Source organism: Aquabacterium sp. NJ1 (assembly GCF_000768065.1).
Taxonomy (GTDB): Bacteria; Pseudomonadota; Gammaproteobacteria; order Burkholderiales; family Burkholderiaceae_C; genus Aquabacterium.
Map to the genome: position 1 here is coordinate 1,433,705 of NZ_JRKM01000001.1, position 230,686 is coordinate 1,664,390.

A 230,686-nucleotide genomic window follows, 5' to 3' on the forward strand; every position below is an offset into this window, starting at 1 on the left:
TGTCCAGCGTCAAGACCTCGACCACGTGGCCTTGCTGCTGGTTGACCGCCGACAGTTGCTTGAGCCCCTCGATCGGGCCGCCCTTCTTGGGGTCGACCGAAGAGATGCAATGAAGAATGCGAAACGACATGGAATCAGACAGACTGGGAACTCAACTGGCCTGCTCGGCCGAATACCGGTAAGCCGCGCGCGCATAGCCTCGGCGCGCGCAATCCGGGCAGACCTTCTGGTGCAGTTCCGCCCCGCCAAACTCGCGCAGATAGTCATCAACCGTGCGCCAGTAGCCATCCGTGCCCGCCAGACGATGGCATTGCCCACAAGCGGCCATCTGCCCTGAGAACGCCTCGATCTGACGCAACAGGGCGCGTTGCCTGGCCCGCAAATAGCGGATGGCGGCCACGGCCAGGATGAAGCACACCATGCGGTTGAAGGCGTTGATGTACAGGATCCAGGCCCGGCTGTAGACATGGCCGCTGTGCAGATCGGCCATGACCCACACCGCCGTGGCCGCCATGGCGGTCAACAGGCCAGCCGCCGTCCCCAGACGCCGTGTGGCCAGCGCCACCGGCGCCGTGTAGAGCAGGAAGACGGACACCTCGTAGCCCGTCACCATGTCGACATAACCAACGGCCGCAAGGCTGAGCACCACCCAGGCAAGGTGGCGCTGCCATCCATCGCCTGGGCCGCGAAGCGCACGCTCGCCCTTCTCTGGATTTCTCATGATGCTTGGTGGAACCATCTGAACATGGTCCATATGCTGCGCCGCCGCCATGGCACGGGCGTGCCGAGACATGATCCAAACGGATCACACCAAAGGTAAAAATCGGTTCGGCCGCCGATGCCGCGCTTACCAGCGGGAGCGGTGGTCTTCGGTCACACCGAGCAGGTTCTCCACCCGCACGGGCACGCCACCCTGGGTGCGCCGGACCGTTCCTTGAAAGGTACCGACCGGCTGGATGTAGTAGCTGGCCGCGATCAGCACATCCCGGTCATCGCTGCGCGCGCCCTCCGGCTGAAAGACGAGATCCAGCAAGCCATCGTCGGTGCGGATACGCCAGGGTGCCAGCGGCTGCTGGGCATCGAACTCGAAGTGTGCAGCGCCCAGGGGGATCAGCTCGCCGTTGAGCCACAGCACGTTTTCCTGGCCACCAAAGTAGCCTTGCTGCAAATTGAAACCCACCTCGGCGCTGTGCGCACAGGCCCAGCGCCATTCGGTGTCACGCGCCAGCAAGCCATTGGAGCTGTCCAGGCAGGCCACGGCCTGCGTCAGGTCCCAACGCTCGTCCTCGACTTCCACCCAGCCCCGCACCGGCAGTGCCGAAGATTTCTGGGTGGCGTGCGCCACCCCACCCTCGATCGGCCCCACGGCCAGCAGGAAGGGCGCGCATTGCCCCAGTGGAAGCTCGACCTGCAGCGCCATGACCGGCGTCCGCACCTTCAGCCGCATGATGTCGCCGGCCTCGTGCAACAGCGACAAGGCCGCGCCCGGCCCTCGGAACCTGGCCTTTGCCCCTTGCACAGGCTGGTCGGACACCCCGCCAGACAAACCGGGCAGGCCATCCTGCGCCCAATCGGCGATCACCCGCTTGCGCAAGCGGTCGAACACATACGCAAAGGCCGTGACACTCCAGCCCAGGTCCACGATGGCCACGCCCACATAGACCTCGCTGGAGCCGATGCCCACGTACTGCCAACGCTTGTGGTGCAGGCTTCGCCACAAACGCGAGCGGCTGTGGGTGCCTGCAAGCCTGGACCAGTCGATGGCATCGATGCGGCCTGCATAACGCCCATGCAAGGGCTCACCGCGTTCAACCACCTGCGGCGGCACGCCGGGCAGGGCCTCGGCGCAAGCAGCCAGTGCCGTCATACCTCGGCCTTGAGCTGATGGCGGCGCCACTGTGCGGGCGCCAGGCCCGTCCAGGAGCGGAACGCGCGGGTGAACGCGCTTTGTTCGGAGTACCCCAGCAGCAAGGCGATCTCGGCCAGATCCAGCTTGGCATCACGCAGATGCCCCTCGGCCAGATGCTGGCGGGTGTTGTCCAGCAACTGCTGGAAGCTGGTGCCCTGCTCGGCCAGCCGCCTCTGCAAACTGCGCGGGCTGGTGTGATGCGCCTGTGCCAGCGCGGCCAGCGAGGTCTTGCCCTCGCGGATCAGCGGCACCAGGGTCTTGCGCCAGGACTCCACGATGGCGGGCACCGCCGCCACCTGCTGCAACAGCGCTTCGGCTTGCTGATCCAGCAGCGACAACAAGGCCGGGTCGGACTTGCGCAGCGGCAAGGCCAGGTACTCATGCGCGAACACCAGGCGGGTCACGGGCGCGCCAAACACCACATGTCCACCAAAGAAGTCCTCATAGGGCTGGGTGCTCAAAGGCGCGGGGTTGACGAAGCTGACCGACTGCATGGGCCAGTAACGGCCCGTCATGTCACGCGCCAGTTGCACCAGTGAGGCAATGGCCGTTTCATCCACCAGCGCGCCGGGGCGCCCGCGCTCGACACCCCACTCGATGGCCACACCCTCCGGCGTGTTCGTGATCTTGGCCGGATTCACGTCGTAAACCGACGCGTGATAGCGCTCCAGCCGCTGCAAAGCATCAGCCAGCGTCCCGCAAGCCAGCGCGGCATAACCGACCACGCCAAAATGCCGCGGGCTGACGCATTCCGCAATGCGCAAAGCCAGCGCTGGACGCTTCTCGTAGGCGTCAACCCGGCGCAGCCAGGTTTGCCAGTCGCTCATGGGCACGAAATGCTGGGCCTGATCCGGCCGCGGCGTGCCCAGCACCTGCACAGGGTCAAGCCCCTGGTTCTCCAGATACTCGTAGAGCAGCAATGCGTAGGATGCGGCGACGCGGTTTTCGGCCATGGGTACTTCACCAAGCTGACCCATGATGATGCCCATCGAACACCTCATTGCCCATTCGGGCTACACGGGAGCCACGACCCGCGAATTTGGCGCAAAACGTCAAGAAACTGACCATAAAGATCAAGCCAGAAAACATCAAACGGATCAAGATCAGTCCGGTTTCCCAAAGCCGTGTCCCATGCCTGATCTCGATCGTTTCCTCGCCCTGGCCCTGCACTGGGCCACCCAGACCGATTTGAAGGACTGGGCGCTGGTCCTGTTGTCCCCGCTGTTTTTCCTGACGGTGATGCTGGAGTGGCTGCACTTTCGGCGCGCGGACAAACAAGGCAGCAAGCCCATCTACGAACTGCGTGATTCGCTGGACAGCATGACGCTGGGCGGGGTCTACACCTTCCTGGATGTGCTCATCGTGATCACCCTGGTGCTGCCGGCCATGATGTGGGCGCACCAGCACCGCCTGGCCACCATCGACATCACACCCTGGAGCTTTGCGGCGCTCTACCTGGGTGTGGAGTTCTGCTACTACGGGTTCCACCGCGCCAGCCACCGCATCCGCTGGTTCTGGTGTGCCCACGTGGTGCACCATGCCTCCGAGCACATGAACTTCACCACCGCCATGCGCCAGAGCTGGCTCTACAGCTTCGCCGGCAACTGGCTGTTCTACACGCCCATGGTGCTGATCGGCTTCGAGCCACGCTGGGTGTTGTTCGCCTTGTCGCTGAACCTGGCCTATCAGTTCTTCGTGCACACGCAATGGGTCGACAAGCTGCCCGCCCCCATCGAGTTCATCTTCAACACCCCCTCGCACCACCGCGCCCACCACGGCCGCAACCCGCGTTACATCGACAAGAACTACGGCGGCACGCTGATCGTGTTCGACCGCCTGTTCGGCACCTTTGTCGAAGAGACCGAAACGCCCGATTACGGCCTGGTGCGGCAGGTACACAGCCACAACCCCATCTGGCTGACCATCCACGAATGGGTGGCCATGGTCCGTGACATGCTGCGCCCCGGCCCCCTGAATCAGCGCCTCAAGCACCTGTGGGCCCCACCCGAGTGGGAGCGGGTGGCCGCTACGCGGGATAATCCCCCCCATGCACCCGAACGCTCTTCTCGACCTCACCACGCAACTCGTCCGTGAGGTTCTCAAGCTCGACGCCCCGGCCGACAGCATCGTTTCCTACTTTTTCCGCAGCCACAGGGACCTGGGCCAGCGTGAACGCCACGCCCTGGCCGAAACGGCCTACGCCGTGCTGCGCCAGCGCCTGCTGTGGGCCCACCTGGCCCAATCCGGCCACGGCCCCATGGAGCGCCGCCTGGCCCTGCTGGCCTGGCAAGGCCAGCCCCACGTCCTGAAAAACGGCATCACCACGGACGAAGGCCAGTGGCTGGAACGCACCGCCATGATCGACCGCAGCACCCTGCAGGACAAGCTGCGCCACAACCTGCCAGACTGGATTTCCAACAGCCTGCGCCAGCAACTGGGCGAAGAAGACTTCTGGAAACTGGTCGACACCTTCTCGGCCGGCGCCCCGCTGGACTTGCGCGTCAACGCCGTCAAGGCCAAGCGCGAAGCCGTGCTGGAGACGCTGGTCGCTGCCGGCATCCCGGCCGTGCCCACCCCTTATTCGCCCATCGGCATCCGCATCGAAGGCAAGCCCGCCTTGCAGAAGATGCCGATCTACACCGAAGGCCATGTCGAGGTGCAGGACGAAGGCAGCCAGTTGCTGGCCCTGCTGACCGGCGCCAAACGCGGCGAGATGGTGGTGGACTTCTGTGCCGGCGCGGGTGGCAAGACCCTGGCCCTGGGCGCCATGATGCGCAACACCGGCCGCCTGTACGCCTTTGACGTCTCAGGCCATCGCCTGGACAACCTCAAGCCCCGCCTGGCGCGCAGCGGCCTGTCCAATGTGTACGCCACGCAGATCGCCCACGAAAACGACGATCGCATCAAGCGCCTGCGCGGCAAGATCGACCGCGTGCTGGTGGACGCGCCCTGCTCCGGCCTGGGTACGCTGCGCCGCAACCCCGATTTGAAATGGCGCCAGAGCCCCAAGGCCATCGAGGAATTGCAGGCCAAGCAAAAGGCCATCCTCAACAGCGCGGCGCGCCTGCTCAAACCGGGCGGCCGGCTGGTCTACGCGACCTGCAGCCTGATGCCGGCGGAGAACGAGGTCATCGCCAATGCCTTCACGGCGGAACACGAGGATTTTGTGCAGCTGGATGCCCGCGAGAAGCTGGAGCAAGCTGGCGTGACGCAGGCCGAATCGCTGGTCACCCCGGCAGGCCACGTCAGGTTGTGGCCTCACCGGCACGCCACCGACGGGTTCTACGCTGTGGCGTGGGAAAAGAAGGCCTGACACCTCAGGCCTTCTTGTTCAGGGCAGCATTTAGAAAATGCTTTCCTTGACGTAGATGACGTCGCCGGGCTGCATCTTGTCATTCAGGTCGGGTGTCAGCACCTGGACCACGCCGTTTTCATCGCGGCGGTGCACACGGATACCGCGTTGCGTACCACGCAGGGTCAGGCCGCCACCGGTGGCCAGGGCCTGCAGCAAGGTCATGTCGCGCTGCAGGGCCTGAGGGCCAGGGCGCTGCACTTCACCATAGATGTAGATCATGGGCGCGCGGTCCACCCAGATGTTGTCGCCATTGGCCAGCACCAGGTCTTCGGCTGGGTTCTTGGCGGCAAACACGCGGGGGAAGTCGATTTCCTTGCGGAAGGCCTTGCCATCACGCTTGCCCGTCACCACCACGATGTCGGTGCCACCGCCATTGACGATGCCACCGGCCTGCGCCAGCACTTCGCTGAGCTTGTTGCCACCCGCACCGGCACCCAGGGCATAGCGCCCGGGCTTGAGCACCTGGCCCAGCACGGACACCAGATTGGCCTTCATGTCCATCACCAGAATGGACACCTGGGGCTGCTTCAGGAAGTTGCCGTCCTTCAGGCCACTGGCCAGCTTCTTCTCGGCATCCGACACCGTCAGGCCGCCGAGCTTGACCACACCCAGCAAGGGGTAGGAGATGGTGCCGCTTTCGTTGATACGGGCATCCAGTTGCAGGTCCGGGTTCTGGAACACGAAGATCCGGATCTGGTCACCCGCGCCCAGCACGTAATCGTTCTGAGCCGCATGGGCGTTCAAGCCGACTGCCAGGAACATGGTGGCCAGCAACCACCGAGCCATGTCACGCATCCACTTCATATGAAAAGGTCCTCTGGTAAAAAAATAGCGCGCGCCCCGGTAAGGGGTGCACAACGCTGATTGCGCAATGTATCACCCAGGCATGACGCCCTTGTCACAGGCTGGGGACGGACGCAACAGGCGATGGTAGATCCGGCTGGCGGCCCCAGGTTCCCCAGGGCTTGCCCTGATCCGGCTGATCCATGCAGTCGATCAGAGCGCGGCAATGCTGGTGCGATCCAGGTAGGCCGGCACGTCCGCACCCGGCATGGGGCGCGCGATCAGGTAACCCTGTACGTCGTCGCACCCCAGCGCCCGCAGCATGACCAGCTGCTCGGCGGTTTCGATGCCCTCGGCCGTGGTTTCCAGGCGCAGCGCCCTCGCCAGGCTGATGATGGCCGTGACCACGGCTTGTGCCCCCGGGTCGCAATCGAGCGAGCGCACGAACATGCCGTCGATCTTGAGCTTGTCCAGGGGGAAGCGCCGCAGATAAGCCAGCGAGGAGTAGCCGGTGCCGAAGTCGTCCATCGCCACGCGGATGCCCCGGCTGCGCAGCGCCACCAGGGTGGCCTGGGCGCCGTCATGGTCTTCGATCAGGGCGGACTCGGTGATCTCCAGCTCCAGGCGTTCGGGTTCCAGGCCGCTCTCGGTGAGGGCCTCGTCCACCAGATCGATGACGGATGAACTGCGGAACTGCACGGCCGACAGGTTGACGGCCACCCGCAAGTTGGAAGGCCACTTGGCCGCGGCCTTACAGGCCTCGCGCAACACCCAGTTGCCCAGCAGCACGATCTGGCCGGTTTCCTCGGCCACGGGGATGAACTCGCCAGGGCCGATCAGGCCGCGCTCAGAGTGCTGCCAGCGCACCAGCGCCTCGAAACCGATCACCTCGCTGTTGTCCAGGCGCATCTGGGGCTGGAAGTAGAGGGTGAACTGGTTGGCTGTGAGCGCCTGCCCCAGCTCGTGCTGCAGGCGCACCCGGGCCCGCGCGCTCTCGGCCATTTCCAGATCGAAGAAGCGGTAGGTGTTGCGGCCCGCCGCCTTGGCCGCGTACAAGGCCAGGTCAGCACATTGCAGCAGCGATTGCGGGTCACGCCCATCGCGGGGGGCCAGCGCCACGCCAATGCTGGCACGCACCTCCACCATGGCATCGTCCAGCTGGCAAGGCTCGCTGAGCAGAACGATCAGTCGCTCGGCCAATGCGGCGGCTTCCTCGTGGGTGGCGTAGCGCCAGCTCAGCAGGGCGAATTCGTCGCCACCCAGCCGCGCCAGCAGATCCCCCTCGACCACACAGCCCTTCAGCCGCGCGCCCACGCGGCGCAGCAACTGGTCGCCCACGCCGTGCCCGAGGGAATCGTTGATGTTCTTGAAGTTGTCCAGATCCAGAAACAGCAGGGCACAAGGGCGGCCTGGTGTGGTGGGGTCGGCGGCCAGCTTGCTCAACTCCGAGCTGAAGCGGTGGCGGTTGGCCAGGCCGGTGAGCGCATCGAAATTGGCCAGGCGGGCCAGCTCGTCACGCGAGCGGCGGGTGTGGGTGATGTCCGAGCCCACGCCGCGCCAGCCGGCCGAGCGCCCGGTTTCGTCCAGCAAGGGCTTGGCCGTGAGCGACCAGCAACGCACCTCGTGCCCCACCTCGACCGGGATTTCCAGATCACGGAAAGGCTGCCCCATGCGGATGCAGGACGTCAACTGCGCCAGGGCCTTGCGCGCCTCCTCGTCATTGGGCGGCAACATCGTCGACAGCAGCTCGATGAACGAACGCTGCAGCAGGTGCTTGGTCGACATGCCGAAAGTCTGTGCCAGGCGGGCCGACACGTGCCGCAAGTGCCCGGTGGGTGAGATCTCCCACAACCAGTCGGACGCATGCTCTTCGAAATCGCGCAGCAGCAGGTCGATCAGCTGCTTCTGGCGCTCGGTTTCGGCCTCGGCGCGCAGGCGGCTCATGAAGACGCGGCCATTGGTGAAGCTCACCCCGCTCATGATGACCATGTAAACCACCAGGGCGATCATCAACGCCTGGCTGGTGGCGTAATTCGAGCTCATCAGCCCGATCACACAGGTCAGGCACATGGTGATCACATAAGCCAATGCGGCCGGCACCAGCGGGCTGAGCATGAAGGCCCCGCCGCAGATGGTGCCCACCACCACGGTGGCCACGAGCATGGCGCCGTTGTGATCGGCGCTGGGAAACACCACCAGGGGCAGCACGGACCACAACGCTGCGAAAAAGATCACATGCCCCACGATGATGTGGTGCGCCACGCGCGTCGCCAGCACGCGCGCCCCGTTCGTCAGCAGCATGCGCCACCAGACGGCCGCCACCGGCAGGCTGGCGATCACCAGAAAGCCCCACAGGCTCAGGCCCAGCTTGTCCACCTTGCCCCAGAACACCCAGCAGATCACCAGGGTGTTGATGGCATTGCCCGTCATGATCAGCGGCAACAGGCGGATGAGTGCCTGGATCTGGCGCCCACGGAAATAGGCAGCCTGCGGCCCGTCGACGGACTCGCGCGACACCACTGCACCAACCAATTCCTCGAACCGCTGCTTGAACGTCGAGCCGTGATTTTCTTTGGAGAGAGACATCCCCGCCATTCAATCCAATGTGGATAACCCTCTGGAAATCGGCATTTAACCCCGGAACTTGATATCGCCAGGCGAAATGACACCCCCTGATCGTGAGGCATCCCCGGCTTGCGGCATACCTGTCCCAGTAATTTGGTGCGTCATTTGGCTTACCATCTCCGCCCTTGCTGAGCGAAAAACCATCATGAGTGCAGACAAACCTCTGTCAGACGCCGAACAGGCCTTGCGCGACGCCGCTTTCGAATACCACCGCCTGCCCAACCGGGGCAAGATCGCCGTCGTACCCACGAAGCCGCTGTCCAACCAGCGTGACCTGTCCCTGGCGTACTCGCCCGGCGTGGCCTACCCCTGCCTGGCCATCGAGCAGAACCCCGAACTGGCGGCCGACTACACCTCGCGCGGCAACCTGGTCGGCGTGATCACCAACGGCACGGCCGTGCTGGGCCTGGGCGACATCGGCCCGCTGGCCTCCAAGCCGGTGATGGAAGGCAAGGGTTGCCTGTTCAAGAAGTTCGCCGGTGTGGACGTGTTCGACATCGAACTGGCCGAGCGCGACCCCGACAAGCTCATCGACATGATCGCCGCGCTGGAGCCCACGCTCGGCGGCATCAACCTCGAAGACATCAAGGCGCCCGAGTGCTTCTACATCGAGAAGCAGCTCAGCGCCCGCATGAACATCCCCGTTTTCCACGACGACCAGCACGGCACGGCCATCATCTCCAGCGCCGCCTTGTTGAACGGCCTGGAGCTGGTCGGCAAGGACATCGCCAAGGTCAAGGTGGCCGTCTCGGGCGCCGGTGCCGCGGCCATTGCCTGCCTGGACGTGATGGTGGGCCTGGGCGTCAAGCGCGAGAACGTGTTCGTGTGCGACTCCAAGGGCCTCATCCACACCGATCGCACCGACAAGCTGGACGAATCCAAGCGCCGCTACGCGCAGAACACGAACGGCCGCACCCTGGCTGACGCCGTCAACGGTGCAGACGTGTTCCTGGGCTGCTCGGCCGCCGGCACTTTGAGCGCTGACATGGTCAAGACCATGGCCCCCAGCCCCATCATCCTGGCCCTGGCCAACCCCGAGCCGGAGATCCGCCCCGAGCTGGCCAAGGCCGTGCGCCCGGACTGCATCATCGCCACCGGCCGCTCGGACTACCCCAACCAGGTCAACAACGTCCTGTGCTTCCCCTACATCTTCCGTGGCGCGCTCGATTGTGGCGCCACCAAGATCACGCAAGAGATGAAGCTGGCCTGCGTGCGCCAGATCGCCGACCTGGCCAAGGCCGAGATCTCCGACGAAGTGGCTGCGGCCTACCCGGGCCGCGAACTGCGCTTCGGCCCGGACTACCTGATCCCCACGCCGTTTGACTCGCGCCTGATCCTGCGCATTGCGCCGGCCGTGGCCGAAGCGGCTGCCGCATCTGGCGTGGCCAAGCGCCCCATTGCCGACCTGAAAGCCTACCGTGATTCGCTCTCGCAATTCGTGAGCAACACCGGCCTGTTCATGCGCCCGCTGTTCCTGGGTGCCAAGGCCGCGCCCAAGCGCATCGCCTACGCCGAAGGTGAAGACGAGCGCGTGCTGCGCGCCGCCCAGGTCGCGGTGGACGAAGGCATCGCCAAGCCCATCCTGATCGGCCGCCCCGACGTGATCGCCACACGCATCGAGCGCGCCGGCCTGCGCCTGCAAGACGGCGTGAACTGCGAGATCGTCAACCCTGCCAAGGACGAGCGCTTCAAGCAGTACTACGAGACCTATCACAAGCTGCGCGCCCGTGACGGCATCACGCCCGAACTTGCCAAGGTGGTGGTGCGCCGCTCCAACTCGCTGATCGCCACGCTGATGCTGCGACTGGGTGACGCCGACGGCATGATCTGCGGCGTCATCGGCCGCTACGACCTGCACCTGGCCCAGGTTCAGGAAGTGATCGGCACGCGCGCCGGTGCCCACGGCCTGGCTGCGCTCAACGCCCTGATCCTCGACCAGCACAACCTGTTCATCGCCGACACCTTCGTCAACGAAGACCCGACGGCCGAGCAACTGGCCGACATCGCCGCCATGGCGGTGGAAGAAGTCCAGCGCTTTGGCCTGCCTCCGCGCGTGGCCTTCCTGTCGCACTCGATGTTCGGCTCCAGCAGCCGCCCCTCGGCCCGCAAGATGCGCGAAGCCCGCGACATCTTCGTCCAGCGCATGCCCCATGTGCCCGCCGACGGCGAAATGCAGGGCGACGCCGCCCTGAGCGAATCGGTGCGCACCAAGCTGCTGCCCGACAGCACGCTGCAAGGCGCCGCCAACATCCTGATCTGCCCGAACCTGGATGCGGCCAACATCCTGTTCAACGTGCTGAAGATGACCGGCGGCAACGGCGTGACCGTGGGCCCCATCCTGCTGGGTGCGGCTGCACCCGCGCACATCCTCACGCCTTCGGCCACGGTGCGTCGGATCGTCAACATGACGGCGGTAGCTGTGGCGCACGGGGCGCAGGTGAGTGGTCAGTAATCACCTCTGACCTCAGGCAAAAACGGCGTGAACTGGGTTGCCAGTCACGCCGTTTGTTTTGGTACTCAGACTACTTGCAGACGGACAACGCTTTGCGGGCTGATGCGAGATCTTTGAATCCGTTGGGATTTCCTAGACAAGTATCGTCTTGCTCAATTGATACCTTGCCGTCCTGTTCACGCAACTTCAACAGCACGGTCATGTACCGCCAACCAGCACCGATGTCCTGAGGGTTCTTTGCCAGAGGTTTGTCGGTCAGGTAGTAGCTGATGGAGAACAGCAGGGCATCTTGCCCCTTCACCCGTGCAAGGGCGCGCGCACCATTGCACCAAGTATGACCGTCGGCTTCGTTGAGTTTGATGTCGTGCTTTGCAGCTTGCTTCAGATCTTTGTCATAGACAAAGAGGGTACAGATGCCGCCGCCAGGAATCGGAATGGAGTGCTTGTTTCGCGCCAGTGCAGCATCTCGCACGGCATTTTGTTCCTTTGACCTGATCTGTGCTCCTGCAACGTAATACACCTTTTCGTTCCAAAGCATGCGGAAAAAATTGATTGTCTCGTAGTAGTCCTCTTCCTCAAACCCCTGAGCAACTTGATCGCGGTTGATCGCAGCTTCAAGACTATGGACGCCTTGAAGCCTGAAACCCACCTCCTGCTCAGTCCACGGAAATTTGCGGTCCAGAGAAATCTCCGCATGTGATCCGGATGAGCACAAGCAAAGCGCCACGACCGCACCGGTCCAGTTATGTCTTCTGAGAAGCAAATTTTTCATACGCTGCATGCATCTTGGTGTCGTAGGCATTTTTTTTGTAGCCACCGCCGTTGTAGTAAAGAGCAATATTCGCCCAATCCTTGCCTTGCACAGCGCTCCAAAGCTTGCCATTAGCCTTATGTCGGATAAAACCTGCCAACAACCTAATCTGACCTGCCTCTCCGCCACACATGATCGTAACCATGTCCGAGGCAGAAGGTTGTCCACAGTTCTTAAACTCACCGCCCATGATCTGGAACTTCCCCCATGAGCAAGACGCCAGCGCTGCTTCTGGATCAAGTCGATATGCATTGATCAATCGAAGGTAACTGGTGGAATGTGAACCATAGCGATCCGCTGCCGCCGCCTCTTTACTGGAGGTATAGGCTGGACCAGAAATGTCGGGATGTGTTTTGTCATAGGCACCCTTGGTCAATCGCTTGAACCAATGGCGCTCAAACAGAATGCTGGGGACTTGCTTGCCATCAACTGCGTTGAGCCTCCAGAAGGAGGCGCCCTTGGTTTCGACGTCTGCAATGGCCTTGAGCACGGCGACTTCGCAAGACAAGCTTTCGGCAGCGTCTTCCCACTGCTTTTCCGAAATGCGCGCATCCTTGTACGAGTCAAAGAGCGTAATCAACCCTTGTGGTATCTCTATCCCTACCTGAATGATCGCCTGGCCATTCTTGCCCTTGGTTTTCTTCGTGTTCACGTTCGGGTTGTTTTTGTCGGGCCCTCCCTTGCCTTCTCCTTTCTTCCTCCCGTCCGAGCCTGGTTTACCGGGCGCGTCTTGAGGGTGGGGTTGGGTTAAGCCATTGAACACCAATGCCCCGCTTACCAAAGTGATCAGTTTGTGGCCATAGTCCGAAGCGGTCCGGCACACATTGATCCACTCGCCTTGCAGATCCTGCACCGATACCTCCACGCGGGACTTGGCGTCTTTCGTTGTTACCCTCTTGGCGGCGCCATTCGCTGACGTTTGGCCAGCACTGGTCTGCCCATCAAACTTGATCTTGTAGCGAAGATTTTCAATTGGGTGTCGCAGAGCATCGAGAAACAGCACGCTGACCCCAAATGCCGTTTCCTTTGACAGATACAGTGTCTGCCCAACTTCAAGCAAGTTTGGGTTGCTGAGTTTATTCAGCGCACGCAAGTCCTGCACGGACTTGCCACAACGCTTTGCAATCATGCCAAGGGTGTCGCCTCGGCGGACCAGATATGGGTCTTGAACGGACTGCTCAGTCATTGCTGCCTTCCCCATCATGTGCATCGTCATCCAAGTCGTCGTTCATAGCTATTTCGATGCCTTGCTCGACAGACCATCCGTGCCCAATGGTCAATGCGTATGTGATCTGCTTCGCGTCAGTCGTAAACAGACTTGCCGTGAATTCATCTGCAGGCCCCGCTGAAAGACCAGCAATCTGCTTTGTGCCTTCATATGCCACCACCTTCTTGGAACCACCAAACGGAAGCCACGCCTGGGGATAGTCAGTGAAGCCTATCGCCTCACTGTAGAGTGGTGATTCCAATGAAGGTTTGATACTCGGCGCCGGCACACTTGCAGCCAAGCCATCCGGCAACGCCATCAAATTCGCCGAGCCCCCGCCCCCACTTCCCCACGCATGCGCCGCCCCCTTCACCGTCCACGTTCCCGGGCAGGTGAAGGTGATGTCGCCACCCTTGATCACGATCTGGCCCTGGCCGGCTGTGAGGGTGATGCTGTCGCTGGCCTGGATGCGGATTTCGTCGGTGGTGCTTTGCACGGTCAGGTCTTTGTCTGACCAGATCTGCTGGGCGTCGGTGTGGGCGCGCAGGCTCAGGGCGGCATTGGCGGTGATGGCCTTGATGCCACCGGCATGGGTGTAGAGGCTGGTGGTCTGGCCGCTGACGCTGCTGAGGGTGTGAGCGCTGGTGAGCTGGGCGTCGCCCTGGGTGGTCAGGCTGGTGTCCTGGCCGCTGAACAGGCTGATGCTGCTGGGCGTGACGAAGGCGGCCGTGGTGGGGGTGTCCAGGTGCAGCAGCGGTTTGGCGAAGCGCTCGACCGGGTCGCTCAAGGTGCGGCCGTTGGCTTTGCGCGCTTCGTGGCCTTGCACAGGGCCGTTGTATTGGCCCTGGGTTTGCGGGTCCATGGCGTCGGCGTGTTGCTGCATGGCCTGTTGGGCATCGTGGCTGGTCAGGCCTTGGGCACCTTGCTGGCGGGCGCTCTGGCTCAGTGCGTCGCCCAGTTGGCGGGCGGCTTTGAGCTGGCCCACGGCTTCAGCGGCGTCCATCTGGGTGCCGTTGACGCTTGCGCCTTGTGCGCTGCGGGCGGTGGTGCTCATGAGCAGGCCTTCGCCAGCGCGGACCATGGCCCACCCTTCGGTGTGGCCGTAGAAGCCTTCGCCCAGCCATTGGCCGCGTTGGGCGCTGCCACCACCGCCCTGCCCGCTTTGCTGGATGATGCGGCCCAGCGTCAGCTCGCTCCAGCCGGTAGCCGCGCTGTGGCTGGCCAGGCGCATGCGCAGCTGGCCGGTGGCGTCATCGATCAGCCACTGGTTGGCACCTTGTTCGTCCAGGTGGGGGTTGTGCCAGCCGGAGATGGTGCCGGGGTGGTTGGCGCCGGAGTCCGCACCCGCGGGCCAGGGCAGGTCGTGCTGGCCATTGTGCAGTTGACCCACCACAAGGGGGCGGTCGATGTCACCGTCGACAAAATCCACCAACACTTCGGTGCCCGCGCGGGGGGTGAAGACGGCACCCCAGTTGGGGCCGGCCACGCCTTGGGCCACGCGCACCCAGGTGCCGCTTTGGGCGTTGCCGGGGGCATGGCCGGTGTCGGCACCACCGATGGTTTGCGGGGCGCTCAAGGCACCAGCCAAGGGGGCCGCACCGCGCTGCCAGCCGAACTGGATGCGGATGCGGTGGTCGCGATCGGTGGTCAGTGGCTCGCCTTCATTGGTCACGACCACGGCGGTCTGCAGACCGGGCGCGGTGGGTTGCCGCGGCGGCATGGGGACCAGGCGGGCGCTGGCGGGAACGGCCTCGAACGTGTTGCGGTAAGTGCCCTCTTCCACATCGGTGCGCTGCAGGAGCTGCGCAGCCTCATGGCCCAGGTTGTTGGCCGCCTCGTGCGTGATGCGAGTAGCACAGAAGGCGTTGTCCGCGCCCGTGCCCAGGTCTTGCGTGTACAGGCTGTGCTCGGTGAGCTGGAAGGTGGCACCCGGGCGCAGCACGCGCACGGCGCTTTGGCCGCTTGCGCGCACCTGGTTCAACTGGTGGGCTGCCATCAGCGCTTGCGCGCGGGCGTCGGCGGCCTTGCTGCTGGCGGGCTGGGGTGTGCCCACGCGGCCGTCGGCAAAGCGGCGCTCGCCTTGGCCGATGTAGTGCTCCAGCGTGGGTTGTTGGCCGAGGGCGATGTCCGCCGCCGCGTTGGCGCTCACGCCGGCCAGCTGGCGTTCGTCCCAGGCGGCCAGGGTCACGGCATTGGTGCCGATGTGCTGACCCACGCTCCAGGCGGTGATGGTGTCCTGCGTTTGCCCCAGGCCCAGGCCCGATGCCACACCGGACAGCCCCACGGCGTTGGCGACACTCGCCAGCAAACTGCCGCCACCCGACCCGCCTCGCAGGTCGGGCTTGCCAAAGCGCAGGGCGCCAAGGTCCGCGCGCTTGGCCAGTTGATCGAAGATGACCAGCGTGTGTTTGGCGGCACGCGGGCCAGCCAGGGCACCTGCGGCCACGCCGTCGTGCTCCAGGCGCCAGCTCCAGCCTTCGCGGGCCATCAGCCGGGTCACAAACTGCCAGTCGGTCTCGCGGTACTGCGTGGTGATCTCGTGCACAGGGCCCGGGTCGGCCACGTCGAGCTTGAAGTTGGCTTGCGGGTAGGCCGCCAGCACGCTGCTGATGATGTCGGCGCTGGTGGCGTCTTGAAAGATGCGGCTGTCACGGCGTTGCTTGAGCCAGTGTGTGAAGCCGTAGAGCGTGATGCGGAAGGCGCCTGCGCCGCCGTCGCTACCCAGTTGGGCGACCTGACCGGCGTAACCGTGCCAGTTGCGCCAGTGGCCATCGGCCTGCATCAAACGCAGGGTGACTTGCTCGCCGGTCAGGGCCTTGAGTTCAAGGAAGGCGCTGGTGCTGAGGCAGTCGATCTCGGCGTGCAGGGGCTCGTCTGCATGCACCGATTCAACAAGGCGGAAGTGCGTCACCACCAGGGTGCCCGACGCCATGGGCGTCTCGAGCTGGATCAGGCGCGTGGCCTGCCCAATGCCCAGTGCAGCTTTGAGGCGGGACAGCAATGGAGCGTCCAGGCCTTGCAGGCCACCTGAAAGCGGAAAATTCATGAGGACTCACCTGATCGATTTTTAGGTATAGCGGGCGATTGTCGGCGGTCCGCGCCGAGGGGGCCGCCCCGCTTGCGAGGGGATATTGCAAGCAGTTGTATCCCCAACGGAATCCCCACGCCGGATGGTGACTCCCAGCGCGGGCTAGACTGGCCGCCATGCCCACCGCCGCTGCTGCCCAACCATCCACCCACCCGTCTGTTTTACAGGGCTACCTGGCCGGGTTGGGCACGGTATTCATCTGGGCAGGTTTCATCCTGATTTCCCGGCTGGGCGGCAAGACAGCGCTGACCGGCTGGGACATCGTGGCCCTGCGCCTGGGCACGGCCTCGCTGTTCCTGCTGCCCTTCTCGCTCAAGCTGCCGGCCGGCACCTGGCGTGACAAGCGCTTGTGGACCATGGCCCTGTTTGGCGGCCTGTTGTTCCTGGTGCTGGTGTACGCGGGGTTCAAGCGAGCACCGGCGGCCCACGGCGGCATCTTGCTACCCGGCATGCAACCGTTTCTGGTCACGGCCCTGGCGTGGGTACTGATGGGTGCGCGGCCTTCGCGTCTGCGCCTGTTTGGCCTGATCCCGATTGCGGCGGGCGTGGCTTGTGTGGCCATGCCGCAGATCCTGGGCGCCCATGAAGGGCCGAGCACCTTGGCCGGTGACGCGCTGTTATTTGGTGGCTCGGTCGCCTGGGCGATCTACAGCGTGCTGGTCAAGAAGTGGGCCGTGGACGCCTGGCTGCTCACGCGCTTCGTGGCGCTGGCGTCCTGCCTGGTCTTCATGCCCGTGTACCTGGCCTTCCTGCCCAAGGGCATCGATCAGGTGCCGATGTCGATGTTGCTGCTGCAGGGGCTGTACCAGGGCCTGGGGCCCACGATCGTGGCCATGCTGTTGTTCCTGCGGGCGGTGGCCATCCTGGGTGCGGAGCGCACGGGGGCCATGGTGGCGCTGGTGCCCGTCATGGCTGGCCTGGGTGCAGTGCCCTTGCTGGGCGAGCCTCTGACGGGCTGGCTGGTGGCAGGCCTGTTGCTGGTGTCAGGCGGGGCCTTTCTATCGGCCCGGCTGAAGTAAGGATCAGGCAACAGGCTCAAACAGGTTCAAACAGGTTCAGTTGGCCCGCTGGTCCACATAGACGCCGGTGGCCAGTTGCTTGGCCTTGTGCTTGGCCGCGGCTGCAGCGGTCGCCACCGATTCGGCGCGGTTGAAGTCACCCGGCAACACGCGCATGACACCGGCTGACAAGGTGGTCAGCGGGAAGAAGCGCTGCACGCCATCGCGGTCTTCGGCCTCAATGCCACCACGCGCCTTTGCGGTGTCGTCAAACAGCTCGCAGGCGGCCGCATTGAAGGCGGCCACGGCAGCCTCGATGCGCTGCATCCAGTCCTCGCTCTGGAACAGGATGACGAAGTCGTCGCCGCCCACATGGCCGATGAAGTCGCGCCGCACATCGCAATGCGCCACCAAGGTGTTGGACAAGAGGCGGATCATCTCGTCGCCGCGCCAGTAGCCGTAGTAATCGTTGAAGGGCTTGAAGTGGTTGAGGTCGGCGTAACAGGCAACAAACGAGGCGCCGCTGCCGAGCAGGCGTGAGATGTGCATCGTCAGCGGGATGTTGCCAGGCAGGAAGGTCAGCGGGTTGGCGTGGCGCGCGGCCTCGATGCGCAGCTCGGTCACGGCGCGCACCAGGCGCTCGCCGGTGCCCATGCCCTGGTAGAGGCCGTCCCGAGTGAGGATGAAGCCTTCGGTGAGGTAGCGCTGGTCTTCGGATGTGAGCACCTCGGTGAGCTCGTCCAGGCCCATGTGCACGTCCAGCTGCATGGGCTGCGTGTTGGCAAACAGCAGGCAGGTCTTGTGGTCGTACAGCTCCTTGAAATAGGCCTTGGCGTAGTGGTTGAAGAAGCCCTGGCGGTTGATCAGGCCAATTGGCTTGCCGTCCTTGACCACGGCCAGGGCCTTGAGCGTTTCGTCATCATGAAAGCGCTGGGCCACCTGCTTGTGCGTGGCGTCGGCCCCCAGCGGTGCCACACGCAGCATGAGCTCGCCCACAGTGAAATCACTGCGACCGCTGCGGGTCTTGCTGGGCAGGACGGAGATCTCGCGGCTGGCGATCACCTCGCGTGCAGCAGGCAGCAGGCTGCTCACGAGATCGGCCTGGGGCCGCCCCAGCAGATAGCCCTGCCCCAGTTCGATGCCGAGGTCACGCAGCACGCGCAGTTCATCAGCGGTCTCCAGGCCTTCGGCCACCATCTGCGTGCCGAAGGTTTCGGCAATGCGCCTGAGCGCCGTGATGGTCTGGACCTTGTCCGGGTGTGAGGAGATGTCCTTGGCAAAGTACTTGTCGATCTTGACGTAATCGGGTTTCAGCTCGGCCCACAGGCGCAGGCTGGATCGGCCGTCGCCAAAATCATCCAGCGCCAGTTGCACGCCGTATTGGCGAAGCGCGGCCACCGCTTGCTGAAGGCGCGGCAGGTGCTCGACGCGTTCGTGCTCGGTGACTTCGACCACGAGGCGAGCCGTGGTGATCTGGTGGTCCTTGATCAGGCCGAGGATGCCGTGCGCCACCGGGTGGGCCATGAGGGCCGCCAATGCGCTCGCACTGAGGTTGACGAGCAGACGCCCGCTCATGCCCTGCCTGGCCCAGTGCATCAAGGCCAGCTTGACACAGTGCACTTCCAGGTCGAAGTGGACGCCTTGTTCGCGGGCCGCAGCAAAGAGCGCATCCGGTGCGGCCAGTGCGTGCCCTTTGGGGCCACGCACCAAGGCCTCGTGCCCGAACACTTCGCCATTGTGCAGGCGGCCCAGTGGCTGGAAGTGGGTGGTGAGCAGGCCGCAGGCCATGATGTCCTGCACCGTCATCAGCTGAAGGTCGGCGCAGCCTTCAGTGTCTTGCTCATACGCGGTGTAATGCGCCGAAACCGTCATCGTGACTCCATGAGTGATGCGGCCTTATCGGAGGCCGCATGGCGCCACTTGAATGAAGTTTTTGTGACAGCTCAGGGCATTGCGGACATGGCCGCAGCCGTGATCACAAGCCCCGTCACAGGCCCATCACAGCCCCATCTGCTTGGAGATGATCTCGTTCATGATCTCGTGCGTGCCGCCGCCGATCGAGAGGATGCGGTTGTCGCGGTAGAGGCGCTCGACCACGGACTCGCGCATATAGCCCATGCCACCGAAGATCTGTACGGCTTCGTACGTCACGAAGTCGGCCACCTCGGTGGCGAAGTTTTTGGCCATGGACACCTCTTGAATCGCCGTCTTGCCGGCCTGCATGCGGGCGGCCACGCGGTAGGCGTACTCACGGGCCACATCCACCTTGGTGGCCATCTCGGCCAGCTTGTGGCGGATCACCTGATGCTTGCTCAAGGGCTTGCCGAAGGTGACGCGGTCCTTCACATAGTCCATGCAGGCTTCGAGCGCCATCTGCGCGGTCATGTAGGCCATCACGGCCAGAGCCAGGCGCTCAGCCTGGAAGTTGGCCATGATCAGCATGAAACCGGCGTTTTCGGGGCCGATGAGATTGCCCGCGGGCACGCGCACGTTCTCGAAGAACAGCTCGGCCGTGTCCGAGGCCCACCAGCCCATCTTCTGCAGATTGCGCCCGACGGTGAAGCCCGGCGTGCCCTTCTCGATCAGCAGCAGCGAGACGCCGGCATAACCTTCGCCGCCAGTGCGCACGGCCACGGTGTAGTAGTCGGCGCGCACGCCGGAGGTGATGAAGGTCTTGGAACCGTTGACGATGTAGTGGTCGCCCTCACGCACGGCGCGGGTGCGCAGGTTGGCCACGTCGGAGCCGCCACCGGGCTCGGTGATGGCCAGCGCGGCGATCTTGTCGCCGGCCAGCACGGCAGGCACCACGCGTTGCTGCAATTCGGGCGAGGCGCCACGCCACACAGGCGGGATGCCGATGTCCAGCGAGCCCAGGCTGGCCACGAGGCCGCCGGAGGTGCTGCGCATCAGTTCTTCGCTGACAGCCAGCTTGAGGAAGACGTCGTCAGGGCTGCTGCCGCCCAGGTGCTCGGGGTGGCCGATACCCAGGATACCCAGGTCGCCCGCCTTCTTGTACAACTCGCGAGGGAAGCTGCCGTCTTCTTCCCATTGCGCAATGTGGGGTTTGATTTCCTGCTCCACGAAGCGGCGCGCGGTGGCGCGGGCCATGTCGTGGGTTTCATTGAAGTACGAGGCGAAGGGGCTGGCGGTCATGGGGTGTCTCCTGTGGCGGCTGCCATCCAGGGGCAACCTTGTTTGCATGCCCAATACTACAATCAATTTACCAAGACGACCACCAATTGACGTAAACGTAAGGCACCGCTAAAGTCGGCACCATCCGTTTTCCATACCATCCAGATTCCGAGGACGACACCCATCATGAGCGCGCAACAGCATTACGACAGCATCTTCCGCCCCGGCCTGTTTGCCGGGCAGGTCCATGTGGTGACGGGCGGCGGCAGCGGCATCGGCCGTTGCGTGGCGCATGAGCTGGCCGCCCTGGGTGCCACCGTGGTGATCACGGGCCGCAATGAAGAGAAACTGGCACGCGTGGTGGCCGAGATCACCGAAGACGGCGGCAAAGCCGATTCAGTGGCCTTCGACATCCGTGATGAAGACCAGGTCAAGGCGGCCGTGGCCGGCATCGTGGCCAAGCACGGCCAGATCCACGGCCTGGTGAACAACGCGGGCGGGCAGTTCCCCTCGCCGGTAGCGGCCATCTCCAAGCGCGGTTTTGAAGCGGTCGTGGCCAACAACCTCACCGGCGGCTTCCTGATGATGCGCGAGGCCTACAACCAGAGCATGGCCAAACACGGCGGCGCCGTCGTGAACATGACGGCCGACATGTGGAATGGCATGCCCGGCATGGCGCACTCGGGCGCGGCACGCGCCGGCATGGCCAACCTGACCAAGACGGCCGCTTACGAGTGGGCGGCATCGCACGTGCGCGTCAACGCCGTGGCACCCGGCTGGATCGCGTCCAGCGGCATGGACGCTTACGGCCCGGCCATGGCCCCCATGATCCGCGTGCTGAAAGACAACCTGCCGGCCAAACGCCTGGGGCTGGAAGCCGAAGTCAGCTCGGTGATCTGCTTCCTGCTGAGCCCGGGGGCTTCGTTCGTCACCGGCATCACGGTGGCCATCGACGGTGGTGCGCCGCTGCACAGCCCGGTCATGCCCACGGCCAACCACGCCGGCGCACCGAGCTATGACGGCTTCCACCGTTCGTCGGTGCCCAAGGTGCTGCAGGACGTCTGAAGCGACACCGGTCGGCACCCTACCGGCATCAGTCAGCAAGACCGCACGCCCGTCAGGTGAATGACGGGCTGCATAGAATCGGCTGCATCCTTGTCTGACTTCCCCTCGAAGTGCCATGTCGATTCGCCTGGCCGCCGTGACGCTGGCCCTGATCCTGTTGAACGCTCAGGCCGAAGCGGCCCGCGTGGTGGGCTATGTGCGCGATGCAGCCACGCAGCGCTACCTCTACACCGAGGTGCATGAGCAGAACCTCGCGCCGGACGGCTCGGTGCAGACGGGCGTCACCACCTACTTCGACGCCCAGGGCCGCGAGATCGCGCGCAAGACGCTGGACTACCGCGGCAACCGCACGGTGCCCATCTACCGCATGGACATCCCGGCCGTGCGCTACGCCGAAGGCATCAGCAGCAACACCCCTCAGGCCCTCGTGTTCAAACGCGATGGCGACAAGGAAGAACGCAAGGCGCTGCCGCTGGACGATGGCCTGGTTGCGGCAGATGCGGGCTTCAACCAGTTGCTGCAGGACCAGCTGGAGGCCATCCGCAAGGGTGACACGGTCAAGTTCGGGTTGATCGTGGCCGGCCACACCAACCGTTATGGCTTTCGCGCCAGGAAGGTTGACGAGCAAAAGCTCGATGGGCAGACGGTCTTGCGGGTGCTGGTGGAGCCCGACTCCCTGCTGCGACTGGTGGTGCCGGCCATTGCCCTGAGCTACGAGCCCAGGACGAAACGCCTGTTGAGCTACCAGGGCGTATCCAACATCATCGACCCGGACACCGGCAAGGTCTACAAGCAGATCAGCATCAGCTATGGCGGCACGCCACCTGCCGATGCGCGCCTGCCGGCCATCGCGGTAGAAGCTCGCTGACGGCCAGGCCTAGCCAGGCGGCGCAACACGTTGCGACCCGGCACAACACGGGGCTGGATGCGGCGCAGGTCGCCAAAGGCTCCCTGACGGGCCTCAGCGTTTGCGCGAGCTCAAACCTGCTGGCGCCTGTCGACTTAAGCTGCGCCAACCCGGGGTCTCAACTCGGGATGGAGACGCCCCATGGCCAAGCCCTTGCGCGCAACGATCACGGCCGTCAGCCTCGCCGGCCTGATGCTGCCGGCCCATGCAGGCAACGAATGGGAGCCCGTCCGGCAAGGCCAGGGGCGCGAAGACATCGGCACCTGGGTACGCAGTGTCGATGGCATGGCCGTCAAGGCCTTCAAAGGCGTGACCGAGGTGCACCAGACCACCTTGACCGTGCTGGCACTGCTCGCCGACATCCCCGGCCTGAGCCACTGGGTGTACCAGTGCCAGAGCAGCATCCAGCCCGACCAGTACAGCGCCGACCACACGTACGCGCGCTTCAAGGGCATCTGGCCCGCATCCGACCGGGATGTGCTGTTTCGTTCGACCGTGACGCAGCAAGCCGATGGTTCGGTGCTGGTGGACTCCTTGCAGGTGGAGGGCTACCCACCGCAGGATGGCTTTGTGCGCATGCCCTATCTGCACAACACCTTCCGCCTGGTGCCGCTCAAGGGGCAGTGGACGCGGGTGGAGTTCGAGACGCAGGTGGACCTGGGTGGCCTGGTGCCCACCTGGCTGGCCAATGCCGTGTCGACCAAGGCGCCTTTGGTGACGCTGGAAGGGCTCAAGGCACAAGTGGGCCAGGCGCGCTATCAGATCAAGTCGGTTCAGGACTTGCCGGCCTATTATCACAAGGGCAAGTTGATCGACCTGCCTGCCTGGCACCTGCAGCCGTGAGTGGTTTGCGGGGTGGCATCAGGGCGGTATCGGGGCGGCATCAAGCCGCCATCAGGTTGTCGATGCCGGCGAGCACCTGGTTGATTTCGCGCGACAACTCACCCAGCGCCTGCTCGATGACCTCGGGAGAAGCCTGAGCCTGCACGTCCGCCCTCAACTGTTGACACGCCTGTGAGACCCCCAGCGCACCCAGCGTCGCCGCCACGCCGTGCATGGTGTGCAACATGCGTTCAACCGTGCCTTGGTCTCCATGCACGTAGGCCAGGCGCCAGTCACGCACGAAGTCCCGCTCGCGTTGCGCGAACATCCGCAGCATGCGCATGTACAGCGCGTCGTTGTTGAGCGTGCGGGCGCGGCCCAGGGCCATGTCCAGGCCTGGCAAGGCGGTCGGGCTGGCGGCCGCCTGCAGCACTGCGGCCTGGCCGTCAGCGTGGTGTCGGGCACTGGCCCAACGGCTCAGCGCCCGGTAGAGATCCTCCACGTCGATGGGCTTGGCCACATGGTCGTTCATGCCGGCAGCCAGGGCCTTTTCGCGGTCACCCAGCAAGGCATTGGCCGTCATGGCGATCACGGGCAGCTCACGCCAGGCGGGGTTCTCGCGGATGCGCCGGGTCGCGGTGTAGCCATCCATGCCGGGCATCTGGCAGTCCATCAACACCATGTCGAAGTGCTGCTCGCCCAGTTGCTGCAGCGCGCTTTGCCCATCGCGGGCCACGGTCACCGAGATGCCCACACGCTGCAACAACTCGATGGCCAGCTCCTGGTTGATCTCGTTGTCTTCGGCCAGCAGCACGCGCAAGCCACGCAAGCGGGCCTGGTGATCAGGCAAGGCCGGCCTGGCTTCCAACGCCACCGCGGCATCGGCCCTGGGCTGCAAGACGCGCTGGCAGGCATCGTGCAGCGAAGACGGTGTCACCGGCTTGGTCAGGATGGCCCGCACCTCGACCCGCTCCTGCCGCATGCGCCGCAATACTTCGTCGCGACTGAAGGCCGTCACCATCAGCACCTGGGGCCGGTCATGCCCGGCCTGGATCAGGCGGCGTGCACAACCGACGCCATCGAGGCCCGGCATCTTCCAGTCCAGCAAGACGAGCTGGAACGGCCTGCCCGCGTCCCTGGCATCGTTGACCATGCGCAGCGCCTGTTCGCCATCGTGGGCCTCGTCGACCTGGAAGCCCAGGTGCACGGCCATGTTGACCAGCACCTGGCGAGCCGCGGCGTTGTCGTCCACCACAAGCAGGCGCCCGCCGGCAGGCCAGGGCAAGGCGCTGGCCTGGGCCGCTGCTGCGGTGGCCAGGTTCAGGCGCAGGTTGAAATAGAAGGTGCTGCCTTGGCCCTCGTGGCTGTCCACCTCGATGCTGGAGCCCATCATGCGCACCAGGCGCTGGCTGATGGCCAGGCCCAGGCCGGTACCACCAAAGCGCCGCGCGGTGGACATCTCGGCCTGTGTGAAGGGCGTGAACAAGCGCGCTTGCTGGGCCTCGCTCATGCCCAGGCCGGTGTCTTTCACCCAGAAGCGCAAGACGATGGCACCGGCACTGCGCTCGACCTCGTCCACCCCCACGATGACCTCGCCCTGGCTGGTGAACTTCACCGCGTTGGACGCCAGGTTCACCAGCACCTGGTGCAATCGCAAGGGATCGCCCATGAACCGGTCAGGCAGCTCGGGCGACTGCACGATCAGCAGCTCCAGGTTCTTCTCTTCTGCCTTCAGGCCGATGAGGTCGGCCAGGCCACCGAGCAAGTCGTTGAGGCTGAATTCGACCGACTCGATGTCCAGCTTGCCCGCCTCGATCTTGGAGAAGTCCAGGATGTCGTTGATGATGCCCAGCAGCAACTTGGCCGAGGTGTGCACCTTCTGGACGTAGTTGCGCTGCCGCTCATCCAGCCCGCTTTGCAGCGCCAGCTCGGACATGCCGATGATGGCGTTCATCGGTGTGCGGATCTCGTGGCTCATGTTCGCCAGGAACTCGCTCTTGGCCTCGTTGGCCAGCACGGCCGCTTCCTTCTCGATGGTCAGTTGCTGGCTGCGCGACTCGACCTCGCGCCGCTTGCCGATCTCGTTCATCAGGGACAGGCGCATGCCGTTGATGGATTCGACCAGCGCGTCGATCTCGTCCGGCCTGTGCGCCTGGCGCTGGGGCAGCATCAGCGGGGTGTCGAGGTTGTCGATGGACAGGCGCGAAGAGAACACGGCGATCCGCGTAAGGTGGCGCGTGATCAGCAGGCGCATGCCCATGATGAGGGCAAAGGCCAGGATGGTGGTGCGCACGACCTCGGCCACCACGATGGTGAAGGCCGTCTCTTTCAGGCGCGCATACAAGCCCGCCAGCGACACTTCGACCCGCAGCTGGCCAATGGGCTGATGCTGATCGGGGTGCAAAGGATCGGTGTAGATCAGGGGGTAGACATGGCTGAGCGTGGGGGCACCAAAACGCACCGCCTCGGACTGCGCCTGCGCATGCCCCATGGGCTTGACCTGGAAAGGCAGGTCGCCGATGACACCGGCATAGGTGATGTCGGGCAACTGGGCGATGCCTTCAAGCTGTTTTTCGATCAGTGGCTGATCCAGCAGCCAGACATTGGCCGTCAGGGTCGGCACATGGCTGAACTCGATCTGGCGCAGGTTGTCCTGTACGGCACGCAAGCCCGCGCGGTAGCCCCCGTAGATCTGGTACGCGGCGGCCAGCAAGGCAATGATCAGGCTGATCGTGAGGACCAGCACGGTCATGCGGCGCGTGATGGAGTAGGTCATACAGCCAGACTCCTCACGGCTGCAGTTCTTGCTTGAACGCCCGCATCATGCGGTCATAGTCACCGTTGGCCTTGATGGCCTGCAGGCCCTTCTCGAACACCTCGGACATGCGCTTGCCATCGGGGTGCGTGCGCGAAAAACTCACCCAGAAACTGTCCATCCGGATGGCGCCCAAGCGTTTGATCTGCCCCTTCAGTGCCGGCTCGGACTTGATGCGGTAGTAGCCCGGCATGGTGTTGAGCAGGATGTAGTTCACCCGCCGGGCCACCAGCATCTTGACCAGGTTGCCGTCGGAGGTGGCACTGAGCTTGAAGATGCGCGGGTTCTGCATGAAATCCGTCGGGTAGGTGTAGCCGATGGTCACCCCGACGGTCTGCCCCTCCAGATCCTTTTGTGTCAGTTCGCGAACGGGCGCGTCGGCACGACCGAAGATGGCCAGTTCTTCCCGGAACAAGGGTGTGGGGTGCCAGTAGAACCGGTCCTTGTTGACCCTGGTTCGGGTGGTGTCGAAGCAACCGACCACGCGGCCCTTTTCCGCGTAGTGCAGGCAACGCGAGAACGGCACGACCTCGAAGCGGACGTCCACGTCCTGCGTCTTGAACGCTGCCTTGACCAGCGCCGGCGCCAGACCCTCCGGGCCGGAGCGGTCCGCGCGCATCGCGGAGTAAGGCGCCCAGTCGTCTTCGGCCGCCACGGTGACCACCTCGGTGGCCATCGCGCTGGCACACAGTCCCGCCCACACCAGCAGCATCGACCATGTTGTCCGAATACCCATCTCAGGCCTCCTGAGCGGCCACTTTAGCGCTTTCCTCCGCTTCTCGATACAACAGGATACGTTTTCGCTCGATGCCCCAACGGTAGCCCGATAAAGCGCCATCGTGGCGGACCACGCGGTGGCAGGGGATGGCCACGGCCAGCGGGTTGGCAGCACAGGCGCCGGCCACCGCCCGCACGGCTTGCGGCGAGCCGATGCGCCTGGCGATCTCCGTGTAGCTGACCGTCTGGCCCGCTGGTATGCCCCGTAGGGCTTGCCACACGCGTTGCTGGAAAGCGGTGCCGCGGATGTCCAGCGGCAGAGCCAGGCCCACCTGGGGGGACTCGATCAAGCCGACCACCTGGGCCACCCATTGCTCGAAACCGCGGTCGGCGCCGATGAGGCGGGCCGTGCGGAAGCGGTCTTGCAGATCGCAGACCAGCGCCTGCGGGTCGTCGCCCAGCAGGATGGCGCACACGCCTTGCGCACTGGCGGCCACCAGCACCGCCCCCAGCGAGCATTGCCCCACCGCGAAGCGGATGTCCTGCGACGCCCCGCCCGCCTTGAACTGGCTGGGCGTCATGCCCAGCACCGCCGTGGACTCTTCATAAAAACGCCCGCTGGACGAATAGCCGGCGTCATACATGGCCTGCGTCACCGCCGCGCCCTGCGCCAGTTGTTCGCGCACACGGCGAGCCCGCTGCGCGGCGGCATAGGCGCGGGGCGTCAGCCCGGTGTGGGCCTTGAACACCCGCAACAGGCGGCTGGGCCCCATGCCGGCCATGGTGGCCAGCTCATCCAGGTGCGGCGGGGCGGCGGCGGCCTCGATGTACCGGCACAAGGCCACCACCATGTCTGTGTCTGCGTCCGACATGTCGGTCAGAAAGTGTTGTGAAGGCCCTCACTGTAGCCACATGCGAGGGCGGCCACACTCCGTTTTTGTCGTCCAGCCATGCACGCGCCCAAAATCGCCTGTTGGGCGGTCCGTGATGGTTGCGCACGGCAACGGCCCACATTCGATTTGCAGAAATAACCTGGCGTTCGGTCAATCTGCGGCCATCATTTCACCTCATGTCCACCCATCAATCCTCGCCCACTCTGACCGTCTGGATCGCCCATCTCGACGAATGCGTGACACCAGGCGCACTGGCGGCCTGCAGCCGGTTGCTGACGCCGGCCGAAGCCGAGCGGGCCAGGCGCTTTCACTTCCAGCGTGACCGTGATCGCCATGTGGTGACGCGTGCCTTGCTGCGCACCGTGCTGGCCTCGATCGTGGGCGAGCACCCCGAGCAGTTGCAGTTCGCCACGGGGCCGCACGGCAAGCCCTTCCTCCAGCATGACAGCGACATCGGGCGCAGGCTCTCGTTCAGCCTGTCCCACACCGATGACCTCGTCATGCTCGGCGTGACACAGGATCACGCCTTGGGCATCGACGTTGAAAACACGACCCGGCTGGCCCCGCTGGACGTGGCGCACCGCCAATTCGCCGAAGTGGAAGTCAAGGCCTTTCAAGCGCTGACACAAGCGCAGCAGCAAACCGATCTGTTCTGGTCTTGCTGGACGCTCAAGGAAAGCCTGATCAAGGCGACCGGCGAAGGCCTGCACACCCCGCTGGACCGTTTCGGGTTCAGCTTTGACACGGACGATCGCGTCACGCTGCATGCCTCGCCAGGCACGGCCGAGGGCGCGGGGCACTGGTGGGTGGGCCAGTGGGCCCCCACCGAACACCATCTGGCCGCCTTGTGCATGGCCTGGCCAGCCGCGACCTCGCCGGACGGCACCCAGGCGCCTGCCGTGCGCGCGCGCCGCATCGTCCCGCTGCAAGGTGAAACCGATCTGTCGATCCAGTTCCTGCGCAGCACGACGGGGCGCCACCCCGCCTGATCCAGGCACGCCCACCAATGCCCGGTGCGCCGCCCGGGGCATGTCGCGATTGAACCCCTATTTCCGGCCCATGGCGCCATGCCTCATGACAAACCCTCTGCAAAGATGACATGTATGTTTGTCAACATTGCAGTGTCGCCCCCCTGAACGGCCTGCACACCCTCCCGCGCGACGCCCATTGATTGATTTGTGTGCGTCTTGGCTTCACGCGTATGGATGGTTCTGTTGTCGATTCCTTCGAGCAAGTTGGACGTGCCTTGCCCGCCTTGATCCCCTTGTCTGCTGCACAAGGCGTGATCTGGCTGGATCAGATGGTGAACGCCGGCCTGCCCTGCTACCAGATCGGCATGTGCGTGGACATCCAGGGCCCATTGGATGTGGCGATCCTCAAGCGCGCGATCGAGCACGTTGCCCAGTGCCACGATGCCTTGCGGCTCGCGCTTGCGCCGGCGGACGCGGGCTCACCGGCATCCCAGGGGCAGCCTCAGTGGTGCGTGCTCGACACCGTGGCCGTGCACATGCCCGTGGTGGACCTGCGCGAACAGCCTGTGGCCGCCATGGCCGCCGAGCCTGGCCAACCAGACCGCGACCGTGCACTCGCCTTGGTGCAGCGCACATTCAGCAGCCCCGCCCCTTTGCACGCCGGCATCCCGCCCTGGGACATGCTGGTGGTGCGTTATGCCGAGGCGGGTTATCTCTGGATGCACCGCTACCACCATCTGGTCATCGACGGCTACGGTGTGCCCATGGCGGGGCAAGCCATGGTGGAGGCCTACAACCGGCTGCTGGCCGGCCAGTCGCTGGCTGGGCATGAGGCACCGTCCTACACCGAGCTGCTACCGGCAGAGCAGGCCTACCGCACCTCTGCCCGCCACGACAAGGATCTGGCCTTCTGGCGCCAACGCTATGCCGTGCTGCCCCCGGCGCTGCTGCCGGCGCGCCATGCCCAGGCGTCTGGCGAAGCCCCCGGCAGCGGCAAACAGGTATGGCAACTGCCCCGCGCCCTGTACGACCAGGTGACGGCCCATGCGGCCGCACGCGGGTTCACCGTTTCGCACTTCCTGCTGGCCCTGATCCACACGGGCCTGTCGCGCATGCACGCGGTCGACGAGATCGTCATCGGCGTGCCCGTGCACAACCGCACCACGCCGCGCCAGCGCCAGACCATCGGCATGTTCGCGTCGATGAACCCCATCGGCGTGCCGGTGGACCTGCAGCGGGACTTCACCGCGCAGATGCAGGCCGTGGCCGATGAGCTGCGGCGCTGCCTGCGCCACCAGCGCCTGCCCATCGCCGACATCAACCGCGCGGTGCAACTCGGCGCCACGGGCCGGCGGCAGATCTTCGATGTGAGCTTCTCTTTCGAGGCCTTCGATGCAGATGTGAGCATGGGCCCTGCGCGCCCGCGCTTCTGGACGCTGCACAACGGCCATGAGCCAACACCCCTGGCCATCGCGGCCAAGGACTACCACCGTGATGAAGGCCTGCTGCTGGAGTTCGTCTTCAACCGGGCGCACCTGGATGAAGGCGAAGTACAACGCTTGATCGGGCGGCTGGAGACAGCCTGCCTGGCCGTGCTCGACGGCTTCCAGGGCCCGGTCGCCAGGCTGCCACTCATCCCGCAGGCCGAGGCCCATTTGCTGCAGCGCTTCAACGACACCAGCGTGCCGTTTGAGGATGATGTGGCCATCCACACGCTGTTCGAGCGCTGCGTGGCCCGGCATCCCGATCGCATCGCGCTGGTGTGCGATGGCGCGCAACTCAGCTACGCCGACCTGGATGCCCGCGCCAATCAACTGGCCTGCCAGTTGCAGCAAGGATGTGTGCAAGCCAACAGCCTGGTGGCCATCGTCATGGGGCGCAGCACCGAGCTGGTGGTGGCCTTGCTGGGCGTGCTCAAGGCCGGTGCCGCCTACGTGCCGCTGGACCCGGATCACCCCCAGGCACGCCAGGCCGAGTTGCTCGATGAAGTCTCGCCCAGCATGGTGCTGGTGCAGGAGGCCTGCCTGTCAGCCCTGCCTGATTGTGGCTACCCGATCATGGTGCTGCCACCGGCAAAGCCCGATGCAACCACCGAAGCGTTGCCACAGGCTTACCCCGCGGCAAGCGATGCATTTAGCGCACGCAGCCTGGCCTATGTCATCTTCACCTCGGGCTCCACAGGGCGCCCCAAGGGCGTGATGAACGAACACCGTGCCGTCGTCAACCGGCTGGTGTGGATGCAAAAGGCCTATGGGCTGGAAGCCGACGACAGCGTGCTCCAGAAGACCCCCTATGGCTTTGACGTGTCGGTCTGGGAGTTCTTCTGGCCCTTGACCACAGGTGCCAGGCTGATCATGGCCAGGCCCGACGGGCACCAGGACCCGGCCTACATCGCGCACGTGATCGAAAGCAGTGGAGTCACCACCGTGCACTTCGTGCCCTCGATGCTGCAGGTTTTTCTGGCCGACCCGGCTGCGGCCCGCTGTACCGGCCTGCGCCGCGTGATCTGCAGCGGTGAGGCTCTGCCCTGGGCCCTGCAGCAGGAGGTGCTGTCGCGCTGGCCCGGCACACAGCTCCACAACCTGTATGGCCCCACGGAAGCGGCCATCGACGTCACGGCGTGGCCATGCCGCCCTGCGCCTGCGCCGCGTCCTGATCAACTGGTGCCCCGCGTGCCGCGTGTGCCCATCGGCAAGCCCATCGACAACATCCGCATCCACATCCTGGACGACCTGGGGCAAGTCGTGCCCATCGGGGTGCCGGGGGAGATCCACATCGGCGGTGTGGGTGTGGCGCGCGGCTATCTGGGGCAGCCCGAGCTGACGCAAGCGCGGTTCATCCCTGATCCCTGGGCCAATTCATTGACCGGGCCATCGGCGCCCGACGCCCAGGGCAGCCGCCTGTACAAGACCGGCGACATCGGCTGCTGGCGCGAGGATGGGGCCATCGACTACCTGGGGCGTGCAGACCACCAGGTCAAGATACGCGGCCAGCGCGTGGAGCTTGGCGAGATCGAGCACCATCTGCTCAAGCACCCTGGCGTCAGTGATGCGGTGGTGGTGGCTCACACCGCCGCAGCCGATGGCACACCGGGTGAGCAGCGCCTGGTGGCCTACGTCGTGCCCCAGGCAGGCACGCAGCACCAAGAGCTGATACCCAGCCTGCGAGCCACACTGCGCGCCACCCTGCCTGCCCACATGGTGCCCAGCGCCCTGGTGCAGCTGCCCGCCCTGCCGCTCAATGCCAATGGCAAGCTGGACCGCAAGGCCCTGCCGGTCCCCACGGATGCCGACCTGGCCCATGCGACATTCGAAGCGCCACAAGGTGCACTGGAAGAAGCCGTGGCGACCGCATGGCGGGCGCTGCTGGGCGTCGAAACCCTGGGCCGGCACGACAACTTCTTCGACCTGGGCGGGCACTCGCTGCTGGCCATCCGCTTGAGCGAGCAACTGCGCACCATGGGTTGGCAGGCCGACATGCGCCTGGTGTTTGAAGCGCCCACGCTGGCCCGGTTCGCCCAAGCCTTGAGTGAACGTGGGCAGCAGGCGCCTGAATCCACGCAGGTCTGGCCGGCATCCAGCATCCCGCCGGGGTGTACACGCATCACGCCGGACATGCTGCCACTCATCGAGCTGAGCCAGGGCGCCATCGACCACATCGTGGCGGCCGTGGGTGGCGATGCCAGCCGCATCCAGGACATCTACCCCCTGGCCCCACTGCAGGAAGGCATGCTGTTCCACCACGCGAGCCTGGCACGTGATCAGAACGGCCGGCCTTTGCGCGGCGACCCTTACGTGATGCCCATGCTGCTGCGGCTGGAAGGCCCGGCACAACAACAGGCCCTGCTCGCGGCACTGCAGCGCATACTGGGGCGGCACGACGCGCTTCGCACCGCCGTGGTCTGGCAAGGCTTGCCACAAGCGGTGCAGGTGGTGATGCGCGAAGTGGCCTTGCCCGTACAAGCCGTGGCGCTGACGCCCACCAGCGATGTGCTTGCGCAATTGCAAGCGCGCATGGCACCGCAGCAGCTGCACATGGACCTGAGCCAGGCGCCGCTGCTCAGGCTGGAGCTGGCAGCACTGCCCGGCACGCAAGGCGCCGGGCACAGCACGTACGCCATCATCTACCTGCACCATCTGGTGGACGACAACCAGTCCCTGCAAGTTGTGCGCGACGAGTTGCGGGCCTTGGTGCGCGACGAAGCCAGTGCCTTGCCGACGGCGGCACCCTATCGGGATTTCGTGGCCCGCACACGCGCACTGAGCGCCAGCGGGCGCGATGAACCCTTCTTCCAGGCCAGGCTCGCCGACGTGAGCGAGCCCACCTCACCCTTTGGTTTGATGGACGTGCATGGTGATGGCAGTGATGTCGTCGAGCACGTGGCACGCTTGCCCGACGAGTTGAGCCAGCGCATCGTGCAGCAAGCACGGCAGCACGGCGTGGTACCAGCCGCGCTGCTGCATCTGGCCTGGGGCATGGTTGTGGCACAGGCCAGCGGGCGCGACGATGTGGTCTTTGGCACCGTGCTCAGTGGCCGCGTGCATGGGCAGGGCTCCGCGCACACCGTGGGCGCCTTCATCAACACCTTGCCGCTTCGCATGAAGCTGGCAGGCAAGGCCGTGGCGCAACGGGCGGCCGAGACCCAGGCAGAACTGCTGGCGCTGCTCGCACACGATCACGCACCACTGGCGCTGGCCCAGCGTTGCAGCGCCATGCCGGCGGGCACCCCCTTGTTCACCTCCGTGCTCAATGTGCGGCACCCACAGGCGCAAGGCATCCTGGAGGCCGATGCCGAACTCGCGCCCGGCATGGTGGTGTTGTCAGCACAGGAGCGCAGCAACTACCCGTTGGTCATGTCGGTGGACGACCTGGGAGGCGACTTCGTGTTGCGCGCGCAGGCCAGTGCACACGCGTCGACCGGGCGCGATGAACTCGCCGCGCGCTGCAACCGCTGGATGACACAGGCCCTGGACGTGCTGGCGCGCGCGCTCGAGCGCACGCCGCAAACCCTGATGAACAAGCTCAGCGCCCTGCCCGCGGAAGAAAGCGCCCAGGTGCTTGGTGCGTTCAACAACTGCCAGGCGCCAGCGCCGCGTCAGATCCTCGTGCACCAACTGGTCGAGGAGCAGGCCCGGATCAGGCCCGATACGCCGGCCATCAGCATGGGTGCACAGCAGCTGAGCTACGCCGAGCTCAACCAGCAGGCCAATCAATGGGCCCATCTGCTTCAACAACAGGGCCTGGGGCGAGGTGACCTGGTCGGCTTGTGCATGCCGCGCAGCCCGGCGCTGCTGATCGGCCTGCTGGCCATCCTGAAGGTCGGCGCCGCCTATGTGCCGCTGGACCCTGTCTACCCCCGCCAGCGCCTGGCGCACATGGTGGCTGACAGCCGCATGCGCCTGATCCTCACTGCACAGGGGCTGCACACCGAGGCCTGGTCTGGCGAGGTGCCCGTGCTCGACATGGACGCCAGTCGGGCCCTGTGGTCAGGCCAGCCGCCTGGTGACCTGGATACGCTGGCGCTGGCCGGCGAAGACCCGGCGTACGCGATCTACACCTCGGGCTCCACCGGCACGCCCAAGGGGGTGCTAGTCAGCCACGCCAACCTGGCCAATCTGGCCACCGTTCAGCAAACCGATCTGGAGGCTGCCGCCCACAGCCGGGTGCTGCAATTCGCCTCCATCAGCTTCGACGCCAGCATCTGGGAATGCCTGCTGGCCTGGGGTGCCGGTGCCTGCCTGGTCATGGCCGAGCGTGAGGCCCTGCTGCCAGGCCAGGCGCTGTACGACACCCTGCGCGACGAGCGCATCACCCACGCGCTTTTGCCACCCGTGGCCGTCAGCATGATGCCCACGCATGAAGGCCTGAGTGCCCTGCGAGTGCTGTGCGTGGGTGGCGAAGCCTGCCCGCCGGGGCTGGCGCGCCTATGGGCTGACCCGCAGCAAGGCCGCAGCCTGGTCAACCTGTACGGGCCCACCGAAGCCACCGTGTGCGCCACCAGCTACGAGTGCCTGCCGGATGACAGCGGCCCTGTGCCGATTGGGCAGCCCTTGCCGCACGCACAGGTCTACATCCTGGATGCCCACATGCGGCCTGCGGGCCTGGGCATCGCGGGTGAAATCTACATTGGTGGTGCCGGCGTGGCGCTGGGTTATCTGCACCGCCCCGCACTCACGGCTGAACGCTTCGTGCCCGATCCCTTCGGCGAGCCCGGTGGCCGCCTGTACCGAACCGGTGACCTGGGCCGCTGGCGCGAAGACGGCCGCATCGACTACCTGGGCCGCAATGACCACCAGATCAAGCTGCGCGGCATGCGCATCGAACTGGGTGAAATCCAGGCCGCCCTGATGAAGCAGCCAGGGGTGCGCGAGGCCGTGGTCCTGCTGGACGAAGATGCCAGCCCAGCACGTCTGTTGGCCTACGTCACCGGGCCAGAGGCCATGGACGCGCGCACCATCCGCCAGGGCCTGCGGGCGGATCTGCCCGAGTTCATGCTGCCTGCGAGCGTGACCGTGCTGGATGCCCTGCCGCTGAGCCCCAACGGCAAACTCGACCGGGCCCGTTTGCCTACCGTGCAAGAGGCACCACGCGCTGAGGCCGGTGCGCCTCAAGGCCCGGTGGAGACCGCACTGGCGGCGATCTGGGCCAGTTTGCTGCACACACCGCACGTCCACCGGCACGACAATTTCTTCGACCTGGGCGGGCATTCCTTGCTGGTGGTGCAGATGATGGACCAGCTGCGCGCCATGCAGCTGGAGGTCGATGTGCGCCGCATCTTTGCCGCGCGCGATCTGGCCGACCTGGCCGAGTGCATCACGGCACCAAGCCCTGAAGATGAGCCCGCGGTGCTCCCCCACATCCCGCCAGGCTGCACCCACATCACGCCAGCTCACCTGGAGCCCTTGCTGTCATGGGATCAAGCCACCATCGACACCTTGGTCCAGCAGGTGCCTGGTGGCGCGGCCAATGTGCAGCAGGTCTACCCGCTGACACCGGTTCAGCAGGGCATGCTGTTTCACCGCCTGCTGCATCCGCAGGCGGGCGACGCTTATGTCCTGCCCTTGCTGCTGGATTTCGAATCGCCAGCGCGCCTGGCGGTCTTCACCGATGCGCTGAGGCAGGTGGTGGCCCGGCACGATGCCTTGCGCACGGCACTGGCCTGGTCCGACCTGCCCGAGCCCGTGCAAGTGGTCTGGCGTGAGGCGCCACTGCTGCTGGCGCAGGCCCCGATTCAACCGCCGGCGCAATGTGGCCGCAGTGTGGCCGAACAGATGCAAGCCCTGATGGACCCGGCTTCGGCGCGCATCGACCTGAGCAGGGCACCCTTGCTGCGCCTGCAAGCCGCACCGGCCCAGTGGCACGCCGACGGCCCGGACGCCCAAGGGCCCTGCCTCCTGCTGCTCAGCGTGCACCACAGTGTGTGCGACCACGTCTCGCTGGAGCTGGTGCTGCGCGAGGTGGCCACCTGCATGGCGGGCCAGGCCCACAGCTTGCCGGCCGCCGCCAGCTACAGCACCTTGGTGGCCCGGTCCCGATCCGGCTCGCGCGAGGCTACAGCCCAGGCGTACTTCCGCCGCCGCCTGGCCGATGTGGACGAGCCCTGCACCCCGTTTGACCTGGCCGACGTGCATGGTGATGGCACGGGCTTCAACGAAGCGCGCCAGCCACTGGCGCCGGCCAGCGTGAGCCGCTTGCGCCAGCAGGCACGCTCATTGGGCGTGAGTGTGGCCGCGCTGGTGCATGTGGCCTGGTCGCTGGTCGTGGCACGCTGCACCCCTGGCAGCCGTGCGCAAAACGGCAGCGTGGTGTTTGGCACCGTGCTGTCTGGCCGCCTGCAAGCGGGCCCCGCGGCCCACGCGCTGGGCCTGTTCGTGAACACCTTGCCCGTGCGCGTGGACCTGGTCGACCAGGACTTGCCCACGCTGGTGCGCCACACCCACGCGGACCTGCTTGAACTGGTGACGCATGAACACGCCTCGCTCGCGCTGGCGCAACGTTGCAGCGGCCTGCCGCCTGAGCAGCCCTTGTTCAGCGCGGTGCTCAACTACCGGCACAGCAGCGGCGAGACGGAGGGCCTGGCCGCGCTCGACGGCATGCGCGTGATCGCCAGCCAGGAGCGCACCAACTACCCGCTCACCGTATCAGTTGACGACTATGCCCAAGGCGGCCTCAGCCTGAGCACACAGGCCCGTTCACCGGCCAGTGCGATGCACATCAACACCTGCCTGGCACACGCCATCGAGGTGCTGTTGAATGCGCTGGAAGGAACGCATTACGCCGTGTACGCGGACGAACTGGACATCCTGCCCAACGCCATGCGCGAGCAGTTGCGCCAATGGTCGCAAGGGCGGGCGACAGACGATCCGCATGCGCCGCTGCAAGGCCCCACACCCGGCCTGGCCCATGCCTGGTTCGAAGCGCAGGCACACCGTCGCCCTCAGGCCCTGGCCATGACCCATGGCGAGCAGCACTGGTGCTATGGCGAGCTGGAGGCCCAAGCCAACCGCCTGGCACGCCATCTGCGTGCGCAAGGCGTGAAGCCCGACAGCCTGGTGGCCATTGCCGTGGAACGCGGCCCCGCCATGGTCATCGGCTTGCTGGCCACCCTCAAGGCCGGTGGCGCCTACCTGCCCATCGATCCGAACTATCCGCCGGACCGCATCCGCTACATGCTGGCCGATGCGCGCCCCGCCGTGCTGTTGCTCAGCGAAGGCACCGTCGCCTTGGCCGAGGTTCTGACCAATGCCCACGATCAGGCCGGCACCAGCCGCATCGTCAACCTCGACGACGTGCACACCCGACAGGCGCTGACCCGGCAAGAGGCCCATCCGCTGCGGGCCGAGGAGACAGGCGTCCTGCCGACGCACCTGGCTTATGTGATCTACACCTCTGGCTCCACCGGCCAGCCCAAGGGCGTGATGATCGAGCACCGCGGCGCCTGCAACCTGCTGCGCGCCTCGCTGGCGCCGCTGGGTCTGCACGAGCAGGCACGTGTGCTGCAGTACGCATCCTTCAGCTTCGACGCCTCGGTGTGGGAATGGCTGATGGCACTGGGCTCGGGCGCCAGCCTGCACCTGGCCGACCAGGCCGACTTGCTGCCCGGCACGCCCTTGCAGCAGACCCTGCGCCGCCTGGCCATCACGCACGTGCTGCTGTCGCCGGCCGTGCTGAGCGCCTGGCCTTTGGGTGACGCCGCGGCCAGCCTGCAAACGTTGATCGCAGGCGGCGACGTTTGCCCCGCCGAATTGGCAAGCCAATATGCGGGCCTGCCCCGCTTCATCAATGCGTATGGGCCAACGGAGGCCTCCGTGTGCGTGAGCCTGGATGTGCTCGCTCAAGGCGCCGATCAGCCCGAGGACGGCCCATCGGCCCTGTCCATCGGCCGCCCGCTGCCCGGCACACGGGTGCACATCCTCGATGAACACATGCGCCCCGTGCCGCCCGGCGTGCCCGGCGAGATCTGCATCGGTGGCATGGGCGTGGCGCGAGGCTACCTCCATCGCCCGGAGCTCACCGCTGAACGGTTCGTGCCGGATGCCGAAGCACCCGAGGCCAACGCCCGGCTCTACCGCACAGGGGATCTGGGCCGCTGGCGCGCAGACGGCCGCATCGACTACCTCGGGCGCAATGACCAGCAAGTCAAGGTACGCGGCTTCCGCATTGAACTGGGCGAAATCGAAGCCAGCTTGCGCGCCTTGGCCGGCGTGCAGGCGGCCGCCGTGCTGGCCGACAAGGGTGCACGCGGCCACCAGCGTCTGGTCGCCTTTGTGGCGCTGCATGCCGCTGGCCCGGGCACCGCGCCTGATGCCCACAGCCTGAAGGCCCAACTCCAGCACACGCTGCCCGAGCACATGCTGCCCTCGTCCATCATCGTGCTGGACAGTTTGCCCCTGGGCACCAGTGGCAAGGTGGACCGCAAGGCCTTGGCTCTGCACCTGTCTTCGGACGCAGGGCACGCCCATCAGGACGCACTGTCACGCAGCGAGGCCCACAGCGCTGGAGCAGGCTTCGAGGCGCCCGTGGGCGCCGTCGAACAAGCCCTGGCCGCGATCTGGTCATCTCTGCTGGGCATGGCCCGCATCAGCCGCCATGACCGCTTCTTCGACCTGGGCGGCCATTCGCTGCTGGTGGTGCAGATGGCAGAACGCCTGCGGCAACACGGCTGGGTCGTGCAAGTGCGCGACGTGCTGCTGGCCCACAGCCTGGCGGACCTCGCACGCAACGCCACGCCCGCACGCCCCCAAGATGCGCGTGATGCGTGGTCGCACAGCCAGATCCCCCCCGCCTGTGAGCGCATCACACCGGACATGGTGCCGCTGGCACGCGACGCGGGGATCACGCCCTCGCACATCGACACCATCGTCGCGGCCGTACCGGGTGGTGCCGCGCAGGTGCAAGACATCTACCCTCTGGCCCCCCTGCAGGAAGGGCTGCTGTTTCACCGTTTGATGGATGGCGAGGCGCGTGGCGCCCAGGCCCCTGCCCGCGACGATTACCTGCTGCCGATGGTCTTTGCTGCCAGCAGCCGCGCCCACCTGGATCGTTTCACCGAAGCGCTGCAGGTCCTGGTCGAACGGCACGACGTGCTGCGCACCGCCATCTTGTGGCAAGGCCTGCCCCAGCCCATGCAAGTGGTCTGGCGCACAGCCCGGCTGCCGGTGCTGTCCTCTTCGGCAGACCCTGGCCTGCTGCCACTGGACCGCGCGCCGCTGGGCCGCGCCTTGATCGTCCCGCCGCACGCGCCCTTGCCGCCCAGCTGTGCGCACCTGAACGCCAGCGAGCCGGCTGATGCGCAAGGCGAGCCAGGCTGGCGCATCATCGTGCAGATGCACCACCTGGTGTGCGACCACGTGTCTCAAGAGGTGCTGCTGCAAGAGCTGCAAACCTTGCTGGCCGATGCCGAGCGCCCGATGCAGCAAGCCGCTGCCACGCTGCCACCGCCCGTGCCTTACCGGGGCTTCGTCGCCCAAGCGCGGGCCTTGCAGGCCGATGCTGCCGCCCGCCAGCACTTCCGTGACACGCTGGGCGACATCGACGAACCCACCCTGCCTTTCGGACTGAACCCTGGCCTGACCCCCAGCCCGGCACAAGACGAGCAGCACCGTGTGGCAGAACACCGCACGGCCCTGGAAACCAGCCTGGCTCGAACGCTGCGCACCCAGGCCAGACACCTGGGCGTGACGCCTGCCGCGCTGTTTCATGCGGCCTGGGCCCGTGTGCTCGGTGCCTGCAGTGGCCGCCAGGACGTGGCCTTCGGCACGGTGCTGTCCGGCCGGCTGCAAGGGCTGCACGCCGCTGGTGACACAAACGTGGCCGGGGTGGACCGCGCCATGGGCCTGTTCATCAACACCCTGCCCGTGCGCGTCCAACTGGGCGAGCACCACGCTGCGACGGCCCTGGTGCGCGCCTTGCACCGCCAATTGCTGGCACTCCTGCCTCACGAGCAGGCACCGCTTGTTGACGCGTTGCGCAGCACGGCCCTGCCTGCGGGCACGCCCCTGTTCAGCGCGGTGCTGAACTACCGTCATACCGTGCCCGAGGTGTTGGCCCCGCGCCTGGGTGGCATGACCCTGCTGCACAGCCAGGAGCGCAGCAACTACCCCTTTGCCTTGCTGGTGGACGACCTGGGCGAGGGCTTCATGCTCAGCACCCAGACGCGCACACCCAGCAGCCACGGTGCGCTGGATGGCGTGCAGCCGCACCGCCTGAGCGCCTACGTGCTCACCGCCCTGCAAGCCCTGTGCGACGCGCTGGCGCACGACGACCGCCCCGCATCCAGCTGGCCCTTGCTGCCCGAGCCCGAACAACGGCAACTGCAGGCCTTCAACCCACCGCCCTCGCCTTACCGTGACCAGGCGCTGATCCACGAGCTCTTCGAGGAGCAGGCCGCGCGCACGCCAGACGCCCCCGCCATGCGCATGGGCGCTGATTGCCTGAGCTATGCACAGCTCAACGCGCGAGCCGATGAGCTGGCAGGCAGGCTGCGGCCCGCGCTGGATGCGATGCGCCCCTCGGGCCCTGTCGTGGTCGCCCTGCTGCTGCCACGCAGTCTGGACGCCTTCATCGCCAAGCTGGCCGTGCTGAAAGCGGGCACGGCCTACCTGGCCATCGACCCCGGCTACCCCGCCTCACGCATTGGCCTGATGCTGGAGGACGCCCAGCCCGGCCTCGTGATCAGCCAACGTGGCCTGGCGCCGTGCCTCGATCAAGCCATCGGGCATGGTGTCCCGACACCCTGGCCCACACTCTGGGTGGATGCGCCCGAGTTGGATGACGGGCGCATCAGCCATGGCGGCACGGGCTTGAGCGCGCGCCCACGGCCCGGCCCTGATCACCTTGCCTACGTCGTCTACACATCCGGTTCCACCGGCCGCCCCAAAGGGGTCATGGTCACGCATCGGGGGCTGTGCAACCTGTCGGCTGCACAAGGCCAGGCCCTGCAACTGGGCCCCGGGCACCGGGTGCTGCAGTTTGCGGCCTATGGCTTCGATGCCTGCGCCTGGGAGTGGGTGATGGCGCTCACGCATGGCGCCACGCTGCACCTGGCCACCCAGGATGAGCTCATGCCAGGCGAGCCACTGCAGGCACTGCTGCGTCAACAGGCCATCAGCCACGTGACCTTGCCGCCCGTTGCCCTGGACGCGATGGACGCCGGCCCCCCGTTGCCTGACCTTCAAACCGTGATCGTGGCCGGCGAAGCCTGCCCACCGGCCCTGGCCCGGCGTTGGGCACCCGGCCGCCGCTTCATCAATGCCTATGGGCCCAGCGAGGCCACGGTCTGCGCCACCATGTACCGCTGGCAAGCTGAGGCCGATGCCGCCGGGCACGCGGCCACGGTGCCCATCGGCCAACCCATCGCCAACACCCAGGTCCATGTGCTGGACCAGGCCCTGCAGCCCCTGCCGATCGGTGTGGCCGGCGAGATCTGCATCGGCGGCGAAGGTGTCGCCCTGGGCTACCTGCGCCGTGACGAACTGAATGCGGACCGCTTCGTCCATGTGCCCGCCCTGGGTGGCCAACGCGTTTACCGAACCGGTGACCTGGGCCGCTGGCGCCCGGACGGCCAGCTGGAATTCATGGGCCGTCTGGACCATCAAGTCAAGCTGCGCGGCTTCCGCATCGAACTGGGCGAAATCGAGTCGCGCCTGACGCAATGCGCCGGCGTGCACGAAAGCCTGGTCCTGCTGCTCCCGCACACGCCCCATGCGCCCCACGGCGCCACCGCTGACGCACAACTGGTGGCCTACGTCACCGCACCGCCTGGTTCGCCCCTGCCCGATCCATCGGCCCTGCGTGCAACGCTGCAGGCCGAACTGCCCGCCTACATGGTGCCGGCCGCCATCATGCCCTTGCGCAACTGGCCGCTCACACCCCATGGCAAGGTCGATCGCCAGGCCCTGCCCCGGGCCAGGTATGCTCACGCCGATCAGGACGCGAGCCCGCTGAGCCCGACGGAAAGCCGCCTGCGTGCCCTGTGGGTGGACGTGCTGGCCCTGCCGCATGATGGCCAGCTCGGCAGGCAGGCCCACTTCTTTGAACTGGGTGGCCACTCGCTGCGCACGGTGCAACTGGTGGCCCGCATGCGCCAGCACTTTGGTGTGGTCATGCCACTGCGGCAAGTGTTCGACGGGCCGACCCTGGCCGCCATGGCCAGCTGGCTGGACGCCCAGCCCCTCGCACCTGCCAGCCCAGCCGATCCGGGCAGCCCGGCATCGGCGATCCTGCCTGCGCCCAGAAGCACCACCATGCCGTTGTCCTGGTCACAACAGCGCATGTGGTTCCTGGACCAGTTCCCCGGTGCGGCAGCGGCCTATGTGCTGCCGCTGGCGCTGCGCATGCAGGGGCCATGGGGCGCCGCGCAACAAGTGGCCCTGCAAACCAGCCTGGACGCCTTGCTGGCGCGCCACGAGGCACTGCGTGCCCGCTTCAACATGGTCAACGGCGTACCAGTTCAGCACATCGCCCCACCTTCCGGCTTGCACATCGAGCAGGTCCAGGCCGGGCCAGAAGCCCCCGATCTGGCCCACCTGCTGCACGAACACGGCCAGTCCATCCAGGCGCCATTCGATCTGGCTCGGGGGCCGCTGGTGCGGGCTCGCCTCATCGAGGTGTCGGGCACCGATCACATCCTGCTTCTGGCCCTGCACCACATCGTGGCGGACGGCTGGTCATTGGGCGTGTTGACGCGCGAGCTGGCGCAGCTGTATGCCGCGGCCATCGCCAACGAAGCGGCCAGCCTGCCACCCCTGAGCCTCCAGTATGCGGACTACGCCCACTGGCAACAGGGTACGCAGGCCGAGGCGCTCCTGGCCGATCAACTGGCTTTCTGGCAGGCCACCCTGGCCGGCGCCCCGGCCCTGCTTGACCTGCCGACAGACCACCCTCGCCCCGCCGTTCAACACCATGCCGGCGACCTGATCAGCCTCACGGTGCCCGCCTCGATCACGGCCAGGCTGCAAGCGCTGGCGGCCCACCACGATGCCACGCTCTACATGGTGCTGCTCACCGCATGGGCCATGCTCATGTCGCGGCTGAGCGGCCAGAGCGACGTGGTCATCGGCACACCGGTGGCCAACCGCACGCGCCCCGAACTGGAAGGCGTGGTGGGCTGCTTCATCAACATGCTGGCCGTGCGAGTGCAACTGCATCCACAAGACAGCCTGGGCGCCGTTCTGGCCCGGGCGCGCAGCCAGGCACTGGCCGCGCTGGCCCACCAGGAGCTGCCCTTTGACCGCGTGGTGGACGCCATTGCCCCCACACGCAGCCTCAGCCACAGCCCGGTTTTCCAGACCACGCTGAACCTGCTCAACACGCCAGACACCACGCTCACCCTGGGTGAGCTCACGCTCAGCACCATCGATGTCCCGCGCCTGGGCTCGCCGTTTGACCTCAACCTCAGCCTGCGTGAAGAAGGCGGTGCGCTGGTGGGCGCGATCGAATACGCCACTGCCCTGTTCGAGCGTGCCACCGTGCAGCGCTGGGTGGACAGCTTCCTGACGCTGCTGGATGGCATCGCGCCAGCAGATCAGCCGGACCAGCGCGCCAACACAAGCTGGCGCGCCCTGGCCTGGTTGCCACCAGCCCAGGTGGCGCAGTTGCAGGCCTTCAACCCGCCCCCACAAGCATGGCCGCCCGTGCGGCTGGAGCAGCTGTTCGAAGCCCAGGTTGCGCGCACCCCGGATGCGCCGGCCCTGGTGGCCGACGCCACAACGCTGAGCTACGCCGAACTCGATGCGCAGGCCAGCGCCATGGCAGCACGGCTGCAAGCACAGGGCCTTGCACAGCAGGGGCTCGTTGCCATCCTGCTGGAGCGCTGCCCTGAAGCATTCGTGGCCGTGCTGGCCACGCTCAAGTCAGGCGCTGCTTACCTCCCGCTCGATCCAGCCTACCCGGCCGCCCGCCTGGCCTACATGCTGGCCGACGCGCAGCCGCAGCTCATCGTCACACAGCGCAGCCTGCAACACCTGCTGGAAGGCGTGGATGCAGGCAAGGCCGCCCAGGTGCTGCTGGTGGACGACACCACCTTGCTCGCCCAAAGGCGCCCGACGCCGCAGCGCGATGCGGCTGCATCTCGACCGAGCGAAGACGACCTCGCCTACGTGATCTACACCTCGGGTTCAACCGGCAAGCCCAAGGGCGTGATGGTGAGCCACCGCGGGCTGTGCAACCTGGCCCAGGTGTCCGCCGATTCGCTGGGCTTGAACGCCCGCAGCCGGGTGCTGCAGTTTGCCTCCCCCAGCTTCGACGCCTGCGCCTGGGAATGGATCATGGCGCTCACCACCGGCGCCAGCCTGCACCTCGCACCGCGAGAGGCCTTGCTGCCGGGCCCGAATCTGCAGGCCACCTTGCACACGCGCGGCATCACGCACGCCTTGCTGTCGCCTTCAGCACTGGCCGCAGCCCCACTGGGCATGGGCACAGCCAGCCTGCGCACCCTGATCGTGGGCGGCGAAGCCTGCCCCACTGCGGTGATCGAGCCCTACCTGCGTGCCGGCCTGCGCGTCGTCAATGCCTATGGCCCCACGGAGGCCTCGGTGTGCGTCACGCTGCACGCCTGCAGCCTGCCCGACCAGCCAACCGAGGTGGGCGGCACACCCGCCACGGTGAGCATCGGCCACCCCTTGCGCAATGCCCGCCTGCACGTGCTGGACGAGGCCTTGCAGCCTGTGGGCATCGGCGTCGTCGGCGAAATCTACATCGGTGGCATCGGCCTCGCCCGCGGTTACCTCGACCGAGACGCCTTGACTGCCGAGCGCTTCGTCACCGGTGCGCCCCACGGCTGGCCTGAAAGGCTGTACCGCACAGGCGATCTGGCCTGCTGGCGACCCGATGGCAGCCTGGACTACAAGGGCCGCTGTGATGATCAGGTCAAGCTGCGGGGCTTCCGCATCGAGCTGGGTGAAATCGAAGGGCAGTTGCTGCGCTGCCCGGGCGTGCGTGAAGCCGCCGCGCTGGTCCGCGAAGACCTCGCCGGCCAGAAGCGCCTGGTGGCCTATGTGGCCAAGGGGCAGCCTGAGCGCGAGCATGACAGCGCACCGCTGGCGCCAGATGCCCTTCGCCAGCAGCTCAAGGCCGTGCTGCCCGAGCACATGCTGCCCGCCGCCATCGTCGTGCTGGACACGCTGCCCCAGACCCCCAATGGCAAGCTGGACCGCCAGGCCCTGCCACCGCCCGCGCCAGCTGATGCCACGGACATCACCGCCGGCTTCGCAGCCCCCGAGGGCCCGATAGAAACCGCCGTGGCGAGGATATGGGCCACGCTGCTGGAGCGCCAGCACATCGGCCGCGATGACAGCTTCTTCGACCTGGGTGGCCACTCTCTGCTGGTGATGCAGATGATCGAGGCTCTGGGCCACGTGGGCTTGCATGCCAGCGTACACATGGTGTTCGCCGCGCACAGCCTGCGCGAGCTGGCTGCCGCCTTGGCCGATCAGGCAACAGGCTCACCCGGCGACACCCTGCTGCCCGAGTTGCTGCACACCATCCCAGGCGGCTGCACACGCATCACGCCTGACATGCTCCCCTTGGCCACGCTGAGCCAGGCGCAGATCGATGCGCTGGTCGCCAGCGTCCCCGGTGGCACGGGCAATGTGCAGGACATCTACCCCTTGACCGCCTTGCAAGAAGGCATGCTGTTCCACCATCAGCTCAGCGCGGGTGCCGGCGACGCCTACATCCTGCCCGTGGCCCTGAAGCTGCAAGACCCGCTCACGCTGACACGCTTCCTTGAAGCACTGCAAACCGTGGTCGACCGCCATGAAGTGCTGCGCACCGCCATCGCCTGGCATGGTCTGCCCCAGGCCATGCAGATCGTCTGGCGCCACGCACCGGTGCGCGTCGAACACGTTCAGCCGGGTGAGCACCATGCCGACATGACCGAGCAGCTCACCTCGGCCATGGCCGTCGACCGGTTGCACATGGACCTTGGCCGTGCCCCTCTGTTGAAGGTACAGCAATGGCCGTGTCCATCGGATGAAGCAGGCCCGCGTTACCTGTTGCTGCAGCTGCACCACATCGTGTGCGATCACATCTCGCTGGAGGTGGTGCTGGCCGAAGTGGCCACGCTCATGTCAGCGCGGGTGTCGGCACAGATGTCGGCACAGGTGTCGGGCCAGCATGAGGTGCTGCCGCCACCCGCCTCCTTCAAGGCCTTCGTGGCCCACAGCCTCGCTCAACGCGACGATGCCGCCGCACAAGCCTTCTTCCAGTCCCGCCTCGGCGACTTCACGGAGTGCAGCGCGCCCTTTGGCCTGACCGATACACAAGGGCATGGCACCGCGTTCACCGCGCACACCCAGCCCCTGGACGAGACCTTGTCCACCAGGCTGCGCCAGGTGGCCCAGACCCACGGCGTGAGCCCCGCTGCCCTGTTCCATCTTGCCTGGGCACTGGTGGTGGGCCGGTGCAGCGCGCGGGATGATGTGGTCTTTGGCAGTGTCATGTCCGGGCGGCTCAACGATGCCGCGACCCGCGCCGGCGCCCAACGCACGCCGGGCCTGTTCGTCAACACCTTGCCCATGCGGGTGCCCCGTGAGACGGCAGCCGCGGCCGTCCACGAAGCCCTGCAGCAGGTGCACCACGCGTTGCTGGACCTGGTTCGCTTCGAGCAGACCCCCTTGTCCCTGGCCTTGCGTTGCAGCGGTGTGCCCGCAGGCTCGCCGCTGTTCACCGCCATGCTCAACTACCGCCACAGCGCACCAGCGGCGGCCGGCGCAAACTGGCACGGTATCGAGGTGCTGGCCAGCGAGGAACGCAGCCACTACCCCGTCTCGCTGTCGGTGGACGACACGGGCGAGGGCTTCACCTTGTCTGCGGAGGTGCAAGCACCGGCGCAGGCCTGGCGCATCCCTGCCTACATGGCCTGCGCACTCGACGGGCTGGTGGACGCACTGGAAAAGCACGCCCGCCACGGCACCCGCACGGCGCTGGCGCACATCAACATGCTCCCGGCTGAAGAGCAGCAACTGCTGGAGGCGACGCCCCTGGCGCCATCCTTCACCCCCGTTCACGAGCAGATCGCCGCCATGGCCCGGCGGCAACCCGATGCGCTGGCCGTGAGCAGCACCGCCGAGGCCGCGCCTACCGCCACGCTGAGCTACCGCGAACTGGATCAGCGTGCCACCCAGTTGGCCAAGCAGCTGCAAGCCGCAGGCGTGGGCTCCGAGCAGCTCGTGGGCATCGGCATGGCGCGCAGCCCCGAGCTGATCGTGGCGCTGCTGGCCATCCTCAAAGCCGGAGGCGCCTACCTGCCCCTGGACGCCGCCTATCCGGATCAGCGCCTGAGCCAGATGTTGACGCAGGCACGCCCGCACTGGATGCTGGTCGATCTGCACACGCAAACGCGCATGGCCGACCTTGTCCAGCAGCACGCCTTGGGCACGCAGCTGATGGCCGTGCACGACATCGCCTCGCACGAACCGGGCGGGCTTGATGCCAACGCCGCCCCCACACCGCCACGGAGACCGACCCAGGGCGAGCAACTGGCTTATGTGATCTTCACCTCCGGCTCCACCGGGCAACCCAAGGGCGTGATGATCGAGCACCGCAACCTGTCGGCCTATGTGAGCGCCGCGGTGCAAGCCTATGGCCTGGTGGCGCAAGACCGGGTGCTGCAGTTCGCCTCCATCAGCTTTGATGCGGCGGTGGAAGAGATTTTTGCCCCGCTGGCCATCGGTGCCACCGTGGTCCTGCGCCATGAAGAGATGCTGGCCTCGCCGCGCCATTTCATGGCTGCCTGCGTGCAACACCGCCTGACGGTGCTGCCCTTGCCGACGGCCTACTGGCGCGTGCTGGCCACCGCCAGCGACGAAGAACTGTTGCAGCCCTTGCAGGCCACGCAGCCTGGCACCCTCGATGTGGCGCCCCCCTGGCGGCTCGCGGTCATTGGCGGGGAAGCCGCCTCACCAGCCGCCTTGCAACGCTGGCAAGCACGCTTTGGCCAGCACGCCAGGCTGATCAACAGCTACGGCCCCACCGAGACCACCGTGGTGGCCACCGTGGCCGAAGTGCCGGCCAGCTACAAGGCCGGCGTCGCCCATGCTGCCACGCACGAAGCGGTCAGCATCGGCCGGCCACTTGCCGGCACCACCATCCGCATCCTGGATGCCCAGCAGCGCCCAGTTCCCATCGGTGTCACCGGGGAGATCCACATCGGCGGCGCCCAGGTCGGCCGAGGCTACCTCGGGCAGCCCGAGTTGACGGCCACCCGTTTCATCGCCGACCCGAGCCACCCAGCGCAAGCCGGCCAGCGCCTGTACCGAACCGGTGACCTCGGTCGCTGGACGGCGCGCGGCGACATCGAGCACCTCGGCCGCAATGACGACCAGGTCAAGCTGCGCGGCTTCCGCATCGAGCTGGGTGAGATCGAGGCCCGCCTGGTGCAGGCACCCGGTGTGCGCGATGCCGTGGTGGCCTTGCGCCCGGCAAGCGACGGCCCTGGCGACGATCAGCGCGGCGCCCAACTGGTGGCCTACGTGGTGCCCCATGCGCCCCAGATTGACACGGCGCAGATGCGTCGCGAGCTCCGCGCGCAACTGGCCGCCTGCCTGCCCGACTACATGCAGCCTCATGCCCTGGTGCTGATGCCCGCACTGCCCCTGTCACCCAATGGCAAGGTGGACAGACGTGCCCTACCCGCACCTGGTGTCGAGGCCCTGGCCAGCCACGCATTCGAGGCGCCCATCAACGAACGCGAACAGTTGCTGGCCCGCATCTGGGCCGAGGTGCTGCATCTGCCTGCCGACCACCGCATTGGCCGGCAAGACAGCTTCTTCGCGCTGGGGGGCCATTCGCTGCTGGTGATGCAGTTGATCGAGCGCCTACGCCAGGCTGGCTGGGTGGTGCCCTTGCGCAAAGTCTTCGAACATGCGCGCCTGGCCGAGCTGTCGGCGGCCTTGCAAGCGCTGGCCGACGCACCCGCATCCCCGGCAGAGCGCGAAAACAGCCTCATTCCACCGGGCGCCCCCAGCATCACGCCCGACATGCTGGACCTGTGTACCCTCACGCCCACGCAGATCGATCGCATCGTGGCCACCGTGCCGGGTGGCGCCCCCAACATCCAGGACATCTACCCGCTGGCCCCCTTGCAGGAAGGCATCCTGTTCCATCACCTCTATGCGGGTGATGCAGACCCGGCGGCCCGGCAGGATGACCCCTACATCCTGCCCTCCATCCTGAAACTGGACAGCCGCGCCCACCTGGACGCGCTGCTGCTGGCCTTGCAAGGCGTGATCGCACGGCACGACGCACTGCGCACGGCCATCGTCTGGCGCGCCTTGCGTGACATCAACCCGGAGCAAGGCCTCGCCGTGCAGGTGGTCTGGCGCCATGCCGACCTGCCCGTACACGAGTTGCCGCGGGCACCCGGTGAGGACGCCCTGGCCCGCCTGCAACAGGCCTTGAGCGGCCCGCAACACATGGACCTGGAACAGGCGCCCCTGATGCGGATCTCGCTGGCCACATCGGGCACGGCGTGCTACGTGGCGATTCAGGTCCACCACATCATCAGCGACCACGTGTCGCAAGACATCGTGCTGCAAGAGGTGCAGGCCCATCTCGCCGGCATGGCGGCAAGCCTGCCCCGGCCTGTCTCTTATCGGCGCTTCATCGCCCATGCGCAGCGGTCGGCGTCGTCATCGGCCGCGCGCCAGTTCTTCACCGACATGCTGCAGGACGTGGACGAACCAACGGCCCTGTTCGGGTACACCGACGTCCACCACAAGGCCGCACAACAGACCGCCCCTCAGGAGGCGCAGCAAGCCGTCCCCGACGCGCTGAACAAGCGCATCAGGGCGCAGGCCAGCCTGCTCGGCATCAGCCCCGCGGCCCTCATGCACGCAGCCTGGAGCCTTGTGGTCGCGCGCTGCAGCAACCGTCAGGATGTGGTGTTCGGCAGCATCCTGTCTGGCCGGCTGCAAGGCATCGCCGGGGCCGACCGCATGATCGGCATGTTCATCAACACCCTGCCCATGCGCGTGCCGCTCGCCGGTGCCAGCGCCCGGTCGCTGGTGCAAATGGTGCACACCGGCCTGCTCGATCTCCTGGCCCATGAACAGGCGCCGCTCACCCTGGCGCAAGGTTGCGCCGGTGTGCCCGGCACGCTGCCGTTGTTCACCGCCGTGATGAACTACCGCCACAGCGCCGGCGGCCAGCAAGCGGCAGAAGACCAAGCCCTGCAGGGCATCGAGCTGATCTCCAGCCAGGAGCGGACCAACTACCCCTTCGCCCTGTCGGTGGACGACCTGGGTGAAGCCTTCCGCCTGACGCTGCAAGCGCAAACCAGCGTGGGCATCCCCATGGCCGACACCCTGGCCGCGCGCCTGCTGGCCTTCATGCTCGAGGCCTTGGGCTCGCTCACCGAAGCCCTTGAACACGCGCCGGACACGCCCGCGACCTCACTGCCCGTGCTGCCCGCATCCGAGCACGCGAAGCTGAAGCAGGCGGGCCAAGGCCCCGCCCTCACAGGCCGGCATCAACAGCCCATCCATGCGCTGTTCGAGCAGCAGGCTCGCCTGCAACCGCAGGCCACCGCCATCATCGACGGCGCACGCCAGTGCAGTTATGCCGAGCTGGACGCACGCGCCGATCAACTCTCACGCCATCTGCAAAGCCTGGGCCTGCAAGCAGGCCAGCCTGTCGTGCTGTGGATGGGCAGAAGCCTGGACATGGTCGTGGCCCAGCTGGCCACCCTGAAAGCCGGCGCCTATTACCTGCCCATCGCCCCGGACACCCCCAACGAACGCGCGGATTTCATGCGGCGTGATGGCGACGCACGCCTCGTGCTCACCAGGCTGCATCTCGGCAGTGCGATGCCATCCGCACCTTGGCTGACGGGCTGCGAACTGGTCGACATGGCCATGCTCGACGCATCGCCCATCCCCGCAGAGCACGCGCCCCAGCACACCGCAACCAAGGCCCCGCAGGTCAGCACCGAGTCCATCGCCTATGTGATGTACACCTCGGGCTCAACCGGCCAGCCCAAGGGCGTGGTCGTGCCGCATCGAGGCGTCACCCGCGTGGCGGTGGACAACGGCTACGCGCACATCGGCCCGCATGACCGTGTGGCCCACATCAGCAACCCCGCCTTCGATGCGGCCACATTTGAAGTGTGGGGCGCCCTGCTCAATGGCGCCTGCCTGGTCGTGATCGACGCCGACACCGTGTTGAGCCCGCCTGCCTTGTGCCACACGCTCATGGATCGCGGCGTCTCGGTCATGTTCATGACCACGGCGCTGTTCAGCCTGCATGCCCGCGCGCTGACACCGGCCTTTGCCCGCTTGAACTACCTGCTGTTTGGCGGTGAAACCCTGGACCCGGCGCCCGTGCGCCACGTGCTGCAGCACGGCCGGCCGCGCCACCTGCTGCACGTCTACGGCCCCACCGAAACCACCACCTTCGCCACCGCCCATGAGATCCGGCTACTGGGTGATGCCGATGCCACCGTGCCCATCGGCCATGCCATTGCCGGCACGCACATCCATGTGCTGGATGAAGACCAACGCCCCGTGCCCATGGGCGTTTGCGGCGAGATCTACATTGGTGGCGCCGGCGTGGCGCTGGGCTACCTGAACCGCCCTGACTTGAGCCACGAGCGCTTCATTCACCTGAACGGCGACATGCTCTACCGCACCGGCGACCTAGGCCGCTGGCGCGAACCCGGCGTGCTGGACTACATGGGCCGCAATGACCAGCAAGTCAAGATCCGGGGCTTCCGCATCGAGCCTGCTGAAATCGAAGCCTGCCTGTTGCAAGACCAGCGGGTGAAGGAAGCTGTTGTCATGGCCCGTGAAGACCAGCCCGGCCAACGCCGTCTGGTGGCCTACGTGGCCGGGCATGCACCCTCATCCCCATCGGACGCCCACGCACTGCGCGCCCACCTCAAAGCGCATCTCAAGGCGCGTCTGCCCGAGTACATGGTCCCGGCCGATATCGTGGCCGTGGACGCCTGGCCGCTCACGCCCAACGGCAAACTCGACCGCCGCGCCCTGCCCGCGCCTGACCACGCCAACACGGCGCCCGACGCACAAGAGGTACCACACGCCGGCATCGAGCAGGCCATGGCCACCATCTGGTCCAGCCTGCTCAACCGCGAAGGCTTGCGCCGTGAAGATGACTTCTTCGAACTGGGCGGCCACTCCCTGCTGGCCGTGCAACTCGTCAACAGGGTGCGAGACCAATGGCATGTGACGCTGCCTTTGCGCCGTGTTTTCGAATCCCCCAGGCTGGCGGACCTGGCCCAGGCTGTGCTCGACTTGCGCTCGCAGCAAGCGCCCTTGCTTGCAGAAGCCGGCATGCCCCAAGCGCCCATCCCCCGCGCCGATCGCAGCCAGCGCCTGCCCCTGTCGCTGGCCCAGCAACGCCTGTGGTTCCTGGATCAGATCGAGGGGCTTGCGTCCGCCTACGTGATCCCGGTGGCACTGCGCCTGCAAGGCGAGCTGGATGTACCGGCCTTGACCGCCGCATGCCATGCCTTGATCCAGCGGCACGAATCCCTGCGCACGGTCTTCCCGGCCGTGGATGGCCAGCCCGAGCAACGCGTGCTGCCCGTGCAGGAGATGGCCTTGACCCTCTCGGACCAGGCATCGCACGAACGCGAGCGCGACGCCGTGTTCCAGCAGCCCTTCGACCTGGTCCATGGCCCGCTGGTGCGCGGCGCCCTGGTCCGCGTGAAGCAGGACGAGCACCTGCTGTTCATCGCCATGCACCACATCATCTCGGATGGCTGGTCCATGGGCGTGGCGGTGCGCGAACTGGTGCAGCTGTACGCCATGCACAGGCAGGGCATGCCGCTCTCGCTGCCGCCACTGCCCATTCAGTATGCTGATTACGCGGCCTGGCAACGCAGCGCATTGGGTGATGCCACCCTGCGCGAGCAAGCTGCCTTCTGGCGCACCACCCTGGCCGGCGCCCCGGCCCTGCTGGCCTTGCCCACAGACAGGCCCCGCCCCGCACAAGCCAGCCATGCAGCCCGGCGCAGCACGGTGGCGCTCGGCCCAGCCTTGAGCGCCGAACTCCAGCGCTGCGCACAACGCCACGGCATCACGCTGCACATGCTCTTGCTGTCGACCTGGGCCCTGCTGATGGCACGCCTGAGCGGGCAAAACGACATCGTCATCGGCACCCCCGTGGCCAACCGGCCACGCCAGGAACTCGAAGGCCTGGTGGGCTTCTTCGTCAACACCCTGCCCTTGCGCCTGACGCTGGCAGACGACGCCACCGTGCAGCAATGGCTGCACACCGCGCGCACAGCCACCCTGGCCGCCTACGCCCACCAGGACCTGCCCTTCGATCGCATCGTCGAAGCCCTGCAGCCGCCCCGCAGCCTGGCTCATGCGCCGGTCTTCCAGGTGCTCTTCAGCCTCAACAACACGCCAGCCGCATCCGGCAGCCTGCCCGACCTCACCGTCAGCCCGCTGGAGGTGGAGACCCCTCACACCCAGTTCGACCTGGCCCTCAGCCTGCAAGAGCACGAAGGTGACATCACCGGCACGCTGGAGCACGCCAGTGAGCTGTTTGACACCGACACCATCGAACGCTGGCTGCAGCACTGGGCCGTGATGCTGCAAGCTGTCTGCCAGGCCGCGCCCGAGCAACCCTGCCAGACACTAGACTGGCTGACCGAGGCCGACCGGCAGCAACTGCGGCACTTCGCGCAAGGCCCGGCCCCCGCCGCCGATGCCACCCAGCGGCTGGCCCACGAGCGCTTCGATGATCAGGCGCGCCTGCAACCTCTGGCCTGCGCCTTGCACTTCGACGGGCAAGCCATCACTTACGCCGAACTGCAGCGCCGCAGCGATGCCCTGGCCCGGTCACTGCGCATGGCCATGCCACAGGCCAGCGACAACGACAACGAGCGCATCGTGGCGGTGCTGCTCCCCCGCGGCATCGAGATGATGGTCGCTGTGCTGGCCACGCTCAAGGCCGGCTGTGCCTACCTGCCGCTGGACCCGAGCTACCCACCCAGCCGCCTGCGCTTCATGTGCGACGATGCCCAGCCGCTGGCACTGCTGACCCAGGCATCCTTGCTGGATCTCGCCCAGGACTTCGCCCAGCACATGGCCCCGGCATGCGCACCAGCGCCGGGCCTCGAAGGGCCGCACACTGAGGGCAGCCACATCGTGGTGATGGCCAACAAGGCGGCATCCCCGGCCTCAACGCCGGCCTCGTCCGCAAAGCGGCCGGGCCCTGCCGACCCTGCCTACGTCATCTACACCTCCGGTTCCACAGGGCGGCCCAAAGGCGTGGTGCTGACCCATGGCGGCCTGCAGAACCTGGCCAGCTGGCAGCAGCAGTATTTCACCGTGGGCCCTGGTGACCGCGTCCTGCAATTCGCCTCCTTCAGCTTTGATGCCTGCACCTGGGAATGGGTCATGGCCCTGTGCCATGGCGCCAGCTTGTACCTGGCCACGAGCGAGGCACTCATGCCCGGCGACGCGCTGTACCGCACCCTGGTCGAGCAGCGCATCACCCACGCCACCTTGCCCCCGGTTGCACTCAGCGCCATGGCCGACCAGGCCCACGCGGCCACGACCCAGGGCGCACCCTTGCTGCCCGAGCTGCAAACCCTGATCGTGGCGGGTGAAGCCTGCCCCGCCAGCGTGCTGGCCACCTGGGCCCGAGGCCGGCGCTTCGTCAATGCCTACGGCCCGACCGAAACCACCATCTGCGCAAGCGCCCATGAATGCCATGCCGACACACCCGATGGCCTCGTGCCCATCGGGCGCCCCATCGCCGGCACCCACATCCACGTGCTCAACCAGCATGGCCAGCCACAAGCCATCGGAGTCACCGGCGAGCTGTACATCGGCGGCTCGGGCGTGGCGCGTGCCTACCTCCGGCGCCCCGAGCTGGATGCCGAACGCTTCGTGCCCGATCCCTTTGCCGCGCATCCGGGTGAGCGCCTGTACCGTACCGGTGACCTCGCCTGCTGGCGCCAGGATGGGTCGCTGATTTACCTGGGCCGCAACGACCACCAGATCAAGCTGCGCGGCCTGCGGATCGAGTTGGGCGAGATCGAAGCCTGCCTGCGTCAGCACCCCGATGTGCGCGACGCGGTGGTGTTGCCCCAAGCGGCATCCGCAGCGTCAGGCGATGGCAGCGCGCAACCGGATCTGCGCCTGGTCGCGTTCGTCGTGCCCAGGGCGCAGGCCGACGCAGCCGCAACGCCGCAAGGGCTGCAACAGGATCTGTACCAAAGCCTGCGCCAGGCCTTGCCCACCCACATGCTGCCGAGTGGCATCCTCACCGTTCCCAGCCTGCCGCTGACCCCCAATGGCAAGGTGGACCGCGCGGCCCTGCTCGAAGCCAGCCAGCAAGCCCATCAAGCCGCCCCTGCCCGCACACCAGAAGACAGCCCCCGCAACGAGCTGGAGCGCGCGCTGTGCCTGATTTGGCAAGACACCCTGGGCCTGGATACCCCATGCGGCCGCCATGCAGACTTCTTCGCCCTGGGTGGCCACTCGCTGGCTGCGGCCCGGCTGATGAGCCGGGTCAGCGCGCTGGGCGTCCACCTGCCGCTCGCCCAGCTGTTCCTGAACCCGACGCCCGCTTTGCTCGCGGCAAGCGCCAGCGCACACACGCAGCCTGCGCATGAGGCCTCCCCCACATTGGCCTTGCGCGCACAAGGCCACAAGCCCGCCCTGTTCCTGCTGCCTGATCTGGCCGGTTCGGGCTTGCCTTACGTGGCACTCAGCCGCCTCATCGACACGGACCGGCCGGTTCATGCCCTCACGCTGCCCCGCCATGAACAATCGGGCCAAGCAGCCTTCAGCTCGCTGACCCAACTGGCCGAGCTGCACGCACAAGCCATCCAGCAGGTACAAGCACACGGCCCCTATCACCTGGCGGGTTGGTCCGCGGGTGGGGTGCTGGCCTACGCCACGGCGGCACGCCTCGTGGCGCTGGGCGAGACGGTTGCCTACCTCGGTCTCATCGACGCGCCCTGCCCGGCCCCTTCTCCCACCACCACGCCAGGCGCCACGGCCGCCACACCACGCGAGGTGCTCCTGGCCTACCTGGCCAGCACCATCGACCTGGAAGCCCCCACGCACCGCGCCCAACTGCAACGCTGGTCTGACACCCACGCCACGCCCCGCATCGAGCAAATCATCGACGAAGCCCATCGCGCCCGGCTGCTGCCAGCAGAACTCGATGCCCAAGCCATCGGCCCTCTGCTGGCCCAGGCCAGCACGCTCGCCCACCTCGTGCAGCACAGCCCCTTGCCGCCGCTGGCCATGGCGGGCCCGCTGCACTACTACGCCGCGTCAGGAGGTGAAGCACAACAGGTTCAGGCCTGGCGCCGCACCCTGGCGGGCCAGCTCATCGTGCACCCCATCGAGGCAGACCACTGGTCCATCCTGCGCGCGCCTGCAGTCGACACGCTGGCCCAGCACATCAACCAGGCCCTTCAGCAGGCCACGCCAGCCGCGGCGCCCACAAGCCCGCGCCTCGCCTCGCTCATCTCCGCGCCACAAGGCGCCAACAGCTCAGCCGTGGTGGCCATCCAGGCCGGCTCCTCAGCCGAGGCCACCGTGGTCTGCATCCCCGGTGCCGGTGCCCACGTCACCTGCTTCGTGCCCTTGACGCAGGCACTGGGCCCGCATATCCCCGTGCTGGGCCTGCAGCCTCGTGGCCTGGACGGCCAGGCCGCGCCCTTTGACACCGTGGAAGAAGCCGCAAGGCACCACGTGCAGGCGCTGCTGGCGCTGGGCCTGCCTCGCCCCATCACCCTGGTCGGCCACTCCTTTGGTGGCTGGATCGCGTTCGAGGTGGCCCGGCAACTGCGCGAAGCCGGCCGCCCCATCGGCCAACTCGTCCTGCTCGACAGCACGCCGCCCTCCATCCAGGGCGCGGCCGGCCGCCAGTTCGACCGGCTGAACGCCCTCATCGAACTCACACGCCTGCTCGCCCAGCAAGCTGGCCAGGCACTCCCGCTGCGCCGCGAGGCACTCGCCGCCATGGGCCCCGAAGAACAAGTTGCCGCGCTGCACCGCGCGATGATCCAGGCCGGCCTGCTGGGCCCGGCCAGCCAGACCAGCAGCGTGGTCCATCTGGTGCGCGTGTTCCACGCCAACCTCAACACGCGCTACATGCCGCTGGCCGAGCTGGACGTCGACACCCTCATCGTCTGCGCCCAGGACACCCCATCCGGCCAGGACCGCGCCACGCCCTGGCTGCGATTCGTCCCGCGGGCCCGCGTCCAGCCCATACCGGGCAACCACGTGAGCATGCTGCAGCAACCCCACATTGATATAGTCGCTGCGAAGCTTGGGCAACACCAGGCGCCGGACACCCCACGCAGCAAGCACCACGCACACGGCCCTGCATCGGCCCAGGCGCCCAGCTTGCAGCGCAGCCAAACCTGAGGCAGTGAGGACCATGAACCAGCGAAACTCCGCCCCCAATGTGACCCGCCCCTGGCGCGGCGAATCCGCAGACGACCGTCGCCAGCAGCGCCGCGAAAAGCTGCTGGAGGCCGCGCTGGACGCCTTCACCCAACACGGCATCGCCAAGACCACCATGCGCGACATCTGCGCCGGGGCACGCCTGACCGAGCGCTACTTCTACGAATCCTTCAGCAGCACCGAACACGCCTTCGACCAGGTCTACGCCTTGCTCAAGACCGAGCTCGTCAAACGCGTCAGCACCGCCTTGTTCGCCGCCCCCAAGGACATCGAAAGCCTGGCCCGCGAAGGCCTGCGCGCCTTCTACACCTTCATCCAGGAAGACCCCCGCCGCGGCAAGATCATGCTGATCGACGCCGTCAGCGCCAACCAGCTCAGCCTCGAACGCTCACGCGGCGCCTTGAAGGAATACGTCGTGCTGATGGAGCAACTGGCCGAAGACATGGTGCCCGCCAACGTGCGCAAGAGGCTGGATGTCGAATGGCTGGCCAGCGGCCTGCTGAGCCTGGCCATACAAGTGGGCGCCATGTGGATTGCCGACGGCATGCGCCGCCCGGTGGACGAGGTGCTCGACTACAACCTGTATGCCTGGCGCGGCCTGCAAAGCTGGATGACGCAAGCCAGCGCCAGCGCCGCGCAGGCGGGCAGCAAGAGCCCACGGCTCAGCAGCGTGCCGTCAACTGCACCAACAGCCTCACCCTCACCTCGCTCAGGCAGCGCTGCCGGGCCAAAGCCCACGGGCAAGCCCTGAGCCAAACACCAGCACATGGGCCTGCTCCAACTTGCCATCCGCAACGCCTTTCGGCACAGGCTCCGAACCCTGCTGACCGTGCTGGGCCTGGCCGTGGCCACCATGGCCTGCGGCCTGATCAACACGGTGATCGAAGCCTGGTACGCCAGCGCGGATGCCAGCTCCAGCACCCGCCTGATCACGCGCTCGGCCGTCTCCTTCACCCACCCGCTGCCGCTCACCCAGGCTCAGCAGATACGCAGCGTGCCCGGCGTTGCTTCGCTCACCTGGCTCACCTGGTTTGGCGGCATCCACGGCAACAACCGCCAGCCCTTCACCAAGCTGGCCGTGGACGCTGACAGCTACTTCAGCGTCTACCCCGAATACCAGCTTGCCGACGCCCAACTGCGCGCCTTCCAGCAAGACAAACAAGGCGCCGTCATCGGCCCCAAACTCGCCGCCACCCTGGGCCTCAAGATCGGTGACACCCTGCCCATCCGCGGCGACAAATACCCTGGCGCCTGGGCCTTCACCATCCGGGGCATCTACCAGCCGCGCGACCACAAGGCCGACGACGCACTCATGCTCGTGCATTGGGACCTGCTCGCCGGCACGCTCCGGGCCCGGCTGGGCAGCAACACACCCGATCTCATCGGCGTCTACGTCGTGGGCATCGACGACGCGGGCCTCGCACCGGCCGTGTCAGCACGCATCGACGCCCTCTTCCAGGATTCGGCCGCCGCCACCAAGACCCAAAGCGAGCGCTCGTACCAACTGTCCATCGTGGCCATGAGCCGCAACGTGCTGCTGTGGTTGCGCATCGTCAGCATGGGCCTCATCGTGATCAGCCTGCTGGTGCTGGCCAACGCCATCACCATGTCGGCCACAGAACGCCTGCGCGAATACGCCACGCTCAAGGCCCTGGGCTTCTCGCCGGCTTACGTGGCCACCCTGCTGTTGAGCGAAAGCATGGTGATCGCAGGCCTGGCCGTGCTGGCGGGCATCGCCCTCACCTACCCGGCGTCGGCCTTGTTCGTGTCTTCCGTGGGCAGCCTGGTTGATGGCTACACGGTGTCGCCGGGCACCTTGCGCATGCAAGCCAGTTTCGCGCTGCTTGTGGGCCTGCTCGCAGCCGTGGTGCCAGCGTGGCGGATGTCTCGCGTCAACGTGGCCCAAGCGCTCAGCGGGCTGGCAACTTGAGCCCGCCGCAGCCCTCAAAGCGCCACGCACTGCACAGCCAGCCACGCCATCGCGGTCAAAGCGACCAGCGAAGCCGTCACCACCAGTGAGAGCCGAGGGCCGGCCGCCGCGACATGCCGAAGGTTGACGCTCAGGCCCAGCGCCGCCATGGCAATCAGAGTCAACCAACGACTCAGGGCTTGCGCCCCATCAGCCCAGGCCGGCGCGATGCCCCCGGTGGCGCTCACAGATGCCAGCACCAGAAACGCCACGATGAAGCCCGGCAGCACATCGCCCCACCGGCGTGCAGGCAGCGAACTGGGCTGGTGGCCGCCAGATCGTCTGGCATGCAGCATCGCCAAGGTCAGCACCACGGGGCCCAACATCAGCACGCGAATCAGCTTCACCATCGTGCCCAGTTGCACCGCCATCGGCCCCATGGGCGCGGCGGCGGCGAGCACCTGCGGCACGGCATAGACGGTCAAGCCGGCCAGGATGCCACTCGCCGCAGGCCCCAGGCGCAGCGCAGCGGCCAAGTGCGGCATGCCCATGACAACGGCGATGCCCAGCACCGCGGTGAAGGCCGCAGAGGTGGCCACATCCTCATGGTCAGCCTTGATGACCGGGGCCACCGCCGCAATGGCAGAGTTGCCGCAAATGGCGTTGCCGCACGCGATCAAGGTCGCCATGCCATGAGGCACCCGCATCAAACGCGCCATCACATACGTGGTGCAGATGGAAGCCACCACGGTGATCACGATCGCCGCCAGCAAGCCGGCACCCATCGTCTTCAGAACGTGGACATGAATCGTGCAGCCCATCAGCACAACAGCCCACTCCAGCAGCCTGGACGCGGCGAAGTGCGTGCCGCTCAAGCAGCGCTGAGGCAGCCCCCAGGCCGTCCGAACCGTTGCGCCGATCAGGATGGCGAGGACCAGCGGCTCGATGACAGAGCGCCCGAATGCCACTTCCAGCACGTGGGCTGCAGCAGCCGATACCAGTGCGACGAGTGCACTCAGGATCAAGCCCGCTACGAGTTCGGAGGGGTTTTTCGTGTTTGCCATGCCCACACGATGCCGCCCGGCGTTCAATTCGTCCAATCGATTGTTTTCAGCAAATCAATCAGATATCCTGATCGATATGACACTGGATCAATTGCGCGTTTTCGTGGCGGTGGCCGAAGAGATGAACATGAGGCGGGCCTCGGAGCGCGTCCACCTCTCTCAGCCTGCAGTCAGTGCGGCCATCTCTGCTCTGGAAGAGCGATATGCATTGCCCCTGTTTGACCGCGTTGGGCGCGGCCTTTTGCTGACCGAGGCCGGGCAGTTGCTGCTCCCCGAAGCCCGCGCCATCCTGGCAAGGGTTCAGCATGCGCGTGCCATGTTGACCGAGCTGGCGGGCCTGGAGCGCGGTGAGGTCCGCATTGCCGCGAGCCAGACGGTCGCCACGTATTGGCTACCACCCCGCATGGCCCGGTTCGCCACCCTGGTGCCCAAGGTGAGATTGACACTGCAGGTGGGCAACACCCAATGCGCCGTCGATCAGGTGCTCAACGCGGAGGCGGATCTGGCTTTCATCGAGGGGCTGGTGGACGCCCCCAACCTGGAGGTGGCGCCCGTTGGGGCCGACCAGATCGGCCTCTTCGCGGCGGTGGGGCACCCTCTGACCCGCAGGCGGCCGCGCTTGCGTGACTTGATGAATGCGCGCTGGGTCATGCGGGAACAAGGATCTGGCACCCGCGTTCACCTCGAAGAGGCCTTATCCGCCGCTGGTTGCGACATCGCCGCCCTGAATGTGGCCCTGGAACTGCCATCCAACGGCGCCGTGCTGGAGGCGCTGCCTGGCAGCGATCTGATTGCCGCCACCTCAGAACTGGCCGCGACGGCGCGCATTCAAGCGGGCCATCTTGCGCGCGTGCGTTGGCCCGTTCCGGCACGACACTTCTACATGCTCACCCACAGGCAACGCACCCTGGGCAAAGCCGCTGCCGCCTTTGTCAATGCGACCAGAGACGGGGCCTCGCTGGCTTGATGAGCCTGAGGTCGTCGTTCTTCAGGTTGACGGCGCTGACATCCACTCGGCAGATACGGCTGTGAAGGCGTTGGCTGGCTGATTGCTGCCCCCAAGTTTTGATGTCAGTTTCGGCGCCTGCCTGAAGTTGACATTCGTGAGCCCCCATCCGCATCACCATCGGTCAGTTGTGCAGAGGTTTCACGAAAAAGTCCTGACGCGATCAATTCATTTTGATCCGTGCGGCAGAGGGTGCATGCCCGAACCATCGCTTGAACGCCTGCGAGAAACTCGACAGATCGCTGAAACCCATGCGAGCCGCGATGTCGCTCAGCGACAGGGACTCATCAGCCAGCAATTCCTGCGCTTGGCGCCCCCGGACTTCAGCCACCAAAGCCCGGAACGACGTGCCTTCGTCTTGAAGCCGCCGCTTCAAAGTTCGGTCACTGATGCACATCGCCTGTGAGGCTTGGGGCAAGGTCGGTATCGCGTTCAGGGGTACCACGGCCAGGTACTGACGCACCCATTCCTGCGTGCTCAAGCGCGCGCGTCGGCGCTCCAGCAAATCGAGGCAGGCTCGCTCACACATGGCCACGGTGATGGGGTTGGCTTGCGGCAAACGAAGGTCCAGCAGCTTGCGGTCAAACGACAGGCTGTTGGCCTTTCCGCCAAACGCCAATTGCACGCCCGTCTCGCGCTGGATCGTGCTCAGCACCGAAGCGTCGGGCCGATGCGCGTGCTTGAGCGTGAAACTCGACAACGCGAACGCCGGCCCCAGCGTCTCCCGCATCAATCGGGACGCGGCGGCCATGTCTCGTTCCAGCAGGAATTGCCGGACATCGGGCTCCACGTCCGGTTCGGCGAAGCGCACCGAGCAGACATCGTCATCGAGCTTGCTGGAAATGTCGCAGAAGGCGAACGTCAGCGGAATGAAGCGCAAGGCCAGCGTCAGCGCGTCAAGCGCCGTGGCGCTGCTGATCAGGCCGAGCCCCCAGAAGCCGTAAGAGGCGAAGTTGTAGCAAAGGCCAACCTCCAGCCCGAGCCCAGCTTGCTTCTGTCCCTTCACCAGGCGCTCGACCACGGCCAGTTCCTGGCGGGCGTCCAGTTCCACGCTGGAATCCACCAGATCGGCCTCCTTGAGCCCGGTGCGCGCCAGCAGTCGGCCGGCATCCATGCCACGCCGCTGGCCGAATTCGACCAACAACTTGACGCTCGCCGCACTGCGCTTGTAGCTCCAGAAACTCATGCCAACCTGTAAATGAGGGGGTGGCCTAAATCATAAAGCGTTTGACCTATCTCAACATTCACGAAGCATTCGATTCAAACCATCATGCGGGCCATTGCCTCAACAAACTGCCGCACTGGCGGGTTTTCATCGCATGCAAAGTATCGGCTTGGAACAGAACAAACCCCTGGACGCCCTCATCATCGGTACGGGCTTCGCCGGGGTCGGTATGGCCATCGCCCTCAAGAAGGCGGGGCTCGGGGCGTTCCTCATTCTGGAAAAGCAGCAGGAGGTGGGCGGCGTGTGGCGCGACAACGCCTACCCCGGCGCCGCGTGCGATGTGCCGTCCCATCTCTACTCCTTTTCGTTCGAGCCCAATCCCAACTGGTCTCGCGTCTTCGCCCCGCAAGCGGAAATCCACCAGTATCTGAAGCACTGTGCCGACAAGTATGGCTTGCGCCCCTTCATCCAGTTCGGCCAGGAAGTGGCGCAAGCGAGCTATGACGAAGCGCTCGCGCTCTGGACCGTGACCACCCGGGCCGGCCTGGTCTTCTTCACTCGTGTGCTGGTCACGGCCACCGGCCAGCTCAGTCGGCCGGTCTACCCCAAACTGCCGGGCATAGAGACATTCCGGGGGCAGGCCTTTCATTCGGCGCATTGGGATCATGAGCAAGCCCTGGATGGCAAGCGCGTGGCCGTGGTGGGAACGGGTGCATCGGCCATCCAGTTCGTGCCCGCGATTGCAGGCAAGGTCAAGGAGATGACCGTCTTTCAGCGGTCGGCGCCGTACATCCTGCCTCGTCCAGATGGCCCCTATGCGGGTTGGCGCAGAGCACTGTTCGCGGCACAGCCCTGGACGATGAAGCTCCACAGGGCCCGGATCTACACGCAGTATGAAGGCCGCGCTGTCGGCTTCACCAGAGTCAGGTCGTTGATGGACCTGGTGGTGGGGCTGCCTTTCAAGGCCTTGCTGCGCCGGCAGGTTGCGGACCCTCAACTCCGGGCTCGCCTGACGCCGGACTACCCCATTGGCTGCAAGCGCATCCTGCTGTCCAATGACTACCTCGCGACCTTGGCCAAGCCTCACGTCAAGGTGGTGAGCGATGGCATCCGGCGCATCACGCCTGAGGGCATCGAGACCAGCGATGGCCGCCAGCATGCCGTGGACGCGATCATCTACGGCACCGGCTTCGCGGCAACAGAGTTCCTTGCGCCGATGAAGATCACCGGACGCGGCGGGCGTGACCTCAACGATGCCTGGCAGCAAGGGGCCCAGGCCTACCTGGGCATCACCGTGCCGGCGTTCCCCAACTTCTTCATGCTGTACGGCCCGAATACGAACCTGGGCCACAGTTCCATCATCTACATGCTCGAAAGCCAGATCGCGCACGTGGTGAAGTGCCTGAAAGCCGCCAGGAAGCTCAAGGCTGAGGCCATCGAGGTGGACCCTTCGCGCTACACCGAATTCGGCCGCATGGTGCAAAGGCGACTCGCCTCCACCGTGTGGCAAGGCTGCAAGAGCTGGTATGTCGATGCCAACGGGCACAACAGCACGAACTGGCCGGGCTTCACCTTTGGCTACCGCTGGCTGACCAGATATGCTTCGCTGAACGCCTACCTCTTCTCCACGCCTGTTCAGGCTTCGGCGAACGTGACGAAGATCGCAGAGCCGATCGGCGCGATGGAGACGCTGAACGCTGCGGCCTTGAGGGTGATGCTCAAGAGCACCTTCAAGCTCGCCATCCGCCCCCCGGTTGATGTCGCCATCCAGCGAATCGTCGTCGAGACTTTGTCTCGCCTCATGCCCAGTGAGGGCCGCACACACGTTCGACTGAAAGACATGGACGGCGTGAAGGTGGAAGTGGTTTCCCCCATGAGCCACCCGAGGTCAGGCAAGGTGATGCTTTATCTGCATGGCGGTGGCTTCTGTGTGGGCAGTCCGCGCACCCACCGCACCCTCACCACCAGGCTGGCTGCGGCAACCGGCATGACCGTTTGCGTGCCGGATTACCGCCTCGCGCCTGAGCACCCGCATCCTGCGGCTTTGGATGACGCCTTGGCCTGCTACCGAGCCTTGCTGAAGCAAGGGCTGTCGGCCCAGGACATCGTCCTCTGCGGCGATTCGGCAGGGGGCGCGCTTGTGCTCATGTTGGCCTTGAAACTGAGAGACGAGGGCGGCGCTTTGCCCGCGGGATTGATGCTCCTGTCCCCCTTCCTCGACGGCACGCTGAGTGGGCCCACCATGACGACCGCCATGCGAGTCGATCCCATGCTGAATATTTCATGGCTGAGACAGGCACTGCGATGGCATGCCGCTGCTTCGGACTCGTCGGATGCGAACATCCTTGGCCTCGATCTGTCAGGGCTGCCGCCGATGCTGATCCAGGTCGGGGACCAGGAAGTGCTGGGCTCTGATTCAGCCAGGCTGAATGAACAGGCGCTCCGCTGCGGTGTCGCCAGCCGGCTTGAGGTGTACAGCGGTCGTTGGCATGTGTTCCAACTGCAGGCCGCATTCCTGGCTTCGGCCCGACACGCGATCAACCAGCTAGCCTTGTTTGCCCAAGCGAGCGTGAGCACGCCAACGGCCATGGCCTTGGAGCCAAGCACGCCCGTCAACGAGCCCTCGCTCTCGATTCAGGAAAACTGAAGATGAACCGCCGCTATCCCGACACTTCGCATGTGCGCCTGCGTGAAATCAAATCGACTTTCACAGCTGAAGGCGCGCTGTGCGCCGCCACCCTCTACGTGCCTGCAGACGCCAGCCCTGACCAAGCGTTGCCTGCCATCTTGATGGTCGGAGGTTGGGGCAGCGTCCAGCGCGCCCTGACCTCCTCTTTCACCCACAGCTTCGTCGAGGCCGGGTTCGCCGTGATGGAGTTCGACTACCCAGGCTGGGGCGAGAGCGGCGGGTTTCCGAGACAAGGCATCAACCCCTGGCGCCGCACGCGCGTGGCCGACACCGCGCTGGCCCACCTCAAGGCCCAGCCCATGGTGGCCGCACATCGGATCACATTATGGGGAACCTCCTTTGGTGGCGGCCACGTGGTGGATCTGGCTTCCCAGCATCCCGAAATAAAGAGCGCGATCATCCAGGTCCCCATGCTCGATGGCCTGGCCACGACCCTCGCGACGCCACCGCTGCGCTTGTTGAAGATGGCGACCCTCGGCCTGCTGGACTTGCTCAAGCCGGGCAGGCCCATCTACATCCCCACTTTGGCGAAACCAGGCGAGTTCGGAACCATGGACCGCGACGAAGCCTGGCAAGCCATGGAAATCGCCTTGGATGCCTGGAAGGACCGTGCCTACGACAATCGCGTTGCCGCGAGATCGGTCCACACCATGCCGTTCTATCGGCCCTGGCTGCGGCTGAAGGATGTCAAGATTCCCATGCTGATGATCGGTGCGACGGGCGACACGGTTGCGCCCTTCGTCTCTGACAAGGTGCGTCGAGTCGGGAACCCCAATGTGCAGGTGATTGAGGTCGATGCGAACCACTTCGATCCTTACTTCGACCCTCTGTTTCCGCAGATGCTGGCGCATCAGCTGGCGTTCTTGAAACAGGTTGAAGTCAGTGAGGAAAAGCCTCTGGCTGCACGAATCCAGCGCACCGGCTGAATTGAGCATGGGGCATGCGCTTTGAGCGCATCGGCTCATCGCGATGATCGGACCGATTTGAGGCCGGAAGCTGACTCTCTCCACCAGTGGGCTGACCGGCAGCACCCGCTGCACAGCGACCATGTGCTGATCATCCCTGTGGATCATCGCGTCGAGGTTCATCCGATTGCTGGCCCAACTCGATGAAGCTGGTGAGCGTCGTGTTCTAGTTCCTGGTGGAGGTAGCAAGGTTATGCGCCCCAAGCCCAAACGAAACTGCAGGGGTGCAAATCAAGCCCGATTGGCCGCCTTGGATGGGCATTTTCTGTTGGTTCATGGAGTGGACGTAGAGCACCAACATTGCCAAATAAACTTGGCGGCTCTGTATAGCCCGACCAGTGGAAACTAGAGGTAGCCCACCATCACGGCGCAACCGACTCCGAGCCACAAAAGACAAACGGCGACATAGGCTGGGGCGACTGGCCACTTGGCCATGGTCAGCAATGCCGGCACATCGAATACCGCCCCAGGCACTGCGACGACCAGGCCCAAGGCTGTGGAGATAAAGAAAGCAGCCACCAGATTGCCGATAACGCAATGCAGCCTTTCTGAGCTCATGGTGTTGATTCTGAGCACCAGATCGACGTTTAACAATCCCCACCAAGAGGGCTTGCCTTGCGCTTGCGTGGATCTGGCCAGGTCATCACAAGAGCTTGTCGCTACCCTTGCGCTGGGCAAGGACGGTGTTGGTTCGCAATGCGTCAGCTTGGTCGAAAACCTCTGGGGGTTGGAGCTTGAGCAACGACCTGGCGTCTCCTTCTGAGCCGGTAAGCCATTGATCCCAGTCGTCAGGATCGACATGCACCAGAGATCGTTTGTCCTGCGCATCTTGCGGCAAGGCTGGATCAGGTTTGTGTAGGCGAGCAAGTAGTGGATGTCCGTCGCAATTGCGGGTAATCATTGTGTAGCTGGGTACCACCTGACCTGTGTCTGGATCGGTCCATTCGTCCCACAAGCCTGCAATCATCCATGGCTCACCGTCGGCGCGCTTGAGCTGCCACCAGATGTTCTTCCCTGTCTCCCAGTTCGGCTCTTGGTACCACCGGCACGGGATAAGGCAGCGCCTTTGAGAACGTCGGCTTCTTTTTTATGCCCTCGATGCGGGCATTGTTCGTTGAGCGAGGCCGAGGCGCTAGTGGCTTCTTGCCTGGCACAGCCTTGGGCTGGATGTAGTCGACGCGACCAAGTTGGCCAGGGCGAATCAGGCCCCACTGGCCAACCACTCCGTGTAGCACCTTGCCCTCTAGCTTTAGAAACAGGCCCGTGCCAAAAGGGCCCACAGGCTTGACTGCATAGGACGGGCCTAGCCCAGGTAACCATAGCTCACGCAAGTGCTTGCGCACAAACCGCTCCAGGTCTTCCTTAGGGACTTCGTCATGCAGGTTGCACATTGGTTTACCCCAGTCGCTTAGCCATCTCTTTGATGACGTTGAAAATGATGGTGGGCCCCAAACTTTCGCAAGTTTTGAATGTGCAAACAAACGCGACCACCTCTTGAGGATGACGTCAGAATTCAATATGGAGACAGCACGATGGGAACTAATCCTGAGACCAGCGCATCCAGTCGACCAGCCCTGCTCTTCCGGGTTCGGACAAGTGGTGCGCACGAGCGTTCAACCGCCTATTTAGACTTGGCACTTTTCCACTTCGACAACGCTCGTTTTGAGCGCTCTAGAGCGTGGCTAGGCCGCGCTATGCGCAGCCTAGCCACCGCTCACGCGCAATATGCAGCTGCGTGCCTCAATGGGTTGCTTGCATACGCCCAGCAACACGGTGCAATGGGAGTTTGTATTCTCAGAAGTGAACTTAACGCTGGGTTGGATAAAACCGGCTGGACAGACTCGATGCGCTTGGCGCCTCCCTCGTCAGATTGGCCGCCCGCCGAGCGCGCATGGACCATGCGGTACTTTGCCAGGCTTGTCAGATATCGTTGCCAGGATAGGCACGCGTATGTCTCTGCCATTTGGTCAGTTCAGGCGTCCGCCGAAGCTGAACAATTTACTCACCAAATGCTACTTGACCAACTCTCGACGCTCCAGCTCTTTTCCAAAGACAGCGAGCTTGAAGATGTCTTGCCGGTGGTACTTGAGGTAGGAAAGTTGGCTGCAGCGGCAAGGCAACCGCACATCATGGAAGAGATGCTTGAGCTTGCGCAGAAGATTGCTCCGTCAGACATCGTTGTAGCTGCAAAGTCGTTCCTGATACGAGCAGATGCAAGTTCTTCCCGGTGGTCTCGCCTAAGCCTTTGGAATTTGCTCTTGCGAACCTCCGAGCGGGAATCCAATGAGCTTGCACCAACTCTGGAAGCCCAAGAGTTCGGTCTTCCGTCTGGCACATGCATTGACGAAGTTACTGCCGCTATTACAAAGGTAGGCGAATTAGCTGGCGAGTGGCACGGAGAGATTTTGGTCGAGTTGTTACTCAGGAGTTCTTACGTATTCATGCTCACGGGAGCTGCTGACGAGGCTTTCGGAGCTTGCGACTCAGCGGTCGCAGTTTGCCGTAGAGATGGAATGCTTCACCTGTTGCCCCAAGCTCTGACGATGTCCGCCCTTGCCAAGGTCTCGACCCTCGACCTTGTTACTGCCGAGGCCTATGTTTCTCAAGTCGTCACGTCAATCCATCGCATTGGCAGCCACAGCGTCGCCTTGGCATGCTGCCTCATCCTAGTGCGGTGGGGTCGATACTCACTCATTCGCCGTTCTAGCTACCCAGAGGCAAGCGCCTCATTTGCGCTTGCCCACAAGGTGGCTACCCAGTTTGGCCTGAAAATTTTGGCCGCCCAGGCCCTTATGGACATGGCATCGGTGGATGACTCTATTGGATACCGCCATCTCAGTGCCTCTCGCGTACGCTTGGCAACTAGTACCTTCTTGAGGGCGCACTGGCAATCTGAGCAGCCAGACGACGCCGTTTTTAACCGAGTGACTTTTGCTCTGAACGAAAGTGCGCTGGCTTACACCCTTGAATTGAACCCAGACGGTGTTGACCTCGTATGCGCGGACATGCGGCGCTTGCTCAAGAGACCCGCGCCGAAGCTGCCAAGGTCGAGCGAACACGCAGAGGCCAGAAGGGCCCGAGCGGCCTGGCTGCGTCATGCCAGGTACCGGTTGCAAATATTCGGGATGATGGGCCTTCTAGCTAAGGCACTGCTGAAGGCTCGCGAGGGTGACAGGAATGGTGTTCATGCAATCTATAAGTTAGCTGCGCCTCGCGTCGCTCGGCTGCCGGAAGATGACCGCCACTTCTTCATGGCCCAGTTTGCTCGTGAGCGCAACGATATTGACACTGCATTCGAAGCCACTCAGGCGTGGGCGAAGCTCAATCTTTCCAGGGGGATACTGGCTGAAATCCGCAGCTTCTTGGAGTCCTCAGGAGGGGAACTCCCTCAAGCAGAACTGCGCGTCCAAGCCGCTCAGGTTCTCTTTCAGAACATGCAAGGGCTCAATACTGTTCGAAAATTTCAGGCCGCCGAAGACGTTCTGAAAAAAATCGAAGGTCTGATGGGAAAGGAGTGGTTTGATACCTTGCCGAAACTTCGACTGCAAGGGCGCCTAGAGACAGCCAAGTTGAAGCTAGGGTTGCGTCGCCCAAAGGAAGCGCTTGAAGTTGCGCAAGCATTCATTCAGCTCTATGAAGAAATCGAAGCGCAGGTCTCCGACGATGCTCGAATGCTGGCGGTCACAGGCGAACACGGGCTTTCCGACGCTTACGTGATAGCGGCAGCAGCTTTCATTGAGCTTGGACGCGTTAACGAAGCCTGGCAAGTCGGAGAGTGTGGTCGCGGCCGCGCACTCAAGCATCTTCTCGCCCAGTCTGAAAGACCTGAGGCTTCAGAAACCGCAAGCAAAGAGGGGCGCCATGTCCCGGACGTGCAGGCAGCCATAGATGCTTCTCGCACATACCGTCTATCCCAGGAACCTGCAAGGCACTCTGATAATGCCGACGGCATTTTTAGCGGCAGCCATGTCAACGTCGGTACTTCGTGGGCCGCCCAATCTGGTTTGCGAGAAGCCGCCGTTGCCCGACAGCAGCGATTTTTAGAGGAAGCAGAAATCGCGTCGACTGCGCGCCGGTGTCCACATAACACAACCATCCTCGCGTTCTCGCTCGTGGAAGACATCTTCTTGTCTTGGTCTGTGGATTCAACCGGTCTGAGATCGTCCCATCGTATGTCGCTTGAGAGCCGAGAGGTTGCTCAGCTCGTGGCAGGGTACCTCCGAGCATGCACAGAATTGCGGGGTACGGAAAGCTTCGGCACTCGGCTTAGCAAGCTCTTGTTAGAGCCTCATGCGGCCTCACTACCGGTTGGCCGGGATGTCGTCATTGCCCCGTACGGAGACCTCTTCCGACTACCGATTCACGCTTTGCCATTTGACGATGGCAAGCCATTTGGTATGTCTAGGGCGGTCAGCTACGTACCTGCCGCCTCTATTGTCGGGCGCCCGTATCGCCAAAGCAGAAAGCACTCTGCGCCTGTTGTGGTGGGGCGCCCGGACTCTCCAGGAGATGCAATCCATCGCGAGCTTGTAGAGGTTGGCTCAACTCTCGGCTGCGAACCAGTGATTTCGTCCGGACTGCAGAAGGCTGAGCTTTTAGAGCTCGTCAGCCTTGGGTCACCGATACACATTGCTGCTCATGGCCACTTTGACCCTGAACAGCCATGGCTCTCAACTTTGAACTTGGTAGGGGCAGACGACCTGGTAAGCGCCGGGGAGTTGGCTCAGTTGAAGCTGCATGCTGAGCTGGTGACGCTGGGCGCTTGCTCGACCGGCGCGGCGGACCGAATGCGCAATGATGTAACTGGATTCGCCCGGGCATTCCTTGCCGCCGGTGTAGGCACGTGTGTATTGAGCCTATGGGAAGTCGATAGCAGTGCCACTCACATGCTCATGGCAACTTTCTATCAGGGCATAGCGCAAGGCAAGTCCCCTGCGCTGGCTCTTCAAACGGCCCAAGCAGCCTTGGTCGACATGGGCGATGCTGGGGGCATTCGCGGCCGCGTCCGTGCACTGACTGATGGCACCCATGACGATGTCAATCCAAGCTTGGACTGGTCACACCCCTACTTCTGGGCGGGCTTTGTTGCGATCGGCCCGCGAGCCTCAAGCTAAAAGGCACACGCCTTTCGGTCGTGCGCCCCAACTTATCTTGGCTGACGCTGAGCCGAAGCCACATCTAACGCCGGCTGCTTTGACAGCTCCACGAGCCAAGCATCGACCGCCTCCAACCATGAGCCACGCATACGGCTGTGCAGAGTCTCGTCCTGACGTAGCGGCTCGCTATAGGCCAGAGCTGTGTCTGCCCAGTACTGCCATGCTGCCCGCTTAGAAGAGTCTTGCCCCAGATGGTGTTGCGGATGATGCGGCAGGTCTCCTGCCCACCAGCACAGACGGATCAGTGTTTTGGAAAACACGCTCAAGATGAACAGGCTTGTCGAAATGAAGGTCCACTTTTCAGGAACGATGGGTGATGCATGCCTCCACTGGCAGAGCGCGACAACTCGCTCACGCCCCCCAGCTTGAGGATTGACGTTCCAATAGTGACGGGTCACCAGTTCGCCATATGCTCCAATGTTGCCGCCGACGAGAAGCAGGAGCACCGCGCCAAGGAAGCCAGGCATCAGGGTGAGAGCACCTGCAATCGATGCCAAGCCACCCCAGAACGCCCAAGCCCCAAGCATGCGTATCGGTGGACCTGAGAAGAAGTTCGCCTGAAGCCGCCTCCAAGATGTTCGAACATGCCACCAGGGATTCAGCGGGATTAGGAGGGCCAGCATCCGCAAGGCGATGACACTCCGCCCAGGCCGAAACCCCTCCTCGTACAGCTCGGTCGCCTCTTCATCATGAAACAGTTGAGCCAGTTTCCAGAATGCGTGGTGTTTTTGGTGGATCTCCCGATATCGCTTGAGTGGAATGGACAGGGAAACGATTCCTATCAGGTCACCCAGCAGATTGTCGAGCCACGGAATCCCATAGATTTTGCCGTGGGATGCGTGGTGAATCAAAACGCTGCTGCCCTTGGTTTTAATGTGGGCCATGAGCGCGAAGGCAGTCAAGAGAGTCGCGATTGCCGGCGGATTAACTTCGATGAGGGCCATGTTCAGTCTCCTGTAGTTAAGCCAGAACGGAAGTGGCGTTGAACAACGTCTGGCAACTCCAGACACTAAGTGCGCTTGCAAGTACCACCACAAACAGGTAGCAGAGCAAGTGCTGAGTGACACCCATCGGCTTGCGAGGCGGCTCCTTGCTGTGTGTCAGCCCGGTGAGCCAGGTCCAGAAGCGTTGGGTGAACCGTGGCAGCTTTGCCAGGGCGTCGCGGTTGTCGATCGGATTGGGTCGCATGGGGTAATCTCAGATTGGGTGGTTGAGGATTGCCTGGCCAGGTGACTCAATGATCATCAGCGGAGTGCCTCGATAGGACAGCCTATAGGCGAGGCTTCTTCGCATATCCCGCGCTAGTTCAAACACCCTCAGCTATCATGAAAGCCGCCGAGCTAGCCTCCACAGACTTAGCATGCCGCGTCAATCCACACGCCTACACGTGCCGCACCTGCGCTACAAGCTTGATGTCTTGTGTGCGCAGCTTCGAAGAAACCAGGATTCCCTGGCGACCGAACTGTGCGTCTCGCCAAATACGCTGAGCGAGTACATCAACGGAGTCGCCTCTAAGCCCAGCAAGCCGCCAGAGTCGATGCCGGCCGCCAAAGTTGATCTGCTTGCCAAGTTGCTTCAGAGGTCGGGTCGACAGGGGATTTCTTCCCAGCAGGCCGTGGACGCGTTGCGGTCGGCGGACAAGGATGTGTTCGCATCGCTCTTTCAACCGCGGCGTGCCGGGAACCTAGCGGAACTCCTCGCCGGACGGAGCAGTGAGTTGGTCATCACTACTTACGTCGTCCCGCTGCAAATGCGTCGTGCGTTGGCGGATCAGGACGCAGATGACAGGCCCGTCCCGAGTGGACCCGTTCGCCTCAATCACGCGGTGAGCGGAGTTAAGTTCCGGATCTTCACTGAACCGGGCGCTCGCCTGTTTTGCGCCTGTTCGTACGGAGAGCATTTGATCCAGGTGATTCCTGGATCACGCCATTCTGGCTCTGTAACGAAGGCCTGGGAGTTGGTGCCCCAACCACCTGCTGACCACATTCAGTTCTTGCCTTCGGAGGGGCGGCACCGTTTCATCTTCATTCAGGCGTCAGCCCCAACTCTCCAAGCGCGAGCCTTGGAGCATGGACTCAAGGAGTCGTTGCAGGGCCACGAGATTGAGGCACTCGCCAGTCAGCTTGCCGATCTGCCTCTCGACAATGCGTGGAAATGGGGCGAAGTCGTGATCGAAGTGGAGTGATGCGTGGCAGGCAAGTCTTCGGCAGGCGCTATCGTTGACGTGCAGGCCGCGCTACGCGGTGTCCTTGAAGAAATGATCCGTTTGGAAGGACTGCAAGCGAAGCCGGAAAGGAGCGCTGTGCAGTCACAACTCGATGTTCAGGCCTTGCTGCAGGCATGGCAGGAAGGAGATGTCGCGGCCTTAGGCCCGCACGGGGGGCAACTGATCGCCTCATTGCACTCGAGCCCCGCGATTCGTAGTGCCCTGAGTTCTCTGCAGGCCCAGTCTTTCCCGCTCTTCGACGGTACGGGAAAGGTTGGGCGTTACCTTGGAATGATCTCGCGGGCGCTCAAGCAGGATGGTGTTGATTTACCTTCCGGCATCCTGTTCGCCGAGTACCCCACGCACCGATTCAATGCCTGTGTCGTCTCCACGGCCCAGGGCAATCTGTGCCTGATAAACACGGGACTGATCAAGTTGCTGTATCACGTCAGCGTAGCGGCCAACTACGCTTACGACGAGGATGGGCGCCTGGGTGCTGTCGACAGCGCCCCGGTCAAGGTGGCTACTGCGCTTGTCCTCTCGGGCGTCGCACAGTATCTCGGTACAGGGGTGCACGTCCACGTCCAGGCCACCGGCCACGTGCTACCTCCCGAAGGTCTCTATGATGCGACTGCGCTAGCCTACGCGATGCGGTTGTTTGTTCTCGCGCACGAGATCGGGCATGTCGTGCTGGTGCACACCGAGGTCGAAGATGCACAGACGCGGGTGTGCGCGCTGGCGGAAACATCGGTGATCTGCCGCGAGCAACGGGATGAGTTTGCCGCCGATCGGTTCGCCCAGGACGTGCTGCTAAACATCGATCAGCATGGGTTCTTCGCCGAGCCTGTCGCGGCGGGCGGCCTTGCATTCCTAATGGTCCATGCAATCGTTCTGCGTGTCTCGGCACAGCTCGGCCATGCCACCCCGATCAGGCCAGGAGATGAAGAGAGCCACCCACCAACGATGGAGCGAATTAAGGCACTGGATGTCCATCTCGATACAACTTATGGTGAAGGCAACCGCGAGGCGCTAGGGCTGTGTGTCGTCCTTCAACGCATCCTGATTGCGATCGAACACTTCGAGATCGTGGCCATCGGCGATGGCGTCGAGTTGCGATAGCACCGCGCATGATCTCGGATGACCTAGGTCCCAAGCACGCGAACCGGTTGTTTCGGACACCGGTGGGCACCGCCTCTGCGCGTCGGCTCCGAGCCGTTGACCTGAAGGCGTTCACTCCAAATACCGAGAGCGAGGTCGATCACTTCCTGGTGGCTTTCTGCGAGGGCTGGAGGCAGCGGGGGCACGAAGGCGCCCTTCCCGAGCGTCGTGGCGCACGAAAGGCGATGGATGAACAGGATCGTAACTTTCTGTGGCTGTGGGACCTCGCGCGAAAGGAGATCGGGCGGAAGAGGCGCGACCCATCTGTGGCCATCGCACCGCTACTGTCCCTAGGCAATCCCGTGATCATCCCCGGCCCGAGGCCATTGATCGTCATGGCAGAAGGGCTCTGGTCGCTGATCATGAAGGTCGCGCTCGGAATTTTGGTCTGGGCTGATGGTCCCTCCGGTTATGAGGACGCGGGGCTCACGTTTGTGCGCCATGCATGCGAGGAGTGGCGCACCAACGATCCGGAGCGAGGGCCGCCCGGTAGAGCGGTAATCTCGCTGTCAACGCTCGACCAGGACATCACGACGTTCGCAGTGGGCCTGGCTCACGGATTCTTCACCTGGGCCTATTTGCATGAGCTGGGCCACTTTCGGCTTGGGCACCTCCCCAGTGCCGTGGTCGCTCGGGCTGCGCTGGCCGGTGATGATAGTCAGGGACAAGACCCGAAGGGCGAGGTGCGCGCGTACATGCACGCGGAAGAACTTCAGGCTGACGCCTTCGCAGCGGATGCGTATCTCCGCTTGATGCCCCTGGAGCTCACGGTGCGCGGGCGGATGGAGTTCGGCCAGCAGATCGATCACGCGCCCTTGATTGGTATGGAGGTCATCAATCTGGCAATGCGACTTGCAGGCCGCAGCGGCGACCTCACGTCCAGCACCCATCCGGCGCCCTTGACGAGGCGATCTGCGATGGCTGATTCGTTCGAACCAAGGTTCACGCTAGCGGGCAGAAGCTTCTACGCGGCCTGGACCGCCAGGCTGATTGAAGCGGGCGAGGCACTTGGCGTCCCTCGCCACCTGGTGTGATCGGCACGCGCAGCAAATGAAGTTGGTTCGTGATCCGAGTCCTGTTCGACTGAGCAACAACGAATTGCAGCTCTCAGCTGCCTCCAAAGCGGCAAAAACAACTGACTGACAATGGCATGCTCACGCAGCCAGGTACATCAAGCGAAAAAGTCGAAGTGCTTCCTTGACGAGGAATTCGCGAAGAGCTATGAAAACGGGTGCGAACGTGCAGAGCGTATTGGCGCCGAAGTTGACAGCGCTACAGAGTGAAAGTTCACAGCGACTGGCAACTTCTGCGATAGAACGAAAGCCACCATTTATTGCTATAGCGGTAGCAGGTGCCTGTGTCCAAAGTCAAGGTGAGATGGGGTGACATGGACGACCGCTTTCGCTGCGAACGAGCCGCTCATCGCCATGGGCCGAAGGACCGCAACGGGTCGTCAGCGGTCATTTCGCCGATTTTGGTGGAGCATTCCCTTCTCGGTGCGTACGATCTCCGAGTGCGTTTGTGCGGGCAATGCGATGCTCGCAATCAAGTCTTCGGTACTCTTGCCGAATGCCGCGTATAGCTCCGGTCAGTGGTGCGAAATACAGCTGGGTGGCCTCTTTGGCCGCTAGCTGAATGTGAGTCCAAATGGACGACACGAGCATTCCTGTGGACTGAGACAGGTTCACGCTACGCCCAGGGTATTGATGTGTCAATGCCCCGATTTTCCGCGACGTACGTCAATTCGGCAGCAAGCTAGGGAAATCCGAAAAGTTCAAGAATGAATGAACAACTGGTTCCAAAATGAATGAGCAAAGCGCCGCTAAGTGAATGAATCACATGGCGGCCAAGTTCAAGAATGAACGACGCTCAACAGTACTTGGCCCACATGTCGGTTCTCACTCAGTTGTCGATGTGCAGGCCATCGGCAATCGCCACCTGCCCACCCATGCTGTAGCGCCCGCCGCCCACGGCCACCTTGCCGGGCCAGGCCGCCAAGGCCTTGGCCACATCAGCGGCCGTATGCGGTGAAGCAATGCGGGCCACGCGCACGCTGTAGAGTTGGGTGACGTTGCTGACCAGCAAGGACTCTGCAGCCAGCAACGGCGGCAGCCCGGGCGCTGCCATCAGGCCTGCAGCCGCCAGCGATTGGGCGAGGACGCGCCGGCGGGGGAGTGATGTGGTCATGGAACGGGCCCTGCGGTTTGGATTTGTTTGATGTGTTGCGCAGGTTAGCGGAGGTGGAGGGCTGCCTGGAGCAAGGACGACGCCGATGCCTGGCCAAGGGGACAGGCAAGGTCGCAGCTATGGCACCGCATCAATCATCGGCTAACAGCTTGCCCGCCTTGGCCCATGCATGCTTCGGTACCTCCTGGATAAGGACATCAACGCTTTCTGGCGGGCATCGAAGGATCTCAACAGCGATGCGCGTGACCTCCTGTACGAACTCACGCTTCTGGTCTGACGTACGGCCTGGGTGCATTTCCAATCGCAGGATGGGCATAGGTTTCTCCGGTTTCATGCAGGGCGACATGCCCGCGTGGAGCCAGTGTTCCGCAATGCATGGCCGCGATAAAGATGCCATGATTCACGACATTCCAAACCTATAGGTGTTGAATGTGGACAAGCTCGCATCCATGGAGGCTTTCATTCGCGTGGTTGAATGCGGCAGCTTTGCAGGGGCGGCCGAAATAAGCGGCGTATCGGCAACCATGGTTGCCAAACAGATCCGATCCATTGAAGAGCGGCTCGGCGCCCGCCTGTTGCACCGTACGACTCGCCGACATCAGTTGACTGAAATCGGACGTCTCTACCTTGAGCGGTGTCGTGCTGCGTTGGCCAGTGTCGAGTTGGCGGAATCCACTGCACTTGAATTGCAGAATTCCCCAAGAGGCCGGCTACGCATCGTTGCACCCGTTGGATACGGTGGGCGCACCCTCGCGCCGAAACTTGCTGGCTGGCTTGGCATGCACCCCAATGTCAGCGTTGATCTGACATTGGATGATCGACCAGAAGAGCAAGTCATCAAAGGGCACGAACTGGCGATTGTCATTGGTGACCTGCGCGAATCCACGCTGGTCGCTCGCCCCTTGCGCCCGTATCGTCGCATATTGGCTGCGGCGCCATCCTATCTGTCGGCACATGGCGCGCCTCAGCATCCAAGCGACCTTGCGCATCACGCATGTTTGGGCATTGGCTATTGGCGGCATCATGACCGATGGCATTTGCACGGACCTGGTAATCAGACCTGTGTCGTCAACGTGTGCGGTCGCTTTAGCGCCAACCAGGGTAGTGCGTTGGTGAGGGCCGCCGCGCATGGTGCGGGCATCGTGCTCCAACCGCAAGACGCGCTCGAAGAAGAGATCGCTGCGGGTCGCCTGACTCCGGTGCTTCCTGCTTGGTCGTTCATGCCGACACCAGTTAACCTTGTTTACGCCCAGGATCGGCGCCCAACCGCGAAGCTACGCAGTGCGATTGATTTCCTGATCAGGCAATTGGGCGAATCGCACGTTTGATACAAGGTTGGCCCCCTTGGTGGGCAACCGTCGTGCAATGGAATCGAAGAGGGAGCACAAACATGGAAGACGAGAACTTCGAAGCCGAATATGCAGCAGAGGAAGCAGATCGCCAACGCAAGGCTGAGCCTCCACCTGCACTGGGTCGCACCGAATTTCTCAGTTGGCGCTCACCGCGCGAGGCACAAAAGGGCCCGACCCTTCTCGACAATCCACTCTGGCACTGGCTTGTGAGAACTCGCCACCCCGCGTACAGCGCCAACAATGCATTTGCTCAGCAGCTTCAGCAGAGCGTCGGCTGGGCGTGCCGTGCGCGACCTTGACCGCATCGCGATCATGGAGGTGGCTGGCCAAGTACCGTGTGGTTGACCGGTTCTGCGGGTTCTGCTGACATTCAGGCCGTGAGGCGACAGAGCGCTGCGCCCTGACTCGATCCTGTGGCCGCTGCTCCTGCAAGGTCTGCGCACGCAGTCATCTCGTTCCTGACGGTCGTAAGCCATGACGGCCGAAGCCAAGTGTGATGGGGGATCCCATCCGGTGCACCCATGGCTTCACTCAAGAACTTACACCACCTCCTGGGACATCACCATATCATTGGGTGCGGAACAGATGGTGCATCAGCCATTAAGCGTTCCTTCAGAATCGCACGGCAACAATGCCAAGCAGCAGGACAGCAGAGGCCGCATACAGATGAACGAACTGTCATGTGCCAACCCTCTTCATTGGAGCCTTCCATGAAATGCCTAAGCTCATTACGTCATGGCTTGTTGGTTCTATCGCTGGGTCTGGCCGTCCTGCCCACGTGGGCCAGCGATGATTGCGATGCGCCGGTGAGTCGCTGGCAGTCCCGCGAAGCTTTGGCGCGGTGGGCATCCGCACAGGGCTGGCAGATCAAGCGGCTGAAGATTGATGACGGCTGCTATGAAGTTCTCGGCACGGATGCTCAAGGCCGCAGGTTCAAAGCCAAGATCGATCCGGAAACCTTGAAGGTGTTGAAGATGAAGCAAGCCGACCACCAACGTGCCCGGGAACGCGACCGCGACCGCGACCGCGATGGCGCGGGTGCTGCGAATCACCACCGACCGCCGCAGCCGGATGGCGCCGCCGTGCCAGCGACTTCGCCTGCATCAGGAGCCGCGCCGCGCGGCCTGGTTGAGTAATCCCCTACCCACAGGAGCATCGCCATGTTCAAACCTCTTATGACCCTTTTGGCCACCGCCTGCGCGCTGGCCCTTCCCGCCGTGGCGCAAAGCCGTCCGCTCACGCTGACCGCCCAGCTCAAGAACTACGGCGGCGATGGTGCCTACCTGGCGGCGTACCTGACCGATGCCAAAGGTGCCTATGTACGCACGCTGTGGGTGGCCGGCGGCAAGGCCAAGTACTACCGGCACCTGTCTGACTGGAACCGCCTTTCTGGCGGGGACAGCAAACGCCTGAACGGCGTGACCGGCGCCAGTGTGGGGGCGGGACGCACGCTCAAGGTCACCGCTGATCTTGCGGATGCGCTGATTGACGCGGGCTACGAAATTCGCCTCGACGCTGCCGCAGAAGACATGCGAGACAGCCCATCGGAAGTCCGCATCCCGCTGTCCACCGCCAACGCCGGCAAGCCGCAGGCCGGCAAGCAGTACATCCAGTCCGTGATGTTCCAACTCAAATGATCGGGCGCGAATGAGCTGGAAAGCAGTTCACCGCTGGCTGGGACTGACCCTGGGGACCCTGACCGTGGTGCTGGGCATCACCGGCGCCGTTCTGGCGCTCGACCCGGTGCTGCAGGCCTGGAAGGCACCGTCCGCGCCGGGCGGTTTGTCCGTGGCCACCCTGGTGGAGCGCGTGACGGGCAACGTCCCGGGCGCGGAAGAAATTCGCCGCCTGCCTTCGGGCGCCATCGTGGTGTTCAGCTTTGCGGGCGACCAGCCGCAGGCGTCTTACATAGACCCCGCCGATGGCCGGGTGCTGGGTGCGTACCAACCGTCGGCTCTACCGCGCTGGGTGAAGAACCTGCACCGCTCGCTGCTGTTGGGCGACGTCGGGCGCTGGGGCGCGGCAGGCATTGCGCTGACCATGGGCACGCTGTGCGTCTCTGCCCTGGTGCTTTTGCTGCGGCGCATGGGCGGCTGGCGGCGGCTGGCGGCACGGGTGCGTGGCTCGCTGGCGCAGCGCATCCATGTGGTCACAGGCCGAGTGGTGCTCGTCGTCCTGTGCCTGACGTCGCTTACCGCGCTGACCATGAGTGCGTCGACCCTGGGCCTCGTGACACTAGACAGCACCGAGCCTGAGGTGCTCTCTGTGGCCTCCGGCAGGCCTGCCCTGCTCGGCGCACAGCTGGCCTCGTTGAAGAACTTTGCAGTGAAGGATCTGCGAAAGTTGACTTTCCCCGGCACCGCTGACCCAGAGGACACCTGGAAGGTCGCGACGGACCAGGGGCAAGGGTGGATTGATCAGTACTCGGGCCAGATGCTGGCGTGGCAAGACGCCACCGTTGCGCAGCGCGTTTACGACTGGGCCGTGGTGCTGCACACCGGTGAGGCCGCCTGGCTCTGGGCTGTGGTGCTCGGGCTTGCGGGCGCCAGCGTGCTGGTGTTCTGGCTGTCGGGCATGGTCATTTGGTGGCAAGCACGCGGCCAGACGCCAAAGATCATGGGCAACACGCCGCTCGCACAGGCCGACGTGCTCATCTTTGTGGCCAGCGAAGGGGGCAGTACCTGGGGCTTTGCCCAAACGCTGCATGACGCACTGAGCCAAGGCGGCCACCGCGTTCACGCCAGCGCACTGGAGAACTTCAGAACCACGGCCGCCACGCGGCAGGTGTTTGTGCTTGCCGCAACCTACGGCGAAGGCCAGGCCCCGGCACACGCCAGTCAGGCCTTGGCGCACATCGCCAAGCTGGATGCCAGCGCGGTGCCGGTGACGGTGTTGGGCTTTGGTGACCGGCAGTTCCCGGCCTTCTGCGCCTTTGCTGTGGCGCTCGACCAGACGCTGCGCGCGAGGGGCTGGCCCGCGCTGCTGCCGCTGGAGTGCATCCACCAACAATCGGGCCAGCAGTTTGCGCGCTGGGGCGTTGCCCTGGCACAGGCCTTGGGTGAGCCTGTGGTGCTGGAGCATGTGCCGCGTGTGCCGCCCACGGCAGCGCTCACGCTCATGGCGCGCCAGGACTATCCCGATGCCTACGGGGGGGCCACGGCGATCCTGCGCTTTGCCTGGCCCGTGCAGGGTCTGGGAGACCGCCTGCGCGGGCACGGTTTGGCGCGGTTTGCGGCAGGCGACCTCGCGGGCATCGTGCCGCCGGGCTCCGCGGTGCCGCGCTACTACTCGCTGGCATCTGGCTGGGAAGATGGGTTTCTGGAAATCTGTGTGCGTCAAATGCCCGGCGGCTTGTGCTCAACGCATTTGTTGGGCCTCAGGGTGGGCGACAGCATCACCGCCTTTATCAGGTCCAACCCTGGCTTTGCGCTGCCGCGAACACGGCGGCCTGTTCTGCTCATCGGGGCGGGCACGGGCATTGCGCCACTAGCCGGCTTCATCCGCCGCAACGACAGGCGCAGCCCGATGCACCTGTACTTTGGCGGGCGCGACCCGGCGCGGGACTTTTACTTTGCTGCCGATCTCCAACGCTGGCTCGGCGAAGGGCGTCTGGCGACGATCCAGACGGTGTTCTCCCGCGTGCCCAACGGCGGCGGCTATGTCCAGGATGCCCTGCGTCGAGACGCCGAGCGCGTGCGCGGCCTGCTGGCGCAGGGCGCCATCGTGCGCGTCTGCGGAAGCCGCGTCATGGCACAGGGCGTGGCCGAGGCGCTGGACGTCATGCTGGCGCCGCTGCAGCTGAGCGTAGCGGCGCTCAAAGCCCAGGAACGTTATGCCGAAGATGTCTTCTGAACCTGCCGCCGCTGACGGGCACACCACCCTGCACGGCCCGACCATGGGTACGCGTTGGTCCGTCAGTCTCGACGCCAACAGCGCCGTGGACCTGAGCGCCTTGCATCAAGACCTGGCTGCAGCGGTGGAGCAGGTGGACCAGCAGATGTCACCCTGGAAGCCGAGCAGCGACCTCGTGCGACTGAACCGGGCACCCGAGGGCGAGTGGGTGGACTTGCCCGCCGAAATGTTGGAGGTGCTGGACTGTGCGCTCGAAGTCAATCGTCAGAGCGCAGGCGCATTCGATCCGTGCGTAGGGGCGCTGGTCGACGCTTGGGGATTTGGTGCGGTGCGCGATGTACCCGATCCGCAAGCGATTCGCCTCGCGCGCGAAGGCATGCCGCTTGCCGTGCACGAATGCCTTGAACTGGACAGACCCGCAGGCCGTGCGCGCAAGCGTTCGCCCTTGCAACTCGACCTGTGCGGCATCGCCAAGGGATATGCGGTAGACCGCATGGCCCATGTGCTGCAAGGGCACGGGGTGCGGCATGCGCTGGCAGCGCTGGATGGCGAACTGCGCGCCGTGGGCGCTCAGGCCAGCGGCAAGCCCTGGGCCGTGGCGCTCGAGCGCCCCGAGGCTGGGCGCCGCGCGGTGCACGGGGTCATCGAGCTGGAGAACCTTGCCGTGGCGACCTCGGGCGACTACCGACGCTTTCTGAACGTGGGGGATGCGCGCCTCGCGCACACCATGGACCCGCGCCGCCGCGCGCCCGTGCACAACGCCGTGGCCTCGGTCACCGTGCTGGCGCGTACCTGCATGCAAGCGGACGCCTGGGCCACGGCCTTGCTGGTGGCCGGTGTCGAAGAAGGTCTGGCCATGGCACAAGGTATGAAGATGGATGTGCTGTATCTCTTGCGTGGTGCTGGGCGGCTGACTGAAGTGGGGCTGGGGCGGTTCGGCCTGTCTGCAGATCGGGCAGGTCTTGCCTGCGGTCAAGGTTGACGCAGCCAAGTTGGCCACCGCCAGCAACAGTGGCGTTCTGATCGTGCTGGTGAAAGCACGGCCCGTCAGTAAACCTGTACAGGGCCATTCTTGCTGGCCGTTAGTTCCGACGATGTCCGAGTGACCGGTGTCAGCCCCCTGCGGCCTCCCAGGCTGCCTGCCGCGAAGGTCGCTCACAACTGTTCGGCTGGCGATCTCGGCCCACTGATTCGACATCCAATTGAAAAGAGCCAGCCCCTGACAAGTCGTCAGCCACCCGCGGTCAGTGCGAGCAGCACGTCGGCATACCAGGCGCAGTTCAGCCCCGGCGATTCGTCTCGCACTTGGTCTCGGTCGCACATGTCCATGCGGGTCGAATGCACGCCGAGCAGGTGCCAGCTCGCGGTAGAGGCCCCCTGATGGCCGACGGTGCGCCGCCGCACGACCGGTGAGCCACTGCTGCCACGGTGGGTGCGCGCATCGGTCAGGAAACAGCCCTGTCGCTGGAAGCGCACGCCGTAGGCCGAGGCCAGGGTGGCACTTCGCGCCACGGCCAAATGGTGCACCGTGTCGTGAAAGCCGAGGGGGAAGCCTGCGATCGCCAACGCATCGCCGACCACGATCTCTTCTCCACGGGCGTCCAGATGGGTTTCGTCGAACGCCATCAGCACAGCCTCTGCGGGCAGACTGGTGGCGGGGATCGCCATCACCGCCACATCGACGGCGTCACCACTGTCCACCGCCTCGCGCCATTGGCTGAGGCCAGCTTGGTACAAGGGCAGCGAGAGCACGGTATGGCGGGTCAGATCCTGCGCGTGCGTGTGCAATCCGATCTCGATGCGATCTGGAAAGTGCGAACGGTCGGCATCGGCAAAGACGTGCCGATTGCTCACCAGGAACAACTGGTCTGCGCGCCGATAGAAGAAGCCGCTGGCGCGGTTCTGAACCACCGATCCCACGAACGTGGTGATCTGCGTGGTGGTGAGCAGCAGCGCATCGGCTGCGCCCGTCCACGCGGTGCGATCGCCCGGGCTTTGCCTGCGCTGCAGGAGCGCACGGTTGCGGGCCACCTCACGCTCGAAAGTCATCAACACCACATCGGACATGTCCGAATGCAACATCACGGTGCGCGCGGCCTCGGCGTGGGCGTCGAACGACACCATCAGCTTGGCGAGCGCGGGCGCGGACAGCGTCTCGATGACGGCTGGCAACAGGGCGTCGAGCGCGACCAGGCTGCCCTTCAGTTCGCAGATGCGTTCCGTGGCTTGTTGCAGGTTTTTCAAATGGACTCCCGTGTGCCGAAAAGAAAAAAGCGCGGACTGGCCGCGCTTTCATCGTTGGGTGTCAGGACCTGCCTGAGCCCATGGTTTCGCAGGGATCAACCCAGGCTACGGATGTTCGATGCCTGTGGGCCTTTTTGCCCTTGGGTCACTTCAAACTCGACCCGCTGGTTCTCGTTGAGGGTCTTGAAGCCGCCGCCCTGGATTTCTTTGAAGTGGGCAAAGAGATCCTTGCTGCCGTCATCGGGGGCGATGAAGCCAAAGCCCTTGCCTTCGTTGAACCACTTCACGGTACCGGTTTGAGTCGTCATGTTGAATTTTCCTTTTGAGTTACCGAGCGCGAGATTGCGCCCAGCGAAGAAACGCCAAGAAAATCTTCAAGGGGGGTTCGACTCTGGGGCCGGCAGAACACCGGCACGAGCGGAGAGACCTAAGAGCGGACGGTCTTGTGCAAATCAGCAAACGCATCGTACCCCCAAATGCCGTGCGCGTGCATCTATATTTCTGACGCGGCGGATTCATGCACACACGTCGCCCGTTTGCCAACCCGCCGTCAGGTCGTGCATGCGGCCGCGCCCCTGTGCCTGTTCGGAAAGCCCAGCAAAAAGCCGTTCGCTGTCAGAGCGACCAGCATTGCTGCCGTTTCGCTTTCCTTCGCAGCACTTGACTTATGCACGCGATCGCGAACCGAGGGCCATGCATCAGGTATTTTCGTGGGCCGTGTTGCTACCCATCCGGGGCACTGAATCCTCATCCGCTGAGGTGACAGCAAGCGAATGACCGATCAGGCTCGCAGAGCCGTCTGCCATGGTGGCAAGTACGACATGCCGCTATCAGCCTGACGCTGCCCCTACCAGGTGAGCGGCAGCTCTGCAGCGGGTGCTGCCGGTCGGATTGACGCCCAAATCGACAGCAATGTGCACAGACTTGCCTGTCGGTCTGTCCCACTCCGCCGGGCTCGCCAGGACTTGTGCGGCGCGTCCTGACGAGGCTGGGCGAGAAGTTCCTGATCAATTCGACATGTGAACTTGCCTGCGACTCGATGAACCCACCGCACCTCAAACTGCTGTCGCATTTGCGCGCCCTGTATCGACATTTCATCCCCCTGCCGTTGGAGCAGCAATGGCTGCGGATATGGCCTTGAAAACGGGATAGGCCCCATTTGCCATCGGTGCCGCAATGGCTCCTTGAGTTGGGGCGCAGATCTGTGCTCCACGGGCATCCTGCATCACAGACTTTGAGCCTAGACGCCGTTTGCACTAGGGTTGTCTCTAGTGCCTTAACGAGCTATTTTTAAGCGACTGCGCAGGCTGGCCGCCAAATCAACGCTGATGGCCGGAGGTGCATTGGACGCCCAAGTAGCGATCCATAGAATTTTTGCACCCGAAACCATATTGACCAGTCATGAAAGCAAAAATACGTTTGCTGGCCTCAGCATCCCTGGCCGTTGCTGCCCACGGCCCCTGTGAGGCAGGGGTTGTTCGAAAGTTGTGTGTTTATGACTTGTTGGGGGCAAGTGGCAGCGTTTTTGGCATGGCCAAAGACTACGCAGTTGAATCGCAGAAGCTCGGAGAGAGCCTCGAAATCAAAGCCTATACCGATGAGCGAGTTGCATCGGAGGATTTCAAGACGGGTCAATGTGACGCCGTTATCCTGACTGGTTTTCGAGCACGACAATTCAATTCTGTCAGTGGCACCTTGGACTCGCTGGGCTCAGCCACCATCATCAAAGACGGCAAGATCGATATGCCGTCCAGCTACGAAGTGCTGCACAAGGCTATCGCCATCTTTGCCGCGCCACAAGCAGCCAAGCTGATGACAGAGGGCGCGTTCGAAGTTGGCGGCGTTATCCCCCTGGGGGCTGCCTATCCCGTCGTGAATGACCGAAAGCTGAGCACGGTCGAAGCACTGGCTGGCAAGCGCATTGCCGCATTTGATCATGACAAGGCTCAGGCCACGATGACCCAGAGAATCGGCGCTCAACCAATCTCAGCCGACATTACAAACTTTGCAACCAAATTCAATAACGGCGCAGTGGACTTGATCGCTGCCCCTGGATTGGCATACAAACCTTTAGAGCTTTACAAGGGCATCGGCACCAAGGGCGGAATCAATCGATTCCCTATTCTCATGTTGACGAGTCAGCTCATTATTCGCTCGGACCGCTTCGGTGAGGGCTTTGGCACAAAGTCGAGAAAGTTCTGGCTGGAGCAGTACGACCGTGCCATGCAAATCGTGGAACAAAACGATGCTTCGATACCGAAGAGTACCTGGATTGAAATGAGCCCAGAAAATGGGCGCAAGTACACCCTGATGTTCAGAGATGCGCGCTTGGAGCTTGGGAAAACGGGGGTGTACGACAAAAGGGGCTTGAAGATGCTCAAGAAGATACGATGCGGGATCGCCCCTTCCGACCTGGAGTGCTCAACGGACTCTGAGGACACCTGGAAGTGAATTCAACCACACGACCGTGATACCGAACTGCCTCGCCTTCTTCGATATTCAGCGGGGGACACGCCGAACCATCGCTTGAAGGCTTGAGAGAAGGTTGACAGGTCGGCGTATCCCAGCCTTTCAGCAACGTCAGTGAGTGTCAAGCTGGTGTTGTCAACGAGTTCAGAGGCAATCGTCGCCCGACCACTGGCCACCAATGTACGAAAAGAGGTGCCTTCTTTTTGAAGTCGGCGCTTCAGCGTGCGCTCGCTGGTGTTCGTCAGTTTGGCCAGCGACTCAAGCGTAGGTAGTCGCGGCACCGTCGATCCGCCAATGTAGGCCTCCACGAACTTCATGGTGCTCATGCGCGATTGACGCTTCAAGACGAGTTGCTGGCACGCGTGCTCGCACATCGCGACCGTGACGGGATTGGCCTTCGGCAACTTGAAATCAAGAAACTTGCTGTCGAAGGACAGATAGTAGCGATCCGCGTCGAAGCAAGGCTCTGCACCACAGATCCGCCCCACCTTGTCATGCCTCACATAGGCCCGGCCTTTGCCGGCTTGCAGGCAAAACTCGTTCAGATGGAAGGACTCGCCTCCGATTTCCTTCAGCAGGCATGCTGCGGCACCCATGTCCCGTTCGACCACAAAGCGGCGAATGCCGGTGGGCAAATCCGGTGGACTGAATGTCAACTGGGCCTGCCCTCCCTCATGTACCTGTTCGATGATGCTGTATGCGAAGCTCAGTTGTATGAACCTGAGCGCCAAGTTCACGGCGTCGCCGAGCGTGGCGCTGGATACCACACCGTAACCCCACATTCCGAAGGCGGAGAAGTTGCAGGTCAGTCCCAGCTCCAGGCCGAGTCCAGGACGATATCGCATTGCGCGAAGCAAGTTCTCAATGACCCTCAATTCCTGGGCGGCCGACAACTCTGCTGACGGGTTACTCAGCAGGTCTGCGGTCAATTCAGTCTTGTCGAGAAGCGCTTCCGCGCCGACGCCCCGCTGTTCCCCAAAGTCAAGCAAGAGTCTGATGCTGCTAGGGTCGCGTGCAAAATCCCACAAGCTCATGGCACATCTCCGCAACGGTAGTCGGTTCCTGCCATCTTACGAGGGCCCGACTTCATTCGCATTCTTTCAAATCTTCAAAAGATTCAAAGACTTGGTGGCCTTGATGCCCCACCTACGCATGGCTCGATAGACGCAACTTGGATCTGAATAGCCTAGCTCAAAGGCGAGCTTTGAATGAACATGTACGCCGTGGTCCGTCAACAGCTTCGCCAACTCTGCACGAACCTGATCGAGCACTTCTGCATAGGATGTATTGGCCCCGGCCAAGCGCCTCTGGAGGGTTCTCTCCGACATGCACATGCGTTTGGCAATGTGTGCACGCGTGATATTACCGTGTGGCAGCTCCTCGTGGATGGCTGCTTGAACGCTGGCAATGACGCCGGAGCTTGTCCGTGTTCGAAAAACCGCATCCAGAACTGGATCCAACAGCTTGCGAAGTAGCGGGGCAGCGGTCGGCAGCGGTGCGTCCACATCTCCGGGCTCCAACAAGATCGATGTGGTCGACGCGCCCGCACAGATGTTCGGGCCGAACACGCTTTTGAATAGCTCAAACTCTTGTATCGATCGGCGATTGAGGCTTGTTAGTTTCGGCCGGATGTGATGACCTGCAATGCAACTCAAAGCGCTCAGGATGATTGCAAGCGTGAATTCCGCTCTTGCCGGACTACACCGGTCCATCCCACCGATGTAGCCAACGCTGAGCAAGTAGAGCCCATCGCTCTGTCGCTGCCAGCGGATGAACTCGCCAATCGAAAGCGCCTGCCGATTGATGAATGTCTCTTTGACCGCGCTGCCCAAAGAGTCTGCTGCCAGCGCTCGATGAAAAAGCAGCCCAAGCAAGACGGTCGGATGTACGCCACGGGCGGTCAGCAGTGCGATTTGCGATTTGCCGCTCACTCTCTCGGCTTCTGTCCAAAGTTGATTAAGCAATGCGGAGGCGAGCGGTGCATCATCGCGCTCGATTGCTTGATTGAGCTTCTCGCGTTTGGAAGTCAACAGGCTCCCTGCGCCGTACGATTCAAGGCCCATCAACTGGCACTCAATGAAGCGATTCGGAATCGTGAGGTTCATGGCCATATATGAAGTCAATTAAGCAGACTCGGAAAGGTTCTGCCGCGGCGTGCGCCGCGACGAACGAGCGGCTTGAATGATTCCCTCCATGGAAGACGCAGACCAGCCCCGAAGAGGACAAAGGTTTTAGTCGATAGGCCAGGTACGGCGGATTGAGGGAAATTCCGATAGGCTGGAAAAGCGCTTTGCGGGGGGCCCCAGACCCTCGTAGCCCCCCCTCAAGCAGCAGGACTCACCCGTGATGGACCGCCTAAGCCAACGAAACGTCTTTGTGCGCCAAGACTTTCGCCAGCTGCGTGGCCAGTCTGTTGACCATCCCGTAGATGGACAGTTGCGGGTTGGCGCCAATGCTGGTCGGGAAGATTGAGCCATCGTGCACCGACAAATTCTCAATCTGCCAGTGCACGCCGTCTGGCCGGACCACACCCAGGGTGGCATCCCCGCTGAGCCGGCAGCCACCCATGATGTGCGCGCTCCCGACGGTCACCAGGTACTTCTTCATGTCGAGCTCCTTGATGCCGGCTCGGGCTTCTGCCCAGCTCTTGTAGTAGGGCGCTTGCTCATGTAGCGGCATGACCTGGGTGGCACCCGCTGCAAACTGGACTTCCGCCATGGCCAATAGTGCCCGCTTCAAGCCGCCCATCACATAGTCTGAGAGGTCATAGTTGAGCAGCGGCGACCCATCCAGGTTGACATGCACGGTACCGCCTTGCGAATCAGGATGGAACCCGTCGCGCATCAATGCCAACAGCAACTGCGTGTTGGGGTAGTTGAGTAGACGCTCTGCCAGCGACTTTCCATGCCCGCCGAGCAGTGCGGAACTCAGGCCTGGGTGCATGGGCGTTGCCTCCAGCTTGAATCCGATCGGCCCATCAAAGGGCGCATCATGGACAAAGTGATCGGAGTAGATCGACTGAGGTGCGCCTCTCCATGCCTCGATCCTGTCCTTGTAAACGCCCGCCGACATGGAAACCGGATGCAGGAAAGTCCTGGTACCCAACAGTCCATGTGGATCTGGCGCGTCGGACCGCTTTAGCAGTGCCGGCGAATTGATGGCGCCTCCGGCAAGCACATAGTGCTTTGCCTTGACGTGCATGACATGGTCAGAAACCGTCTGTCCATTGACTCTCACGGCAACGCATCCAAGTGATTCGACCTTGTCGCCTTTGAACACGAACTTGTGAACCCTCGTTTGACAAAAGAGTCTCGCGCCTGCCTCAAGCGAGGAAGGAATGGTCGTGACCAACATCGACTGCTTCGCATTCGTTGGGCACCCCATGCCGCAAGATCCCAAGTTCCAGCAGCCTTTCACATTTCGAGGGATGACCTCCGCGCTGACACCAATTTGCTTCGCGCCCGCCCTGAGCAGTTCGTTATTGGCATTGGGCGTGCCTTCATCCCAACGATGAACGTTGAGCCTGCGCTCTGCTTGGGCAAACCAGGGCGCCAGTTCGGCCGATGAGTAGGTCGGCAGATTGAAATGTTCTTGCCAATAGCCCAGTGTCGAATCCGGGGTTCTGAAGGAGCTTGTCCAGTTGATGACGGTCGTGCCTCCGACGCAGCGACCTTGCAATAGCGTGATCGCCCCGTCCATGGTTTTACGACCGGCGCCCTCCTGGTACAGCTGGCTATAGGCCTCGGACTCCTTTTGATTGAAGTCCGAACTGGTTCGTAGCGGGCCTTCCTCAATGAGGACAACATCCAGTCCTGCTTTGGTCAGTAGCTCGGCCGTGATACCGGCCCCCGCGCCTGAGCCGATGATGGCCACATCGCAGCTGACGGCATCCGGCAGCCCGGTCTCACCGTTGGTGACTTTCCAACCTTTGGAGAGGCCTTCGCGAAAAGGATCAGGAAGTTTGCTCATAGTTGTACGGGCCCCGGATAGCCGGCGCGCTGCCAATTGTTGGAGTTGGAGAAGAACGTCAGACAGATGATTCCGCGCAACGTCTGGTAAGTGAGGCGAGTCGAGGGAAGGGCGTTGTAACGCATGTACTCGAGCGATTTGTAGACCTCCTCGTCAGACGCATCCTTCCAGGCACCGGCTGCGCCTGTCAGTGCCCAACGGGTGGGGGCATTGCCCAACAGGCCTAACAGTGCGTTGATCTCGACTTGGATCGCAGTAGGCAGGCCGTTGATGAATGCCTCCAAGTTGACAAGGTGCTCCCGGAGTAGCGCCTCACGCTCGACAGGCAGCTTGGGCAGAACGGGACCGACCACAGCCACCGTGAGTCCATAAAAGACGTCTCGCCCTGACGCTGTCAGCTTGCCGCCCGCCATGCCGCGGCGCCAATAGACCAGGCCACCGAGTGCCCCGCCGATGACGCCTATCGCGCCGACAGACTTCAGGAACCACCGGCGGGAGGTGCTCGGTGGCGAATTTGAAAGATCAATGTCTGGCATATCTGTATTCCTGAAAAGTGCGCATAACCATCCAAGTACGCTCGCGGCGGAGCAAGGCTCTTCTCGTCGACTGTTATGGACTCAAGTCACAAGGAGGGCCTAAAAGCGCCGCACCAGATCAACGGGGCTCTCGCTCCAAGACCATCGCGATGCCCTGTCCGCCGCCAATGCACATGGTTACCAGTGCATAGCGCCCTTCAATGCGCGCAAGTTCGTAGACCGCCTTGGTCACCAGGATCGCGCCCGTGGCAGAAATGGGGTGTCCCAGCGAGAGGCCCGAGCCGTTCGGGTTCACCTTGTCTGCAGGGAGTTCGAGCAGTTTCGCTACGGCGCATGCCTGCGCCGCGAAGGCATCATTCGACTCAATGAGATCCAGAGCTTCGATACCGATACCCGCGCGCTCGAGTGCCAGCCTGCTCGCGCTCACGGGCCCTACACCCATGATTTGCGGGTCAACGCCTGAGTGTGCAAAGGAAACGATTCTTGCAAGCGGCGAGGCACCCTGCTTGCGAACCCAGTCTTCGGAAGCCAGGACGACCGCAGCCGCGCCATCGTTCAATGTCGACGCGTTACCCGCGGTCACTGTTCCACCATCCCGTCGGAATGCGGGGCGCATTGCGGCGAGCTGTTCCATGGTGGACCCGGGCCTGACGCCCTCGTCCGTATCAAAGACCACTTCCCCCTTTTTCGCCTTCAGCGTGATCGGGACAATCTGCTCTTTGAAGTAGCCCTTGGCGATGGCGTTAGCCGCTCGGCGTTGGGACTCCAGTGCGTACTCGTCTTGCTGCTGACGAGTGATATCGAACATGTGAGCGATGTTCTCCGCCGTCTCGCCCATGTGGATGTTGCTCAATGGATCATGCAGCACACCAAGCATGAAGTCGATGGCCCCAACATCCCCCATCCGTGCTCCCCAACGGACAGAAGGGAGCAGGTACGCGGACTTGCTCATCGACTCAGCGCCACCTGCAACGGCCACCTCCACATCGCCGGACTGAATTTGCAGCGATGCCGAAATGATCGCTTGCACGCCCGAGCCGCAGAGTCGGTTGACGTTGAAAGCGGGTGTGGAGTAGGGAATGCCTGCTCGTATGGCGGCAACCCTGCTGAGATAAGCATCCTGGGGACAAGATGGCATCACGTTGCCAAAGACAACGTGGCCCACCTCTTCCGGCTTGACCGAGCTGCGCCCCAGTGCGGCAACGACAGCCGTGGTAGCAAGATCTGCAGGGGACACGTCTTTCAGCGTCCCCCCGAATGTGCCGATTGCGGTGCGGGCAGCTGCGAGAATATAGACAGAGCGTTTCATAGCGTAGGACTTGAATGGCTCGGCTGACAAATCACGAGAATGCATGACCGGTCGGCCGAGCAAGGTCAGTTATGGAGTGAAGCGTGCAACTCTCGTCAGCACGCATGGACCGCGCGTCCGCGAGGCCGCCGCGCCATGACAGGCGTCAAGGGCAGCGACACCTCGCCATGCGTCAGGCTGTTGCTGTTTTCTCCGCTGCCGATGCAGCTGCCTTCTTGTACATGGACAGCTTGAGTGCGGCCTTGAACGCGGGGATACCGCTCTTCTCGTTGGCCTGGGCCGCCAGGATCCGCTCCTCGTCAGACGCGTACTTGCGATCCCACTCAAGGACCTTTGGAATCATCAACTTGTGCCAAAGGGGCGGGATCATCGCTGCAATGATGGTCGTGAGATAACCGCCGATCATCATGGGCGCCTCCGGCATAGGCCGCAGGTCCTGGTAGGGAACCTCGCCTTGTGCATGGTGATGAGAGTGGCGTGTCAGGTTAAACATCGACCAGGAGCTGATGCGGCGGTTGGTGTTCCACGAATGGCGTGGTTGAACCGGGACGTCGGGGTTCCGAACCATGCCGTAGTGTTCGAGATAGTTCACGATCTCAAGCAGGGCTTTGGCGCCCAGCGCACAAGTCACGAACACCGCGGTGGCAACAGCCCCCCCCATGGCCCATGCGGCTGCGACGAGCAGCGAGCTCATGAATACACCACGTAGCACGGCGTTGCGGGGCGAGAAAACAGCATGCCCTTCTCGGCGCAGACGCTTGGCTTCAATGGTCCAGGCGCTGTGGTGACCCTTGATGGTTGATGCCAGGATGTGGGTGTAGACGCTTCGACCGCGAGGTGCCGTAGCAGGATCAGCGGTTGTCGAGACATAGCGGTGATGACCGTAGACATGCTCGATGGAGAAGTTGGTGTCGAAGCTGTAAGCCAAAATCCAACGACCGATGAGCATCGAGATTGGATCCCAAGTCCTGTGGGTCAGTTCATGCGCCGGAATCGTGCCAATGATGCCAATCATCAAGATGGTCAAAACGATGCCAGAGGCGTGATGTAGCCATGTGGTCGCTGCCCTCGCTGCGAGGATGTCGTAGCCGGTTTGGGCATGGACCCACGCGCCAAATCCCAAGGGATCACCGGGGCAAACGCTCCACACCATCGCGAACACGATGGCGGCTACCAGAGGAAGCGACAGCCAGAGCTGAAAGGTCAAGATGCCGGGAAATCCAAATGAAGGCGTCGAGGTGTCATCCCCGAGCACTGCGTCGCCAACGACGTAATAGACGACGATGGCCAGCAAGCCTACGGTCGTCCAATGACCGCCAGCCAGAATGGATGCGAACGCGCCGATAGCGACGCCATGAAACAGAAAATATTTGAGGTAGTGAAGGAGCTTCATAGCTATTTCCTAGTTGGAAGATGGATTTAGACAGGCACTGCTTCGACGTGCTCGGTCGCGAATCGATCGATGCGGATGTCTTGCGGCGTGATGCCACATGCGGCCAGTGCGGCCAACACGCTGTCGACCATGGGGGGCGGGCCGCAGAGATAGGCCTCGCATTGCGGTACGCAATAGGCTCCCACCACGTCCGCCAACATGCCGCGGACGCCTTGCCAGTCAGACCCCTCCGGCTCGGCGGATAGCACCGTGACGTGCTTGAAGTGCCCGGACCAACGGTTGGCGATTCGCGCAAGCTCCTGGCGGCAGTAGATGTCCCTCTGGGTGCGCGCTCCGAACAAGACTGTCACGGAGCGATTCGGCTGAGACTCAATGGATTGCTCCAACATCGCGAGAATCGGCGCGAGTCCGCTGCCACCTGCCACCATGAGCAAGGGACGGTCTGATTCGCGCAACCAGAAATCCCCATGAGGACCGTCTACTGCGATGCTGCGCCCAACCAGGTTGCGCTCATGCACGAAGCCGGAGAACCGTCCGCCAGGCAGCTTCCTGACGAAGAACGAGATTTGACCGTCGGGAGAGACAGGGCTTGCAAATGAGTAGCTACGTCTGACACCAGGCAGGTCAGCTAGCTCCAACGTCGCGAACTGCCCAGGTCGGAAGTGGAGCGGTTGTGCGAGCTGAATCCGCAAGCGCGCGATGTCATGCGTTAGCTGTGCCTGCTCAACAACAGTGCCAGACACAGATTGCGCCTTCGCTGCGTTCTCGACGTCGACCTCAACAGATACATCGCCAACAGGCACGCTCTGACAGGCAAGGATGACACCATCCTTGATCTCCTCTTCAGACAGCACATAGCCGAACTGCGTCAGTCGCTTGACCTTTCCATCGACCAGGCGGCATTTGCACTTGGCGCAACCGCCGACCCGGCAGCTGTGAGGAAATTCAATGCCCTCTCGCAATGCCGCGAGCAAGATGGTGTCTTTCGGCTTCACCGAAATGGGCTTGCCATTGATCCGGGCGGTGGCGGGTTTTTTGCCAAAGAATAAGGAAAACATACATCAACTCCTCGCGGGGTACTGCTCCCGCATTCAAGTCGCTCACTCAGACTTAAGTCAGCTTTTTCAGCAAACCGAGCACATGCTGAAACGTTGGCCCATACGGCGGGCGCAATAAAAAAGTGCCGTTGAAGCGCGGCTGATGAAAGATCGGTTTGAGGTGACTGAACCGATCAAAGCCCCACTGGCCGTGGTATGCGCCCATGCCGCTTGCGCCCACGCCTCCGAATGGCTGGTCTTCTTGCACCAAATGCCAAAGGCAGTCGTTGATCGTGACGCCACCAGCCGTCGTGCCTTCCAACACGCGTTGTCGGCTTTCGCTCGACTTGCCGAACCAGTAGAGCGCCAGAGGGTGATCCTGAGCGTTGATGTAGGAGATGGCGTCGTTGAGTTCCTCGTACTCAACGATGGGCAAGATCGGCCCAAAGATCTCCTCTTGCATCAGCGTCATGTCCATCGTTGGATTCAGCACCAACGTCGGGGGGATCTTGCGCGTCTCGCTGCCGAATGTTTCACCGGCGGGATTGACGTGAATGACTGCTGCGCCTTTGCTGCGGGCGTCATCGATCATTCCGTTGAGACGATCCCGATGCCTGTCACTGATGATCGATGTGTAGTCAGCGTTGTACTTCAGTGACGGGAACATGCCTGACGTTGCGCTTTGAATGGCGTCAGCGACCCTTTTTGCACTGCCTTTCGGAACGAGAAGGTAGTCGGGCGCGATGCAAGTCTGTCCTGCATTCATGAATTTGCCATACGCAATTCGAGGCGCTGCGACATCGAGGTCACAAGTGGCATCGACGATTGCGGGAGACTTGCCACCGAGCTCCAATGTGACGGGCGTCAGGTTGGCTGCTGCCGCCTTTGCAACCAGTCGCCCCACCTTGGTTGAGCCAGTGAAGACAAGGTGATCCCACTTCTGGGCCACGAAGTGGGATGCGGTGTCTGCGCCACCGTTGATGACGAACAACTCCGAAGGGGCAAAGTAGTCGTTGACGAGCTTGGCCAAAAGATGTGAGAAGTTCGGCGTCAGTTCGGACGGCTTCATGAGCACCCGATTGCCCGCAGCAAGCGCTGCCAACGCGGGACACAAGGCGAGCTGCAGCGGATAGTTCCAAGGAGAGACGATCCCCACAACACCCAGAGGCTGCGGCATGAGCCTGTTGGAAGCGGGGAGGAAGTGAAGCCCTGTGTGCACCCGCCGCGGCCTCATCCATTGACCGAGGTGAGACAGTGCATGCCGAATGCCAGCCCGCACGACAAACAGTTCGGCCAGTTTGGTTTCGTGAGCGCTGCGCCCTTGAAAGTCGGCGCTGATGGCATCGACGATGGCTGCTTCGTTGTCCTCAACGAGCTTAAGCAGTCGCATCAGACGCCGCTCACGAACAGAAAGGCTTGGAAGCCCATCTTGCTGGAAGCTCGTTCTCTGTGTCTGCAAGGCATCCAGGATGTCGGCACCTGAGTTTTCATACATCGCGTTCATCGCTATGTCCTTATTGATTTGCAGAGCTGAAGTGACCGCTGTACTGGTCGCGCAATTTGTGCTTCAAATACTTGCCAGTGCCTCCGACTGGCAGTGACTCGACGAACTCGACAGCGTCAGGAACTTGCCAACGCGGCAGACGTTCTTTGAGGCAATCGAGGACGTCCTGCGCTTCCAGCACGACGCCTGCCTTCTTCACGACGAGCAGAAGCGGGCGCTCATCCCATCGTGGATGGGGCACGCCAATACAGGCCGCCGCGGCAACGCCGTTAACATGCAAGGCCAGGTTCTCGATATCGATGGAACTGATCCATTCGCCGCCCGACTTGATGACGTCCTTGACCCGGTCCGTGATCTGCATGAAGCCGTCACCGTCTATCGAGGCGATGTCGCCCGTTCTGAACCAGCCATCCGGAGAGACGTCCTCGGCTTGATTCCAATAGCGGCCAACGACCCAAGGCCCCCTCACGAGCAGCTCTCCAGTCGACACGCCATCAAACGGAACGTCCTTGCCTTCGGGGCTTTCCAGCCGCAGTTCAACGCCAAACACAGGGCGGCCTTGCTTGGTACGCACAGCTCTTTGTTCGCTTTCGGTTAGCGACAGCTGCGACCGAGTGAGCGTGTTCACTGTGCCCAGCGGTGAGAGCTCCGTCATGCCCCATGCGTGAATCGTGTCGATGCCATGTGCATCCCTGAAGCGATCCATCATGGATGGTGGGCAAGCCGCACCGCCAATCACGGTTCGCTTCAGCGTCGTGAAGCGCAAGTTGTTTTGGTCGACATGGTTCAGAAGCATCTGCCATACGGTCGGGACACCAGCGGCCAGCTCCACTTCTTCGGCCTCAATGAGTTCGTAAACGGACTTCCCGTCAAGTGCAGGTCCTGGCAATACCAACTTGACGCCCGTGAGCGCTGCGGCATAGGGGAGCCCCCATGCATTCACGTGGAACATCGGCACGACGGGCAGTACACAGCCCTTCGCCGAAAGACCCAGGGAGTCAGGCAGTGCTACCGCATAGGCATGCAGTACCGTCGAGAGGTGGCTATACAAGACACCCTTTGGATGCCCCGTCGTGCCACTCGTATAGCAAAGGCTGCATGGCTGATGGGCTTCCAGATCAGGCCACCTGTAATCCGTGGTGGGATGAGACTGGAGGATCGACTCATACGTCGTTTCGCCAGGCCGCACATCGGCCAACTCCACCCAATGCTCGACGGCGGGGCAACTCAGACGGATGGCATTGATCAGTTGCGAGAAGCTCGACTCATAGCAAACGATGCGATCCTGGGCATCGTTGATGATCCATGCCAGTTGCTCTGGGGGCAGCCGCGGATTGAGGGTGTGCAAGATGCGGCCCGATGCCGAGACACCGAAGTACAGCTCGACATGCCTGTAGCCATTCCACGCCAATGTGGCCACCCTGGCGCCCATTTGCAGGCCTGCCGCGTTCAACCAGGACGCGATGCGTGAAGCCCTTGCAGCGACGTCAGACCAGCAGGTACGGTGGATATCGCCTTCAACGCGACGGCTGACGATTTCTGCTTTCGGGTGATTGCGAGCCGCGTGCCGCAACAGCGAAGCCACTGTCAGCGATTGGGGCTGCATATGACCCAGGATGGGGTTCTGGCTAGACATAACGAGGTAGGAGTCGTGGGCTTGATGTACGTGAAGAACGTGGGACGGATGGTCACCTGACATGGCTCAGTCACCAATAAGCGGTAAGGCCTGCGTCTTTAGTTTTCAGGCCAACGGCGAGCCTTCAAGGGAAAACACCCCCCGCGTTCTACGGCCCCCTGGGGCGCTGCCAGCACAGGGACGGGCGTTGTCCGGTCAACCGCGCTGGTCTTCTGTGATTGGTGCTGCTGATGTCAGCAGCAATAACCCCGTGTCTCCGGAGACGGAGACACATATTGATCGAACCTGTTGGTCAATCACATGCGTGCGGAATACACGCACATTCATGTAAAACAAGGTGCCCGCGAGGTGTCAGGCAAGCAGCCCCTGACATCGGAGTGATGCATAAAGACCAAGTAGGCCCAATTTTTTCGCGAAACGCGCCTCTTCGTGGATCAATAAAGGGCCGCCCCTTGTCGATCACAAATGATAATTTTTCATCAATGATGTTCGGCAGCGAGAATACGCAGGTCGTGCCGGAGTGCATAAGTGCAATCTGCCTGCGGCGACCTTGGATCGACCATGTACCGACGGGATATCGCTGATCAGGAAAATCAGGGCGTCGAGCCTGAAGAGGCGTCGCATGATCGCGTCCTGGATCTCATCAATATATACGCACTGACGATTTCAGCCCTGTTTTGGGGCTATGGACTCATATGCCCCATACGGCCGACGCAGGTCCTGTTCATCAGCATGGCCTGGGGTAGCCTGCATTTGATTTTGCTGCTGCCCAAAGTGCGCAATCTCAGAAGCGTGCGCGCTCATGCCACCTTGCTTGTAACCCATGCCCACATTGCATGGGCAGCAATATTCGCCTTCCCATCAGGCTCCGGCATCCAATTCGCCTACTTTGCCACGATAGCCTATTCTTATATAGCCTTTTCTGAGCCTGGTCGGGATAAGTGCAACGCTCACGCTGCCCTCGGTCTCTTCTTGTTCTTGTCAGTTGAGTTTGTCGGGATGGTGCCCGTCGCCACGCTTTCAAAAGAGGAGGTTTACTTTTCCGGGATTGTCAGGCTTTTTGCGTTGCCGGCAATTCTCGTATCGGTCCCCTATGTTTTTAACCGGTACACGCAGATTATTCAAAGGCAAACGGATGAGCTAAAAATTCTCGCGCACACGGACCCTTTAACAGGCGCCCTAAACAGGCGCATGCTGATGCAGCAAGCCGAGCTTCTTCGCGGCATATCATCAAGAACTGGTTGCTATTTTTCCATCCTGATTCTGGACGTTGACCACTTCAAATCCATCAATGACACCCATGGGCACCAGGCAGGGGACGACGTTCTACGGGGCATCGTACGGTTGCTCCATGCGGCTTTGCGGGAAGTAGATGTGGTTGGTCGGTATGGGGGGGAAGAGTTCTTGGTCGCGACATCACATGAGACGGAGTTGGATGGACTCGCGATTGCTGAAAAAGTGAGAGCCTTGGTCGGCGATTCTGTTTACTCTGGCAAATTCACCCACGGACTCCGATGCACCATCAGCGTCGGCGTCTGCACTGTAGGCAAAGTTGGCGGAACGTTGCCACAACTCATCGCCTGCGCGGACAAGGCGCTTTACGCTGCAAAGCACGGGGGACGAAACCGCTGCGTTCTTGGCTCGACAAGCGGTATACAGGTGTGAAGCCTGCACAGCCCCCTTCCCTGGTCCCGGTTCCTACTCAAGTATCAGAACGACCTTCACCGTGCCATCAACCGAGGCCTTCTCCACATAGCCGATGGCGTCGGGCGTTGCGGCGATGTACTTCTTGACCTCGGCGGAGGTTGCCACCTCCCTGGGTGGCGTGGCCTTGCCCGAGAAAGTCAGTCGAGCCCAGGTGGCCTTTACTTGGGCTTGAGATCTGCTGGTCGATTTGGCATAGAACTGCTCCCGTAAAGGGCTGGACTCAGGGAGATCGACCGGAAGGGCAGACTGTCCCGATGGAAGCAGCTGGCTCTTGCCCAGATAGATCGCGGCGACTTGCTCCGCCGTCATGGCGACCACAGGACTCTTCACATTAACGACCACAGCCACCTGGGAAAATGAATTTGAGGCCATGCAGATGGCACCAAGAAATGCGACGCGCTTTAAAGTACGACCGAACGGCATTTGAGAATCCTTAATAAACAAAGTCCATCGAGAGGGTCAACACGTTGATGACCCTGTTTCCCGACAGGAACGCCATGCCCGTCACATTCGTGGGATCAGGGTTCAGAAACAAGCCGTTCGAATCTTTTGGCTTCTTGATCTGGTCGAATTGCGCCTTCAAAGCCAATCCGGTTGCAAGGTCCCAACGAGCCCCCAAGGTCGTGGTGCGCTGACTTTGTCTTTGAGAATTGAGCAGGGCATCGACGCCTCCGGAAAGTTGTTGGACAGCGTCATTGAGCCCCGCCGAGGCCGTCGCAATGATCTGGATGGGGTTGACCTCTTGCTGAGAGCTCTTCAGCCTCGACCAGCCAACATATGGCGTGAAGGCCCTCACACGGTAGCCAAGGGCTGCATACCACCCGGTTGTTTTGGCGATGTAGCTTGCGGTTTTGCGTTTTGTGTATTCGAAGCTGCCTACCCAGTTATCTTCCTCATACGACAAACCCACGCCAGAGAACGTGGCCCGAACGGAATCAGGCTCAACAACACCAAGGGCACCGTCGATTTGGTCCAGCGTCGACGGACTCAGCGACTGCAGACCTGTACGCAAGGTGGCGTCATTTGAGGCAGCCACAACCTGGTCCGCCAAGGGAGACTTGACCGTCATGCGAGACTGAACATGCCCGGCTCGCACGGTGAGCCCGCTACCGATATCAGCCACAAGGTTCAACCCCACCAGCTTCTTCAGGATCACACGATTGGGCGGAATGATGGCGGCGGCAGTGAAGTCGGCTGCGGCGCTTCCACTCCAGAGCGTCGTGGTGATGCTCGCGGGGCCCACTGCAAGTTGATATGAGGTATCGACCCCTTCAAACTGGCTGACGGGAACTTGACCATAGACATCCAAAGGCGGGCGAACAGTGAGCATGGCGTAGCCCACATCCCGCGAGTCCGAGACCATAAAGAACGGCGCGCCCATACGGCCTGCGCGAACGACCCAATTCGGGGTAGCCTGCCACTTCGCGAACAGCCACTGCGTGTCAGGGATATATTGCCCCTCGGCGTCGTACTTCATCAGCACTTGCGCCGTAGCAGAAACGCTCGAAGAAAAACTGTATGCGCCCTGCAGCGCAACCTTACTGTCCGGATTCAGGCTGGCGTGACGAGTTGCCCCCCCGCCTTGGCCGGGGTAGTTGAACATCGCGTCATCGACCGTCGTGCGGGATACGGCGACCGTCCCGAAGCCCGACAACCTGAAATTCCCATCGGGCACGCGTTGATCGGCGTGCGCCCAGTTCGAGGAAAGTGCGAGTACGAGAGCGGTAGCTATACGGCTCAACTTCTTGTGCATCAATGTCTCCAAGATTGCCTCTATGCCAGAAGATGGAGCGGGGATGCCGCGACCGATGAGGTTGCGGTCATTCAGTCCTGCACAACCGGACCCACCGAAGATCTTGGCCTGTGGCCACGACCGAGAGGACCGGCCGAAAAAGCCCGCTCCAGAAAACCCGATACGGCGGAGTACGACCAAACCGGGAAACGAAGATGATTTATCCCGGCTCCGCCAATCAGCAACGCAATAGAAGCCAAAGTCATTACCTGACGAGACAGTCGCCTTTTGGATACGGCAGCACACCAGCCTGACTCGGGGTCGCAAGGGCCAGCAAGAGAAGGCAACGGCGACTTCGCGCAGTCGGGACTGCAGACGGGGTGGGCGGGCTGCGCGAGTACGGCAGCTTTCGGCGCAAGCGCGTGGGCAAAGCTGTGTTGACTCGACGAAGCGCTTCATGCTCGCGCCTGATGGGGCACCGGGGTTGAAAGCCAATCCAGTCCGCGATCACTTCTCAGACTTGCGCGTACCTCGAACCGGTGGCGTGGACCCTATTGCGCGTTGACGAGCCTGTACGGCCACGCGCCAGCATGGTGGGGTGCGCGGCAATCAAAATACTCATCGAGATGAGCGGACCCTTGGCTTAGAGGTGCTATGCCTGTTGACTGCCGCGCATCTGCATGATCTTTTAGCCGACTCCAAGTTGCAACAACCTTTGGAGCCAAGTGTTTGATCGTCGAGCCAACTTTTGTGCCCGTTATTCATGCACAACAAACCTTCCTCGACCTCGGCCCACACACGCGGTACCTCGCCGCCGGTGCGTGTACCTTCGGGTGTGTCGCCAAGGCTTGACCGACGGCTTGAGGGCGACGAAGTCGAGGCCATGCATGTCGCTAATTGGGTCGGTAGCTGTCGCTCGTTGAGCCTCTGCCAAAAGACCGCACCCAGCCTGTAGCCGAGATTGATCTAGTTGCTGAGACCTGCTTGAGGCTGAGGTGAGAGGTTCACGGCCAAAAACCCCAACGACAGGGGGACAAATGCATCCGACGTTGCCAACAATCGGAGCTCGCGCGACCGCTTAGCACCTAGCATCGGTCGTTCGAACGTCGTCAGCCGATGGAGTGATCCAAAGCACCTTGCTCGCTCGCGGCGTTAGTAAAGGTCCGTCCAAAGTGAAACCTGCAGCGCTTCTCAGCGCGAAGCGATGTCTCTGGCTTGTGGGGCGGCAACACCAGGCCCCAGGAAGGGGAGCGCTCATCCCGCAGCGCTCACCACCATCACACACTCTCCGAATTCACTAGCCGAGAGCGGCGAGCCAAGTAGGCCGTTTCAGCAGTTTCACACTATGAACGCCGTATGCGTGCCATAAGGGCGTAATTTTTTATGTCGTACCAATAGCCTGCTCCGCCCTTCAAAAGCAGAGTGTCCCTAGGGAAACGCCAGAAAGTTCAAGAATGAATGAACAAAAGTTCAAGAATGAACGGCGTTCGACACAAGTACCTGTGAAGGTTGATGCAGCCTCCAGCCCCCAAAAAACCTCAAAACCACCGGAACTTTTCGGTCTTAGCACTCTCTGAGCAAGAGTGCTAATATGTTCTGAGAAGGATGCACGAAAGGACCACCATGACCTTGACCACTGCCATCGCTACCCGTGACCCCTGGAGTGTGGTGCCCTCGCTGGGCAACCTGGACGCCTATATCCGTTCGGTGCAGGCCATCCCCATGCTGGAGGCCTCGGAGGAGCAGGCGCTGGCCCGGCGTCTGCGTGACCAGCAGGATCTGCAGGCGGCCTCGCGCCTGGTGCTGTCCCACCTGCGCCTGGTGGTGTCCATCTCGCGCCAGTACATGGGCTACGGCCTGCCGCAGGGCGATCTGATCCAGGAAGGCAACGTTGGCCTGATGAAAGCCGTCAAGCGCTTCGACCCCGATCAGGGCGTGCGCCTGGTGAGCTACGCCATGCACTGGATCAAGGCCGAAATCCACGAATACATCCTCAAGAACTGGCGCATGGTCAAGGTCGCCACGACCAAGGCCCAGCGCAAGCTGTTCTTCAACCTGCGCTCGATGAAGCACCAGTTCAAGGGCGAAGACGGCAACGACCACGTGGGCCGTGCCGGCCTGAGCGAAGCGGAAATCCACCGCGTTGCCCAGGAGCTGGATGTGCGCCCCGAGGATGTCATCGAGATGGAAACGCGCATGGCCGGTGGCGATGTGGCCCTGGAAGCCCCTTCTGACGAGGAGCACGAAGGCGTTGTGTCCCCTCTGACCTACCTGGCCGACGAGGTGCACGAGCCCACCCGCGTGATCGAATCGCACCGCCGTGACTGGCTGGCCAGCGATGGCATCAGCATGGCGCTGGACCAGCTGGACGAACGCAGTCGCCGCATCGTGGAAGAACGCTGGCTCAAGGTCAATGACGACGGCTCCGGCGGCATGACCCTGCACGACCTGGCCGCGGTCTACGGCGTCAGCGCCGAACGCATCCGCCAGATCGAAGTGGCCGCCATGAAGAAGATGCGCAAGGCCCTGAGCGAGACGGTTGACGCCTGATCAAGGCCTCACAGGCCCGGTCTGGGGTTCACAACCAGCCCAGCTCCGCCAGTTCGGCGCGGCACTGTGCCGCATCCTGAAATTGAACGGCCCGCCACCCCAGTGAGCGGGCCGTTTTGATGTTGTGCACGTTATCGTCAATGAAGACGGTGCGCTCGGGCGCCACGCCGAATTTGTCCGCTGCCGTATGGAAGATGTCGGCATTGGGTTTGATCTGGCTGACATCACACGAGAAAACGCCGGAAATGAATCGATCCAGGAAGGCGTGCTCGCGCTGCAGGAACTCGGCGTAGGGCCGCGGCATGTTCGACAGGAAGTACAGCGGCATGCCGGATTCGGCCAGCTCATGCAGCCAGGCCACGGTGTCGGCCATGGGTGCCAGGTGCGGCGGGATGGCGGCCATCAGACTGTGCACGTCCTGCGCTGCCAGGCCGGTGCGCTCGGCGATCCGGTCCCGGGTTTGATCCCAGGTGAGCGCACCACGGTCGAACTCGGACCAGTCACTGCCCGGCACGAAGGACTGGAACACGTCGGCAGCCAGGCCCAGCGCCTGTTCGTCATCACGTGCCAGGTGGGGCAGCACCGACTGGATCAGGCGGGTCGGCTGCCAGTTGAACAGCACCCCACCGAAATCAAACACCACGGCTTGCGGTGGGACTTTGTCTTGCGCCATGGCGGGATCTTTCAAAGGCTGAAGCGAGAGGGCTGGGAGAGGCGCCAGTCAGCGCAAGCGCGCGATCATGGCTGCTGTCGCGGCATCCAGCCCGGCCGTGTCGCCCGAGCACAGACGCGGCAGCAAGTCCTTGCACAAGGCCTTGCCCAGCTCCACGCCCCACTGGTCGAATGAGTTGATGCCCCACAGGGCGCCGCTCACAAAGGTGCGGTGCTCGTACAGGACCACCAGGGCGCCCAGCGAACGGGGCGTCACCTCGTCCATCAACAGCGTCAGGCTCGGGCGGTTGCCCGGGAAGGTGCGGTGTTTGGCGATGGCTTCGGCGGGCATGTCAGGCGCCGCCGTGGGCACGGCCTCACCCAAGGCTTCCTCGGCTGTCTTGCCCCACATCAGCGCCTGCGCCTGGGCCAGGCCATTGGCCAGCAGCATGTGGTGCTGCTGGTCCAGCAAGGCGCGCAAGGCCGGCGTCATGCTGCCCGGTGCGCGGTAACTGGGCTGACGCACCAGCAGGAACTCGACCGGGACGACGTCGGTGCCCTGGTGCAGCATCTGGAAAAAGGCGTGCTGGCCGTTCGTGCCGGCCTCGCCCCACAGCACGTCGCTGGTGCCAAACGGCAGCGGCGCGCCCTGGGCGTCCACCCGCTTGCCATTGCTCTCCATCACCAGTTGCTGCAGGTAGGCCGGCAGGCGGCGCAGGCCATGGTGGTAAGGCACCACGCAGCGGCTGCTGTAGCCCTTGAAGTTGCGATACCAGACGTCCATCAGGCCCAGCAGCACCGGCAGGTTGTGCGCGAGCGAGGTCTGGGCAAAGTGCTCGTCCATGGCGTGGCCGCCGGCCAGCATCGCGTGGAAGTTGCTGCTGCCCAGCGCCAGCGCAATGGGCAGGCCGATGGCCGACCACATGGAAAAACGCCCGCCCACCCAGTCCCAGAAACCAAAAGTCTGGGTGATGCCAAACGCCGCAGCCGCTTCGACATTGGTGGTGGTGGCCACGAAATGGCGGGCGATATCGGTGCCGCCGTGATCGGCGAACCACTGGCGTGCCGCCACGGCATTGGCCATGGTTTCCTGCGTCGTGAACGTCTTGGAGGCGATCACGAACAGCGTGTGCTCAGGGCGCACTTTGCGCAGCACGCTGGCCAGGTCCTGCCCATCCGCGTTGGACACAAAATGGAAATTCAGCCCCGGGTGCACGAAAGCGTCCAGCGCCGGCACCACCATTTGCGGGCCCAGGTCCGAGCCGCCGATGCCAATGTTGACCACATCCGTGATCTGCCCCGGCGCCGTGCCACCAGCCGTCGTGCGCACGTTCTCGACAAAGGCCAGCATGCGGTCCAGCACGTCGTGCACCTGCTGGCTGTGGGGGCCCTGCCCACGCGGGGCGCGCAGGGCCGTGTGCAGCACCGCGCGGCCTTCGGTGGTGTTCATTACCTCGCCCGCCATCATGGCGTCACGCCGGGCTTCCAGGCCGCATTCGCGCGCCAGATCCAGCAGGTGCCGCAAGGTGGCGACGTCCCAGTGCACGCGAGACAGGTCACCGAACACCTCCGGCGCCTGAATGCCCAGGCGCTGGACGCGGTCAGGGTTGTCGGCGAACACCTGGCGCAGGTCCAGATCACGCCCATGGGCCTCGAAATGGCCGCTCAGGGCCGACCAGGCCACTGTCTGATCACAACGCGGGAAAGCCATGGCGCCTGGCGTCAACGTTGCGCCTCGATGAGGGCGTCCAGCTTGCCGGCATCCACCGCGAACAGGCGGATGCCCTCAGCCAGCTTCTCGGTGGCCATGGCGTCCTCGTTGAGGGCATAGCGGAAGGCGGCTTCGCTCAACGGCGCTTCGGGCGCCACCACGCTGGTGGCCGGCACCAGGCGACGCACCACGGGCTGGGCTTCCCCATCGGCAGCCTGCAACTGGACCAGCAGATCGGGGCTGATGGTCAGCAGGTCACAACCGGCCAATGCCAGGATCTGCCCCACATTGCGGAAGCTCGCGCCCATGACTTCGGTGCGCACACCGTGCTGCTTGTAGTACTCGTAGATGCGCGCCACAGACTTCACGCCGGGGTCATTCACACCGGCGTTGGCCGCCTCGTCCCACTGGGCGCCGGCTGTCTTCTTGTACCAGTCGTAGATGCGGCCCACAAAAGGCGAGATCAGCTGCACCTTGGCATCGCCACAAGCACGGGCCTGCGCGAACGCGAACAACAGCGTCAGGTTGCAGCGGATGCCTTCCTGCTCCAGCGCCCGGGCGGCCTGAATGCCCTCCCAGGTGGCCGCGACCTTGATCAGCACGCGGTTGCGCGGGATACCGGCGGCCTCATACAGGCCGATGATGCGGCGCGCGCGCTCGATGGTGGCAGGCGTATCAAAGCTCAGGCGGGCATCCACCTCGGTGGAGACACGACCGGGCACCACCTTGAGGATTTCCAGGCCAAAACGAACCAGCACGTGGTCCACGATGGTGGCCAGCGACTCGCCACGGTGTGCCGCCACGGTATCGGCCAGCAAGGGCGCGTAATCAGGCTTCTGGACCGCCTTGAGGATCAGCGAAGGGTTGGTGGTCGCATCCTGCGGGGTGAACTGGGCCAGTTGCTTGAAGTCGCCGGTGTCGGCCACCACGGTGGTGCAGGCCTTGAGCTGATCGAGTTGCGAAGTCATGTTGGTGTCGAATCTGCAAAACGGATTCGGTTGGTTTCTTGTAGGCGTGACAAAAATACACCGGCGAAACCCATGCTGAATAATCAGACTGCCGCCGTGGAATTGCCTTATTGTTGCCTTTATTCTGAGTCCAATTTGATGACAAAGTTCAGGCTTCCCCCCAAGCGAATAGCCGGCCTGACCATTTTTTGCAACTCGCATGTCTTTTGACCTCGTATTTTTCGGCGGCACCGGCGACCTGACGTGGCGCAAGCTCATGCCTTCGCTGTTCCAGGCCTGGCGACACGGCAAATTGCCCGCCGAAGGCCGCATCCTGGCCGTGGCCCGCGATGACCGCGACGACGACAGCTACCGCAACTGGCTGCACGAGCGCCTGCAGGCTGCCGACAGCGCCAAACGCCCCACGGAAGACGAGTACCGGCAATTCGCCGCGCTGATCCATTACCTGCGCATGGACCTGTCGCAGCCGGCCGATTACCAGCGCCTCAAAGCCTGGCTGGAAACCCGCCGCACGGACAACACCGTCATCTACCTGGCCACCAGCCCTCACCTGTTTCCCACCATCTGCGGGCAACTGGGCGCTTGTGGCCTGAACCACGATGGCATCCGCGTGGTGCTGGAAAAGCCGCTGGGCCACGATCTGGCCAGCGCCCAGCAGATCAACCAGGCGGTGCGCGCCGTGTTCACCGAACGCCAGGCCCTGCGCATCGACCACTACCTGGGCAAGCCCTCGGTGCAGAACCTCATGGCCCTGCGCTTTGGCAATGTGCTGTTCGAACCCCTGTGGCGCCGCGAGAGCATCGCCAACATCCAGATCACCCTGGCTGAGAGCCTCGGCGTGGGCACGCGCGGTGACTTCTACGACCGCACCGGCGCGCTGCGCGACATGATCCAGAACCACGCGCTGCAGCTGCTGACCATGATCGCCATGGAGCCCCCCTCCAGTGCCGATGCCGACGCCATCCGCGACGAAAAGCTCAAGGTGCTGCGCTCGCTCAAGCCCTTTGACGGCGCCTCGGTGGCGCGTGACGTGGTGCGCGGCCAGTACCGCGGCGGCACGGTCAATGGCCAACTGGCCAAAGGTTATCTGGACGAGGACAAGGTGCCCGCCGACAGCCGCACCGAAACCTTCGTGGCCCTGCGCTGCGAGGTACAGAACTGGCGCTGGGCCGGTGTGCCCTTCTACCTGCGCACGGGCAAGCGCATGGCCGACCGGCATGCCGACATCGTCGTGAACTTCCGCCCTACCCCGCACCCGATCTTTCCGGGCGCGCACAACGCCAACAAGCTGGTGATCAAGCTGCAACCGGACGACGGGCTGGAGTTGCACCTGCTGGCGGCCAAGGGCTCGGTGTCGTCCGCCGGTGCGGGTGCCATGCCGGAGATCTTGTCACCCGTGTCACTGGACCTGGATTTTGACAAGGCCTTCCCGACCGACCGCGTGGGCGCTTACGAGCGCATGTTGCTGGACGCGCTCGCCGGCCGGCTCAACCTGTTCGTGCGCTCGGACGAACAGGAGCAAGCCTGGCGATGGGTGGAACCGATTCTGGACAACTGGGCCCACGACAGCAGCACCGTGCGCGGCTACACGGCCGGCACCTGGGGGCCACCGGCCGCCAGCGCCCTGGTGGCGCGTGATGGTTTTGCCTGGCCGGAAGAAGCCTGATCAGGCCTGACGAGCTTGGCGTCGGCCCGATCAGGCCGATTGCAGCAAGCCGTCCACGCCATACAGGCGGGCCAGTTCCGTCAAGCGTTGCGGCAGGGACTGCACCGCAAACGCACGCCCCTTGGCACGTGCCATGCGCTGGCATTCCAGCAGCACGGCCAGCGCACTGGAGTCAAAGCGCTGCAAGGCGGAGCCGTCCACCGTCAGCATGGCCGCATCCACATTGCCGGCGGCCGCGGCCTTGTCCAGCGTCTGCTTGAACAGGCTCAGCACATGCGGCACCTCAGCGTGCGTGATGACGGCAGGCAGCAGCAACATGGCGATCAGCCCGCCACTTTCTTGGCGGCCAGCTGCTTGTTGCGCTCGACCAGCTTGGCGATCAGGCCATCGATGCCCGTGGCGTTGACTTCCTGGGCAAAGCTGCTCTGGTAGGTTTGCACCAGCCAGGCGCCCAGCACGTTCACGTCGTAGATCTTCCAGCTGTCACCGGCCTTCTCCAGGCGGTAATCGAGCTGGATCGGGTCACCCTTGCCACGCACCACGGTGCGCACCACGACATCGGTGTCTTCCGAGCGATTGCGCATGGGCTTGTACTCGACCGTCTGATCCTTGATCTGAGCGACGGCACCCGCATAGGTGTAGACCAGCAGGGTCTTGAACTCTTCCTGCAGGCGCTTTTGCTGCTCAGGCGTGGCCTGGCGCCAGCCACGGCCCACGGCCGAGGCGGTCATGCGCTGGAAGTTCACATTGGGCATGATCTTGGTGTCCACCACCTGGATCACCTTGCGGATGTCACCCGACTGGATGGCCTTGTCGGCCTTGACCGTGGCGAACACCTCGGCCGTGATGGTCTTGACGAAGGCATCAGGCGTTTGGGCGGCAGCGGCCGCGGCAGCAGGCGCTGCAGGTGCAGCCGTTTCGGCGGCGGCCGTCGCACTGGACAGGGCGGCCAGCGACAGCGCGGCAGAAGCCAGCAAACGGCTGGTGCAAGACAGCTTGTACAAATTGGCGGATTGCATTGAGATCCTTTCGGAGATCATCCTGATCCTCTAACGCGGCAGGCCGCCATCAGGTGGACCAGGATGAATGTAGCGTTGTGTGAACCCCGCTCAGGGAAACATGGCCCAGGGGTTCTCTTTTCCCGCATCGGCCACCGACATCGGGGCCTCAAGGGCACTGATGGGGGCCGAAGCACTGTCGGATGAGGCCCCAGATGCGGCACCGGAGGCCGGCACCGCAGGTGGCTCTGGCAGATCCTGACGCGGGGGCTCGGGGGGCTCCTCATCTTCAGGCGGGTCCCCGTTGTAAATCAGATTCTGCCTGCGCTGCAAATAGGCATCACGGATGAAGGCGTATTTGTCCAGCGCCACATCGTCGATCAGGTTACCCGCATCCAGCAAACTGGCCCGTGTGTGCACCACCTGGGTCACGCGCAACACATTGGCTTCCCGCGGATAGGTGGCCAGGGTGGAGGCAGAGAAATACATGTCGCCCGGGATGCCCACCGAGTCTCTCAGGGTGGAGGGGCCCAGAAGCGGCCACACGATATAGGCACCCGGCTTGACGCCCCACACCCCCAGCGTCTGACCGAAGTCTTCATTGGGCTTGTCGAGTTGCATGGGGGTGGCGATGTCGATCAACCCACCCAGGCCGAAAGTGGAGTTCACCGTGACGCGGATCACGCCGAGCGTGCCGTCCTTGAAGCGCCCCTGCAGGAACAGGTTGGCGGTCGACCAGACGTCCTTGATGTTGCTCAGGAAGTTGGCAAACGCCGTGCGCACCGGCTCGGGCGTGGCCGCCTTGTAGCCTTCCGCCATGGGCTTGAGTACGCTCGAATCCAGCGTCTCGTTGAAGGCAAACACCTTGCGGTTCCAGGACTCCAGCGGGTCGGGGTTCTGCCGCGTGGCACAACCTTGCAGAGCCCCCAGCAGCACGGCGCCAGCCAGCACGGCGGCCAGGCGGCCTGCCGAGCGGCGTGACGAGCGACGCATCATTTCTGCCCCTCCTTGCCGCCGCTCCCTTCAGCGGCCTTGCTGTAGAGGAACTGGCTGATCAGATTTTCGAGGACGATGGCCGACTGGGTGCTCTTGATCGTGTCGCCAGCGACCAGATTGGTCTCACCGTAGCCAGGCTCCAGACCGATGTATTGCTCGCCCAGCAAACCAGCGGTCAGGATCTTCGCTGAAGTGTCTTTCGGAAAAGTCACGCCCTTGTTGAGCGCCAACTCGACCTGGGCCTGGTAGGTCTTGGTGTCGAACGTGATGGACTGCACGCGGCCCACGACCACGCCGGCGCTCTTGACCGCAGCCTGGCGCTTGAGGCCACCGATGTTGTCAAAGCGGGCCACCACGGTGTAGCCACTGTCAAACGACAAGGTCAGCAGGTTGCCGGCCTTGAGGGCGAGAAACAGGATGGCAGCCGCGCCAATCAGCACGAACAGGCCCACCCACACATCATGTTTTGATTTTTGCATCTTGTTTTTCCTTGCAACCCTGCTCGATCAGATCGAGAACATCATGGCTGTCAGCACAAAGTCCAGCGCCAGCACGGCCAGCGAGGCCATCACCACGGTACGTGTGGTGGCCAGCGACACCCCTTCGGGCGTGGGCTGGCATTCATAGCCTTGCAGCAGCGCGACAAAAGTCACGGTCAGGCCAAACACCACGCTCTTGATCATGCCGTTGCCCACATCGGCCCAGACTTCCACGCCGTTTTGCATCTGCGACCAGAAGGCGCCTTGGTCGACGCCGATCATGACCACACCCACGAGCCAGCCACCCAGGATACCGACTGCCGAGAAAACCGCGCCGAGCAGGGGCATCGCGATCACGCCCCCCCAGAAACGAGGGGCCAGCACACGCTGGATCGGGTCAACGGCCATCATCTCCATGGCGGTGAGTTGCTCGCCGGCTTTCATCAGGCCGATACCGGCCGTCAGGGCGGTGCCTGCACGCCCGGCAAACAGCAAGGCCGAGACGACGGGCCCGAGTTCACGAACCAGCGACAGCGCCACCATCAGGCCCAGGGCTTCGCTGGAGCCGTAACGCTGCAGGATGTAGTAGCCCTGCAAGCCCAGCACAAAGCCCACGAACAGGCCGGACACCACGATGATGGCCAGCGAGTAATTGCCCAGGAAAAAGATTTGTTCGGACAGCAGGCGCGGGCGACGCAAGGTGGCACCCAGCGTGGACAGCAGGCGCAGGAACAGGCGCGCGCTGTAGCCCATGTCGACCAGCTTCATGCGGGTGGCCTGCCCCACCACAACGGGATTGAGCCACTTGATCATCCGCGCACCCCGAAATCATGACCCGCATCAACGGCGGGGTAGTGGAAACGCACCGGGCCATCAGGCGTGGCGTGCACGAACTGCTTGACCAGCGGGTCTTCGCTGACGCGCATTTCGGCCGGCGTGCCTTGCGCCACGATGCGGCCATTGGCCAGCAGCACCACGTGGTCGGCGATCAGGAAGGTTTCTTCGACATCGTGCGACACCACGATGCTGGTCAGCCCCATGGTGTCGTTCAGCTCGCGAATCAGGCGTGCGGCGATGCCCATGGAGATCGGGTCCAGGCCCGCGAAGGGCTCGTCGTACAGCATCAGCTCGGGGTCCAGCGCCATGGCACGGGCCAGCGCCACACGGCGCGACATGCCACCCGACACCTCGCTGGGCATCAGGTCACGTGCACCACGCAGGCCCACGGCGTTGAGCTTCATCAGCACCAGATCACGCAGGATGGACTCGGGTAACTGTGTGTGTTCGCGCAGCGGGAAGGCCACGTTCTCGAACACGGACAAGTCGGTGAACAGGGCGCCGAACTGGAACAGCATGCCCATGCGGCGACGCACGGCTTGCAGGCCCGCGGCATCCAGCGTGGCGATGTCCTGGCCGTTGACCAGCACCTGCCCTGAAGAGGGCTTGACCTGCCGACCGATCAGGCGCAGCACGGTGGTCTTGCCACCACCCGATGTGCCCATCAGCGCAACGACGCGGCCACGCGGCACCACCAGACTGATGTTCTCCAGGATCACCCGGTCGCCGTAGCCGAAAGTCACGGAGCGCAACTCGACGGCGGTTTCTGGCAAGGGCGTGGACACGTCCGAATCTGGCATCTGAAAGGCAGTGGTGTGGATGGAAAAAGAAAAAGGGCCGGCATAGTACCGGCCCCTCCGATGATAGGGTATCCACGCTCCGCCTGCTGGCCACCCCGATGGGTGGGCACAACAGGCAAAAGGCCAATAAGCCGTGCTTATCGGGGCAAGGTGGTCGAGCCCATCAGGAAGGCATCCACCTCACGGGCAGCCTGGCGGCCTTCGCGGATGGCCCAGACCACCAGCGACTGGCCGCGGCGCACGTCGCCAGCAGCGAAGACCTTGGCCACGTTGGTGCGGTAGCCGCCGATGTCGGTGGAAGCCTTGGCGTTGCCGCGGGCATCCTTCTCGACACCGAAGCCGGTCAGCATGGTTTCCACCGGGTTGGTGAAACCCATGGCCAGCAGCACCAGATCGGCCTTGAGCGTCTGCTCGGAGCCAGGCACTTCGACGAACTTGCCGTCCTTGAACTCGACGCGCACGGTCTTGACCGCGGTGACCTTGCCATTTTCGCCGATGAATTCCTTCGTGGCGATGGCGAACTCGCGCTCGCAACCCTCTTCGTGGCTCGAAGACGTGCGCAGCTTGATCGGCCAGTAAGGCCAGGTCAGCTCCTTGTTCTCCTGCTCGGGCGGCTGAGGCATCAGCTCGAACTGGATCACGCTCCTGGCGCCATGGCGGTTGGAGGTGCCCACGCAGTCGGAGCCGGTGTCGCCACCGCCGATCACGATCACGTTCTTGCCCGTGGCCATGATCTGGTCCTTGACCTTGCCGCCGGCGTTCACGCGGTTCTGCTGGGGCAGGAACTCCATCGCGAAGTGGATGCCAGCCAGGTCACGACCGGGCACAGGCAGGTCACGCGATTGCTCGGAGCCGCCAGCCAGGATCACCGCATCGAACTCCTTGTTGAGTTGTTCGGGGGTGACGGTGTCCTTGGCCCAGTTGGTGACCTTGGAACCCTTGGGCATGTCGCCGACGATGGTGTTGGTCTTGAAGACCACGCCTTCGGCTTCCATCTGCTTGACGCGCTTGTCGATGTGCGACTTGTCGAACTTGAAGTCGGGGATGCCGAAGCGCAGCAGGCCACCGATGGTGTCGTTCTTCTCGAACACGGTCACAGCGTGGCCGGCGCGCGCCAGTTGCTGGGCCGCGGCCATGCCGGCAGGGCCGGAGCCCACGACAGCGACCTTCTTGCCGGTCTTGACGGCAGCGGGCTGGGGCTTGATCCAGCCCTCTTGCCAGGCGCGGTCCACGATGGCGTGCTCGATGGACTTGATGCCCACCGGGTCGTTGTTGATGTTCAGCACGCAAGCGGCTTCACAAGGTGCCGGGCAGACACGGCCGGTGAAGTCGGGGAAGTTGTTGGTCGAGTGCAGGACCTCGATCGCGTTCTTCCAGTCGTTGCGGTACACCAGATCGTTGAAGTCCGGAATGATGTTGTTGACCGGGCAGCCGTTGTTGCAAAACGGTGTGCCGCAGTCCATGCAACGCGCGCCCTGGACCTTCGCCTGTTCGGTGCTCAGACCGATGACGAATTCCTTGTAGTTCTTGACGCGCTTTTCAACGGGCTCGTAGCCCTCTTCCAGACGTTCGAATTCCAGAAAGCCAGTGACTTTTCCCATTTCAATTCACTCCACGTCGTCGGTTCAGGCCTTGGCCTTGCCGGACTTCGACTTGCCCTCATCGCCCTTTGCCTTGGCGATGGTGGCGCTTGCTTCTTGCTTGGCGCCCATCTCGGTCAGCGCGCGACGGTACTCGTGCGGGAAGACCTTGACGAACTTGGCCATGGCGGCAGACCAGTTGTCCAGGATCTCGCGGGCACGCAGAGAACCGGTCCAACGGTGGTGGTCTTCGATGAGCTTCTTGAGCGCAGCTTCATCGGCCACACCCTTGTGCATCGGGATGCCGGCATCGGCCTGTTCGGCGGCGGGCAACACCTTCTCCAGGGAGACCTGAGCGGTGTTGACGCGCTTGGCGAACTGGCCGTCTTCGTCGTAGACGTAGGCCACGCCACCGGACATGCCGGCAGCGAAGTTGCGGCCGGTCTTGCCCAGCACCACGACCGTGCCACCGGTCATGTATTCGCAACCGTGGTCACCCGTGCCTTCGACAACAGCCGTCGCGCCGGACAGACGCACGCCGAAGCGCTCGCCGCCCACGCCGCGGAAGAAGGCTTCACCTTCGGTGGCACCGTACAGCACGGTGTTGCCGACGATGATGTTGTCGGTGGCGTTGCCACGGAAGTCGATGCTCGGACGCACGACCACGCGGCCACCACTCAGGCCCTTGCCGGTGTAGTCGTTGGCTTCACCGATCAGGTACAGGGTGATGCCCTTGGCCAGGAAGGCGCCAAAGGATTGACCGCCCGTGCCTTCCATCTGGATGAACACGGTCTGGTCAGGCAGGCCATCCGGATGGTGCTTGATCAGCTCACCCGACAGCATGGCGCCGACGGTGCGGTTGACGTTGCGGGCCTCTTCCATGAACTGGACCTTCTCGCCGCGCTGGATGGCCGGCTGGGCCTTCTCGATGAGGCGCACGTCCAGGGCCTTGTCCAGGCCGTGGTCTTGCGTCGACACGTGCAGGCGAGGCACTTCGGCAGGCACCGGGGGCAGCGCGAAGACGCGGCTGAAGTCCAGGCCTTGCGCCTTCCAGTGCTCGATACCCTTCTTCATGTCCAGCAGGTCAGCGCGGCCGATCAGCTCGTCGAACTTGCGGATACCCAGCTGGGCCATGATCTGACGGGCTTCTTCGGCAACGAAGAAGAAGTAGTTCACGACGTGCTCGGGCTTGCCGGAGAACTTCTTGCGCAGCACCGGGTCTTGCGTGGCCACGCCCACCGGGCAGGTGTTCAGGTGGCACTTGCGCATCATGATGCAGCCCTCGACGACCAGCGGTGCGGTCGCGAAGCCGAACTCATCAGCACCCAGCAGGCCGCCGATCACCACGTCACGGCCGGTCTTGATCTGACCGTCGGTCTGCACGCGCACACGGCCGCGCAGGCGGTTGAGCACCAGGGTCTGCTGGGTTTCAGCCAGGCCCAGTTCCCACGGCGTGCCGCAGTGCTTGATCGAGGACCAGGGCGAAGCGCCCGTGCCACCGTCGTGACCAGCGATCACGATGTGGTCGGCCTTGGCCTTGGCCACGCCGGTGGCCACGGTACCCACGCCCACTTCAGACACCAGCTTGACGGAGATGTCAGCCTTGGGGTTGACGTTCTTCAGGTCGTGGATCAGCTGAGCCAGGTCTTCGATCGAGTAGATGTCGTGGTGCGGAGGGGGCGAAATCAGGCCCACGCCCGGCACCGAGTGACGCAGCTTGCCGATGTAGTCGGACACCTTGCCACCAGGCAGCTGGCCGCCTTCACCGGGCTTGGCGCCCTGGGCCATCTTGATCTGGATCTGGTCGGCCGACACCAGGTACTCGGTCGTCACGCCAAAGCGGCCGGAAGCCACCTGCTTGATCTTCGAGCGCAGGCTGTCGCCTTCCTTCATCTCGTAATCGGCTTCGATGCGCGAGGCACCAACCACATCCGACACCTTGGTGCCAGCGGCGATCTTGATGCCCTTGAGCTCGTTGCGATAACGGTTTTCGTCTTCGCCGCCCTCACCCGTGTTCGACTTGCCGCCGATGCGGTTCATGGCCAGGGCCAGGGTCGAGTGGGCTTCCGTGGAGATGGAGCCCAGCGACATGGCGCCGGTGGCGAAACGCTTGACGATCTCGGATGCGGATTCGACTTCTTCCAGCGGGATCGCCTTGGACGGGTCGATCTTGAACTCGAACAGGCCACGCAGCGTCAGGTGACGCTTGCTCTGATCGTTGATGATCTGGGCGTATTCCTTGTACGTGTCGAACTTGCCGGAGCGGGTCGAGTGCTGCAGCTTGGCGATCGCGTCAGGCGTCCACATGTGCTCTTCACCGCGGGTACGCCAGGCGTACTCACCACCAGCGTCCAGCATGTTGGCCAGCACGGGGTCGGTACCAAAAGCCGCCTTGTGGTTGCGGATGGCTTCTTCAGCCACTTCGAACACGCCGATGCCGCCGACTTGCGTGGGGGTGCCACGGAAGTACTTGTCGATCAGTTCCTTGTTCAGGCCAATGGCTTCGAAGATCTGGGCGCCGCAGTACGACATGTACGTGCTGATACCCATCTTCGACATGATCTTGGACAGACCCTTGCCGATGGCCTTGATGTAGTTGTAGATGGCCTTGTCAGCCGACAACTCGCCAGGCAGGTCCTTGGCCATGTCGGTCAAGGTTTCCAGGGCCAGGTAGGGGTGCACGGCTTCCGCGCCATAACCTGCCAGCACGGCGAAGTGGTGCACTTCGCGGGCCGAGCCGGTTTCCACGACCAGACCGGCCGAGGTACGCAGGCCCTTGCGGACCAGGTGATGGTGGATGGCCGACAGCGCCAGCAAGGCAGGGATCGCGATGTTGGCGCGGTCCATCTTGCGGTCGGTGATGATCAGGATGTTGTGGCCGGACTGGATGGCTTCCACGGCTTCAGCGCACAGCGAAGCCAGGCGAGCTTCCACACCTTCGTGGCCCCATGCGGCCGGGTAGGTGATGTCCACTTCGTAGGGCTTGAACTTGCCACCGGTGTGCTTCTCGATGTTGCGCAGGCGAGCCATGTCGTCGAAGTCCAGCACGGGCTGGGACACTTCGAGGCGCATCGGCGGGTTCACCGCGTTGATGTCCAGCAGGTTGGGCTTGGGGCCGATGAAGGACACCAGCGACATCACCACCGCTTCACGGATGGGGTCGATCGGTGGGTTGGTCACCTGAGCGAACAACTGCTTGAAGTAGTTGTACAGCGGCTTGTTCTTGTCCGACAGCACGGCCAGGGGCGAGTCGTTGCCCATGGAGCCGGTGGCTTCTTCGCCGTTGGTGGCCATCGGGGCCATCAGGAACTTGACGTCTTCCTGAGTGAAGCCAAAGGCTTGCTGACGGTCCAGCAGGGACTCGGTGAACTCACCCAGGGCACCGGTGGTGTCGATGGTGTCCAGCTTGATGCGGACGTTCTCGATCCACTGGCGATAGGGCTTGGCCGAAGCGTACTGAGCCTTGAGCTCTTCGTCTTCGATGATGCGCCCCTGCTCGAAGTCGATCAGGAACATCTTGCCCGGCTGCAGACGCCACTTCTTGACGATCTTGTTCTCGGGGATGGGCAGCACGCCCGATTCGGAAGCCAGCACGACCAGGTCGTCATCGGTGATGATGAAACGAGCGGGGCGCAGGCCGTTGCGGTCCAGCGTGGCGCCGATCTGGCGGCCGTCGGTGAACACCATGGCAGCGGGGCCGTCCCACGGCTCCATCATGGCGGCGTGGTACTCATAGAAGGCGCGACGGCGCTCGTCCATGGTGGTGTGCTGTTCCCAGGCTTCCGGGATCATCATCATGGCGGCCTGGGCCAGCGGGTAGCCGGACATGGTCAGCAGTTCGAGCGCGTTGTCGAACGTGGCCGTGTCGGACTGACCGTCCAGGCTGATGGGATACAGCTTCTTCAGGTCATCGCCCAGCACGGGCGACTTCATCACGCCTTCGCGGGCGCGCATCCAGTTGAAATTGCCCTTGACCGTGTTGATTTCGCCGTTGTGGGCGACCATGCGGTAGGGGTGAGCCAGAGGCCATTCAGGGAAGGTGTTGGTCGAGAAGCGCTGGTGCACCAGGGCCAGGGCCGAGACCACACGCTCGTCGGCCAGGTCCAGGTAGTACTTGCCGACCTGGTCTGCCAGCAGCAGGCCCTTGTAGATGATGGTGCGGCACGACATGCTGGGCACGTAGTACTCGGAACCATGGGTCAGGTTCAGGCTCTGGATCTTGGTGGACGCCGTCTTGCGGATGACGTAGAGCTTGCGCTCCAGGGCATCGGGCACCAGGATATCGTGGCCGCGGCCGACGAAGACCTGGCGGATGACCGGCTCTTTTTCGCGCACGGTGGGCGACATGGGCATGTCGCGGTCAACCGGCACGTCACGCCAGCCCAGCAGCACCTGGCCTTCGGCCTTGATGGCGCGCTCGAGCTCTTGCTCGCAGGCCTGGCGGGAGGCGTTTTCCTTGGGCAGGAAGATCATGCCCACGCCGTATTCGCCGGGAGGAGGCAGGTCCACGCCCTGCTTGGCCATTTCGGCGCGGTAGAACTCGTCGGGGATCTGGATCAGCAGGCCGGCACCGTCGCCCATCAGCGGGTCAGCGCCCACGGCGCCGCGGTGGTCGATGTTTTCCAGGATCTTCAGGCCCTGCTGCACGATGCTGTGCGCCTTCTGGCCCTTGATGTGCGCCACGAAGCCCACGCCGCAAGCGTCGTGCTCGGCGTTGGCGTACATGCCCAGTTCGGCTGCGGCCTTGATTTCCTGCGCGGTGGCCACGGAAGTGGTTGCAGCGTCAGACACGGGATGGATGGGGAACGAGGTTCCCGAAGTCGCCTGGCTCATGAGGGCGCTCCAGAAGTTAGTGTGGAAAAACAACGCGGGGAGAGGCAAGGATACGCCCCTTCCCAAGGGTTTTCAAGCATTAATAATTAGGGTCAGATCACATTAATTCAGCACGGAACGATTTCACGTCAAATAAATAGGGACACATCAAATTTCGCCATCGGATTTCACGCCTTCGCTGGCCAGCTTGCGGGGGCGCCCCCTGGGCCGAGGCGTCAGACGCCGCCCGGCAGAGACCGCCAACTTGGCCGCGGCCACCTCGGGCATGAGCGCCCAGCCGCTGCGCATGGCCTGCACCAGTGCCTGCAATTGCACCATGGACAACCCCGCCTCCAGCCGACGGCGCCAGGCGGCTTCGCGCTCGAAAGGGGTGTTGCCCAGGCCCCAGAACAGGGCGTGATCCGACACCAGAGGGTCGGTCCGCATGCCCAGGTGGTGCCACACGCTGCTCCAGGCATCGTCCTCCACCCGGGAGACCTGCCCTGCGCGCCAGGCGTGGGACTCCACGAACACCATGGCATCAAGCAAATACTGCGCCGGCTCCAGCACCGTGGCCCGGTAGCGCCCGGCCCACAAGCCGCCCGAGCGGGCGTGACGGCGGTTGTAGGCCGCCACATAACGACGCCCCAGGGCCTGCATGACCAGGCTGAGCGTGTCGTCACTGGAAGGGGTGGCCAGCAGATGCAGGTGATCCGGCGCCAGGCAATAGGCGTGGATCGACAGACCGTGCTGGCGAGCGGCCTCCTTCAAGGCATCCAGGATGGCCTGCCGATCCTGGTCATCACGGGCGAGCAATTGGCCATCATGCACGCGCTGCACCACCAGGTGCGGCCAGCCAGCAATGCCCAGACGGGGAAGTCGCGCCATACCGGTTCCTCAGGTGGATTGATGTGTCCCCAATTATCCACATGAAGACACCCGCCCGGGCTGACGCAAGTTATTCCACCCCAGCCAGGAACTGTCCGATAAGCATGTTGATGCACGTCATTCCGAGGCAGTTCAACGCCCCTCATTCACGGGGGCGGCAAGCCGTTTCAAGGACTTCCCCCGTTGTGAGCCCCGCCCAACGCTGGGTAACCTTGAGCCCAAAGATATCGACACACATTGCACAGGCCTCGTCCAGTCCCGAGGCCGGACACGCACCGCAGTACCGGAGAGTTTTGAATGGCCGAATCGTCAACCGTCCCTCTGCCCGCCAAGGCGGCAGTCCGCCTCTCGGGCTGGCTGAATCAACTGGGCATCAGCCCGCTGGCCTTTGACGACACGCTCAGCCTGATCAACCCGCTGCTGACCGTTCACCGCCTGCATGCACGCATCGTGGCCCGCCAGGTGGAAACCGGCACCGCCACCACCCTGGTGCTGCAGGCCGGCCCCGCCTTCAAGGGGCTCAAGCCCGGCCAGTTCGTGATGATCGGGGTGACCATCAATGGCGTGCGCCACCGCCGTGCCTACTCGCCGCGCACCGTCGAGGGCCATGCAAACCGCTTTGCCATCACCGTGCAGCGTCAGCCCGGCGGCCTGGTGTCCAACCACCTCAATGAGCAGGCCCGCGTGGGCCAGTTCATCGAAATCGAGCAAGCCGCCGGCGCGTTCACCCTGCCCTCACCCTTGCCCGCTGAAGTGTTGTTCATCGCCGGGGGCAGCGGCATCACGCCGAGCATGGCCATGCTGGAGCACCTGCAGCGTCACTTTTCCAAGACCAAGGCCACGCTGATCTATTTCGCGCGCAGCCGCGACGACCGCATCTTTGCCAAGGCCCTGGACAAGATGGCCTCGACCTGGTCGGGCTTCCAGTACGTGGCCATCGACAGCGTGGCCAACACGCCCAACGATGGCTCAGGCCGCGCCTCCAGCGCCGCCGGCGTATCAGCCAGCCAGCAGGTGCTGGACGCGGACATGCTCGGCCGCCTGGTGCCCAACTGGACGAAGATCCCGGCCTATTGCTGCGGCCCGGCCCCCTTGATGGACGCAGCCCGCGCGATCTGGAAGGAAGCCGGCAGCACCAACTGGAAAAACACCGGCATTGCCGCCCGCCTGCATCTGGAGGCGTTTGCGCCTGCCAAACCCAGCGGTGACCCGCATGCCCGCCACGAGGTGCGCATCGTGCGCGATGCCGAGACCAAATCCTTTCAAGCTGCGGGCGACCAGACCCTGCTGATTGCCGGCGAAACGGCCGGCCTGTCGATCAAGCATGGCTGCCGCCAGGGCATCTGCCACGAATGCACCTGCCGGCTCAACCATGGCTCGGTGCGCGACCTGACATCCGGCGAGCGCATCGATGGTGAAGGCCAGCCCATTCGGCTGTGCGTGAGCAGCGCCATGAGCGACCTTGATCTTGAATCCTTGAATTGATCGCGCCATGAATACCAAGACCATGCAAATTGGCCCCAAGACCCTCGAAGAGCTGCAAGCCTTCGAGAAGGAACTCGATGCCATCGGCGCTGCAGAGCGCCAGACCCTGGGCGAGCGCGATGCCCGCTACATCAAGGGCATCCTGCGCACCGTGCGCGTGCTGGAGATCGCCGGCCGCGGCCTGATGATGTTCGGCTGGTTCCCGCCCACCTGGTTGCTGGGCACCTTCCTGCTGGGCATGGCCAAGATCATCGACAACATGGAGCTGGGCCACAACGTGATGCACGGCCAGTTCAACTTCATGAACGACCCGCGCTTCCATGGCGACACCTTCGAATGGGACAACACCTGCCCGAAAGAGGAATGGCGCCACTCGCACAACTTCGTGCACCACACCTACACCAACGTCATCGGCAAGGACCGCGACTTCGGCTACGGCCTGCTGCGCCTGTCTTCCGACCTGCGCTGGAGCTGGCTGCACCCCTTCCAGTTGCTGCTGACGGCCCTGCTGGCCCTGTTCTTCGAATGGTTCGTGGCCATCCATGACATGCAGATGGACAAGGTCGTGATCGGCCGCAGGAAGTGGTCGGATGTGCGCCCGCAATGGCTGCTGGTGCGCGCCAAGATCTGGAAGGTGATCCGCCGCGACTACATCGGCTGGCCGCTGGTCGGCGTGGCCGTGGGCGCCTTGTTCGGCCATGCGGCAGATACCGGCCTGGCCGTGCTGATGGGCCATGTGGTGAGCAACCTGATCCGCAATGTGTGGGCCTGGGCCATCATCTTCTGCGGCCACTTCACGGAAGACATCTACACCTTCAGCCGCGAATCGATCGAAGGCGAGACCAAGGGCCAGTGGTACCTGCGCCAGATCCTGGGTTCGAGCAATATTTCGGGCGGCAAGCTGCTGCACCTGATGAGCGGCAACCTGTCGCACCAGGTGGAGCACCACCTCTACCCGGACATCCCTGCCAACCGCTACATCGAGATGGCGCCCAAGGTGCGCGCGGTGTGCGCCAAGTACGGCATCCCCTACAACACGGGCAACTTCGCCTGGCAGCTGGGCACGGTGTTCAAGCGCATTGCCCGCTACAGCCTGCCTGGCGGCCCGCAAAAGGCCGTGCACATCGAGGTGGAGTCCATCCTGCCTGAGCGCGCCTGATGTCAGGCCCAACAGGCCCGGCCTGCCCCGGCCCTTCCACACCTGAAACGCTGGACGCCTTTGCCAGCGAGCTGGATGCGATCAGGCGCGACACCATGGCCCGCGTGGGCCCGGAGGATGCCCGCTACATCACGCGCCTGCTGTGGGTGATACGCGGCATCGAATCGGCCGGGCGGGCGCTGCTGCTGACCACGCCGTGGCTGCCCACGTTCTGGCTGGGTGCGGCGCTGCTGGGCCTGTCCAAGTGCTTGCAGAACATGGAGTTCGGGCACAACGTCATGCACGGTCAATACGACTGGATGAACGACCCGCGCTTCGACGGCAAATCCCACGACTGGGACAGCACCTGCAGCAAGGAAGACTGGCGCCACTTCCACAACTACATGCACCACCACTACACCAATGTGCAGGAGCTGGACCGCGACTTTGGCTACGGCATGCTGCGCCTGTCGGCCGAGCTGCCCTGGGAGCCACGCTTCCTGACGCAGGCGCCTTATGCGCTGCTCGTGGCCATGCTGTTCGAGTGGGCGATCGCCATCCACAACATGGAGTTCGAACGCCTGCGCACCAACCGTGAGGGCACGAAGGCGCGCATCCAGGCGCTGTGGCCCAACGTGAAGGCCAAGATGTGGCGGCAGATCAAGAAGGACTACGTGCTGTGGCCGCTGCTGGGCGGGCTGGTGTCGCTGGTCTTCGGCGCAGGCCTGCTGAAGGGGCTGCTGGCCGTGTTGCTGGGCAATGTGCTGGCCAATGTGATCCGCAACATCTGGACCTTCGTGGTGATCTTTTGCGGGCACTTCACGGCGGGTGTGCACACCTTTGACCCGGCACTGGTGCAGGGTGAGCACAAGGGGCACTGGTACCTGCGCCAGATCCTGGGCTCCAGCAACATCTCGGGTGGCAAGCTGTTCCACATCATGACGGGCAACCTCAGCCACCAGATCGAGCACCATCTCTACCCGGACATGCCGGCGCGCCGTTATGCCGAGGTGGCGCCGCGGGTGCGTGAAGTCTGCCAACGCCATGGCGTGCCTTACAACACGGGCGGCATGCTCAAGCAACTGGCCACCGTGGCGGTGCGCATCGTGCGCCACAGCTTCCCCGGCGGTGAGCGCACGCTGACGCCCTTGCAGCACCCTGCGGTGCCGCGCTGAGACGCTGCACGAAACGCCGTACGGAGGCCCCGCCCGAAGCCCCGCAAAGGGGGAGGACGCCCGGAGGCAGGGTCCCTACAATGCGAGGCGGCCTGCTCGATCAGGCCCCGCCCCACGAGAGCCCAACCAGGGCTCTACAAAAGCCCCAGGTTGGATTCTTGTCATGGCCCACGCTTCCCACGCCATGCTGCCTGTGCCCCGCATGGATGATGCGGACGCCACGGCAGATGCGCGACTGGCCGCCTTCGCGGCCGAACTCGATGCACTCAGGGCCGAGACCATGGCCCAGGTCGGCGAACGCGATGCCCGTTATGTCGTGGCCTTGCTGTGGACGATCCGAGGCCTGGAGAGCCTAGGGCGCATCCTGCTGCTGGGCGCACCGTGGTGGCCCACCTGGTGGCTGGGTGCGGTGATCCTGAGCATATCCAAGGTGCTGCAAAGCGGCGAATTCGCCCACAACGTGATGCACGGCCAATACGACTGGATGAAAGACCCCCGCTTCGAGGGCAAGACCCACGATTGGGATCTGGCCTGCACCAAGGAAGACTGGCGCCATTCGCACAATTTCCTGCATCACCACTACACCAATGTGCTCGGCCTGGACCGGGACTTCGGCTATGGCGCCATCCGCCTCTCGGCCGATGTGCCGTGGGAGCCGCGCCACCTGATCCAGCTGCCGTATGCGCTGATCGGCGCCTTCGTGTTCGAGTGGGCCATCGGCGTCTACAACATGGAGCTGGAACGCCTGCTGATCGAGCGCGATCCCGCCGTGCGCGGCCAGGTCAAGGCCCGCATCCAGGCGCTGTGGCCCAACTACCGCGCCAAGATCTGGCGCCAGGTGAAGAAGGACTACCTCTTGTGGCCGCTGGTGGGCGGCGCCGTGTCATGGGTGCTGGGGGCGGGCTTCATGCCAGGCTGGCTGGCCATCCTGCTGGGCCACGCCATGGCCAACGTGATGCGCAATGTCTGGAACTTCATCGTCATCTTCTGCGGGCACTTCCCCGAGGGCGTGGCCACGTTCGAGCAGGCTGACATCGAAGGCGAAACCCAAGGCCACTGGTACCTGCGCCAGATCATGGGCTCGGTCAACATCCGTGGCGGCTTCGTCATGCAGATGCTCACGGGCCACCTGAGCCACCAGATCGAACACCACCTCTTCCCGGACATGCCCTCGCGGCGTTATGTGGACATCGCACCGCGCGTGCGCGCCATCTGCGAGCGCCATGGCGTGCGCTACAACGAAGGCAGCCTGCTGTGGCTGTGGCCCTCGGTGGCCTGGCGCATCCTGCGCTACACCTTCCCGGGCGGGCAACGCATCCGCCAGGCCGTGGTGCTGCCCACCCACTGAGCGCGATCAGGGCCGCATCTCGGCGCCTGCCCCACCCACAGACCCCCCGCAGCCACCTATCGCGCCCCCAGGCCGCGCGCCTGTGATCGCCCGATAAGCGGGCCCGATCAGGGCAATCCTGTAGGAATTTGCCTGACAGGACACTCAGCGCCGATCCGACGCGCCTTACAGCACCCTGCCTATTCAGAAATCGAAGGGTGACAACCAGAATTCAATCCATGCCGACGAGATACAAAACCGGCGCAAACAAAAGCTTCAGCAAACCGCCCTTCCAAACCGATTCAAAGGACAACGACATGACCGCCGATCAAATCCTGACCGAAATCCGCGAAGCCAACCTGTCCTACCTGATGCTGGCCCAGAGCCTGATCCGCACGGACCGCGAACAAGCCCTGTTCCGCCTGGGTATCTCGGAAGACACCGCCGCCATGCTGGCCGTGCTGACCCCGGCCCAGATCATGAAGCTGGCCTCGGGCAACAACCTGCTGTGCCGCATGCGCATGGACGACGACCTGGTGTGGGGCCTGCTGACCAACCACGGCAAGGCCAGCAATGACAGCGTGACCCGCCTGCACGCCAACATCCTGATGGCCGGCCGCCATCAAGAAGCAGCCTGATCCAGATCGCCCGCTGCCACGTATACGTTTAGACCAGTCTGTAGGAGTAGCACCATGCGCACCAAGAGCCTGTTGACCGAAGCCAAGCAAATCGACCGCGCCGTCACCCTGATCAACCTGGGTGCCCGCCTGCAGGTGCTGGAGTCCGAAACGGATCTGTCGTATGAGCGCCTGCTGCGTCTCTACAAGGAAGTGGCCGGCAAGTCGCCCTCCAAAGGCCAGCTGCCCTTCTCGACCGACTGGTTCATGACCTGGCAGCCCAACATCCATTCCAGCCTGTTCCTCAACATCCACGAGTACCTGAACAAGGCCGCCGAGATCGACGAGATCGACGTCGTCATCAAGGCCTACCAGTTGTATCTGGAACAGACCGAATCCCAAGGGCTGGAACCGCTGCTGTCCGTCACCCGCGCCTGGCGCCTGGTGAAGTTCATCGACAACGGCATGCTGACCCTGACCCCTTGCTCCAAGTGCGGTGGCCACTTCGTGACCCACCCGCATGAAATCGCCCGCCACTTCGTGTGCGGCCTGTGCAACCCACCCGCTCGCGCCGGCAAAGGCAAGTCGGCTGGTGGCCTGCACATGCACTGATCCTTTGAATGACCACCCTCCGTCTGCGTGAACATTTCACGGATTGCCGGCACCTTCGAGCACCACCGGCTCAAGAAGCACAGGCAGCTGCCGTAACAACAGACGGACGGTTTGGAAGCGAAACGTCCTTGCTTGTCTCCTCCTAGCACCAAACAAGTGCTTTCATGCGGACCCCTGATCGGGTCCGCTTTTTTTGGCTGGCAAGCCGACGGCTGAACTTTCCATCTGGTGAGACCTGAGCGTGAAAAAAGCCCGAGCCGTGGCGTTGTTCACATCATCAAACCTTCGGCAACAGCCGAAGATGCATACATGATTCGACCCGAACGCGACACACCATGTTCGTCCTCATTGGCTACGTTATCTGCTTAGGCTGCATTTTTGGCGCCTACGCCATTCACGGCGGGAACATGGCCGTGATCATCCACGCCATCCCGACGGAAATGATGGCCATTGGCGGGGGCTCCATTGGCGCCTTCCTGGTGAACAACCAGCCCAAGACCGTCAAGGCCGTGCTGGGCAACTTCGGGCCGCTGTTCAAGGGCTCCAAGTACACCAAGGCGCGCTACATGGAGCTCATGGCGATGCTCTATGAGATCTTGCAGAAGGTGCGCAAGGAAGGTTTGATGTCCATTGAAAAGGACGTCGAAGAGCCGCACAGCTCGGCCCTGTTCAAAAAATACCCCACGGTGGGCAGCGACCACCACGTGATCGAATTCGTCACCGACTACCTGCGCATGATGGTCTCGGGCAACCTCAACGCCCACGAGATCGAAGCGCTGATGGACAACGAGATCGACACCCACCACCACGAGGGCCATGCCCCGGTAGCCGCGGTGGCACGCCTGGCTGGCGCCCTGCCCGCTTTCGGTATCGTGGCCGCCGTGCTGGGCGTGGTCAACACCATGGGCTCGGTGGGCCAGCCACCCGCCGTGCTGGGCGGCATGATCGGCTCGGCGCTGGTCGGTACCTTCCTGGGCATCTTGCTGGCTTACGGCGTGGTGGAGCCGCTGGGCGGCCTGATGGAGCAAAAGCTCGACGAGGCCACCAAGGAATTCCAGGTCGTCAAGACCGTGCTGCTGGCCAGCATGCAGGGCTACGCACCGCAAGTGGCCATCGAATTCGGCCGCAAGGTGCTGTACTCGACCGAGCGGCCGACCTTCATCGAACTCGAAGCCCACGTGAAGAAGAAGTAAGCCATGGCAGGTGATTCGAAGAAGGTCCAGCCGATCATCATCAAGCGCATCAAGAAGGGTGGCCACGCTGCCCATGGTGGCGCCTGGAAAATCGCTTACGCCGACTTCGTGACCGCCATGATGGCCTTCTTCCTGCTGATGTGGTTGCTGGGCTCCACGACAGAGGGTGACAAGAAGGGCATTGCCGATTACTTCAACTCGCCGCTCAAGGTCGCCTTCTTCGGCGGCTCGGGCGCGGGGGATGCAAGCTCCGTCATCAAGGGCGGCGGCAACAACCTCACCGAGTCTGTCGGCCAGATGAAGAAGGGCCGCACCACCGAGGTCGCCATGGACAAGGCCCGCAAGAAGGCCATCCGCCAGGAACAAGCCAAGGCCGAGGCCGAGCGCCTGCGCGCCTTGAAGTCCAAAGTGGAAGAGGTGCTGGCCAATGACGACCGTCTGGCCAAGTACAAAAGCCAGATCCGCCTGGACCTCACCGCCGAGGGCCTGCGCATCCAGATCGTGGACGACCTCAACCGCCCCATGTTCGACAGCGGCTCGGCCGAGGTCAATGTCTACATGCGCGACATCCTGCGGGCCATTGGGCATGTGCTCGAAGAAGTCCCCAACAAGCTGACCATCGAAGGCCACACCGATGCCAAGGCCTTCAGCTCGGGTGAACGCGGCTACAGCAACTGGGAGTTGTCTGCGGACCGGGCCAACGCTTCCAGGCGCGAGTTGATTGCCGGCGGCCTGCCGGGCAACAAGGTGCTGCGCGTACAGGGCCTGTCATCCAGCGTGCCCTACGAGAAGGACAACCCGGACAGCCCGATGAACCGGCGCATCAGCATCATCGTGATGAACCGGGAAGCCGAGGACCGCTTCTTCGATTCAGCCCGAGCGGAAGCCGTGCCGCCGGAAGCCGTGGATGGCGGCGAAGACGCCGATACAAAACCCTCAAGGCCGACTGACAGCGGTCGATAAGCCTCTAGCGAGTGCGGCATAACACTGGGCGCCGCCGATTTGAAACAAGGATGAGCCATGAGCACCCCCGCAGACATGAAATTTCTCATCGTGGATGACTTCTCCACCATGCGCCGGATCGTCCGGGGCCTGCTCAAGGAGATTGGCTACAACAATGCCGAAGAGGCCGAAGACGGCGCTGCTGCATTGAACATGCTGAAGAACACCAAGTTCGATTTCGTGGTCAGCGACATCAACATGCCCAACATGAATGGCTTCGAGCTGCTCAAGGCCATCAAGGCCGACGACACCCTCAAGCACCTGCCCGTGCTGATGGTGACGGCCGAAGCCCGCAAGGAAGACATCGTGCTGGCGGCCCAGACTGGCGCGGCCGGCTACATCGTCAAACCTTTCACCAAGGCCACCTTGGAAGAGAAGGTTCAAAAGATCATGCAGAAGCTGGCCACCACGGCCTGACCAGGGAGGTCATCATGAAAATGGACCTTCCAGACAATATGCAGATGCCTGCCGCATCGCCCGAGATCTTTCAGCAGCTCGGCACCCTGACGCGGCAACTGCATGACACGCTCAACATGCTGGGCGTGCTGCCCGGGCTCAAGAACACGGTCGATGACCTGCCCGATGCCCGCAGCCGCCTGAGCTACATCGCCACCAAGACGGCCGATGCGGCAGAGAAGGTGCTCAACCTGGTGGACACGGCCAAGGCCGACCAGGAGCACATTGCATCTGAAACCCGCAAGCTGGCCGCCCTGATCACCGCCGACCCGGTCAAGGCCGTGGCCAGTGGTGCGGTGTTCAACTTCGTGCAGGACGTCGAGAAGGTCACGCACCGTGTGGACGGCCACCTGACCGACATCATGATGGCGCAGGACTTCCATGACCTGACCGGCCAGGTCGTGGCCAAGGTGGTGAAGCTGGCCAACGACCTGGAGTCGCAGCTGGTCAAGCTGCTGGTGCAGGCCGCACCACCCGAGCAAGCCCAGAAGGTGGAAGCCACCCTGACGGCCCACGGCCATGTCACCGTCGAAGAAGTGGTGCTGGAAGGCCCCGTGGTCGACACGACAGGCCGCTCCGACGTGGTGTCCAACCAGGGCGAGGTCGACGACCTGCTGGCCAGCCTGGGCTTCTGATCCCTTGGCTCGCCAGCTTCTGCCTGCGCGAGGCTCAGCCCTGAGCGGCCATGGCCTCGCGTACCGCCGTCACCTGACGGCGTGACACCGACAACCACTCCATCGTCGGTGTGACCTGCACTGCCCAGGTCTCCCCCCCTTCCGCGTCGTCCGCACGCCGCTCCAGCGCCTTCATGGCCTGCCTGGACACCAGCGCATTACGGTGCACGCGGATGAAGCGCTCCCCCACCCGCCCTTCCAGCTCGGTCAGGGAATCGGCCAGCACATGGCTGTGCTCGGCCGTGCGCAAGGTGACGTACTTCTGCTCGGCCTTGAAATACAGGATCTGCGACAAGGCGATGCGCTCCAGGCGGCCACGGTCCTGCACGATGAAGACCTCACCTTCACTCGCCTCGCTGGCAGGCTCGGGCGCGCGGGCAGCCTTGAGCTTGAGCACGCGGTCCAGCGTGGCGTTGAGCCGCTCCAGCCGTACGGGCTTGGTCAGGTAGTCTGCGGCAGCCAGATCAAAGGCCCGCAAGGCGTGCTCCGCATGCGCCGTCACGAAGGCCACGACCGGCGGCTGGTGCAGTTCACGCAGGCGGGCGGCCAGCACCATGCCGTCCAGCCCGGGCATCTGGATGTCCAGCAGCAGCATGTCGGGCGAGGTACCGGTCTTGTCCTGCTCCTGCAACCAGGCCAGGCCGTTCACCGACTCGCCGAATTCGGCCACCACCTCGTTGGCCACGCTGGCCTGCGCCAGCAACGATTTGATGCGCAAACGCGCCAGGGGTTCGTCGTCAATGATGGCAACCTTGAGCGAACTCATCGTGCAAGCTCCTTGCGTGGCATCGGCACGGCCACACGCACCACGTACACCGGCGGCTGACGCGCGTCACCGCTGGCTTGCAGGCCGGCTTCGAAGTCCGACTCCACATCGTGCATCAGTTTCAGGCGTTGGCGCACATTGCGCAAGGCGATGCCGTGGCCCGCCGTGGAGTGCGTGGGTGTTTCGGCGGGCACCGAGTTGCTCACCGTGAGCACCGCTCGGCCCGATTGCACCTTGGTGCGCACCACGATCCACCCGCCTTGGGGCGACGCCTCAATGCCGTGGCGCACCGCGTTTTCGACCAATGGCTGCAGGATCAGGGCCGGCACCTCGGCCCGGCCCGCGTCGTCATCGAGCTCCCAGCGCACGGTCACCCGATCGCCGAAACGCAGTTGCTCGATGCTCAGGTAGCGTTGGGCCAGGTCGATTTCGGCGTCCAGCGTCGTGCGCGTCGTAGGTGAAGCCAGCGCCTGGCGGAACAGCTCGGCCAGATCCTCCAGCACGGATTCGGCCCGCTGCGGGTCGATCTGCACCAGCGCAATGGCCGTGTTGAGCGTGTTGAACAGGAAATGCGGGCGGATACGGGCCTGCAGTTCGGCCAAGCGCGCCGACGCATGCGCCGGCAGCTCGCTGCGCGCGCGGTGCTTGAGCCAGGCCAGGCCCACGCAGGCCATGGCCGCGCCCGTCAACATGGGGGGCAGCTGCGGCCAGCCCCAAACCATCTGCTGCCCGCTCAAGGCCAGGTCCAGCCAGGTCGACTGCCACTGCCCCAGCCCCGCGCACACCGCGCCCAATATCGCCGCAAAACCCCATTGCGCCGCATCACTGGCGCGTGTCAACCAGCGGCGTGAAGCACAGGCCACGATGAGCCACAATAAGCTGGCAGGCAAAGAAGCCACCATGGTCTGCGCCCAACGGGATGCCGCATCCATGGGCGAGGCCGACTGGAACGACACCCCCAGCGCGACCACCAACTGCACCCCCATCACGACACGCAGCACCACGCCCACGTGGCACACGTCAAACGGCGATGGCGGCAGCGGGCGCCCGGTTTCCGCCCCCGGCCCGAACTGGGTTGGCGCAAACTGGGTCGAGGTTTCCCACGCGGCGGGTTGTGAGGCCGGGCTGGCGCCGAAGGCCTTGGGCTCAGTAGAATCCATGGTTTGCACATTCTGCGCGAAGAGCGCGATGCCGGGCCGCCGTGGGATCCAATTGATGGCCCACTGATGGCCGCATCCCAGGACACCAACCCATGAGCACCAACCAACTCGACAAGAAGTCCCAGGCCTGGTCGGCCCTGTTTTCAGAGCCGATGAGCGAGCTGGTCAAGCGCTACACCGCCAGCGTCTTCTTCGACAAGCGCCTTTGGCAGGCCGACATCCAGGGCTCGCTGGCCCACGCCGAGATGCTCCACGCGCAGGGTCTGCTGTCCGCCGATGACTGGGCGTCCATCCAGAAGGGCATGGCCCAGATCACCGCCGAGATCGAATCCGGCGCCTTCGAGTGGAAGCTCGACCTGGAAGACGTGCACCTCAACATCGAAGCCCGCCTGACCCAGCTGGTGGGTGACGCCGGCAAGCGCCTGCACACCGGCCGCTCGCGCAACGACCAGGTCGCCACCGACGTGCGCCTGTGGCTGCGCGGTGAAATCGACGAAATCGGCCTGCTGCTGATTGCTTTGCAAAAGGCCCTGGTGGACGTGGCCGAGCAGAACGCCGAGACCATCCTGCCCGGCTTCACCCACCTGCAAGTGGCCCAGCCCGTGGCCTTCGGCCACCACCTGCTGGCCTATGTGGAAATGTTCGCCCGCGACGCCGAACGCATGCTCGACCTGCGCAAGCGCGTGAACCGCCTGCCGCTGGGCTCGGCCGCCCTGGCCGGCACCAGCTACCCGCTGGACCGCGAGCGCGTGGCGCGCACCCTGGGCATGGTGGACGAAGCCGGCCTGCCCGCCGTCTGCCAGAACAGCCTGGACGGCGTCTCCGACCGCGACTTCGCCATCGAGTTCACCTCGGCCGCTTCGCTGCTGATGGTGCACGTCTCGCGCCTGAGCGAAGAGCTGATCCTGTGGATGAGCCAGAGCTTCGGTTTCATCGACCTGGCCGACCGTTTCTGCACGGGCTCGTCGATCATGCCCCAGAAGAAGAACCCCGACGTGCCCGAACTGGCGCGCGGCAAGACCGGCCGCGTGGTGGGCCACCTGATGGGCCTGATCACCCTGATGAAGGGCCAGCCCCTGGCCTACAACAAGGACAACCAGGAAGACAAGGAACCCTTGTTCGACACCGTGGACACCTTGAAGGACACCCTGCGCATCTTCGCCGAGATGGCCGCCGGCATCACCGTCAAGCCCGAAGCCATGGAGCGCGCCGCCAAGAAGGGCTACGCCACCGCCACCGACCTGGCCGACTATCTGGTCAAGAAGGGCCTGCCCTTCCGCGATGCGCACGAAGTGGTGGCCCATGCCGTCAAGGATGCAATTGCTGCAGGCGTGGACCTCTCCGAGCTGCCGCTGGACAAGCTCAAGGGCTACAACGCAGCCATCGAGCAGGACGTGTACGAGGTGCTCAGCCTGCGTGGCTCGCTGAACGCCCGCAACACGCTGGGCGGTACGGCACCGGCTCAGGTGCGTGCGCAGGTGGCGCGCCACAGGGCGCGTCTGGGCTGAAGCAGCTTCCGGTCGCCTGACCGCCCATGACAAAGGCCGTGCGGCACATGCCCACGGCCTTTTCCTTTTGCTCAGCCCCTGGCGCCCTTCATGATGCGGCGGGCAGACAGGTAATTGAACACCAGGCCCACCAGGCTGCCGATGGCCACGCCCCAGGCAGGCTGCGTGCGCACGGCCTCAAAAGCCTGCAGGCTGGCGGCATACGCGCCGTAGTTGATCGCCCCACCCACCAACATCGAGGACAGGTAGCTCAGGTACTCCTTGAGCACGCTGCCCTCCTTGGGACCACGGAAGGTGATGTTGCGGTTGAACAGCCAGGTGAAGGTCGCCGCGGCCAGGAAGGACACCGCCCGCCCGCCGTAGTTGCCCAGCCACGGGCGACTGAGCGCCAGCACGCCGATGTCAACGAACAGCGCCAGGCCACCGGACACACAGAACAGGATCAAAGACCGGAAACGCTGCAGCAAGGCGAACCTCATGGTGAAACGGCCGCCATCTTAGCCCGCCCTGCGTGCCGCTTGCGCCAGCGCAAAGCACCCAAGGACGCCAACCGGTACGCTCGCTCCTCATTGATCCGCGGCCGCCCCGAGCCGCTGGTTCAACTTTGAGGAACCCACTGCCATGTCCACCCTTGTCTGGTCCGAAGCCCTGTCCTTGTCCATGCCCGTGATGGACACCACTCATCAGGAATTCGTGGACCTGCTGGCCGAAGTCGAAGCAGCGGACGACGCTTCACTGCTGGCCAAATGGCAGACCCTCATCGACCACACCGACGAGCACTTCGCCCGCGAAGACAAGTGGATGCTGGACACTGGTTTTGCCCCGGCCAACTGCCACAGCTCGCAACACGCGGTGGTGCTCAAGGTGCTGCGAGAAGGCGCTGAACGCGGCGCGGCCGGTGACCTGGCCCCGATCCGCCAGATGGCGCACGAGCTGACCATCTGGTTCCCGCATCATGCGCAGAACATGGACTTCGGCCTGGCCCTGCACCTCAAGAGCATGGGCTACGACCCGGAGACTGGCCAGCTCAGCAACCCGGAGAAGCTGCCTGAGCAGGCCATCTCGGGGTGTGGTGGCAGTTGCAGCACTGACAGCGAAGCCACCACAGCGGCCGAGGCCCAATAAGGCCGGATGGAAAAAGCCCTCTTGCGAGGGCTTCTTCTTTGCCACCAAGGTGGCCACGTCAATGCGGGTGGGTTCAGCCCCTGGCCGCCAGCCGCTCACGCACCGACTGCTCGATCCCTGCGGCATCCAGCCCGCACATCGCCAGCAGCTTGCTTGGCTCGCCATGCTCGACGAACTGATCGGGCAGGCCCAACATCATCATGGGTTTGCAAAGGCCGGCAGCCGCCAGGGCTTCGGCCACGGCAGCACCAGCGCCACCTTGCACACAGCCTTCTTCCACCGTCACCAGCAGGTCGTGATCCTTGGCCAATTGGGCCACCAGCTCGGTGTCCAGTGGCTTGATGAAGCGCATATTGGCCACGGTGGCGCCCAATGCCGCACCGGCCTTCAAGGCAGGCTGCAGCAAGGTGCCAAAGGCGAGGATGGCCACGCGTTGCCCGGCGGCCGTCTGCGTGCCTTGCAGGCGCACTTCGCCCTTGCCCCAGGGCATGGCGTCCAGGCTCGTGGGCACGGGCACACCAGCACCCGCGCCACGCGGGTAACGCACGGCCACCGGGTGGTTCTGCGCATAGGCCGCGCTCAAGGCCTGGCGGCACTCGGCCTCATCGGCCGGTGCGAGCACGCTCATATTGGGAATGCAGCGCACGAAGGCGATATCGAACGCGCCCATGTGCGTCGCACCATCGGCCCCCACGATGCCGGCGCGGTCCAGTGCGAACACCACGGGCAGGTTCTGGATGGCCACGTCGTGGATCAGCTGATCGTAGGCGCGCTGCAGGAAGGTCGAGTAGATCGCCACCACGGGCTTGAGGCCCTCGCAGGCCAGGCCGCCCGCAAAGGTCACGGCGTGCTGCTCGGCAATGCCCACATCGAAGTAGCGGCCCGGGTACTTCTGGTGGAACTCCACCATGCCCGAGCCTTCGCGCATGGCCGGTGTGATGCCCACCAGGCGCGGGTCGGCTGCGGCCATGTCGCACAACCATTGGCCGAACACCTGCGTGAACGTGGGCTTGGGTGGCTCGGCCGTGGCGGGCGCCTTGACCAGGCCCACAGCCGGGTCGAACTTGCCCGGCCCGTGGTACGCGATCGGGTCGGCCTCGGCCAGCTTGTAGCCATAGCCCTTCTTGGTCACCACGTGCAGGAACTGCGGGCCACCCAGGTCACGCAGGTTTTCCAGCGTGGGGATGAGCGAGTCCAGATCGTGGCCATCAATGGGGCCCACGTAGTTGAAGCCGAACTCCTCGAAGATGGTGGCCGGCACCACCATGCCCTTGGCGTGCTCTTCCAGCTTCTTGGCCAGCTCGAACAGGGGCGGCGCATTGCGCAGCATCTGCTTGGCACTCTCACGCGCCGCCGTGTAGAAACGGCCTGACATCAATCTGGCCAGGTAGCGGTTCAGTGCACCCACGGGCGGCGAGATCGACATGTCGTTGTCGTTGAGCACGACCAGCACATCGGCCATCTTGCCGGCATGCGGTACGCCCGCGTTGTTCAGCGCCTCGAAGGCCATGCCCGCGGTCATGGCGCCGTCACCGATGATGGCCACGGACTTGCGGGCCTCGCCACGCAATTGCGCGCCCAGGGCCATGCCCAGTGCGGCCGAGATCGAGGTGGACGAGTGGGCGGTACCGAAGGTGTCGTACTCGCTCTCATCGCGGCGCGGGAAGCCGCTCATGCCGCCCAGTTGGCGCAGCGTGGCCATGCGGTCGCGGCGGCCGGTCAGGATCTTGTGCGGATAGGTCTGGTGGCCCACGTCCCACACCAGGCGGTCGTCCGGCGTGTTGAACACATAGTGCAGCGCGATGGTCAGCTCGACCGTCCCCAGGTTGGATGACAAGTGGCCACCCGTGCGCGACACGCTGTGCAACAGGTAGTCACGCAGTTCGTACGCCAGCTGTTTGAGCTCGGACCGGGACAGGTGCCGGATATCGGCAGGCTTGTCGATCCTGGACAGCAGGGGGTAGCTCATATTGGGGCGTCCTTGGGTGGAATACTTGTTATCAGTGATCGCGGTGCACGATGCGCTCGGCCAACGCGGCCAGCGCTGCCGTCGCCTGGGTACTCAGGCCGCTGCGGGCCAGGGCCGCCAGCGACTGCTGAAGCAGGCCAGCCGCTTCGTCGCGGGCGCCTTGCAGGCCCAGCAGGCTCACATAAGTAGGTTTGTTGGCGTCGGCGTCCTTGCCGGCCGTCTTGCCCAGGACTTCGGAGCCCTGGGTCGTGTCCAGCACATCATCGACGATCTGGAAGGCCAGGCCCATGGCATGGCCATAGTCGGTCAGGGCCTGCCAGGCCGAGCTGTCAGGTGCCAGGCCGCCGCAGGCTGCGCCCATCTGCACACTGGCGCGCAGCAGGGCGCCGGTCTTGCGCTGGTGCATGTCACGCAGGGTGGCCTCGTCGAGCGACTGGCCCACGCTGGCCAGGTCAATGGCCTGGCCACCGGCCATGCCGGCCTGGCCTGAGGCACGCGCCAGCAATCGACACAAGCGAGCCTGCAAGGCCGGTGCCACCCCGGCACCTTCGCCCGCGTCGGGCGTCAGCACCTCGAAAGCCAGCGCCTGCATGGCGTCGCCAGCCAGCATGGCCTGCGCCTCGCCGAACTGAACATGCACCGTGGGCTTGCCCCGGCGCAGCACGTCGTTGTCCATGCAGGGCATGTCGTCATGCACCAGCGAATAGGCATGAATCAGCTCGACCGCACAGGCTGCGCGCAAGGCGGCTTCAGCCCCCGCAGGTGTGGCACACGCGCCAGCGGCCTCGGCCGCGGCCTGAACCAGCAGCGCGCGCAGGCGCTTGCCGCCATCCAGCACGCCATAACGCATGGCATCCCCCAGGCCGGCGGGCGCCGAGTCTGGCACCCAATCACTCAGGGCCGATTCCACACGGGCCAGCACCTGGGCCGACCAGTCCTTGAACACATCAGGGGGCATCAGGCAGCATCCCAGGGTTTGAGTTGCCCGTCTTCCAGCAGCTTGACTTGCTCCTCGACCGCCTCCAGGCGTGTCCGGCAGAACTGCAACAGCTGGGCCCCGCGCTGGTAGCTGGCCAGCAGTTGCTCCAGCGGCAAGGCACCCGCCTCCATCTGGCCGACGAGTTGCTCCAGCTCGGCCAGCGCATCTTCATAGCTGGCGGGCAAGGGGGGGCTGCTGTCCGGGGTGGCTGCGGTTGGTTTGGCGGTTCTGGCCATGCGTGTCGCTTGATGTGTCGCTTGATGGATCGCCTGAGGCCACCGAGGGTGGGCAAGAATGCGGGCAAACGCGTATTCTATTTCCTGCCGCCGCGCTTGCGCTCGCTGCCTGAGGTGAAGCCCCCTGGGTGACAGCCCCCCGGTCTGGGTGGCCGCCCTCACCTTTTGACCTGCCACGGCACCCGGGATTGGCCCCCGCTCCCCCCTGAGGGTACAATTTCGGGCTTTCCCGCACACAACCTGTACATGACCGGCCTCTTGGGTTTCAACCCGGTCAGGCCCGTTTTTTGCCCGTTGTGTTTGCATCCATTTTGGGAAACAGCAGCCCCCTGGCGCCACGCCGGGGATCGTTCAAAGCCCTTGGTCGTCCAGATCCAAGGGGGGTTGACATTGGTTTTTGGAGATCCTGGGGATCATGTCCGACCTGAGTACCGCACTCAACGCCCTCAGCCGCAGCCACACACAGCTGCCCGTGTCCGTCTACTTCGACGAGTCGCTTTACCAACAGGAGCTTGAGCGCATCTTCCAGTCCGGTCCTCGCTACCTGGGCCACGCGCTGAGCGTGCCCGAGGTTGGCGACTACTACGCATTGCCGCAAGAGCTCGAAGGCCGCGCCCTGGTGCGCTCGCCCCAAGGCATCGAGCTGATCTCGAACGTGTGCCGCCACCGCCAGGCGGTCATGCTCAAGGGCCGTGGCAACAGCCGCAACAACATCGTCTGCCCCCTGCACCGCTGGACTTACAGCCACCAGGGCGAGCTGATCGGTGCGCCGCACTTCGACCACGATCCCTGCCTGAACCTGAACAACTACAAGGTTCGCAACTGGAACGGCCTGCTGTTCGAAGACAACGGCCGCGACATCGCCGCGGACCTGGCCGGCATCGACGCGCGCTTCAAGCCCGGCGGTGACCTGGACTTCAGCGGCTACGTGCTGGACAAGGTCGAGCTGCACGAGTGCAACTACAACTGGAAGACCTTCATCGAGGTCTATCTGGAGGACTACCACGTCGGCCCCTTCCACCCTGGCCTGGGCAACTTCGTGACCTGCGACGACCTGCGCTGGGACATGGCCAAGGAATACTCGGTGCAGACCGTGGGCGTGGCCAAGAGCTTCGACAAGCCCGGTTCGGACGTCTACAAGAAGTGGCGCGAAGTGCTGCTCAACTACCGTGGCGGCGAGAAGCCCAACCAGGGTGCCGTGTGGCTGACCTACTACCCGACCATGATGGTCGAGTGGTACCCGCACGTGCTGGTCGTGTCCAACATGTACCCGCAGGGCCCGCAGAAGACGCTCAACGTGGTGGAGTTCTACTACCCCGAAGAGATCGCCGCCTTCGAGCGCGAGTTCGTGGAAGCTCAGCAGGCCGCCTACATGGAGACCTGCATCGAGGACGACGAGATCGGCGAGCGCATGGACGCCGGCCGCAAGGCCCTGTACGCGCGTGGCGACAACGAAGTCGGCCCGTATCAAAGCCCGATGGAGGACGGCATGCAGCACTTCCACGAGTGGTATAGAAACAAACTCCCCCTACGCGCTTGACGCGCGCCCCCTCAAGGGGGCACCACCAGTGGACCGGCAGAGCCGGATCCACGGTGGTCGCTGGATGAGGTGGGGCAGGCCAACAGATGTCCAACAAGCCCCGCTTCTCACCCTACATCCAGATGGTTCTGGCGACCTTGCTGTTCGCCTGCATGGGCGTGTGCGTCAAGCTGGCATCCGCACATTTCGGCACGGCGGCCGTGGTCAGTGCGCGCGGGCTGGTGGGGGCCGTGATGATGGCCGTGATCGCCTGGGCCTCGGGCAGCAGCCTGCAGACCAAGGTGCCGATGATGCACCTCAAGCGTGGCTTTGCGGGCGTGTTCGCACTGTCCTTGTGGTTCTACTGCATTGGCCGGCTGCCACTGGCCACGGCCGTCACGCTCAACTACATGTCATCGGTGTGGCTGGCGGTGTACCTGCTGATTCGCTCGGGTCTGTTGGGCGGTGCACGCGTCGACCGCCGCTTGGTGCTGGCCGTCGTGGTGGGCTTTGTCGGCGTGGGGCTGGTGCTGCACCCCACCCTGGCACGTGAGCAGATCGTGGCTGGCATCCTGGGTGTGATCTCCGGCATGCTGGCCGCCATGGCCTACGTGCAGGTGACGGCGCTGGGCCGCGCCGGTGAGCCCGAAGTGCGCGTCGTTTTCTACTTCTCGCTCACAGGCACGGTGCTGGGCGCCATGAGCTGGCTGATCCCGGGCCTGACCAACCCCACGCCCCTGGCGCAGATGCCCTGGACGGCCTGGGCCGCGCTCATCGGCGTGGGCGCCTTCGCCACCATCGCACAACTGCTGATGACACGCGCCTATGCGCAAGGCCGCATGCTGGTCAACGCCAGCCTGCAGTACCTGGGGATCGTGCACGCCAGCGTGTTCGGCATGCTGCTGTTTGGCGAGCGCCTGAGTGCCGATGGCATCGTGGGCATGCTGCTCATCATTGGTGCGGGCATCGTGTCCACGCGGCTCAAGCCGGCAGACAAACCGGCAGATCAACCAGCAAACAAATAGGTCGATCAGCCAGCCGGATGGCACACGGCCCGCGCAAGGCCATCAGCGACCATCAACGGCCAGCGTCAGCTGGCCCTCAATGCTCGTGGATGCCGTGCACGATCGAGGCGATCATCACCAGCCCCACCGCCAGCCAGAAGATCTGCAGCACGGTGTCGCGGCCATTGAGCCGCTTCTGCAACTGCGGGATGAGGTCGGCCACCGCCACGTACACAAAGCTGCTGGCGGCCACCACCATCATGTAGGGCAGGTAGTCCTTGAACGGCCCGATCAGGAAGTAACCCAGCACGCCCCCCACCACGGCAGCCATGCCCGAGATCATGTTGTAGACCAGGGCCCGCATGCGTGAGAAGCCCGCATTGATCAGCACGATGTAGTCGCCCACCTCTTGCGGGATCTCGTGAGCGATGATGGCCAGTGAGGTCACGAAACCCAGGTGCGGGTCAGCCAGGAAGGACGCGGCAATCAGCACGCCGTCGCAGAAGTTGTGGATGCTGTCGCCCACCAGCACGCTCCAGCCACCGCGGCCCGCCTGCTCGGCATCAAAATGATGGTGGTGATGGTGGCCATCGTGTTCGTGGTGATGGCCATGGCGGTACAGCTCGGCCTTCTCCAGCAGGAAGAAGAACAGCAAGCCGCCCAGCAGTGTGAGGAACAGGGCCTGGGGCGGCCTGGATGACTCGAAAGCCTCGGGCAGCACATGCAGCAAGGCCGTGCCCAGCAGCACGCCGGTGGACAAGCTCACCAGGTGGCGAACGATCAGGCCCAGCAAAGGCGCCGACAGGGCCGCGGCCAGCAGCACCGAGATCAGACCGCCCACAAAGGTCGCGGTCACGATGTAAATCAAAGTCATGCGTCGATCTTAGCAATCATGTCAACTACGCCTGCCAGGCAGGTTCTCGCTGTCATGCAAAGCAGGGACAATACCAGCCATGGACAAGCTCATCGTCAAGACAAGCAAGCCCCAGGCCCCCGGCCTGGACAACAGCCGCTTCCCTCATCTGCTGGCCTCCATCGACATGGGCTCCAACAGCTTCCGGCTGGAGATCGCCGAGCTGGTCAAGGGCCGCTACAAGCGCGTGGACTACCTCAAGGAGACGGTGCGCCTCGGTGCCGGGCTCGACAGCCACGGCCTGCTGACGGAGGAAGCCACCCAGCGCGGCCTGGCCTGCCTGGCGCGGTTTGCGCAAAGGCTCAAGGGCTTTGCACCCTGGCAGGTGCGTGCCGTGGCCACCCAGACCTTGCGTGAAGCCCGCAACCGCGATGCTTTCCTACAGCGCGCGGACCGCGTCCTGGGCCACCCCATCGAAGTGATTTCCGGCCGCGAAGAAGCCCGCCTGATCTACCAGGGTGTGTCCCGCCTGCAGCCCAGCGAGCTGCCCCGGCTGGTGATCGACATCGGCGGGCGCTCCACCGAGATGATCCTGGGCCACGGCCGTGCCCCGCAACGCGCCGAATCCTTCGGTGTGGGCAGCGTGAGCCTGTCCATCCAGCACTTCCCGCAAGGCCGCTACACGGCCGAGTACTTCCGCGCCGCGCAGATTGCCGCAGGTGCCGAGCTGGAAGAAGCCCTCACCCTGTTTGGCCGCCAGCAATGGCAAGAGGCGCTGGGCTCGTCGGGCACAGTGGGTGCCGTGTCCCAGATCCTGGCCGCCAATGGCATCACCGACGGCAGCATCACGCCCGAGGGCTTGCGTTGGTGCATCCAGCAGTGCATTGAGGCAGGCTCGACCGAGGCACTCAACCTGCCCGGCCTGAAGCCCGAACGCAAGGCCGTGCTGGGCGGCGGGCTGTCCATCCTCTACACGCTGTCGCAGCACTTCGACATCGAAGCCCTGCGGCCCGCCAAGGGTGCGCTGCGCCAGGGCGTGATCTTCGACCTGGAAGAGCGCCTGGAGGCCGCGCGCAACCACCGCCTGCCCGACCCGCGCGACACCTCCGTGCGGGAGTTGCAGCAACGCTTCCACGTGGACCAGGCCCAAGCCAACCGGGTGCGCAACCGCGCTCTGGCGCTGTGGAACAACCTGCAGGAACCCGCGGCCAGCGCCGATGGTGAAGACGCCCGCGAACTGGGCTGGGCCGCCAACCTGCACGAGATCGGCATGATGGTGTCGCACCACGACCACCACCGCCACAGCGCCTACCTGCTGGGCCATGTGGATGCGTCCGGCTTCTCGCAATCGCAATTGCGTCGTCTGGCCTCGCTCGTGCTGGGGCAGCGCGGCGAGCTCATCAAGCTGGCCGAACACCTGCACGACACAGCCTTGATGTCGCAGGTGCTGTGCCTGCGCCTGGCCATCATCCTGCACCACGCCCGCATCGAGTTGCCGGCCAAGGTGGCCACGCTGCAGCGCGTGCGAGGCAGGGCCAGGCTGGTGCTGGAGCGCAAGTGGGCCAGCATGCACCCACGCACGCTGCACCTGCTGGAAGAGGAAACACGCCGGTGGGCCGCGCAAGGCGACCGCCGGCTGGATATTGCGCTAGCCTGAGGCCTTGATGGCGCCTCAGGTGAGGCTCACTGGATGCTCACTTCAGGCGCATGGCCTTCTTGTAGGTCCTGGCCCACATCGGGTGGCCCGCCTCGGCCTTGCTCAAGGCAAAGCTCGGGTCAGCGGCCTTCGCCGCCTTGAAAGCAGCCAGGCAAAGCGTGTCACGCTTGCTGGTGCAGTAGATGAAGGCCAGGTGCTTGTGGGCATTGGCCACGTCGGCAGGCACCGTCAGGCCAGCCTGCAGGGCGGTCTTCAACTGGGTTTCAGCCATGCGGTATTGCCCGCCCTGGTAGGCCTTCAGGCCATCGGCCAGGGACATCTCGGCCGCCGTCGGCTTCTTGAGCACAGGCTCTTCTGCCACGACTGCCGGCGCAGACGCCACCACGGCAGGCGGCGCGGCCAACGCTGCAGACTGATCCGCATCCTGGTTCTTCATGGACGAGCAGGCAGACAACATGCCCACGGCCACGCACACAGCCCACGACGACAGCACCGTGGACTTCTTCCAACCCTTGCGGGGAACGCTTGTTGAATTCATGACTTCAGCGATCTTCCGTATTTTTTAAAATCGATGTTTGACAGACACGGCCTTACCGGGCCGCACCTCGATTGTCTGACGAAAATCCGGTGCCTCGCCATTGCGGACGGTGATCACATGGGACCCCGCGGGCAGATTGAGCTGGTTCAAAGGCGGCGCCACGCCCACGCTGCGGCCATCCACCAGCACCTCGCCCCAAGGGCTGATCGCCAGCTTGAGCGTGCCATGGGCAGCGGCGGTGGCAGCAGTGACAGTGCCCGCAGAAGCAGGCTCGGCAGAGGCCTGCGCCTGCGTCGATGGGGGCGCCACCACGGCGGACGAGGTTGAAGCCTTCTGATCACCGGGCACCACGGGCGTATCCGGCTTGGCCTTCTGCGACACCTTGGGCTCAGCCGCCGGGTGCGCCGCTTCGACAGCGGCCGTCGGCACCGAACGTGAAGCCGCATGCTCCGAGCGGGCCTGCCAGGCAAACCAGCCCCCCCCCACCAGGGCTGCAATCCAGCCGGCCGCGGCCACCGTCCACAAACCCGGGCGGGCCACTTTGGGCATCTTCGCGGGGCTCTTGCTGGCCTCGCGCCCTTGCTGCCCATCCAGGCTGTCCAGCCAGCCGCGCAGCTCCGCCGACAAACGCCTCGCCGAGCGCGTGCGCTGATCCGGGTCGCGGTGCATGGCGCGCGCCACGATCTCCGACAACACCACCGGCACATCCGGGTTGACCTCGTGCACCAGGGGCACCGGCTTGTTCAGCACCGCGTCGGCAATCTCTTCCAGGCTGTTGCCGCTGAAAGCGCGCTTGAACACCAGCAACTCATACAGCACCACGCCCAGCGCGTACACATCCACGCGGCGGTCGACCGGCTTGCGCTCGACCTGCTCGGGCGCCATGTAATACGGCGAGCCACCCACGATTTCCTGAAAACGGCTCTGCGGGTCATCACGCTGCGCCAGCGATTCGGCCTGGCGGATGCGGGCGATGCCGAAGTCCAGCACACGCGGCTGCGTGCGCCCGACCATGAAGATGTTGGCCGGCTTGATGTCGCGGTGGATGACGCCCTTGTGGTGCGCGTAGGACAGCGCATCGGCCACACGGCGCACGATCATGGCGGACTGCGCCGGCGTCGGCTTCCAGCCCATGGCCAGCAGCTGGCGCAGGTCCTTGCCGCGCAACAGCTCCATGGCAATATAGGTGCCCTGCTCGCTCGTGCCCGCGTCGTACATCGTGACGATGTGCGGGTGGTTCAGGCTACCGGCGGCCTTGGCCTCATTGAGGAACAAGGCATTGAACTGCGCGCGATCAGACTGCGGCAGGTCCACATGCAAGGTCTTGATCGCAATCAGGCGCGACAGCAGCGGGTCGTGTGCGGCAAACACCGTGCCCAGGCCGCCCTCGCCGATCTTGTACTTCAGCGCATACCGGCCGATGTGGCCGATGCTGGGCAACAACTCTGGGCGGCCTCGCCCCACCTCGACGGTTTCGGGCTCAGGCGGCAGCGGGCGGGTCTCGGCGATCGTGTCGATGTCGTCCGCCAAGCGGTCCGCCTCCTCTTCATAAGGCTGCGTTACCGCGGGTTGAGTTGGCGTCGACACGTATCAGGCACCCGAAAAAGGCGCGCCTTACTTTTTGCCAGGCCGCGCCGCTTTGACCTCGTCAGGGCGCAGGCTGGGGGCCAGGTGGTCCAGCACGCCGTTGACGTATTTATGCCCGTCGGTTCCACCGAAGCTCTTGGCCAACTCGACCGCCTCGTTGATGGCGACCTTGTATGGCACGTCCAGACAGTGCGTCAGTTCGTACGCACCAATCCAGAGCACCGCGTGCTCGACTGGCGACAATTCTTCGACAGGTCGATCCAGAAACTTGAGCAATGCTGCATCCAGTTGCACTTTCTGGTCGATACAGCCGTGCAACAGGGCATCGTAATGAGCCCGATCGCACTTGGCAAACTCGTCTTGTTCCCGGATGTGAGCATCGATACTGCCTGCATCACGGGTGTTGATCTGCCACTCGTACAGGCCTTGCAGCGCAAACTCGCGCGCACGGCGGCGTGAGGACTTGGCGCGATCCCGCAGCGGGCCACCAGCGGCCGACTTGCGAGCGGGGCGACCTTCCAGCGGCGCGGCCGGCTTGGAAGAAGAATCAGGCGTTTGGCTCACAGCAGGTCATCCAGCAAGTTGGCCATTTCAACGGCCACACGGGCGGCGTCACGGCTTTTTTCTTCCACGCGGGCCTCGGCCTGTTCCTGGTTTTCAACCGTGAGGATGGCGTTGGCGATGGGCACATGGTGGTCCAGGCTGACACGGGTCACGCCCGCGCCGCTTTCGTTGGACACCAGCTCGAAGTGGTAGGTCTCGCCACGGATGATGCAGCCCAGGGCCACCAGGGCGTCAAAGCGCTCGCTGTCGGCCATGGCCTGCAAGGCCACCGGCACCTCCAGGGCACCGGGCACCGTCACGTGCTGGATGTGCTTGGCCGACACGCCCAGCTTGACCAGCTCGTCGATGCACAGCGTGGCCATGCGGGAGGTCAGTTCGTCATTGAAGCGAGCCTGAACGATGCCGACCCGCAGGTCGTTGCCGTCCATGCGGCCGGCTTGTCCTTTTTCAGCGCCTTGCATAGTGTGTGTTCCAGATAAAAGAGCGAAGGGTTCAGAGATCTAAAGAGCGAAAGTAGCGCGCGTCACACGGCGAAATACGCTGCAGATCACGCCGGGAAATCAGTGCGTCGGGGCCAGGGCAACACCATCAGAGGTCAGGAAGCCAGTGACCTCCAGGCCGTAACCGACCATGCTGGGCAGACGCTGCTGGTTGCCCATCAGGCGCATGCGGTGCACCCCCAGGGTCTTGAGGATCTGGGCACCCACACCGTAAGTACGCAGGTCCACAGGCGTCTTGGGTGCTTGCTCGGGCGTCGAGGGCAGCAGGCGCTCGGCCAGGCGCTCGGTGTCGTCACCGGCGTTGAGCAGCACCAGCACGCCACGGCCGGCTTCACGCACGGCGGCCAGCGCCTTGGGCAGCGGCCACGAGTGCGTGCGGCTGCCCGCGTCCAGCCAATCCAGCACGGACAGGGGTTCGTGCACGCGCACCAGCACCTCGTCGTCCGGCGTCCAGGCACCCAGGCTCAAGGCCAGGTGCAGCGCGCCGGTGCGGTCACGGAACACGGTGGCGTCGAAGTCGCCTTCCGGCGTCTTCATCGTGCGCTTGCCCAGGTTCGTGATCAGCGACTCGTTGCGGCTGCGGTACTGGATCAGGTCGGCAATCGTGCCGATCTTGATGCCGTGTTCCTTGGCGAAGATTTCGAGGTCGGGCAGACGGGCCATGGTGCCGTCGTCGTTCATGATCTCGCAGATCACCGCAGAGGGCGTCAGGCCGGCCATGCCCGCCAGATCGCAACCGGCTTCGGTATGGCCTGCGCGCATCAGCACGCCGCCATCCTGCGCCTGCAGCGGGAAGATGTGGCCGGGCTGCACCAGGTCGGACGCCTTGGCGTCACGCGCCACGGCGGCCTGAACGGTACGGGCGCGGTCGGCCGCCGAGATCCCCGTGGTCACGCCTTCAACGGCCTCGATGGACACGGTGAAGGCCGTGCCATGCTTGGTGCCGTTGCGAGTGGCCATGGGCGGCAATTGCAGCCGCTCGCAGCGATCGCGCGTCAGGGTCAGGCAGATCAGGCCACGGCCGTACTTGGCCATGAAGTTGATCATTTCAGGCGTGACGTGGTCAGACGCCAGCACAAGATCGCCTTCGTTCTCGCGGTCCTCTTCATCGACCAGGATGACCATGCGGCCAGCGGCGAGTTCGGCAATCAGCTCGGGGATGGGTGAAATGGGCATCCCGCGATTGTAGGCGGGCCTGGGGGCCGTTTCGGGGGAAAACACCAAGTAGCCGCAAACGAATCAGGGGGCAAGCGTGCTTTACACCTGCTCCTGCTGGGGCCGCAGCCCCTTCGACCCGTCCTTAGAAGGCCGCACGCCCGGGCGGCCTGGCCAGCACCCGCAGGTCGCCCCCCACCAATTGCACATCATGGAAGCGCAGATCCACCAGCCCGGACAGGTTGCTCAGCTCTGGCAGATCGGCCAAGGGCCGGCCCGGCCCGATCAGCTTGGGTGCCAGGTAGACCAGGTACTCGTCCACCCAGCCGCCGGCAATCAGGGCCGCGTTCAGGCGTGCGCCGGCTTCCACATGCAGCTCGTTGACACCGCGCTGCGCCAGGGTGGACAGCACCGCGCCCAGGTCCGGGTGCCGGCCGCTGGCGTCGGCAGGCACCTCCAGCACGGGCCGCCCGGCATCCGCCAAGGCCTGGCGGCGCGCTCGTCCCGCATCCTGCCCGTCATGCAGTTGTGAATCAGGCAAACCGCAGGCCAACGCCGAACCCGGCTCGGCCCACAAGCGCGCATTCAACGGCGTGCGCCAATGCGAATCCAGCACCACCCGCAAGGGCTGGCAGCGCGTCTCGATGGCCCGCACATCCAGCCTTGGATCGTCAGCCAGCACCGTCCCGATCCCGGTCAGTACAGCGCCGGCCCTCGCCCGCCAGACCTGCCCGTCCGCACGCGCGGCCTCGCCGGTGATCCACTTGCTCTGCCCGTTGTTCAGCGCCGTGCGGCCATCCAGCGACCCGGCCATCTTCATGCGCACCCAGGGGCGCTGGCGCACCATGCGCGACAGAAAACCGATGTTCAGCTCGCGCGAGGCCACCGCACTGGCGTGGTCGGGCAGCACCACATCCACCTGGATGCCCGCATCGCGCAGGCGAGCCACGCCTTGCCCGCCCACCAGGGGGTTGGGGTCCAGCAGCGCCACCACCACGCGCGCCACGCCAGCCTTGACCAGCGCATCAGCACAAGGTGGGGTGCGCCCGTGGTGCGAGCAGGGCTCCAGCGTCACATAAGCCGTGGCACCAGCCAACGATGCGCCTTGCGCCTGGGCATCGCGCAAGGCCACGACCTCGGCATGCGGCCCGCCGGCTTGCTGCGTGTGGCCCTGCCCCAGCACGCCACCACTTGGCGAAACCAGCACGCAACCCACGCGCGGGTTCGGTTCGGACAGGCCAATGGCCTGGCGGGCCAGCGCCACAGCCTGGTGCAGAAAATCGTCGTCAATGTGCATCTTGGCTTGGGCCATCAGGAATCACCCGCCCCTTCAAACAAGGGGTTCATCGTCTCATTTTGAAGCATGGCCACCGCTCGTCGCGCCACACCGACCACTCATCGAATGTCCCCGCGTGCGCATTGAAGCGGCGTCCCCATAATCAAAGCATGAACAATTACCGATTTTCCAGGGTGGATGCAGATCGGCGTGGTTTCACGCTGGTGGAGCTCATGGTCACCATCTCCCTGCTGGCGATTCTGCTGGGCATCGGCGCGCCCAATCTGGCGCAGATGCTGCAACGCCAGGCCGCCCGCTCCAGCGCCGAAGAATTCGTGGCCGACCTGCGGCTGGCTCGCAGCGAAGCGGTCAAGCGTGGCGTGCCTGTCAAGGTATGCGGCTTGAAGGTGACCAGCGGCGGCGGTGGCAACACCTACGACTGCAGCCCTGCGGCCGATACCAATTGGGCTGACGAAGGCTGGGCGCTGCTCAACCCGAATGACACCTCGCACCCGATCAAGGTCCAGCAAAGCCGAATGGGCATTGGCACGATCAAGCCCGTCGGGGCCAGCGAACTCACGTTCAACCCGTCCGGCATCCTGGCTGGCGGAGGCGAAAGCCATGTGGAGTTCACCCCCACGCATTACACCGACGCGGTGCAAACCGTGTGCGTGAACTCGGTTGGCAAGGGCCGCATCGTGACAGGGACGAATTGCTCATGATCACGACACCCCACAAACGCACTTTGAAGTCACGCCAGGCTGGCGCCACGCTGATCGAGATCCTCGTCTCGGTGCTCGTCATTGCGCTGGGCCTGCTCACCATGGCTTCGGTGCAATCGAACTCGGTCAAGTTCCAGAAAACGTCGGAGTTCAGGGCCATCGCGACCCTGCTGGCATCCGACCTGGCGGACCGCATGCGCGCCAACCAACTCGGCGTCGAGGCCCAGGGCTACAGCGTGCCGTCCGAATCCTTCAGCGATGGCCTGCTGACGGCGAACAACGAGGGTGCCAAACAAGCGTGCGGGGCCATCGTCAACGGCAAGGTCGAAAAATGCACTCCAGAGCAAATGGCCGCGCAAGACCTTTTCGAGTGGCGCAGCCGGCTTCGCGCCAGCTTGCCCAATGCTGCCGTGCACGTGTCCCAGTACAACACCGCACAACGTGCGGTCGAGTTATGGATTGCATGGGTGGACGCGGCAGACAAGGACAGCGGCGGTGACTCCAAGTCCCCTCGCTCGGCCGAATGCCCTCCCACCACCGTATGGGGATCTGACGTCAAAGACCCCTCTGAATTCCATTGCGTTTTCCTGCGAGTCGCCCTATGAGCCCCCGCACACCGTCATTTGCCGCCCGTACCACGGGCTTGTCGCTGGTTGAACTGCTGGTCGCCATGACCATCGGGCTGATCGTGATAGGCGTGGGCTTCTCGTCCTACCTCAATGTGGCCGCCAACACCCGCAACGCTACCGCCATGGCACGCATGACAGAAGATGCCAGCATCGCCCTGGGCATTCTGCGCGCCAACATCGCCATGGCCGGCTACAGCCGTCCAACCGGCGTTGAAATGGCATCAGACACCGTGGGCGGGACCGTACACAACTACGAGGTCATGACGCGCGCCTTCAAGGGCGGCACCACGGCCGAAGGTGACGACAATAACTTCATCGCCGGCTGTGATGGGTCGTTCGCCGACCCTAAAGCGCATGAGCTTGACATCGCCTTGCTGGCCGACACCTCTAGCAAGGCATGCGCCGGAAACCAAGACCCAGACGCCATTGCCGTGGTGTACGAGGCCGATACCGACAACACCACGTACCCTGACAAGAACGGCAACCCAACGGATTGCCTGGGCAACGCCCTGCCCAACAGAGAAGGCGATCTGGGCAAGCCGGACCTGCGCCTGGTGAGCAACAAGTTCTACATCGGCACGGCGACTGATACGGGTGGTGCCGCCGGCCTGTATTGCCAGGGCAATGGCCGCACGGGGCCCACATCCAAAGCCGACAACGACGCGCTGCCCTCGGCTGTCGCGCCGCAAATGATCGTCGAGAACGTCACCGACCTGCAGGTCACCTACGGCATTGCCGCATTCGAGGATGGTGCTCGCGTGCCCTCACCCAACGCCCTGGCCTACGTCACCGCCAAGGACCTCCAGACCCTGAAGGGCACCGAGAAGTGGAGCCGTGTCGTCAGCGTGCGCATCTGCGTGCAAGTCCAGAGCCCGAGCACCATCAAGGTCAACACCTCCGAGCAGCCCAAATACCTGGATTGCCAAGGCGCCATTCGGGACAACAACACGGGCGTTTTCGTCCACACCTTCACCACCACGGTTGTGCTGCACAACCGCATCAACAACGGCATCGGAACATGAGGCAGGCCAGCATGATCCCCTCCATCCACTCACGCGCCCTGCGCGCACTTCATCGCCGCCCAACAGCACAGCGCGAACGTGGCGTGGTGCTGATCGTGGTCATGGTGCTGCTCGTTGCGGTGACCTTCATGTCCATCAGCGTCATGCGCAGCACGCTCAGCAGCGACCTCATCACCAACAACAACCGCACCCAGACGCTGGCCATGGAGATGGCTCAGCTGGCGCTGCGTTTTTGCGAGGCCGATGCGGCCAGCAACAAACTTGTCATCCAGCCAAAGGTGGCCGCGAGCACTCAGATGTTGTGGCAGAAGAAGGACAGCTGGGAAGGCGCCGGCTCGGCCCTTGTTGCCAAGGAGCTCAGCGAGGACAACCTGAAGTCCGCCAACACACCCTTCGTGCCTGCCAAGAGGCCTCAGTGCGTGGCGGAGTACGACCCCAACGCCGACGGCGTCGTTGTCATGACGGCCCGAGGCTTCAGCCCCGATTACAAGAGCGACAGCGACAAGATCAGCGCGGGCTCGGTCGTGTGGCTGCAGTCCCGCTTCATCTTCAAGTCTGCCGGCAGCGGCGGCGGCACGCCGGGTGGCTCGGGTACAGGTACAGGCACGGGAACATGAAGACCATGAGCAAACACACATCAACATCGGGAAGCACCATGCGCAAGGCCACCATCGTTGCCACCTTGATGGCGATACAGTATCACTGGATGGCACCGGCGATGGCCATGTACCAGTTGCCTCTGCTGTCCACCACGGTGTCCGTGGCCCCCAACTTCGTCCTGACGCTGGACAACTCAGAGTCGATGGCACTGCACCACCTGCCTGAAAATGCTTCAACGGTGAACGGGTATACGGTCTACATGGGTGGGACGCACATCGTGTTGCTGCATCCCGATGACATCAAGGAACATCCCGACTACAACTTTCTGACAAAGGTATCCGGCACCGTGCCAGCCAGCACCGGCGCCACTTGCGTCACCGCTTACGAGTGCCAGATGCGCTCGCCAGACGTCAACAGCATCTACTACAACCCGGCCAATCTGTACAAGCCTTGGCCATTGGCCAGCGACCCGTCCAAACGCATGCCTGCGGCCTCCTACACTGCGGCCCTTTATGTCCCCGACGCGCTAGCTAAACCCACCGGGGACCCGGTGAAGGATGCAGTCCTGTTCGCAGACCTGAGCAAGGTCAACAAGGTAGGCGTGTCAGCAGTCTGGTGCACGTCTGCAGACACACGTGGCGTCAATTGCGATCGCAACAAGACCACCAAGCCCTTCAATCCGGCCATTTTCTACCGGCTCAAAGACGAGAAGAGCGATCCCGGCGTGGTCAGCAGTTACGTCAAGTACGACCTCAACGACGCCACGTGGTCGATACCCTGGGGCAAGAACCTCTACACCGCCAGAACCGACTGCTCCAACAGTTGCACGCTGCAACAGGAACAGCAGAACTTCGCCAACTGGTTCACCTACTACCGCTCACGCATCCTGCTGACCAAGGGTGCCGTGTCGGAAGCCTTTGCGCCAATAGGCGACAACATCCGGTTGGGCTGGACCTTCTCCTACAACGCCCCGTACGAGAACATTGCTAACCTGCCCACCGATACATTCAAGAGTCAGGGGGGGCCCGTTCAGGGTGTTCTCCCGTTCACTGCGGAGAACAAGGTCAAGTTCCTGACTGCCATCCAGAATCGAACGCTCAGGGGCAGCACGCCCTTGCGTTATGCCACAGCCGGCGTGGGCAGATACTTTCAGCGCATCGACTCATGGAGCCCCTGGCGCAAGACGCCCGGGGCGGGCACCGGCGCCAGCAACCCGATCCTGGGTTGCCGCCGTGCAGCGCACATCCTGACCACTGACGGGTACTACAACGACAACGGCTCGCCCGACTACCCCTCGTCCGACCTGGCTGTCGGTGAGGTGGACAACGTCGCTCAGACGGTCAATGGCATCACCTACACGCCCAGCTCGCCTTACAAAGATGGCAACAACAGCAACTCGCTGGCCGACATCGCCATGTACTACTGGGCCTTCCCCTTGCTGGACCTCGACACACTGCCGTTGGCGAGCAACACCGTCCCCGCCAAACCGACTGACCCGGCTACCTGGCTGCACCTCAACCAGTACATGGTTGGCCTGGGTGTGAGCGGCACGATCACCACGCCCCCCAGCACAACCAACCCGCCCTCCAAATTTGTCTGGCCCACGATCCCAACCAGTTCCTCGGACAGCACCAGCCCTACGAAGATCGACGACATGCTGCACGCCACGCTGAACTCGCGCGGCAAGTTCTTCACGGCCACGGAAAGCACCTCGTTGAAGAACGCCATGATCGAGGCCATCAACAGTGGCCAACCCGAACCGGCCTCCGAGTCCGGCGTGGCCACTTCGGGTAACACGGCCGTGGAAGGTGACTTGGTCTTCACGCCCTCCTACCAGTCGCAGGTCTGGACGGGCGACATCACTGCCTACAAGCTCACGAAGACCCCGGGCACCCAAACCCTGAACCAGGTGCAACTCTGGCGCGCCAGCGATCGCCTGCCTGCCCCAGGCCTGCGCAACATTGTTGGCTACAGCACGACGGACAGCAACAGCAAGGCCATCGCCTTCAAACCCGAGAACGTGGGCTCCTTCGCCACCATCGCCAGTGACTACCGCACCGCGCGTTTCATCGACTTCATTCGCGGCGTGGACGATGACCTGGAGCCCACCTACCGCCACCGTACGGGCAAACTGCCCGACTTCGTCAACAGCACGCCGCTGCTGATTGGCGGCAACCTGGACATGGGCTACCAGGCGGCGGGCCTTCCCTCAGGCGGCAGCACCTATGGCGCCTTCGTTGCCAGCAAGAAGGCCCGCGCGCCCCTGCTCTTCATGGGCGGCAATGGCGGCATGCTGCATGCCTTCAACGCGACAGATAGCGCCAGCGGTGGCATCGAGACCTTTGCCTATGTACCCAAGGGCGTGATGCCCAACCTGCATTTGCTCGCCCAACCCGTCTACAACCACCACTTCTACGTGGACGGTCCCCTCACCGAAGCCGATGCCTACCTCCCCGATGGCAACCAAGGCGACACGTGGCAGAATATCGTGATCGGCACCCTCGGCGCGGGCGGCAAAGGTGTGTTCGCCATCAAGGTCCCTGTGGGGGGCGCCCAAACCACGCTGGGCGCCAGCGAGGTCATGTGGGACATTGATGACACCGACAAAGATGCCGGCACCCTTGGGCACGTCACCAGCCCCGTCCAGGTCGGCTACGTTCAGAACAATGGCGGCTGGTATGCCTTCATCGGCAACGGCCATGACTCAGCCGGCGGCACCGCCTCGCTGATCGTCGTGAACCTTGCAACAGGCAAGGTTGCCAAGGTCTTCACCGACTTGACCAATGCCGCCAACGTCACCACACCCAATGGCCTGTCGGGCGTGGACTTGATCAGAAACGCCAGAGGCGAAGTGATCGGCGCATACGCTGGCGATCTGCATGGGCAACTATGGCGCTTCGAGTTCGACAGCAGTGACTCGTCTAAATGGAAGGTCGGCTTTGGCGGCAAACCGCTGTTCACCGCGCGCGACGCAAACAGTGGGGTGCAGCATATCTCCGCAGCCCCCTCGCATTTCAATCTGACAAACGACGTTGGCTCCGGCAATCTGGTTTTGTTTGGCACTGGCCGCCTGACCGATCAAACCGACTCGCAAGACAGTAGTACCCAGTCCTTCTACGGAATTCTGGATGAGACGGTTGGCACCGCCAGCGCGGGGGCAAGTCCCTTTACAGACCCAGCCAAAGCCCGCGGCCTGCTTCAGATGCAGGAATTCAAGACCAAGGTGACCGATCAAAACTTGATTCGAATGACGGATACCGCCGTCCCCCTCACCGGCAGCAACAAGAAATACGGCTGGTTCGTTGATCTGGTCTTTTCCAGCGCCACAGTACCTAATATGCTTGGCAATTGGGTTCACCACCCCAAGGTCATCTACAAACCTGTGGTGATCCGCAAACTGGTGTTCTTCACCGCCGTGCAGCCACCTTCGACTGAAGAATCCTGCACCGAGTCCAAGAGCTACGACTACACCTTCCTACTGCCCGTTCTGACCGGTGGTCAATCCAAGGTGAACACCTGGGACACTGATGGAAATGGCGTCATCAACGCCGCCGACGAGATCGGCCAAGGGTTCGCCACACCGGATGGCGGCGGGCTATCCCAGCCGAAAGACACCAACGATGACAACACCGGCGCGGACCTGAACCCTAACCTGCTGAAGAACTTCAACAAGTGCGCCGGAGACGACAGCTACTGCGAAAAAGGGCCCGGTGGCTCCAAAGTGATCAGCGACCGCGTCTGGAAACGCATCATCAAACCACCGTTCTGAGCAACCGACACCCTCCATCATGTCCCCAGCTTTTCGCCCCCATCGCCGCAGTATGTCCAGCGGCTTCACGCTGATCGAAGTGATGATCGTGGTGGCCATCATCGGCATCCTCGCGGCCATCGCCTACCCGTCGTATCAGGAGCACGTGCGACGCAGCCACCGCTCTGAAGCGCAACGCGCCCTGCTCGAAGCCACGCAATTCATGCAGCGCTTCTATGCAGCCAACATGCGTTACAACTGCAAGCTCAGCGCGCCCAACTGCTCGGCTGGGGACGGTGACTCGGTCACGCTGCCTGTGACCACGGTCGTCTCTGGCGCCACAACCATGTACAACCTCAGCGTGACGGCCGATCAAACCACCTTCACCCTGACGGCCACACCGCAAACGGGCACCACGATGGCCACCGATCGCTGTGGCGCCTTGACCATCACGGAAAGCGGCATCAAGGGCACGGCCGCAACCAGCGGCACGACCTCACCGGATACCTGGCAGAACTGCTGGCGTTAAGTTCCTGGTTCACTCCCCAAAAGCAAAAAGGCCCCGCAAGTTGCCGGGGCCTTTTTCTTGATGCCATCACATCACCAGCTCAGGCTCACTCCTCGGACGCCGCCGCCTTCCCCCGCTTGTTGCCCGTTTCCTTGATCGCCGCAACAAACTCGCTGACGTCATCAAAGCTGCGGTACACCGAGGCGAAGCGCACATAGGCCACCTTGTCGAGCTTGCGCAGCTCGCGCATGACCCACTCGCCCAGCTGGGTGGAGTCCACTTCCTTCTCACCGCACTGGCGCAGGCGCGCCTCGATGGCCTCGATCGCGCTTTCCATGGCCTCGGCACTGACCGGCCGCTTGCGCAGCGCAATCATCATCGAGCCCTTGAGCTTGGCCCGGTCGTAGTCCGTCCGGCGCCCATCGCGCTTGACGATGGCCGGCAACTCGATTTCAGCGCGCTCATACGTGGTGAAGCGCTTGTCGCAGCCATTGCACTTGCGACGGCGGCGGGTCGAGTCGCCTTCATCCGAATCCCGTGTCTCGACGACTTGTGTGTCGTGATGACCGCAAAAAGGGCAACGCATCGTGTCTTCAACTCCCTGCAAAGAACGAAGTAAAAAACCCGGCTTCGGACCTGAATCCTAGCCGGGTTTGTCAGTCACGCATCAGCGCGGTCAGCTCAGCGGTAGACCGGGAACTGACGGGTCAGCGCGGCGACCTGCTCGCGCACACGTGCCAGCGTGGCATCGTCGTGCGGGTTGTCCAGCACGTCGGCGATCAGGTTGCCGACCTGGATGGCCTGCTCTTCCTTGAAACCACGCGTGGTGAAGGCCGGCGAACCCAGGCGGATGCCGCTGGTGACCATCGGCTTTTGCGGGTCGTTGGGGATGCCGTTCTTGTTGCAGGTCATGTGCGCTGCACCCAGGATGGCTTCGGCTTCCTTGCCCGTCAGGTTCTTGGGGCGCAGGTCGACCAGCATCACGTGGCTCTCGGTGCGGCCGGACACGATGCGCAGGCCACGCTTGGTCAGCGTGTCAGCCAGGGCAGCGGCGTTCTTCACCACTTGCTGCTGGTAGGCCTTGAACTCGGGCGACAGGGCTTCCTTGAAAGCCACGGCCTTGCCAGCGATCACGTGCATCAACGGGCCACCCTGGATACCAGGGAAGATGGCGCTGTTGATCTTCTTGGCAATCTCTTCGCCGCGCATCAGGATGATGCCGCCACGAGGGCCACGCAGGCTCTTGTGCGTGGTCGAGGTGACCACGTCGGCGTGCGGCACGGGGTTGGGATACACACCCGCGGCGATCAGGCCGGCGTAGTGGGCCATGTCCACCATGAAGTAGGCACCGATTTCCTTGGCGATCTTGGCGAAACGCTCGAAGTCGATGCGCAGGGCGAAGGCCGAAGCGCCAGCGATGATCAGCTTGGGCTTGTGCTCGCGGGCCAGGCGCTCCATCTGCTCGTAGTCGATGTCTTCCTTGGCATCCAGGCCGTAAGACACGACCTTGAACCACTTGCCCGACATGTTCAGGGGCATGCCGTGCGTCAGGTGGCCACCTTCGGCCAGGCTCAGGCCCATGATGGTGTCGCCAGGCTGCAGCAGGCCGAAGAACACGGCCTGGTTGGCTTGCGAACCGGAATTGGGTTGCACGTTGGCGTACTCGGCGCCAAACAGCTGCTTGAGGCGGTCAATGGCCAGTTGCTCGACCACGTCCACGTACTCGCAACCACCGTAGTAGCGCTTGCCTGGGTAGCCTTCGGCGTACTTGTTGGTCAGCTGGGAGCCCTGCGCCTGCATCACGGCGGGCGAGGTGTAGTTCTCGGAAGCGATCAGCTCGATGTGATCTTCCTGACGCTGGTTTTCGGCCTGGATGGCCGCCCACAGCTCGGCGTCGACGTTGGCAATGGTGTGTTGGGCACGGTCAAACATGACTTGGCAGTCCTCTTCTAGGTTGAAGACCCGCCACATTGGCTCGACAAAGCCAAGTGTGAGGGCTGCCCAGGCGAACGGCTGACACAGCCCGGGCTCAAAAAGCCGCTTGGGCTGGCCGCGCTTCCCGGTGGTTCACCACCTCAGGCTCGGGCACTCGAAAGCACCCGGCCATGTATCGCCAGTTGCGCGGCGAAAACGAATTGTATCGGAGAGCGCGGACTTTAGCGGATGCCCGTCAGCATCGCCACCTGCTCGACACGGCGGGCAGGTGCCGTTTGCACGGGTGCAGGCTCGCTGGCCACCGAAGCGGCAGGCTGAACGCCAGCGGGACTGGTTGCAGCCGCCCCCGACTTGGCCGCCACAGCCGGCGCGGCAGGCACGTCAGCCTGAACCACGGCTTGCGGCAAGGACACCGTCACCGGCAGCTTGACGCCATTGGCCACCTGGCGCAGATAGGCCTGCTCGGCCAGCACCTTGGCGGCATATCCACCGTCATCCACCAGATTGGCCGCGCCCACGTAGTACTTCAGGCCCCCCTCCAGGCTGCCCGCCTTGCGGATGCAGTCCTTGAGCACCTGCACGCCCACGCGCAGATTGGTCACCGGGTCGAATGCCGCATTCTGGCCACCGAAGATCTCGTACTTGTCATGGTGCACGCGGGTCATCACCTGCATCAGGCCCTGCGCGCCCACATGGCTCTGCGCAAACGGGTTGAAGCCCGATTCGATGGCCATCACGGCCAGCACCAGCGTGGGCTCCAGGTTCATGTGGTGGCCCACCGTCCAGGCTTCCTGAACCAGGCGGCTGATGGGCTCGGGTGCCACGTTGTAGCGGCGCGAGATCCAATACGCCACATTGGCCTGCTGGCGGTTCAGCTCAGCCGGGTTCGTGGCGGTGGCGCGCTGAATGGCTTCAGGCTCGGCCATGGCCAGCAACTCGCCCTCATCCTCACCCGCATCAGCCGACGCGCTGGCGCGCAGGTTGGCACGCTCCATCAGCCAGCTCAAGGCTTGCGTCTCCAGCGTGGCGCGCACATCGGCGCGGCCCATCAGGAACAGGGTGCCCACCACGGCAACCAGGCCCAGCATGGCCAGGGCGTTGTGGCTGACAAAACGCACACCTTCGACCACATCCAGCACGAACAACACGGCAGGCGAACGCAGGCGCTTCACCCCACGAGCGGGCTTGCGCACCGCCTCTACTTCATCGGCACCAGGCGCGATGCCCTCAGGGCTCATCGCGGCACAGTCAAACGCTGTCATGCTTCTCCTTTCCTCACGTCGCCGGTGGCAACGGGTGGGCCAGAAGGCCTCACACCCCGTCACCCCCAAGGCGCCAGTGATAATGGCCCCGGCTTGAATCGACGGCGCGCGCGGTGCAGTGCTCGCAAAGGCCATCGACAAGGCCTGCAAGACTTCCGCAGACCCGTTGAACTGCCAGGGCTCGCAGCGCTGCACGCCCGTAGGCGTGCACAAGGGAAAACCCGGTAAAAATGCGTAACCGGGTACGTCGGGGCGGATTCTAGGCAGGCCTGTAATAACCAGTCAAGCATATAGAACACACCTCTTATAACTTCAGAAGATGAAATACCGTGATTTGCGCGACTTCGTGGCAGGCCTGGAGCGGCTTGGCGAGCTCAAACGCGTCCAAGAGCCTGTATCTACGCACTTGGAAATGACCGCACTGAGTGACCGCGTGCTGCGCGCGGGTGGCCCGGCCTTGTGGTTCGAGCAGCCTGTACCCCCTCAAAGAGGTGGGTCGACTAACGCAAACCGTTACAAAGTGCCAGTCCTGGCCAACCTGTTTGGCACACCTCGCCGTGTGGCTTTGGGCATGGGTGCCGATGACGTGAGCGAGCTTCGTGATATTGGCCGCGTGCTGGCCAGCCTCAAGGAGCCCGAGCCGCCCCGGGGCCTCAAGGATGCGGGCAAGCTGCTGCAGATGGCCAAGGCCTTGTGGGACATGAAGCCCTCCACCTCGCGCAGCGCCCCCTGCCAGGCCGAGGTGCGTGAAGGCAGCGAGGTCGACCTGACCGAGTTGCCCATCCAGCACTGCTGGCCCGACGACGCCGCCCCCCTGCTGACCTGGGGCCTCGTGGTCACACGCGGGCCGCAAAACGTGCCCAACCCACGCCGCCGGCAGAACCTGGGCATCTACCGCCAGCAACTCATTGGCAAGCGCCAGCTGATCATGCGCTGGCTGGCCCACCGCGGTGGCGCGCTGGACTTCCGCGAGTTCGCGCTGGCCAACCCCGGCCAGCCCTTCCCTATTGCGGTGGCCCTGGGCGCCGACCCGGCCACCATCCTGGGCGCCGTCACGCCCGTGCCGGATTCATTGAGTGAGTACCAGTTCGCCGGCCTGCTGCGCGGCAGCCGCACCGAGGTGGTCAACACCGCCGTGGGCGAAGGCGAGCAGTACCTGCAGGTGCCTGCGAGCGCCGAATTCGTGCTGGAGGGGCACATCCCCACCGCCCCCGCTGGCTACAAAGGCACCAGCGAGCACGGCGTGCCCTTGATGGAGCGCGGCGGGTACTTGCACGCACTAGAAGGCCCGTTCGGCGACCACACCGGCTATTACAACGAGCAGGACTGGTTCCCCGTCTTCGAAGTGCAGCGCATGACCAACCGCAAGGACCCGGTCTACCACTCTACCTATACAGGCAAACCGCCCGATGAACCCGCCGTGCTGGGCGTGGCACTCAATGAAGTCTTCGTGCCCATTCTGCAAAAGCAGTTCCCGGAGATCGTGGACTTCTACCTGCCCCCCGAGGGCTGCAGCTACCGCATGGCCATCATCAGCATCAAGAAGGCCTATCCGGGCCACGCCAAACGCCTGATGTTTGGCCTGTGGAGCTTCCTGCGCCAGTTCATGTACACCAAGTTCATCGTGGTGTGTGACGACGACGTCAACATCCGCGACTGGCAGGAAGTGATCTGGGCCATCACCACCCGCATGGACCCGGCGCGTGACACGACCCTGGTCGAAAACACGCCCATCGACTACCTGGATTTCGCCTCGCCGGTCAGCGGCCTGGGCGGCAAGATGGGGCTGGACGCCACCAACAAATGGCCTGGCGAAACCAGCCGCGAATGGGGCCGCACCATCACCATGCCCGAACAGGTCAACGCCCGAGTGGACGACATCGTTTCGCGGATTCTTCAAAAGCCGTGACAAGCGCCCAGCTATCCGACAAACGGACTTGCGTTGCCTGAGCGCTTGATCTACTCTTCACTTGCCTGCTGCGAGCAGGCACTTCAATAAGACGCAGTCACTGCGTCTTGGGATGCGGCAAAACCAACATCTTTTGCCCTTTCCTCGGACGGCCCGCGTGCCGCTCCAACCCCCGGCTTCGCCCGGGGGTTTCTCTTTTATACGCCCGTGAGTTGCGCCAGCGCTTCTTTCAAGGCCACGCGCACATTGGTTGCCCCACCGACAGAGGGTAGCCAATCCAGCCCCCCTTCGCGGCGCCAGTAATGGGTAGGCGCCGGCGTCACTTTGAGCACAGGCCGATCCGGGTGCAAGGCCGCTTCGTGCCTGGCCGCTTCATTGAACACGCGCATCGCCCTGGGCATGTGGAAGGCGTCGGTCACCACCACGACCTCCTGCACCTGTTGCTCGCCCAGCATCGTCACCGTCAGCAAGGCATTCTGGCGGGTGTCGGCCGAGCGAGTCTCCGTCCAGCGCAGGGGCACGCCGTAAAACTGCTGGGCCACACGCGCGGCAGTTTCCGCTTCTGAAGCCCCCACATCCCCCTGCTGTGCCCAACCCACACCGCCGCTGAAGCCAACAGGCAAGCCCGTGCGATGCCCCAACCAGATGGCATAGCGCAAGCGCTCCGCCGAGAAGTGCGTCAGGTCGGACACCCCATACTCGGGCGCCAGAGGCTCACGCCCCGCCCCCAGCGCCATGACCGCCACAGACGGCGCCACGGCACCACCTCGACCGGCCCGTCGCAACTGGGCCACTTGCTGAGCATAGGCCTTGCCAGCCGCCTCCAGCCTGGCCAGTTCGGCCCCTTGCAAAGGGCCCGGCGGCTTCAGAACGTGGTCTTGCAAGGCCAGCGCCGTGACCTGGCAGTTGCTGAACCAGATCCCCAGCACCCCCAGCAAAAGCACCAGATACCCCAGCCCTCGCCGAGGCAGGATCAAACGTGCCCCCACCACGATCAGCACCAGAAACGGCACGGGCGGCAAGACCAATGCAGTCAACAACGGCTTGTAAGACGCCCAATCACCCATGCAGACCACCCCACTTCTGTTTCATCAGCACCCAGCCTGGCCACCAACGGATTACCGACATCAACCGGCGACACACACAAGGGGCACTTCGTTTGGATAATGTCTCAGTCTAAGCAAAGAAAGCACCTGATGAGCGCACACAACCCCACCACCGATGCCGTCAGACAGGAAGAGAACTGGGAAGAAGCCACCTTTGGTGGTGGCTGCTTCTGGTGCGTCGAAACCGTGTTCAACCAGCTACGCGGGGTGCTGGAGGCCGAATCGGGCTACAGCAACGGCCAGCATCCCCACCCGACCTATGAAGACGTGTGCAGTGGCCACACAGGCCATGCCGAGGTCGTGCGCGTGCGTTTCGACCCCACACAGGTCAGCTACCCGCAGTTGCTGGAGGTCTTTTTCGCCATCCACGACCCGACCACGCTCAACCGGCAAGGCCATGACGTGGGCACGCAATACCGCTCGGGCATCTACACGCACAGCGCCCGACAAGCCGAACAGGCCCGAGACATCATCGACGAGCTGGCCACCAGCCGTGTCTTCCGCGACCCGATCGTCACCGAAGTGCTGCCCGTGAGCAACTACCACCCAGCGGAGGCCTACCACCAGCGCTACTTCGAGCACCACCCTTCACAGGGCTACTGCGCCGTGGTGATCGGCCCCAAGGTCGAGAAATTCCGCAAGACGTTTGTGGAGTTGCTCAAGGGGCCAGGCGCTGAATGAGCCAGTTGCCATCCGCCTGCAAGTCGTAGGCGATGCGGTCGTGCAGACGCGAACTGCGCCCTTGCCAGAACTCCCAGTGATCCGGCACGAGGCGGTAGCCGCCCCAATGCGCCGGCCGCGGCGGGTTGTCACCCAGCTTGGCTTGCTGCTCCTTCCAGGCGGCCTCCAGCACCGCGCGGGACGGCAACACCTGGCTCTGGGGCGACGCCCAGGCACCAATGCGCGAACCAACGGGGCGGCTATGGTAGTAGGCGTCTGAATCTGCCTCCGACACGCGGGTCACCCGGCCCTCGATGCGCACCACGCGCTCCAGCTCGGGCCAGAAGAACTGCATGGCGGCCATGGCGTTGCTCGCCAGGTCCTGCCCCTTGCGGCTGCCGTAATTGGTGAACCACACCAGGCCGCTGGCATCTGCCCCCTTGAGCAGCAACACCCGCGTCGAGGGGCGGCCTTCGGCGCTGACCGTGGCCAGCGTCATCGCATTGGGCTCCAGCGCCTTGGCACGCACCGCCTCGTCAAACCAGTGGTGAAACTGGTCGATGGGTTGTGGACGAACATGCGACTCATCGAGTTCGGCTTGTTCATAGCTTTTGCGCATCTGCGCCAGATCGTGCGGTGTCTTGTCCATAGTTGCAGTATCGACCAGTTCGATTCCCACCTGAAATGACGAGGATCAATTCTGCGCTCGGGTATGCCCCTAGGTGAAGCCTCGGTGGTGCAATGCAGCAAAACGGCTCACACTTTGTTGCAACATCTGGGGACGATCATGGACCGTTTGCCTACTTTGCTGGTGTTGGCTAGTGCTCCTTCCAGAACGGAAGAAATTGTATCCCCCCCTAGTGCACTAAGGGCATTTTCGACGTTGGATTCGACACTTCGAATGGGGTTATCTAGTGGGCTACCTATTTTGTTAGCGGCCCCCGCAGTGATCGGCATACGCGCCCGTCAGCTGCTCTCCGGCAATTGCGTGATTGACGTATCAGACAACGTGCAGAATGAGCAATTACAAACGGACCTCTTTACTCGCGCCGTTGTAGCAGGCGTACTATCCAGCGCAAACGCCAATGGTTGGATACTGTTACCTGCCAATACCCCAATGCTTAGGAGTGAAACCTTAAAAAAGGTCGCTCATGCTATGGCGACACAATCAGTTGTTTACCCTCAATTTCGCCAAATACCCGGACATCCAATTGGGTTCTCCTCCGAGTTCTTTTCGGAATTGATACGCATGCAAAGTGAACGTGATTTTTTGCGTCTAATTGCACGCTACCCTGCTCAAGGAATTGACGTTGACGATCCCGGAATTTTGCTTGGAGAAGGGTTACCTTCAGATCAAAGATTCACAATCAATCAAATAACCACAGCACAACATTCGCGACTGGCAAATTAAAAAAGCCCCACTGGGGGCTTTTTTAATTACAACGAACAATCCAGCCAGTCAAAAAGCCTTCTCCGCCCCTAAACCAACCATACTTGCATTACCCTTGTGTCCTGCGACATCAAACTTCGTAATGTCAAAAGTACCAATCAACTTGATCAAATCAGGAATATCGTATTCAACGCCAAGCCCAAGGTAGGGCTTTAGCTTGGAAGCCGACTCACTACCTCTTGATTGGCCATTAACTTCAGTGCGATATGTGGAAGTCACATATGCAGCACCAGCCTTAACACTAAACGCAACCTGATCGACCAAAGGAATTTTTGCAACCAACGCCACAGACAATGCATTGGTATCGGCAGAGTATTGAGCAGGAACAACACGAGTTGCATTCAACCCAGTATTATCAGCATCGTAGTACACCTCAGTTGCAGTAGCGTCTTTTGTTCGGGCTCGCCCAAATTGAAAGTAAGAAACCTCAAAGGCACCAATCTTACCAAATCCAAAATCAACTGTATTTTTAGGGGATAAGGCTGCCCCCCCATAAAACTTCCACCCTTTTGCCGACTTATCGCACCCTCCAGCAGAAGGGCAACCAAAATCAACATTAGTGAAGGAATAAACAGCGCCAGCATAGCCTTGAGAGTAGGCAGCGGGCACCAGCGAGAAAAATGCTGTTACGACAGCCAAAACGCGCTTCATAGAACGTCCTTGAAAAATTAGAAAATACAAGGCACGATCAGAAAGATCGTCCCACGCCAAAGGTAAACAGCGTGTTATCCAAAGTGGTCGACGTCTTCCGCACGTAAGTCCCAAGATTACAGGTACTATTGCCAAATTTCTGCTTAGCGAGGTCGCACATCAAGGCTGTAGTAGACACAGGACTATTTTCGATGGTGTAGGCCAACCTTGGACCGTAATCCTTCAAAACATCAGAGCCGCTCGTAATAGTTGTATTACGAGTAGTCAGCGTCGCATCCGTTTTGTATCGAAGCTTACCGACGCTGATACTAGCATGCCATGATTCATCAATATTAGCCTTCAAGCCCAAGAAAGGCCCCCAACCCAGCACGTTCTCAACCGTAACCGTCGTATCTCCTGCGCTCGCCCCTCCTTGATATGCATTCAAATAATCGGTGGCTCTAGCATCAAAAAACATCGCATAGGAAGCACCAAATCCCAAGAATGGTCGAATTTGATCTTTTGCTGCCCCGAAATATCGCCCCAACACCGCCGTAGGTGGCAACATTTTTAAACTAACGATTTTTTGACCATTGAGGTGATTTGCACCATCACCGTAGATATCAACTTTGAGTGGCGCAGCCAACACATAGGCTTCGAGCACCCAGCTAAGCTCATCATCCAGATAATACCCAACGGAAACGGCTGGGGTACCAACCATGGCTTGCCCGCGCGCCTTGATTCCACAGGGGGTTCCTATCCCACTAGCCTCACAGGTATAGCCCGAGGCAACATCATCAGGAATTGCACCCACTCCAGGAATTTGACTAAACAGACTTGTATTCAGCGTATTAAACTGATTCTTACTAATCCCGTTGCTGGAGGTAAAAGTTGGATTACCCGAACCAAGTCGATTCTTGATTTCATCTGTCGCAACAACGGGGCCCGTTACATCATAAGTATTGCCAGAGGTTGTTTTTACATTCGCGCGGATGTAATTCAACCGGAAAAACATCCGATCACGAACCGAGGGCGACACCTTCGCGAAAATACTGTCCACAGTCTCGGCTTGAGCCGGAGCCACCATCGAAGCCAGCACTGCAGACAAAGCCACCGCGAACCCCGTTCGCGACAAGGCTGAAAATTTCATGTCGTCTCCTCAATTAACCACACCCACCGCGACGGTGGCAACAATTTTGATCAAATAGCCTGGACAGGCGGAATCTGTGACTTTGTACCAGCCGGGCTGCAAAAGTCAATTGATGTAAATATCTAACCACAACACCAAAGAAAAAGCCGCTCGGCGCAGAGCGTGAGCGGCTCTTGACTGAAATCAGGATGCACGAGGTACACCCTGATTCAGACGACCAATTACTTGGCGCGGCGACGAGCCACCAGGCCCATACCAGCCAAGCCCAGGCCCATCAGAGCGTAGCTCGAAGGCTCAGGCACAGCGGTGATCGTGGAAGTGATCGTACCGAAGTCAGTCACGCCCATCAGAGCCGACTTGCCCAGGTTCAGCAGCCCCAGGGACGTCACGAACTTGTTGAAACCGTCGGTGGTGATCGACAGGCCAGTCAGCGTCGTGGTGTAGGTGCCAGCACCAGCAACCGTGGTGTCGCCAGTGATGGAACCGATGTCCCACAGGTAGAAGTTGTTCAGGGTGCCCACGCCGTTGCCGCCGATGATCGTGGCGTAGACCTTCTTGTTGGCCAGGTCAACGTTCAGGTCGGTCACGGTCAGCGAACCGCCGCTGGACACGCTCTTCAGCACAGGAGCGGTCTGGGTAGCGCCACCGGTGGTAGCAGCAGACAGAACGGCGTTCGTGGCGGTGTCGATGGTCAGAGCGGTGATCGGAGCCGAAGCAGAAGCCTCGGTGTAGAAACCGTCAGAGTCCTTCAGAACGGTAGCGGTAGCAGCACCGTAGCCAGCCACGGAAACCTTCCCGGTGTCCAGAGCGCCCAGCAGGTCAGCGCTGAACGACAGCGAGCCAGAACCGGTGAAGGACAGGCCGTTGTAGACCGTGCCCACGGGAACGGTCACGCTGGCGGCGCTGGCAACGCCAACTGCCACAAATGCTGCAGCAGCGACGATGCTCTTCATTGCAAATTTCATGTCTTTTCTCCACTTTAAAGCGGCCCTTTGAAACTTCTCAGCTGTCAGAAGGCATCCGCGTCTTCCTTTGACGAGCACAGACTGGTCTTTCGATGTCTGTTCGTCACAAGCATACCGGGCAATAGTTCACGGACACAACGGCTGTTGCCCCTCAAACACGTACACGAAGGGTCAGGAAAACACCAGTTCCGACCGGATTCCCCCGCATTCGGGTGTAGGGGTTACCCCCGAGACAGGTTGAAATCGCCCCTAGGAGAGAGGGCGTATGCGCGCCAGACTTGTCGCGAAAAAAGCCGCCTGGCCTTTCGACCAGAGCGGCTTGCACATGTAACCCTTTGAGCGGGGTTGGCAACCCCTGATACAGCGCCGTTACTTGCGGCGGCGGGCCACCACACCCATGCCGACCAAGCCAAGCGCCATCAGCGCGTAGGTAGAGGGCTCGGGCACGACCGCGACGTTCTTGGCGACGATCGTGGAGGTGATGGTGCCGAAGTCCGTCACGCCAGACAGGGCGCTCTTGCCCAGGTTCAGCAGCCCCAGAGATTGCACAAAGGTGTTGAAGCCCGCCGAGGTGATGGAAAGGCCGGTCATCGTGGTGGTGAACGAACCCGCGCCAGTGACACTGGTGGCGCCGGTGATGCTGCCGATGTCCCACAGGTAGAAGTTGTTCAGGGTACCCACGCCGTTGCCGCCGATGATGGTGGCGTAGACCTTCTTGTTGGCCAGGTCGACGTTCAGGTCGGTCACGGTCAGCGAGCCGCCGCTGGACACGCTCTTGAGCACGGGGGCGGTCTGGGTGGCGCCGCCAGAGGTGGCCGCACTCATCACGTTATAGGTCGAGGAGTCGATGGTCAGGGCGGTGATCGGTGCCGCAGCCGAAACCTGGGTGTAATAGCCATCGGAGTCCTTGGTCACGGTGGCAGTAGCCGCACCGTAGCCGGCAACGGAGACCTTGCCGGTGTCCAGCGCGCCCAGCAGGTCAGCGCTGAAGGACAAGGAGCCCGCCCCCGAAAAGCTCAGGCCGTTGTAGGCCGTGTTGGCGGGGACGGTCACGCTGGCGGCGCTGGCCATGCCGGCTGCAACGAAGGCGGTGGCGGCGACGATACTCTTCAAGGCAAATTTCATATTGATCTCCACTCAGGGTAACGGACCTTTTGCAACACAAACTGGCTTGCAATCAACTGGCGTCCGGTAACTTCCTTTGACTGCATCGATCTTTCGATCTCTGTTGTTACGAAGCTTATCGGCCGCTCAGATGGGGCACAACGGTGGGTCGCTCTACCTGGTGTGAACTAATGCGCAGGGTCGCCAAAGAGTGGGGAACTCACCCCCTTGTTCAGGTGGGGGGGTTACCCCCGAGATGGGTGAAATCAGCCCTGCAAGGTCACTTTGGCAAATTTGCGTTTGCCGACCTGCACGACGCAAACGCCCTGCCCCAGCTTGAGGCCGCGGTCGCTGACGGGCGTGCCGTCGATGCGCACGCCACCCTGGTCGATCATGCGCAGCGCTTCGCTGGTGGAAGGCACCAGGCCCGCCTGCTTGAGCAACTGGCCAATGGCCAGCCCGCCCTCGGGCAAGGTCAGCGTCACTTCAGGAATGTCGTCGGGCACGCCACCCTTGGATCGGTTGACGAAATCCACCAGCGCGTCTTCAGAGGCCTGCACGCTGTGGAAGCGCGCCACGATTTCCTGGCCCAGCATGACCTTGGCGTCGCGCGGGTTGCGGCCAGCCGCGCATTCGGCCTTGAGGCGCGCGATGTCATCCATGGGGCGGAAGCTCAGCAGGGTGAAGTACTTCCACATCAGGTCGTCGCTGATGCTCATGAGCTTGCCGAACATCTCGTTGGGCGCTTCGCTGATGCCGATGTAGTTGTTCTTGGACTTGGACATCTTCTCGACGCCGTCCAGGCCTTCCAGCAAGGGCATGGTCAGGATGCACTGGGGCTCCTGGCCATACTCGGCCTGCAGATGGCGCCCCATCAGCAGGTTGAACTTCTGGTCGGTGCCGCCCAGCTCCAGGTCGGACTTGAGCGCGACCGAGTCATAGCCCTGCATCAGCGGGTAGAGGAACTCGTGCACGCTGATCGAGGTCCCGGCATGGAAGCGGTCATGGAAGTCGTTGCGCTCCATCATGCGGGCCACGGTGTAGCGGCTGGCGAGCTGGATCATGCCGCGCGCGCCCAGGGCATCGCACCATTCGCTGTTGTAGCGAATCTCGGTCTTGCCCGGGTCCAGCACCAGACTGGCCTGCTTGTAATAGGTCTCGGCGTTGAGCTTGATCTGTTCGGCGGTGAGCGGTGGGCGCGTGGTGTTGCGGCCGGAGGGGTCGCCGATCAGCGATGTGAAATCGCCGATCAAGAAAATCACGGTATGACCGATATCCTGCAATTGGCGCAGTTTGTTGAGCACGACCGTGTGGCCCAGGTGGATGTCCGGGGCGGTAGGGTCCAGGCCCAGCTTGATGCGCAACGGGACGCCAGTGGCTTCTGACCGAGCCAGCTTCTTGATCCAGTCGCCTTCGGGCAGCAGTTCGTCAACCCCACGTCGGGTGACCGCCAGGGCCTCGTGCACACGGTCGGTGACAGGGTGTTCTGGCTGGTTTTGCGGGGCTTTTTCGGTATGAGACATGGGGGACCAATGGGTGAAAATCAGCATGAGGACCACCCTATTCCGGGGGATATACTCCGGAGATTGTGGGCGCCCAGGCGTGTGCCATGTGTGCAACGCGGGCTGATTTTAGGGGCAGCTTTCCCCCGCCACCGCATCTGGATGGGATTTCAGTTTTGACAGCAACTAACTTGCTTGAGGCATTGCAGGCCGGCGCGCAGTCTTTTCAAGCCGCCGCTCACCGTCACCCCCGCCGCGTCAGCGCCGCCGTGGTGGCCCTTCTGGCCGGTTCGGCCGTTGCGGCGTTTGGTGTGGCCCCGCTGACAGCCCTCCCCCAAGGTGCGCAACCTCAGATTGCGCAGATCCATGAAACCGTCGCCGTGCCGGAGCTGCCTGTTCAGCTGTCGAACCTGGATGCCCAGACGCTGACGCTGTACCGCAGCGACGTGACGCGCCCGGCGGACACGGTGGACAGCCTGCTGGCCCGCCTGGGTGTGGACGACATGGACACGGCCCAGTTCATCCGCAATGACCCGGTGGCCGGCACCATCCTGCAGGGCCGCACCGGCAAGTCGGTCAAGGCTTCGGTGGAAGATGGCCAGTTGCAGGAATTGATCGTGCGCGGCCCAGCCGACTCGGTCAATGACCTGGACACCCACTTCAGTCGCCTGACCATCACGCGCGTGAAGGCCCAGGGCAACAGCCCGGCCCGCTGGGATGTGCGCAAGGAACTGGTGCCCCTGGAGACCGTGCCGCAACTGGCTTCGGGCACCATCCAGTCCTCCCTGTACGCCGCCGCTGACGACGCACATGTGCCCGATGGCGTCACCAACCAGCTGGCTGAAATCTTCGGCAACGACATCGATTTCCGCCGCGAATTGCGCAAGGGCGATGCCTTCAGCGTGCTGTACGAGGCCCACACGGCCGATGGCGAACCCATCACCTGGGGCGGCTCGGCTGGCCGTGTGCTGGCAGCGCGCTTCATCAACCAGGACAAGACCCACGACGCCATCTGGTTCCAGGAGCCTGGCAAGAAAGGCGCTTACTACGACCTCAATGGCCGCAGCAAGATTCGCTCTTTCCTGGCTTCGCCGCTGGCCTTCTCGCGGGTGACATCGGGCTTTGCCATGCGCTTCCACCCGATCCTGCAGAAATGGCGCGCGCACCTGGGCGTGGACTTTGGCGCGCCCACCGGCACGCCGGTTCGCACCGTGGGTGATGGCGTGGTGAGCTTTGCCGGCCAGCAAAACGGTTATGGCAATGTGATTCAGATCCAGCACAGCGGCAACCGCATGACGGTGTACGCACACTTGAGCCGCATCGACGTCCGCAAGGGCCAGCACGTGGAGCAAGGTGCACGCATCGGTGCTGTGGGCGCCACGGGCTGGGCAACCGGCCCGCATCTGCACTTCGAGTTCAAGCTCAGTGGCCACCAGGTGGACCCGATGACGATCGCGCGTGCCTCTGACAGCCAGGTGCTGTCGCCGCAGGCACTGGCCCAGTTCCGCCAGCGCACGGTCGACGTGGCCCAGACCATACAGGCCGCAGGCCAATGGCAGACCGCTGGCGCACAGTCCGGCCCGCGATTCGAATGAGCACGTCCACCGACGTGTTGACGCAGGGGTTGAACCTCAACCCCTCGGCCCGCCCCGGCGGGCTTTTTTCTGAGCTGTACATCGGGCTGATGTCGGGCACTTCGCTCGATGGGGTGGATGGCGTGCTGCTGCAGCGCGAGCAAGACAGCTGGCGGATGCTGGCGCATGCCCACCGCCCCCTGCCGCCCACGCTGCGCCAGGCGCTGCTGGAACTGAACACACCCGGCGAAGATGAACTGCACCGCAGTGCCGTGGCTTCGCAGGCGCTGGCGGTGCTGTACGCCACCGTGGTGCAGGCCATCTGCTCGGCAGCCGATGTGCTGCCAAGCGAAGTGCAGGCCATTGGCGCCCATGGGCAGACCGTGCGCCACCGGCCCGACCTGGGCTACACCATCCAGCTCAACCACCCCGCCCTGCTGGCCGAGATGACCGGCATCGACGTGGTGTCCGACTTCCGCAGCCGCGATGTGGCGGCTGGCGGCCAGGGTGCGCCGCTGGTGCCGGCCTTTCACCAGGCCATCTTCGGTGCGCCGGACCAGACCGTCGCCGTGCTCAATATCGGCGGCATGGCCAACCTGAGCATCCTGCGCCCAGACCAAGTTCCGCTGGGCTTTGATTGCGGCCCCGGCAACGCCCTGCTGGACATGTGGTGCCAATGGCAGACGGGCCACGCCTATGACGCCAACGGCGAGTTTGGCGCCATGGGCAACGTGATGGAAGACTGGCTGGGTGACGCCCTGCAAGAGCCCTTCTTCGGCCTGCCCCCACCGAAAAGCACCGGGCGAGATCTGTTCAATGCCGAGTGGCTCAACCGCTGGCTGGCGCCGCACGGCTTGACCGATGGCCCGCTGGCCGACGCAGACCTTGCCCGCGATGTGCAAGCCACCTTGTGCGAGCTGACGGCACGCAGCGCCGCCATGGCCTTGCGTGAACACGCGCCAGACGCAGCGGAAGTGGTGGTGTGCGGGGGAGGTGCCCTCAACGGCGACCTGATGCGGCGCCTGGGCGAACAACTACCGGGGGTGCGCGTGGGCAGATCAGATGCCCACGGCCTGGATGTGATGCAGGTCGAGGCCGCGGCTTTCGCCTGGCTGGCCTGGACCCATGTCAACCGACTGGCCGGCAATGTGCCAGCCGTCACCGGGGCGCGAGGGCCCCGTGTGCTGGGCGCGCTTTACCCGGCCCGCTAGATGACAAGTTCAGGCTGTACAGCCTGACGCTCGATCAGACCGAGAAGCTGGAGCCGCAGCCGCAGGTGGTCTGGGCGTTCGGGTTGCGGATCACGAACTGGGCACCTTCGAGGTCGTCCTTGTAGTCGATCTCGGCGCCGACCAGGTACTGCAGGCTCATGGCGTCGATCAACAGCGTGACACCGTTCTTTTCCATCTTGGTGTCGTCTTCGTTGGTCAACTCGTCGAAGGTGAAACCGTACTGGAAGCCCGAGCAGCCGCCACCTTGCACGAACACGCGCAGCTTCAGGTCCGGGTTGCCTTCTTCGGCGACCAGTTCGGCCACCTTGGACGCCGCAGCGTCGGTGAAGATGATGGGCGCCGGAACGTCTGCAGCAAAGGTGTCAGCAGGGGCTTGGGCAACTACGGTCATGTGAATCTCCGGGATCAAAAATCAATTCTTTTGCGACTGCGCGATGACAGGTTGCACCGTGGTCACGCCGCTGTTCGAGCTGGCTGCCAATTTAAGTGCAGGTTTGTCTTCGGTTTTCAAGGGGCGCAGTTCGCCGTCAATCGTGGCGCCCTGGTGCATTTCCAGGGCTTCGTAGCGCACATCACCCACGATGCGCGCCTTGGGTTGCAATTCGAGCAGGTCTTCGGCCATCACAGGGCCTTCGATCAGCCCATTAATGATGACATGCCCCGCCCTGACCTTGCCATGGACACGGGCTTTTTCGCTGATGACCAGCAGGGAGCGGGCGTCGCCCGTGGAGGTCACGTTACCCTGGACTTCGCCGTCAATGCGCAGGCCATCGCTGAAGCGGATCTCGCCCGAGATCACGGTGCCTTCGCCGATCAGGGTGCGAATGGGAGGGGTTTTCTTCCAGCCGAACATCACGGGTTCCTCATCAAAAGGGGGTGGGCGAGGGGCCCGAGGTTACACGGTTGCCCGCGCAGGTCAATGCCTCACGCGGAGGTTTTTCACAGTATGAAGCAGCTTCAAGCCTCTTGCGTTCATTGCGTTCAAAGTGCCTGAACTTGCCCTGCGCGAACCTGGCCGGCCTCATCCAGCACGCGCACCTGCACCTGCCTGACCACGCTGTTGGCGGGCAGGCTCAACTGGTCTTCGACGCGGCGGTACTGCTTGAAAGCCAAAGCCTGCGTGAAGGCCGGCGCGCTATCGGCCCAGGGGCGCCCATCACGCGTGCCGCTGAGCAGCAACTCGACGCGCCCCTTGAACTCAGGCTGGTTGCGCCCGCCCTGCTGCATGATCAGCAACTGGAAACGAAGCTGCCCGGGCGCAGAGGTTTCGACCTGCAAGCCTCGCACAGACAGGCCGTTGCCACTGGCCGGCAGCAGGCGCTCAAAAAAGCCCAGGTCATCCTTGAGTGCGAGGTTCTCGGTTTCGAGTGACTTGACCTGTTCGGCCAGGCGTTGCTGGGTCACGCGCTCGGCCTTGAGCAGGCTGTCCGCAGAATTGGCCACGGCCTGCGCCGCATCGCGGTCACGCTTTGCATCATCGAGTTGCTGGCGCAGCTGCACCACCTGATCCGCCGACTTGCGACCATCCTGATTGAGCCCGGCGATGTTGCGGCCGAACTCGAAAGCCCACAAGGCCAGCGCGGCAGAGAAACCCAGCATCAACGCCGCCACGGCCCAGCGCAAAGGCCAGGCCATGTGGCTGCGCACCGCCATGCGCGGCGACGCGATCGACAGGCGCCGCCGGATCAGCCGCCAGCGCATCAGGGCAGAACCGGAACCAGATCCAGCCCCATCTGCTCATCCAGGCCAAACATCAGGTTCATGCACTGCACGGCCTGGCCCGAGGCGCCCTTGGTGAGGTTGTCTTCCACCACCAGCACCATGACGGTGTCGGGCTCGGGCTTGTGTACCGCGATGCGCACGGTATTGCTGGCGCGCACGCTGCGGGTTTCGGGTGCACTACCGGCCGGCAGCACGTCCACAAAGCGCTCACCCTTGTAGTGGGCTTCGAAAATCGCCTGAAGATCAGCCGCCTGCCCCTCGGGCGTGAGTCGGCCGTACAGCGTGGAGTGGATACCGCGGATGATGGGCAGCAGGTGTGGCACAAACAGGCAGTTGACCGAGCTGTCGCCCGCGATGGCGCGCAACTGCTGGTTGATCTCGGGGCCATGGCGGTGGCCCTTGACACCATAGGCCTTGAAGTTGTCCGACGCTTCGGCCAGCAAGGTGTGCACCTCGGCCTTGCGGCCCGCGCCCGACACGCCCGAAGCGCAGTTGGCGATCAGGTGCGTGGGCTCGACCAGTTTGTGCTTGAGCAACGGCGCCAGACCCAGCTGCACCGAGGTGGGGTAACAGCCCGGGTTGCCGATGATGCGGGCCTTCTTGATGGCTTCGCGGTTGAGCTCGGGCAGGCCATACACGGCCTCTTCCAGCAGGTCGGGGCAGCTGTGAGGCATGCCGTACCACTGCTCGAACACGGCGGTGTCCTTCAGGCGGAAGTCTGCGGCCAGGTCGATCACCTTGACACCGGCATTGAGCAGCTCGCGTGCCTGGGCCATGGCGACACCATGCGGCGTCGCGAAGAAGACGACATTGCACTCGGTGAGCTTGGCATCGTCAGGCGTCACGAAGGCCAGGTCGACATGGCCTCGCAGGCTGGGGTACATGTCCGCCACGGGCATGCCAGCTTCCTTGCGAGAGGTAATGGCCTGCAACTGGACCTGGGGGTGCCGGGCCAGCAAGCGCAGCAATTCCACACCGGTATAGCCCGTGCCACCCACGATGCCGACTTTGATCATCTGAAATCCTCTTGGTACGTCCCGATCGGGGAAAGCCGCCATTTTAGGGATGCGCGGCGGCTTCTCGCCCGATCCTGGGCCTGATCCATGTAACTGCCATGGAAAGACCAGCTTGTTTGCCCGCTCAGTTGTGACATCGATCACAAAGTGTCGTGCAGTGTGCATTCCTTCACGTCAATTGATCAAGTTCCGCTTCCGACATCCGAAACCATGGCAGCCACGGGATCGGTGGCCCCTTCTCCACCGTCATCAACTTCGCTGTCGGCCATGCGCAAACTTCACCACCTCTTCCTCATGACGGCACTGGCCAGTGCGTGCCAACTGACTGCCGCCCAAACCTTTGCGCCAACGACGAGCGAATACAACTGGTCCACCACGGTGAACCAGCTGGGCATGCGCAACATCCACAACCAGGGCATCCTGGGTGAAGGGGTGATCGTGGCCATGCTGGATACCGGCCTGAACCTGGCCAACCCCGAATTCAGCAACAACAGCCGCATCCTGCGCGGCTACAACGCGGTGGACGGCAGCAGCGACATCGCCGACAACCTCAACCACGGCACGCACACCACGGGCATCCTGGCTGCACCGGGCAATGGCACCGGCATGTACGGCGTGGCGCCGGAAGCCAGCGTGCTGATGATCAAGGTGTTCAACGGTGGCACGGCTGCCGCCTCCGCCATCAACCGCGGCATTGACTATGCGGCCGCCAATGGCGCGCGCGTGATCAACCTCAGCCTGGGGGCCACCAGCCCCACGGGTGATGCCTCCTTGCGCGCCGTGGCCGCTGCCAACAATGCCGTGATGGTGGTCGCCGCTGGCAATGACAGCGCCAGCAACCCCAACTGGCCCAGCCGCTATGCCAAGGAAAGCTGGACCAACGGCACCATGATCGTCGTAGGCGCGGTGGATGCCAACAAGCGCCTGGCGTCGTTCTCGAACAAGGCGGGCGACACGGCCCAGTTCTACCTGGTCGCGCCCGGCGTCAACATCATCTCGTCGTACGGCACGGGCTACGCCTACCTGACAGGCACCTCCATGGCCGCACCAGCCGTATCGGGCGCGGCAGCCTTGATCACGGGCTACTGGCCGTACCTGCGCGCCAGCCAGGTCGCGGCCATCATGCTCAACACGGCAGACGACCTGGGTGCGCCCGGCGTGGACGCGGTCTACGGCCGCGGCATGCTCAATGTGAACCGGGCGCTCTCGCCCATTGGGAGCTACACCTACCGCACCGCCAATGGCGGCCGCACGACGGTGTCTCTGAACACATCAGGCGTGATGAGCACGCGCCCCAGCGTGAGCACCCCATCGGCCTTCCAGGGACTCAAGACCGAGGTGTTCGACGAATACGGCCGCAACTACACCAGCGATGAAGGCGCGGCCCTGAGCGGGCGCAGCGTGATGACGCTCAACAGCGTGCTGGGCCGCCCCGACCGCATGCTGGATGCCGCCGAGCAGGTGCTGAGTTCAGGCAGCAGGTTGACCCGGCTGCAATCGCGCCAGACCGAGGTGCAGCAATCGCTGCGGGTGAGCGCCCACAACCAGAGCGGCGAGCCCTGGAACCACGTGCAACACGCGGATGCCTCTGTGGTGATGCTGCGCCAGGCCTCTGGCCTGACGTTCAGCGCAGGCGACGGCGGGCTGTCCGGCATGAGCCTGGGCTTGATGGGCTCCAGCCTGGCCTCGCGACTGAGTGGCACCGACAGCGCGCTGGGCAACCCCTTGCTGGGCTTTGCGCCCAGCCACCAGTTCGCGGCCATGGCCATGCCTTTGGGCCGCCACTGGACGGGCCGCGTGGCAGCTGCGCGCTCCAAGGCTTATGACGCGGCTGCAGGTGATGTGAACCTGGTGGAGCTGAGCTACGAGAACGGCACGCAGGCCTTGAACGTCTCGGCCGGGCAGTTGACAGAACAAGGCATGCTGGGCGGCTACTCGAAGCGCCAGCTGGGCCTGAACCAGCAGACGGGCACCAACGGCATCACCGTGAGTGGCGCCTGGGCCTTGAATGCCAAGTGGATGTTGACTGGCGCCGTGAGCCGCACCCACACAGGCGCCCCCAGCGCCAGCGGCATGCTGATGGCCGGCACCGATGTGCGCGCAGATGGCTATGGCATCGGCCTGGTCCGCCAGGACAACTGGCGCGCCGATGACCGACTGAGCTTCACCCTGAACGCCCCCTTGCGCGCGCGCAGCGGCACCCTGACCTACAGCGTGGTCACGGGCGTGAATGAAGCCACGGGTGACCCCGTGTACGGCACCCATACCGTGAACCTGTCGCCCACCGCACGCGAGTGGACCGCCGAAACACGCTATGTGACCCGCCTGAGCGCCAGCACCTCGGTGAGCGCCGTGGCCGCCTTGCGCGTGCACCCGGATCACGATGGCAGCGCGCCTTCGCAGCTGGCGATGGGCGTGCGCTTCAATCAGGCTTTCTGAGAGGCTTCCTGAGCGCCGCCCAAGAGCACTGCCCAAACAAGGCGCCGCAAAAACAAAGCCCACCAAAGCAAAAGCCCGCCAGGCAATGCCGAGGCGGGCTTTTTGCTCGGGCAGCCGGTGCACAAACACCGGCCAGCCAGAACGAGAAGGATCAGCGCTTGCTGAACTGCTTCCTGCGACGAGCGCCGTGCAGACCGACCTTCTTACGTTCGACCTCACGGGCATCGCGGGTCACGAAACCAGCGCGGCTCAGTTCGGGCTTCAACGCAGCGTCGAAGTCGATCAGAGCGCGGGTCACGCCGTGGCGCACAGCGCCAGCTTGACCGGATTCGCCACCACCGTGCACGTTGACCTTGACGTCGAAAGCTTCGACGTTGTTGGTCAGCACCAGAGGTTGCTTGACGACCATGATCGAGGTTTGACGGCCGAAATATTGTTCGACAGGCTTACCGTTGACGATGATCTGGCCAGTGCCCTTCTTGATGAAGACGCGAGCGACGGACGACTTGCGACGGCCGGTGCCATAGTTCCAGTTACCAATCATATGGCCGCTCCTTAGATTTCCAGGGCCTTGGGCTGCTGGGCGGCGTGCGGATGCTCGCTACCTGCGTAGACCTTCAGCTTCTTGATCATGGCGTAGCCCAGGGGACCCTTGGGCAGCATGCCCTTGACGGCCTTTTCGATGGCGCGGCCAGGGTGCTTGGCTTGCATGTCCTTGAACTTCGTGGCGTAGATGCCGCCGGGGAAGCCCGAGTGACGGTAGTAAACCTTGTCGTTGGCTTTGGTGCCAGTGACGCGAATCTTGTCTGCGTTGACGATGACGATGAAATCGCCGGTGTCTACGTGAGGCGTGTAGATGGCCTTGTGTTTTCCACGCAGACGGAGAGCAACTTCGCTGGCTACTCGTCCGAGCACCTTATCGGTGGCGTCGATCACAAACCACTCGTGCACTACCTCGGCCGGTTTGGCGCTGAAGGTCTTCATGAGATTTCCTAAGTGGTAAAAGCTGGTTGACTGCTGACTTTGGTGCCACTTCTTAGGATGTGGTGGCCTCTCAGGCAACAGGGCCCTGATCACGCATCACCTGCAAAAATAACGCAGGCTCTACCGCAAACCGCCCCGGGCAGCGCTACAAGCGCAACCCTCCCGGCAACCATGTCGGGAATCCGCGAGTATAGCCGGCTTTCGGCGCAGGCTGCAAGAGGGCCAGGCCGGCAGCACAAAGTTACAGCGCCCGTGCAAGAGTTGACGCACATCAGACCTGCAAAGACCACAGGCTTTCACTTGCCTGTATAGTGGCCGAAATTAAGTAGTAACCCTAGGTTTGTACGCTTACTCTTGCATTTGCCTGACAAGGCGCTCGCGCATACTGAAAAAAGACCATCGCTGAGGGTTCGGAAAGGGGTCAGACATGACCGCAGTGAAGCCACATGATCAACATCCAGACAGGTTCGGCCTGAGCGCCAAGGATCTGGCCATCCGCCCGCAGGGAACGCCGCAACCCAAGGCCAGCGCGCCCGAGGGCTGGATCCCCATCCGCGACCTGCATGCGCGGCACCGCCACCGCATCCTGGATCACCTGCTGCACCTGGACGAGCACGACCGCTACCTGCGCTTTGGCTCGCCGGTGACATCCGACCAGCTCCACAAGTACGTGGCCTCGATCGACTTCAAGCGCGACGAGGTGTTTGGCATCTTCAACCGCAAGCTGCAACTGGTGGCCGTGGCGCACCTGGCCGCCATGCCGGGCAAAGGCCCGAACGGTGATAACTCCTCCCGGGGCCGTGCCATGGAATTTGGCGTGTCGGTGCTGCCCGAAGGGCGTGGCCGAGGCCTGGGCATGCGCCTGTTCATGCACGCCATCACCCACGCGCGCAACCAGCATGCCAGCCACATGATGATCCATGCGCTGACCGAGAACGCGCCCATGCTGCGCATTGCCGCCAAGGCCGGCGCCATCGTGGAACGCGACGGCCCGGATGCCGAAGCCTGGCTGAAACTGCCGCCCGATACCGTGGGCACGCACCTGGACAGCTCGCTGCAATCCCTGGCTGCAGAAGTGATCTACCGCGTTAAATACCGCGTGATGCACATCAGCGACTGGGTGAAGATGCTGATCGCGCCAAACTAACGACCCTGCGAGCCCCCTGATCAAGCCCCCTCCGCCTGGGGATTGTTTTCGTGACAAAACCCCGTAACATCCCCAACACTTGTTTAGGGGGTGACATGGGGTCCGATCCGATCTTCTGGGGCATTGTGCTGTCCGCCCTGGCTGGCGGCATCTTTCTGGGCCGCGCCTGGCAGCAGTTCGCCACCCGCGCTGCACGCCGCCGCTGGCCAGCACGATGGAACCTGAACGCCAGGCCGCTGTTCAGCGTGCATGAGCGTGCGCTTTACCGCGAATTGCGTGCGGCCTTGCCCAACCACGTCATTCTGGCCAAGGTCAGCCTGCTGCGTTTTTGCCAGTCTGCCGACACCAGTGACGCCAAGGCCTGGTACGACCGGCTGCAGGCCTTGCACGTGTCCATGGCCGTGTGCTCGCCCAACGGGGTGGTCGTGTCGGTCATCGACATTGAAACCAACCCCGGCAAGGCCACCCGCAAATCCCAGAAGCTCAAGGAAGCCGTGCTGGACGCCTGCCGCGTGCGTTATGTGCGCTGCCTGCCCGGGCAATGGCCCGCTGCCCACCTGATGGCAGGCTGGGCCCTCGGGCCCATGGGCACCAGCGCCGAACAAGCCCAGTTTTCGCCAGAGCGCCTGCACGATGCGGGAGATCAGCTTGCCCGCAAGCTGAGGGAGCGTCGCGCGGAACGGGCCGCACGCTGGGCAGAGTCCAGCTTTGCGCAGGACTCGTTCTTTGCCATGGACAGCCGCTTTGACGGCATCACGCACGCCGCATCTTCGGAGGATGAGGCCAGCAAGGCCGAGGGCGTGGGCCACCACCCCAAGATGGCCCACCAGCGCGGTTGATGCCCTGATCAGACTGCCGCGGTCACCAGCAAGGCATTGACGCGGCGCACGTAAGCGGCCGGGTCTTCCAGCTGCCCACCTTCGGCCAGCAGGGCCTGGTCGAACAGGATGTGGGCCAGGTCATCAAAGTGCTCGCTGGTATCCAGCTTCTTGACCAGGGCGTGCTCGGGGTTGATCTCCAGCGTGGGCTTGGTCTCGGGTGCGTTCTGGCCGGCTTGCTTGAGCAGGCGCGCCAGGTGGCCAGAGACATCGCCCTCGCCGGTGACCAGGCAAGCCGGTGAATCCACCAGGCGCGTGGTGACGCGCACTTCCTTGGCCACGTCCTTGAGCGAAGCCTGCAGGCGCTCCAGCAGGGGCTTGAGGTGCTCGGCGGCTTCTTCGGCCTTCTTCTTTTCGGCTTCGTCTTGCAGCTTGCCCAGGTCCACGGCGCCCTTGGCCACGCTTTGCAGCGGCTTGCCTTCGAACTCGTACAGGTGCGACAGCAGCCACTCGTCGACGCGGTCGGTCAGCAGCAGCACCTCGATGCCCTTCTTCTTGAAGATCTCAAGCTGCGGGCTGTTCTTGGCGGCGGCCAGTGAATCGGCCGTGATCACGTAGATGGCCTCCTGGCCTTCCTTCATGCGGCTGACGTAATCGGCCAGGGACACGTTCTCGTCGGCATGCGTGGAGGCAAAGCGGAACAGCTTGGCCAGGCGCTCGCGGTTGGCGAAGTCCTCACCGATGCCTTCTTTCAGCACCGTGCCGAACTCCTTCCAGAACGCGGCGTACTTGTCGCGCATGGCGGCATCATCGTTGTGGGCCATGTCTTCCAGCATGGACAGGATGCGCTTGGTGCAACCCTCGCGGATGGCCTTGACGTCGCGGCTCTCTTGCAGGATCTCGCGGCTGACGTTCAGGGGCAGGTCCGCACTGTCGACCACGCCCTTGACGAAGCGCAGGTAGCTGGGCAGCAGGGCCTCGGCATCGTCCATGATGAAGACGCGCTTGACGTAGAGCTTGAGACCACCGCGCTTGTCGCGGTTCCACAGGTCATAGGGCGCCTTGGCGGGCACGTACAGCAGTTGCGTGTATTCGCTGCGGCCTTCGACGCGGTTGTGCGTGTAGGCCAGCGGGGCTTCGCTGTCGTGGCTGATCTGCTTGTAGAACTCGTTGTACTGCTCCTCAGAAATGTCGCTCTTGGAACGGCTCCACAGGGCGGCGGCCTGGTTGACGGTTTCCCACTCGTCCTTGGTGACTTGCTCGCCCTTCTCTGCGTCCCACTCTTCCTTCTGCATCAGGATGGGCAGGGAGATGTGGTCGGAGTATTTGCCGATGATGCTGCGCAGCTTCCAGTTCGAGAGGAACTCTTCTTCGCCGTCGCGCAGGTGCAGGATGATGTCGGTGCCGCGGGTGGGCTTGTCGATGGCGTCGACCTCGAAGTCACCCGTGCCCTCGCTGCTCCAGCGCACGCCTTCGCTGGCGGGCAGGCCGGCGCGACGGGATTCCACGGTGATGCGGTCGGCCACGATGTAGCCGCTGTAGAAGCCCACGCCGAACTGGCCGATGAGCTGGGCGTCCTTCTGCTGATCGCCCGAGAGGCGGCCCATGAACTCCTTGGTGCCCGACTTGGCGATGGTGCCCAGGTGGTCAATGGCCTCGGCGGCACTCATGCCGATCCCGTTGTCGCGGATGGTCAGCGTCTTGTTGGCCTTGTCGACCAGGATGCGCACTTCCAGATTGGGGGCATCCTCATACAGGCCGCTGTTGTCCAGCGCTTCAAAGCGCAGCTTGTCACAGGCGTCCGAGGCATTGGAGATCAGCTCGCGCAGGAAGATTTCCTTGTTGGAGTACAGCGAGTGCGTCACGAGGTGCAGCAGTTGCTTGACCTCGGCCTGGAAGGTGTGGGTTTGCTTGGTCATGGCGTGTTCTTTTGGCAAACGTTGGGTTGCAGTGAAAAGGTGGCTTTTGGAAAACACACAGGCCCGCGCGGAGGCCGCGTCAGGGCAGCGCCTGACATGTGGGGGACATCGTGCACGATTTCAAGAGGTGGGCCGGTTTGATTGAATTTTTTTGCCCGGGCTTGCACAAGGCCAAAAATCTGTCATAGAATCTTGGTCTCGATGGCGCTTTAGCTCAGCCGGTTAGAGCGACGGAATCATAATCCGCAGGTCCGGGGTTCGAATCCCTGAAGCGCCACCAGAATAAAGCCTTGTGCATCAAGCACTTAGGCGCAGAAGCCACCCACAGGGTGGCTTTTTGTTTTGTGGCTACACAGCGTCATGTAGCCACCATGTAGCCATAAGAACAGGGTTTTGCACTGAACATGGGAATGAACCTTGAAGGCCCGAAAGACCAACAACGAACAGATCACGCTTGGCGATGGCTGGCGCAAGTTTGCATTTGAACGCCTTGACCTTGAGTACCTGGGCGTCATCCGGCGCGGCATCGAAATCGGCGCGCTGGCCAAAGACGAGGGCGGCGCGTTCCTGCAGGTGAATGGCGACATGCGCCAACCCCTCAACACCAGCAGGATTCAGGCACTGCTGCGTTCAGCCAGGCCCGACATCCGTTCGGCGCCCATCGCGCGCCAGCCATCAGCAGAACAGCGGTCAGCCGTCGTGGTCACCGTAAAACCCAAGCGACGCACCATTGTCAGAGCCTGAAGCGTGCACGGCGCGCGCGCTCTGGTGCTTCACATCAAAACGTAAGGCCGAATTCAGCGACTAACCATCGCCCACAGCACTTGGCTGGTTGTCGTCAGTTGTATTGACCCAGTGAATCCTGTTCAGGTGTTCACGTTGAAAGAAACGACGATGCCCAGCTTCGCGCTCAAGTGCAGCGGCGGCCTTGCCGATGTCTCAGGGATGCCTGATCGTCATCCCCTTCATCCCGGCCACACCAGCACGCACGCAACGACCCACGCACCATCTGGCAATAGGAAAACAGCCCAACCAGATGACACGCAATGGCGCGCCGCCGCAGAAGAAGGCGCGAGGCTGGCCGCAAAGCAGTGGCAAGTGCCGCTCGACCACATCACCGAGATCGCCTTGTCAGACGCCGAGGGGCCTTGCTATCTGTTCAAGGTGCTTTACACCGATCGGCACGGCCAGCGGCGCACGGCCGCCGTGCGCATGCCCAAGCAGGTGACGTACACCAGCCCGCTGTCGATGGCGTCCATGCTGGGTGCGCGTCAGGCCTGCCACACGCCATAACCCTCTTCGCGCAGGCCGATGGCCAGCTCGACCTCCATGTCCCGGGCGGCTTCATAGGGCATGGGGTTGAAGACCTCGTACAGGTGCGGCAGCAGGCGCATGCCATACCGAGTCACGAAACGGTTGGACTGGATGCCCGCCTTGTGCCGGTCAAAACGAAGGTCCGGTTCGAGCCCTGTCATGCCCACGTACACAAAGGGCTTGCCCAGCTGGTAATCGGGGTTGGCCTTGCGAAAGCTGGGTTCGTTCCACACCTGGTCGACCAACTCGACAACGTAGACGTGGTGATGGTGTCGGGCTTTGCGGGGCGGCATGAGGTGCGGTGATCCAACGAAGGCGGTGCGGGCTGCCCGACATCTTGTCATGGCCATTGAAGGCAAGGCACAGTGATGCAAGCGCTTTCTCTCTTTGAAGGATTGTTGTGACCGTGTACGTTGATGACATGCGCGCGCAGGTAGGGCCGCATGTGCTGTGTCACATGATTGCCGATACCGAGGCCGAGTTGCATGCCATGGCCGATGCCATCGGGCAGCCACGCCATCGCTATCAAGGCGATCACTACGATATCTCCTGGGCGCAACGTGCAAGGGCCGTGGCCCTGGGCGCCATGGAGATCACGATGCGCCAGGCAGGCTCGATGCACAGCCGGCGCAAGCAATTGGGTTTTCTGGGCTCGCCTCATGATGCGGTGCAGTGGCTGCGGGCGCATGTGGCGTCGACACGAGGCCGCATGTGAACCATGTGCGGCTGACGTGCAGCGGCTCGTCAGAAAACACGAAGCCCGCACCGTGTGAACGGGCGGGCTTCTCACTGAACCGATGGCGACCATCGGTCAAAGCGCAATGCCAATCAGGGAGCGGGCACGTAGGCCTTGGCCGACACGGGCTTCGGACGGAAGGCCACCAGGATGTCCTGGGTCAGCGTGCCAAAGGTGGTGATCGAATCCAGGGCGGCAGCCAGGGCAGCCGTCAGCTTGAGGGCCGACTTCATGGTGGCGTTCATTTCAGGCGTCAAGGTCAATTGGTCCAGCACTTCGTGCGCGGTGATGCTCAGCGGGAACTTGTACTTGATGCCCAGCGGCGTGGCCGTGTTGAAGTTGTACAGCGGGGCCTGCTTGGTGGTGGTGCCACCCAGTGGGGTGGTGTCGGCCAGCACCTGCTTGGTGTTGTAGTTGATGGTGAAGTTGGCGATGGTCACGCCCACGGTGCCGGCACCCTTGGCCTGACGAGTCAGTTGCAGGGCCGAGCCGCTGGCCTGGCCACCGGCGATCTTCAGGCCGCTGCCGATCGAGATCGAGGTGATGGGGAAGCTGTAGCTGCCTTCAGAAGGGTTCGTGGCATTGCCCAAAGCAGCGATGTTCACACCGCCTGCGGCGAACGCGTCCGTCGCTTCGGTGGAGAAGGCCTGCACCGAATTGGCCACCAGTGCGTTGGTGGGAATCGTCAGGTTGGCGTGGGCTGCTGCGCCGATGGCCAGCATGGCAGCTGCAAGGGTCACCGAGCGAATGGACATAGAGGTAAACCGCATCTCAAGACTCCTTAGTTGACTCAGGGTGCTTGCGTCATGCAAAGCGTGTTGGTGTAGTAAGAATGGTGCCCCAGCGCGCCGTTTTGATCACTAGCCCTTACCCCCATTCAGGCTCAGTGAAAACGTGGATAAACGGTCTGTTTCAAGGGTTAGCCTTTAGTAAATCCAGGGAGGTGTTTTGCGGGGTTTCACCAAGCATCAGCAGTAACACCTAACCACGATCGGTGGGTATCCGAACGGGCATCGCCCTCTTTGGTCAACGATGGCCTTGTCGCCATGTGACAAAGCGCACGGAAATGCGGGCGCAAAGCCCTTGTTATCGACCGGGTGCTTGCCTGGGGCTTCTCTAAGCTGAAGAGCCAAGCGCCACTTGTTCGCGGGCCAAGCGCGATGCGACTGGTTTGCCCTGCCCGCACAGAGAAGTCCCATGCTCCAAAACATCAAACTCGTCCACTACTTCAAGGGCATCGTGATCTCGTTCTGGGTCGCATTCCTGTTGCTGGCTGCGCTGTCATGGAATGGCTTGTCCAGCGCTGCGAGCAGCCTGCATGTCGTGCACGACCAGCACATGAGCAAGGCCGGCAAGCTGGGCGCCATGGCGCAAAACATCAGCCGCAATCGGGCCGAGATCCTGTTGATGTTCCAGCATGATCCCAATGGCCGGCTGCACGGCATTCATGACCACGCGCTGTCGGTGCACTTCGACAATTACGCCAAGCGCCGTGAGGAAACGAACAGGCTGTGGGAGTCGGTGAAAGGCGCCAGGCACGACGACAAGGAAGCGCAGCTGATTGCCGAGGTCGACCGCTCGCGTCAAGCCTGGGTGACGCAAAACTCGCTGACCCTCGCCTCGCTGAAGGCGAACCAGTTCGACACGGACGTGATGGCGGCCTACCTGAAGGCGGGGCGCACGCAAGGCGAGGCCATGCTGGCCGCCATCAACAAGCTGCACGCCTATCAGGAAGAAGCGGCTGACCAGGCGGCGGCAGAGGCGGATGCGCGCTACCGCCAGGCTACGATGTGGTTCCTCGCACTGGCTGTGGCCCTGGGCATCCCGGCCACCCTGGCCTCCGTCCAGGTGCTGCGCAATGTGCGGCGGGGGTTCGAGAAGGCCGATGCGACGGCGCATGCCATTGCACAGGGCGACTTGTCCGCGCGGATCCAGGCAGAGGGGGACAACGAGATCGACACCTTGCTGCGCCGCATGGAGCAGATGCGCGGCAACCTGGTTGAGGTGATCTCCAAGGTGCGCGCCACCGCTGACAGCATCGAGGTGGCCTCGGCTGAAGTGGCTGCGGGCAATGCCGACCTGAGCCACCGCACCGAACAGACCGCCAGCAACTTGCAGCAGACGGCAAGCTCGACCCAGCAACTGGGCTCCACCGTGCGCCAGAACGCAGCCAATGCGCAAGAAGCCAATCAGTTGGCGGAGGGTGCTTCGCGAGTTGCCTCGCGGGGCGGTGAGGTGGTGGCGCAGGTGGTTGACACCATGAAGGGCATCAACGAAAGCTCGCGCAAGATCGCCGACATCATCAGCGTGATCGATGGCATCGCCTTTCAAACCAACATCCTGGCGCTGAACGCCGCGGTGGAAGCGGCCCGCGCGGGTGAGCAAGGCCGTGGCTTTGCCGTGGTGGCCAGCGAGGTGCGCTCATTGGCGCAACGCTCGGCCGGCGCGGCGCGCGAGATCAAGAGCCTGATCGCCACCAGTGTGGACCGCGTCGAGCAAGGCTCCGAGCTGGTCGATCAGGCTGGCGCCACCATGACCGAGGTCGTGAGCGCCATCCAGAACGTCAACCACATCATGGGCCGGATCAGCCTGGCCAGTGCCGAGCAAAGCGAAGGGGTTGCGCAGGTCGGCCAGGCCGTCAGCCAGATGGACGAAGCCACGCAGCAGAACGCCGCGCTCGTTGAGCAAAGTGCTGCGGCGGCCGAGAGCCTCAAGCAGCAAGCTCAGCAACTGGTGCAGGCCGTGGCCGAGTTCAAGCTCACCGCATGAGGCATGAAAAAACCCGGCACGAAGCCGGGTTGATGCGCCGGTCGGCCTGATGAGGGCCTGAGGCAAGGATCAGAAGGTTTCCCAATCGTCGCTGGCACCCTTGGAGGGCTCGTTCTTGGGCTCGATGGCGGGCGGTGGCGTATAGGGTTCGGCACGCGGTGCGGCGATGGCCTTGGGCTCGGCAGCCTTGAACTGCGGCGCACGGCTGCCGGCACGGCGTTCAGGCCCGGCAAAGCTGGAAGGGGTGGTGGGCACCACGGGGGTCACCGTCGGTCTGGCGGTGTGGCTCATGCCGTGGTCCACCTTGAACACGGCCACAGCCTGCACCAGTTGCTGGGCCTGCTGCTTGAGGCTCTCAGCCGCCGCAGCGCTTTGCTCAACGAGCGCGGCGTTCTGTTGCGTGGCCTGGTCCATCTGGGTCACGGCGTCACCCACCTGGGCCACACCGCTGCTTTGCTCGGCACTGGCCGCGCTGATCTCGCCAATGATGTCGGAGACGCGCTTGATCGAAGCCACGATCTCCTGCATGGTGGAGCCGGCTTGATCGACCAGGCCAGTGCCTTGCTCGACGCGCTCCACGCTGGTGTTGATCAGGCTCTTGATTTCCTTGGCGGCCTCGGCGCTGCGTTGCGCCAGGTTGCGCACTTCACCGGCCACCACGGCAAAGCCACGGCCTTGCTCACCGGCACGGGCGGCTTCCACGGCGGCGTTCAGCGCCAGGATGTTGGTCTGGAAGGCGATGCCGTCGATCACGCTGATGATGTCGGCGATCTTGCGCGAGCTTTCGTTGATGCCCTTCATGGTGTCAACCACCTGGGACACCACCTCGCCGCCGCGTGCGGCCACGCTGGAGGCGCCTTGTGCCAGCTGGTTGGCCTGGCGGGCGTTGTCGGCGTTCTGGCGCACGGTGGAGCCCAGCTCCTCCATGGACGAAGCGGTCTGCTGCAGCGATGAAGCCTGCTGTTCCGTGCGGCCGGACAGGTCCTGGTTGCCTTGGGCGATCTGCGAGCTGGCCGTGGCCACGCTGTCGGAGTTGCGGCGCACGGTGCTCACGACGTTGGCCATCTCGCTGCGCATGCGGTCCAGTGCGGCGACGAATTCGCCGACCTCGTCATCCCCTTGGTCGCCACTGTGGCTGCCGGTGAGATTCAGCGCGGCCAGTTCATCGGCCTGCGCCTTGGCAAACGCCAGGCGGGTCGCCAGGTTGCGCACGATCAGGAAGCCACCGAACACACCACCGATGCCCACCACCGTGCTCAGTACAACAAGCGCCGTGGCCATACCGCCCTGGCTTGCGCCATTCGACTGCGACAAGGCCAGCGCGCAAACCCCGATCACGCCGGACAGCATGCCGCCGGTGAGAACCTTGACTTGGGTTGTGAGTTTCATGAACGACGTCCTTCAACTTGACATGATCAAAGGCTGCAGCGGGGGCGATTGCATCAACGGCCGAACGCGGGCAGCGACTTTCTATCGGCGCGGGTGCCTGCAACTTGAATTTCAGGGGGCGCCAGCGTTGGTTCACCCCTGCTGTTCGTGACCAAATGCACGGCATGCGGCCGGATGCCACAGAATGCGAAGCTGTTTGTGTTGTACGCGCCCCTATCAACCATGTCCCTGCCCTCCCCCAGGCTCGCCACCATCCCCGCCTCGTATGGGCTGTCGCTGCTGTCCTTGATGGTGGAGCGCGGCCATGGGGTGGACGACATCCTGGCGGGCAGCCAGCTCACCCGGGCGCAGCTGCAGGACCAGCATGCCCAGATCAGTGGCTGGCAGTACGTGGTCATGCTCAACAACGCGCTGCGGCTGGGGGGCGATGCGGGCCTGGCGTATGAGCTGGGCTTGCGCAGCCAGGTGACCAAACATGGCTTCGTTGGTTTTGGTTTGATCAGTTGCGCCACGCTGCGCGAGGCCATCGAGTTCAGCGAGCGCTACTTTCAGGCTCGGGTCTCGGTCTTCCGCAGTGACATGTCGGTCAAGGGCGACCAGGTGGTGATCGCGTTGCACGAAACCGTGCCATTGGGCCCTCAGCGCCCGCTGATCCTGGACATGGTGCTGGTCGAACTGTGCAGCCTGTTTGCCAAGGTGATGGGCACGGACACGACCACGTCGGGCTGGACCAGCGAGATCTGGGTGCCCTACCCGGAACCCGTGGCCTACGCGCGCTACAAGGCCCGCCTGCCCCGCTTCAGGTTTGACCAGCAGGCGGTGCAGATCCGTTTCCCGGCGCGCTTGCTGGATGAACCCATCCCGTCTGCGGACCCGGTCAGCGTGCAACTGGCCATCGACCGTTGCGAGCAGGAGATGGCCCAGAAGGCGGCGCAGCAGACCATCGCCGATCTGGTGCGCCAGCACCTGGTGTGCAAGGATGGCCGTTACCCGGATGTGGCCGCGATGGCGCAAAAGCTGCTGCTGTCCGAGCGCACGCTCAAGCGTCGCCTGCAAGATGAAGGCTGCAGCTTTCAGGGCCTGCTGGATCAGGTGCGCCACCAGGACAGCCTGCGCCTGCTGGGCAACCCGGCACTGGCCATCAAGCAGGTGGCTGAAGCCGTGGGCTACACGGACCCCGCCAATTTCGCGCGAGCCTTTGCCAAGTGGACCGGGTTTTCACCTCGTGAATGGCGACAGCGCCAGCAGTCCACCTCGTCTGGTCTGATCCACCATGGCCTGAATTGACAGGTTTTCGGCCTGATCACCCCTCACGCCCGTGGGGGCCTGCTCGTTACGCTCGTGGCTCACGATTGCCCTATTGAGCCAACAACGAGGAGACCATGAGCAAACGAATCAGCCCTGCCCGCATGAGCGACGCACAGAAGTCGGAGCACATCCGGTCCGTGGTGCTGCAGGCGGGCGTCGACCTGCGCCAGCGCCACCCCTGGCTGCGCCACCAGGATGCCATCGGCGCCAGCATCATGATCGTGTCCCTGCTGGGCATGATCACCAGCGGCTGGCTGTACATCGAAGGCCAGATCCCCTGGTGGCTGTGCGTGCCCGTCACGGCGATCTTTGCGTCCTTCATCCACGAGCTGGAGCATGACCTGATCCACCAGATGTACTTCCGCAGCAAGCCTTGGGCGAACAGCCTGATGCTGGCCGTGGGCTGGCTGGCGCGGGCCAGCACGGTGAGCCCCTTTGTGCGCCGCAAGCTGCACCTGCACCACCACAAGGTGTCGGGCACGGAGTCGGACCTGGAAGAGCGTGGCATCACCAATGGCGAGGCCTGGGGGCTGCGCCGCCTGCTGATGACCGCCGACAACATCCTGGGTGTGATGCTGCGCCCCAAGACTATGCGCAAGGCCGTGGTCGCCTACGTGAAGGCCCAGCAACCAGCCAACAAGCAGGAATTCGCCAGGATGCTGCGTGAGCAGGCCTCGGCCTTCTTCCCGCTGGGCACGGTGTATTACTTCGTGTTCCACGCCTGGATCGTGCTGCACGTGACCGCCTGGGCCATGCCCTTGCTGGGCATGCAGGAGCCAGGCTGGATCGCCGGCACCTTGCCACGCCTGGATGTGTTCGCCGTGGTCTACATGCTGCCCAGCCTGCTGCGCACCTTCAGCATCCAGTTCATCAGCTCGAACATGCATTACTACGGCGATGTGGAAGCACGCAATGCCATGCAGCAATGCCAGGTGCTCAACCCCTGGTGGCTGATGCCGCTGCAGCTGTTCTGCTTCAACTTCGGCAGCACGCACGCCATCCACCACTTTGCGGTGAAGGAGCCCTTCTATGTGCGCCAGTGGAACGCGGGCATTGCCCACCAGGTGATGCGCGAGATGGGCGTGCGCTTCAATGACTTCGGCACCTTCAAGCGGGCCAACCGCTTCCATGGCGCCGATGTGGCGGCCGTGCTGCCGGCACGCCAGGCTTGATCGTGGCGGGCCATGCCTGCCATCGGGGCTCACCATAGTTGCCTGACAATAGGAGGCCGTCGCGCACGCAACCGCCTCCTTTTTCATGACCGCCCCCTTCTCACAGCTCCCTGCCCTGATCCTGGCCGCCGGCCGCGGCGAACGCATGCGGCCTTTGACCGACAGCACGCCCAAGCCTTTGCTGAGCGTGCAGGGCAGGCCGCTGATCGTGTGGCATCTGGAGGCACTGGCGCGTGATGGCGTGCGTGATGTGGTGATCAACACCGCACACCTGGAAGAGCAGTTCCCGGCAGCGCTGGGCGATGGCGCCCGATGGGGCCTGCGCCTGCACTACTCGATGGAAGGCCGTGACCACGGCGGTGCGCTGGAAACCGCAGGCGGCATGGCCAAGGCCCTGCCCTTGCTGGGTGAGGCCTTCTGGGTACTGGCCGGTGATGTGTTCGTGCCAGGCTTTCGCTTTGAAGCCGCTGCGGCCGAGGCCTTTGCGTCAGGCGATGACTGGGGGCAGATGTGGCTGGTGCCCAACCCGGCTCATGTGCCTCAGGGTGACTTTGCGCTGGATGCCGCTGGCCGCGTGCGGCGCAAGAACGAAGCGCCGGCAGGCACACCGGCTTATACCTACTCGACCATCGGGCTGTACCGCCCGGCCATGGTGGCGGGCATCCAGCCCGGCGAGAAAGCCGCCCTGCGGCCCAGCCTGGAGCGCGCGATCGATGCGGGCAAGCTGGCGGGCCGTTTGTACACAGGGCCCTGGGTGGATGTGGGCACGCCGCAGCGCCTGGCGGAGTTGAACGAAGGGGCGCCTGTGGCTACAACGGCGTTGACATCGGCGTCTGACGCTGCACCCGCATCCCGCTCTGCGCCCTCGGCTTGAGCCGCTGCAGATGCCCAGCACAAGCACCACGCCCTCGGCACCCATGCCAGCCCCCACGTCGACGCCCAGCTCGTCATGGGAGGCGGCCCGCCCACGTCACCACGGCACGCACCTCACCGCTGATCTGGCCGGGTGTGCGGCCAGCCACCCCTGGATGACTCAGCCCGATACCTTGCGCGCCGCCTGCCTGCAGGCCGTGGCCCGCGTGGGCCTGCAAACGGTGGGCGAACGCTTTCATGGTTTTGAGCCAGCACAAGGTCATCAGACCGCCGGGGTGACCGGTGTGGTGCTGCTGGCCGAATCGCACCTGGCGGTGCACACCTGGCCTGAGCTGGGTGTGGTCACGCTGGACGTGTTCGTGTGCAACCTCTTGAGCGACAACGCCGAGCGTGCACAGATGCTGCTTGATCAGTTGGTGGCCGGCTTCGAGCCGCAGCAACAGGCGCGTCAGGCCATCCGCCGCGCCATACCGGACGCGGCCAGCACCTGACGTGCCGCGCGCACGCCGTGCGTGAAGGCCTCCTCGAACACCGAGTAGGCGGACAGGTCACTGTGCGCAAAATGCAGGCGCCCCTGTGGCTCGCTCAAGGCCACCAGTGCCGCGTGGCCACGCACACCTGGCGCCGGGATGCTCATGGCATGGCCATGGCGCATGAGGTCCATCTGCTGCACGAGGCCGGGCAGATCAGGGTGGATGCGAGACAGGTCGGCCAGCACATGGCGGGCCCAGTCCTGCCAGCTGCCTTTGAGCAAGGCCGATCGCATGGCCTGACCTTGGGCGGCATCCTGCCCGCCGAGCGCCCAGTAGTGCGTGAGCAGCATGGGGCCGGTGACCTGCGCCAGGCTTTGATGACGGGCATCGACATAACCCAGCGTGGGCATGGGCACACCGTCCACGCCCTCGTTGGTGTAGGGCACGTTGTCCCATGACAAGGGCATGCCGGGGCGATCGGTGAAGGCTTTGGACAGCAGCACATTGCTGACCAGCCAGGGGGCATAGGCCATGCGTGGCGCCATCTCTCGCAGGGGCGGCAAAGGCGTGCGCAGCAGGCGTTGTGCCACGAACAGGGGCACGCACAGGATCACCTGTTGCGCCAGCCAGCTATGCCGGCATTGGTGGCCCACATGCCAGCTCTGGACGGCCACCTCATGGCGACCGGCCTCGACCTGCAAGGCCACTTGGCCGGTCATCACGCGATCACCCAGATCGTGGGCCAGTTGCTGCGTCAACCAGCCATTGCCCTCGGGCCAGGTCAGCACGGCGTCGTGCGCATCGCCCTGGCCCGGCAGCTCGAAGCCATGGCGGCTGGCGAAGTAATGCAGGCCGGCCCAGGCCGAGACACGCCCGAGGCCCGCACCATAGTCATCACGGCAGGCATAGTCCAGCAACCACGACAAGGGCTTGGACGTGTAGCCGCTGGCGTGCAGCCATTGCGCAAAGCTCTGCTGGTCCAGCGCGGCCAGGCCGGCATGCCAGGGCCGCTTGAACGTGGGCATGGCAAAGCCCAGTTCGCGCGAGGCGGTGCGCACGTCCTGCGAGAAACGGCGGTATTGCGCGAGGTCATCCGCGCTCAGGCCTTGCTGCGGCAAGAGCCCTTCGCGCCATTGGCCACGCCACAGGCCGGGCTTGTCTTGTTTGATATCGGGGATGAACAGGCGCTCTTGCGGGCTGTGGCAGAGGTGGCGCTCATCGCCCACCCATTGCCCATGCTCCTGGCGGATCAGGCCAAGTTCTTCCAGCCATTGCGCCACCTCGGTGGCATCGGGCCCGGGCATGGGCAGGTAGTGCGCACCCAATGGGCAAGGCAGGCCACGCACCAGGTGGCCGCGCGCGTTGCCACCGGGCTGGTCTTCCAGGTCGAGCACCGCGAGATCGTCCAGGCCCGCGCGCATCAAGGTGCGTGCGGCAGACAGGCCCGCCACGCCGGCGCCAATGATCAGCATGTGCACACGGCGAGGCGGGGCGCAGGCTGCGCTGGGGGCCTGGGCATCGCGCCAGGCATGGCCTCTGTCCACATGGGCACCGACCCAGCCGCCTTGCACGTCCGGGCGCAGGCTGCTGGCATCGTTGTGGCGGCAAGCGCTCAGGCCGGGCAACACGCTGCTGGCCGTGCCGATGCCGGCCACACTCAGCCAATGACGGCGCGCACGGTTGAAGCCCGGCTCAGTGGCAGACATGGCGGGGCCTCATTGGTGCACGCGGCCCCACTCGGCCTCGAAGGTCTGCACCAGCACCTGGTTGCTCAGGCGGTTGGGCTCAGCAGCCACACGGGCCATGTCGGGCGGGAAATCGAACAAGGCGGGCAGGCTGGTCGGCGTGACAAAGCGCATGCCCGCAGGCAGCTGGGTCGGCATGCGCCAGGGCCGGTGGTGGGCCAGCACAAAACCCCATTCGCCAAAGCTGGGCACATGCGCGTGGTACGGCGTGGTCTGCAGGCCCACGGCTTCGAGCGTGCTGACCACCGTCCAGAAGCTCTGGCGTGCGATCAGCGGCGAGGTGGTCTGGATGACGGCGTAGCCGCTGGCAGACAGGTGCTGGTCCAGCAAGGCGTAGAAGGTGGTGGTGTAGAGCTTGCCGATGGCGTGGTTGGTGGGGTCGGGAAAGTCCACCACGATGACGTCGTACACCTCGTCGTGTGAAGCCAGCCAGGTGAAGGCGTCGGCGTTGACCACCTTGACCTTGGGCGCCTTGAGCGAGCCCTGGTTCAGCGCGGTCAGACGCGGGTCACGGCTGAACAAGGTGGTCATGGCCGGATCCAGCTCCACCAGGGTGACCTGCTGCACGCTGGGGTACTTGAGGATTTCGCGCACGGCCATGCCATCGCCGCCACCCAGCACCAGCACGTGCTTGGGGGCGCCTTGCGCGCTCATGGCGGGGTGCACCAGGGCCTCGTGGTAGCGGTATTCGTCACGCGAGGCGAACTGCAGGTTGCCATTGAGGAAGAGCCGCGTGCCGCCGTGGCCCTGGGTGATGACAATGCGCTGGTAGGGCGTGTCCTGGCGCAGCACCACGCCGTCGCCATAGAAGCGGTCTTCGGCCCAGGTGGTCAGGGGCGGCGCACCCACCATGGCCGCGGCCAGGATGACGATGACAGCGGCGCAAGCCCAGGCATGGCGGTGCCAGGCGCGCAACTCGCTGCGAAACAGGTGCAGCGCCCACACTGCCACCAGCACATTGAGCAGGCCAAAGAACACACCCGTGCGCACGATGCCCAGGTGCGGCACGAGCAGCAGCGGGAAGGCCAGCGACACCACCAGCGCACCCAGGTAGTCAAAGGTGAGCACCTCGGAGACCAGGTCCTTGAGCGCATATCGGTGGGCAAAGTGGCGCTTGAGGATGCGCATCACCAGCGGGATCTCCAGGCCCACCAGCACGCCGATCAGCATCACCAGGCCATAGAGCAAGGTGCGAAACGGCGCCGAGGCCCAGGCCGGCAAGAGGCTGTTGGCCACGAAGAGCAAGGCCGGCATCAGGCCGCCGAACAAGCCCACCATCAGCTCGATGCGCAGGAAGTGCGCCACCAGTTGCCGCTCCAGGTAACGCGACAACCACGAGCCCACGCCCATGGCAAACAGGTAGGTGCCGATGACGGTCGAGAACTGAAGGATGGAGTCCCCCAGCAGGTAGCTGGCCAGGGCCCCGGCCGCCAGCTCATACACCAGCCCGCAGGCGGCGACCACGAAGACGGAGGCCAGCAGCGCCAGTTCAGCCGGCGACACGCGGCCACGCTCTGGCTGGCTGTCGTGCGCAGCTGTCGGGCTGTCGTGTGGCGAGCCAAGCCCGCCTTGTGATTCAGCCATGCACCGCCGCAGCCACGATCTGCCCGATGGCCAGGCACATGGCGGCCACCACGATGGCCAGGGCCATGTTCTTCTTCTCGACGATCTCGCCCCACAGGTCATACGGGGTGAGCTTGTCGACGATGACGAAACACACCCAGAACACGACCACACCCATCAGGGCAAAAATCATGGAGCCGAGCAGGACGCCGGGCTTGAGCCATTCAATATCGAACATGGTGATCTCCTGATCGCTACTTGTGAAAGCCGCCACTGTTGTAGCCGCCGTATGAACCGCCGTGGCTGCTGCTGCCGCTGCCCTGGCTGGCCCGGCATTGCCGGTACTCGGTGCTGTACTCGCCGTAGTTGTCACGCACATCGCTGCAATCGTCACTGCACTTTTGCAGCAGGAAGACGATGAACAAAAAGAGCAGGATCCACATCAGCTGCGTCACCCACTTCCTGGTCTCGGGCGACATGGGTGTGGCGTCACGCTTGAAGGCGCCCACGGCCTGCTTCGAGATCTGGAAGGCGCTCATCACGGCTTGCGCTTCGATGGTCTCGCCGGCCGACCAGGTGATCTCGTTGCCCGTCTGCTCGCGGTTGAGCCGCAAGGCGCTGTTGTTGCCCTGGCCGGCAAAGTCCGTGTTCAGTGTGCGCTGTTCCTTGCGCACGGGCCAGTAGAACTCGCCCAGCACATAGGTGGTCTTGGCCGGGTAGGTGTAGCGCTTGCGGTAGGTCTTGCCCTGGTAGACCAGGGTGTCGCCCTTCACGGCCGGCACGCCGGTAACGGGGCGCACGATGCTCCAGCCGTCTTCCGCATCCACCAGGAAGGCAAAGCCCTGCATGCGGTTGTACAGCAGGTACTCGCGCCAGAAGGTCTGCTCTTCGTGCTGGTCTTCAGGGATGTCGCAGCGCTCCTGGTAGCCCACCACCTGCCAGTTGTCGGCCTTGCCACCGACCTTGAGCGTGCCCACCTTGCCCAGCGGGATCAAGGGCTCCAGCGTGTTGTCCTGGCGGTAGAAAGCGAGGTCGCCGCCCAGGCCCTTGCTGATGTCGATGACGGACTTGCAGCTGGTGCAGACGATGGATTGCGCGCTGTCCAGCGTCGGCGTGAGCGAGGTGCCGCAGTTGGGGCACTCGATGCCCTTGGCCTGCAGCTTGCCTTCAGCGGCTTGTTTGGCGTCAGGGATGCCGGAGAGACGCAAGTCGGCCAGTTGCACCGAGCGGCCGACGTCCAGCCGTGCCTGGGTGCCCTCGGCCGCGGGGTCAAGCTCGATGGACAGCACCTCGCCGGCCGTGTTGCGCAACTCGAGCACGGTGAATGCACGCGTGAAATCCGGCTTGATGGCCAGCTCACCCTCGGCCGCATGGGTGTGCGCCTGCACGCGTGAGGACAGCACCCAGGGCCGGCTGTCGATGATCACGCCCTGGCCGATGGGGGCTTGTGTCAGCTCGCGCAGCGGCAAGGCCTGCGAAGGCTGCAGCGCAAAAGCCATGACGTAGGCGCCGTTGTCCTCGCTGAGCGCACCGCTGCGCCCGTTGTCGAACAGGGCATGCCACTCGGTCCAGCGGCCTTCTTCGCCAGCATCGTCCTTGTAGGCCAGCTGCAGGCGCCCGATCAGCGTGAAGGCTTCGCCCTGATGCTGGCCGCGCGCACCCAGCGCCAAAGGGCTGTGGTCATCGAACAAGGCGGCGCTCTGGCCGATGCGGCGCAACGATTCACCATCGCGCACCAGCGTGCTCTTGCAAAAGCTGCAGACGGCCATGGGCGAAGCCGCCGATCGGAACTCGACCGGCGCACCGCAGAACGTGCACGCGGCACGCCAGGCGCGCTGCACCCCACCAGCGCCGCCCCCGGCGCCTTGATCACTCATGACAACGCCACCCGCCGATCAGACAAGCTTCTTGAGCAGCTCGGCCTTCTTGGCGCTGAACTCGTCGTCGGTGAGGATGCCCTTGGCCTTCAGGTCCGCCAGCTTTTCGATGGTGGCCATGATGTCGTCGGGCTGGATGCCAACGGCGGCGGCAGGTGCAGCACCCGTGGCCGCCTGCGCACCTTGCAAGCCCTGCTGGATGGACTGCGCCATGACCTGGCCCAAGGCCAGGCCGGCGCCCAGCCCGGCCGCGTCACCGGCCACGCCACTGCCCTGCCCCGATGCCGCGGCGATCGTGGGCAAGGCCTGTGCGGCCTGGTACTGCATGAACTGGCCCATGTTCTGGCCGACCATGCCCATGCCGATCTTCTGGTCAAGGATCTTTTGCAGCTCTTCGGGCAGCGACACGTTCTGCACGGTCAGGCCTTCGATCTTCAGGCCCAGCGCCTCGAAGGCGGGTGCGACGGCCTCGGACAAGGCCTTGGCGAACGCGATCTGGTTGGCCGCCAGGTCCAGGAAGGGGATGCCGCTTTGCGCCACGGCGTCGCTCAGGTGCTGCAGCAAGAGGCCGCGCAGTTGCCCGTCCAGATCGGCCACGGTGTAGGCCTCGCGCGTGCCCGACACCTCGGTGTGGAACTTGCGCGGATCGGCCATGCGCACGGCGTAGTTGCCGAAAGCGCGCAGGCGCACGGCACCAAAGTCCTTGTCACGCAGGGTGATGGGCTGGCTGGTGCCCCAGCGCAGGTCCAGCTGCTGGCGCGTGCTGAAGAAATACACATCGCTCTTGAAGGGCGAGGCAAACAGCTTGTCCCAGTTCTTGAGGTTGGTCAGCAGCGGCAGGGTTTGCGTCGTCAGCTTGTGCGTGCCGGGCCCGAACAGATCGGCGATCTTGCCCTCGTTGACGAACAGGGCCATCTGCGATTCACGCACCACCAGGGTCGCGCCGTTCTGGATTTCGCGGTCCTCGAAGGGGTAACGCCAGGCCAGCACGCCGTCGGTGGACTCTGTCCACTCGATGACGTCGATGAACTGTTTCTTGATGAAATCGACCAAACCCATGTGTTTCTCCCGGATCGCGGCACCTCCTTCGGGCACCGGTCAGGCCAGCATATTACCCACATCCCCGGACACCCTTGCCGTAGAATCGCCACTCCGATCAACAGCCCCTGGATCTACACCATGCCCCGCTGTCTCAAGTCGGTCACGGCCGCTCTGGCCCTGGCTGTGCCTTCGCTGGTTTTTGCTCAAAGCGCCGCCATTGCAGGCGCCGTCGTCGGCACGGTTCTGGGCGCTGCGGCCAGTGCCTCCCAAAGTACATCCGGCACCACCTCGGCCACATCGGGCATCCCGCTGTCCAACCCGGACACGCCCATTGGTCGCGCCACCCCCATCCTCAAGCAATCGCTGCGTGGCGAGATCCTGTTCGGCCAGCCGCCCGAGGTCTTGCTCAATGGCCAAGCCGCCCGCCTGGCGCCTGGGGCCCGCATCCGCGATCTGGACAACCGCCTGGTGCTGTCGGGCAACCTGATCGGGCAGAAGTACAAGGTCAACTACACGGTGGACACCCTCGGCCTGTTGATGAACGTGTGGATCCTCAAGGCCGATGAAGCAGCCAAGCTGTGGCCCACCACGCCAACCGAAGCCGCCACCTGGATCTGGGACCCCGTCAGCCAGACCTGGTCCAAGCCCTGACCCAAGCCCCGATCCAAGCCCCCGATCCCGAGAAGTTCCCGCCATGAGCACCGCGCCGCAATCCCCCGCCACCGACACCCCGTCTGCCGCCCCCGCCACCAAGAAGGTCTACATCAAGACCTACGGCTGCCAGATGAACGAGTACGACTCGGACAAGATGTCCGACGTGATGAACGCCGCCAAGGGCTACACGCCCACGGACAACCCTGAAGAAGCCGACCTGATCCTGTTCAACACCTGCTCCATCCGCGAGAAGGCGCAAGAGAAGGTGTTCAGCGATCTGGGCCGCGTCAAGCACCTCAAGGAAAAGGGCGTGATGATCGGCGTGGGCGGCTGCGTGGCCAGCCAGGAAGGCGCATCCATCATCGAGCGCGCGCCTTATGTGGACGTGGTCTTCGGCCCGCAGACCCTGCACCGCCTGCCGGCCATGCTGGAAAAGCGCCAGAGTTCCAAGCGCCCCCAGGTGGACATCAGCTTCCCCGAGATCGAGAAGTTCGACCACCTGCCGCCACCGCGCAAGGAAGGCGCTTCGGCCTTCGTGTCCATCATGGAAGGCTGCTCCAAGTACTGCAGCTACTGCGTGGTGCCTTACACCCGCGGCGAAGAGGTCTCGCGCCCGTTTGACGACGTGCTGACCGAAGTGGCCGACCTGGTCGACCAGGGCGTGAAGGAAATCACGCTGCTGGGCCAGAACGTGAATGGCTACCGCGGCAAGATGGGTGACACGACCGAGATCGCCGACTTCGCCACGCTGGTGGAGTACATCGCCGAGATGCCTGGCCTGGAGCGCATCCGCTTCACGACCAGCCACCCCAACGAGTTCGGCCAGCGCCTGATCGATGTCTACGGCAAGACCGACAAGCTCGTGAACCACGTGCACTTGCCCGTGCAGCACGGCTCGGACCGCATCCTCATGGCCATGAAGCGTGGCTACACGGTGCTCGAATACAAGAGCACCATCCGCAAGCTGCGCGCCGTGCGGCCTGACATCCGCCTGTCCACCGACTTCATCGTCGGCTTCCCCGGCGAGACGGATGAAGACTTCGACAAGCTCATGAAGCTGGCCACCGACATCGAGTTCGACGCCTCCTTCAGCTTCATCTTCAGTGCACGCCCGGGCACGCCTGCTGCTGCGCTGGCAGACACCACGCCGCACGAGGTCAAGCTCAAGCGCCTGCAGACGCTGCAGGCCTACCTGGAATCCAACGTGCTGCGCTACAGCGAAGCGCTGGTGGGCAAGACGCAGAAGATCCTGGTCGAAGGCCCCAGCCGCAAGGACCCATCCGAGCTGATGGGCCGCACCGAGTGCAACCGCATCGTGAACTTTGCCGCCGGCCCCACACAAGCCCAGCGTGACCGCCTGCTCGGCCAGCTGATCGACGTCAACATCACCAAGGCCTTTGCCCACTCCCTGCGAGCTGAAGTGATCCTGAAAGACCAAATCTGAAGGGACACTTCAAGACAAAGCGTGACGGGTTTGGCGCAGGCACCTGAAATCTGCGCTTCAGGTTCTTTCACTTTTTGACTTTGTGGCCGAAATGACGGGCATGTAGTCAGAAGTCATCGGACCACCATGAAGCTCTTGCGTCTGTGTGTCAACCAGATCAGGCTCAATGAGCCCTTGCCTTGGAACGTCCGCAATGAACCTGGTCACTTGCTGTTGGGCAAAGGCTTTTTGCTGACCGAGCAAGCCCAGATCGACACGCTGATCGAACGCGGCGTGTATGTGGACCAGGAAGAATACGAACGGCACCAGCACGAGGTGCAATCCACCCGCACGCGCCGGGACCCGTTCGCCATGTGGTCCGTCATCCTCAAGCGCACGGGCCATTTGCTGCGCACGCACAAAGAGAACCCGCAGTTCGCGCAAGAGGTGGGCACGCTGTCCGGCCATATCCAGGTGGCCATGAAGGAAGACGTCGAAGCCGGCACCTTCGAGATGGTGCATGGCGACCCCACCGGCTATGCCGTGTCGCATTCGCTGCAGACCGCGTTCGTGGCCTGCCTGGCCGCCGATCGCTTCGGCTGGACCGACAATGACCGCACCACGCTGATCCGCGCCGCGTTGACCATGAACATCGGCATGCTGGATCTGCAGAACACCCTGTCACACCAGTCCACCCCGCCCACGCCCCAGCAAAAGGCCGACATCGCGGCGCACCCCGCCAGGAGCCGTGCCATCCTGGAAGCAGCGGGCGTCACCGACCAGGATTGGCTCAAGACCGTGGAGCAGCACCACGTCACACCCGATGGCGGTGCCCTGCCCGCCGATCACGGCAACGTCAGCCCGCTGGCCTGCCTGATCCACTACGCCGATGTGTACCTGGCCCGCCTCGCACCGCGTGCCAATCGCCCGGCCATGGCCGTGAACATCGCCGCCCGCGAGTTGTTCCTCAAGGCTGCCGGGGCCAACAACCCGTATGCCGCGGCCATCATCAAGGAGATGGGCATGTTCCCGCCCGGCTCTTTCGTGAAGCTGGCCAACGGTGACACGGCCGTGGTGGTGCGCCGTGGTGAAAACGCCGGCGCCCCGCTGGTGCACAGCCTGATCAGCTCGGACGGCTGGGTCTTCCCCGACTCACGCCCGCGTGACACGGGCAAACCTGAATTCAAGGTGGTGGCGGCCGTGCCGCGAGGCAACGTGCTGATGCAGCTCAACCGCCAGAAGCTGTACGGTTACGCCACGGCCTGAGCCAGCGCACGGCACAGCTGATCGACCTGCTCGACCGTGTGCGCCGCAGACAGGGAAATGCGCAGGCGCGCCGTGCCCTCGGGCACCGTGGGCGGCCGAATAGCGGGCACCCACACGCCTTGATCGTCCAGCCGGGCCATCACAGCCAGCGCATCTTCATTGCTGCCGATGATCAAGGGCTGAATGGCCGTGTCGGATGGCAGCAAGCGCCAGGGCAAGCCCGCTGCATTCACCCCCGCTTGCAAACGCGCCTGAAGCGTGCGCAGGTGGGCACGCCGCTGTGGCTCGTCTTGCATGACCTGCAAGGCCGCGCGCAATGACTCGGCCACCATGGCCGGTGCGGCCGTGGCAAACATATAGGTGCGGGCCTTCTGCATGACCCACTCGACCATGCTGGGCTCACCCGCGATGAACGCACCTGCCACGCCCGCGGCCTTGCCGAGCGTGGCCATGTAGATGAGGCGGTCCAGCCGGCCCTGCCAGGCGGGCGCCACGCCATTGGCGCCAACGATGCCGTGGTAGGACAAGGTGCCCTCGCCGCGCTCGCCCAGCACGCCGAAGCCATGCGCATCGTCGATCATCAGCCAGGCGTCGTAGCGCTCGCACAGCGTCAACAGCGCGGGCACGTCGGCCACATTGCCGTCCATGCTGAACACGGCATCGGTCACCACCAGCTTGCGACGTGCCGTGCTGGTCTGCAGGGCCGATTCCAGCGCGGCCAGATCGGCATGCGGCAGCACATGCGATTCAGCCCGCGACAAACGGATGCCATCAATCAGGCAGGCATGGTTGAGCGCATCAGAGAACACCGCATCGCCCTTGCCCACCAACGCGGGGATCGCACCCACATTGGCCGCATAACCCGCGTAGAAGTACAACGCACGTGGCAAGCCCACCATGGCGGCCAGCTCCTGCTCCAGCGCTTCATGCGCGGGGCTGTGGCCACACACCAGTGGCGAGGCCGTGGCGCCGACCCCGTAGCGCGCGGCAGCCTGCTGGGCTGCGGCGATCAAGACTGGGTGCTGCGACAAGCCCAGGTAGTCATTGCTGCCAAATGAGAGCCGAGGCTGGCCATCGATCAGGTAGGTGGTGCCGCGCAAGGCCTCGTCGGTCAAGGCAAGCTCTGCCGGCGCAATCAGGGGCGCCACTTGACGCCGCTTGCGCGCCAGGTGAGCCGCACGCAAACGCGCCAGCTCTTGTTCAAACAGTGCAGTCATCCCGCAAGGTTAACAGGCGAGCGCCAAGGTTTGCCGCATGTGCGCAGCGAGCCGGGCCACGGCCTCTTCTAGCTGATCAGGCGACAAGGTCACGAAGGACAGGCGCATCTGGCTCGCCTTGCCCGCACGGCCGTCGTCCGCATCGGTATAGAAGGCCGAGCCCGGCACGTAAGCCACGCCCTGATTCACCGCAGCCGGCAAGCTGGCCGCCGCATCAAAGCCCTCAGGGCCTTGCACCCAAAAGAACATGCCGCCTTGTGGCACCTGCCAGGTGCAGCCTTCGGGCAGATGCCGCTGCAAGGCCGAGGCCATGGCGTCGCGCTGCAGCTTGTAAGCCTGGCGCACGCGGTCCACATGCGCGTCCAGATCAAAGCCGTCTTGCAGCAGCTGCAGCACCAGGCGCTGGTTGAAGCCCGGCGTGTGCAGGTCGGTGGCCTGCTTGGCCTGCAGCAAGCGCATGCGCAAGGCCTGCCCGCCCGGCGCCTCGTCAGGCGGCGTCACCACAAAGCCCAGGCGCAAGCCCGGGGCCAGCACCTTGGACAGCGAGCCCAGATAGACCGTGTGATGCGGCGCATGCGCGGCGATCGGGTCAGGCGGCGGCGTGTCGTACCAGAGCTCGCCGTATGGGTTGTCTTCGATCAGGGTGGTGTGCCCTGCGTGCAGTGCGCGCGCCAGCGCCAACCGCCGCGCTGCACTCAGGCACGCGCCGGTCGGGTTCTGGTAGCTGGGCACCAGATAGGCCACATGCGGCTTCTGTTGCCCGTCCTGCCCGGCGCTCAGCAGGGCTTGAGGATCCGGCCCTTGATCAGCCTCTTGATCGCGCGCTTGTGCATCAACACGCCAGGGCACAAACACCGGCTCGTACACCGAGAAGGCCTGCAAGGCGCCCAGGTAAGTGGGCTGCTCGACCAGCAGGCGGCTGCCCGGGTCCACCAGCACCTTGCCCAGCAGATCCAGCCCTTGTTGCGAGCCCGTGGTCACCAGCACCTGCTCGGGGCGCACGGCCCAGCCAGGCCGGCTGATGCGCTGCGCCATCCACGCGCGCAAAGGCATCAGGCCCTCGCTGTTGGCGTACTGCATAGCCTGCGCGCCTTGTGCGCGCCACACCCGCTCGCTGGCACGTGACAAGGCCTCCAGCGGGAAGCCATCTGGCGACGGCAAACCGCCAGCCAGCGACAAGACGCCGGGCCGCTCGGTGAGCTTGAGGATGTCGCGGATGGCCGATGAGGTCATGTGCTGCGTGCGTGCAGCAAGCTGGATGCCCATGGGTGTGCTCATGTGGGACTCGTTTCAAGGTGCCGCGCAGGCGGCGTGGCAAGAGAAAGGGAGGAGGCAGGCGTGGGGGACGAGCGCGCCAGGCGCTGCCCGGCCACCACCACACACAAGACGGCCAGCGCAAACAACCAGGCTTTCATGGGCACCGCTTCACCCAGCAGCGAGGCCGAGATCAGCATGGCCAGCAAGGGTTGCAGCAACTGCAACTGGCTCACCCGCATGGCGTCCCGCGCCAGGGCGGCATACCAGAGGAAAAAACCCAGCCAGGTTGAACACACCGCCACATAGGCCAGGCCCAACCAGGCCGCCGGGCGGATCTGCTCGCGGGCTTGCGCCAGGCTGTGCACACCCTGCGGCCACCAGTACGCCGACAAGGCCATCGTCAGGGGCCAGGCCAGCACCAGGGACCAGGACATGACCTGCGAAGACGGCATCTCGCGGCTTAAGCGTGCCCCGGCCACATAGGCCACCGATGCGCCCAGCATGCCCAGCAACATCGTGCTGTCAGCCACCAGGGAAAGCGGTGCACCACCAGGGCGATGATCAGACGAGGTCCAGGCGAACACGGCCATCAGCCCTGCCCCCGCCACACTGGCCAGCCAGAAGCCCAGGCGCGGCCTGTGCCCCAGCCACCAGGCCGACAGCGCCGCCGTGCACAAGGGCAGCAAGCCCGTGATCACGGCGGCATGCGAAGCCGGCACGATGCGCACGGCCCAGCCCATGCCCAAGGGGAAGCCCATCACGCCACCCAGCATGATGGCCAACAGCCATCGGCGATGTGCAGCCGCCGGCCAGGCCGCGCGCACCCACAACAGATGCAGCAAAGCCAGTACGCCCGCCAAAGCGGCACGCGCGCTGGCGACGAACAGCGGCGGCCACTGCGGGTCGGCCAAGGAGCCATTGGCCAGCCGCGTCATGGGGATCGTCATCGCAAAGACCAGCACGGCCATCAGGCCGATGGCGCGAGGCCACCAGGGGTGCTCGCTGAGCGGCGTGGGCGCTTGCAAAGAGGTGTGCATGTATGGCAATGTAGAGGCCAACACCAATACAGCACCAATACAGATCACAGCATCAACCAACGAACTGTATTGGCCTCTTAACCAACACAGCGCCCCTCCATGGACCGCCACCCAGACACGGCCACCGCCCCCTCGCCCGCCAGCGCCCTGAGCCGCGACAGCGACCAGACCCTGACCGAGCAACTGGCCCACCGCTTTGCCGACCGCATCCGTCAGAACTGGCTGGCCCCCGGCAGCCGCCTGCCCTCGGTGCGCGAGTGCGCGCGCACGCACCAGGTGAGCGCCTACACCGTCGTGGCCGCGTACGACCAATTGCTGGCACAAGGCCTGATCGAAGCCCGCAGCCAGCGCGGCTACTTCGTGCGCCAGGCACCGCGCCAGGCCACCCACACCACCCGCGCAGACAGCAAACCCCACCCCTTTCAGCCCAGCACGCCCATTGATGCCACCACCTTGATCCGGGGCATGTTCCACGAACCGGGGGCGCGACCCATGCCGGGCCTGGGCACCCTGCCCCCGGCCTGGCTGGACGCCGGCATGCTGGGCTCGGCGCTGCGGCGTGTCACGCAAGGCGACAAGCTCATCCCGCTCACCCTGCATTACGGCGAACCCGCTGGCGACGCGCGCTTTCGGCGCGCCATGAGCCTGCGCCTGGCCGAGTACGGCCTCAAGGCCGATGCCGACCAGCTCATCACCACCGTGGGCGCCACCCATGCACTGGACCTGGTCACCCGTGCGCTGCTTCAACCCGGTGATGCCGTGCTGGTGGACGAACCCGGCTGGCCCGTCGAGTTCGCCCGCCTGGCTCAGCTGGGGCTGCGTGTGCTGCCCGTGCCGCGTGGCGTGGACGGCCCCGATCTGGCCGTGATGCAAAAGCTCGCTCGCGAGCACCACCCCAAGCTGTACGTGACCGTGTCCGTGCTGCACAACCCGACCAGCACCATGCTGTCGCCCGGCCATGCCCACCAGGTGCTGCGCCTGGCCGAGACACACGGCTTTCACATCCTTGAAGACGACATCTACGGCTTCCTCGCGCCGCTGCACGCCACGCGCCTGAGCGTGCTAGACAACCTGCAGCGCACCATCATGGTCGGCAGCTTCTCCAAGATCCTCACGCCGAGCTGGCGCGTGGGCTACATCGTGGCGCCACGCCAGCTGGTCGAGCGCATCACCAACACCAAGCTGCTGACCTCGCTGACCACGCCCCCCATGCTGGAGCAAGCCCTCGCCCTGTGCCTGGAACAAGGCCAGTTGCGGCGCTTTTGCGACCGCGTCACGCAGCAGCTGGATGCAGCCCGTGCGCGCACCGTGCAGCTCGCGCGGCAAGCGGGCTGTGAATTCGTGTTCGAGCCACAAGGCCTGTTTGGCTGGGTCGACACCGGCATGGACACCGAGCGCCTGACCATCCCCATGCTGGATGCGGGCTGGTTGATCGCACCGGGTGCGCTCTTTCATGCGCAGCGCCGGCCCTCCACGCTGATGCGCATCAACTTCGCCTCATCGCAGGACGCCAAGTTCTGGCGCAGCTTGCAGGCCTTGCGCAAGCGCTGACACGCGGCCAGCCCCCAGCTGCGTTCACTGTTTCCAGTCCGCGAACAAGCCATCGCGCGCAGCCTGCGTGATGGCCGCCACGCCCGGGTGCTTGATGCGCCGCTCGACCGTGATCACGTAATACGACTCGATCAGATCGGTGGCCTCGCCCAGGCGCTTGACCCCGTATTGCGCGCGGATCGTGGCATCCAGCACCATGGGCGCCATGAACACCCCGTTGCCCAGATGGCCCAGCGCCATCGGCAAGGCGTTGTCATCGAACTCGCCCACGATATGCGGCTTGAGCTTGTGCGCGCCCAGCCATTGCCCCAGGCGCATGCCCAAGGCCGAGTCGGATGCCGGCGCCAGCAGGGGTGCGCCATCCAGGCAGGCCGGGAAGCCCTTCTTGAGCCGCGCAGCCAGGTCCTTGCTGGCATAAAAGCCCACGCTGGAGCCACCCAGGCGGTGGTTGAAGGCCTGCACGCTCATGTCGGCCGGCAAGGGACGGTCTGACAGCACCAGGTCCAGCCGGTGCACCGCCAGCTCGGCCAGCAGGCTGTCGAGCTTCCATTCACGGCAAATCACCTTGAAGGGCTGCCGATGCTGCAAGGCGGGCTCCAGCACCAGGCAGGCCACGGGCTTGGGCACGGCGTCGGCCACGCCCACGCGCAACTCCAGAGGCCTGGGTGTGCCACGCGGCTGGCGCACCACCTGGTCCAGCTCCTCACCCAGGCTGAAGATGTCCTTGGCATAGCCGAAGGCCAGTTGCCCCGTTTCGGTCAGCTCCAGCTTGCGGCCCTTCTTCTGGAACAGCGGGCGCCCGAAATGCTCCTCCAGCAGCTGGATCTGGCCGCTGACCGTCTGCGGCGTGACGTGCAGGTGCTCGCTGGCCTTGACCACGCCACCCAGGCGCGCCACCGCCCAGAAATACTGCAGATGCTTGTAGTTCATTTCGGTTTTATCGAACTGTTTGACTCAGAAATTCGAATTTACGCGAAGTATGGCTTTCCGTACATTGCAATCGTCATCCACTCTCAAGCAAGGATCCCATCATGCGAGTGTTCATCCAGACCCAAGGTCTCAACCTGTCTCGCGAAGACAGCGAGCACATCCGCCAGCGTCTGCGTCAACTCCTGGGTCGCTTTGGGGACAAGGCCATTGGCGCATCCGTGCACCTCAAGGACATCAACGGCCCACGCGGCGGCATCGACAAGGATTGCCAGCTCGTGATCGAACTGGAAGACACCACCGCCGTGGTGCACGACCGTGGCAGCCAGATCCGTGCGCTGGTGGACCGCGCCCTGCACCGCGCCGCCCACACGATCAGCAAGCAGATCGAACGCATCCGTGAACGCCCTTTGCGCGCACCGCATCTGGGCAAAGGTCGCACACCCGGGCGCAACCGCCGCATGGAGCGCGCCTTCCAAGCCGTGAATGCCTTGCCGGACCCGAGCTGAACCCGGCCATCTCAACATTGCATCCCAGAAGGACACACCTATGAACCGCGACAGTCAAACCACCGCCCAGGCCATGCGCATGCCCGTTCACATGGGCACCGTGGTCGACGTCGGTACCAGCCGGCGCGTGCTGCGCAACACCTATGCCCTGCTGGGCATGACCCTGGCGTTCAGCGCCGCCGTGGCCGGCACGGCCATGAGCCTGAACCTGCCTGCGCCCGGCATCCTGCTGACGCTGATCGGCTTCTATGGCCTGTTCTTCCTGGTCCACAAGCTGTCGAACAGCGCCTGGGGCGTGGCCGCCGTGTTCGGGCTGACCGGCTTCATGGGCTACACCCTGGGCCCGCTGCTCAATGCCGTGCTGCAGATGCCTCACGGTGCGGGCGTGATCACCAACGCCCTGGGTGCCACGGCGGTTGCGTTCATCGGCCTGTCAGCCGTGTCGCTGGTCACCAAGAAGGACTTCAGCTTCATGGGCAAGACCTTGTTCGTGGGCACGCTGATCGCCATGGTGCTGGGCCTGGGCGCCGTCTTCTTCAACGTACCGGCCCTGAGCCTGGCCGTGTCGGCGATGGTCGTCCTGCTGATGAGCGGCATGATCCTGTTCGAGACCAGCCGCATCGTCAATGGTGGTGAGACCAACTACCTGATGGCCACCGTCAGCCTGTTCGTGAGCATCTACAACCTGTTCACCAGCCTGTTGATGCTGTTCGGTGTCATGGGCCGTGACGAGTAAGGCTCAGCCTGCGTTGTTCACCAGGCCGGACACGTTGGACGCCACGGTTCGCGCCTGAGCCATCACCCGCTCGATGATCTCGGCCACACTGGCCACATCGTGCACCAGGCCTTGTGATTGCCCGATCAACTGCACGCCATCCACGTGGTTCGCCTCGTGGATGGCTTTGCGCATGGCCAGGGTCGCAGCACCGAAATACGCCACCTTCACGGCCCCGACCAGGCCCTGCCCCATCGCGTCCTTGGCCAATGAGGTGAGGGGCGTGTTGAGCTCGCGCGCAGCCGCCAGCGAGCGGCTGATGGCCACGGGCGGGCTGAGCTTGCGCGCCGTGAAGCGACGCCCCCCGGGCGTGCGCATCACGCGGCAAGGGAAGGTGTCGAAATTGCTGGAGTAGATCGTCTCTTCGGCTTCCTTCTCGACGATCAACTGCTTGGTATCGGCATGCACCGGGCTTTCTTTCGAGCTTGCGAAACGCGTGCCCATGGCCACGGCATCGGCGCCCAATGCCAAGGCCGCCACCAGCCCGCGCCCATCGGCAAAACCACCGGCCGCGATGATGGGCAGATCGGTCATGTCGCGCACCGCCGGGATCAGCACCATGGAAGTGACCTTGCCACCATGCGCCGCGGCCTCATGCCCGGTCACGATGAGCCCGTCCACGCCCGAGTCGATGGCCGAGCGCGCGTGCTTTTCATTGGAGATGGTGGCGATCACCTTGCCGCCATAGGCGTGTGCGCCTTCGATCACCCACTCGCCCTTGCCCATGGACACATTGATCACGGGCACCTGCTCTTCCAGTGCGACCTTGGCGCAATCTGCGGCCCCCGGCAGCATCAGGCTGCAGCCCACGCCAAAGGGTTTGCTCGTCAGGCTGCGGATCTCGCGGATGGCGGCGCGGCATTCTTCGGGTGACAAGGCCCCGGAGGCCAGGATGCCCAGCCCACCCGCGTTGCACACCGCAGCCACCAGCGAAGGCACAGCGATATAGGTCATCCCGGGCAGCACGATGGGGTGCGCGATGCCCAGCAGGCGGGTCAGGCGGGTTTGCATGGCGAAGGCGTGAGGCGAGGTCAAACAAGGGAAAGCTGGCACACCGCGGGCCCACCAGCGTCGGCCGGACTCTAACACCCGCCCCCCATGAAAGCCCCGCACCTGGGTACAGCCCTCAGTCAAGGGGATGCTGCGCGCGCGACGGGCCGCCTGGCTCATCAACGGCTTGACGTGAACCACAATGCGCGGCCCCCTGCTTGAGGGGCACACCGGGATTACCAAGCCTCATTACCCGCGACCCGTTTCACACAATTCATCCATCACTCAAGGAGTTCCTGTTCCATGCTGTCTCGCCGTCGTTTCCTTGGCCATGCCGCCCTGCAATCCGCTGCCGCGCTGGGCCTGTCGTGCATCTCGCTGCCCAGCCGCGCCACCGGTGCCCGCAGCTTCAACGACGCGATGGCCCTGCCCAAGGCGGCCTTGGGCCAGCTGGGGCGTGTGCCCGCCATCGTGATCGGCACGGGTTACGGCGGCGCCGTGACGGCCCTGCGCCTGGCCGAGGCAGGTGTGCCCGTGGTCATGCTGGAGATGGGACGCCTGTGGACGCAACCGGGCAGCGACGGCAAGGTGTTCACCAAGACGCTGGCACCTGATGGCCGCGCCATGTGGTTCAAGGACAAGACCGAAGCGCCGCTCAAGACCTTCCTCGGCCTGGACGTGATCAACAAGAAGATCCCGCGTTATGCCGGCGTGCTCGACCGCGTCAACTACGACGAGATGTCGGTGTACGTGGGCCGCGGCGTGGGCGGTGGCTCGCTGGTCAACGGCGCGATGGCCGTCACCCCGGCCCGCTGGTATTTCGAGGAGATGCTGCCTGGCGTCAATGCCAGCGAGATGTATGGCACCTACTTCCCACGCGCCAATGCGCAACTGGGTGTCAACCAGGTGGACCCGGCCTGGTTCGAAACCGCCGCCTGCTACCGCTACGCCCGTGTCTCTCGTGCTGCGGCCAGCCAGTCCGGCTTCAAGACCGTGTTCGTGCCCAGTGTGTACAACGCCAAGTACATGGAGGCCGAGCAGGCCAACACCGTGCCCCGCTCGGCGCTGGGGCAGGAGGTGATCTACGGCAACAACGCCGGCAAGCTCAGCCTGGACAAGACCTACCTGGCCGACGCCGTGGGCACGGGCCGCGTCACCATCTACACGCTGCATGAGGTGCGCCGCATCGAGCAGCAAAGCAATGGCGACTACCTGCTCACGGTGCGCCAGATCGACGAGGTCGGCAATGTGCTGGGCAGCTTCCAGGTCAGTTGCGGCAAGCTCTTCCTGGGTGCAGGCAGCCTCGGTACCACCGAGCTGCTGGTGCGCGCCCGCGATACCGGCACGCTGCCCAAGCTGTCCACCCAGGTGGGCCAGGGCTGGGGCCACAACGGCAATGTGATGACGGCACGCGCCAACCACCTGTGGAACCCCACGGGCGCGGTGCAGTCCACCATGCCGGCCATGGGCATCAACGATTGGGCCAACCCGGCCAACCCGGTGTTTGCCGAGATCACGCCCTTGCCCACGGGCTTCGAGAACTGGATCAGCATGTACCTGGCCATCACGCGCAACCCCGAACGCGGTCACTTCGAATACGACGCGGCCACGGACACGGCCAAGCTGCGCTGGACGCGTGCGCAAAACACCATCACGGTCAACTCGGCCAAGATGATGTTCGACAAGATCAACCGGCAACAAGGCACCGGCTACCGAACCGATCTGTTTGGTGGCGGCAAGGTCTTTGCCGATGACTTCTGCTATCACCCGCTGGGTGGCTGCGTGCTGGACGTGGCCACCGACAACATCGGGCGCGTGAATGGCTACAAAGGCTTGTATGTGACCGACAGCGCACTCATCCCCGGCAGCATCGGCGTGAACCCCTTCGTCACCATCACGGCCTTGGCCGAGCGCAACATCGAGCGCGTGCTGGCGCAGGACTTCGCCTGATCAGGCGGGCCCGGCCGCGGTGTCTGCAGCGGCCGCTGCCGCGCCCCCCTGCAAGGCCTGGCCCGCACGGCGCATCTTGAACCACTTCAAGAGCGCCATGTACAGGGCCTGGGTGTCCACCGGCTTGGACAGGTGGCCGTTCATGCCGGCGGCCATGCAAGCGTCTTTTTCTTCCTGCAGCACGCTGGCGGTCATGGCCACGATGGGCAGGTCACGCTGATCGGGCATCTGTCGGATCAGGCGCGTGGCCTGCAGGCCATCCATCTCGGGCATGTGCATGTCCATGAGCACCAGGTCAAAGGGCTGCTGCTGCACCAGGGCCACGGCCTCGGCACCATTCTTGGCGGGCGTCGTGTCCACACCGGCCATGGACAACAACTCCATGGCCAGCAGGCTGTTGATGGCGTTGTCCTCGGCCAGCAGCACCCTGGCGCCGCCATGTTCCTGGCGCAACAGGGCGGCGGCCTCTTCAGCGGACAAGGCGGGCGCATCCGGCGTGGCCTCGGCTTGAGGCGCGGCCTCGGCCACACCCAGCGGCAACAGGCACCAGAACACGCTGCCATGCCCCACCTGGCTGCGCACCCCGATGCGCCCGCCCATCAGCTCGACCAGGCTGCGCGTGATGGCCAGGCCCAGGCCCGTGCCACCAAAGCGGCGCGTGGTGGATTCATCAGCCTGCACAAAGGCATTGAACAGCTTGCCCGCCTGCTCGGCCGAGATGCCCACGCCCGTGTCCTGCACCTCGATGTGCAGTTGCACCTCGTGTTCACCACGTGGTTCGGCCCGCACCTTCAATGTCACCTGACCTTGTTCGGTGAACTTCACCGCATTGCTCAGCAGGTTGATGAGGACCTGCGACAGGCGCATGGCATCACCGTGCAGGCGAGACGGGCAGCCCTGCTCGTCCACCACCAGCGACAGCTGCTTCTCGCGGGCCTTGTCGCCCACCAGCGCCATGGCCTTGTGCAACAGCTCGGGCAGGTCGAAGTCTTCAGGCGACAGGGTGAACATGCCGGCTTCGATCTTGGACAGGTCCAGCACATTGTTGATGATGTCCAGCAGGTGCTCGGCGGCCTCCTGCACGGTGCGCAAGCGCTCGGCCTGGCCGGGCAGCAAGGGCCCTTGCTGGATGAGGTAGTTCACACCCATGATCGCGTTCATGGGCGTGCGAATCTCATGGCTCATGTTGGCAATGAAGGCACTCTTGGCGCGCGTGGCGGCCTCGGCCTTGTCGCGCGCGGCCTGCAGCTGCTCGGTGCGCTGGGCCACGGTTTCCTCCAGGTGATCGCGGTAGGTGGCCAGCTCGTTCATGCGCGCCTGCAGGCGGGTGTGCATGTCGTGCAGCGCTTGCGACAGCGCGCCGATCTCATCGGTCTGGCTGGGCCCCAGGTCGAACTGCGAGGGCTCGCCTTCACGCAAGGTGGCCGCCGCGTGTGCCAGCTGGTGCAAAGGCCGGGTGATGCGACCGGCCAGCCACCAGCTCAGCGCCACGAACAACGCTGAGGCCAGCATGCCCAGAAACAGCATGCGGTGCCAGAGCTTGTTGGCCGGGCCATAGACCCAGTCAGGGTCCTGGCGCAGCACCATGAGCAAAGGCGGCTTGCCCTCGCGCTCGAACCACCTCACGGGCGCCACCGCCGTCAACTGGTCACCCAGATCCGGCCAGGGGATGACCTGGGCCGAGCCACCCTGGCGCAATTCCTCGAAGCCAGCGGGGTTAACTGTCTTGCCCAACAGAGGCGTCGGGCCCAAGGTGACCTCGCCCGAGGGCGTCAGCAACAGCGTGTGCAATAGGCTGTCGTCCTGCGCCACCATGGCGCTGTGGATGTCCTTGATCCAGCGCCAGTTGAGCATGCCCACGATCACCCCGACCTTGCGGCCTTCGTAGTCCACCACGGGCACGGCCATGTCGATGAGTTGAACAGGCCTGCCGTCCACGTCGCGAGGCAGGAAGCGCGCCAGTGGACCTGCCGCCTGGGGCTTGCCCAGCCAGGGTGCCAGCATGCCGGACACAAACCAGGGTTGCGCTGAGAAATCATGGCCCTCCAGGCGGGCGCCGGTAGCGGTTGTCACCACACCACGCGCATTTGTGAGAGCCAGCCACTCGAACTCAGGGTGGCTGGCCCGGATGCGCTCCAGCGCCAGGCGCATGGCCCCGGCATCCACCAGCCCGCTGGCCACATCGGGCTGCGAAGCCAATTGCTGGATATCCCTCTGGCGCTCGGCCAGCGCCATGGACACGATCTGCCCCAGCACATTGGCCTCACGCCTTGCCGCATCACTCACCGCTTGTTGCAATTGATGCCGCTGGTCCTGCGCGAGCCACACCGAGAACAGAACAGCAAACAACACCCCGCTGAGGCCGATCGCCCAGGCAAATCGCGCACGCACACTGCGGTGTGGCCACAAAGGCATCAAACGATCAAGGGCGGTCATGATGACGTGCGGCCATCCGCTATGCTGAGATCAAACCAGGGTTGAGGTCACTCAAGCCCATCATAAACATTCGGAGCCTGTGCATGTCTGCGCGTCGTCTTTCCACCATGGTGGCTTGCGTCGGATTACTCATCCCCTTGACTTGCCTGGGGGAAGAGCTGGTGATCGCCACGGTGAACAACGGCCACATGATCACCTTGCAGGCCTTGTCCGGCGAGTTCGAACGCCAGCACCCCGACATCGAACTGAAATGGATCACGCTGGAAGAGGGCAAGCTGCGCCAGCAGGTCAGCCGGGATGTGGCCACAAAAGCAGGTCAATTTGACGTCATGACCATCGGGGCCTACGAGGCGCCGATCTGGGGCAAGCTGGGCTGGATCAGGCCCATCACGCCGGCCCCGTCGTATGACGTGGCGGACCTGCTGCCCACGATCCGGCAGTCGTTGAGCGTGAACGGCCAGCTCTATGCCCTGCCCTTTTACGGCGAAAGCTCCATGACCATGGTCCGGACGGACTTGCTCAAGGCCGCGGGGATACACCTGGGGCCCACGCCCACCTGGGATCAGATCAAGCAGGCCGCCGAACGCCTGCACGCGCCCGACAAAGACATCTACGGCATCTGCCTGCGAGGCAAGCCAGGCTGGGGCGAAAACATGGCCTTGATCTCGACCATGGTCAACACCTTCGGCGGGCAGTGGTTCAACATGGACTGGAAGCCCCAGCTGAACACGCCGCCCTGGCACCGTGCCGTATCGCTGTATGCGGACCTGCTCAAGTACGCAGGCCCACCCGGGGCCGTGGCCAATGGCTACAACGAAAACCTCGCCTTGTTCATGGCCGGGCGTTGCGCGATCTGGGTCGATGCCACCGTGGCCGGGGCTTTCGTGAACCAGGCCGATCAATCCAAGGTGGCAGGCAAGGTTGACTTTCTGCAGGCCCCGACGGGGTCGACACCCAAGGGATCCCACTGGCTGTGGACCTGGGCCCTGGCCATCCCGGTGAGCTCGCAGAAAGCCGCAGCCGCCCAGGCCTTCATCGAATGGGCCACGTCCAAGGAGTACATCCAGCTGGTGGCCAGGCGCGAGGGCTGGGCGGCCGTGCCATCGGGCACCCGAGAATCCACCTATGCGGCCCCCGCGTTCAGGCAGGCCAATCCCCATGCCCCTGTCGAACGCATGGCGATTGCCACGGCGAACCCGCATGACGCCACCTTGCCCAAGTCGCCCTACAGCGGCATCCAGTGGGCCTCGATCCCGGAGTTCCAGGCCATCGGCACGGCGGTAGGCCTGCAGATCAGCCGGTTGCTGCAAGAACCGGTCAGCGTCAGCGAGGTGCTGGAGAAATCGCAGCAGATCAGTGAACGCAAGATGCGCGAGGCGGGCTACATCCGCTGAGGCTTGAGCGGGTTCAAGGCCTTCACCACCTGCCCCAATGCGGCGGCCATGCGGTCCTCGTGGGTGTTGGCGTAACCCATGACCAGGCCATTGAAACCCGCGATGCCACCGGTGCCATACATGCTCAACGGCCGCGGGCTGACGCCGAGGTCAGAAGCACGCCGGGCCAGGTCCGTGTCGACCACGGCCTGCGGGCCACTGGCAGGCAGGCTGAGCACCAGGTGCATGCCAGCCTGGCCGCCCAGCACTTCAGCTGGCAGCGGCCATTGCGCCGAGAGTGCATCGCGCAAGGCGGCCTGGCGCAAGGCATACAGCCGGCGCATCTTGCGCAGGTGCCGTGTGAAGTGCCCCTCGTCGATGAATGCCGCCAGGGCCCGCTGCTCGAAGGGCCGGCCACGGCGCACCAGCTCACCCACCACGCCCAGCGCACGATCGGCCAGCGCCTGCGGCCACACGATGAAGCCCAGGCGCAAGGCCGGGAACATGGACTTGCTGAAGGTGCCCAGGTAGACCACGGGCGCATCATCCACCTGCCCCTGCATGGCGGCCAAGGGCGGCCCTTCATGGCGGAACTCGCTGTCGTAGTCGTCCTCCAGGATCCAGGCGCCACATTGGCGGGCTTGTTCGATCAGGCGCAAGCGGCGGGGCAGGCTCAGCACCGAACCCAGCGGGTACTGGTGAGATGGCGTGGTATAGACCATCCTGGGTGGTTTGTCCTGCCACCAGGCGTCGGGCGGCGCAATGCCATCTGCGTCCACGGTGACCGGCACCACCTGCAGCCCGGCTTGCTGCAGGGCTGTTCGCGCGCCGCCATAACCAGGGTGCTCGATCCAGACCGTGTCACCCACATCGGCCAGGATGTGGGCGCACAACTCGAGGCTGTGCTGCGTGCCATCGGTCACCGTGACCTGGTCAGCATGGCAGCGCACACCCCGCGCCGCGCGCAGGTAGGTGGCAATGGCTTGCCGCAACTCCGGCTCGCCCACAGCCTGACGGTAGCCCAGGTCCAGCGTGCTGCCTTGCTTCAGGGCCTTGTCGCACAGGCGCTGCCAGGTGGCGAACGGAAAGGCGTCCAGTGCCGGCATGCCCGGCATGAAGGGGCGCAGGTCGTCTTCTGGTGTGCGGCGGCGATCACAGCTGGCCACACGCTGCGACACGGGTGCACCTGCCGGCCATGCAGCCTGCCCGCGTATGTGAGCTGCCGCAGACACGGCCGTGGACACCGCCGCAAAAGCAGCCACCACCGTACCCTGGCGGCTGGGCTGCACATAACCTTCTGCAGCCAGTTGCTCGTAAGCATGGATGACGCCGTTGCGCGCCATGCCCAGGTCGCGCGCCAGATCACGGCTGGAGGGCAACACCGCACCGGCCTGCAAGCGCCCTTGCGCAATGGCCTCCTGCAAGGCCTGGTACAGCGTGCGTTGCAAGGCTTGCCGGCGCGCCCTGGCCATCGCCTTCAGGCGCCTGGCATCGAGCAGAAAGTGAAGATCGGCCATGAATTCGTGGCTCCATGAAATGGATGTTTCGTGGTTCTTTTCATAGTGCCATAACTTCCTTATCGTGATGGCATTCGATTTGATCAGGAGGCCCAGTCATGCAAGACCAACACACACCGCCAAGCGAGCGGGCTCGCGTCCGGCGCGCAGCCGACCGGGGGCATTACGACGCGGCCACCATCCAGGCCATCGTTGATGACGCCTGGCTGTGCCACGTGGCCTTCGCCTGCCCCGATGTGCTGTGCCTGCCCACGGCCTGCTGGCGTGTGGGCGATCGGCTCTACATCCATGGCTCCAATGGCAGCCGCATGATGAAGCACCTGGCCAGTGGTGCGCCGGCCTGCGTGGCCATCACGCACCTGGACGGCCTGGTCATGGCACGCTCGGCGTTTTCGCACTCGATGAACTTCCGTTCGGTGGTGATCCATGGCCACTTCACCGAGGTGTCCGACGAGGCCAAGCCCACCGTGCTGGCGGCGCTGATGGAGCACATCGCCCAAGGCCGTGCAAAAGACTCCCGCCCGCCCGATGCCAATGAGCTCAAGGCCACCACCGTGCTGGGCATCTCCTTGCACGAAGCCGCCGCCAAGATCCGCAACTGGGGCCCCAAGGACAAGGACGAAGACCTGGCCCTGCCCTTCTGGGCTGGCGTGCTGCCCCTGCGGCAACAGCAACTGCCTGCCATCAGCGAGTCTGGGTTTGAAGGTCCGCTGCCGGCCTATGCGCAAAGCTGGTCGGTACAGCAGGCACATGCCGGCTGACAATGACCATCCCATACCAACACATCAACAGGGCATCCCATGGCACACCTCTACACGGCCGAAACCATCTGGGAACGAGGCGAGCAGGTCTTCAGCGACAACAAGTACAGCCGCCAGCACCTGCTGCGCTTTGATGGCGGCATCGAGGTGCCGGGCTCGGCCTCACCGCGGGTGGTGCCCTTGCCCTTGTCGGTTGAAGCCGCTGTTGACCCGGAAGAGGCTTTTGTCTCGGCCATCTCCAGCTGCCACATGCTGTGGTTCCTGGGCATCGCCGCCGAACGCGGCCATGTGGTCGACCGCTACCACGACCAGGCCGAAGGCCTCATGAAGCGCAACGCGCAGGGCAAGGTGGCGGTCACCCACGTCACGCTGCGGCCGCTGATCGTGTTCTCGGGCAACCAGCGCCCCACGCCAGATGACATCGCCAACATGCACCACGAGGCACATGAGGCCTGCTTCATTGCCAACTCGGTGAAGACCGAGATCGTGGTCGAGCCGCGCTGAGAGGGCCGCCAACAGCCTGAAGCAGCGCCATGGCCGCTTGAATGCGGCCTGGCGTCAAGGCAGGCGCAAGGAGCTGGCCAGCTGATCAGGCCTGGCCTGGGCATCCCAGCCCCAATGGGCCAGCATGGGGGCCTGCAGGTGTGCCTGCAAGGTCGCCAGATTGGCGGCCTGCTCGGGCATGTGCGGGTCCACCACATTGGCCACCCAGCCGGCCAGGGTCAGGCCGCGCGCCAGGATGGCTTCCTGCGTCAACAAGGCGTGGTTGAGGCAACCCAGGCGCAAGCCCACCACCATGATCACCGGCAGCCGCAAACGCTGCGCCAGATCGGCGCTGGTCTCGAACACGCCATCCTGCTCGCTGAGCGGCACGATGAAGCCGCCGGCCCCCTCCACCACCACGGCATCGGCATGCTGTTGCAAGGCATGGAAGCTGGCTTCGATGTGGGACAAGTCGATCACGGTATCAGCCAGCTTCGCCGCGATGTGGGGCGACACGGCAGCCGGCAAGGCATACGGGTTGTCGAACGACGGGGGCACGTGCAGGCTGGACGCGGCCCGCAAGGCCACCACATCCTCGTTGAGCCATTCACCACCATGGCCATTGCCCCCCTCCACCCAGTCGCAACCTGCTGCCACGGGCTTCATGCCCACCACCCGTTTGTAGCCCGCATCGCGCAAGGCGTGGATCAAGGTGGTGCTGGCGCGGGTCTTGCCCACGCCTGTGTCGGTACCGGTGATGAAGTAAGCAGACATGGGTGAGATCAGGGCACGGGCACAACAGGTGCGGGTGATGCGGGCAAACGGTCGATGTCGGCCAGCACGGCATCCAGCACACGCAAGGCGCCCTCGGCCAGGAAGCGTTGATCAGACTCGCTCAGCACATAGGGCGGCATCACGTACAGGGTAGAACCAATGGGCCGCAACAGCAAGCCCGCATCCAGCGCCGCGCGGTGGTAGCGGGCAGCAAAGGTGGGCTCGGCCGTGTCCACATCCCAGGCCCAGATCATGCCGATGTGGCGCGTGGCCTTGATGCGGGGGTGACGCGTCAACGGTTCGGTCAATTGCGTGAAACGTTCGGCCGCCACGCGGTTGCGCGCCAGCACGTCCAGGCCTTGCGCGTCGCGCTCGGCGAAGGTGTCCAGCACGGCCAGCGCAGCGCGGCAGGCCAGCGGGTTGCCGGTGTACGAGTGCGAGTGCAGGAAGCCATGCACCACGCGCTCATCCCAGAAGGCGGCATACACATCGTCCGTCGTCAACACGGCCGACAAGGGCAGCACACCACCGGTCAGGCCTTTGCTCAGGCAGATGAAGTCAGGCTTGACGTGGCCGCCTTCACCACCTTCAGGCAGCACGGCATGCTGGTGCGCAAACAGCTTGCCAGTGCGGCCAAAGCCCACGGCGATCTCGTCGGCGATCCAGTGCACCTCGTATTGGTCGCACAGGCGGCGCACGGCGAGCAGGTACTCGGGCGCGTACATGGCCATGCCGGCCGCGCCTTGCACCAAGGGCTCCAGGATCAGCGCGGCCGTGTGCGCGTGGTGCTCGGCCAGGTAAGCGGCCAGGGCGTCAATGGCAGCCTGGGTGTGCGCCTGGGCCGATACCCCCGGGGCCGCATGGCGCGGGTCAGGCGATGGCAGCGTGGCACTCAAGCGCAGCAAGGGCGCATAGGCTTCGCGGAACAGCGGGATGTCCGTCACAGACAAGGCACCAGCCGTTTCGCCGTGATAGCCGCCTTGCAGACCGATGAACTGGTTCTTGGCTGCACGGCCGCGGTTGCGCCAGCTGTGGGCACTCATCTTCAGCGCGATCTCGGTGGCACTGGCGCCGTCGCTCGCATAAAAGGCGTGGCCCAGCCCCGTCAAGTCCGACAGGCGCTCGGACAGTTCGACCACAGGCGGGTGCGTCAACCCCGCCAGCATGATGTGATCGAGCTTGCCCAACTGGTCCGTGATCGCATCGCGGATCGGGCCGAAGTTGTGGCCAAACAGGTTGACCCACCACGAGGACACCGCATCCAGAATGCGTTTACCCTGATCGTCAATGAGCCAGGGGCCCTCGGCGGCCACGATGGCGCGCGGCGGGAAGTGCTCGTGCACCTTCATCTGCGTGCACGGATGCCAGACGGCCTGGCGGCTGCGCTCGGCCCAGTTGGTAGAAGTCATGGGGCGCAAGTATGCCGCGAGCGGCTCAACGCGGCATTGGTCGATGGAGCCAGCGCGACATGAGCCAACGCGCAATCAATGGGTCGGGCGATAGACGCAACGGTCACCCGCCGCGCGCGACACCGCCACGCTCGACACCTGCGGGATGTGCAGGCGCGCCTGCGCATAGATGAACACGCACAGGTTCTCCAAGGTGGGGGCACCCAGGCCGCTCACTTCGTCCAGGAAGTGGTGATCCAGCTGGCCGCGGATGCCGGCAATGACCTCGCGCAGCACGGCCAGGTCCACCACCATGCCCGATTCAGGCTGGCGCTCGCCACGCACGAAGATCTCGGCCGTGTAGGTGTGGCCATGAATGCGGCGGCTGCCTGCGGCTTCCTCGGCAGACACCTTGCGCTTGAGCGTGTGCGCGGCATCGAATGAAAAGGTCTGGCTCAACTCGAACATCAACAACAATCCTTCAGCGCTTCTTTCAGCGAATGCCCAGTGTCTTGTGGGTTTGCACGCTGAGCAACCAGCGCGGGTGGTCCAGGCACCATTGAACGGCCCATTCCATGGCTTTTTTCCGGTCCTGAGGCTGGGCGCTGTCCATGGCCTGCACCCGCATCTGCTTGAAGTCCAGCTGCTCGAAGGCCAGCAGGTCGGCCTCGGTGAAGCCGGCTTGCGGCACCACCACCTTCAATTCATGGCCCGATCGCTGGACCAGGGTCGAGCCGGCCTTGGGGCTGACACAGATCCAGTCCAGGCCCGCGGGCGCAGCGATCGTGCCATTGGTCTCGACCGCCAGCTCGAAGCCTTTTGCATGCAGCGCCTCGATCAAGGCCGTGTCCACCTGCAGCAGCGGCTCGCCACCCGTCATCACCACAAAACGCTGCCCCTGGGCCCCCGCCTCGGTGACCGGCCAGAACGAGGCAATGCGCTCGGCCAGGGCCTGCGCCGTGTCGAACTTGCCGCCGCCCAGGCCATCGGTGCCCACGAAATCGGTGTCGCAGAACTGGCAGACGGCCGAAGCCCGGTCGGCCTCGCGGCCCGTCCACAGGTTGCAGCCCGCAAAGCGGCAGAACACAGCCGGGCGCCCGGCATGTGTGCCCTCGCCCTGCAAGGTGTAGAAAATCTCTTTGACGCTGTAAGTCATCTCAACGCAGTCCTGTCCACCAGACCGTCAAGGCCGAAACCAGCACCAGACCCGCATAGGTCAACATGGCGCCATCCCGGCCGGTTATCAACAAGCCGACGATCAACACGGCCGCATTGGCCATCGAAGCCCATTTCACCTGGCGCAACCAGCCCGCGCTGCGCAAGGCCTTCCACCACACCAGGCGGGCCAGGCTGGGCACCAGCAGCGCCATGCCGAGCGCGGGCAAAAAGAAATTCAAGGCGTGGTTCAAGCCGTCCAGAAAACCCATGGGGCTCCTCAAGGGCAGCGCGTGATCCTGTTGCGGCATGGCCCCCGTTGCTCTCCAGCGCGCCAGTTGCTTTTCTGACTTTTCTGACGCGCTTTATGAAACGATCGGGGAACGATGAGAGGCGATGGCGGTCTTGCGCTGCATCAAATCCAGAGAAGTCGCTTTTCCCGCGTCAACCCAGGCAAAGGATGGGATTTTATAATCTTCTGCTATGACTGTCTTGACCCTGGGCTTGAACCACACCACCGCCGCCGTCGACCTACGCGGCCGGTTCGCGTTCGCAGTGGACCAACTGGCCCCCACGCTCAAGACCTTGCACCAGCGCCTGACGGGCTCGACCCACCCGGAAGTGGCCCTGCTGTCCACCTGCAACCGCACCGAGCTGTACTGTGCGGCAGGCGGTCTGGGCGGCCCGGTGCACACCCTGCGCCATGCGGCGGTGGACTGGCTCTCTGGCATCGGCGGCGTCTCCAGCGAAGAGCTGATGCGCCACACCTATGTGCTCGAAGGCGGCCAGGCGGCGCGCCACGCCTTCCGCGTCGCCAGTGGGCTGGATTCGATGGTGCTGGGCGAACCCCAGATCCTCGGCCAGATGAAGCAGGCCGTGCGCGAGGCCGATACCGCCGGCACCCTGGGCACGACCCTGCACCAGCTCTTCCAGCGCAGCTTTGCCGTGGCCAAGGAGGTGCGCACCTCCACCGAGATCGGCGCGCACTCGATCAGCATGGCCGCTGCCGCCGTGCGCCTGGCTGGCCAGCTGTTTGAAGACCTGGGCCGCACCAAGGTGCTGTTCGTGGGCGCCGGCGAGATGATCGAGCTCACCGCCACGCACTTTGCCGCCCGCAACCCGCGCACCATGGCCGTGGCCAACCGCACGCTGGAACGCGGCGAAAAGCTCGCCACCCACCTGGGCGCCCAGGCCATGCGCCTGGCGGACCTGCCCCAGCGCCTGCACGAGTTTGACATCGTCGTCTCCTGCACGGCCAGCACCCTGCCCATCATCGGCCTGGGTGCGGTCGAACGCGCGCTGAAGGCCCGCAAGCGCCGCCCCATCTTCATGGTCGACCTGGCCGTGCCGCGCGACATCGAACCCGAAGTCGCCCGCCTGGATGACGTCTACCTCTACACGGTGGACGACCTGTCCACCATGGTGCAGACCGCTGGCGAAAAGCGCCAGGCCGCCGTTGCCCAGGCCGAAGCCATCATCGAAACCGGCGTGCAAGGCTTTGTGCACTGGCTGGACCAACGCACCACCGTGCCCCTGATCCAGGCCCTGCACAGCCAGGCCGACGCCTGGCGCGCCGCCGAAATGGCCCGCGCCCGTAAGCTGCTGGCCAAGGGCGAAGACATCGAAGCCGTGCTCGAAGCCATGTCGCGTGGCCTCACACAAAAGATGCTGCACGGCGCCATGGCCGAGCTGCACAGCGCCGACACCAGCCAGCGCCCGCAGGTGGCCGCCGCCCTGTCGCGCCTGTTCCTGCGCGGCGAGCTGGTCCCCGGGCGCAACACCACCGCCAGCAGCCCACCCGACAAGGCCGAGCCCGGCCAGGCCAACCGACATGACCCGCAGGGGGACAAAGCGTGAGCGCCGGCCTGGCGCCCTCGCTTGCCTCTTCGCTCGACCGCCTGGCCCGCCGCCTGGAAGAGCTGGATGCAGCCCTGTCCGACCCCGTCATCGCGGCCGACAACAAGCGCTTTCGTGACCTGTCGCGTGAGCACGCCGAAGTCAGCAGCGTGTGCGACCTGGCCCAGCGCCACACCCGCCGCCAGCAAGACCTCGCCGGTGCCCGCCAGATGCTGGACGAAGCCGGTGAAGATGCTGACATGCGCGCCATGGCCCAGGAAGAAATCGCCCAGGCCGAAGCCGACCTGGCCCAGCTGGAAAGCCAGCTGCAGACCGCCCTGCTGCCCAAGGACCCGGACGACGCCCGCAACGCCTTCCTCGAAATCCGCGCCGGTACAGGCGGGGACGAGTCCGCCCTGTTCGCGGGTGACCTGGCCCGCATGTACACCCGCTACGCCGAACGCATGGGCTGGGCCACCGAGATCATGTCGGCCAGCGAATCCGACCTGGGCGGCTACAAGGAAGTGGTGCTGCGCATCGAAGGCCCCAGCGTCTACGGTCAGTTGAAATTCGAATCGGGCGGCCACCGCGTCCAGCGCGTACCGGCCACCGAAACGCAAGGCCGCATCCACACCAGCGCGTGCACCGTGGCCGTGATGCCCGAGCCGGACGAAACCGAAGCCATCAAGCTCAACCCGGCCGAGCTGCGCATCGACACCTTCCGCGCCAGTGGTGCCGGCGGCCAGCACATCAACAAGACGGACTCGGCCGTGCGCGTGGTGCACCTGCCCACCGGCATCGTGGCCGAGTGCCAGGACGGCCGCAGCCAGCACAGCAACAAGGCCAAGGCCCTGCAGGTGCTGCAAGCCCGCATCCAGGAAAAAGAGCGCAGCGAGCGCGCCGCCAAGGAAGCCGCACTGCGCAAAAGCCTGGTGGGCAGCGGCGACCGCTCCGACCGCATCCGCACCTACAACTTCCCCCAGGGCCGCCTGACCGACCACCGCATCAACCTCACGCTCTACAAGCTGCTGAGCGTCATGGAGGGTGAACTCGACGACGTGGTGGCCGCACTGCTGAGCGCCCAGGCCGCCGACCAGCTGGCCGAACTGGAAGCGGCCACCGGTGTCTGACGCCCCCATCAGCACGCCGCTGACCATCGCGCAGGCCATGCAGCACGCGCGCCAGCAAGGCGTGGATCGCCTCGACGCCCAACTGCTGCTGAGCGATGCCGTCCAGCAAGGCCACGCCTGGCTGCTGGCGCACGGCAGCGACGCACTGAGCCCCGCGCAACAAACCCGCTTCCTCACCGGGCTGACACGCCGCGCCGCCGGTGAACCCCTGGCCTACATCCTGGGCGACAAGGCCTTTTTCGGCCTGACCCTGGCCGTGTCGCCCGACGTGCTCATCCCCCGGCCCGACACCGAAACCCTGGTCGAATGGGCGCTCGAACTGCTCCCCGCGCAAACCGCCTCCACCGTGCTGGACCTGGGCACCGGCAGCGGCGCCATCGCCCTGGCCATCCAGCACCACCGCCCGCAGGCCAAGGTCACCGCCGTGGACGCCAGTGAAGCCGCCCTGCGCGTGGCCCAAGCCAATGCCCAAAACCTGAACCTGCCGGTCACATTCCGCCATGGCAGCTGGCTCACCCCCGTGGCCGGCCAACGCTTCGAGCTCATCGTCAGCAACCCGCCCTACATCGCCGAAGGTGACCCGCACATGGCCGCCCTGGGCTTCGAACCCAGGCAGGCGCTCACCGCCGGCCCCGACGGCCTGGACGACCTGCGCCAGATCATCGCCGCCGCCCCGGCGCACCTCCACCCCGGCGGCTGGCTGCTGCTCGAACACGGTTACGACCAGCCTGTCGCGGTCGCGCAACTGCTGACGGCGCACGGGTTTTCAAATGTAAGTACCCGCTTCGATCTGGGAGGCCAGCCCCGCTGCACGGGCGGCCAGCGCCCGGCCTGAACGCATCCCGAAACCCGGGCAAACCCGCTCCCGCAGCGATTGCGTCGGGCGAAAATGGTTTGACGAACGCTCACACATCTGCCGCACAAGCCGATTTGGCCGACGTAGCATGAAACCGTTCGTCAAGGAGATTGCCATGTTCCATTCAACCCAGAGCGACTCGCACAAGTCCACACGCATGTGCAGCCCGGCCGCCAGTGGATGGGCCGTGAGCGCCTTGATGGGTGCCTTGATGGCCGCCTTGATCGGCAGCCTGCTGCCCCTGGCCGCCGCACAGGCCCAGATGGTGCCCCGTGCCGAGCACGCCTTGCACCAGAACACCGGCAGCGGCAACTACACCGCCGTGCGCATCAACATCGACAACACCACATCCTCGGGTGACGAAGTCCATGGCCGTGGCCTGGCGTTGCGTGGCCAGGGTTTCTGGCCGCACTGGGAAGGCCGCATCGGCGTGGTCATCGACCGCCCGGTCAACCCCTTGAAGGATTCCTTCGTCCTGGCCCAGCCCAACCAGAGTGCCGGCCTGCGCGTGCGCAGCATGCACATCCTGTCCGACTACTACGTGGATGGTGGTTTCCGCGCCACCGCCGGCGTGCTGCGCGGCGACACCGGCCAGGCCTGGTGGGGCAGCGGCGGCAACGGCGGTGGTCTCAACCTCAGCATGCAGCGCCTGGACAGCCTGGGCCTCATGAGCAACCTGGGCCTGGGCAACACGCAAGATGCCCAGACCACCCCCTACGTGGGCGCCGGCTACAGCAACAACCTGACCGTCAACGGCACCCCCAGCGCCTGGCGCTTCAATGCCGACCTGGGCGTCATCAGCGCCAACGCCAGCAACATCAACCGGCTCAGCCAGGTCCTGCAGGGCGACCGCAGCCTCGACGGGCTGGTGCGCGACATGGGCTTGCGGCCAGTGGTCAAGGTATCGGTAGGCTATTCCTTCTGAGCTACTGCAGACCCGCCACAGGCCTGCTATAACCGGGCCTGTTTTCATTTCTGACAATGGTTTGCATATGAGCGACGTTCAACAACGCATTGACGACCTGGTTAAGGGTAATCGCGTCGTGCTGTTCATGAAGGGCAATGCCCAGTTCCCGCAATGCGGTTTCTCGGGTCGCGCGATCCAGATCCTCAAGGCCTGTGGCGTGACCGAACTCAAGACGGTCAACGTGCTGGAAGACGAAGAAATCCGTCAAGGCATCAAGGACTACGCCAACTGGCCCACGATCCCGCAGCTCTACATCAACGGTGAATTCATCGGCGGCTCGGACATCATGATGGAGATGTACCAGGCCGGCGAGTTGCAGCAGACGCTGACCGCTGGCCAGTGATCCTGCCGTGACCGAGCTCACGCGCCCCGCCCGCCTGATCATCGGCATCACCGGTGCCAGCGGCGCGGTCTACGGCGTCCGCTTGCTGGAGCGCGCCCGCGCCCTGGGCGTGCAGACGCACCTGGTGGCCACGCCAGCGGGCATCCTCAACGTCCACCACGAACTGGGCATGGACCGCCCGACGCTGGAAGCGCTGGCCACCCAGGCTCACGCCCCCGGTGATGTCGGTGCCTGCATCGCCAGCGGCAGCTTCATGACGGACGCGATGGTCATCGCCCCCTGCTCCATGAAGACACTCGCCGCCGTGGCGCACGGCATGGGTGACAACCTGCTGACCCGCGCCGCAGACGTCACCCTCAAGGAACGCCGCCGCCTCGTGTTGATGGTGCGCGAAACGCCGTTCAACCTCGCCCACCTGCGCAACATGACGGCCGTGACCGAGATGGGCGGCATCGTCTTCCCGCCGCTGCCGGCCTTCTACCACCGGCCGCAAAGCATCGACGAGCTGGTCAACGACACCGTCGAGCGCGTGCTCGCCATGCTGCACATCGAACAGGCCCAGCCCCAGCAATGGCGCGGCCTGTGAGCTTGTTCACGCGCCTGGCCGCTTGATGCACCACTCCGGCCCACCGGCGGCCGGATACTGCATCCGTGGTCACGCAGCGCCCGTAACAAAGCGCATCTGAACGGCCACCAACCACCATGCCCACACGCTCGCGCTCCGCCAGTTTGTTCAGTGTGCTCATCCTGTTTGGCCATGACCTGGCATCGGCCCAGGACAAGGTCTGGGTCGGTGACGCCGCCCAAGGCCAGCGGCTTTACCAGGCTTATTGCACCCGCTGCCATGCGGTGGACGAGAACAAGATCGGCCCGGCGCATCGCGGTGTTTACGGGCGCCTGGCGGGCAGCGCGCCCGGCTACGACTACTCCACCGGGCTCACGTACGCCGACTTCGTGTGGAACGCCCGCACGCTGGACATGTGGCTGAAGGACCCGTCCGCGATGGTGCCCTGGCAGCAGATGGACTTCCAGGTGCCTGACCCGCAGGAGCGGGCCCACCTCATCGCCTACCTGAAAACACTCCAGTGATCAGCGGCGCGCTGCGGCACCCGCGTCGGCTACCTGCGTGCCCACGCGATCCGACAACTGCCAGGTACGGCGCGCAGCCGTGACCATGTTCGGGTACTCCGGGCGCCCGCGGCTGCCGTTGTAGCGCCCCAAGGCCATGAAGAGGTTGCCCTTTTCCACGTCCAGGTAGTGGCGCAGGATCACGCAGCCAAAACGCAGATTGGTCTGCATGTGAAACAGGCTGCTGGCATCGCCATTGCCGATGGTGCGTGACCAGAAAGGCATGACCTGCATGTAGCCCCGCGCCCCGACAGGCGAGATGGCGTACTTGCGGAAACCACTTTCCACCTGGATCAGGCCCATGACCAGGCTGGGGTCCAGGCCCGCGCGCTTGGATTCATAACAGACCGTTTGCAGGAACTCGCGGCGCACCAGGTCTTCGGGCTTGCGTTTGGCCAGTTTGGCCTCCAGCCCGAAGGCCCAGGACTCGCACTGCTGGCGCTGGCCCTCATCGGCGAACACCAGCGCAGGCGCCGTGCCATTGCCAATGGCGGCCGACAAGGCGGTGCGCACGGCGTCCGCCAGGGGCTCCTCGACCTGGGCGCCGGCCAGGGATGAGGCAGGCGCCACCAAACACGCCAGCAGCCCGAGGCCTGCCAGCGCGCCAGTCAGGGAAGTGGTCCAGCGGTGCAACAACATGAGACCTTCAACCTTAACCCATGTTGATGTCAGGCAGTCAGGCGATTTGCAGGCGGGACAGCACGTGATTCAGGACTTCCGTCACGGCAATCTTGCTGGCGGCAGCTTCCTGGCGGCCCTGGTACTCGGCCAGGCCTTCCTTGAGGCCCTTGTCGCCCAGCACCACGCGGTGCGGCACGCCGATCAGCTCCCAGTCGGCGAACATGGCGCCGGGGCGCTCGCCACGGTCGTCCAGGATCACGTCCACGCCCTTGGCCTGCAGCTCGCCGTAGAGCTTGTCCGCGGCGGCCTTGACGTCTTCAGAGCGGTCATAACCCACGGGGCAGATCACCACCGTGAACGGGGCGATGGCGTCCGGCCAGATGATGCCGCGCTCATCGTGCTTCTGCTCGATGGCCGCACCCAGGATGCGGGTCACGCCGATGCCGTAGCAGCCCATCTCGAAGTGCTTGGGCTTGCCGTCCACGTCCAGGAAGGTCGCGTTCATGGACTTGGAGTACTTGGTGCCCAGGTAGAACACGTGGCCGACTTCGATGCCGCGCTGGATGGCCAGCACGCCCTTGCCGTCCGGCGAAGGGTCACCCTCGACCACGTTGCGGATGTCGGCCACCAGATCGGGCTCGGGCAGGTCTCGGCCCCAATTCACGCCGCGGATGTGGAAGCCTTCTTCATTGGCGCCACAAACGAAATCGGCCATGTTGGCCACGGTGCGGTCGGCGATGACCTTCACGGGCTTGAGCAACTTGACCGGGCCCAGGTAGCCGGGCGTGCAGCCGAAGTGTTCGACGATTTCCTTTTCCGTGGCGAAGCGGAAACCGGCCTTCAGGCCCGTGCCATCGGCCAGCTCGATCTTGCCCGCCTTGACTTCATTGAGATCATGGTCGCCGCGCACCAGCAGCAGCCACACGGTGGACTTGACGATCTCGCCATGCTCGTTGAGTTCGTCCGTGGCCAGCACCAGCGACTTCACGGTTTGCGACAGCGGCAGGCCCAGCAGCTCGGCCACATCGGGGCAGGTGCTCTTGCCAGGCGTGGCCACCTTCTCGCAGGCGGCCGTTGCTGCACCACGCTGGGCGATCAGGGCCACGGCTTCGGCCAGCTCGATGTTGGCCGCGTAGTCGCTCGTGGGGCAGTAGACGATGGCGTCTTCACCCGTGTCGGCGATCACCTGGAACTCGTGCGAACGGTCACCACCGATGGCGCCGGTGTCAGCGGCCACGGCGCGGAACTGCAGGCCCAGGCGCTCGAAGATGCGGGTATAGGCCGCGAACATCGCGTCATACGTCTTGCCGGCGCCGTCCACGTCACGGTCGAAGGAGTAGGCGTCCTTCATCGTGAACTCGCGGCCGCGCATGATGCCGAAACGGGGGCGGCGCTCGTCGCGGAACTTGGTCTGGATCTGGTAGAAATTCTTGGGCAGCTGGCGGTAGCTGCGCAGCTCCTGGCGGGCGATGTCGGTGATCACCTCTTCAGCGGTCGGCTGGATCACGAAGTCGCGCTGATGGCGGTCCTTGAAGCGCAGCAGCTCGTCACCCATCTTGTCGAAGCGGCCCGTCTCCTGCCACAGCTCGGCGGGCTGCACCACGGGCATGATCAGCTCGACCGCACCGGCCTTGTTCAGCTC

General features: G+C 63.9%; 178 protein-coding genes, 1 tRNA gene, 1 pseudogene and 1 riboswitch (2 of these 181 cut by a window edge). Of the genes and pseudogenes, 83 read left to right on the plus strand and 97 right to left on the minus strand.

The annotated features are described in order from the left end of the window. The 4 genes from JY96_RS06185 to JY96_RS06200 form a co-directional block, all read right to left on the minus strand. Window positions 1–130, minus strand: the beginning of a protein-coding gene (locus tag JY96_RS06185) for a glycosyltransferase (protein WP_035035868.1). The gene continues 1,064 nt to the left of window position 1, outside the view; the window shows 130 of its 1,194 coding nt (coding positions 1–130); its start codon is at window positions 128–130; the stop codon falls past the left edge of the window. Window positions 131–151: 21 nt separating this feature from the next. Then, complete coding sequence (locus JY96_RS06190; RefSeq protein WP_152606376.1) at window positions 152–721, minus strand: hypothetical protein; 570 nt, start codon at window positions 719–721, stop codon at window positions 152–154. A 126-nt stretch (window positions 722–847) separates the two neighbouring features. After that, complete coding sequence (locus JY96_RS06195) at window positions 848–1,867, minus strand: DUF2804 domain-containing protein (protein ID WP_035035873.1); 1,020 nt, start codon at window positions 1,865–1,867, stop codon at window positions 848–850. After that, a complete protein-coding gene (locus JY96_RS06200; RefSeq protein WP_161784249.1) occupies window positions 1,864–2,898 on the minus strand; it encodes an AraC family transcriptional regulator in 1,035 nt (344 codons plus the stop codon). Before JY96_RS06200 ends, JY96_RS06195 begins: the two co-directional genes overlap by 4 nt. Before the next feature lie 142 nt (window positions 2,899–3,040). Between JY96_RS06200 and JY96_RS06205 the strand changes: the two genes are divergently transcribed. Together JY96_RS06205 and JY96_RS06210 are read left to right on the plus strand one after the other, a co-directional pair. Next, window positions 3,041–4,003 (plus strand): sterol desaturase family protein, encoded by a 963-nt coding sequence (locus tag JY96_RS06205; RefSeq protein ID WP_081961081.1) that lies wholly within the window; start codon window positions 3,041–3,043, stop codon window positions 4,001–4,003. Next, on the plus strand, window positions 3,957–5,222 hold the full coding sequence (locus JY96_RS06210; protein WP_035035876.1) for an RsmB/NOP family class I SAM-dependent RNA methyltransferase: 1,266 nt from the start codon (window positions 3,957–3,959) through the stop codon (window positions 5,220–5,222). The genes JY96_RS06205 and JY96_RS06210 overlap by 47 nt, the downstream gene beginning before the upstream one ends. A 30-nt stretch (window positions 5,223–5,252) precedes the next feature. Here the strand turns inward: JY96_RS06210 and epsE are convergent, their stop codons facing one another. Continuing rightward, window positions 5,253–6,068 (minus strand): polysaccharide export protein EpsE, encoded by an 816-nt coding sequence (gene epsE, locus JY96_RS06215; RefSeq protein ID WP_035035878.1) that lies wholly within the window; start codon window positions 6,066–6,068, stop codon window positions 5,253–5,255. A gap of 192 nt (window positions 6,069–6,260) precedes the next feature. Further along, complete coding sequence (locus tag JY96_RS06220) at window positions 6,261–8,633, minus strand: bifunctional diguanylate cyclase/phosphodiesterase (protein WP_052162198.1); 2,373 nt, start codon at window positions 8,631–8,633, stop codon at window positions 6,261–6,263. Window positions 8,634–8,817: 184 nt separating this feature from the next. Here JY96_RS06220 and JY96_RS06225 point away from each other — a divergent pair, with 184 nt between their 5' ends. Continuing rightward, window positions 8,818–11,124, plus strand: a complete 2,307-nt coding sequence (locus tag JY96_RS06225) for an NADP-dependent malic enzyme (RefSeq protein ID WP_035035880.1) — start codon at window positions 8,818–8,820, stop codon at window positions 11,122–11,124. Window positions 11,125–11,194: 70 nt separating this feature from the next. On the opposite strand, the gene JY96_RS06230 is transcribed toward JY96_RS06225, so the two are convergent. From JY96_RS06230 to JY96_RS06240, 3 genes are read right to left on the minus strand one after another with little or no spacing between them, the layout of a single operon-like run. Continuing rightward, a complete protein-coding gene (locus JY96_RS06230; RefSeq protein ID WP_152606377.1) occupies window positions 11,195–11,896 on the minus strand; it encodes a hypothetical protein in 702 nt (233 codons plus the stop codon). Continuing rightward, complete coding sequence (locus JY96_RS06235; RefSeq protein ID WP_052162199.1) at window positions 11,868–13,151, minus strand: N-acetylmuramidase domain-containing protein; 1,284 nt, start codon at window positions 13,149–13,151, stop codon at window positions 11,868–11,870. Before JY96_RS06235 ends, JY96_RS06230 begins: the two co-directional genes overlap by 29 nt. Then, complete coding sequence (locus tag JY96_RS06240) at window positions 13,114–16,188, minus strand: type VI secretion system Vgr family protein (RefSeq protein ID WP_081961083.1); 3,075 nt, start codon at window positions 16,186–16,188, stop codon at window positions 13,114–13,116. Before JY96_RS06240 ends, JY96_RS06235 begins: the two co-directional genes overlap by 38 nt. A gap of 158 nt (window positions 16,189–16,346) precedes the next feature. On the opposite strand from JY96_RS06240, the gene JY96_RS06245 reads away from it, so the two are divergent. Beyond that, entirely contained in the window at window positions 16,347–17,249 is a 903-nt protein-coding gene (locus JY96_RS06245) for a DMT family transporter (RefSeq protein WP_052162201.1), read from the plus strand. A gap of 36 nt (window positions 17,250–17,285) precedes the next feature. On the opposite strand, the gene JY96_RS06250 is transcribed toward JY96_RS06245, so the two are convergent. Both JY96_RS06250 and JY96_RS06255 read right to left on the minus strand, forming a co-directional pair. Further along, window positions 17,286–19,100 carry a phosphodiesterase gene (locus JY96_RS06250; protein ID WP_052162202.1) on the minus strand — a complete coding sequence of 605 codons (1,815 nt, stop codon included), beginning with the start codon at window positions 19,098–19,100 and terminating at the stop codon, window positions 17,286–17,288. Between the two features lie 126 nt (window positions 19,101–19,226). Beyond that, window positions 19,227–20,381: an acyl-CoA dehydrogenase family protein gene (locus JY96_RS06255; protein WP_035035882.1), complete on the minus strand. Its 1,155-nt coding sequence runs from the start codon at window positions 20,379–20,381 to the stop codon at window positions 19,227–19,229. 165 nt (window positions 20,382–20,546) lie between these two features. Here JY96_RS06255 and JY96_RS06260 point away from each other — a divergent pair, with 165 nt between their 5' ends. The 3 genes from JY96_RS06260 to JY96_RS06270 all read left to right on the plus strand — a co-directional run bounded on the left by JY96_RS06260 (window position 20,547) and on the right by JY96_RS06270 (window position 23,175). Continuing rightward, the gene (locus JY96_RS06260; protein WP_035035883.1) at window positions 20,547–21,425 is read left to right on the plus strand and encodes an SDR family oxidoreductase; all 879 of its coding nucleotides are present in this window, start codon (window positions 20,547–20,549) and stop codon (window positions 21,423–21,425) included. A 115-nt stretch (window positions 21,426–21,540) separates the two neighbouring features. Beyond that, window positions 21,541–22,293 (plus strand): hypothetical protein, encoded by a 753-nt coding sequence (locus tag JY96_RS06265; protein ID WP_035035884.1) that lies wholly within the window; start codon window positions 21,541–21,543, stop codon window positions 22,291–22,293. 180 nt (window positions 22,294–22,473) lie between these two features. Further along, window positions 22,474–23,175, plus strand: coding sequence for an START domain-containing protein (locus JY96_RS06270; RefSeq protein WP_035035886.1), 702 nt, complete (start codon window positions 22,474–22,476; stop codon window positions 23,173–23,175). A gap of 40 nt (window positions 23,176–23,215) precedes the next feature. On the opposite strand, the gene JY96_RS06275 is transcribed toward JY96_RS06270, so the two are convergent. From JY96_RS06275 to ada, 3 genes are read right to left on the minus strand one after another with little or no spacing between them, the layout of a single operon-like run. Continuing rightward, window positions 23,216–25,930 (minus strand): response regulator, encoded by a 2,715-nt coding sequence (locus JY96_RS06275; RefSeq protein ID WP_052162203.1) that lies wholly within the window; start codon window positions 25,928–25,930, stop codon window positions 23,216–23,218. A 13-nt stretch (window positions 25,931–25,943) separates the two neighbouring features. Continuing rightward, the gene (locus JY96_RS06280) at window positions 25,944–26,705 is read right to left on the minus strand and encodes an ABC transporter substrate-binding protein (RefSeq protein ID WP_052162204.1); all 762 of its coding nucleotides are present in this window, start codon (window positions 26,703–26,705) and stop codon (window positions 25,944–25,946) included. 1 nt (window position 26,706) lies between these two features. Next, complete coding sequence (ada, locus tag JY96_RS06285; RefSeq protein ID WP_081961084.1) at window positions 26,707–27,558, minus strand: bifunctional DNA-binding transcriptional regulator/O6-methylguanine-DNA methyltransferase Ada; 852 nt, start codon at window positions 27,556–27,558, stop codon at window positions 26,707–26,709. Between the two features lie 197 nt (window positions 27,559–27,755). Between ada and JY96_RS22025 the strand changes: the two genes are divergently transcribed. From JY96_RS22025 to JY96_RS06305, 4 genes are all read left to right on the plus strand, one after another. Further along, the gene (locus JY96_RS22025) at window positions 27,756–28,568 is read left to right on the plus strand and encodes a 4'-phosphopantetheinyl transferase superfamily protein (RefSeq protein ID WP_052162205.1); all 813 of its coding nucleotides are present in this window, start codon (window positions 27,756–27,758) and stop codon (window positions 28,566–28,568) included. A 212-nt stretch (window positions 28,569–28,780) separates the two neighbouring features. Further along, window positions 28,781–57,412 carry a non-ribosomal peptide synthetase gene (locus tag JY96_RS06295; protein ID WP_035035891.1) on the plus strand — a complete coding sequence of 9,544 codons (28,632 nt, stop codon included), beginning with the start codon at window positions 28,781–28,783 and terminating at the stop codon, window positions 57,410–57,412. A 13-nt stretch (window positions 57,413–57,425) separates the two neighbouring features. Beyond that, on the plus strand, window positions 57,426–58,202 hold the full coding sequence (locus tag JY96_RS22030) for a TetR/AcrR family transcriptional regulator (protein WP_052162206.1): 777 nt from the start codon (window positions 57,426–57,428) through the stop codon (window positions 58,200–58,202). Between the two features lie 15 nt (window positions 58,203–58,217). Further along, window positions 58,218–59,381, plus strand: a complete 1,164-nt coding sequence (locus JY96_RS06305; RefSeq protein ID WP_035035892.1) for an FtsX-like permease family protein — start codon at window positions 58,218–58,220, stop codon at window positions 59,379–59,381. A gap of 14 nt (window positions 59,382–59,395) precedes the next feature. Here JY96_RS06305 and JY96_RS06310 read toward each other — a convergent pair whose 3' ends face one another. Then, window positions 59,396–60,424 carry a YeiH family protein gene (locus JY96_RS06310; protein ID WP_035035895.1) on the minus strand — a complete coding sequence of 343 codons (1,029 nt, stop codon included), beginning with the start codon at window positions 60,422–60,424 and terminating at the stop codon, window positions 59,396–59,398. A gap of 76 nt (window positions 60,425–60,500) precedes the next feature. Between JY96_RS06310 and JY96_RS06315 the strand changes: the two genes are divergently transcribed. Further along, on the plus strand, window positions 60,501–61,391 hold the full coding sequence (locus JY96_RS06315; protein ID WP_035035897.1) for a LysR substrate-binding domain-containing protein: 891 nt from the start codon (window positions 60,501–60,503) through the stop codon (window positions 61,389–61,391). A 202-nt stretch (window positions 61,392–61,593) separates the two neighbouring features. Here the strand turns inward: JY96_RS06315 and JY96_RS06320 are convergent, their stop codons facing one another. Beyond that, window positions 61,594–62,616 (minus strand): AraC family transcriptional regulator, encoded by a 1,023-nt coding sequence (locus JY96_RS06320; RefSeq protein WP_035035898.1) that lies wholly within the window; start codon window positions 62,614–62,616, stop codon window positions 61,594–61,596. A gap of 133 nt (window positions 62,617–62,749) precedes the next feature. Here JY96_RS06320 and JY96_RS06325 point away from each other — a divergent pair, with 133 nt between their 5' ends. After that, window positions 62,750–65,242 (plus strand): alpha/beta hydrolase fold domain-containing protein, encoded by a 2,493-nt coding sequence (locus JY96_RS06325; protein WP_052162207.1) that lies wholly within the window; start codon window positions 62,750–62,752, stop codon window positions 65,240–65,242. Window positions 65,243–65,244: 2 nt separating this feature from the next. After that, a complete protein-coding gene (locus JY96_RS06330) occupies window positions 65,245–66,210 on the plus strand; it encodes an alpha/beta hydrolase (protein WP_052162208.1) in 966 nt (321 codons plus the stop codon). A gap of 682 nt (window positions 66,211–66,892) precedes the next feature. On the opposite strand, the gene JY96_RS23840 is transcribed toward JY96_RS06330, so the two are convergent. Next, on the minus strand, window positions 66,893–67,303 hold the full coding sequence (locus JY96_RS23840; protein WP_235334034.1) for an SOS response-associated peptidase family protein: 411 nt from the start codon (window positions 67,301–67,303) through the stop codon (window positions 66,893–66,895). A 478-nt stretch (window positions 67,304–67,781) separates the two neighbouring features. On the opposite strand from JY96_RS23840, the gene JY96_RS06345 reads away from it, so the two are divergent. After that, window positions 67,782–71,363: a CHAT domain-containing protein gene (locus JY96_RS06345; protein ID WP_161784250.1), complete on the plus strand. Its 3,582-nt coding sequence runs from the start codon at window positions 67,782–67,784 to the stop codon at window positions 71,361–71,363. 32 nt (window positions 71,364–71,395) lie between these two features. Here the strand turns inward: JY96_RS06345 and JY96_RS06350 are convergent, their stop codons facing one another. Continuing rightward, window positions 71,396–72,349, minus strand: a complete 954-nt coding sequence (locus tag JY96_RS06350) for a fatty acid desaturase (RefSeq protein WP_035035905.1) — start codon at window positions 72,347–72,349, stop codon at window positions 71,396–71,398. A 416-nt stretch (window positions 72,350–72,765) separates the two neighbouring features. Between JY96_RS06350 and JY96_RS06360 the strand changes: the two genes are divergently transcribed. Genes JY96_RS06360 through JY96_RS06370 form a run of 3 tightly spaced genes read left to right on the plus strand, consistent with a single transcriptional unit; the run spans window position 72,766 to window position 75,803 of the window. Continuing rightward, complete coding sequence (locus JY96_RS06360) at window positions 72,766–73,590, plus strand: hypothetical protein (protein ID WP_035035910.1); 825 nt, start codon at window positions 72,766–72,768, stop codon at window positions 73,588–73,590. A 3-nt stretch (window positions 73,591–73,593) separates the two neighbouring features. Further along, window positions 73,594–74,730: a hypothetical protein gene (locus JY96_RS06365; RefSeq protein ID WP_152606378.1), complete on the plus strand. Its 1,137-nt coding sequence runs from the start codon at window positions 73,594–73,596 to the stop codon at window positions 74,728–74,730. Window positions 74,731–74,738: 8 nt separating this feature from the next. Then, complete coding sequence (locus tag JY96_RS06370; RefSeq protein ID WP_035035922.1) at window positions 74,739–75,803, plus strand: hypothetical protein; 1,065 nt, start codon at window positions 74,739–74,741, stop codon at window positions 75,801–75,803. Window positions 75,804–76,671: 868 nt separating this feature from the next. Here JY96_RS06370 and JY96_RS06375 read toward each other — a convergent pair. Together JY96_RS06375 and JY96_RS22770 are read right to left on the minus strand one after the other, a co-directional pair. Then, window positions 76,672–76,956 (minus strand): hypothetical protein, encoded by a 285-nt coding sequence (locus JY96_RS06375; RefSeq protein ID WP_035035924.1) that lies wholly within the window; start codon window positions 76,954–76,956, stop codon window positions 76,672–76,674. 130 nt (window positions 76,957–77,086) lie between these two features. Next, entirely contained in the window at window positions 77,087–77,353 is a 267-nt protein-coding gene (locus tag JY96_RS22770) for a 4-oxalocrotonate tautomerase (protein WP_369796128.1), read from the minus strand. A gap of 34 nt (window positions 77,354–77,387) precedes the next feature. Between JY96_RS22770 and JY96_RS22775 the strand changes: the two genes are divergently transcribed. The 6 genes from JY96_RS22775 to JY96_RS06400 all read left to right on the plus strand — a co-directional run bounded on the left by JY96_RS22775 (window position 77,388) and on the right by JY96_RS06400 (window position 83,142). Beyond that, window positions 77,388–78,284, plus strand: a complete 897-nt coding sequence (locus tag JY96_RS22775; protein WP_081961590.1) for a LysR family transcriptional regulator — start codon at window positions 77,388–77,390, stop codon at window positions 78,282–78,284. A gap of 62 nt (window positions 78,285–78,346) precedes the next feature. Continuing rightward, window positions 78,347–78,607, plus strand: coding sequence for a hypothetical protein (locus JY96_RS23075; RefSeq protein WP_152606380.1), 261 nt, complete (start codon window positions 78,347–78,349; stop codon window positions 78,605–78,607). A gap of 411 nt (window positions 78,608–79,018) precedes the next feature. Beyond that, window positions 79,019–79,444 carry a PepSY domain-containing protein gene (locus tag JY96_RS06385; RefSeq protein WP_035035928.1) on the plus strand — a complete coding sequence of 142 codons (426 nt, stop codon included), beginning with the start codon at window positions 79,019–79,021 and terminating at the stop codon, window positions 79,442–79,444. A 24-nt stretch (window positions 79,445–79,468) separates the two neighbouring features. After that, window positions 79,469–79,945, plus strand: coding sequence for a DUF2271 domain-containing protein (locus tag JY96_RS06390; protein WP_035035930.1), 477 nt, complete (start codon window positions 79,469–79,471; stop codon window positions 79,943–79,945). 10 nt (window positions 79,946–79,955) lie between these two features. Next, window positions 79,956–82,160, plus strand: coding sequence for a PepSY domain-containing protein (locus tag JY96_RS06395; protein WP_035035932.1), 2,205 nt, complete (start codon window positions 79,956–79,958; stop codon window positions 82,158–82,160). Beyond that, a complete protein-coding gene (locus tag JY96_RS06400) occupies window positions 82,141–83,142 on the plus strand; it encodes an FAD:protein FMN transferase (protein ID WP_035035934.1) in 1,002 nt (333 codons plus the stop codon). The genes JY96_RS06395 and JY96_RS06400 overlap by 20 nt, the downstream gene beginning before the upstream one ends. Window positions 83,143–83,390: 248 nt before the next feature. Here JY96_RS06400 and JY96_RS06405 read toward each other — a convergent pair whose 3' ends face one another. Together JY96_RS06405 and JY96_RS06410 are read right to left on the minus strand one after the other, a co-directional pair. Further along, on the minus strand, window positions 83,391–84,404 hold the full coding sequence (locus tag JY96_RS06405; protein ID WP_035035936.1) for a serine protease: 1,014 nt from the start codon (window positions 84,402–84,404) through the stop codon (window positions 83,391–83,393). A gap of 95 nt (window positions 84,405–84,499) precedes the next feature. Beyond that, complete coding sequence (locus JY96_RS06410) at window positions 84,500–84,712, minus strand: cold-shock protein (RefSeq protein WP_035035938.1); 213 nt, start codon at window positions 84,710–84,712, stop codon at window positions 84,500–84,502. A 1,093-nt stretch (window positions 84,713–85,805) separates the two neighbouring features. Between JY96_RS06410 and JY96_RS06415 the strand changes: the two genes are divergently transcribed. After that, on the plus strand, window positions 85,806–86,855 hold the full coding sequence (locus tag JY96_RS06415) for a putative solute-binding protein (RefSeq protein WP_035035940.1): 1,050 nt from the start codon (window positions 85,806–85,808) through the stop codon (window positions 86,853–86,855). A gap of 2 nt (window positions 86,856–86,857) precedes the next feature. Here the strand turns inward: JY96_RS06415 and JY96_RS06420 are convergent, their stop codons facing one another. From JY96_RS06420 to JY96_RS06460, 9 genes are all read right to left on the minus strand, one after another. Beyond that, window positions 86,858–87,907 carry an AraC family transcriptional regulator gene (locus tag JY96_RS06420; RefSeq protein WP_035035941.1) on the minus strand — a complete coding sequence of 350 codons (1,050 nt, stop codon included), beginning with the start codon at window positions 87,905–87,907 and terminating at the stop codon, window positions 86,858–86,860. A 66-nt stretch (window positions 87,908–87,973) separates the two neighbouring features. Then, on the minus strand, window positions 87,974–88,978 hold the full coding sequence (locus tag JY96_RS06425) for an AraC family transcriptional regulator (RefSeq protein ID WP_161784251.1): 1,005 nt from the start codon (window positions 88,976–88,978) through the stop codon (window positions 87,974–87,976). A gap of 250 nt (window positions 88,979–89,228) precedes the next feature. Then, on the minus strand, window positions 89,229–90,842 hold the full coding sequence (locus JY96_RS06430; protein WP_035035946.1) for a GMC family oxidoreductase: 1,614 nt from the start codon (window positions 90,840–90,842) through the stop codon (window positions 89,229–89,231). Continuing rightward, complete coding sequence (locus JY96_RS06435; RefSeq protein WP_035035949.1) at window positions 90,839–91,378, minus strand: hypothetical protein; 540 nt, start codon at window positions 91,376–91,378, stop codon at window positions 90,839–90,841. Before JY96_RS06435 ends, JY96_RS06430 begins: the two co-directional genes overlap by 4 nt. Before the next feature lie 118 nt (window positions 91,379–91,496). Next, complete coding sequence (gene bktB / locus JY96_RS06440) at window positions 91,497–92,687, minus strand: beta-ketothiolase BktB (protein WP_035035953.1); 1,191 nt, start codon at window positions 92,685–92,687, stop codon at window positions 91,497–91,499. A gap of 172 nt (window positions 92,688–92,859) precedes the next feature. After that, complete coding sequence (locus tag JY96_RS06445) at window positions 92,860–94,080, minus strand: alkane 1-monooxygenase (RefSeq protein WP_052162210.1); 1,221 nt, start codon at window positions 94,078–94,080, stop codon at window positions 92,860–92,862. 26 nt (window positions 94,081–94,106) lie between these two features. Beyond that, window positions 94,107–95,138 carry a 2Fe-2S iron-sulfur cluster binding domain-containing protein gene (locus tag JY96_RS06450; RefSeq protein ID WP_035035956.1) on the minus strand — a complete coding sequence of 344 codons (1,032 nt, stop codon included), beginning with the start codon at window positions 95,136–95,138 and terminating at the stop codon, window positions 94,107–94,109. A 52-nt stretch (window positions 95,139–95,190) separates the two neighbouring features. Further along, entirely contained in the window at window positions 95,191–96,612 is a 1,422-nt protein-coding gene (locus JY96_RS06455) for a coniferyl aldehyde dehydrogenase (protein ID WP_035041523.1), read from the minus strand. A 19-nt stretch (window positions 96,613–96,631) separates the two neighbouring features. After that, window positions 96,632–98,239, minus strand: a complete 1,608-nt coding sequence (locus JY96_RS06460; RefSeq protein ID WP_035041524.1) for a long-chain-fatty-acid--CoA ligase — start codon at window positions 98,237–98,239, stop codon at window positions 96,632–96,634. A 579-nt stretch (window positions 98,240–98,818) separates the two neighbouring features. Here JY96_RS06460 and JY96_RS22040 point away from each other — a divergent pair. Next, window positions 98,819–99,922 (plus strand): GGDEF domain-containing protein, encoded by a 1,104-nt coding sequence (locus JY96_RS22040; RefSeq protein WP_052162211.1) that lies wholly within the window; start codon window positions 98,819–98,821, stop codon window positions 99,920–99,922. A gap of 33 nt (window positions 99,923–99,955) precedes the next feature. Here the strand turns inward: JY96_RS22040 and JY96_RS06470 are convergent, their stop codons facing one another. Then, window positions 99,956–100,387, minus strand: coding sequence for a hypothetical protein (locus tag JY96_RS06470; protein WP_035035959.1), 432 nt, complete (start codon window positions 100,385–100,387; stop codon window positions 99,956–99,958). A gap of 10 nt (window positions 100,388–100,397) precedes the next feature. Beyond that, window positions 100,398–101,717 carry a hypothetical protein gene (locus JY96_RS06475; RefSeq protein ID WP_035035960.1) on the minus strand — a complete coding sequence of 440 codons (1,320 nt, stop codon included), beginning with the start codon at window positions 101,715–101,717 and terminating at the stop codon, window positions 100,398–100,400. 1,602 nt (window positions 101,718–103,319) lie between these two features. Between JY96_RS06475 and rpoH the strand changes: the two genes are divergently transcribed. Beyond that, window positions 103,320–104,246 (plus strand): RNA polymerase sigma factor RpoH, encoded by a 927-nt coding sequence (gene rpoH, locus JY96_RS06480; protein WP_081961087.1) that lies wholly within the window; start codon window positions 103,320–103,322, stop codon window positions 104,244–104,246. Between the two features lie 28 nt (window positions 104,247–104,274). Here rpoH and JY96_RS06485 read toward each other — a convergent pair whose 3' ends face one another. From JY96_RS06485 to tal, 3 genes are read right to left on the minus strand one after another with little or no spacing between them, the layout of a single operon-like run. Then, on the minus strand, window positions 104,275–104,919 hold the full coding sequence (locus JY96_RS06485) for an HAD family phosphatase (RefSeq protein ID WP_035035963.1): 645 nt from the start codon (window positions 104,917–104,919) through the stop codon (window positions 104,275–104,277). A 48-nt stretch (window positions 104,920–104,967) separates the two neighbouring features. Beyond that, on the minus strand, window positions 104,968–106,608 hold the full coding sequence (gene pgi, locus JY96_RS06490; RefSeq protein WP_035035965.1) for a glucose-6-phosphate isomerase: 1,641 nt from the start codon (window positions 106,606–106,608) through the stop codon (window positions 104,968–104,970). A gap of 11 nt (window positions 106,609–106,619) precedes the next feature. Further along, window positions 106,620–107,576, minus strand: a complete 957-nt coding sequence (gene tal / locus JY96_RS06495) for a transaldolase (RefSeq protein WP_035035967.1) — start codon at window positions 107,574–107,576, stop codon at window positions 106,620–106,622. Window positions 107,577–107,775: 199 nt separating this feature from the next. On the opposite strand from tal, the gene zwf reads away from it, so the two are divergent. After that, window positions 107,776–109,242, plus strand: coding sequence for a glucose-6-phosphate dehydrogenase (zwf, locus tag JY96_RS06500; protein ID WP_035035970.1), 1,467 nt, complete (start codon window positions 107,776–107,778; stop codon window positions 109,240–109,242). Between the two features lie 30 nt (window positions 109,243–109,272). Here the strand turns inward: zwf and JY96_RS06505 are convergent, their stop codons facing one another. From JY96_RS06505 to JY96_RS06545, 9 genes are all read right to left on the minus strand, one after another. Then, window positions 109,273–109,560 carry a lipid asymmetry maintenance protein MlaB gene (locus JY96_RS06505; protein ID WP_035035972.1) on the minus strand — a complete coding sequence of 96 codons (288 nt, stop codon included), beginning with the start codon at window positions 109,558–109,560 and terminating at the stop codon, window positions 109,273–109,275. Window positions 109,561–109,565: 5 nt separating this feature from the next. Then, window positions 109,566–110,261, minus strand: a complete 696-nt coding sequence (locus JY96_RS06510) for a phospholipid-binding protein MlaC (protein WP_081961088.1) — start codon at window positions 110,259–110,261, stop codon at window positions 109,566–109,568. A gap of 90 nt (window positions 110,262–110,351) precedes the next feature. Beyond that, window positions 110,352–111,236 (minus strand): VacJ family lipoprotein, encoded by an 885-nt coding sequence (locus JY96_RS06515; protein ID WP_235333867.1) that lies wholly within the window; start codon window positions 111,234–111,236, stop codon window positions 110,352–110,354. After that, window positions 111,233–111,715, minus strand: a complete 483-nt coding sequence (gene mlaD / locus JY96_RS06520) for an outer membrane lipid asymmetry maintenance protein MlaD (protein WP_035035974.1) — start codon at window positions 111,713–111,715, stop codon at window positions 111,233–111,235. Before mlaD ends, JY96_RS06515 begins: the two co-directional genes overlap by 4 nt. A gap of 27 nt (window positions 111,716–111,742) precedes the next feature. Beyond that, on the minus strand, window positions 111,743–112,528 hold the full coding sequence (gene mlaE, locus JY96_RS06525) for a lipid asymmetry maintenance ABC transporter permease subunit MlaE (protein WP_035035976.1): 786 nt from the start codon (window positions 112,526–112,528) through the stop codon (window positions 111,743–111,745). Then, window positions 112,525–113,352 (minus strand): ABC transporter ATP-binding protein, encoded by an 828-nt coding sequence (locus tag JY96_RS06530; RefSeq protein ID WP_052162212.1) that lies wholly within the window; start codon window positions 113,350–113,352, stop codon window positions 112,525–112,527. The genes mlaE and JY96_RS06530 overlap by 4 nt, the downstream gene beginning before the upstream one ends. Window positions 113,353–113,489: 137 nt before the next feature. Then, a complete protein-coding gene (locus JY96_RS06535; RefSeq protein WP_035035980.1) occupies window positions 113,490–114,953 on the minus strand; it encodes a glutamate synthase subunit beta in 1,464 nt (487 codons plus the stop codon). A 24-nt stretch (window positions 114,954–114,977) separates the two neighbouring features. Further along, a complete protein-coding gene (locus JY96_RS06540) occupies window positions 114,978–119,765 on the minus strand; it encodes a glutamate synthase-related protein (protein ID WP_081961089.1) in 4,788 nt (1,595 codons plus the stop codon). 147 nt (window positions 119,766–119,912) lie between these two features. Beyond that, window positions 119,913–120,632 carry a transposase gene (locus tag JY96_RS06545; RefSeq protein WP_035035983.1) on the minus strand — a complete coding sequence of 240 codons (720 nt, stop codon included), beginning with the start codon at window positions 120,630–120,632 and terminating at the stop codon, window positions 119,913–119,915. A 297-nt stretch (window positions 120,633–120,929) separates the two neighbouring features. On the opposite strand from JY96_RS06545, the gene JY96_RS06550 reads away from it, so the two are divergent. The 10 genes from JY96_RS06550 to JY96_RS06595 all read left to right on the plus strand — a co-directional run bounded on the left by JY96_RS06550 (window position 120,930) and on the right by JY96_RS06595 (window position 130,272). Further along, the gene (locus JY96_RS06550; protein ID WP_035035987.1) at window positions 120,930–122,117 is read left to right on the plus strand and encodes a ferredoxin reductase; all 1,188 of its coding nucleotides are present in this window, start codon (window positions 120,930–120,932) and stop codon (window positions 122,115–122,117) included. 7 nt (window positions 122,118–122,124) lie between these two features. Then, window positions 122,125–123,276, plus strand: coding sequence for an acyl-CoA desaturase (locus tag JY96_RS06555; RefSeq protein WP_052162213.1), 1,152 nt, complete (start codon window positions 122,125–122,127; stop codon window positions 123,274–123,276). Further along, window positions 123,276–124,430, plus strand: coding sequence for an acyl-CoA desaturase (locus JY96_RS06560; protein ID WP_052162214.1), 1,155 nt, complete (start codon window positions 123,276–123,278; stop codon window positions 124,428–124,430). The genes JY96_RS06555 and JY96_RS06560 overlap by 1 nt, the downstream gene beginning before the upstream one ends. Window positions 124,431–124,593: 163 nt before the next feature. Beyond that, window positions 124,594–125,778, plus strand: coding sequence for an acyl-CoA desaturase (locus tag JY96_RS06565; RefSeq protein WP_052162215.1), 1,185 nt, complete (start codon window positions 124,594–124,596; stop codon window positions 125,776–125,778). 296 nt (window positions 125,779–126,074) lie between these two features. Next, a complete protein-coding gene (gene flhD / locus JY96_RS06570; RefSeq protein WP_035041542.1) occupies window positions 126,075–126,395 on the plus strand; it encodes a flagellar transcriptional regulator FlhD in 321 nt (106 codons plus the stop codon). A 54-nt stretch (window positions 126,396–126,449) separates the two neighbouring features. Continuing rightward, a complete protein-coding gene (gene flhC / locus JY96_RS06575) occupies window positions 126,450–126,986 on the plus strand; it encodes a flagellar transcriptional regulator FlhC (protein WP_035035991.1) in 537 nt (178 codons plus the stop codon). Window positions 126,987–127,321: 335 nt separating this feature from the next. Further along, window positions 127,322–128,179: a flagellar motor stator protein MotA gene (gene motA, locus JY96_RS06580; RefSeq protein WP_035035998.1), complete on the plus strand. Its 858-nt coding sequence runs from the start codon at window positions 127,322–127,324 to the stop codon at window positions 128,177–128,179. A gap of 3 nt (window positions 128,180–128,182) precedes the next feature. Continuing rightward, on the plus strand, window positions 128,183–129,142 hold the full coding sequence (gene motB / locus JY96_RS06585; RefSeq protein ID WP_052162216.1) for a flagellar motor protein MotB: 960 nt from the start codon (window positions 128,183–128,185) through the stop codon (window positions 129,140–129,142). A 57-nt stretch (window positions 129,143–129,199) separates the two neighbouring features. Further along, window positions 129,200–129,598, plus strand: coding sequence for a chemotaxis response regulator CheY (gene cheY, locus JY96_RS06590; RefSeq protein ID WP_035036000.1), 399 nt, complete (start codon window positions 129,200–129,202; stop codon window positions 129,596–129,598). 14 nt (window positions 129,599–129,612) lie between these two features. After that, window positions 129,613–130,272, plus strand: coding sequence for a protein phosphatase CheZ (locus tag JY96_RS06595; RefSeq protein ID WP_035036004.1), 660 nt, complete (start codon window positions 129,613–129,615; stop codon window positions 130,270–130,272). A gap of 34 nt (window positions 130,273–130,306) precedes the next feature. Here the strand turns inward: JY96_RS06595 and JY96_RS06600 are convergent, their stop codons facing one another. Together JY96_RS06600 and JY96_RS06605 are read right to left on the minus strand one after the other, a co-directional pair. Next, window positions 130,307–131,077 carry a LytTR family DNA-binding domain-containing protein gene (locus tag JY96_RS06600; RefSeq protein WP_035036007.1) on the minus strand — a complete coding sequence of 257 codons (771 nt, stop codon included), beginning with the start codon at window positions 131,075–131,077 and terminating at the stop codon, window positions 130,307–130,309. Beyond that, window positions 131,074–132,237, minus strand: a complete 1,164-nt coding sequence (locus JY96_RS06605) for a sensor histidine kinase (RefSeq protein ID WP_052162217.1) — start codon at window positions 132,235–132,237, stop codon at window positions 131,074–131,076. The genes JY96_RS06600 and JY96_RS06605 overlap by 4 nt, the downstream gene beginning before the upstream one ends. Before the next feature lie 92 nt (window positions 132,238–132,329). Here JY96_RS06605 and argH point away from each other — a divergent pair, with 92 nt between their 5' ends. After that, complete coding sequence (gene argH / locus JY96_RS06610; RefSeq protein ID WP_035036010.1) at window positions 132,330–133,745, plus strand: argininosuccinate lyase; 1,416 nt, start codon at window positions 132,330–132,332, stop codon at window positions 133,743–133,745. 71 nt (window positions 133,746–133,816) lie between these two features. Here argH and JY96_RS06615 read toward each other — a convergent pair whose 3' ends face one another. Then, complete coding sequence (locus JY96_RS06615) at window positions 133,817–134,224, minus strand: GtrA family protein (RefSeq protein WP_081961090.1); 408 nt, start codon at window positions 134,222–134,224, stop codon at window positions 133,817–133,819. Between the two features lie 142 nt (window positions 134,225–134,366). On the opposite strand from JY96_RS06615, the gene JY96_RS06620 reads away from it, so the two are divergent. Next, window positions 134,367–134,870 (plus strand): hemerythrin domain-containing protein, encoded by a 504-nt coding sequence (locus JY96_RS06620; protein WP_035036013.1) that lies wholly within the window; start codon window positions 134,367–134,369, stop codon window positions 134,868–134,870. A gap of 73 nt (window positions 134,871–134,943) precedes the next feature. Here JY96_RS06620 and dxs read toward each other — a convergent pair whose 3' ends face one another. Genes dxs through JY96_RS06635 form a run of 3 tightly spaced genes read right to left on the minus strand, consistent with a single transcriptional unit; the run spans window position 134,944 to window position 138,054 of the window. Then, a complete protein-coding gene (gene dxs / locus JY96_RS06625) occupies window positions 134,944–136,839 on the minus strand; it encodes a 1-deoxy-D-xylulose-5-phosphate synthase (protein ID WP_035036016.1) in 1,896 nt (631 codons plus the stop codon). Between the two features lie 31 nt (window positions 136,840–136,870). Then, window positions 136,871–137,797: a polyprenyl synthetase family protein gene (locus JY96_RS06630; RefSeq protein WP_035036018.1), complete on the minus strand. Its 927-nt coding sequence runs from the start codon at window positions 137,795–137,797 to the stop codon at window positions 136,871–136,873. Continuing rightward, entirely contained in the window at window positions 137,797–138,054 is a 258-nt protein-coding gene (locus JY96_RS06635; RefSeq protein ID WP_035036021.1) for an exodeoxyribonuclease VII small subunit, read from the minus strand. The genes JY96_RS06630 and JY96_RS06635 overlap by 1 nt, the downstream gene beginning before the upstream one ends. A 415-nt stretch (window positions 138,055–138,469) precedes the next feature. Between JY96_RS06635 and JY96_RS06640 the strand changes: the two genes are divergently transcribed. Both JY96_RS06640 and JY96_RS06645 read left to right on the plus strand, forming a co-directional pair. Then, on the plus strand, window positions 138,470–139,594 hold the full coding sequence (locus JY96_RS06640; protein ID WP_035041550.1) for an aromatic ring-hydroxylating dioxygenase subunit alpha: 1,125 nt from the start codon (window positions 138,470–138,472) through the stop codon (window positions 139,592–139,594). Between the two features lie 86 nt (window positions 139,595–139,680). Further along, window positions 139,681–140,598 carry a DMT family transporter gene (locus JY96_RS06645; protein ID WP_235333868.1) on the plus strand — a complete coding sequence of 306 codons (918 nt, stop codon included), beginning with the start codon at window positions 139,681–139,683 and terminating at the stop codon, window positions 140,596–140,598. Window positions 140,599–140,674: 76 nt separating this feature from the next. Here the strand turns inward: JY96_RS06645 and JY96_RS06650 are convergent, their stop codons facing one another. Continuing rightward, window positions 140,675–141,451, minus strand: a complete 777-nt coding sequence (locus JY96_RS06650; RefSeq protein WP_035036024.1) for a ZIP family metal transporter — start codon at window positions 141,449–141,451, stop codon at window positions 140,675–140,677. Between the two features lie 79 nt (window positions 141,452–141,530). Between JY96_RS06650 and JY96_RS06655 the strand changes: the two genes are divergently transcribed. Continuing rightward, window positions 141,531–143,087 (plus strand): Ppx/GppA phosphatase family protein, encoded by a 1,557-nt coding sequence (locus JY96_RS06655; RefSeq protein ID WP_081961091.1) that lies wholly within the window; start codon window positions 141,531–141,533, stop codon window positions 143,085–143,087. Window positions 143,088–143,124: 37 nt separating this feature from the next. Here the strand turns inward: JY96_RS06655 and JY96_RS06660 are convergent, their stop codons facing one another. The 6 genes from JY96_RS06660 to ribD all read right to left on the minus strand — a co-directional run bounded on the left by JY96_RS06660 (window position 143,125) and on the right by ribD (window position 148,743). Then, window positions 143,125–143,625: a TssQ family T6SS-associated lipoprotein gene (locus tag JY96_RS06660; RefSeq protein ID WP_152606381.1), complete on the minus strand. Its 501-nt coding sequence runs from the start codon at window positions 143,623–143,625 to the stop codon at window positions 143,125–143,127. 24 nt (window positions 143,626–143,649) lie between these two features. Beyond that, window positions 143,650–145,155: a serine/threonine-protein kinase gene (locus JY96_RS06665; RefSeq protein WP_052162219.1), complete on the minus strand. Its 1,506-nt coding sequence runs from the start codon at window positions 145,153–145,155 to the stop codon at window positions 143,650–143,652. Window positions 145,156–145,239: 84 nt separating this feature from the next. Next, the gene (gene nusB / locus JY96_RS06670) at window positions 145,240–145,776 is read right to left on the minus strand and encodes a transcription antitermination factor NusB (protein WP_035036026.1); all 537 of its coding nucleotides are present in this window, start codon (window positions 145,774–145,776) and stop codon (window positions 145,240–145,242) included. Then, window positions 145,773–146,237 carry a 6,7-dimethyl-8-ribityllumazine synthase gene (gene ribH / locus JY96_RS06675; RefSeq protein WP_035036027.1) on the minus strand — a complete coding sequence of 155 codons (465 nt, stop codon included), beginning with the start codon at window positions 146,235–146,237 and terminating at the stop codon, window positions 145,773–145,775. The genes nusB and ribH overlap by 4 nt, the downstream gene beginning before the upstream one ends. 99 nt (window positions 146,238–146,336) lie before the next feature. Next, a complete protein-coding gene (gene ribBA / locus JY96_RS06680; RefSeq protein ID WP_035041559.1) occupies window positions 146,337–147,452 on the minus strand; it encodes a bifunctional 3,4-dihydroxy-2-butanone-4-phosphate synthase/GTP cyclohydrolase II in 1,116 nt (371 codons plus the stop codon). A gap of 124 nt (window positions 147,453–147,576) precedes the next feature. Then, a complete protein-coding gene (ribD, locus tag JY96_RS06685) occupies window positions 147,577–148,743 on the minus strand; it encodes a bifunctional diaminohydroxyphosphoribosylaminopyrimidine deaminase/5-amino-6-(5-phosphoribosylamino)uracil reductase RibD (protein ID WP_235333869.1) in 1,167 nt (388 codons plus the stop codon). A gap of 134 nt (window positions 148,744–148,877) precedes the next feature. On the opposite strand from ribD, the gene JY96_RS22045 reads away from it, so the two are divergent. From JY96_RS22045 to JY96_RS06715, 6 genes are read left to right on the plus strand one after another with little or no spacing between them, the layout of a single operon-like run. Then, window positions 148,878–149,429 (plus strand): GspH/FimT family pseudopilin, encoded by a 552-nt coding sequence (locus JY96_RS22045; protein ID WP_052162220.1) that lies wholly within the window; start codon window positions 148,878–148,880, stop codon window positions 149,427–149,429. Continuing rightward, on the plus strand, window positions 149,426–150,034 hold the full coding sequence (pilV, locus tag JY96_RS22050) for a type IV pilus modification protein PilV (RefSeq protein WP_052162221.1): 609 nt from the start codon (window positions 149,426–149,428) through the stop codon (window positions 150,032–150,034). Before JY96_RS22045 ends, pilV begins: the two co-directional genes overlap by 4 nt. After that, entirely contained in the window at window positions 150,031–151,080 is a 1,050-nt protein-coding gene (locus JY96_RS06700; protein WP_035036029.1) for a PilW family protein, read from the plus strand. The genes pilV and JY96_RS06700 overlap by 4 nt, the downstream gene beginning before the upstream one ends. Before the next feature lie 11 nt (window positions 151,081–151,091). Then, the gene (locus JY96_RS06705; RefSeq protein WP_152606382.1) at window positions 151,092–151,697 is read left to right on the plus strand and encodes a hypothetical protein; all 606 of its coding nucleotides are present in this window, start codon (window positions 151,092–151,094) and stop codon (window positions 151,695–151,697) included. Window positions 151,698–151,702: 5 nt separating this feature from the next. Continuing rightward, on the plus strand, window positions 151,703–155,449 hold the full coding sequence (locus JY96_RS06710) for a pilus assembly protein (protein ID WP_161784252.1): 3,747 nt from the start codon (window positions 151,703–151,705) through the stop codon (window positions 155,447–155,449). Window positions 155,450–155,468: 19 nt separating this feature from the next. Next, a complete protein-coding gene (locus JY96_RS06715; protein ID WP_052162222.1) occupies window positions 155,469–155,957 on the plus strand; it encodes a type IV pilin protein in 489 nt (162 codons plus the stop codon). Between the two features lie 85 nt (window positions 155,958–156,042). On the opposite strand, the gene nrdR is transcribed toward JY96_RS06715, so the two are convergent. The 3 genes from nrdR to JY96_RS06730 all read right to left on the minus strand — a co-directional run bounded on the left by nrdR (window position 156,043) and on the right by JY96_RS06730 (window position 158,959). Beyond that, complete coding sequence (gene nrdR, locus JY96_RS06720; protein WP_035036036.1) at window positions 156,043–156,522, minus strand: transcriptional regulator NrdR; 480 nt, start codon at window positions 156,520–156,522, stop codon at window positions 156,043–156,045. A 95-nt stretch (window positions 156,523–156,617) separates the two neighbouring features. Beyond that, the gene (gene glyA / locus JY96_RS06725; protein WP_035036038.1) at window positions 156,618–157,868 is read right to left on the minus strand and encodes a serine hydroxymethyltransferase; all 1,251 of its coding nucleotides are present in this window, start codon (window positions 157,866–157,868) and stop codon (window positions 156,618–156,620) included. A 60-nt stretch (window positions 157,869–157,928) separates the two neighbouring features. Then, window positions 157,929–158,067: riboswitch (ZMP/ZTP riboswitch) on the minus strand. Window positions 158,068–158,092: 25 nt separating this feature from the next. After that, complete coding sequence (locus JY96_RS06730) at window positions 158,093–158,959, minus strand: lytic transglycosylase domain-containing protein (RefSeq protein ID WP_152606627.1); 867 nt, start codon at window positions 158,957–158,959, stop codon at window positions 158,093–158,095. Between the two features lie 493 nt (window positions 158,960–159,452). Here JY96_RS06730 and ubiD point away from each other — a divergent pair, with 493 nt between their 5' ends. Then, on the plus strand, window positions 159,453–161,042 hold the full coding sequence (gene ubiD, locus JY96_RS06735) for a 4-hydroxy-3-polyprenylbenzoate decarboxylase (protein WP_035036039.1): 1,590 nt from the start codon (window positions 159,453–159,455) through the stop codon (window positions 161,040–161,042). A 197-nt stretch (window positions 161,043–161,239) separates the two neighbouring features. Here ubiD and JY96_RS06740 read toward each other — a convergent pair whose 3' ends face one another. Then, on the minus strand, window positions 161,240–162,079 hold the full coding sequence (locus tag JY96_RS06740; protein WP_152606383.1) for a YdcF family protein: 840 nt from the start codon (window positions 162,077–162,079) through the stop codon (window positions 161,240–161,242). Between the two features lie 159 nt (window positions 162,080–162,238). Here JY96_RS06740 and msrA point away from each other — a divergent pair, with 159 nt between their 5' ends. Further along, window positions 162,239–162,829, plus strand: a complete 591-nt coding sequence (gene msrA, locus JY96_RS06745; RefSeq protein ID WP_035036040.1) for a peptide-methionine (S)-S-oxide reductase MsrA — start codon at window positions 162,239–162,241, stop codon at window positions 162,827–162,829. Here msrA and pdxH read toward each other — a convergent pair. Then, window positions 162,807–163,457: a pyridoxamine 5'-phosphate oxidase gene (gene pdxH / locus JY96_RS06750; protein ID WP_035036042.1), complete on the minus strand. Its 651-nt coding sequence runs from the start codon at window positions 163,455–163,457 to the stop codon at window positions 162,807–162,809. The genes msrA and pdxH overlap by 23 nt on opposite strands. 138 nt (window positions 163,458–163,595) lie before the next feature. Between pdxH and JY96_RS22780 the strand changes: the two genes are divergently transcribed. Further along, window positions 163,596–164,219: an NTP transferase domain-containing protein gene (locus JY96_RS22780; RefSeq protein WP_161784253.1), complete on the plus strand. Its 624-nt coding sequence runs from the start codon at window positions 163,596–163,598 to the stop codon at window positions 164,217–164,219. 48 nt (window positions 164,220–164,267) lie between these two features. Here the strand turns inward: JY96_RS22780 and JY96_RS22785 are convergent, their stop codons facing one another. From JY96_RS22785 to tyrS, 5 genes are all read right to left on the minus strand, one after another. Next, window positions 164,268–164,909: an outer membrane beta-barrel protein gene (locus JY96_RS22785; protein WP_081961095.1), complete on the minus strand. Its 642-nt coding sequence runs from the start codon at window positions 164,907–164,909 to the stop codon at window positions 164,268–164,270. Window positions 164,910–164,946: 37 nt separating this feature from the next. Then, window positions 164,947–166,038, minus strand: a complete 1,092-nt coding sequence (locus JY96_RS22790; RefSeq protein WP_081961096.1) for an OmpW family protein — start codon at window positions 166,036–166,038, stop codon at window positions 164,947–164,949. 221 nt (window positions 166,039–166,259) lie between these two features. After that, window positions 166,260–167,003, minus strand: a complete 744-nt coding sequence (locus tag JY96_RS06760) for a PEP-CTERM sorting domain-containing protein (RefSeq protein WP_035036047.1) — start codon at window positions 167,001–167,003, stop codon at window positions 166,260–166,262. A 369-nt stretch (window positions 167,004–167,372) separates the two neighbouring features. After that, window positions 167,373–168,128, minus strand: coding sequence for a PEP-CTERM sorting domain-containing protein (locus tag JY96_RS06765; protein ID WP_035036050.1), 756 nt, complete (start codon window positions 168,126–168,128; stop codon window positions 167,373–167,375). Between the two features lie 245 nt (window positions 168,129–168,373). Next, window positions 168,374–169,630, minus strand: a complete 1,257-nt coding sequence (gene tyrS, locus JY96_RS06770) for a tyrosine--tRNA ligase (protein WP_035036052.1) — start codon at window positions 169,628–169,630, stop codon at window positions 168,374–168,376. 170 nt (window positions 169,631–169,800) lie between these two features. Between tyrS and JY96_RS06775 the strand changes: the two genes are divergently transcribed. Together JY96_RS06775 and JY96_RS06780 are read left to right on the plus strand one after the other, a co-directional pair. Next, the gene (locus JY96_RS06775; protein ID WP_235333870.1) at window positions 169,801–171,204 is read left to right on the plus strand and encodes a M23 family metallopeptidase; all 1,404 of its coding nucleotides are present in this window, start codon (window positions 169,801–169,803) and stop codon (window positions 171,202–171,204) included. Then, a complete protein-coding gene (locus JY96_RS06780) occupies window positions 171,201–172,394 on the plus strand; it encodes an anhydro-N-acetylmuramic acid kinase (RefSeq protein WP_081961098.1) in 1,194 nt (397 codons plus the stop codon). The genes JY96_RS06775 and JY96_RS06780 overlap by 4 nt, the downstream gene beginning before the upstream one ends. 34 nt (window positions 172,395–172,428) lie before the next feature. Here JY96_RS06780 and erpA read toward each other — a convergent pair whose 3' ends face one another. From erpA to argC, 4 genes are all read right to left on the minus strand, one after another. Beyond that, complete coding sequence (erpA, locus tag JY96_RS06785) at window positions 172,429–172,806, minus strand: iron-sulfur cluster insertion protein ErpA (RefSeq protein WP_035036057.1); 378 nt, start codon at window positions 172,804–172,806, stop codon at window positions 172,429–172,431. Between the two features lie 21 nt (window positions 172,807–172,827). Continuing rightward, window positions 172,828–173,268 carry a polymer-forming cytoskeletal protein gene (locus tag JY96_RS06790; RefSeq protein WP_052162224.1) on the minus strand — a complete coding sequence of 147 codons (441 nt, stop codon included), beginning with the start codon at window positions 173,266–173,268 and terminating at the stop codon, window positions 172,828–172,830. A gap of 128 nt (window positions 173,269–173,396) precedes the next feature. Further along, entirely contained in the window at window positions 173,397–174,116 is a 720-nt protein-coding gene (locus JY96_RS06795) for a DUF6776 family protein (protein ID WP_035036059.1), read from the minus strand. Next, on the minus strand, window positions 174,116–175,153 hold the full coding sequence (argC, locus tag JY96_RS06800) for an N-acetyl-gamma-glutamyl-phosphate reductase (RefSeq protein WP_035036065.1): 1,038 nt from the start codon (window positions 175,151–175,153) through the stop codon (window positions 174,116–174,118). The genes JY96_RS06795 and argC overlap by 1 nt, the downstream gene beginning before the upstream one ends. A 267-nt stretch (window positions 175,154–175,420) precedes the next feature. Here argC and JY96_RS06805 point away from each other — a divergent pair, with 267 nt between their 5' ends. Then, complete coding sequence (locus tag JY96_RS06805) at window positions 175,421–177,592, plus strand: S8 family peptidase (protein ID WP_161784254.1); 2,172 nt, start codon at window positions 175,421–175,423, stop codon at window positions 177,590–177,592. Window positions 177,593–177,743: 151 nt separating this feature from the next. Here the strand turns inward: JY96_RS06805 and rpsI are convergent, their stop codons facing one another. Both rpsI and rplM read right to left on the minus strand, forming a co-directional pair. Next, on the minus strand, window positions 177,744–178,136 hold the full coding sequence (gene rpsI, locus JY96_RS06810) for a 30S ribosomal protein S9 (protein ID WP_035036067.1): 393 nt from the start codon (window positions 178,134–178,136) through the stop codon (window positions 177,744–177,746). 11 nt (window positions 178,137–178,147) lie between these two features. After that, the gene (rplM, locus tag JY96_RS06815; RefSeq protein ID WP_035036069.1) at window positions 178,148–178,576 is read right to left on the minus strand and encodes a 50S ribosomal protein L13; all 429 of its coding nucleotides are present in this window, start codon (window positions 178,574–178,576) and stop codon (window positions 178,148–178,150) included. Between the two features lie 427 nt (window positions 178,577–179,003). On the opposite strand from rplM, the gene JY96_RS06820 reads away from it, so the two are divergent. Next, window positions 179,004–179,723 carry a GNAT family N-acetyltransferase gene (locus tag JY96_RS06820; protein WP_052162225.1) on the plus strand — a complete coding sequence of 240 codons (720 nt, stop codon included), beginning with the start codon at window positions 179,004–179,006 and terminating at the stop codon, window positions 179,721–179,723. A gap of 95 nt (window positions 179,724–179,818) precedes the next feature. Continuing rightward, the gene (locus tag JY96_RS22055; RefSeq protein ID WP_052162226.1) at window positions 179,819–180,562 is read left to right on the plus strand and encodes a DUF2726 domain-containing protein; all 744 of its coding nucleotides are present in this window, start codon (window positions 179,819–179,821) and stop codon (window positions 180,560–180,562) included. A gap of 8 nt (window positions 180,563–180,570) precedes the next feature. On the opposite strand, the gene htpG is transcribed toward JY96_RS22055, so the two are convergent. After that, window positions 180,571–182,460 (minus strand): molecular chaperone HtpG, encoded by a 1,890-nt coding sequence (htpG, locus tag JY96_RS06830; protein ID WP_035036071.1) that lies wholly within the window; start codon window positions 182,458–182,460, stop codon window positions 180,571–180,573. Window positions 182,461–182,663: 203 nt separating this feature from the next. Here htpG and JY96_RS06835 point away from each other — a divergent pair. From JY96_RS06835 to JY96_RS23080, 3 genes are all read left to right on the plus strand, one after another. After that, a tRNA-Met gene (locus JY96_RS06835) sits at window positions 182,664–182,740 on the plus strand. A 137-nt stretch (window positions 182,741–182,877) separates the two neighbouring features. Further along, on the plus strand, window positions 182,878–183,204 hold the full coding sequence (locus tag JY96_RS06840; protein ID WP_035036073.1) for a hypothetical protein: 327 nt from the start codon (window positions 182,878–182,880) through the stop codon (window positions 183,202–183,204). Window positions 183,205–183,558: 354 nt separating this feature from the next. Beyond that, window positions 183,559–183,753: a hypothetical protein gene (locus JY96_RS23080; RefSeq protein WP_152606384.1), complete on the plus strand. Its 195-nt coding sequence runs from the start codon at window positions 183,559–183,561 to the stop codon at window positions 183,751–183,753. Here the strand turns inward: JY96_RS23080 and JY96_RS06850 are convergent. Then, entirely contained in the window at window positions 183,732–184,067 is a 336-nt protein-coding gene (locus tag JY96_RS06850) for a hypothetical protein (protein ID WP_035036077.1), read from the minus strand. The two genes, JY96_RS23080 and JY96_RS06850, sit on opposite strands and share 22 nt — an antisense overlap. Window positions 184,068–184,174: 107 nt before the next feature. Between JY96_RS06850 and JY96_RS06855 the strand changes: the two genes are divergently transcribed. Beyond that, complete coding sequence (locus tag JY96_RS06855) at window positions 184,175–184,489, plus strand: DUF4031 domain-containing protein (RefSeq protein WP_035036078.1); 315 nt, start codon at window positions 184,175–184,177, stop codon at window positions 184,487–184,489. A 113-nt stretch (window positions 184,490–184,602) separates the two neighbouring features. Here JY96_RS06855 and JY96_RS06860 read toward each other — a convergent pair whose 3' ends face one another. Next, entirely contained in the window at window positions 184,603–185,280 is a 678-nt protein-coding gene (locus JY96_RS06860; RefSeq protein WP_152606385.1) for a hypothetical protein, read from the minus strand. Window positions 185,281–185,707: 427 nt separating this feature from the next. On the opposite strand from JY96_RS06860, the gene JY96_RS24190 reads away from it, so the two are divergent. Then, the gene (locus JY96_RS24190) at window positions 185,708–187,279 is read left to right on the plus strand and encodes a methyl-accepting chemotaxis protein (protein ID WP_035036082.1); all 1,572 of its coding nucleotides are present in this window, start codon (window positions 185,708–185,710) and stop codon (window positions 187,277–187,279) included. 69 nt (window positions 187,280–187,348) lie between these two features. Here JY96_RS24190 and JY96_RS06870 read toward each other — a convergent pair. After that, window positions 187,349–188,368: pseudogene (locus JY96_RS06870) on the minus strand (methyl-accepting chemotaxis protein); the annotation flags it as partial. Window positions 188,369–188,890: 522 nt separating this feature from the next. On the opposite strand from JY96_RS06870, the gene JY96_RS06875 reads away from it, so the two are divergent. From JY96_RS06875 to speD, 4 genes are all read left to right on the plus strand, one after another. Then, entirely contained in the window at window positions 188,891–189,955 is a 1,065-nt protein-coding gene (locus tag JY96_RS06875; protein ID WP_052162227.1) for an AraC family transcriptional regulator, read from the plus strand. 95 nt (window positions 189,956–190,050) lie between these two features. Beyond that, window positions 190,051–191,148, plus strand: a complete 1,098-nt coding sequence (locus tag JY96_RS06880; protein ID WP_035036089.1) for a fatty acid desaturase — start codon at window positions 190,051–190,053, stop codon at window positions 191,146–191,148. An 85-nt stretch (window positions 191,149–191,233) separates the two neighbouring features. Next, a complete protein-coding gene (gene murU, locus JY96_RS06885) occupies window positions 191,234–192,022 on the plus strand; it encodes an N-acetylmuramate alpha-1-phosphate uridylyltransferase MurU (protein WP_081961102.1) in 789 nt (262 codons plus the stop codon). A gap of 10 nt (window positions 192,023–192,032) precedes the next feature. After that, complete coding sequence (gene speD / locus JY96_RS06890; protein ID WP_235333871.1) at window positions 192,033–192,512, plus strand: adenosylmethionine decarboxylase; 480 nt, start codon at window positions 192,033–192,035, stop codon at window positions 192,510–192,512. Here the strand turns inward: speD and JY96_RS06895 are convergent. The 5 genes from JY96_RS06895 to JY96_RS06915 are packed head-to-tail and all read right to left on the minus strand — an operon-like array spanning window position 192,470 to window position 198,738. Further along, window positions 192,470–194,200 (minus strand): NAD(P)/FAD-dependent oxidoreductase, encoded by a 1,731-nt coding sequence (locus JY96_RS06895; protein WP_035036091.1) that lies wholly within the window; start codon window positions 194,198–194,200, stop codon window positions 192,470–192,472. The genes speD and JY96_RS06895 overlap by 43 nt on opposite strands. A 9-nt stretch (window positions 194,201–194,209) precedes the next feature. Further along, complete coding sequence (locus JY96_RS06900) at window positions 194,210–195,823, minus strand: polyamine aminopropyltransferase (RefSeq protein WP_081961103.1); 1,614 nt, start codon at window positions 195,821–195,823, stop codon at window positions 194,210–194,212. After that, window positions 195,816–196,040 carry a DUF350 domain-containing protein gene (locus JY96_RS06905; protein ID WP_035036098.1) on the minus strand — a complete coding sequence of 75 codons (225 nt, stop codon included), beginning with the start codon at window positions 196,038–196,040 and terminating at the stop codon, window positions 195,816–195,818. The genes JY96_RS06900 and JY96_RS06905 overlap by 8 nt, the downstream gene beginning before the upstream one ends. A 16-nt stretch (window positions 196,041–196,056) precedes the next feature. Further along, the gene (locus tag JY96_RS06910) at window positions 196,057–197,679 is read right to left on the minus strand and encodes a DUF4178 domain-containing protein (RefSeq protein ID WP_035036100.1); all 1,623 of its coding nucleotides are present in this window, start codon (window positions 197,677–197,679) and stop codon (window positions 196,057–196,059) included. Window positions 197,680–197,697: 18 nt separating this feature from the next. Then, window positions 197,698–198,738, minus strand: a complete 1,041-nt coding sequence (locus tag JY96_RS06915) for an SPFH domain-containing protein (protein ID WP_035036101.1) — start codon at window positions 198,736–198,738, stop codon at window positions 197,698–197,700. A 120-nt stretch (window positions 198,739–198,858) separates the two neighbouring features. Here JY96_RS06915 and JY96_RS23710 point away from each other — a divergent pair, with 120 nt between their 5' ends. The 3 genes from JY96_RS23710 (at window position 198,859) to JY96_RS06930 (ending at window position 202,063) form a co-directional block, all read left to right on the plus strand. Next, window positions 198,859–199,371 carry a hypothetical protein gene (locus JY96_RS23710; RefSeq protein ID WP_200883439.1) on the plus strand — a complete coding sequence of 171 codons (513 nt, stop codon included), beginning with the start codon at window positions 198,859–198,861 and terminating at the stop codon, window positions 199,369–199,371. Window positions 199,372–199,414: 43 nt separating this feature from the next. Beyond that, window positions 199,415–200,818 carry a tRNA (N6-isopentenyl adenosine(37)-C2)-methylthiotransferase MiaB gene (gene miaB / locus JY96_RS06925; protein WP_052162228.1) on the plus strand — a complete coding sequence of 468 codons (1,404 nt, stop codon included), beginning with the start codon at window positions 199,415–199,417 and terminating at the stop codon, window positions 200,816–200,818. A 126-nt stretch (window positions 200,819–200,944) separates the two neighbouring features. Next, a complete protein-coding gene (locus tag JY96_RS06930; RefSeq protein WP_035036102.1) occupies window positions 200,945–202,063 on the plus strand; it encodes an HD-GYP domain-containing protein in 1,119 nt (372 codons plus the stop codon). On the opposite strand, the gene bioF is transcribed toward JY96_RS06930, so the two are convergent. From bioF to JY96_RS06945, 3 genes are read right to left on the minus strand one after another with little or no spacing between them, the layout of a single operon-like run. After that, on the minus strand, window positions 202,048–203,280 hold the full coding sequence (gene bioF, locus JY96_RS06935) for an 8-amino-7-oxononanoate synthase (protein WP_035036103.1): 1,233 nt from the start codon (window positions 203,278–203,280) through the stop codon (window positions 202,048–202,050). The genes JY96_RS06930 and bioF overlap by 16 nt on opposite strands. Before the next feature lie 9 nt (window positions 203,281–203,289). Next, entirely contained in the window at window positions 203,290–204,558 is a 1,269-nt protein-coding gene (locus JY96_RS06940) for a PLP-dependent aminotransferase family protein (RefSeq protein WP_035036105.1), read from the minus strand. Then, window positions 204,555–205,574: a DMT family transporter gene (locus JY96_RS06945; protein WP_052162229.1), complete on the minus strand. Its 1,020-nt coding sequence runs from the start codon at window positions 205,572–205,574 to the stop codon at window positions 204,555–204,557. Before JY96_RS06945 ends, JY96_RS06940 begins: the two co-directional genes overlap by 4 nt. Before the next feature lie 99 nt (window positions 205,575–205,673). Here JY96_RS06945 and JY96_RS06950 point away from each other — a divergent pair, with 99 nt between their 5' ends. Then, entirely contained in the window at window positions 205,674–207,125 is a 1,452-nt protein-coding gene (locus tag JY96_RS06950) for a PLP-dependent aminotransferase family protein (protein ID WP_052162230.1), read from the plus strand. A 24-nt stretch (window positions 207,126–207,149) separates the two neighbouring features. On the opposite strand, the gene nhaR is transcribed toward JY96_RS06950, so the two are convergent. Further along, the gene (gene nhaR / locus JY96_RS06955; RefSeq protein ID WP_035036108.1) at window positions 207,150–208,055 is read right to left on the minus strand and encodes a transcriptional activator NhaR; all 906 of its coding nucleotides are present in this window, start codon (window positions 208,053–208,055) and stop codon (window positions 207,150–207,152) included. A 101-nt stretch (window positions 208,056–208,156) separates the two neighbouring features. On the opposite strand from nhaR, the gene JY96_RS06960 reads away from it, so the two are divergent. Further along, window positions 208,157–208,561: a hypothetical protein gene (locus tag JY96_RS06960; protein ID WP_035036109.1), complete on the plus strand. Its 405-nt coding sequence runs from the start codon at window positions 208,157–208,159 to the stop codon at window positions 208,559–208,561. 73 nt (window positions 208,562–208,634) lie between these two features. Further along, complete coding sequence (locus JY96_RS06965) at window positions 208,635–209,297, plus strand: Bax inhibitor-1/YccA family protein (RefSeq protein WP_052162911.1); 663 nt, start codon at window positions 208,635–208,637, stop codon at window positions 209,295–209,297. Between the two features lie 3 nt (window positions 209,298–209,300). On the opposite strand, the gene JY96_RS06970 is transcribed toward JY96_RS06965, so the two are convergent. After that, the gene (locus JY96_RS06970) at window positions 209,301–210,506 is read right to left on the minus strand and encodes a nitronate monooxygenase family protein (RefSeq protein WP_081961105.1); all 1,206 of its coding nucleotides are present in this window, start codon (window positions 210,504–210,506) and stop codon (window positions 209,301–209,303) included. A gap of 123 nt (window positions 210,507–210,629) precedes the next feature. On the opposite strand from JY96_RS06970, the gene JY96_RS06975 reads away from it, so the two are divergent. Beyond that, the gene (locus JY96_RS06975) at window positions 210,630–212,276 is read left to right on the plus strand and encodes a GMC oxidoreductase (protein ID WP_035036114.1); all 1,647 of its coding nucleotides are present in this window, start codon (window positions 210,630–210,632) and stop codon (window positions 212,274–212,276) included. On the opposite strand, the gene JY96_RS22060 is transcribed toward JY96_RS06975, so the two are convergent. Further along, the gene (locus JY96_RS22060; RefSeq protein ID WP_052162231.1) at window positions 212,277–214,712 is read right to left on the minus strand and encodes a hybrid sensor histidine kinase/response regulator; all 2,436 of its coding nucleotides are present in this window, start codon (window positions 214,710–214,712) and stop codon (window positions 212,277–212,279) included. It abuts the gene before it with no gap. A gap of 83 nt (window positions 214,713–214,795) precedes the next feature. Here JY96_RS22060 and JY96_RS06985 point away from each other — a divergent pair, with 83 nt between their 5' ends. After that, on the plus strand, window positions 214,796–216,106 hold the full coding sequence (locus tag JY96_RS06985; protein ID WP_035036115.1) for a sugar ABC transporter substrate-binding protein: 1,311 nt from the start codon (window positions 214,796–214,798) through the stop codon (window positions 216,104–216,106). Here JY96_RS06985 and JY96_RS06990 read toward each other — a convergent pair. Further along, entirely contained in the window at window positions 216,094–217,602 is a 1,509-nt protein-coding gene (locus tag JY96_RS06990; protein WP_052162232.1) for a PLP-dependent aminotransferase family protein, read from the minus strand. The genes JY96_RS06985 and JY96_RS06990 overlap by 13 nt on opposite strands. A gap of 98 nt (window positions 217,603–217,700) precedes the next feature. On the opposite strand from JY96_RS06990, the gene JY96_RS06995 reads away from it, so the two are divergent. Next, complete coding sequence (locus JY96_RS06995; protein WP_035036116.1) at window positions 217,701–218,363, plus strand: pyridoxamine 5'-phosphate oxidase family protein; 663 nt, start codon at window positions 217,701–217,703, stop codon at window positions 218,361–218,363. 39 nt (window positions 218,364–218,402) lie between these two features. Beyond that, window positions 218,403–218,867 (plus strand): OsmC family protein, encoded by a 465-nt coding sequence (locus JY96_RS07000; RefSeq protein WP_035036124.1) that lies wholly within the window; start codon window positions 218,403–218,405, stop codon window positions 218,865–218,867. 54 nt (window positions 218,868–218,921) lie between these two features. Here the strand turns inward: JY96_RS07000 and bioD are convergent, their stop codons facing one another. The 5 genes from bioD to JY96_RS07025 form a co-directional block, all read right to left on the minus strand. Beyond that, the gene (gene bioD / locus JY96_RS07005) at window positions 218,922–219,620 is read right to left on the minus strand and encodes a dethiobiotin synthase (RefSeq protein WP_035036127.1); all 699 of its coding nucleotides are present in this window, start codon (window positions 219,618–219,620) and stop codon (window positions 218,922–218,924) included. An 8-nt stretch (window positions 219,621–219,628) separates the two neighbouring features. Continuing rightward, window positions 219,629–221,029, minus strand: a complete 1,401-nt coding sequence (gene bioA / locus JY96_RS07010; RefSeq protein ID WP_035036129.1) for an adenosylmethionine--8-amino-7-oxononanoate transaminase — start codon at window positions 221,027–221,029, stop codon at window positions 219,629–219,631. A gap of 75 nt (window positions 221,030–221,104) precedes the next feature. Then, window positions 221,105–221,476 carry a 6-carboxytetrahydropterin synthase gene (locus JY96_RS07015; protein WP_035036131.1) on the minus strand — a complete coding sequence of 124 codons (372 nt, stop codon included), beginning with the start codon at window positions 221,474–221,476 and terminating at the stop codon, window positions 221,105–221,107. 25 nt (window positions 221,477–221,501) lie between these two features. Next, entirely contained in the window at window positions 221,502–222,164 is a 663-nt protein-coding gene (queE, locus tag JY96_RS07020; RefSeq protein ID WP_035036133.1) for a 7-carboxy-7-deazaguanine synthase, read from the minus strand. Between the two features lies 1 nt (window position 222,165). After that, window positions 222,166–222,474 (minus strand): hypothetical protein, encoded by a 309-nt coding sequence (locus JY96_RS07025; protein WP_235333872.1) that lies wholly within the window; start codon window positions 222,472–222,474, stop codon window positions 222,166–222,168. A 172-nt stretch (window positions 222,475–222,646) separates the two neighbouring features. Here JY96_RS07025 and hemA point away from each other — a divergent pair, with 172 nt between their 5' ends. From hemA to JY96_RS07060, 7 genes are all read left to right on the plus strand, one after another. Further along, window positions 222,647–224,020: a glutamyl-tRNA reductase gene (gene hemA, locus JY96_RS07030; protein WP_081961106.1), complete on the plus strand. Its 1,374-nt coding sequence runs from the start codon at window positions 222,647–222,649 to the stop codon at window positions 224,018–224,020. Between the two features lie 8 nt (window positions 224,021–224,028). Continuing rightward, window positions 224,029–225,129 (plus strand): peptide chain release factor 1, encoded by a 1,101-nt coding sequence (gene prfA, locus JY96_RS07035; RefSeq protein WP_035041595.1) that lies wholly within the window; start codon window positions 224,029–224,031, stop codon window positions 225,127–225,129. Between the two features lie 37 nt (window positions 225,130–225,166). Next, window positions 225,167–225,964 carry a peptide chain release factor N(5)-glutamine methyltransferase gene (prmC, locus tag JY96_RS07040; RefSeq protein WP_052162912.1) on the plus strand — a complete coding sequence of 266 codons (798 nt, stop codon included), beginning with the start codon at window positions 225,167–225,169 and terminating at the stop codon, window positions 225,962–225,964. A 136-nt stretch (window positions 225,965–226,100) separates the two neighbouring features. Beyond that, window positions 226,101–226,910 carry a hypothetical protein gene (locus JY96_RS07045; protein ID WP_152606387.1) on the plus strand — a complete coding sequence of 270 codons (810 nt, stop codon included), beginning with the start codon at window positions 226,101–226,103 and terminating at the stop codon, window positions 226,908–226,910. Window positions 226,911–226,977: 67 nt separating this feature from the next. Beyond that, window positions 226,978–227,295, plus strand: a complete 318-nt coding sequence (grxD, locus tag JY96_RS07050) for a Grx4 family monothiol glutaredoxin (RefSeq protein ID WP_035036140.1) — start codon at window positions 226,978–226,980, stop codon at window positions 227,293–227,295. A gap of 7 nt (window positions 227,296–227,302) precedes the next feature. Continuing rightward, entirely contained in the window at window positions 227,303–227,881 is a 579-nt protein-coding gene (locus tag JY96_RS07055; RefSeq protein WP_035036143.1) for a UbiX family flavin prenyltransferase, read from the plus strand. 116 nt (window positions 227,882–227,997) lie between these two features. Further along, the gene (locus JY96_RS07060) at window positions 227,998–228,384 is read left to right on the plus strand and encodes a cytochrome c family protein (protein WP_035036145.1); all 387 of its coding nucleotides are present in this window, start codon (window positions 227,998–228,000) and stop codon (window positions 228,382–228,384) included. On the opposite strand, the gene JY96_RS07065 is transcribed toward JY96_RS07060, so the two are convergent. Further along, the gene (locus tag JY96_RS07065) at window positions 228,385–229,062 is read right to left on the minus strand and encodes a lytic transglycosylase domain-containing protein (protein ID WP_052162233.1); all 678 of its coding nucleotides are present in this window, start codon (window positions 229,060–229,062) and stop codon (window positions 228,385–228,387) included. Between the two features lie 37 nt (window positions 229,063–229,099). Further along, window positions 229,100–230,686, minus strand: partial view of a proline--tRNA ligase gene (locus JY96_RS07070; protein WP_035036148.1) — the 3' portion only. It continues 177 nt past the right edge of the window; 1,587 of the gene's 1,764 nt are visible here — the last part of the coding sequence; the start codon falls outside the window, past its right edge — the gene reads right to left on this strand; it ends in the stop codon at window positions 229,100–229,102.

Bases quoted from the DNA above. Each gene is read 5' to 3' on its own strand.
- JY96_RS06960 (WP_035036109.1), top strand. From the start codon at position 208,157: ATGCGAGTGTTCATCCAGACCCAAGGTCTCAACCTGTCTCGCGAAGAC.
- JY96_RS06640 (WP_035041550.1), top strand. From the start codon at position 138,470: ATGTCCGACCTGAGTACCGCACTCAACGCCCTCAGCCGCAGCCACACA.
- JY96_RS06260 (WP_035035883.1), top strand. From the start codon at position 20,547: ATGAGCGCGCAACAGCATTACGACAGCATCTTCCGCCCCGGCCTGTTT.
- JY96_RS22770 (WP_369796128.1), bottom strand. From the start codon at position 77,353: ATGGCATCTTTATCGCGGCCATGCATTGCGGAACACTGGCTCCACGCG.
- JY96_RS07045 (WP_152606387.1), top strand. From the start codon at position 226,101: ATGTTCCATTCAACCCAGAGCGACTCGCACAAGTCCACACGCATGTGC.
- ada (WP_081961084.1), bottom strand. From the start codon at position 27,558: ATGTCGGACGCAGACACAGACATGGTGGTGGCCTTGTGCCGGTACATC.
- JY96_RS06420 (WP_035035941.1), bottom strand. From the start codon at position 87,907: ATGAGCTTGTGGGATTTTGCACGCGACCCTAGCAGCATCAGACTCTTG.
- JY96_RS06710 (WP_161784252.1), top strand. From the start codon at position 151,703: ATGAGCAAACACACATCAACATCGGGAAGCACCATGCGCAAGGCCACC.
- nhaR (WP_035036108.1), bottom strand. From the start codon at position 208,055: ATGAACTACAAGCATCTGCAGTATTTCTGGGCGGTGGCGCGCCTGGGT.
- JY96_RS23075 (WP_152606380.1), top strand. From the start codon at position 78,347: ATGGAAGACGAGAACTTCGAAGCCGAATATGCAGCAGAGGAAGCAGAT.
- JY96_RS07065 (WP_052162233.1), bottom strand. From the start codon at position 229,062: ATGTTGTTGCACCGCTGGACCACTTCCCTGACTGGCGCGCTGGCAGGC.
- JY96_RS06410 (WP_035035938.1), bottom strand. From the start codon at position 84,712: ATGACGACTCAAACCGGTACCGTGAAGTGGTTCAACGAAGGCAAGGGC.
- JY96_RS06305 (WP_035035892.1), top strand. From the start codon at position 58,218: ATGGGCCTGCTCCAACTTGCCATCCGCAACGCCTTTCGGCACAGGCTC.
- JY96_RS06455 (WP_035041523.1), bottom strand. From the start codon at position 96,612: ATGTATGAAAACTCAGGTGCCGACATCCTGGATGCCTTGCAGACACAG.
- JY96_RS06645 (WP_235333868.1), top strand. From the start codon at position 139,681: ATGTCCAACAAGCCCCGCTTCTCACCCTACATCCAGATGGTTCTGGCG.
- htpG (WP_035036071.1), bottom strand. From the start codon at position 182,460: ATGACCAAGCAAACCCACACCTTCCAGGCCGAGGTCAAGCAACTGCTG.
- JY96_RS24190 (WP_035036082.1), top strand. From the start codon at position 185,708: ATGCTCCAAAACATCAAACTCGTCCACTACTTCAAGGGCATCGTGATC.
- JY96_RS06530 (WP_052162212.1), bottom strand. From the start codon at position 113,352: ATGCCAGATTCGGACGTGTCCACGCCCTTGCCAGAAACCGCCGTCGAG.
- JY96_RS06700 (WP_035036029.1), top strand. From the start codon at position 150,031: ATGAGCCCCCGCACACCGTCATTTGCCGCCCGTACCACGGGCTTGTCG.
- JY96_RS06795 (WP_035036059.1), bottom strand. From the start codon at position 174,116: ATGCGCTGGCGGCTGATCCGGCGGCGCCTGTCGATCGCGTCGCCGCGC.
- JY96_RS06635 (WP_035036021.1), bottom strand. From the start codon at position 138,054: ATGGCCAGAACCGCCAAACCAACCGCAGCCACCCCGGACAGCAGCCCC.
- JY96_RS07015 (WP_035036131.1), bottom strand. From the start codon at position 221,476: ATGTTCGAGTTGAGCCAGACCTTTTCATTCGATGCCGCGCACACGCTC.
- glyA (WP_035036038.1), bottom strand. From the start codon at position 157,868: ATGTTTGACCGTGCCCAACACACCATTGCCAACGTCGACGCCGAGCTG.
- ubiD (WP_035036039.1), top strand. From the start codon at position 159,453: ATGAAATACCGTGATTTGCGCGACTTCGTGGCAGGCCTGGAGCGGCTT.
- JY96_RS06190 (WP_152606376.1), bottom strand. From the start codon at position 721: ATGAGAAATCCAGAGAAGGGCGAGCGTGCGCTTCGCGGCCCAGGCGAT.
- JY96_RS06655 (WP_081961091.1), top strand. From the start codon at position 141,531: ATGGACAAGCTCATCGTCAAGACAAGCAAGCCCCAGGCCCCCGGCCTG.
- JY96_RS06880 (WP_035036089.1), top strand. From the start codon at position 190,051: ATGAGCAAACGAATCAGCCCTGCCCGCATGAGCGACGCACAGAAGTCG.
- JY96_RS07060 (WP_035036145.1), top strand. From the start codon at position 227,998: ATGCCCACACGCTCGCGCTCCGCCAGTTTGTTCAGTGTGCTCATCCTG.
- ribD (WP_235333869.1), bottom strand. From the start codon at position 148,743: ATGGCCCAAGCCAAGATGCACATTGACGACGATTTTCTGCACCAGGCT.
- JY96_RS06705 (WP_152606382.1), top strand. From the start codon at position 151,092: ATGATCCCCTCCATCCACTCACGCGCCCTGCGCGCACTTCATCGCCGC.
- JY96_RS06485 (WP_035035963.1), bottom strand. From the start codon at position 104,919: ATGGCGCAAGACAAAGTCCCACCGCAAGCCGTGGTGTTTGATTTCGGT.
- JY96_RS06995 (WP_035036116.1), top strand. From the start codon at position 217,701: ATGCAAGACCAACACACACCGCCAAGCGAGCGGGCTCGCGTCCGGCGC.
- JY96_RS06255 (WP_035035882.1), bottom strand. From the start codon at position 20,381: ATGACCGCCAGCCCCTTCGCCTCGTACTTCAATGAAACCCACGACATG.
- JY96_RS06450 (WP_035035956.1), bottom strand. From the start codon at position 95,138: ATGTTTTCCTTATTCTTTGGCAAAAAACCCGCCACCGCCCGGATCAAT.
- rplM (WP_035036069.1), bottom strand. From the start codon at position 178,576: ATGAAGACCTTCAGCGCCAAACCGGCCGAGGTAGTGCACGAGTGGTTT.
- bioA (WP_035036129.1), bottom strand. From the start codon at position 221,029: ATGACTTCTACCAACTGGGCCGAGCGCAGCCGCCAGGCCGTCTGGCAT.
- JY96_RS22785 (WP_081961095.1), bottom strand. From the start codon at position 164,909: ATGAAGCGCGTTTTGGCTGTCGTAACAGCATTTTTCTCGCTGGTGCCC.
- motA (WP_035035998.1), top strand. From the start codon at position 127,322: ATGTTCGTCCTCATTGGCTACGTTATCTGCTTAGGCTGCATTTTTGGC.
- erpA (WP_035036057.1), bottom strand. From the start codon at position 172,806: ATGACCGTAGTTGCCCAAGCCCCTGCTGACACCTTTGCTGCAGACGTT.
- JY96_RS06600 (WP_035036007.1), bottom strand. From the start codon at position 131,077: ATGAGTTCGCTCAAGGTTGCCATCATTGACGACGAACCCCTGGCGCGT.
- JY96_RS06945 (WP_052162229.1), bottom strand. From the start codon at position 205,574: ATGCACACCTCTTTGCAAGCGCCCACGCCGCTCAGCGAGCACCCCTGG.
- pdxH (WP_035036042.1), bottom strand. From the start codon at position 163,457: ATGGACAAGACACCGCACGATCTGGCGCAGATGCGCAAAAGCTATGAA.
- JY96_RS06760 (WP_035036047.1), bottom strand. From the start codon at position 167,003: ATGAAATTTGCAATGAAGAGCATCGTCGCTGCTGCAGCATTTGTGGCA.
- nrdR (WP_035036036.1), bottom strand. From the start codon at position 156,522: ATGCGTTGCCCTTTTTGCGGTCATCACGACACACAAGTCGTCGAGACA.
- JY96_RS06430 (WP_035035946.1), bottom strand. From the start codon at position 90,842: ATGAGCAAACTTCCTGATCCTTTTCGCGAAGGCCTCTCCAAAGGTTGG.
- JY96_RS06345 (WP_161784250.1), top strand. From the start codon at position 67,782: ATGGGAACTAATCCTGAGACCAGCGCATCCAGTCGACCAGCCCTGCTC.
- JY96_RS06565 (WP_052162215.1), top strand. From the start codon at position 124,594: ATGGCCCACGCTTCCCACGCCATGCTGCCTGTGCCCCGCATGGATGAT.
- bioD (WP_035036127.1), bottom strand. From the start codon at position 219,620: ATGTCTGCTTACTTCATCACCGGTACCGACACAGGCGTGGGCAAGACC.
- cheY (WP_035036000.1), top strand. From the start codon at position 129,200: ATGAGCACCCCCGCAGACATGAAATTTCTCATCGTGGATGACTTCTCC.
- JY96_RS06270 (WP_035035886.1), top strand. From the start codon at position 22,474: ATGGCCAAGCCCTTGCGCGCAACGATCACGGCCGTCAGCCTCGCCGGC.
- JY96_RS06360 (WP_035035910.1), top strand. From the start codon at position 72,766: ATGCCGCGTCAATCCACACGCCTACACGTGCCGCACCTGCGCTACAAG.
- motB (WP_052162216.1), top strand. From the start codon at position 128,183: ATGGCAGGTGATTCGAAGAAGGTCCAGCCGATCATCATCAAGCGCATC.
- JY96_RS06195 (WP_035035873.1), bottom strand. From the start codon at position 1,867: ATGACGGCACTGGCTGCTTGCGCCGAGGCCCTGCCCGGCGTGCCGCCG.
- JY96_RS06515 (WP_235333867.1), bottom strand. From the start codon at position 111,236: ATGATGCGTCGCTCGTCACGCCGCTCGGCAGGCCGCCTGGCCGCCGTG.
- JY96_RS06295 (WP_035035891.1), top strand. From the start codon at position 28,781: ATGGATGGTTCTGTTGTCGATTCCTTCGAGCAAGTTGGACGTGCCTTG.
- JY96_RS22780 (WP_161784253.1), top strand. From the start codon at position 163,596: ATGGACCGTTTGCCTACTTTGCTGGTGTTGGCTAGTGCTCCTTCCAGA.
- argH (WP_035036010.1), top strand. From the start codon at position 132,330: ATGAGCACCAACCAACTCGACAAGAAGTCCCAGGCCTGGTCGGCCCTG.
- JY96_RS06210 (WP_035035876.1), top strand. From the start codon at position 3,957: ATGCACCCGAACGCTCTTCTCGACCTCACCACGCAACTCGTCCGTGAG.
- murU (WP_081961102.1), top strand. From the start codon at position 191,234: ATGACCGCCCCCTTCTCACAGCTCCCTGCCCTGATCCTGGCCGCCGGC.
- ribH (WP_035036027.1), bottom strand. From the start codon at position 146,237: ATGCAAGGCGCTGAAAAAGGACAAGCCGGCCGCATGGACGGCAACGAC.
- JY96_RS06820 (WP_052162225.1), top strand. From the start codon at position 179,004: ATGACCGCAGTGAAGCCACATGATCAACATCCAGACAGGTTCGGCCTG.
- tal (WP_035035967.1), bottom strand. From the start codon at position 107,576: ATGACTTCGCAACTCGATCAGCTCAAGGCCTGCACCACCGTGGTGGCC.
- JY96_RS06910 (WP_035036100.1), bottom strand. From the start codon at position 197,679: ATGAGTGATCAAGGCGCCGGGGGCGGCGCTGGTGGGGTGCAGCGCGCC.
- JY96_RS06245 (WP_052162201.1), top strand. From the start codon at position 16,347: ATGCCCACCGCCGCTGCTGCCCAACCATCCACCCACCCGTCTGTTTTA.
- JY96_RS06765 (WP_035036050.1), bottom strand. From the start codon at position 168,128: ATGAAATTTGCCTTGAAGAGTATCGTCGCCGCCACCGCCTTCGTTGCA.
- JY96_RS22790 (WP_081961096.1), bottom strand. From the start codon at position 166,038: ATGAAATTTTCAGCCTTGTCGCGAACGGGGTTCGCGGTGGCTTTGTCT.
- JY96_RS06780 (WP_081961098.1), top strand. From the start codon at position 171,201: ATGAGCACGTCCACCGACGTGTTGACGCAGGGGTTGAACCTCAACCCC.
- JY96_RS06895 (WP_035036091.1), bottom strand. From the start codon at position 194,200: ATGTCTGCCACTGAGCCGGGCTTCAACCGTGCGCGCCGTCATTGGCTG.
- mlaE (WP_035035976.1), bottom strand. From the start codon at position 112,528: ATGATCAAGTGGCTCAATCCCGTTGTGGTGGGGCAGGCCACCCGCATG.
- pgi (WP_035035965.1), bottom strand. From the start codon at position 106,608: ATGGCTTTCCCGCGTTGTGATCAGACAGTGGCCTGGTCGGCCCTGAGC.
- mlaD (WP_035035974.1), bottom strand. From the start codon at position 111,715: ATGCAAAAATCAAAACATGATGTGTGGGTGGGCCTGTTCGTGCTGATT.
- tyrS (WP_035036052.1), bottom strand. From the start codon at position 169,630: ATGTCTCATACCGAAAAAGCCCCGCAAAACCAGCCAGAACACCCTGTC.
- JY96_RS06850 (WP_035036077.1), bottom strand. From the start codon at position 184,067: ATGCCGCCCCGCAAAGCCCGACACCATCACCACGTCTACGTTGTCGAG.
- JY96_RS06505 (WP_035035972.1), bottom strand. From the start codon at position 109,560: ATGTTGCTGCTGCCTGCCGTCATCACGCACGCTGAGGTGCCGCATGTG.
- msrA (WP_035036040.1), top strand. From the start codon at position 162,239: ATGAGCGCACACAACCCCACCACCGATGCCGTCAGACAGGAAGAGAAC.
- JY96_RS06550 (WP_035035987.1), top strand. From the start codon at position 120,930: ATGGCCGAATCGTCAACCGTCCCTCTGCCCGCCAAGGCGGCAGTCCGC.
- JY96_RS06535 (WP_035035980.1), bottom strand. From the start codon at position 114,953: ATGGGAAAAGTCACTGGCTTTCTGGAATTCGAACGTCTGGAAGAGGGC.
- JY96_RS06860 (WP_152606385.1), bottom strand. From the start codon at position 185,280: ATGCGGTTTACCTCTATGTCCATTCGCTCGGTGACCCTTGCAGCTGCC.
- JY96_RS06510 (WP_081961088.1), bottom strand. From the start codon at position 110,261: ATGCAATCCGCCAATTTGTACAAGCTGTCTTGCACCAGCCGTTTGCTG.
- JY96_RS06985 (WP_035036115.1), top strand. From the start codon at position 214,796: ATGTCTGCGCGTCGTCTTTCCACCATGGTGGCTTGCGTCGGATTACTC.
- speD (WP_235333871.1), top strand. From the start codon at position 192,033: ATGCCCAGCACAAGCACCACGCCCTCGGCACCCATGCCAGCCCCCACG.
- JY96_RS06915 (WP_035036101.1), bottom strand. From the start codon at position 198,738: ATGGGTTTGGTCGATTTCATCAAGAAACAGTTCATCGACGTCATCGAG.
- JY96_RS06325 (WP_052162207.1), top strand. From the start codon at position 62,750: ATGCAAAGTATCGGCTTGGAACAGAACAAACCCCTGGACGCCCTCATC.
- JY96_RS06385 (WP_035035928.1), top strand. From the start codon at position 79,019: ATGAAATGCCTAAGCTCATTACGTCATGGCTTGTTGGTTCTATCGCTG.
- rpoH (WP_081961087.1), top strand. From the start codon at position 103,320: ATGACCTTGACCACTGCCATCGCTACCCGTGACCCCTGGAGTGTGGTG.
- JY96_RS06415 (WP_035035940.1), top strand. From the start codon at position 85,806: ATGAAAGCAAAAATACGTTTGCTGGCCTCAGCATCCCTGGCCGTTGCT.
- JY96_RS06950 (WP_052162230.1), top strand. From the start codon at position 205,674: ATGGACCGCCACCCAGACACGGCCACCGCCCCCTCGCCCGCCAGCGCC.
- JY96_RS07025 (WP_235333872.1), bottom strand. From the start codon at position 222,474: ATGCCGCAACAGGATCACGCGCTGCCCTTGAGGAGCCCCATGGGTTTT.
- JY96_RS22045 (WP_052162220.1), top strand. From the start codon at position 148,878: ATGAACAATTACCGATTTTCCAGGGTGGATGCAGATCGGCGTGGTTTC.
- grxD (WP_035036140.1), top strand. From the start codon at position 226,978: ATGAGCGACGTTCAACAACGCATTGACGACCTGGTTAAGGGTAATCGC.
- JY96_RS06265 (WP_035035884.1), top strand. From the start codon at position 21,541: ATGTCGATTCGCCTGGCCGCCGTGACGCTGGCCCTGATCCTGTTGAAC.
- JY96_RS23710 (WP_200883439.1), top strand. From the start codon at position 198,859: ATGCCCCGCTGTCTCAAGTCGGTCACGGCCGCTCTGGCCCTGGCTGTG.
- JY96_RS06875 (WP_052162227.1), top strand. From the start codon at position 188,891: ATGTCCCTGCCCTCCCCCAGGCTCGCCACCATCCCCGCCTCGTATGGG.
- JY96_RS06400 (WP_035035934.1), top strand. From the start codon at position 82,141: ATGCCGAAGATGTCTTCTGAACCTGCCGCCGCTGACGGGCACACCACC.
- JY96_RS06315 (WP_035035897.1), top strand. From the start codon at position 60,501: ATGACACTGGATCAATTGCGCGTTTTCGTGGCGGTGGCCGAAGAGATG.
- JY96_RS06540 (WP_081961089.1), bottom strand. From the start codon at position 119,765: ATGAGCCAGGCGACTTCGGGAACCTCGTTCCCCATCCATCCCGTGTCT.
- epsE (WP_035035878.1), bottom strand. From the start codon at position 6,068: ATGAAGTGGATGCGTGACATGGCTCGGTGGTTGCTGGCCACCATGTTC.
- hemA (WP_081961106.1), top strand. From the start codon at position 222,647: ATGACTGTCTTGACCCTGGGCTTGAACCACACCACCGCCGCCGTCGAC.
- JY96_RS06250 (WP_052162202.1), bottom strand. From the start codon at position 19,100: ATGACGGTTTCGGCGCATTACACCGCGTATGAGCAAGACACTGAAGGC.
- JY96_RS06435 (WP_035035949.1), bottom strand. From the start codon at position 91,378: ATGCCAGACATTGATCTTTCAAATTCGCCACCGAGCACCTCCCGCCGG.
- prmC (WP_052162912.1), top strand. From the start codon at position 225,167: ATGCAGCACGCGCGCCAGCAAGGCGTGGATCGCCTCGACGCCCAACTG.
- pilV (WP_052162221.1), top strand. From the start codon at position 149,426: ATGATCACGACACCCCACAAACGCACTTTGAAGTCACGCCAGGCTGGC.
- JY96_RS06445 (WP_052162210.1), bottom strand. From the start codon at position 94,080: ATGAAGCTCCTTCACTACCTCAAATATTTTCTGTTTCATGGCGTCGCT.
- dxs (WP_035036016.1), bottom strand. From the start codon at position 136,839: ATGAGCTACCCCCTGCTGTCCAGGATCGACAAGCCTGCCGATATCCGG.
- JY96_RS06230 (WP_152606377.1), bottom strand. From the start codon at position 11,896: ATGAAAAATTTGCTTCTCAGAAGACATAACTGGACCGGTGCGGTCGTG.
- JY96_RS22040 (WP_052162211.1), top strand. From the start codon at position 98,819: ATGTACCGACGGGATATCGCTGATCAGGAAAATCAGGGCGTCGAGCCT.
- JY96_RS06630 (WP_035036018.1), bottom strand. From the start codon at position 137,797: ATGCCCCCTGATGTGTTCAAGGACTGGTCGGCCCAGGTGCTGGCCCGT.
- miaB (WP_052162228.1), top strand. From the start codon at position 199,415: ATGAGCACCGCGCCGCAATCCCCCGCCACCGACACCCCGTCTGCCGCC.
- JY96_RS06605 (WP_052162217.1), bottom strand. From the start codon at position 132,237: ATGGATTCTACTGAGCCCAAGGCCTTCGGCGCCAGCCCGGCCTCACAA.
- JY96_RS06320 (WP_035035898.1), bottom strand. From the start codon at position 62,616: ATGAGTTTCTGGAGCTACAAGCGCAGTGCGGCGAGCGTCAAGTTGTTG.
- JY96_RS22060 (WP_052162231.1), bottom strand. From the start codon at position 214,712: ATGACCGCCCTTGATCGTTTGATGCCTTTGTGGCCACACCGCAGTGTG.
- JY96_RS06280 (WP_052162204.1), bottom strand. From the start codon at position 26,705: ATGGGTATTCGGACAACATGGTCGATGCTGCTGGTGTGGGCGGGACTG.
- bioF (WP_035036103.1), bottom strand. From the start codon at position 203,280: ATGACTGCACTGTTTGAACAAGAGCTGGCGCGTTTGCGTGCGGCTCAC.
- JY96_RS06225 (WP_035035880.1), top strand. From the start codon at position 8,818: ATGAGTGCAGACAAACCTCTGTCAGACGCCGAACAGGCCTTGCGCGAC.
- JY96_RS06560 (WP_052162214.1), top strand. From the start codon at position 123,276: ATGTCAGGCCCAACAGGCCCGGCCTGCCCCGGCCCTTCCACACCTGAA.
- JY96_RS06790 (WP_052162224.1), bottom strand. From the start codon at position 173,268: ATGTTCGGCTGGAAGAAAACCCCTCCCATTCGCACCCTGATCGGCGAA.
- JY96_RS06220 (WP_052162198.1), bottom strand. From the start codon at position 8,633: ATGTCTCTCTCCAAAGAAAATCACGGCTCGACGTTCAAGCAGCGGTTC.
- flhD (WP_035041542.1), top strand. From the start codon at position 126,075: ATGACCGCCGATCAAATCCTGACCGAAATCCGCGAAGCCAACCTGTCC.
- JY96_RS06900 (WP_081961103.1), bottom strand. From the start codon at position 195,823: ATGGCTGAATCACAAGGCGGGCTTGGCTCGCCACACGACAGCCCGACA.
- JY96_RS06715 (WP_052162222.1), top strand. From the start codon at position 155,469: ATGTCCCCAGCTTTTCGCCCCCATCGCCGCAGTATGTCCAGCGGCTTC.
- JY96_RS22030 (WP_052162206.1), top strand. From the start codon at position 57,426: ATGAACCAGCGAAACTCCGCCCCCAATGTGACCCGCCCCTGGCGCGGC.
- JY96_RS06930 (WP_035036102.1), top strand. From the start codon at position 200,945: ATGAAGCTCTTGCGTCTGTGTGTCAACCAGATCAGGCTCAATGAGCCC.
- JY96_RS06205 (WP_081961081.1), top strand. From the start codon at position 3,041: ATGCCTGATCTCGATCGTTTCCTCGCCCTGGCCCTGCACTGGGCCACC.
- JY96_RS06395 (WP_035035932.1), top strand. From the start codon at position 79,956: ATGAGCTGGAAAGCAGTTCACCGCTGGCTGGGACTGACCCTGGGGACC.
- JY96_RS06235 (WP_052162199.1), bottom strand. From the start codon at position 13,151: ATGACGATGCACATGATGGGGAAGGCAGCAATGACTGAGCAGTCCGTT.
- JY96_RS06660 (WP_152606381.1), bottom strand. From the start codon at position 143,625: ATGAATTCAACAAGCGTTCCCCGCAAGGGTTGGAAGAAGTCCACGGTG.
- JY96_RS06965 (WP_052162911.1), top strand. From the start codon at position 208,635: ATGCGCATGCCCGTTCACATGGGCACCGTGGTCGACGTCGGTACCAGC.
- JY96_RS06805 (WP_161784254.1), top strand. From the start codon at position 175,421: ATGCGCAAACTTCACCACCTCTTCCTCATGACGGCACTGGCCAGTGCG.
- JY96_RS06470 (WP_035035959.1), bottom strand. From the start codon at position 100,387: ATGCCGTTCGGTCGTACTTTAAAGCGCGTCGCATTTCTTGGTGCCATC.
- JY96_RS06390 (WP_035035930.1), top strand. From the start codon at position 79,469: ATGTTCAAACCTCTTATGACCCTTTTGGCCACCGCCTGCGCGCTGGCC.
- queE (WP_035036133.1), bottom strand. From the start codon at position 222,164: ATGACTTACAGCGTCAAAGAGATTTTCTACACCTTGCAGGGCGAGGGC.
- ribBA (WP_035041559.1), bottom strand. From the start codon at position 147,452: ATGCCCATTTCACCCATCCCCGAGCTGATTGCCGAACTCGCCGCTGGC.
- JY96_RS06275 (WP_052162203.1), bottom strand. From the start codon at position 25,930: ATGACCTACTCCATCACGCGCCGCATGACCGTGCTGGTCCTCACGATC.
- JY96_RS06310 (WP_035035895.1), bottom strand. From the start codon at position 60,424: ATGGCAAACACGAAAAACCCCTCCGAACTCGTAGCGGGCTTGATCCTG.
- JY96_RS06650 (WP_035036024.1), bottom strand. From the start codon at position 141,451: ATGACTTTGATTTACATCGTGACCGCGACCTTTGTGGGCGGTCTGATC.
- JY96_RS06350 (WP_035035905.1), bottom strand. From the start codon at position 72,349: ATGGCCCTCATCGAAGTTAATCCGCCGGCAATCGCGACTCTCTTGACT.
- JY96_RS06940 (WP_035036105.1), bottom strand. From the start codon at position 204,558: ATGAGCACACCCATGGGCATCCAGCTTGCTGCACGCACGCAGCACATG.
- JY96_RS06990 (WP_052162232.1), bottom strand. From the start codon at position 217,602: ATGGCCGATCTTCACTTTCTGCTCGATGCCAGGCGCCTGAAGGCGATG.
- JY96_RS06975 (WP_035036114.1), top strand. From the start codon at position 210,630: ATGCTGTCTCGCCGTCGTTTCCTTGGCCATGCCGCCCTGCAATCCGCT.
- zwf (WP_035035970.1), top strand. From the start codon at position 107,776: ATGTCTTTTGACCTCGTATTTTTCGGCGGCACCGGCGACCTGACGTGG.
- JY96_RS06730 (WP_152606627.1), bottom strand. From the start codon at position 158,959: ATGCTGGGCCTGGTTGCCGTGGTGGGCACCCTGTTCCTGATGGGCCGC.
- JY96_RS06370 (WP_035035922.1), top strand. From the start codon at position 74,739: ATGATCTCGGATGACCTAGGTCCCAAGCACGCGAACCGGTTGTTTCGG.
- JY96_RS06200 (WP_161784249.1), bottom strand. From the start codon at position 2,898: ATGGGCATCATCATGGGTCAGCTTGGTGAAGTACCCATGGCCGAAAAC.
- argC (WP_035036065.1), bottom strand. From the start codon at position 175,153: ATGATCAAAGTCGGCATCGTGGGTGGCACGGGCTATACCGGTGTGGAA.
- JY96_RS06555 (WP_052162213.1), top strand. From the start codon at position 122,125: ATGAATACCAAGACCATGCAAATTGGCCCCAAGACCCTCGAAGAGCTG.
- JY96_RS06375 (WP_035035924.1), bottom strand. From the start codon at position 76,956: ATGACCACATCACTCCCCCGCCGGCGCGTCCTCGCCCAATCGCTGGCG.
- rpsI (WP_035036067.1), bottom strand. From the start codon at position 178,136: ATGATTGGTAACTGGAACTATGGCACCGGCCGTCGCAAGTCGTCCGTC.
- JY96_RS07000 (WP_035036124.1), top strand. From the start codon at position 218,403: ATGGCACACCTCTACACGGCCGAAACCATCTGGGAACGAGGCGAGCAG.
- JY96_RS06545 (WP_035035983.1), bottom strand. From the start codon at position 120,632: ATGGCGCGACTTCCCCGTCTGGGCATTGCTGGCTGGCCGCACCTGGTG.
- JY96_RS06475 (WP_035035960.1), bottom strand. From the start codon at position 101,717: ATGCACAAGAAGTTGAGCCGTATAGCTACCGCTCTCGTACTCGCACTT.
- JY96_RS06425 (WP_161784251.1), bottom strand. From the start codon at position 88,978: ATGAACCTCACGATTCCGAATCGCTTCATTGAGTGCCAGTTGATGGGC.
- JY96_RS06970 (WP_081961105.1), bottom strand. From the start codon at position 210,506: ATGAGCCAGGCGGCCCGTCGCGCGCGCAGCATCCCCTTGACTGAGGGC.
- JY96_RS22025 (WP_052162205.1), top strand. From the start codon at position 27,756: ATGTCCACCCATCAATCCTCGCCCACTCTGACCGTCTGGATCGCCCAT.
- bktB (WP_035035953.1), bottom strand. From the start codon at position 92,687: ATGAAACGCTCTGTCTATATTCTCGCAGCTGCCCGCACCGCAATCGGC.
- JY96_RS06615 (WP_081961090.1), bottom strand. From the start codon at position 134,224: ATGAGGTTCGCCTTGCTGCAGCGTTTCCGGTCTTTGATCCTGTTCTGT.
- JY96_RS06620 (WP_035036013.1), top strand. From the start codon at position 134,367: ATGTCCACCCTTGTCTGGTCCGAAGCCCTGTCCTTGTCCATGCCCGTG.
- JY96_RS06595 (WP_035036004.1), top strand. From the start codon at position 129,613: ATGAAAATGGACCTTCCAGACAATATGCAGATGCCTGCCGCATCGCCC.
- JY96_RS22055 (WP_052162226.1), top strand. From the start codon at position 179,819: ATGGGGTCCGATCCGATCTTCTGGGGCATTGTGCTGTCCGCCCTGGCT.
- JY96_RS06905 (WP_035036098.1), bottom strand. From the start codon at position 196,040: ATGTTCGATATTGAATGGCTCAAGCCCGGCGTCCTGCTCGGCTCCATG.
- JY96_RS06330 (WP_052162208.1), top strand. From the start codon at position 65,245: ATGAACCGCCGCTATCCCGACACTTCGCATGTGCGCCTGCGTGAAATC.
- JY96_RS06240 (WP_081961083.1), bottom strand. From the start codon at position 16,188: ATGAATTTTCCGCTTTCAGGTGGCCTGCAAGGCCTGGACGCTCCATTG.
- flhC (WP_035035991.1), top strand. From the start codon at position 126,450: ATGCGCACCAAGAGCCTGTTGACCGAAGCCAAGCAAATCGACCGCGCC.